Source organism: Legionella sp. PC997 (assembly GCF_014109825.1).
In the GTDB taxonomy this organism is placed as follows: Bacteria; Pseudomonadota; Gammaproteobacteria; order Legionellales; family Legionellaceae; genus Legionella.
On sequence record NZ_CP059576.1, the window covers coordinates 57,672 to 288,357 of the forward strand.

Here is a 230,686-nt window from a genome sequence, read left to right on the forward strand (position 1 = left end):
AGGAGTACCGCATGCAATATAAAAAAATCATATTGGCCCTAGTCTGTTTGTCATCGCCACTCTATGCGGAACATGATCAGCAGTTGCAACGTCAAATAGCCCGTTTACAGAAACAAGCGCAACAATTACAAACTCAATTAGATTCCTTGCAGAAAGAACTAGTTGCTCAGAAAGTGAGTCAGTCAAGCAAGCCAAATAAAAAGCAAGCTAAAAAATCAGAGCCAGTTGTTCATAAAAAACCAGCAAAGAAACATGAAAATGAAAAACATGAAAAAATGGTCAAATACCATTCATCCACGCTCTCAGTGCATACCCCAGAGGAACATCCAGAATCTATTGGATTTTATCCAACTGCCTTAGTGGCTGAAAGTCGAGTTGTTACTTATATCGCTGGGACACCTGTCGTGACCTCTCCGTATTTAGGGGATAGACCTGCATTCGATGGGTCAGATTATATTGTGAATATTTCCAGTATTAACCGTGACATTCGTTTGATGCAACAACGTCGAAAATTATACAGAGCCTATAGAAATATGGGTTATCCGATTCCAGAGAGACCAATTATTGCACTAAGTGGGAAAGCTGAGCCTGTGGGCATGATCAATAGTGATTTTGTTGGTGGAACCAATGTTGATTTGACTTTGGGCTCGAGCGAGGTAGATGTTGCAGCTGCGTTAAATCAAAATGTCGAGGCATATATCGCACTCGCCTATGATGAGAGTCCTCCTGATGTGGGTCCAAGAATTAATAACTCCGCATTTAACCTTAATATGGGTTTTGTGAATGTCGGTAATTTGGATAAGACGCCCTTTTATTTTACTGCTGGTCAGTTGTATGTGCCTTTCGGACGTTATTCTAGCGCCATGATTAGTGCCCCACTGACCCTAAATTTAGCTCGTACTAAAACAAGACCTTTTATTATAGGTTATAAATCACAGGAAGATACCGGGCCATTTGCTGCAGCCTATATATATCGAAGTGATACGACCTTAGGACGCGCTGGTGTAGGCGGTGCCAATGTCGGTTATGTGTTTGCATTTACGGAAGCCACCGGTGAAATAGGTGCAAGTTACATTAGCTCCATCGATGATGCAGCGGGAATGCAAAATACTGGGGGTAATCCCGGCACTTTTGGTGGGTTTGGCTCATTACTTAATGGCAATGAATTAGTCCGTAAGACGGATGCTGTGGATATTTATGGAAACATGGGTTATGACCGATTTAACTTTGCTGCTGAATGGGTGGCTACTATTGAATCATTTAGAACCCAGGATTTAAGTTTCAATGGACATGGTGCAAAACCACAGGCATTACAAACAGAAATTGGTATGACGTTTAAAGCCTTTAACCGACCTGCATCTATCGGTGTGGGTTACCAACATACCAAAGAGGCCCTTGCATTAAATCTACCAGAACACCGTTTCATTGGCGTATTTAATATTTCTATCTGGAAAGATACTGTAGAAAGTATCGAATATCGACATGAAATTGATTATGGATCTAACGATTTCGCTAATGGTGCTTCTGCCCCTGGTTTTGTCAATGCCCCCACACTAGGTACCGGAGGTACAGCGGATACAGTTTCTGCTCAAATTGGGGTTTATTTCTAAAATAATATCATTCAACCTGGGTGAAAGTACCCCCTGTCACCCAGGGTTACAGTGCATCATGCAGAATGCATAATCTCATAGATCGATACGTTACATCTTCTCCCTGCTTATCCTACTGATTTTGCAATGCATGCAGCAATAAAGATGCAAATTGTGCTATCTTTTAACATATAGCGTATTTTATTAGGAAGGGAGCATGTGTGCATCCTACATCATGCCAGGGTCCACAGACACGCCAACACATCGACTAATCTATTTATTGCGATCCAGTGTTCTGCTTATTTTTATTCTAGTTTTTTATACGTCCTGTTCCTATGCAACTAAAGTCGTTGAACTAAACATTAAAGGAGCAATTGGGCCTGCTACGGCAGATTATGTGATTCGTGGTATTGATAATGCACAACATGCAGATTTAATTATAATTACGCTGGATACTCCCGGCGGGCTTGATGAATCAACCCGAAATATCGTTCAAAGCTTTTTATCCTCCAATATTCCTATAGTAACTTATGTCAGTCCGAATGGTGCTCGAGCGGCAAGCGCAGGGACGTATTTACTTTATGCGAGTACCTTGGCCGCCATGGCGCCCGGAACACAATTGGGTGCTGCGAGTCCGGTAAATTTAGCATCAGGGTTCAGTGACACAAGCCCCTCCGATAAACAAACTACCATGGAGAAAAAAATTACCAATGATGCAGTAGCTACCATAAGGTCCCTTGCACAATTGCGAGGTCGCAACCCAGATTTTGCACAAAAAGCGGTTTTAAATGCTGAAACAATGACAGCTACTGAAGCTTTAAAGCAAGGGGTTATTAATTATATTGCAAATAATGAGAGCGAATTGCTGGCGCAGATGAATGGCGTCTCAGTGATACAAAACAATCAAAAAATAACACTTAATACCAGTAATGCTAAAATTGAATTAGTGAAACAGGATTGGCGCACACAATTTTTATCGATAATTACCGATCCCACTGTAGCTTATCTTCTTCTTTTACTAGGGATATATGGTATTTTTTTTGAGTTGGTAAACCCAGGACATTTATTTCCGGGGGTTATTGGAGCGATTTCGATCTGTATTGCGCTTTATGCGCTGCAATTATTACCAGTTAACTACGCTGGGTTTTTTCTTATTATATTGGGAATTGCATTTATTGTAGGGGAAGCATTTGTGCCCGCTTACGGTTCTCTAGGAGTGGGCGGTACCATTGCATTTATTATTGGCTCCATTATGTTAATTGAAACCGATAATCAAATGTACCAAATTGCCTGGTCGGCAATTGTTGCAATGGCTGTTGTAAATATCCTCTTTTTTGTTCTTCTTCTCGGGATGGTATTAAAAGCAAGACGACAAAGTGTAAAACATGGTTTAATCGTTTTAATCGGGGCCAAAGGTCGTACGCTTGGCAATATAAATCATGAAGGACAAGCAATGATTCGTGGTGAAATTTGGAGCGTACATTCTAAATTACCTATAGCCGCGAACAGGCCAATAAAAGTGATTGGAGTTTCAGGGCTTAAAATGGAAATTGAAGAGGATTTGAGCAATCAAGGAGAATAATATGGGACCATTTTTTACGGTAATTATCGTTGCAATTTTACTACTTTTGATATCAGCAGTGAAAGTCTTTAGGGAATATGAGCGCGGCGTTGTATTCATGTTAGGCCGCTTCTGGAAAGTGAAAGGGCCCGGTTTAGTGCTTATTATTCCAGTTATTCAACAAGTTGTACGAGTCGATTTGCGTACTATAGTTATGGACGTACCCAGCCAAGATGTGATCTCTAAGGATAACGTTTCAGTACGCGTGAATGCAGTTTTATATTTTCGGGTGGTGGTCCCAGAAAATGCAATTATTCAAGTAGAAAATTACTATGAAGCCACCAGTCAATTGGCGCAAACTACACTCCGTTCTGTATTAGGCCAACATGAACTCGATGAAATGCTTTCTGAACGCGAACGCTTAAATAGTGATGTACAGAAAATATTGGACTCACAAACAGATAATTGGGGCATTAAGGTGTCTAATGTGGAGATAAAACGAGTCGATTTGGACGAAAGCATGATTCGTGCAATTGCAAGACAGGCTGAAGCTGAGCGCGAACGGCGTGCGAAAGTGATTCATGCTGAAGGTGAGTTACAAGCTTCAGATAAATTGCTGCAAGCATCTCAAGTTTTGGCACAACAACCGCAAGCAATGCAGTTGCGTTATTTGCAGACATTAGCTGCTATAGCCGGCAACAATAACTCCACTATTGTGTTTCCCATGCCTATGGAGTTAGGTGATATTTTATCTAATATGGCCTCAAGGAAAAAATAGATATGTTAGAAGGTAGCCTGGGTGACGGCACGCCGTAATCCGGGTTTTCAACCTTAAAATCACTCTTATTTTATCGTTTAGATTAAAAAACTCGCCGTGGTTTTAATGTAAGAGAAATTTTACTGAGAATACTCACTATCGGCAGCAGAATTATATAAGAGACGAGTTCAATTATTTTGAATAAATGCTTTCGTTTCCCTTCGGCTAAGGCGTAATTTCGACTAAATTTTTCAAATAATGGCCAATCGCAAATTTTAAAACCATTGGGGGATTTATAGCCTATAAAAAAGTAGCCAGTAAAATATCCATAAAATTGAAACAATTTTTGTGGATAAAAGACATAGGTTGCAGCCGCAGAGGCTTCTAAATAGCTTGTGTAATGCCAGCAATTTTTAGGCAAAAAGAGCATATCTCCTCGTTCAAGCGTAATGTGATAACCTTCTGCTTGGTTTAATCTTGGGTATTGTTTCAATAATAAATCCCAGGATTGACCAAATTCCACTAGACTGTCTCCAACAAAAGGAAGCTTATAGATATTTTGGCTTTGTTCTTCAGTAAACAATAACACCTGCTTTTTTCCACTTAAGCATAAGTGAAGATTACAGCAATGCTCTCTATCAAAGTGGATTTCTGTATGCGCTCCCTTACCTCCAAAAAAATAAAGAACTTTTAAATTTTTGTTAAAGTACCTAGGTCGAAATGGAATTTTTTGCCAAAGGGGCACATGACGTTCTATTGCTGCCGAATGTTTTGGAAAAGTTTGACCAAAAATTCTATAAGGCTTATTATTTTTAATGTGGGACATCACGGTTGAAAAATTACCCCGATCGTAAGATTTCCAACTATGATTTTCATAAGTATCATAGGTGATTACCCCTTCCAGAAGATTTTCAAAATATTCAATGGAAAACTTGTCAGTAAATTGTTTAATTTTAATTAAGATAGGTTCTTTTGAGCGATAAATAATACGTTTAATATATTCTTCTTGACCGTATTCGTACTCAATTTCTTGTATTTGTTTTATTTTCATTTCTTAACCTTTTGGACAAGATAATAAAAATAATATTTTCTACCCCAAAATTTTTCCTTTCGGGCGTATTTTGCGACGTAATGGAGCGCAGGATTTTTAAACCTAATTTTCCACCAAGGAAGGAAGATTAATCCGCATACCGCAGCAATCGTTGGAAGTTCGGATATAATTTGACTTATATCATCCCCAGCAATGGACAAAGCCTGTCGGTAAAACCCTTCTTCATTGACGATTAACCGTTGATAAAGTGAGGCTTGTACCTGCTTGGTAATATTCACTTTTTGGATTATTTTTAGTTTATCGTTGTTCTTAATAAATTGTTCTAACTTGTTGGATTGATCTTTATTTTTAAAATAATGATCTGCATAACAAAAAAATCCACCTAGAGATAAGACCCGCTCTACTTCAGAAAAAAAATCCTCGATTCGAGGATAAAGATGAGAGCTTTCAAGATTGATAACGATATCAAAACATTCATTACCTAAGGGGAGATTTTCGGCATCAGATTGAATGTAATTTACTTTATCCTCGTCGTAAAAATGACGATTGGAGTTGACTACTAAACGGTTAACCAAATCGACTCCTAATGCATAATCGGTTTTTAATAGTTCAGAACTTGCTTTAAGGCCAAGGCCATTGCCACTTCCTATCTCAAGCAATCTCTTATAAAAAAATTGAGTTTTGATTAGGGGCCTAATCAGTGAGTAAAGAAGTAATTGAGAATATATATCTTGCACCTCAGAGATTTTCGAAAAATCGAAATTTAATTCTTTATATTCGTCATGGATTTTTTTATCCCAGAAACCTAGGTTCAAAAATACTTTATTATGATGTAATTGACCAAAAGTGTTATAGCTGTCTTGAATCAATTTTTTAATAAATTTGATTTCTGAGCGATCTAGGTAATGATGCCTCATTACGAAACCAATTTGCCTGGCCGCATGGCTATAACTTGGGATTTCTTCATCCATTTGATTCGAGTAATTATGCAACTCATATGATAAGTATAAACGATTTTTGGTAAGAGATAGTCATCAATCATTTTGGCGCAATATCAATACAATCTTTCGTTTATCTGACTTTTATGATAGAACACTTCTTTTGAAGAATTCATGAGGTTTTATTGTGTCGATTAAATCAGATAGATGGATAGAAAAAATGGCCCTTGAACATGGAATGATCTCTCCATTTCAACCCGGACAAGTGCGTGAAAATAACAATGGCCGCATTATTTCCTATGGGGTATCCAGTTATGGATACGACGTTCGTTGTGCGAATGAATTTAAAATTTTTACTAATATAAATTCCGCGATTGTCGATCCTAAAGCTTTTGATGAAAACAGCTTTGTTGATGTGCAATCTGATGTTTGTATTATTCCACCGAACTCCTTTGCATTAGCGAGAACAGTAGAGTATTTTCGCATTCCACGAAATATCCTAACTATTTGTTTGGGTAAATCTACTTATGCACGTTGTGGGATTATTGTGAATGTTACCCCTTTAGAGCCAGAGTGGGAAGGCCATGTAACTCTGGAGTTTTCAAATACAACTACCTTGCCCGCTAAAATTTATGCCCATGAGGGTGTGGCGCAAATGCTATTTCTGGAGGCCTCTGAAGTTTGTGCGGTTTCGTATCGTGATCGCGGTGGAAAATATCAGGGCCAAACCGGTGTTACTTTACCTCGCACGTAATCTTGAATAAACAATTCCAAGAGCGGTGCTCAGACTATTTCAAGCTTTACAACAAACTACCCTCAGTCTTCATCGGGTAGTTTGTATTTATCACGCGATGCATCAACGCGTTCACGTAATTCTTTTCCCGGTTTAAAGTGCGGACTGTATTTTGCTTTAGTCACTACTTTTTCACCTGTTTTGGGATTATGGGCATTACGCGGAGGTCTATAATGAAGAGAAAAACTTCCAAATCCCCGGATTTCTATTCTTTGATTTTTAATGAGTGCTTCACTCATTAATTCCAATATTCTATTAATGCCATCAGCCACTTGCTTTTCAGTAAGATGCGTCATTCGAGCAGCGATGTGTTCAATGAGTTCCGATTTGATCATACCCACCTCGTGTTGTCGCGTGTTTCAAAGTCTGCTACCAATACAGATTAGGTGCTGACAATGGTCCCTTGTTTTATAAGTATAGACTGGGAAAAAAATTATTCAATGTTTTCAAGACAGTTAGTCTAAAGTTGTTTTTCGTGTATGAATATAGGCGAAAACCACACCCCAGCTCATTTCAACTTTGGTATGGGCGGTTACAGTAAAATGAATACAGGACAATGTTTTGCTAGTTGTAATTATTGTTTTCAGCTGCGATAGCTGATCCAGCTTAGCACAGAGTTTTTCCCATGTGGGACCAAAAAAAGCAGTAGAATTAATAAAAACAAGGGTTGCCTCGTTTAGATTCGCTTCTAGAAAATCACCTAGAATAAACTGAATCCTTTTAGCTTGGTCGGTATAGTGCTTCAATGCTGCCAATTGCTTGACTCGTCTGCATGCATCTAAGTAGAGCTCAGGAAATAATTCGATTCCCACGCTTTTGCGGACGGGAAAAACCATGCTGCAGGCCAAAACCGCTTTCCCTATTCCCGAGCCCAAGTCATAGAATACTGTGTACTCATCTGGGTTGGTTAATGATAAGAGCGCGATAAATGATAAAAACTCAATTTCTCCATAAGCATATTCCATTGCATCATGCTTCTGGCGAGCATCCTGAGAAAGGAGAAAGCCGTTAGCATCTGTGTAAATTTGGCGAAATACTTGGGCGTGTTCTAGCAGGTTTAAAGATTTTTGCCATCGGTTTATACTGGCTTGTTTATGTTTGTACCTTAAATGAAGCAGCAAGGTTAAGAATATAATGAGCAAGCAAACAAAATAAAGTATAGAATGCCTCAAGAGTAAATTCCTTTTCAAATAGGAAGCTAATTATAGCTGTTTCTCTGGGACCTTGAAAAATAAGACACTAATCAGTATATCTTATTCGCTTGTTGAGACGCTACCTGTTTTCCGAATTAAGAGTATCGAAGAAGCTAATTGGTTTCGTAAGTTTTTTACGCTAGTTTATTCGCTTTAGAGAAGGTTGGTGTTGATTATTTGATCTTAAAAAGTTTTTTTCTTATCCACTTCATCTGATCACAAAACATAAAGTCTATCTTATTGCATTATAATCGAGTAAAATTTCTGCATGTAGTATAGAATAATAATGTTAAGTATTATTTTTGTTTAATAGTTTTTGTTTCTAAAAACGGGAGTTACTGTAAATTATGTCTTACGATGTTTATAGTTAATATTTCCTTAATTTTGATTCATTAGAATGAAGTTATATTGAGGGGTAGGAGAGGCATTATGGCTGGTTTTTTTAGTAATCGAGCTTATGTACATCAGGAAGCTAAGCCACGCGCAGAATACAATTTTATCAACGTTGGTAATGAACAATTCCATGCTGTTGCTGTAGCAATGATTGATTCGTTACAAAGCGTTTCCCAACGAGGTAACGATGCAACTTTGAAAAAAATCTTGGAGCGCTTTTATCTTCATTTCCCCAAATATATAAATAACCAACCTTATTTAACACTTCCAGAACGTATGAGTATGTTACTCAATACTTCTCGTAAGTCAGAGTTAGTGGACTGCATGGCTTACGTATTACGTCAGCTTGCAGTAGATGAGATCTATACTAATCCATTAATGTATCGTGAAGTATTTAATGGATTAAGTGCTGACACACCCAAAAGCTATTTGCGTAATCCAGAGGTCGAACTCCCATCCAGTGCTTTAAAAGCCTTAGCCCAGGCGCTGGAAATTAGTATAACGCTATCTTTTAAAGAACTTGGAAAGGAACTGAGAAAAAGAGAGGTGTATGAGGGAGAAACAGGTTCTAATAAAATTAATTTAGTAATCCAAGTGCAAGGGGATCAGCATTTCCCTGCCGTAAAACATAAAGCAGATTTTGCCTATGTTGGTCAGTTAGCCATTAATGCTCCCAAACCTATTGAGCATACCAAAGAGCAGGGAGAAACTTTAAGCGATATTATTGGGCTAATTGCGGAAGATAATAAACAGCTGTTGCAGTCTTATGAGCAATGGCGTAAGACTATTTTAAGCATGGTTGTTGCAGGTGAATTAAACCGCAAACAATTAGTGAGACTCTATATTACTTTTTTACCTGCTCAAATGAATAATACAATCTCGTCTGCTCTTGAACATGCAAATAGAAAACCCGTTATTGCTGGTATTCCCCAAGAACGAGAACAACAAATGATTGAGCTTCTAGCAAATGCTTTATCAAGCTGGATTAGCACAAAACAGGTTGAGCCCGATAGTTTATTTGATCAAATAGAAAATCAATCTGCTATTTCATTGAGATAATCTTTATTTAGGCTATCGAAGCAGAATCTGGTTACTACCTACATTCCCTCTTCTGCTTCTAGGTTTGGAATTACAGAAATCCGTGCTCTTTCATCCATTCATCATTGGGAAATTTTGACATGTAATTCCGAATGGAGTCGGGCAAAATAACCAAGCATTTTTGATCCTTGCTTAATGATTTTGCAGCTTGCAGAGCCGCCCACATTGCTGCGCCTGAAGAGCCTCCTACCAGTAAACCCTCTTCTCGGATTAAATCTCTTGCAGTTCGGAATGAATCCAGATCATTCGTTTTAATGTATTTATCAATCAAACTATTATCTAAAACTTCTGGGAAGAAGTCATAACCTATCCCTTCCACGGCATAGGATTTAATTTCAGTGCCGCCACCAAGGATCGAACCTTCAGGATCGACACCAATAATCTTGATCTCTGGGTTATATTCTTTAAGACGTCTGGCAATGCCCGTAATTGTTCCGCCAGTGCCTACCCCGGCAACAATCATATGTAGATCTTTGCCAAAATCATCAATAATTTCTTGAGCAGTACCCTTATAATGGGCATTAGGATTATTAGGATTTGCGTACTGATCGAGGATATGAGAATTAGGAATTTCTGCTTGCAATCGTTTCGCTAAAGAAATATGGCTTTCAGGATCGTCATATGCTGCTTCGGTTGGGGTGCGATAAATCGTTGCCCCCAAGCGCTCAAGTACAGATTGTTTTTCCTGACTCATTTTTTCGGGCATGGTAATGATGACTTTGTAACCTAATACAGCGCCTGCCAACGCAATGCCTATTCCTGTGTTCCCAGAAGTTGGTTCGATGAGCGTGTCACCTGGTTTAATACGACCATCGCGTTCCGCATGAACAATCATTTCATACCCAATACGATCTTTAACAGAGCCGCCTGGATTGAAAAACTCGCATTTTGCATACAGTTTGCAATTTAGATCACGACCTAAACGATTAATTTTTACTACAGGAGTGTGTCCGATGGTGGCGAGTATGTTGCTATAGATCATATTTAGTCCTTTATTGAGAGTGGTTTGATTTGATTATATGGTTTTTATGCAAAAAAAAAAATTTCTTGTTGGATTTAGGTGGTGATTTTAACTTTTTTAATTTATATTTATTTTTCAAACAACAAAAGCAGGGAGCGAAATATGTTTCATTTAAAGTCACTTAAGTGGTGTTTTGGTATCGCTTTATCTTTGGGATTATGTGCATGCATGGATATGCAGCGTTCAGAGCATATGAATACACAAGGCTATGAACAAATGAATACTCAAAACAAGCAACAAGCAGGGAATAAGCCTAAGGCACAAAAGACCTATGCATCAAAAGATCCTACGCAAAAAGCAACCCCAGGTCCTAAACGTAATGCTGCACCACAAATACCTGTAATACAATAATGTTGCTCATCTAAACTTTCCCGCTATTAAGCGGGAAAGCAATTCCCTATTTGAAGTTATAGCCCACGGACTCCTCATCTCTGGCTATACGCTCCTGTTCCAGTTCTCTCTGTAATTCCATTAAATTCAGTCCATCTTTAATCATTTCATCTCGTACAAATTGTCGCGAAGCATAATCTCCAAAGAAACTCATTTTTTTCTTACCCGCTTTTTCAAGACCTTGATGAGATGTTCTTGCGTTTTTATGTTCCTGCGATACCGTTTGCACAGAAGGAATAATTCTTTTTACTTTCATACTTGAACCTTATTTTCCTATATATTTTTAATAATCATCCTTGTATTTTAAGAAGCAAAATTCATTTTTGCTTCGAATACGCTAATGATTTAAAAGGTATGCCTATTATATACATAACAGACATACCCAAAATTAGCAGAGCAACTATGTAATAGATTCACATTGTTTTTTCAAGCGATTATTTAAAAGAATTATTCAGGGGCAATCATTTTTTCTGGTCTGACTAATTCCGCAAAACGTTCTGCCGTTAAAATCCCAAGCTTGACTGCTGCTTCTTGTAAGGAGCAATTGTCATGATGCGCAGTTTTAGCAATTTTAGCTGCTTTATCATAGCCTATGTGTTGATTAAGCGCTGTGACGAGCATTAGGGAGTGATGTAAGTAATAGTCAATCACCTTGCGATTGGCTTCAATTCCTTCTGCACAAAACTCTTGGAATGAATGGCAAGTATCAGCAAGCAAATTAAGCGAATGAAGTACATTAAAGATGATCACCGGTTTAAATACATTCAGTTCAAAATTACCCTGACTGTCGGCTATGCCCACCGTTGTATCATTTCCCAGAACTTGCGCACAAACCATAGTCATTGCTTCACATTGGGTTGGATTGACTTTCCCTGGCATAATGGACGATCCAGGTTCGTTTTCTGGAATAATTAACTCACCAATACCACAACGTGGACCAGACGCTAACCATCGAATGTCATTTGCAATTTTCATTAAAGCGCAAGCTAACGTTTTCATTGCTCCATGGGCATTTACCAAAGGTTCATGCGATGCTAAAGCGGCAAATTTATTTTCTGCGCTAACAAAGGGTAATTGGGTTATTTGCGCAATATGTTGTGCTACTTTGGTTGCAAATTGAGGATGGGTATTTAACCCCGTTCCCACCGCAGTTCCACCGGCAGCCAGTTCATATAATTCGGGCAATACCCCTTCAAGGCGATGGAGGCAGGCATCAAGTTGAGCAACATAACCTGAAAATTCTTGACCTAAAGTGATAGGAACAGCATCTTGTAAATGAGTTCGGCCTATTTTGACTATATCTTTAAAGGCAGCCATTTTGACGGCGAAAGCATCACGTAAGTTTTTAACGGCGGGGATTAATTTTTTATTGAAAGCAATGGCTGCCGCAATATGCATGGCAGTGGGAAATGTATCATTTGAAGATTGAGACATGTTCACATGATCGTTAGGATGAACTGGTGATTTACTTCCCATGGTACCACCTGCCAATTCAATAGCACGATTTGAGATTACCTCATTGGCATTCATATTGGATTGAGTACCGCTTCCTGTTTGCCACACATGCAAAGGAAAATGTTCATCTAACATCCCTTTGCTGACTTCATCAGCAGCTTGAATAATTAAGTCCGCTTTATCTTTGGGTAATTTCCCCAAGTCTAAGTTGGTTAATGCGGCAGCTTTTTTCAAGATCCCAAAGGCATGGGTAACTTCGCGCGGCATAATATCCTTGCCTATATTAAAATGATGTAATGATCGCTCAGTCTGTGCTCCCCAATATTTATTGGCAGGAACAGCAATCTCACCCATGCTGTCCGATTCTATACGTGTTTTGCTCATGGTTTTTTAATTTCCTTAATGCGTTAAATAAAATAAAAAATTCTATCACATAGGGCTAAAATAAGTAATTTTTGTTATAGTATTGGCAAGTAAAGGTACGGGGCTTGGATGCATCAAAGCACTATCTAAGCTACGTAAGAGAACAAAACACATGAGAGCAGTACGTATTTATCAATCTGGAACTTATCATCCAGGTCAGCTTTTAGAATTATCTCCAGAAGCCAGTCAGCATGTTGGGGTTGTTTTGCGCATGCAACCTGGCGAGTCGCTTACTTTATTTTGTGGGGATGATCACGAATTTTCTGCAACTATAGAATCAGTTAAGAAAAAACAAGTTATTGTCCGTATTGGTTCGAGTACCCATATAAGCCGAGAATCGCCCTTAGCTATTCACTTAGCACAAGCCATCTCCAAAGGTGAGCGTATGGAGTTTGTAATGCAAAAAGCGGTGGAATTGGGTGTGGCGAGCATTACTCCTATTATTACGAAGCGTTGTGTCGTCAAACTAGACAAAGAACGCATGGCAAAAAAACTGCACCAGTGGCAGGCGATTGTCATTGCTGCCTGTGAACAATCTGGACGTAATACGGTTCCCCTAGTACATACCCCGATGTCCCTAGAGGATTATATGCATGCGGCGCAAGCAGAATTAAGGTTTATCTTAGATCCAGGTGAAAATAAAAAGTGGCGCGATTATGCGTTTAGCTCATCGGTAGTTGATTTGCTTATTGGTCCTGAAGGTGGGCTAAGTGAGGATGAAGTTCAATTTGCTTGTAAGCATGGGTTTCAGCCTTTATCCTTAGGCCCAAGAATTTTACGTACGGAAACCGCGGCGATTACTGCATTAAGTGTGTTGCAAGCCGTAGGTGGTGATCTATAATAGAACGTGTGGACCAGTTTTTCCTGCAACAAAAATCGTGAAAAATATAAGTGGTGCGGGTTGAATGACAAATCTTTTGACTGTAGTTAAGATGATGGGAATCATTCAGAAAATTTTTCAATCAAACTATGCCCATACCGTTGCAGTAAAGGTTGGCAATTAACGAATTTTAAACAACAGAGGTTGAACATGAGTGATCTTATTAAAACGATAACAGATGCAAGCTTCGAACAGGATGTAATCCAGGCAAATAAGCCTGTATTAGTTGATTTTTGGGCTGAGTGGTGTGGACCATGCCGTGCACTGACCCCTATATTGGAAGAAGTAGCTGCTACTCATGGTGAGCAAGTAACTTTTGCGAAAATTAATATTGATGAACATCCTCAAACTCCTGCAAAGTTTGGTGTGATGAGTATTCCTACCTTGATTTTATTTAAAAATGGTCAAGTTGAAGCGGTTAAAATGGGTTTGCTTTCAAAATCTCAATTAAGTGCTTTTGTTGAAAGCCACGTTTAATTTTTATTTTCTATATAAAAAATGTTGTATCTTTTACTAAAGCTGTGATAGCCTGTCTGCAATATGTGGTATAATTTGAATATATCACATAGGCAGCAGAATCCTTAGCTGCTATTCTTAATAATATTTTTCCCGGATACCCAATTCGATTAATCAACAAATCAAGTGAGAAGTATGAATCTTAGTGAACTTAAGCAATTGCCTATTGCCGATCTTTTTAACATCGCACAAGAGATTGGTGTCGAAAACCCTTCCCGTATGCGCAAACAAGAAATTATTTTTGCGATTCTTAAAGCTCATGCCTTAAAAGGTGAAGACATCCATGGTGATGGTGTTTTAGAAGTCCTGACGGATGGTTTCGGTTTCTTGCGTTCTGCCGATGGTTCTTATTTGGCAGGCCCTGATGACATTTATGTATCACCTAGCCAAATCAGACGTTTCGGTTTGCGTTCTGGCGATACTATTTCCGGTAAAATTCGTCCTCCCAAAGACAGTGAACGTTATTTTGCTTTGTTGAAAGTTGATGAAATCAACTATGATTCCCCGGATAGTGCCAAAAGAAAAATTTTATTTGAAAACCTTACCCCTCTGTTTGCTACAGAGCGCTTGGTGATGGAGCAAGGAAATGGCAGCACCGAAGATTTGACCGCGCGAGTAGTTGATTTATGCGCACCTTTTGGTCGAGGTCAACGTGGCTTGATTGTTTCCCCACCTAAAGCGGGTAAAACATTAATGTTGCAAAATATTGCACGTTCTATAGAAAAGAATTATCCAGAATGTTACCTCATTGTGTTGCTGATTGATGAGCGTCCAGAAGAAGTAACTGAAATGCAACGTTCTGTAAAAGGTGAGGTAGTTGCCAGTACCTTTGATGAGCCCGCTAACCGCCATGTTCAAGTTGCTGAAATGGTGATTGAAAAAGCCAAACGCTTAGTTGAACACAAACGTGACGTGGTTATTTTACTTGACTCAATTACTCGTTTAGCTCGCGCATACAACACGGTGATTCCTTCTTCTGGTAAGGTATTAACTGGTGGGGTCGATGCGAATGCATTGCAAAGACCAAAGCGTCTCTATGGTGCTGCACGAAATATAGAAGAGGGTGGTAGCCTGACTATTATTGCTACGGCTCTGGTGGACACAGGTTCAAAAATGGATGAAGTGATTTACGAAGAATTCAAGGGAACCGGTAACATGGAAATTCACTTGAGTCGTAATATTGCGGAACGTCGAGTGTTCCCTGCAATTAATATTAATCGTTCAGGCACACGTCGTGAAGATCTATTATTAAGCCCAGAAGATCTTCAACGTACCTGGATATTGCGTAAAATTCTGCAGTCGATGGATGAATGTGATGCAATTGAGTTCTTGATCGAGCGCATGAAAAATCACAAAACCAATGCTGAATTTTTTGATGCAATGAAACGTCAAGAGTAATTTAAGTTTTAAACGCCTTCAATGCTACCGGAGTAAGCGATGACTCTTGAGCATTAGGTTAAAGAACTTCGTCATTCCCGCGTATGCGGGAATCCATCCCTGAATTAGTTTTGGTTTTCATTAGAGTTGGTTTCCCGTATACGTGGTATTGCCTTTAGGGTTTTGTCATTTCGGAACGGGAATCAATCTTAAAGTGACCCTGTGTCTCGCTAGAAATAGATTCCTGCCTTCGCGGTAACGATTCTTCTCATCAACTTGTTGGCAGTGCACCAGTATGGGATGACCAATTTACGTAGCATTAAATGCAAAGAGGTTATAGGGGATAATTAATGAAATACTCTGATCTAAGAGATTTTATTGCACAATTGGAATCACGTAATTTATTAAAGCGCATAACCTACCCTGTATCGCCAAATCTTGAAATGACCGCAGTCAGTGATCGTGTTCTACGTTCTGGCGGCCCAGCCCTTCTTTTTACTAATCTTCACAACCATCAAATGCCAGTTTTAACCAATTTATTTGGTACTGTTGAGCGTGTAGCGATGGGAATGGGAGAAGACAGTATTAGTGCATTAAGGGAAGTAGGCAAATTATTGGCTGCTTTAAAAGAGCCTGATCCTCCCAAAGGATTCAAAGATGCGTTTAATAAACTTCCATTGTTAAAACAGGCATTAAACATGGCACCAAAATATGTAAGCGGTGCAGAATGTCAAACCCATGTGTGGGAAAAAGATGAAGTAGATCTTACTTCGTTACCTATTCAAACATGCTGGCCTAAAGACGCAGCGCCCCTAATAACGTGGGGCCTTGTAACTACCAAGGGACCTCATCAAACACGTGAAAACATGGGGATTTATCGACAACAATTATTGAATAAGAATCAATTGATCATGCGTTGGTTATCTCATCGTGGAGGAGCATTGGACTACCAGGCATGGCAACAGGTTTATCCGGGAGAACGTTTTCCGGTTTCCGTAACTTTAGGGGCAGATCCGGCAACGATACTTGCAGCAGTGACTCCAGTACCTGACACTTTGTCTGAGTATGCTTTTGCTGGTTTGTTGCGAGGTCAACGTACTCGGTTAACACGGTGTATTGGGAATGATCTCCATGTTCCCGCGAGTGCGGAAATTGTTTTAGAAGGCTATTTAGAGCCTGGAGTGGAAGCTCCCGAAGGACCCTACGGAGATCACACAGGGTATTATAATGAAGTCCAATCTTTTCCTGTGTTTACTGTCGAACGTATTACTCATCGAGATAATCCCATTTATCATAGTACCTATACGGGTCGGCCCCCGGATGAGCCAGCGATTTTAGGGGTTGCCTTAAATGAAGTATTTATCCCTTTGTTACAAAAACAATTCCCAGAGATCGTAGATTTCTATTTGCCGCCAGAAGGGTGTTCTTATCGTTTGGCTGTAGTCACAATGAAGAAACAGTATCCTGGGCATGCGAAGCGGATTATGATGGCGGTGTGGTCCTTTTTAAGACAATTTATGTATACCAAATTTGTAATTGTCTGTGATGATGATATTGATGCACGCAACTGGCACGATGTGATTTGGGCAATGACTACACGAATGGATCCAGCACGAGATACCGTGATGATGGAAAATACGCCAATTGATTATTTGGATTTTGCTTCACCTGTTTCCGGTTTGGGTTCTAAAATAGGACTGGATGCCACCAATAAATGGCCAGGCGAAACACAAAGAGAATGGGGCGAGCCGATTGTGATGGATGAAGAAATTTTGAAAAAGGTGAATGGATATTGGTCTTCACTGGGGTTAGATGAATGAAGGTAAAAACAATTAAAGCTCTTGTAGAAGATATATCCCCGCTGACGGACAGCATCATGCGGTTGATTTTAGCACCTGAACAGTATATAGCCTACCAAGCGGGTCAATATCTACAGATCCTTTTTGGGGAGGAAGCGTTTAGTTATTCCATTGCTAATGCACCCCTAGGATCCCATAAATATGAACTTCATATTCGTCATAGTTTGGAAAATCCTTATAACCAGCGCCTATTTGCGCATATAAAGCAGCATGGTTCAGTAACTATTCGGTTACCTTTGGGGGAGTGTTCTATTGAACATTTGCATCCACAACGGCCTATATTATTTATCGCCGGTGGTACTGGTTTTGCCCCAGTAAAAGCCATGATCGAGCAGTTATTGTCCACTCCCGATACTCGACCCTTTGAGTTATTTTGGGGTGCCCGCTTGCAAAATGATTTATATATGGATGAGAAAGTAACGAGTTGGCAGGCACATGTTAGTCGTTTTACCTATGTTTCTTCAGTCTCAGAAGACAATGCGGTGCCTCTGGTCTCTCTGGTATTAGCAAATCATCCGCATGATCTTGGCGAATGGCAAATCGTCATTAGCGGTCCGTTTGATATGGTGTATAGTACGCGTGATGCATTAGTAAATAGTGGTGTTTCACCTAGCTATTTATTTTCAGATGCATTTAGTTTTGAAGCAAAATAAGGAAGAGTTTTATGGAGACTTTATATCAAATTCTGGGGCTTATTGGCGCAGGAATGATTGTTTTTATTTTGTACCGTACAATAAAAGGAAGGCCTGAACAATTTAGCAAGGAAAATTTAAATAAAAGTTTTTATACCATGGGGGTTTTGGCGCTTGTTTTAATTGGTTTTATAGCGCTTTTAGTTTTAATTTTAAGAAATACCTAAAACTTACCAGCAAAGTGCAAACTATCGCACGTCATTCCAGGGGGAATTTATGACCAGGAACGTTTAAGTTTTGCAAATGTATAATCAGTACCATCGACTGGAGTTCCCTCACTCCATTCGGGATGACGGATTGTGGTACTAATGAGGAGGATTGGCGTTCTTATACCGTCCTTCCTGTTCTTTTAAATAATATCCAATATGGGGATTATTAATTGGCATTTTGCTTGTATCTGCGATCAGCATACACTCTTCAACGTAGGTAATTTGACTGCTGTCATCAACTAATAAGCGATACCAAGGGTTTCGAGTGGCAAATTCACGTTTAGGTGCTTGTGGATTGTAGCGTCCTGATGCCTGAAATAAAGGATCTACATCCACTACAATTGCTCGATAGCGACTGTGTTTGTGAATCACTAAATCTCCAATATTGAATTGGGCAATTTTATTCATATAAGCCTCTTTGTTGGGCGTCTTGTATTCTATATCGGTAAAACTAAAAGAAGCTTAAGGCCGTAGAAGGAGAGAATCGCTGAATTTAAATTGCAAGTTGAACGCCGTGAGTATAAAGAGTTATTTAACCCGGAACTATTTACATAGGAGAGTCCCGGGATGATTAAAATAATTACCCAAGTAAATATTTCTTAGGTGTTCTGTTAGCCGCCTGCTAAAAATGTCCCCAGATCCTCAAGGGTTTCATCAACTGGAGCTTCTATTTCTTTCTGATCTTCAGTCTTATCAAAGAATAAAGAGGCTCGCCCTGTTCTTGCTTTTGAAAAGATTAATTTCCCTAGTGTAATAACGCTAAGCAATATATTGAGTATGGTTTCTGGCCATTCCGCATGGCCGCTCATAAGGTCATCTTGACTATGCAATCTTGCTTTAATAGTCATTTTAAATTTTCGATAAGCTTCATTTTTTGGAAGTTGGTTAGGGTTTTGACAGACAAAGTGATCGACATCTTTTTTAAGGGCATCAGCCAGCTGATTAATTATGTTCTGTTCCTCCGCAGCTAAGGTTCCTGCATAAGCCTTCATACCTTCTATGCCTTGGTATAGGTGTTCAATTTTTAAAGCATAATCGTTTAACTTGCCTTTTCTTTTCTTCAAGGAGGAGAGCACTTGCGTTGCTGTTAAAGAGCTAGCTTCTCTGGCAACGGGTTCTGAGTCTGCTTCAATAAGCTTTACCACAATTCGGTTAAGGGTAGCTTGCATTTTGATGCCGTTAAAGTTATCAATTTGAGAGGTAATAGTAAGAAGCAGCTCCTCGCTATTACCGGAATCGACGTATTTTTTTAGAAGCCCATTTTTTACATTAACAATTTTGTCGATGAATTGATTGCGGGTCTTTTTATCTTCAGGAAGAAAAAAATCCTTAGGATAATAATGTTGGTTTCGATCTTCGACATATGCAATGAGCTCTTTTTTAAGCTCGAGGGCTAGTGTTCGCCGCTCTTTTTTGGCGTTTTCAGTTTCTAGTCTCTGCGTCTTCCATTTCTTCTCGCCTTCTTCTTTTACTTGTTTGTGTTTTTCTTGTTCTCGCCTTTCTTTTTCATCTTCTTGTTGGTGTTCTCCCCATTTTGTCTCACGCTCTTGTTTTTCTTGTTCTTTTCGTTCTTGCTCTTGTTGTTCGAGGTCTTTAATTTGTCGTTCTAATGCATCTACTTGTACTGCAAGCTCTTTAATGGTCTCTGTTTCTATCTGGGTTATGTTTTTTTCGAGTAGAACAATTTCCTCAGAAATTTCATCCCGTTTCACATAGTTTTTAACTAAGTTTATTCTAATTTGTTCTAACTTTTCTAAACCGGAGGCTAATTCTTTTTCCGTTTGTTCGTCCACTAATAAAGGGAATGCAAATAGTTCAATTTTTTGAGGAACAACTTTTGATAAGTTTTCTCTATCTGTTTTGTCCCATGTCCAAGTATACTTTTTAGGATCTTCCTCAAGTAGTTCGAGTAATAAGGCAAATCCTGTGTTTTTGGGATGTTGAGTACTAGTAATGCCAGATTTATTGGTAAGTTCGGCCAGGAAATTTTTATTATAACCCTGGCGAAGATGCTCATTTACTTGTTCTAACAACCTCATTAACTTCCTGGAATGTTCAAGGCGCTTTTGATTGCTTTGCGTTTCCTCCTTTAGAGTGGTTAGCAATTCTTGAATATAGTCCAAAACTGCTTGTTTCTTTTCTGTATTTAATGGTATTGATGTATTTGAAAAGGTTTTCGCTATAGTTAAAGCGCACGGTACATCTTGTTCTACAAGTAGCTTATTTTTTTGATTCAGTGCATCTACGGCCTTTCTTTGTTCATTTATTTGTTGCTGTAACTGCACGATTTTTTCTTTGTGCTCTTCAAGTTGTTTTCGTTTATTTTGATGCTGTAGGATTAACTCTTCTTTACTGATCATTTCTTTTGCTCACATCTAAATGATTAAAATCGGTGCGCATTATAGAGCGTATTTGTCTATTAAGAAAACTTATTGTGTTTAAAATAATTCATAAAAGAGCTAAATAAAGTAAACCGCTAAAATGATTCCAATTTCATAAAGAAGGCAAAGGGGTACCGCAAGCATGATTTGAGAGAAAACATCGGGGGGAGTAAGGAGCATACCTACTATGAAAGCGCCAACAATGACGTAAGGCCTGATTTTTTTTAAGGTGATCACTTCAATAATGTTTAAGCGCACGAACACAAAACAAAGTAATGGTACCTGAAAACAAAATCCAAAGAGCATTAGCATTCGGGTGATAAAGTCCAGAGCATAAGCCATATCAGGCATATAACGCACTCCTTTAGGTAAAGCATGTGCAAAAAAATGGAACATGAATGGTAAAACCAGATAAAAGCAAAATAAGACTCCAGCAAGGAATAGTAAAAGACTAAAGATTAGGGAGATACGTAGTGTAATTTGTTCTTTTTGATAAAGCCCAGGACTGATAAAACGCCAAAGTTGAAATAGCGCAAAGGGGGCACTAAGTAACATGGCTGCATCAGCAGCGAGTTTAAGTGGAGTAAATACAGGGGATGTTATATGGGTAGCAATTAAACCTTCGTTCGTCGAAAGTACATGTAATAGTGGGTTAACTAGAGTTTGGTATAAATCATTAGCAAGGAAGAAAAAAATAAAAAATAAGCCTCCAAACCAAAAGAGCGTATATAACCCACGACGTCGTAGTTCTAAAAGATGATTTAACATGGTATCGCTATCAAATAATATCGATATTTCTTTTTCACATTGCTCAGATTGGGAAGAGCGTTTTTAAGCTTCGGCAAACTCTTTTATTCCTTTGTTTTTAATTCCAATTTTTTCGGGTCGAATTTCTCTTAAACGATTAAATTGATCGACAAAAACTACCGTAGGAACCAGGCTAGCGCAATCTTCTTCTAATACCTGAGTAAAGGAAGCAATAATGATTAAATCACCGGGAGTTACTAAATGGGCTGCTGCTCCATTGACACAAATTTCGGTAGATCCTGGTCTGCCCGTAATTGCATATGTTTCAAATCGTGTACCTGCGGTGATATTCCAGACATTGACTGCTTCATAAGGTAATATGTTTGCTGCCTTGAGCAGTTCTGGAGAAATCGTGATGCTTCCCTCATAATCCAAATCGGCTTCAGTGACACACGCACGATGGATTTTGGATTTTAACATTTTTCTATAAGCCATTGTGATTCCAGCCTTGTTCATAGTGAGCGAATTTTACACCAAATTTTGAAGTTTATGCTATATAAATTTGTCACTTTGCTTTCAAGCCTCCTATGCCTGGTTGTGGAAAACCGTGAGGCTCCTTCTCTTTCTTGAGGCTACTTTTTATTGAGGATGCACGTTATAATTGGCTTTTACTTTATGGGGATTAATGGTGAGGCATAGCCCACGTAAGCGTTTTGGCCAGAATTTTCTACAAAGTCGACCTATTATTGATGGCATTATACGCGCTATTAATCCGCAAGCAGAAGATAATATACTGGAAATTGGTCCTGGTCTTGGTGCTTTAACTGAGCCGTTGTTGCGCCGATTAAATCATCTAACGGCTGTTGAAATCGATACTGATTTACAAAAGTATCTTTCGGAATTGCCTATTGCACAAGGGAAACTGCATCTCATTGCTGCAGATGCGTTGACTCTTGATTACAGCCAATTTGGTCCTCACCTACGCGTGGTAGGTAATCTACCGTATAATATTTCCACCCCTTTGCTCATTCATTTATTGCAGTTTGCCTCATCTATAGAAGACATGCATTTTATGTTGCAAAAAGAAGTAGTAGAACGGATGGCAGCAGAACCCGGTAATAAGGCTTATGGACGACTCACGGTAATGTTGCAATATCATTGTGCTGTGGAGCATTTGTTTGATGTTCCCCCTGAATCTTTTGATCCGCAGCCTAAAGTAGATTCCGCGGTGGTTCGTCTTGTGCCCCATCGCGCTTCCCCCTTTCAAGAAGTACCCGTGGCACAGCTAGAACGTTTGGTGGCTTGTGCATTTTCCATGCGTCGTAAGACGTTGAATAACAACTTAAAAGGAATCATAACGGCTGAGCAATTATGCACTTTGGGTGTTGATGGAAATAAACGTCCAGAACAGATTTCTATTTCGGAATATGTGCAACTAGCGAAATTTATTTCTAATTAGTGTAAAATTAATCATCATGGATATAATTTTTCCAACTTGGAGTTATTAAATTATTATGGAGATGGCTTTGTTTCATCGTCAGCGTCAGCGTAAAGGTTCTTTATCTTCACAAGGTAAATCTTTAAAAGATTTAACACGTATTGTTAATGCAAATCTTCTTTTATCGGAGGATAGGAGACAGATTTTATTAAAAAAAATACGCATGTTATCTGCTTTGGAAACGGCACGATATGATAGCTTATGTGCCATCCTCATTGATAACATTGTTCACTATTGCCAAAATTTACCCGAGACAGCGAACAGTTATTATTCGCAACAAGGTGGCTTAGTGGATCATGCACTGAACCGTACGGAAGCGGCGTTGAGCCTTTTTCAAGAGTTTATGATACAGGATCAGCCAGAATTATTATCCGAAGAGCAAAAGCTTTGGCAATATGCTCTTTTTTCAGCTGCACTTCTTCAAGGCATAGGCAAGTTATTTGTTGATTACCGCGTTAGTTTCTATGACACAAATGGCCAATTTTTAAAAGAATGGAATCCCTTACTTGAAAGCATGACCACTACGGGAATTTATTATTTTTATGAATTTGAAAAAGAGCCTGAAATTGAATTTCGGCGTCGTCTGAATCTATTATTGGCAAGAACAATTATGCCAGGAAGTGGTTTTGCCTGGATCGCTTCTAATTCTGAAGTTCTGGCAGTATGGCTGGCTTTATTAAATGAGGACGAACGCTCTGCTGGTACCCTGGGGGCTATATTGATTCGAGCGGAAGCCATTGCGATTCAGCGTTATTTACTTGAATTTATGACGCGAGGTATTGCGGCTGCTTATGGAAGCGGGCGCTATCGTGCGGGTACGTTTTCTGGTGGCCAGCCAGAAACTTTATTAGAGAAAGAACAGGCTCTAGGCATGGAGTTTATTCAATGGATGATTAAGTCCTTAGACTCAGGTCGGATTATGATTAATAAAGCTCCATTATTTATGGTTCCTGGAGGTTTGTTGATGTGTGCGGAAATGTTTCAACTATTCGTACGCGAACATCCGGAATATAAAAATTGGCAGGCGGCTCAAAATGGATTTTTATCTTTGAGCCTGCATAATCGAGCCGCTGATGGGGGTGTATTAAGCCGATTTGATATTAAAGGTAAAATGGAGAGTGGCGTTGTATTTTCTAAGTATGCGCTCGCTCTGCCTGAATCCGTAAAAGTGGTTAATCCGATTACAGGAAAAGTAGAATCCATGTCCGCAACCGAATTGATCCATAAAGCACAATTTAGCAGTCAGCTCACCCAGCAACAAAATATTGGATTGGCCAATTCCTTGCAAAAATTGGATGCCACTGGAAAATGGCATGCGATTGAAAACGAAGGGAGTGCATTAAGGCCAGGAGCAAAAAACGGTGCCTGATTATGCAATTGGTGATGTGCAGGGTTGTTATGAGCCATTACAGCGACTTTTAGAATTAATCGATTTTGATGATAAAACCGATCGGTTATGGTTCGTTGGTGACTTGGTGAATCGTGGGCCTGATTCTTTATCGGTTTTACGTTTCGTTAATTCCTTACCGATTACGCCAATAGTGACTTTAGGTAATCATGATTTACATTTGTTAGCTACATTATTTAGTGATAAGCCTTGGAAGGGTCATGATGATACCTTGCACGAAGTATTACATGCTGAGGATGGAGAAGTTCTAGGCCATTGGTTGAGGAAGCAGTCCATTTTGTATTACTCACCAGAGTTTAATGTGGTGATGTGTCATGCTGGAATTTGTCCTGTATGGGATTTGTCACAAGCTATACAACTGGCCCAAGAGCTAGAAGATGTACTTGCGGGGGATGGGTACCGCGATTTTTTATCGCTTTTATATGGTAATAAGCCGGATATGTGGTCTGATGATTTAAAAGGGATAGACAGACTGCGGGTGATAACTAACTATTATACCCGGATGCGTTTTTGTGATGCGCAAGGAAAACTCGAGTTGAGTTATAAAGGAACTATTGCTCAAGCGCCCGTAAATCTTTATCCTTGGTATGAAGTGCCTCATCGTAAAGAAATTGATGTGGATATTGTTTTTGGGCATTGGGCTGCTTTAATGGGGAAATGTCCTCATCCTAAAATTCATGCAATAGATACTGGATGTCTGTGGGGTGGCCAATTAACTGCATTGCGTTTGCAGGATATGCAACGATTTGCAGTGTGGAACAAAAAATGATGTTATTAAAAAAATTGCGTTTCATAAATTTATCCCATAGGTCATGGCATGTTTTTGAGCGCCTAAAAAATATTCCATGCTACGTCCCGCGATTTTTCCGCAGCATTCAGGAATCTCTCCACCTCATTAAGACCCACCAACCCGTCGCCTACGTCGTAGGACATAGGCTAAGTAGAATATTAACCTTCTTCTCTATGGGTTGCCTGTTTGCGACTAGTGTTTGGTCGCTCCCTGTGGAGGATTCACACGTTAAACAAGCAGAAGAACGGCTCCAAAAAGCGATTAAAAATCCTGAGTTTATGTTACATAACTGGATAGAACTGCCCACCTCTCCTGCATCACGAAATAAAAGCCTCCATCACTTGAGTTTAAGAGAAGCAATTTTGTTGGCTTTACGATATAACCCTAATATTCAAAATGCTGAATTGGATCGAATTGTTCAACGCTACCAATTACGTTTGGCCCATAATCAATTTGAATTGCAATACGCTTTGGGTGCTTCTGGAGTTATTCAAAGAAGTAGGTTTAATGGCGTGGGTAGTGATACCACCCGAACGCTCCTCGCTAGCCCTGAGTTTAATTTGAAAACAAAGCTAGGGACCGAAGCTAATTTATCAATTAATAATAACGTCAATGAAAATAACAATTATAATCCGGTGTTGAATTTTTCTTTGACTCAACCTTTGTTACGCGGTTTCGGAAAGGCAGTAAATGAAGCGGCACTTTTAGATGCTAAAGACAACGAATGGCTCAACAAATTGAATTTGCAGCAATCGGTTGCGGATCAAGTTACCCAAGTTATTGTGGCCTATCGTATGCTTATTTTAAGTGGTAATAATTTACAAAATCAGCGCTTGCAGTTAAAAGAAGCCAAAAAATCGTATGAAATTAATGAGAAAAAAATAAAGGCAGGACAATTAGAGCCTACGGGTAACATTCAGCAATCATACCAAATTGAATCCTTAAGTTTGATGGTGGAGCAGGCGGAAAACGATTTTGAAAACTCCTCTCAAGATCTGCTGCAGACTATTGGCTTGGATCCAGAAATGCATATATCCGTTCCTAGTGACGTTGCCTTAGATAAGCTTGCAGTCCCTAATTTACAGCAGTCTATTGAGCAAGCGTTGAATCATAATACGGTTTATTTAGCACAAAAAATGACCTTACGCGCAGATGAACGCGCTTATAAAGTAGCGAAGAATCAACAATTATGGCAGTTGGATTTGTCAGGAAATATACAAAGTGGGGTTGTAAATGATGTGACGGGTATGAATGGGGGATTTAATGGAATTTATAATGGAAATAACATTACCGAGGCAGCCCGGGTTACCTTAACCGTTCCTTTGCATGACATCAGCCGTCGCAGTCAATTAATCAATGCTAAAGTGCGCTTGGAAAAAGACCGGTTAAATTTACTTGCAACCAAACGAGCATTAATAACGAATGTAACCAATACCATTAATAATATAAGAAGTTTGGCAAAACGTTATCAATTAGCTCTCAAGCAAGTAAAGTTAGCGGAGCAATCTTATGAATTGGAGAAGAAAAAACAACAAGCAGGTATATCCAGTGCCCTGGATGTAAACAACACTCAAAATCAGCTAATTCAGGCTCAATCTGGATTAATCAATGCAAAAATTGCATATCTAAATCAGATATCAAGCCTGCAAAGAATCTTGGGAACAACCCTGAATCATTGGCAAATTAAATTAAGGTATGGTGGATGAATAGGTATTTAAACACATCAAAAGTCATCTTTTTATTATTAATCGGGTTGCTGGTGTCTTCATGTGGGCATCATAAAGAGCAAAAAAAAGTTGCATTACATCAGTATAAAGTTGAAGAACAAACTTTGCATAAGACTTTGCATTTTACCGGAACAGTGCAGCCGTTACATGAAAATACTATAGCCAGTCCCATGGAAGCGGTAGTAGAAACAATGAATTTCCATTATGGACAATTAATAAAAAAAGGCGATGTAATTTTAACTCTAAACTCCACCGAGTTGCAGAGGCAGTTTAATGACACTTTAACGGAATACCTAAAAGCCAAAGACAGCTATACCATAGCGAAGGCCAAATTCGTGGGGACCCAGGATTTATGGGATGCGGGTTTATTGTCCAAAAATAATTACATGAGCGAGAAATCCAATGTGGACACAGGGCGAGTTACCTTGATGCAATCTACTCGTAAGCTGACAGAAATGTTGGAAAAGCTTGATGAAAATAACCCCAGAAATTTATCGGCATTAAGTTTGGCGGATTTTGATAAAATTAAAAAAATTTTAGCCTCTAATCATAATGTGATTCGTTTAAAATCCCCGCGAGATGGGGTTCTACTCTACCCACCTAAAGCGGGTGAAGATAAAAGCGTACGTGCTACAGTAGGCTCGACTGTTAAGTCGGGACAGGTCATTGGGTTGATCGGTGATTTATCGGGTATCAGTATTGAAATCGATGTTCCAGAAATTGATATCACCCAAATCCATGCAGGTATGGATGCTTTAGTGAGCGGTGTAGCTTTTGGTAAATACCAATTAAAAGGACAATTGGTTGCAGTAAATGCCCAAGCCTCCAATAATAATGGATTACCCTTTTTTACCGCGGTGGTTGAGGTGAAGAAGTTACCTCCTGAAGCACAGAAATGGATCAAGGTGGGTATGAGTGCCTCCATCGAATTAAGTGTGGATAATGGCAAACAGCTCATCATTCCGATTGCTGCAATAAAGCGTGAAAAAGGACAAAGCGTTGTTAGTTTACAAACAAAGCCAGGCGCTCTTGAAAAACGCGTTATTACCACAGGAGCAGCACAGGCAGACACAGTAGTTGTTGAGAGTGGTTTAAAAGCGGGTGATGTGGTGGTTTATGAGTGAGGACACAGGTATTCTTGAGCGACCCTTAAGTTCCACGAGGACATCCCGTCGTGGTCCTGAGAAAAAAACTCAACAACCGCTTATGAAACTTACGGATATTGTCAAGACTTATCATCTCGAAGGAATCAGCACCACTATATTAAAAGAAGTATCGCTGACGGTTTATGAGGGAGATTTACTTGCTATTGTAGGAGCTTCGGGTTCAGGTAAATCTACTTTGATGAATATTCTAGGACTCCTGGATAAAGCAGACAAAGGGACTTATCTATTGAAAAATCGTAATGTTGCTGCGTTGACTGACGATGAAGCAGCAGAATTACGTAATCAAAACATTGGTTTTGTTTTTCAACAATTCAATTTATTACCAAGATTTACTGCCATGCAAAATGTAGCCTTGCCATTGATTTATCGCGGTGTCGGGACTGTTGAAATTAAGGATAGGGTACTTGCCGCCCTGGAACGAGTAGGAATGCGTCAATATGCACAGCACCGACCCACACAATTATCCGGAGGACAACAACAACGGGTTGCAATTGCTCGTGCATTAGTAACTGAGCCGCAAGTAATTTTGGCAGATGAACCAACAGGTGCACTCGATTCACGTACCGGTAATGAAGTAATGAATTTATTTTTGAGTTTGCACGCACAAGGACGTAGCATCATTATGATTACTCATGATGAACAGATCGCTGCATTGTGTCAGCGCAAAATCACTTTGGTGGATGGAATGGTGATGGCGGAGACTGGTACATGAAATTTTCCGGACATTGTCAACAAGCTTTAGTAAATTTGACTGCCGCCAAGTTGCGTTCTTTTTTGGCCGTTTTAGGTATTTTAGTAGGGACTGCTGCGGTTGTGGCTTTAATAAGTTGTGGGCAATTGGCGACCGAAAAAGCATTAGCTCAATTTAAGTCTTTAGGTACAGACTTATTAGCGATTGCGGTTTATCCAAAAACGAGTGACAAATCTTCGGGAAGTATGGAATCAGTCAGTGCAGCGCAATGGGAACAAATGGCCGAGCGTATTCCTTATATTATTGATATGGCTCCCTATAGCACTGCATATCAACCCCTGAGTTTTCAAGGAAAAATGATGCAAGGAGCGGTCATCGGGGCCAATGAACATTTGCCCAAAATTGTTCATATTAAATTAGCTGCGGGCCATTTTGTTTCTTTTGTTGAATCTTATGAACATTATTGCGTCATTGGTGCGGGTTTGGCACGCCAAATCAAAGAGATTAGCTTTGATGATCCCATTGGGAAGCAATTACGTATAGGACAATCTTTATATACAATCATTGGTGTCGCTAAACCTTGGAAGGAAAATGGGTTTTTCAATGAAGACATCAACCAGGCGGCAATAGTTCCCTTGGGGGGTATTGCCCTCATTAGCAAAGAGGCTAAAGTAAATAATGTGGTCTTGGAATTGAAACCCGATAGTCCTATCGATGAGGTGGTTGAGGAAATAAAACAAACGATTGGTTCAATTGCTCCTAAATTGAGTGTATTTTCACGTAGCGCCAAACAAATTATTGCCAGCATGGAAAATCAGGGGCAAATTTTTACCTTGTTACTGGCGGTGATCGGAGGAATTTCGCTTTTGGTGGGTGGAATTGGGGTAATGAACGTCATGTTAGTTTCTGTGAGTGAACGGCGGAAAGAAATTGGTATTCGTAAAGCGGTCGGAGCTAAAAATAGTGAAATTCAAGCCTTATTTTTAGTCGAATCGGTGATGCTTTCTCTATTAGGAGGGATACTAGGGGTTATTTTAGGATTAATTTGTACCCGTATTTTGGCCTATTTCAGTGATTGGAATTTTTCAATCTATCTTTTGCCTCCTGCGGCAGGCTTTTTGGTATCAGCAGCTACTGGAATTTTCTTTGGTTTTTATCCTGCACGCCGTGCAGCAAAGTTGGAGCCTGTAGTTTCTTTACGTAGTGAGTAAAACAAGTTAACGTTCCTAAGGTTCGAGCATATCTACACGATGGAGCTTCTACCCTTTCCAGCGAAGCGAACCTGAAATTCGCCGCACCTAAAACCCAGAACCCCGCTTTGCTGCCCTAGGCCTATGTTAGATTTCCAGAATTTAGTCTCTATTGCACTGAATTTATAAGTACTTTATGATGAAAAAATTCTTTTTATCTAAACGGACTTATCTATGTTAAAAAAATCTTTAGGGGTGATGGCTCTAACAGTAAGCATGGTTTCTTTTGCTTTTGCTGAGACCCCCAAACCACAACCTACTCCTGCGAATACAACAGTTCCTTCAAGTTATTTACCCGTAGTGATTCATGAGACGTTTCAAAGCGTTTTGCAACGCATGAGTAGTGAAAAGCAAGCCATTAATGACCGACAACAAGAGCTGCTAAAACAGCGTTATGATTTGAGTAATAATCCTTCTCAAACGGCAAAAATGTCCAATGGGAAACCCATCCAAGAAGGGGTTCGCGTGAAACTCCCTGCAGGCGTGACCTGGGAACAATTAGCTAAAATGAGTCCAGATGATGTGAAGAAACAAAACCTTTTTCCACAAGGTTTCTTACCCTTACCTCATCCCAATCATCCAGAAGGGGGAATGTTATTTCCTAAATTTGCGATTAATGAAATTAAAAAACAAGAAGACCGTGATTTAACTCGGTTTGACTTGGATTTTGATATTCCAGATCATTTTTTACCTCCTTTTCCTGCTCCTATTTTTTTAACTACCCGACCTGATCTTGGGGATGTTTCTCAAGGTAAATTAGTCACTATTGAGAATTATTTCGAATTGTTCAATGGTTTATTAAACCCCAAACAGTTAGAAGGGTTACGCCTATTAGTTACCCCATTCCCGCAACAACAATTTAACCAAACCGAAGACCGACGGACTGTTAAACCGAGCCGGGGGGTCTCTTGTTTTGATTGTCATGCGAACGGCCATACGAATAAAGCAACGCATTTGGTCGGTGATATAAGACCGCAAGAATTTCGTCATCGCATCAATACTCCAACCTTACGGGGTTTAAATATTCAAAGATTATTTGGATCTCAACGTGCGCTAAAAACAGTGGAGGACTTCACTGAATTTGAACAAAGAGCAGCTTATTTCGATGGGGATCCTGTTATTGCAACTAAAAAGGGTGTTAACATTCTGGAACGTGGTAGCCAAGTTCATTTCATGGCCGAATTCCAAGAAATTTTGGATTTTCCACCCGCACCTAAATTGACTTGGGAAGGAAAGCTTGATCCTGCCAAAGCAAGTCCAGCAGAGTTACGTGGGCAAGAAGTGTTTTTTGGCAAAGGAAAATGCTCAAGTTGTCATACTCCTCCTTATTATACTGACAATACCATGCATAATTTACAGACCGAGCGATTCTACCAACCACAAATGATTAACGGCATGAAAGCAGTGGGTGATGGACCTATAAAAACATTTCCTTTAAGAGGAATAAAAGATTCTCCACCCTATTTGCATGACGGTCGTTTGTTAACGTTGGCAGATACCGTAGAGTTCTTTAACCTGGTCTTGCAATTACAGTTAACACAACAAGAAAAGGCGGATTTAACAGCATTTATGGAAGCCCTTTAATACTCACTGTATAATCCTTTTACGTTGGTGTCCCGGACATAGGTCCAGTACACCAACGTGATTCGCTTTTTTGTCGTACCGCGAAGGTTTTCTAATCAGTCACCATGCTGGTGCAAGAATTAGATCCCTGTTCGCGGGGATGGCAGTAATTTTTAAGCCAATGGCAGTGGCGCTTTGAGATAGATAAAAGCTCGAGGTTTGCGGTTTAACCAGGCTGTATGTTTTTATGAGAAAGGGTCTATCTTAATATCGAGATGGCAATCAAGTAACAAAATCAGGGGGAAAGGCTATGAAAAAATGGGGACTTGCGATAATCGCATACGTTCTGGTACATCATGTTGCCTTCGCACAACAGAATTGGAATGAGTGGGTCGCTGGAGTTAGAGCAGAAGCTTTGCAACAGGGGATTTCATCAGAAACGTTTGATGAGGCGTTTGCGGGTATCCATGAGCCAAGCCGTCAAATTAAAGGATTTTTACGTTCTCAACCAGAACATCGCCTTACGTTCATCAAATATCGTAACACGCGCGTTGATAGTTACAGAATTGCCATAGGACGTAAAGAATTCAAGAAGAATCAAGAAGTCTTGGAGGCTGTGGCCAAAAAATACGGGGTAAATCCTTGTTTCATTGTTTCATTTTGGGGAATGGAAACCAGTTATGGTACTTACATGGGTAATTTCCCTGTAGTGAAAGCTTTAGCCACTTTAGCATATGACTCCAATCGCAAAGATTTTTTCCGTAAAGAATTATTTATTGCTTTGCATATCTTGGATGAAGGACATGTCAGTTTAGCCGATTTCAAAGGTGAGTGGGCTGGTGCTTCAGGCCAACCCCAATTTTTACCTTCAAGCTGGGTGAAATATGCGGTTGATTATGATGGTGATGGACGAAAGGATATCTGGAGAAGTAAGCCTGATGTCTTTGCTTCAATTGCAAATTACATGAAGCAAAATGGATGGCAATCAGGGGAGCCTTGGGCTATCCAAGTCAAATTACCCCATAAATTCGATATGGCTATGGCAGGAAAAACCATTGTGAAGCCTGTGAGTGAATGGAGTGCGCTGGGTGTACGTACCGAAAATGGCGAGCCATTGCCTTATCAGAACCTGCAAGGCAGTATAGTACAGCCATTGGGCGGCCCCACCTTCTTAACCTTCCCCAACTATAAGATGATTTTACACTATAATAATTCAATATATTATGCGGGAGCTATAGGTTATTTAGCCGATAAAATTTGCCAAGGGCAACAAAGGTAGCATGATGGATGATTATCTTGATAAAACAGCCAGTTTAACCCCGTTAGCTAAAAGGATAATCTGTGAAAAAGCCACAGAATATCCTCACACTGGGGCATATAATTATGTTATGACTAATGGCACTTATTTATGTAAACGTTGTGGTTTAGCCTTATTTCGCGGCTCAAGCCAATTCAGCTCGGGGTGTGGCTGGCCAAGTTTTGATGATAATATTGTTCATGCGGTCAAACAGCTACCCGATCCTGATGGTCAACGCATGGAAATCCTTTGCTCACGCTGCGATGCACATTTAGGGCATGTCTTTACGGGAGAATACTTCACCCAAAACAACTTACGCCATTGTGTCAACTCCGCTTCTATTGATTTCGTTGCGGACAGTCAGGTATTAGATACGGAAGAAGCGATAATGGCTGGCGGATGTTTTTGGGGAGTTGATCATTTTTTAAAACAAATTCCCGGAGTTCTGCGTGTTGAAGTGGGTTATACAGGGGGCGTTACTTTAGAACCAAGTTATGACCAAGTTTGTCAGGGAAATACTGGGCATTATGAAGCAGTACGTGTTATTTATGATAAAGCTAAGACTGATTATCACCACGTTTTAAAGCGATTTTTTGAAATCCATGATCCCACGCAGAAATCAGGTCAAGGTCCTGATATAGGTCAGCAGTATCAAAGTGCAGTATTTTATTATGATCAGGAACAATTAGCAGAAGCAGAAACGTTAATCCAAATGTTACAAAAAAAAGGCTTTACGGTTGCGACTCGACTTTTTCCTGTGCAAACATTTTGGCCGGCAGAAGAGTACCATCAAGATTATTATGCCAAACATCAGAAAGCACCGTATTGTCATCAACCAGTAAATCGGTTTGATTAGACCGTAGGGTGTGGAGGTACAAATATGGAATTTACTTTTCGGATTGCTAAGAAAAAAGATAAAGAAGAAATTTTTGGTTTAATCAAGAAACTCGCTGAATATGAAAAAAAGAAACCTGAAGAAATTAATTTGACCTTGGACAAAATTGAGTCTCATGGTTTTGGTCGAACTAAATTTTTTAATGTATTATTAGCTGAGTACAAGAAAAAACCAGCTGGGTATGCTTTATTTTTTTTCTCTTATTCTGCCCCGGCAGGAGCGCCAGTTCTTTACATTGAAGAGTTGTTTGTAGATGAACTTTATCGTAATCATGGTTTGGGCACGGCCTTGTTATCTAATCTTGCACAGTTGGCAATTGAAAAGGGATGCTGTCGCATGGAAGGGCATGCATTTACCTGGAATAAAAAAGCCATTGAATTTTACGAATTTATAGGGGCTCATCCGCGTACGGATTTGTTGCAATTTCGCTTATCCGACGAACACTTGCAAAAATTAGCCGCACAAAAATAGAGTTTTTATTTATTTCAGTTTTTTCATGACTATACCCATGAAAGGAAATGCAAGTAATTGGATGGAAATGGAAAAAATAACTAAAGCGAGAATGGACGTATCATAGAGAACGCCCATTAAAACACTACCCAAAAACCAAGATACTCCAAAACCTGTATTGAAAATTCCATATGCTGAGCCGCGTTTTTCTTTAGGTATCATACCGGCTATGATGGCGCGCATCAGTGACTCATGAGCACAAACCCCAATACTCCATAAAATTACTCCTAATAAAGCCAGAGTGGAAGTACCAAAAAAGACTAAAGGTGCAAAAAAACAGGATATCAAGGAGACAAGGACGAGAATAATAAAACCATGTCGGTCATAAAGATATCCGAGAAATGGGGCACTTGCTATATTGAATCCTTTGGCTAGGGCATAAGAAATGGGGATCCAAAGTGGAGATAAAATATCTTCTTTTTGAAAGTGATAAGCAATTAATGGGAAATCGGCATAGCCAGCTGCAATGAGTGCTGCTCCTGATAAGTACAGCCAAAAAGCTGTATTCATGCTCATACCGCTAATTTTCAGGGTATCATGATGTACTTCTAAGTCTTGGGGGCGAGGATAGAGCCAACGTGACAAGAATAAAGTGCCTAAAGCAAATAATGCAGGAATTAAAAGCAACGCGAAACAATAGCGATATTCCACTTTAAAATAAAGTGCGAGAGCCACAATCAAAGGACCTATCATCGCCCCGGTTTGATCCATTGCTTCATGTAAACCAAAAGCCCAACCCATTCCTTTTTGGTGTCCTGCATGAGCAAGCATGGCATCTCGCGCAGGTGTACGAATCCCTTTCCCTACTCGCTCTATAATAATGAGGGCAGCGGCAGCCCACCATTGTTCCGCGATGGCTAATGAGGGAACTGCTAATAAATTACAGGTATAACCAAAAATAGTGAGCGCCCAATATTTATGAGTACGATCCACAAGATAGCCGGATACCGAACGTAGTGTATAACCTAATAATTCCCCAAAACCAGATACAAAACCCACAACAGCGGCATTAGCTCCTAATAACGCCAAATAAGGTCCAGTGATACTGCGTGCACCTTCATAGGTCATATCCGCAAAAAGACTCACAATACCGGTGAGGATGATGAATTTAAGCGCGGCATCCTTTGATAGGTTTTTTTGATCGCTCATGAGTTGCGTCTCTCTAAGATCTTAAATTTTGTAACCTAAGTGGAGGCATACAGTGAAACCCAAGTCATTGCGAGGGTAACGACTGGTGCCTTCTCATTAGGCCACAATTTCATAAACTTATTATAAGCATCTTAAAGGGCATTTAAATATAGATGTTCGAAACCAGAAAAAGATAAACTGTGATGTTTCCTTTGCGCGGGGTTACTGGTATCAAGACGTAACCCAGGAAACTGGTTCAATAGAGCTTTAAAAATGCTGTGCATCTCGATACGTGCCAATTTTGCACCCAGACAAAAATGACTGCCATAACCATAACTGAAATGTTGGGGGTGTTTATTATTAGGATTGATGGCATCTGGGTCGTCAAAATAATGGGGATCACGATTAATGGCATGTGTCGATATGAAAATCACCTTGCCTTTTTCAATCAATTTATTTCCTATCATCGTTTCATTTTTAGTGACTCGGAAAATAAACGTTACTGCGGGATCAAGCCGGTTGCATTCTTCAATATATCTATCAAGTAGATGAGCATTATCTCTTACTTGTTGCCAAAGTCCTGGTTGATTCAACAAAATAAATAAATTATTGCACAGCTGATCAGTGGTTGTGACTTGACCAGCAACTAACATCATAATTGCTTGAGAGATAATTTCATCATCGGTCAAGCCAAAATGGGCTTGATGCTCCAACAAGATACTTAAAAAATCGGATCCTGGTTTTTTTCGACGATGGACAATTAAATTTGAAAAATAACTATAGAGTTGTTTGGCACTTTGATTGACCTGAATTCCATCCTGATCTTTATAACTGGTTGAGCCACCAAAAAATTGCGTCATATTATTAGACCAATGATAAAAATCAAGACGTTCACTATCTGGAATTGCGAACAATTCTGCAAGTGTCACCGAAGGGATGTGTTGGGCCAGTTGAGTAACAAAATCAAAAGGTTTATCTGCAGTATACTCTGCCAAACAATTTGTTATAGTCTGCTGAATTAAGGGTTTCAATTGTTCCAGACAGTTGTTACTAAAGCCATGATAACAAATCCGCCGGCGATCAGTGTGTTCTGGAGCATCACTCATCACCATCATTTTACTGACCACTTTAAAAAAATCAGTAATTAATGACAAATTCATCTCGGGCATGCGTGTTATAAAAAAAGGGGTGCGATCACAAGTAAAATCCTCACTTGTGAGGACTTGTTTGGCTAATTTATAGGAAGTAACTACAAAAAATTTACCGGCTTCCCACCAAAACAATTCGCCCATTTCTCGCAAATGATTGCTGAATTGTTCTGGGCTGGTGGTTTGCTTTAACTGCATTAAGGTATAGGGTTTCATAATATTTGGATCCTTCTTAAATGTCTTGGGCTATGTCGATGAAAAGCGTTACGACCATGCAGGAGTGAAAAATTGTCGGCAAGCAGAAAATCACCTTGTTGCCATTGATGTTGATACATATGTTCAGGCATCCGCATACTTTGACTTAAAGAAGATAAAATGGATCGCGATTCATCCTCATTTTTACCTATTATTTTAACCTGTACTGGATTTAAATAGTCTTCACCTACAGGTTCAGCAAATCTTAAGATAACCTGCTGAGTTTCTGGATGTTTATTGATTAAATTACGAGTAATGGTGCCCCCATAATGTGCTAGTTTCTCGGTATGAAATACGAGCGCATACTGTTGCCACTCTTTTTTTTGTGCATCGCTTGCAGTATGCCAAACCATTTCTGTGTTAACAAATAGAGTTTCCCCACCACTCTCTGCATTCGGTGCCTGCAAACAATGAAAGAGCAAAAAACGAGGTTCTTGATGAAAAGCTCCATCCCAATGCAATGGGACATCTCCTTCCGTAAAGAGATAGTTTTTGGGCTTTTGATCTACTTTCATTTCCATTACCGGACCAAAATCCCAAGAAAGTAATTGGGCTTGCTTTTGACAATATTGGAGCAAATCATCCCGTTGCAGAAGATTAAAGCCTCGTAGAAGTACAATCTTATGTTGAGTCGTTTGGTTTAGGAGCATTTCCAATGATAAATCGGTCAGCTTACGACCATGATCCGCTTGAATTAGATGAGGGCAAAATCGCTGTTGTTGGTTCATGAGTAGGCCTCCAATACATAATGATCTTTATTTAATCGTGCACCCAATTGCTCAGCTTCTTGCCTTTTTATGAGTTGCCATCTTTTGCCTTTTTTAAGTAGAACATTATGCCAAGGGGTACTCCAACGATTTGATGTGGGTAGTAAGTGAACTCCTATTTTCTCTGAGCCACAAGGCTGGGGATGAATCGACAATCGCACGGATTGTGGAAAATAATTCGTTAATAATCGTGACCAGGCATTCGAGCGACGGATTACTTCATAAGCAATTTGTTTAGCTTGCTGGCGTGTTTTATTTTTTGTTTGTTCAGGTTTTAAAGCGAATTGATCCTCAGCAATAAAACGGTGAATCCCATTAAATTGATACCGAGCGTGCGGATCGGTTGCTACATGTTGTTTTAATTCATCTAAAGATTGACCAAACTCGACCATTAATAACTCCCGCATAATCTGATAGTTATGGCAGGGATAGACCTCATCAAGCGCAAATGTAGATAAATGAGTTAATTGGTATTCTTTGATAATTTGTTGAATTCCTTTTTGATATACATCTACATGATCATCACTCACCAAAACTAAATCATTAAAGACTCGACCGTCAGAACAAATGATTAACTTAATGCCTACAGGATAAATTTCTTCCAGGGTTTGGCAGAGTCGATTCAAATTACTCAAGCCAATGATTTCACCTCGATCCGGTTTTTCGGAAAGGGTTTTTTGTCTATTGGCTGATTTTGCAGGGAAGGCAGGAAGAATCAACGTTAGGGCGCGTTGTTCCTTGATAGCATGGTGAATTTTATCTTGCGGATGGCCAATGCATTCCGGGCATAAAATTCCATTACACTTTGTCTCGGCAAACTCACTAACGCGTCGTTGATTAAACAATACCTTTAATAGCGCAGTTGTTATGTCTTGCATGGTATTTATTGGCATATAGTTTCCCTCTAAGTTGTTTCCCGTATGTGGAGCAAACAGATTAGATAAAATCTCTATAAGTTGATAATATTAAGTTTTGATAATCTTAATAGAAAAAAATTATGGACATTGATTTTGATGCTTTACGTGTTTTTGTAGTAGTAGTCGAGTGCGGTGGATTCAATGCGGCAGCTCGAATCTTATTTAAAAGCCAGCCTGCAGTTACTACATCAATAAAAAAATTAGAAGATCAGTTAAATTTGGTATTGTTTGATCGCAGTCATTATCGACCGGTTCTCACCATAGAAGGCGAAAAACTCTATCGTCGAGCCCAGTCTTTAATTGGACACTGGAAAAATATTAGTCAATTTGCAGAGTTACTACAATCTGAAGCAGAAAGTGATATCACGATTGCCATCGATGTTTTTTTTCCTCTTTCGACTTTGAAACCTCTGTTAAAACATTGGATTTATACGTTTCCTAATACCCAATTTCATTTTCTCTCGGAATCAATTGGAGGGGCGTGTGAACGATTATTGCGAAATCAGGCAGACCTGATTATTAGCGAAAATTTAATTACTAAAAAGGCTGTCGAGGTCATCCCGCTTCGGTCTGAGTTTCTAGTCGCTGTTGCATCCCCCGAATTTATCCAATATTACGGTACCCAATTAGGCGATTTGGATACGCTTTCTGAATGCATGCAAGTGATCCTCCGTGATTCCTCGCAATCTGATTTTTCCTTCGGTGTCATAGAACATGGACATCGATGGACTGTGAGCGATGTAATGGTGAAGAAAGATATAATTGTTGCAGGTCTGGGGTGGGGAAGATTGCCCTTGCATATGATTAGCCAGGAGCTAGCTGATGGCAGGTTACAGAGCTTGCAAGGGAATCATTTCGATAAACGGTTAGTTACTTTAGGCGCGATTCGTTTACAAAAACCAGCCAGAGGACCGGTAGCCGAACAACTTTGGCAGGATTTAAATAATAAAAATATTGCAAGTTTTGAACAATAAAGTAAGGAGTAGCTCGGCCTAATCATGAAATTACTTAATTTTAAGGTTGAAGCCAATAACAAATTCTATGGAAATAAAGTGGAAGCGTAAAAGTTGAATTATACTTATACAATATAAGTTTTCAAAAAGCCTACATTTTTAGAGGAAATATTTATGGGTCAATCAAAAGATGAGGAAGAGATTCCATTAGGTCCACCGAATCAAACAGTGCAAAGTACCTCGCAAGCGGATAGTTTAATACCAGTTGAAGATGAGGAGAGCAAAAAGAAGAGTATTCGCATTCAAAGCGAACAGGTAGAAGCCTTCCTTGCTGCCTATAAGGAACATTGTGGGGCGAAATGGTTTAAAGATCATCCTCCTAAGAAGGATGAGAATGGCGGATTGTCTTTAACTTTTAAATCAGAGGAGGACATGGCGTCGTTCTTCCAAAAGCAGGCAAAAGAAGGAAAAAGTTTTATTATGGTCGATGCAGAAACCAATAAAGTGATTGCTTATTCTAATGGTGATGGCAAGCTTTATCAAACGACTAAAGAGGGCCCTAAAGCCTATGAAAGTGGTTCTTTGCTCCCAAGTAAAGAGGCGATGAAGGACCTTCCTGACTTAGATGGTTTTAAACTGCCCGCAAAAGATGAACCTGAACAGAGTAAAGGGGCTAAGTTTTAATAAGATAAAATTTAGGACACTTGCTCTTTTTTATATTGCTCGTCTGCTTCTTTTGCCTTACGTTGATTTTCTTGCAATTGCAGGGCATTTAGTTGTTGTTGCCAGAGCACAGCAGCTTGTGCTCTTAGTCTGTTCAATGCTTTTATCAATAATCCTAAATGGGTTGCCAACATAGGGAGTTTTTTGGGGCCAAATACAATGAGGGCAACAATAAAAATAACCAAAAGTTCGCCACTACTCATAGAGGTTTGTTATCCTTTTTTGGGTGCTCATCAGCTTGATTTTCATTCAAGGCCTTACGGAAATTTTTAATGGCCTCGCCAAGATCGGTTCCTATAGTTTTTAATTTGGAAGTACCAAAAAGAGCTAGAATAATGACTAAAATTAACAATAAAGAAAGAGGGCTGATTCCACTTAGTCCCATGTTTAATTCCTCGTATTAGGGTTAATAAGTACAAACAACCCTGCCAGAATTGCTCCTGAAAGGGCAAGCGGGGTGAGTTGTTTGTGATGGATAAGATGCGCATAGTCAAGCAGGCACACTAACAGGAACGAAAGTCCCGCGCCTATCGCAATACTATTCCAATGGACTGCTGGTTTTTCATTTTCAGGCTGAGCAATAGCGCGCTCTTTATTTATTATTAATTCTTCTTTTTTAAGCTCTAGAAAATCAAAGAGCAGTTTTGGCATATGGGGCAATTGTTCCGCAAGAAAAGGTAAATTTCGTTTTAATTGGGTGAAAAAAGCTTTAGGACCTATTTGATCTCTAACCCATTTTTCAAGAAAAGGTTTGGCTGTAGCCCATAAATCCAAGTCTGGATAGAGTTGACGTCCTAAGCCTTCTACAGCAAGTAGCGTTTTTTGTAATAAAATCAGTTGCGGTTGTACTTCCATATGAAAACGTCGAGCAACCTGGAAAAGACGCAATACTACTTGTGCAAAGGAAATATCTTTTAAAGGTTTTTCAAAGATAGGTTCACATACCGTACGAATACCGCTTTCAAATTCATCTACACGGGTATCACGTGCAACCCAACCAGATTCAACGTGTAACTCCGCAACACGCCGGTAATCCCGATTAAAAAAGGCCAAGAGATTTTCTGCTAAATACCGTTTGTCATTGTCATTTAATGTCCCCATAATGCCAAAGTCGATGCATATATATTGGGGGTCTTTGGGATTTTTATAAGAAACAAAAATATTTCCTGGATGCATGTCTGCATGAAAAAAACAATCACGAAATACTTGAGTGAAGAAAATTTCTACACCTCGCTCCGCCAGTTTCTTGATATCAACTCCATGTGCTTGCAAGCTTACGAGATCGGATACAGGGATGCCATGTATTCGTTCGAGCACCATCACATTAGAGCGTGAATAATCCCAATAGACTTCTGGAATATAGAGGATAGGAGAATGCTCAAAATTACGTCTTAATTGAGCTGCATTAGCTGCTTCTCTTAGTAAGTCGAGCTCATCGATCAAGGTATGTTCAAATTCTGTTACAATTTCTTTTGGTTTTAAACGCCTAATCTCTGGCCAATAACGGTCTGCCCATTTTGCAATAGTATGCATAATACTCAAGTCTTGCTCAATAATGCGTCGCATGTTGGGCCTAAGCACCTTGACGATCACTTCCTCACCTGTTTTCAAAGTTGCTGCATGCACTTGCGCCATAGAAGCCGATGCTAAGGGTATGGAATCAAATTCAGCAAAAACCTCATAGGGAGACATGCCATAAGCTTTTTCAATAATGGCCATAGCTTGTTCGCTAGGGAATGGAGGGACTTTATCTTGTAATTTGCTAAGTTCAATCGCTATATCCAAGGGCAAAATATCAGGGCGAGTCGAAAGCGCTTGACCGAATTTAATAAAAATAGGCCCTAATACTTCCAAGGATTTACGAAGTGCTTCTCCATGCGTTAATTGTTCTTTACGAAACAAATTCCAAGGATTTAAATAGACAATAAAGCGTAGGGGTGCGAACAATCTCAATGACACGACTACATTATCTAGTCCATTTTTAGCTAGAACATAGTTAATATGAATAAGACGGATGAGTTTTTTAATGGATTTCATAGCGGCTTATTAGTTGATTTACATGAGCTTGCAAACGCTCGACACTTAAAGATAACTCGTCTACTTCAACAAAAAAATCTTCCAGTTCATATTTCGTTGGCATGACTCGTAATTCTTCTTGCAGATATTCCGTTACATTTTGATGAAAGGAATCATCCACTTTCTTTTTGAATGCCATCCCTTTACGCACAAAAGAACCGATTTGATGAGCCACTACATCACCAGTAAAATGAGCCAGATGGCCTTCCCAATCGATATCCATTTCGTCAAACAATTTTTTTACATGCTGTCCTAATTCCGTATCTCCAGTCATGCGAATTTTATCATTAAACAAAGAACGGGCTTTGGAAGCGGGTAATAAACTCAAGCGGATCAATCCTAAAGGGTTGCTGTGAATAACCGTGTCTGCTTTGCTATCGAAGCAATCAAGTAAGACAATTTCGCCATCCTTAAAATGTATAAAAAAATTAACGTTTAAAGGGCTTATGATTATTTCAAGGGTTTTATTATCAAGCGCTTTCAGCTTGGCTGGCATTTGCTCATCCAGTTTGGCCGCTTTGTTAATGGCTATTTGAAGAGCCTTTAGGGAGTATTTTTTTAACATAATGCACTCAATATTTATAGGCAATGTGCAAGGCAACGATACCACCACTGAGATTATCATAGTGACAGTCTTCGAATCCTGCATCCTCAATCATTTCTTTTAGTTTGATTTGATTGGGATGCATGCGTATGGATTCAGCAAGGTATTGGTAACTGGTTTTATCTTGCGCAATAAGCCCCCCTATTTTAGGTAAAATATTAAACGAATACCAGTCATAAATAGGTTTTAAACCAGGAAATGTGGGGGTGGAGAATTCAAGAATCATCACTTTCCCACCGGGTTTGCACACACGATACATCGAACGAAGCGCTTCTTCCTTATCGGTTACGTTTCTTAAACCAAACGCCATAGTAATACAATGAAAACTGTTATCAGCAAAGGGCAGACATTGCGCATTACCTTGTACGTAATCAATATTCTTATATAAACCTTCATCTAATAAGCGATCACGTCCTACATTAAGCATGGCTGAATTTATATCAGTGAGAACAATTCGACCTTTATCACCAACCTTCTTACATAATAACCGTGTTAAGTCGCCACTGCCTCCGGCTAAATCTAACACAAGTTGTCCGGCACGCACTTGGCTATGGCCTACCGTGTAACGTTTCCACAGGTGATGAATACCTAAAGACATTAAATCATTCATCAAATCATATTTTTTTGCTACGGAATGAAAAACTTCGGCTACTTTCTTTTCTTTCTCATCCCAGGCAACAGTAGAGTAACCAAAATGGGTTTTCTTTTCTTGATCAGTCATACAGAACACGGATTTGTTATTTAATACTCCATATTAACTGATTTTAGTCGAGATACACAGTCCTAATGTCTTCGCTTAGTTAACATTACTTAAGATTTTTATAAAGGATATTATTTTTTCATAAAATACCTACTAAAAGCATTCCGGGATCCAAATTTAAAATACTCCGAGTATTTTCTGTTCAGACATTCACTTTTCAGTCAAAGTTAAATAGTATTGCGCGAAAGTTATTTCTTTTAATCTTTTTCTAATCAAAGGCGAGAGTAAAAATTTATGAAATCAATTCTTGAACTCATTTCCATGATAAATATGGACGGTTCTTCGGCAATTACCGATGTAAAAATTAAAATCAACCAATTAATGGGATTAACTGAAGGTGGGTTTAATATAGGCGAATCAATGAGCCGTTCTGGAGAGGATGGGGCCTTAACGGATTTGCGGACTACAGGTTCTTTAATAACCGCGGATCCTAAAACAATAGAACTAAGAAGACGTTTAACCTTATTACAAAATAAATACAATCTTATTAAATTTGAAGAAAAAATTGATGAAGAGGCCAAGCAATCTACATTTATTATCACTGACGTTGTTTATCCTGAATTTCTTCATACGGTTATGAACTTTCAACTTACAGAAGATATGAATCCTCAGGAAGTCAATTCTGTTGTTATTAGGAATGGATTACATGATTTCCGTTTTAAATATATTATAATCATGGGTGAGCGTCAAACGATATGTCCTATTCAGGATTTGGAAATTCACCCTGCCTCCTCTCCGCATGAACAAAATAGTGAGGTAATTCAATATAGTAGAACTACTTCGGGTGATAATTTTTCTATCATGGATCTTATTGCCGCTCAACAACAAACCGACTTTCATGCAATTAAAGACATGCTGAATCAATTTTGTGATTTGACGCCTAATGATGGGTTTTTACTGTATTTCCAATCCAGTAGTTCTGAATTTCCAATTGATCTTAGAGTTTATCTCGATAAAGAAGATGTCAGAGGAAAAAATGCTCAATTAAAGCTTTCAGGGTTCGCCCAGTTTGAAAATAGTTTAATTTATGAGGTGAAGTCCTCTGAAGATTCTAATCAAATAGCTATTATTATAAAAGCAATTAATAAAACTAATCTGGAGCAATATTTTACCAATAAAAAAAATGTGCATTTGGATGGAGTAGAACTCGAAAAAGCAGTTGCCTTAATTAAAGCTCATTTTCCAAACGATAGATTCATTCAGGATTTAGAAATTGTCAGCGGTGCAGGAAGTTACACGAGACCTTTTCCGCACATTCGCACCCCCAATTTTTACTCTCGATCTCGAGTTAATTCACGAACAATTGAAGTGCTGGAACTCTTAGAAACGACTAATTGCATTGAGTTTGATATGAGGCCGGAAAATAGATTTACGGTGGAGCACCGCAATAATGCTCAATACCTCGCTCCAATGCACTTCCTAAATGATAACTACCAATTTATCGTTGTACCTAAAAATCTAAGTCTTTTACAGGAAAAACTGAATAGTATAGCGCCTACTACATCGTTCCGGTGTAATTGAACTCCTTTTGTTTATTAGGCTCTCCTTAGTTGTCATCTACTTTGGAGAGCAATCCACTTTAATTATGGCTTGTATTATTTAGGTTGCTTTCTGGATTGTTCAAGAAGCACATCCACTGAAGTCAAACGACATTCTCGCCCCGTGAGAATGAAGAGCTAGTCATAAAAATTAATTTTTCCTTAGGTGAAGAGGATTGTTAAAAAATCGCCCTCTTCCATTCACGGGAGAGGGGTAGGACTTGGTTTAAAAATGCAGTGCAAAATGCAATTTTAGAATTGGCTCACGTTTGCAGATAATGATTTTGCAGGCTTGACAATTTCAATATTAATAGAGTTTACAATAGCAGCTAGTTCTCCATTTTTGGCTGTCTGAGGAATATGGTTGATGTCGAAAGTACCTTCGTGTAACGACTTAATAATGCTATCTTAAGTTTTGCTGTTTTCGGACGTGCTTCTCCTCCAAACTAGCGTGCCCAGGAAGTAAAACTTGCCGCGGCTATCTTTTTGTGGGTGTCATCCATATCAAACAAAACGATATTAGTCATAAAATAAACATAGAAAATTGGCAGTGTACTCTTTGGTTTTAATTTGACAACTCAAACATAGAGTACACACGTTTTATATCAGTTATACATCGGATGCAGGATAAAGTTCATTGCCTGAGTGGCCTTAATACCCTTTTCACTGAAAAATACTTCAAAGGGTAGCTAATGTTTGCAGATACTGATGCTCATCAGGAGGAATATTATTTTTTTGTGAGAGCCACAGGTATTCGGCCAACTGCTCCATCATTAAATGTTCTACTACTAATGAGTCATTGTATTTGTTGATCAAATTTTTATAGATTAAATGAATGCCCGCAGGACGATCGGTTGCGATTTGTTCTCGAATTGCAAGATGAAGTCCCATGTGCAGAAATGGATTAGGTTCTCCTGCCTCGGGAAAATAAGATTGTAGCTGGAATTTCTCTTGGTTTTCGAGGAGCTTATGATATTCAGGATGGGCCAATATTACTTGAACAATCTCATTTTCTAAAGGAGACAATAGTTTTTTATGTTGGTATTTTTCCCAACTGGAAAAAAACATTTGTCTTGTGTCTTGAATGGTATCGCCGTAAAACATGTACTGCCCAATTTGTGTAAAAGATTGAGTTTAACTGAAGTGGGTTTTAACAACAATGGGAAAGGCTTTTGTTGTTTATTCCTCGGTTGACATGGATAAATGGTTATGAGATATTCGCATTGCGAGGTTGGACTTGCTATGTGTCATTCCACTGGGTCAATTGGCGACACACTGATTGGCCCTTTCTATCACATCGATGTACCGATTAATTCTGAAATTAAACTTAAACAATCCGTCCCAAGTTTAATGCCTATAAAAGCCATTAATAAACCACTGAGTAATTCGATTCCTTTCCATACGTTAGTTTTTGACAAGACATCAGAAAAATATCGTGCGGTGAAAGTTAATGAGCTAAACCAAATCAAGCTTGAGGTAAGTACCCCCAGTAGAAAAATATGTTCTTGCTTGGGATATCCGCTGCTGCCACCACCAATAATCACCAGAGAATCAATAATGGCATGGGGATTAAGTAAGCTAAATCCCAGGGCCAGGAGGATGATTTGAGTTCTGTTACGGGGTTGATGAGATGTATTTTCTTCAGCATCAGTTGGTTTTGAAAACGCACGAGATAGTGCTTTTGCGGAATAAAATAGTAAAAAAGCAGTACCTAACAACATCATCCAGATTTGCAGAACAGGACGAAGTAGGAGCAATTCATGCAAGCCTGTTATACTGGAGCAAATTAAAATAAAATCACAGATAAAACAAATAACAGCAGAGAGCATTGCGTGATTTTTTTGTGCACCTTGTTTGATTAAAAAAATGTTTTGCGGTCCTAAGGCAATAATCAAAGATAAGCCTAAAAGTAAACCATTAAGATAAACAAACATAATCACGATATAAAAATAATCAAAGATAGCGATTATAACATTGCAACTTAGGCAATGTGGAGTATAAAATGCGTCGATTATTCTGTCTCCGCAAGAGAAGCGTACAAAATAAGAACAAATAGGAGGGAGCGTGGGCTCTTTGTTACTAAGAAAGCTAATCGTCACGGCAACTGTGGCGGTGCTTGGCCTGGCAGGTCAATTATTACATGCAGAAAATGAACCTGCTCAAGAGAAATTATCAATTATTAATGGGTATTATCCTGCTTATCCACCGACAGCTCCAGCCAGTGGTGAACAACAGAATTTAATTCAGCGGGGAGAGTATTTGGCCAAGATGGGGGATTGTATTTCCTGCCATACCAATGTTAATGCACGCACACCTGCATATGCTGGTGGATTACCAATAGATACTCCTTTCGGGACATTTTATAGCCCTAATATTACTCCAGATAAAGAAACGGGTATTGGTAACTGGACTGAAAAAGATTTTATTCGTGCTCTTAAAGAAGGTCGTGATCCTAAAGGTAGAAACTATTTCCCAGTATTTCCCTATATTTATTTTTCTAAAATAACAGATGATGACGCCCGAGCTCTATACGCTTATTTTATGAGTCTGCCTCCGGTAAACTTACCTAACAAATCATTGCCCTTCCCCTTTAATGTTCCAGGTTCGCGCTTTACACTTTGGGGCTGGAATTTATTATTCTTTTTCCCTGAAGGACATGGATTTCAATATGAGAAAGGTAGATCCACTGAGTGGAATCGTGGGAAATATATAGTTGATGGTCTAGGACATTGCAGTATGTGTCATACCCCATTAAATGTATTTGGGGCGCCAAAAAATAAGTATTATTTAACGGGTGGATTTATTGATGGATATTGGGCACCAAACATCACCAAATATGGATTGGAGTCAGGAACCCATCAGGAAGTCGCAGATGTATTCAAATTAAATAAGCTTCTCAATAATGCAGGCCCTGTGGTAGGTCCTATGGCAGAAGTAAATCATAACAGTATGATGTATTTAACTGATGCCGATAGAATGGCTGTAGCGACATACCTTAAGACCGTAGCAAGTGAAGAACCTTTAGGCTTACCTGCTTCCAATGAGCCCCCCTCGCTGGATCGCGGAAAGCAAGTTTATTTCACGGCGTGTGTCATTTGTCATCAAGACGGTGCCATGAGTGCTCCTTTGCTTGGTAGTTCAGCAAGCTGGTACGAGCGTTTAAAGAATAGTGGGTTAACGGGTTTATATCGTCATGCCATAGATGGATATAATTCGATGCCTATAAAAGGTGCCTGCGTGACCTGCTCTGATAACGACATCATTTCTGCTGTTGATTACATATTAAATGAGTCATTAACTCGTACCCAATTGATAAACCTCAAGTCAGGTGGCGCAGCACAATTTCCTCCAAGTGGGGAAACCGTTTATAACGAGCATTGCGCAGCCTGTCATAATGATGGAAAACAAGGTGCGCCTAAAATTGGTGATCAAGAAACATGGAAATCATTGATTGCAAAAAATATGGATGTATTGATTGAAAACACAGTTCATGGGAAAGATCATCCAAAAAACGGAGGCTGTGATCAATGCACCACGAATGAGGTAATCGAGGCAGTTAAATACATGGTCAGTAAATCTAAAACTGAAGGAAATTACTCATTGTGGTAGTGTCGTATTGCTGAACAAGAACCCCTGCGAATGGGGAAGACCAAATTAAAAATATAAAACTAAATTGGAGCCAGTTCATACTGGCTTTCTTGACAAGACGAGGAATGGGGATGTTAAACAGGTTAAAGATCTGTAGATTATTAACGATGCTAGGTGCCTGGGTTGCGAGCCGACCACTATTCGCTGCTGCGGATTTTTGGCAGTTAAATATGCACAAAGGGGTCACGCCTATCAGCAAAGACGTATATTACCTGCATATGGTATGTATGGCTGTTTGTGCCATTATTGGAATCGTTGTCTTTGGTGTAATGATCTATTCAATGATCCATCATAGAAAATCTAAAGGATATAAGGCCGCGAAATTTCATGATAATCCTCGATTAGAAATTGTCTGGTCGATCATCCCGTTCTTGATTCTTGTTGGACTTGCAGTACCTGCTACGCGGGTTTTAATCCGAATGGATGATACAAATCAATCTGAAGTAACCATAAAAATCGTAGGTTATCAGTGGCGCTGGCAGTACGAATATCTTGATCAGGGAATTAGCTTTTTCAGTACTCTTTCTACACCATTTGAACAAATTCAAAATAAACAGAAAAAGAATGAGTGGTATTTACTCGAAGTAGATAAGCCAATGGTGGTACCGGTTAATAAAAAAATCCGCTTTTTAGTGACTTCAAATGATGTTGTTCACTCTTGGTGGGTTCCAGAGTTAGGTATTAAACGCGATGCAATACCAGGATTTATGTATGAAGCATGGGCAACTATTGAAAAGCCCGGAATATACCGAGGTCAATGTGCGGAACTTTGTGGGGTAAATCATGGCTTTATGCCTATAGTAGTTGAGGCCGTCAGTCAGGACGATTTTGATAAATGGGTCGCAGCGCAAACACAAAAAGAAGATCAGTATGCGAATCAAGAAGCGAATCCACCCGCCCAGAAAACGATGAGCCGAGATGAATTACTTGCATTTGGAAGGCAAAAATACGACCAATTTTGCTCTCCCTGTCATCAACCCAATGGTAAAGGTATCCCACCGCTATATCCTGCGCTTAGGGGTAGTTCGGTCGCAACAGGCCATCCTGTTTCCCGGCACCTGGATATAATACTTAATGGTATTGCTGGTTCTGCAATGCAGCCTTATAAAGATCAACTTACCGATGAAGAAATAGCTGCGATTGCGACTTATGAACGTAATGCCTGGGGTAACAATACAAATGATGTCGTTCAAGCCGCAGAAGTTGCTGCACAACGTCAGAAAGCTAATCAACAACCAACCATGGTTAATAAAGTTCAAGCTGGAGGTTTGCAATGAGTAGTTATACATTAGCGCACGATGAAAAACATGATGATCATGGTCCAGAACAGGGTAAAGGCATTTTAGGCTTTATAAAACGCTGGTTGTTTACTACCAACCATAAAGATATCGGCACACTTTATTTGTGGCTCGCAATGATCAGTTTCTTCCTGGCTGGTGGCATGGCGCTAGTGATTCGTGCAGAGCTGTTTCAACCAGGTCATCGCTTTGTTGATCCGAATTTCTTTAACCAAATGACGACATTACATGGGTTAATCATGCTATTTGGGGTGGTAATGCCTGCATTTACCGGAATGGCTAACTGGCAAATTCCTATGATGATCGGCGCTCCAGATATGGCTTTGCCCCGATTAAATAACTGGAGTTTTTGGCTTTTGCCCTTTGCGTTTACATTATTACTTTCAACCACATTTCATGCAGGAGGTGGCCCTAACTTTGGTTGGACGATGTATGCTCCTTTATCTACCAAATATGCCCCTCCTAGTACAGATTTTATGATTTTCGCGATCCATATGATGGGTATTTCCTCCATTATGGGTTCGATTAACATTATCGCCACGATTTTAAATTTACGTGCCCCAGGTATGACATTGATGAAAATGCCAATGTTCGTATGGACTTGGCTAATTACTGCCTTTTTGCTAATCGCGATTATGCCTGTATTGGCTGGAGCAGTCACCATGATGTTGGCAGATCGTCATTTCGGCACCAGCTTCTTTGAAGCTTCAGGTGGTGGAGATCCCATACTGTTTCAACACGTATTCTGGTTCTTCGGACATCCAGAGGTGTATGTTCTTGTATTACCCGCTTTTGGCGTGATTTCCGAAGTTATACCTACGTTTAGTCGTAAGCCATTATTCGGCTATTACTTTATGGTATACGCGACCGTCAGCATTGCAATATTGTCATTTATTGTATGGGCACACCATATGTTTACTTCAGGTATCCCGTTGGGTGCAGAGTTATTTTTTATGTATACGACAATGCTCATTGCTGTTCCAACCGGTATTAAAGTATTTAACTGGGTTAGCACTATGTTTCGAGGTTCTATGACCTTTGAAACGCCCATGTTATTTGCGTTGGCATTTGTATTTTTATTTACCATAGGTGGATTTACAGGGCTTATGTTGGCATTGGTGCCTGCAGATTTTCAGTACCAAGATAGTTATTTTGTAGTAGCTCATTTCCATTATGTTCTGGTCCCAGGTGTAATTTTCGCCCTTTTTTCTGCAACCTATTATTGGTTGCCGAAGTGGACTGGGCATATGTATAACGAGGTACTGGGCAAATGGCATTTTTGGTTATCTGTTATTTCAGTAAATGTAGCATTTTTCCCGATGCATTTTTTAGGTCTGGCGGGAATGCCTAGAAGAATCCCAGATTATGCATTGCAATTTACTAATTTTAATATGATCTCTTCTATAGGTGCTTTTATTTTTGGTTTTACTCAGCTTTTATTTTTATTTAATGTGATTGCCACAGTAAGGAAAAAGGGTACTAAAAAAGATATCGCAGCTGGAAGATCTTGGGAAGGAGCATATGGTTTGGAGTGGACGTTACCTTCACCACCCCCATATCATACGTTTACGACTCCACCTAAACTCGATTTATAGGTTTGTTGTATGAAAAATCAAAAAGGGCATCACAGGCTAATTATCATCTTATCGGGTCTTGTACTGGGGATGTTTGCTTTCGGATTTGCCTTAGTGCCTATTTATAATAGCTTATGTAAGTCACTAGGTATTAATGGAAAAACAAACCCCGAAGCGGTAGCTTACGATGTAAATAAAGCGAAAATCGATAAAAAAAGGGAAATTATTGTAGAGTTTGTTGCGACAAACAACAGTGGGGTACCATGGGCTTTTTATCCCAAAACTCGAAAAATAACGGTACATCCCGGGGAAATAGCCAAACTTGCATTTTATGCTGAAAATAAAACGGATCATCCGATGACCGTACAGGCAATACCTAGTGTTACACCTGGGATTGCTGCAAAGTATCTGAAAAAAACTGAATGCTTTTGCTTTACTCGGCAAACACTAAATGGACACGAGGCAATGAATATGCCTTTATTATTTCATTTGGATGCTGATTTACCTGAAAAGGTGCACACAGTTACTTTGTCTTATACTTTATTTGATGTAACAGATAAAGGTTAACATAACCTGGCAGCTCTGATTATAAGCATCTAAGCAGTAATCATAAGCTAGTCATGCAAGTTGGTAATTTTTAGTAGGTTACATGCTTCAATGGCAAGGAGCGTGTCAAAAACAGATTAATGCCTGTTTCAATTCTACTAGCTTGGTCATAGAACTTGGTTTCTTGCTTTATGCTTCAGAAACAAAGTCCTGGGACTTAGGATAGCGAATTCTAAATAGGCCCTATTCATGACAGGAGATAAAAATATAATGGGAGCACATGGTACTTATTATATCCCTAAGCCAAGCCATTGGCCTTTGGTGGCATCATGTGGGTTAACTACTACGCTTGTGGGCGCTGCATCTTGGCTTCATAATGATTGGTATGGACCCTACATATTTACTATTGGTGTAGGAATCATGATTTTTATGTTATTTGGCTGGTTTGGCCAAGTGATTTATGAAAATTCGAAAGGAGTCTATGACGAACAAGTTGATAGATCATTTCGTTGGGGAATGTGCTGGTTTATTTTTTCTGAAGTTTGTTTCTTCGGTGCATTTTTTGGAGCCCTGTTCTATAGCAGGTGGTGGTCTGTCCCTATATTAGGAGGTGAATTTCACCCCATTACCCACTTTACATTATGGCCTAATTTCAGTGCCAACTGGCCTATCTTATTTAACCCAAACAACCAGGTTTTTGCTGGTGCTCATGAAGGAATGGGAGCGTGGGGATTAGCAGCAGTGAACACGCTTATTTTATTGACCTCTGGGGTCACTATCACCTGGGCTCATTGGGCTTTAAAATTAGGAAAGCAAAGACAGCTCATTATCGGGATGATTTTAACCATTTCGTTAGGTATATTATTCTTAGCTTTACAAGGTTATGAGTATCATGAAGCATACACAGAAATGAATTTAACCCTATCTTCGGGGATTTACGGAACGACATTTTTTATGTTAACCGGATTCCACGGGATACACGTGACTTTGGGTACAATTATGCTAATTGTGATCACTGTTCGTTGTAAATTAGGTCATTTTACTCCAGAACGGCATTTTGCTTTTGAGGGAGTGGCTTGGTATTGGCACTTTGTAGACGTGGTCTGGTTGTTCTTATTTGTTTTTGTTTACTGGCTATAAAAATCGATCCTTATAGTTGTAGCCCGGGTGCATCAGTGTAACCCGGGCTTCTTCATGGTTAAATCAATTCCAGTTCGCTGCTTCCAGCAAGGATGATTCAGTAGTGATTTCATAAACGTGTATTAATCAACAAACCGGGCTGAAATTGGATCTCTTGTATGGTTAGCTTATAGGTAAAAAACGAGTGAGCGAATTGAATTTCTTGGATAATTGCCTGGCCGCGAAAATGTTTGGCAAAAAAGGAAACTTCAATCTCCTTTTCAATATATTCCTCGCATCTTAATTCCAGTTTTTTTTCAGATAAACTTAGCAGTTGGCTTATGTATTCAATTTCGCCAATCTTCATTAGAACATGAACAGGTTGAACGGGCTGAATTAACATTGCGTTCTCCAAGCAATATAACCAGCTTATAATCTAATTGTAGTATAAAATTGTAGCATCTATCAAAAGTTCAGGTAGAGTTTCAAAACGATCACAGCGGCAATTTTCTTTCTAAAAAGAAATCCAATGGCGTTGAGTTTCCCGGATTTGATGTTCGCCCCATCCGGGATAAAGTCGCAATGAATTAAAAATTATTGAGGGGCACCGATTAATTGATCGATAATCTGTTGCAAACTGTGTTCATTTTCATAGTGAATAACTAATGAACCTTTTCCCGCTTTTCCGGGTTTTAGTTTAATTGCAGTCTGTAAATGTTGAGAAAGATTTTTTAATTGCTCGTGGTAAACGTGTGAAAGATCACTATAAAGCTGTTGATCTTTGGTTTTACCTAATTTGATTCGTTCGACCAATTTCTCAGTTTCACGTACAGATAAGTTTTTGGCAATAATAAGCTGAGCCACCTGGTTTTGTTGTTCTTCTTCTAACATGAGTAAGGCGCGTGCATGTCCCATATCAATATCGCCATGCTCTAAAAGCTTTTTGACTCCTGCTGACAAAGCCAATAATCGCAAAAAATTGCTTACAGCAGCTCTGGATTTACATAAAAGATCAGCCACTTGTTGATGCGTCAAGGAAAACTCGTGAGTAAGCCTATGCATGGCACGAGCTTGATCCATCGCATTCAGATCTTCACGCTGTAAATTTTCCACTAAGGCCATAGCCATCGCTGTTTCATCATCAACCTGCTTCAAAATAACTGGAACTTCAGTCAAGCCTGCTAATTGGCTGGCACGCCAACGACGCTCACCGGCAATAATTTCATAACGCCCATCGCTTAGTTCGCGAACCAGAAGAGGTTGGAGTAAGCCTTGTTTTTTAATTGATTGGGCTAGTTCCATGAGTGGAGCTTCTTCCATCTCGCCACGGGGTTGATATTTACCCGGCTGCAGGCAGTCTACTGCGAGCTTGAGACTTTCAGCTGGCGGTTTCTCATTTAAAAGAGTGCTACTTGATTGGCTTAATAACGCGGATAAGTTACGCCCTAAACTACTACGTTTTGCTGTCATAAATTACCCCATTCATCCTGCTACAGTCTGTTTATTAATCAACTCGGAAGCGAGTACCATGTAGGCTGCTGCACCTGGTGATGTTTTATCATAATGTAAAGCTGGCAATCCGTGGCTTGGTGCTTCAGCAAGTCTAACATTACGCGGTATTACGGTTCTGTAGACCTTACTTGGAAAGTGTTCTATTAGTTGTTTTGATACCTCAGAACACAATCGGTTACGAGCATCGTACATGGTTCGTAACAGACCCTCAAGATGTAAACGAGGATTTACTGAGGCTTTGACCTGTTCAATAGTCGACAGCAGAGCAGCTAACCCTTCTAGTGCGTAATATTCGCATTGCATAGGAATAAGCACAGAATCCGCAGCAACAAAAGCATTTATAGTTAGCGTATTCAAAGCGGGTGGGCAATCAATCAGGATAAAATCATAATTGTTTTGAATAGGCTGGAGTGCTTTGAATAAAAATGTTTCACGATGATTGCGCTCCATTAGACTTACTTCAGCCACCGTTAAATCATCATTGCCTGGAAGTAAATCATAACCACTGGTTGTGGCAAGGCATGCTTGTTCTGCAAGACAATCATGGAGTAATACATCATTAGTTGTATGAACCAATTGGCTTTTATCGACGCCGCTACCCATAGTGGCATTGCCTTGAGGATCCAAGTCAATTAGTAAAACCTGTTGTCGATTCGCTGCTAAAGAAGCAGCTAAATTAATCGCTGTAGTAGTTTTGCCTACTCCACCTTTTTGATTGGCAATGGCTATAACTTTTGCCATGATTTATTCCTTGATTAAACTCGAATAAGCAGTAAACATCCAGGATCTGATTAACGTCCACCTGCTTGGCTAAACGATGATTTCGCTCAAGTCAGAACAATTAAACAGCTGTTGTTAACTACTTTTTCTTGGTTGATTTTCAATAATGACGCAACAACGCTCGCCTTCAATACCTGAAACCTTATAATGTTCTATCGAGCAGTGCTGCTTTATCTCATTTAATTCTGTATCAGGATCACGTCCTTTCATTGCCAACCAAATTCCATCATCGGCAATAAGGTGTTGCGTCCACTGAATCATTTGTACCAGACTACTAAAAGCGCGACTTACTACTGTATCAAAACCTTGAGTTGGGTGGTAGTTTTCAACTCTAAATTGTACAATTTCAACATTTTTTAAGTTGAGTTGTCGCTTAACTTCATTCAAGAATCGAGTTTTTTTACCATTTGAGTCTAATAAAACAAAGTTAAAATCAGGCCGAGCTAAAGCAAGAGGGATACCCGGTAAACCGGCTCCTGTTCCTACATCTATAATTTGTTTGCCTCTAAGCCAAGGCAAAATAGCCAGGCTATCTAATATATGCTTACTCACCATAGACTCAAGGTCACGGATTGCAGTGAGATTATAAGCTAAATTCCACTTGTTAAGTAAGAATAAGTAATCCGCCAAAGAAGCACTAAGTGCATCCAGCTCAAATTGTTGCAAACCTTCTTTAAGTTGCGATTGTATTTGCTCTATTTGTTCCTTCATACCTCAATTCGCTGTTTTTTCAAATGCACCAAAAGTAGGGACAAGGCGGCAGGAGTTACACCTGAAATCCGGCCAGCTTGGGCTAAAGTAGCGGGTCTTATCTTGGTTAACTTCTGAATTACTTCATTAGATAATCCTGTGACCTTGCTATAATCCAGAGATTCGGGAAGGACCGTGTTTTCCTGTTTACGCATTTTTTCAATATCTTGTTGTTGCCTATCGATATAGCCTGCATATTTGTTTTGAATTTCTATTTGTTCGCTAACTTCGGGTAGCAGTTCGGGTAAATTTAAATCCTCGAGCATGAGTAAATGCTGATAATTAATCTCTGGACGTTTCAAGAATTCTGAGGCTCTATTATCATGTTGCATCGGATTGAGTAACACATCTTTTAAAATCTCATTATGCCCTACACGAACCCACGTTTGGTGCAGCAACGATTGCGTGGACGCTATTGCTTCACTTTTGCTAGTAAAATGTTGCCAACGTTCATCACCCACTACGCCTAATTCGCGGCCTTTAGCAGTTAAGCGTAAATCTGCATTATCTTCACGTAAAAGCAGCCGATATTCAGCACGCGAAGTGAACATTCTATAAGGTTCTTGAGTGCCGCACGTAATTAGATCATCGATTAATACACCAATATAAGCTTCATCACGCCGTGGGCACCAAAGTTCTTTATCTTGTACTTGCAGCGCTGCATTCATTCCTGCGATGATTCCTTGGGCAGCCGCCTCTTCATAGCCGGTGGTCCCATTGATTTGTCCTGCAAAAAATAAGTTGGGAATGGGTTTGGTTTGCAAAAATGAAGTTAATCCACGAGGATCAAAGTAATCGTATTCTATAGCATAGCCTGGCCGGGTAATATGAGCATTTTCAAAACCTTTGATCGTACGAACAAACTGCACTTGTACTTCAAAAGGAAGACTTGTAGAAATACCATTCGGATAGATTTCTTCAGTGGTTAATCCCTCGGGTTCAACAAAGATTTGGTGAGATAATTTATCAGCAAAACGAACAATTTTATCCTCTATAGAGGGACAATAACGCGGTCCTACGCCTTCAATAACCCCAGCATACATAGGTGATTGGTGCAAATTATTACGAATAATTTCATGTGTTGCTTCAGTTGTGTGGGTAATATGACACGGGACTTGTAGCGGATGATCGCTCACATGACCTAAATAGGAGAAAACAGGGGTCGGTGTATCGCCTGGTTGTACCGTCATTTGACTGTAATCTAAGGAGCGACGATCGATTCGTGGAGGGGTACCTGTCTTTAAACGGCCAACGGGCAAATCAAGATCACGTAAGCTTTTGGCTAGGGCTACTGAAGGTGGATCTCCTGCACGACCTCCCGCATATTGATTCATACCTACATGAATTTTTCCGCCCAAAAATGTACCCACCGTCAGTACTATTGCGCGTGCTCGCAAGACCAGGCCCATTTGAGTTACTACAGCAGTTACGCGCTCTCCTTCAATCAATAAATCGTCCACAGCCTGTTGAAAGAGGGTCAGATTGGGTTGTGTTTGCAATTGCTCTCTGATGGCCTGGCGATAGAGAACACGGTCTGTTTGCGCACGTGTAGCGCGGACTGCGGGACCTTTGGAGGCGTTAAGCGTGCGAAATTGAATGCCAGCTTTATCTGCAGCTTTTGCCATAGCTCCATCCAAGGCATCAATTTCTTTCACCAAATGGCCTTTTCCTATCCCACCTATAGCAGGATTACATGACATTTGACCGAGCAAATCCATGTTATGAGTAAGTAATAACGTTTGCGCTCCCATCCGGGCTGCCGCTAAAGCAGCTTCTGTGCCTGCATGTCCGCCACCTACTACAATAACATCATATAATTTTTCAAGATTCATGACTGATCAATATTTGTATAACAAAAAGAGGAATTATACACTTTTTTGTGCATTGTCCCAATATTAAAGAATTAGATGCGATTGGTCCTGGTGAATGCATCAGTTTATTGACGAATAGTTCATCATTATCAAGCTCATATAATCGCTTAAGTTTACAAATTTATTCATTGGGGAGGTTTCAGGCATAAATTTTAGTTCATTTAAACCCTAAAAATTGTTAATTGATCAAAAAATGACCTATTATCATAATAATTATACTTCTTGTGGTTTATCTTATGTGGCGCGATGTCCCGAGTCTCAAAGATTGGGAAAAATTATGTGAAACTAGCGGATTAACTCCAGCTGAGGTGACTACTAGTCTTCTAGCTATTACCCAATTATTGAAAGAATATCATTCCATTCCAAAAACAAAAATAGAGTTCTTTGATAAAAGAATGGAATTACTTTCTCAGATAAATGAGATGAGCACTCAATTAATGAATCTACCCAAAGCAGTAGAACCATTGCGTACTATTCAAAAACTGGCGGAAAATAAAACAATCTATCTAGAGAAATTAAAAAATCATTATAAAGAGGCTAAACCGCGTCATCTATCCAAAAATGCGATGTTGGAAACCATTAAGGAACGAGAAAAAACACATGGAGAAAACCATTTATTAAGTCTTTTTGGTTCAACTTTGATTGAGCGCTTAGATCCAGCTCATCGAACAATTGAATTTAATTATAGTGATATTGAAAAAGGTTTAAACCGTGCCGAATATCCGATGAATACTGCATTTTATGAATGGGCTAGAGAAACAGATCCACCTCCCTTTTTTTTGTGGCTGGAGGAGCATCCCTTAACAACCGCATTAGAAGGTATAAGTGACAATTGGCGAGAGTCTTATAAAACAAAGATAACTTCAGTAGATTACGAATTACGAGATAAAGTCCAAGTCCAGATAGAGGATGAAAAATTAAAAATTATTCCCAAAGACTCCTTAGCGGAATGGCCTACACTAAACACAATCCGATTAAAAAACATTTCTTATAAAAGAGGAATGGCATTTGGCGGTGCGGCTTTTGTTTGGGATAAATATAATGACAATTTATTCCATGTCCATCCCCATAAGGCTGGAATTTACCATCACTCGTCACTTTTTAATGGTCGTAAGGTGCGTTGTGCCGGAATGTGGTTGGTTAAAGATGGGATGGTGGCGATGATTAGTAACAGCAGTGGCCACTATAAACCGGATTCATTGCATTTTTATCAATTAATTCGTTTTCTTCATGATAAAGGTGTTGTTAATAATCTTACCCAAGTAGCCGATTTCTTGCGGCCTCTGCCTTATACAGAAGGAACACGGGTACCTAGTAATTTTATTCCTTTGGAGGAGTATTTTGCTTGGGCTGAGGAACAACCTTTCGTACAAAAATACTTGAAAGGGGAACATTTAAAACCCCTCTCTCTCTATAAGGAAGTGGATGCAGGAATGAAGATGTCAAAGCAAAATTAATTTTTAGCAAAAATATCGATGACCGATTTTCTAATTTAGAACGGGAAAGACTTCTCGAACTTGTTTTGACGCAACCCCACTTTGTTCATATTTAAATCATAATAAGTTGTTATACTATGGATAGAGAGATAATTTTTATGAGGAAAGCCATGTTTTTCGATGAAAATGAAATTGAGCTCGAAGATTTTTCGATAACGCATTTAAGAAAAAGATTAAAACTCATGAAAGGGAAAAAAGCGCCTCAAAAATCAATTGTCCAATCTATATGGAAAACGCTTCCATTATTTAACAGTTTTATGGACTCTGTAGAGGAAGCTGGGAGTGCCATTACAAGTATGGTCCAAATTAAAGGCCATTTAACCCATGCTTCAGATGCAGCAGGTAATGCTTTCCTAATCATTAGAATAGTGAATGCTGCCTTTGATTTTATCCGGATTCCAGCTATTTATATTGCAGCCTATATAGCGAATCAAGAATCACCGATAACCTTGTCACGTAATGCCCGGTTTTTATATTCGGCAGTACTTTTAGGTCTTGCAATAACTGCAATTGCCTTTCCCCCATCAGCTCCTATTATTGCTTTAATTATTTCAATCGCTGCCTTGGGTTTAAGTGTGGTCACGCTTGCCAAGCTTTATTATAAACGGTACGAGATACAAGATAAGTTAGCACAAATAGAAAAAGATATTGATAATAAAAAAAGTCATATAGCTCACTTAATTGATGACTTAGAGCAATTAGAAGCTGAAGAAAAAAAGGCAAAAATTGCCGGACAAAGAGAGAACCTTAAACTCATAGAAGATAACTACAAAACGAAACGACATGAAATAAAGGAACAATTAGACGTGTTACAAAAATTATATGATGATCAGGAGTTGGGTAAAGGAAAATTAGCAAAGCTGGGTTCTCTAGCTACTTGGGATAAAACAGCCGGGGTGGCCTTCACTTCACTGGCATTAATTGGTGCCATAGTCAGTTTGGTATTCCCTCCTGCAGGATTTCCAATTTTTGCTGTCGCCATGTCTTTGGCGGCGATTTATATTGTTGGACGAATTACTTATCCTTTATTTAAGTTCCTTGCGGGAAAAATGGTTAATAGTCGTAACAAAACGCCAGAAATCACTAAAAAAGACAGTGATGATAAAGAAGTAGAAGACGATTTGCTTGAAACTTCGTCTATGAAGGTGCAGCAGGATATGGATAAAATAAGAAAAGATGCAAAACGATTAGAACAAATTGTCGCTGATTTTCCAATTATTGGGACACCCAAAAAATCTGAAGTAAGGCCTAAATCATCATCTACTTTAGAAATTAGCACCCCTAAAAAGAAAAAGATTGATGAGGAGCTTCAAGAAGATGATGAACATCCATCAATGCAGTAAAAAGCATTGTTCTTTTTAACTCGATTAGATATCACCTAATCGCTGCCTTATGATCAACGCCTGGGGTTCGCAAAAAATTCCAGGTTTTTTTTATTTTCATTTTTCGGACTTTGGCTTTGCCTATTAATAAAATCATAATGGATTCATTGGCGGTAGGGCATCTTCAGGTTCTTTTTTATTCCGATTATGTTTTTTTAGTTGCTCAACACTGCGCCACAACTCCTCGCCTCGCCACAAGGTTTTTTCTTTGTTTTTATATAAAACTTGGGAAAGAATTTGCACTTGTTTTCTGAAGGTTGCGTCGGTCGTGAGACGTGTTAAATCAGTTAAATTTAATATAGGTGCATCGGGCCAGTAAAGATTGGCCCACTTTAATAAGGCATCGCGTGCTTTTTGTGGATTGGCTTGCCTACACGCTTTATGGAGATTATTTAAAGCAGTTTTGTATTGACCACTCCCAGTATTTTTATGGCGTCTTTGCCATCCCCATAAGGCTAAAGTAACGAGCCACGCCAAACCAAAAAGTGCTGCTACTATCCAAGCCCAATTAAATTTTGTTGAGGAAGTGATAGATTCGCTCACTGTCGTGGTGGATTGAGTGACAGGTTGATTTTTAGGGATAAGAGGTTGGGTTATATTTGCTGTGTTCGAAGGAGTAACTTCGAAGGTTTTTGCCGGTAAAGTGGCAATTTCTTCTTTTCCGGTTTCGGTATTAAACCAAGGGAGTTTTAATTCTGGAATCGTTATTTTTCCTGCTTTATTAAATAAATAGGTGACTTTGATTTCTGTGCGACCAATCAATTCACCGTAGGTAACCCGGTTTTTATCGTTCCCCTTCTCCGGATAAACATTCACTCCATCGGTTTCTGGAAAATTGAGCGAAGGTAAAAGTTGAGCAGGAATTCCAACCCCTTCAAGAGTAACGGTACGAATTAAGGTATTGCCTTGAGCTATGGTTTTCTCTGCGTTTTCATATTGTTCCATTAACTTAACTTGTTTGGCTGGCAACCATGTTTTGCCTGAAAACTCTTTAGGGATGGGTTGTACGTCAATGTTAATGGTTTTGTCCTGAGCTTTAACGCGTTCGGGATTAAAATCATAAATTAATGCAGTAAATACGGGAGATTTAATTTTTAAAGTGCCACTCTTTTGTGGAAAAATAGCATAATTTTGCTCCTCAACCAGATAAGTCACATTATTTTTTTGAATCTGAGATCGTTTTCCCTCACCTAAAGGAATAAGCAGAGCATTTTCTACTTGGGGGCCTTGATAATTTGCATCTAATAGATGCTTTGAATTGTATAAAGTAACTTTATAAATAATTTGCTGATTCAAATAGGGTTTTTTATGGTCTACCTCAGTGGTTAAATAAAGATTCTGATTGTTGTGACCAGCAGAATCGTCTCTAGGTGTATTTTGCGATGCAGTCCCCGTGGTGACTTCAATGGTCATAGGTTTTGTATAGTCCTTGCCAATTCTTATTGCCGGAATTGTTAGCTTACCTTCTTTTTGGGGCTTTAAAGTTATAGTCCATTCACTAGAGGATTGGGCCTGACCATTAATAATCGAATAATTCATCCGACGTTCGGTGCCCACAATCATAAAATTCTTTTGAAGTGGGGTCAGGTCCGGGATGCCTCCATTTTGTAAATCATCTTGAGTTAGAATTAATCTGAATGAATCATCAATGCTTATTTGGGAAGGATCAACTTGCACCTGTACTTCAGCATTGACTAATGCACTGAATAAACAAAAGAACCCAATAATTATTATTTTCTTCATTGATACCACCCGCGTTCTCTTCTTAAATGGTCACGTAAAAATTTTTCTCGCATCAATCCGCCAGGATCATCAGGAATCAAACGCAACCATTGTTCTTTAGCTTGTTGTTTTTCTCGTTCTGTTTCAGATTGTGCTTCACTATTTTGTTGCTCTTTGTTTTGCTGCTCTTTGTTTTGCTGCTCTTTGTTTTGCTGCTCTTTGTTTTGCTGCTCTTTGTTTTGTTGATCTTTGTTTTGTTGATCTTTGTTTTGTTGCTCTTTGTTTTGTTGCTCTTTGTTTTGCTGCTCTTTGTTTTGCTGCTCTTTGTTTTGTTGATCTTTGTTTTGCTGATCTTTGTTTTGCTGCTCTTTGTTTTGTTGATCTTTATTTTGTTGCTCTTTGTTTTGCTGCTCTTTGTTTTGTTGATCTTTGTTTTGTTGATCTTTGTTTTGCTGATCTTTGTTTTGTTGATCTTTATTTTGTTGATCTTGGTTTTGTTGATCTTTATTCTGTTGATCTTTATTTTGCTGATCTTTGTTTTGTTGATCTTGATTTTGTTTTTTTTCTTTATCTTTTTTCAAAAGGTCTTCAAGCAACTTTTTATTATAAATGGCATCTTGATTTGCTGCATTGATTGCTAACGCCTTATCATAGGCTTTTATTGCTTCTTCATATTGTCCCATATGGGCCAAAGCGTTGCCTTGATTATAATATCCTTGTTCATTGTTTAAATCTTGATACAGCTCGGCTGCTTTTTGATAATCGCCTGCACGATAGGCTGCAGCCGCGGTCCAATCGCTGCGTGTAAATGTTTCCTTAGCTTGTTTAAATTGATTTTTTTTCATCAACTCTCGACCTTGTTGATCCGGTGTGGACCATAAGTCTTGCCAACTAAAGGCATGGGTAGCATATGACAAAAATGAAATGAATAAAAAAATAAAGAAACGGATCATATAGCTACCCTCTGTATCCAACCACGTCGAAACACAGGCAAGAGTAACAGCATCGCTGGTATTAAAAACCAACGCCCTTCATCACGCCAAAGAGGAACATCTTTTTCTTCACTAAGAGCAAACTCATTAGTATTACTGGATTTCAGCCATTGATCCAAATCGCTTGAATCGGACGCATATTTGACTAGTTGTCCACTACCTGCATCGGCAAATTGCTGAAAAAGTGGGTTTAAATTCTTATCCGCTTTGACGGGCATAATAGATGAATAAATTCCTGATTCAGCTAATTTTCCGGCTAAGGCTATTGAGGCACCGGAAGGTGCATCTGCTGTTAACACCAAAATTTGTCCTTGGTTGTAACCCGCTTGTTTGATGAGCTTACTGGCTTCATTCAAGGCGCTATCAAGGTTTTGTCCAGTTACTGGCAAAATATCTGGAGTTAATGAAGAAAGTAAGGATGAAATAGTATGCCCATCATCAGTCAGCGGAGAGACAACAAAGGGTTCACTGGTAAAGACCACAAGCCCAAATTGACCTACATCTTTGTGGGCAAATAAATCATGCAATTTAAATTTAGCACGACTTAGACGATTAGGTGTTAAGTCATTAGCCATCATATTATCAGACATATCTAAAACCAGGACTCTTGGCTGTATTGGTTTATAGGTTGCTGCCGGCAATCTATACCAAGCAGGACCGGCAATACTAAAAATCATAAACAAAATACTTAAAAACAAACAGAGCATGGAACCCATACGTTGTCCTTTTCCTGTTTTTTGCAGAAGATGACTCAACAAATGTTGATCGCATACTTCCGACCAAGCATGGAGTTTTGGTTTTTGCCGCCATAAAATCCAAATCAATCCCAGCAGAGGTAAAATCATTAACAGCCACCAAGGTCTTAAAAAATGAAACGTTGCAATCATGACTTTAAAGCCTCCCGATCGGTCATTGTAGCTCGTATGCTTAAGCTCAAATCTGCTGTTCTCAGTAGCCAAGAGAAACAAAGTAATAACGCGAGGCCGACAAACCAAGGATAATATTCTTTTTGGGGACGAACTGTGGCTTGTTCCTGATTGATAGTTTCCAACTGATTAATTGTTTTATAAATTGAATTTAATGTTTCCGTATCGGTAGCACGAAAATACCGGCCATCAGTCATGTCGGCCATTTTTTTTAAGGTTTCTTCATCGAGATCTGCGGAGGCATTTTGCATCATAAAGTCACCGATAATGGCTCTTGAATCTGCTTCAGACCCTAAGCCTATTGTATAGATTTTGATGCCCTCTTCTTTAGCCAATTCAGCCGCTTTTAACGGAGCAAGTACACCAGAATTGTTTGCTCCGTCCGTCAATAAAATAAGGATCCTTCCCTTTTTGGGAACATTATTGAACCGTTTTACAGCAAGACCCACGGCGTCACCAATAGATGTTGTTTTACCTGCAAGCCCTGCAGTAGCATCTTCGAGCCGTAAGAGAATGGTATGTCGATCATAAGTAAGAGGTGTTTGTAAATAAGCTCGGGTCCCAAAGAGGATTAAACCAATTTTATCACCCGTACGGTCTTGTACAAATTGTTCAGCAGCACTTTTTACAACACTTAAACGGCTCACTGGACGTCCGCGTAAGAGCATATCGGGAATTTCCATACTTCCAGACAAATCTAAAGCCATCATAATGTTAAAACCCTCACGTGAGATAGGTTTGGGAGGACCAATCCAGCGAGGACCTGCTAAAGCAACCACCAATAATAACCATATTATCGCGGGGGTGAGCAATAAATATTGAGCCGAAACAGAACGTTTTTCTAGATCTGCAATGCGAACCATGTCAGCAAAGAAAGGTACCTTCAATGCCGTAGGCAATTGTACTTTGGCTCTTGGCATTAAAAACCAGAAGATCAAAGGTAAAGGTATGAGGATTAAAACCCAAGGGTTAGCTAATTCGAACATGGCACTCCCCTTTGTTTAATCCAAAGCTGTGCTGCATTGAATAATGGTTTAAGATCCATAATTTCTTGTGTTTTAAAAGGAGCATCAAGGAGTAAATCCTTTACCAAATAGAAATCAACATCTTTGCTCGTTTCATTTAAAAATTTAAGCCATTCTTCTCCATGTAAACTAGCTACTTGTTCTCTTGGATAATAGACCAGGGCGACGCGGCGTAGTAATTCTGAAATATGGGCACTGGCCACGGCTCCATTTTGTTCCTGATCATATTGATGCTGATAGTTATTTAATAAAAGCAAAGCTTGTTTTTTAGCGAGAGCATTAAGATGTTTTTTATATATAACGTAAGCGAGGATCATTGCTAAAAATAAGCTTAACCCAATCAAAATATACCACCCAGGAGCCATAGGCCACCAACCTATTGGAGGAGGGAGATGAATATCTTTTAATTGCGCCAGAGGATCGTTATTAACCACGGGACCTCCTGGGAAATGTTTGCCGTACGAGGGGAGCTAAATCAATATCGGATGTAACCTGTACATACTGAATATGTAAGCGTCGCAATTGAGTTTGCAAGTGCTCTATACGTTGCTGACAATACTGTTCATATGCGGTACTCACCGAGCGCAAGCTCGTATCAAGGATGAGCTCTTGTCGCCCATTGGTTATGGCATATTGCTGGGGTTTGGGTGGAGAAAGCTCAACTTGGTCACAAATATGATAGGCCAGGATGTCATTATGGTAACGTAATCGATTTAGATGTTTTTCGCACTCACGGTCCATAGAATAGAAATCACTGATCAAAACCAGGATACTACCCGGTCTCACCACCCGATGTAAGCGAACCAATGCATCGCTAAGCTGTCTGGGTTGGGCTTCACGTTGTTCTTCTGTCTGATCGGTATATTGACTTAGGGATGCTAATAAGGGCAGTACGCCCATATCCCTACTGCGAGGAGTAAACTCACTGTGATCTGTAGCTGAGAAAAATACGCCTCCTACTCTATCGCCTTCTTTGATGACGGTCCAAGCAAGAAGTGCTGCCAGTCGGGCAGCAATAACGGATTTAAATGCGATGCGCGTACCAAAAATCATAGAAGGATTAAAATCCGCGAGAATCACCACCGGTCTTTCTCGTTCTTCCTGATAAATTTTAATGTGAGGTTTACCCGTGCGTGCAGTAACGCGCCATTCCATATGACGTATTTCATCGCCTGCCTGATAGTTTCTTACTTCGGCGAAATCCATGCCGCGGCCACGTAATTTGGATAAATGATTTCCTGATTGTATCGCTTTACCTTCAGGTCGATAATGCATGGATTGGACATATCGTCTTAAGCCAATTAATTCATTTAATTCTGCAATAACGCCATTAGCCATAAAAACCTCGTCTATCTCATATGTCGCTTTAGATGGGGACTGAATTCATCCGATTCAAGGCTATTATTTGTTAAGCCAAAGGCCCAAACTACTTTTTAAGGAACAGCGACTAAACGTAATAAGGAGTCAATAAAATCGTCGCTATTAATTCCTTCTGCTTCAGCTTCAAAGCTTAATAGGATGCGATGCCTTAATACATCATGGGCAATCACGTGAATATCATCTGGAGTAACATAATCTCTCCCACAAAGCCAGGCATGAGCTTTCGAACAACGATCTAAAGCAATCGTAGCTCGGGGACTTGCACCAAAACGTAACCAACGACCCAGTTCTTCGCTGTATACGCCAGGATTACGAGTTGCAACTACTAATTGGACTAGATAATTTTCTAATGCTTCGCTGGTATGAACATTCAGTACCTGTTTACGCGCTTCAAATAATGTTTTTTGTGATAGCTTTTCAGTGGTAACGGGTTTAGTGGCCATAACAGCCCCTAAAGCTTCTTTGCGAGAGAGAGCTAAAATATCATGCTCTATTTTGGCATCAGGATAACTAATTTTTACATACATTAAAAACCGGTCCAGTTGTGCTTCCGGTAAAGGATAAGTTCCTTCCTGCTCAATTGGATTTTGTGTTGCCATGACTAGAAATAACTCCGGCAAAGGATAAGTTTTACCTCCTATAGTAACTTGGCGTTCTGCCATTGCTTCAAGGAGTGCGGATTGAACCTTAGCTGGGGCACGGTTGATTTCATCGGCCAAAAGCAAATGATGGAATATAGGGCCAGGTTGAAACACAAAAGAACCATTTTGTGGATGGTATACGTCGGTACCAGTTAAATCTCCGGGCAATAAATCGGGTGTAAACTGGATACGATGAAAATTTCCTTCCACACCATCAGAAAGTGCTTTAACTGCGCGGGTTTTTGCTAATCCTGGAGCTCCTTCAACTAATAAATGGCCATCTGCAAGTAAGGCAATGAGCAAACGTGAAATTAATCCATTCTGGCCTAAAATTTGCGAATTTAAGTGATTACTTAACTGTAGTATTTGACGTTGTACAGCATTTCCACTCTTACTGTCTTCTACTTGCTCCATAGTTTCTACCTTAATCTAAATAACATCGAATAGAGTTAAATAAAAAAACTTATCCTAGCGTGAATTGTATTCGCTGCCAAGTGCTGCAGCGCATTTTGTTCAATCGTTAATCATACTTGGGGTGAAGTAAGCTAAAATTTGTAGCTTGGGAAAGGCGATGTCATTATTCAGGTCTGTTGCACTTCCCCTTGAGACTCTATTATTGTTGATAATCCGGATGGAGTTCCAAAGGCATCAGTGTTTGCAGCTTTTGATATAGAGAAAGGATCTCTTCACAAAAAACCTGAAATTGTTGTTGGTTCTCCCATAGATCATAATCCGCTCCTTTAAGGAAAACCTGTTCTTTTTCGAGAGTTTTCAATACAACGCGTTCTTGATGTGAAAATCCTAAATGGCTATTTAATTCGACCAATTCCATTAGTTTTTTATGTTCTTTAATTGGGCGATGTTCGTGCAAACAATATGCCTTTAATGTCAGCACAAAAGCTTGATACATCAAAGAAGTAACAGGAGTTAATACTGTAAGTGGATCAGTTTGTCTAAAGGTCCAATCGGTGATTCGCTGCAAGAGATAATCGGCAGCGTAGGCATGTTGGGTTGCGATATTGAGCATTTCCAATGGGGATAAATAACGTTTGTCCATAAAGGAATTTTCCTATTCGATTTGAGTTGCTTTAGCTTATACAGCGGCATTCAACTGCTTTTTCTGGTTTTAAAGTATGTTAAAATTGGCCCTCATTATATCTATGAATTAAATTGATGCACGCTTTTATTAACAGTTCCTGGAAAATAGGCTCTCTGACATTATCCAATCGATTAATCCAAGGCCCTTTAGCGGGTTATAGCTGTGCACCATTTCGAACATTGTTTAATCATTATCAGGCCCCAGCGTATTGTGTGGCTGAGATGAGTTCTGCAACGGATATTCTTTTTAAACATAAAGCTATTTCACGTTATATTTATCGGGCTCCACAAGAAGAGATTCTTGCATATCAAATTGCAGGCACTGAACCTTCTATATTGGCGCAGGCAGGACAATACCTCCAACTAAATGGTGCGAATATTATCGACATCAATTGTGGTTGTCCAAAACCTAAAATTCGTAAAAAAGGTGCGGGAAGTGCTTTACTCGAAGATCCGGAACACTTAGTGCGTATTATCAAAAAAGTTCGTGCCGCGATTACTGTTCCCTTAACTATAAAAATCCGCATTCAAGGGGATGTAAAAGATGTTCTGCTGGCAAAAAAAATTGAAGAAGCGGGAGCGGATGCTCTAATCGTACACGGTAGGCGTTGGGTGGATGATTATGATGTAGCATCTGATTTACACCAAATCGCAATAATAAAACAAAGCATCGCTATTCCGGTCATTGCTAATGGAGATATTAATAATATCCATAGTTTGCATAGGGCAATAGAATTAAGTAATTGCGATGCTTATATGATCTCGCGTGCTGGCAGTGGTAAACCCTGGCTTTATCAAGAGTTATTAAAACAGCAAATTATTCCTATCAGTTTAGGGGAAAAGATCAGTTTGTTTATGACGCACTTACAGGGATTGGCAGCACTGGAAGATGAGTATAAGGCTGTTCTACAAAGTAAGTCCCTAGTGCGTTATTATTTTGGCAAATTATTTGATGAATCCGCCATAAATCGTTTTTATAAATTGGATTCTTTGGATAGGATTTATAGCTTTTTGCAATCTTGGGTATAATTCGATTCTCAGAACGTTATTAAGTAGGTTAAATTAAATCACTGTAATCTTGATTATAAAGCTTAAGATGCTCCAACCGCTGAGCCGCTTTTTGCGCTCCTTCCTGATTTCCATTAGCAAAACGAAGCTTGGCAAGATAATTTAAATAAAGCTCAATATATTCTGGAGAAATGGGATATTGAAGGCCAGTTTCCAAAACCTCTTGAGCAAGGTCTAATTCATGTTTCTCTATTAAAAATCGAGCAAAAGTAAGTCGCGCTAAACAAAAATGAGGATCATTTTTTATAGCCTTACTAAAATAGGCTTTTGCTTTTTGAACATCATCACGCTCTAAACTTTGTAACAATCCCATTTGAAAATAAGGACGTGCAAAGTAGGGGTTCATTGCAATTGCTTGTTTAATCGCAAATTCAGTTTTTTTTATCCAAGAATGACGTTCTTGAACTGAGGTTGCTTGTTGGATTAGTTGTAAACTTGCGTCAATTTTAAGGCTTTGAATTTCAACAAAAGGAAATAAGTTTAGCGCATGATTACTAGACGCAATCGCTTCGTTAAAATGTTTGGCTTGAATTGCTGCTTCAGTATTCTTGATATAATGTTCGAGAATTAAAAAACGAAAAAAATAAGAGCTGATCACTAATAGAAATACAATGACTCCACTACGCAGGATCCAAATATTTTTAAGTGAGAATGAATAAACTTTAACTCCACCTTCCTTCCTAAGAAAATAATGCAAATACCCTAAGCAGCATCCCATGAGGAGGTTCATAGGAAATACATAAAAATTAAAATCAATAAAGCTATGACATACTAAAGCCCCTAATGCACTAAAGCAGGCTATGCCTTGGATATGGGTAACAGAGTTTTTACTCGGGTGGTTTAAATAGTGTTTTAAATAGATAAGCACCGTCATGATAATTCCCAGCAGAATAACAATTCCTGGAATTCCAGTTTCAACAAGTAATTGTAAAAAATCATTGTGAGCATATTCGAGATTAGAACCATCACCGGGCAAGCTGAAGGCAGGATAATACTGTTTAAAATTAAAAATTCCTAAACCATACCATGGAGTTTTTTGCCATAATTGCCAAGCACCGTTCCAGATAATAAGCCGGGATTTCTCATGAGCGAGTAAGTCAAGACGATGTTGTATTGCGGATTGAGCAAAGAGGCATAAGGTGGCCAATGCCAAAACTAAAATCCCTGATAATTGATACATACTTCTAAGTTTTAGATCCTGACGGCATAAAACGATTTCTAGGGTTGCAAAGCAAATAAAACATAAGATAACACCACGGCTTAAAGCAGCCAATAAGGCTAGGGTGATGATATAAATACTGGTTAGGATAATGATTTTTTTTATGGTGTCTGATGATTTAAATTGCCTTATTTCTAGAGTAAAAAAATTACCTATTAATAAGAGATCAATCATCATTAAAAAAGCGGCAGCGGTATTCTTGCTCGCAAAAATACCAACAGGCATTGCATTTTTTGCGAATAATTGAATTAGAGCGTAACCTGCACAAATAAGACCTAATATCCAAAGCAGCTTGAGTAAATTCTTCCATAACCAATCCGCTAGAGAATCTCTATTAAATAAAATAAAACCAAATATCCACATGGAGCACTGAAAGATACCAAAAAGGGCAGTGCGTGGAACCAGGCCTACTAATGGAGGTAGAGTTGTCCAAACCAGCCAAATTCCCAGTAAAAAAGTTAATTGGGTATATTGAATTGACTTTAGAGACCAACAATAGCTAAGTGTAGAAGTAACAATAACACCATAACTGATTATTAAAATGGAATAGTCACTGGTGCCTTTAAACAGAAACGCTGCAGTGATCAACAAAAAAAACAGGACGCCTACCGACTTGTGAACATTGTTTTCTTGACTCAACAAAGCCAGTGGCACCCTGTATTTCATCGAACATCACACATCATAAATAGTTAACATCCTGAAACCCATTTTCCTTTGATAAAAGGACCATCTAAGGAGAAATCATGCTGGGTTACGGTGGTTGCAGGGTTACTGTTTCCGCCAGGAGGTAGAAGAAACATATGTAAATAATGCTGCCACATCCAACCGCCCATTAAGCTAAGCTGTCCATTTCCTACTGCAAATTGATAGCTGGCACCTAATTTAGCTTCCAGCTCGGGAACAAGCCGAGTTTGTTTAGCCTGAGCGCTAAAGGGAAAGGCAATACCGCTTAAGTTTGCTCCAGATAAGCTGGCTTTACCTTGTCCAGTTAACAGGGTCATAGCACTTTGAGCAAATAATGCGAAACCATATTTCATATCCCGAGACATATCTACTCCTACCCGAGGACCGGCACCTTGGAATTTAGTGTAGGCGACGGATCTTTGTATTAGATGTGGCGTAGGGTCAGAGGGTAGTTTTTCAAACTGATTGTCTGAACGTGTGATCCGGGCATTGACGTATTGTCCACCAGCATAAAAACGGATGGTTTTCTTTTTGCCGAAATGACTGGTTTGTGCAAATTCTAAATTAACGGCATCAAACTTAGTATCGAATTTTAAATCGGTGAAGGTAGTAACTGGATTAAATTCATCTCCAGAAAAAAATGAAAAATAATCAGAGTTATCCGGATTGAAATGCAGCCAATTAACATTGAGATCATTTCCTGTATTAAAATGGTAGCTTCCTTCCAGTAAAAAACCCCAGTCCCAAGAAGAATCAACGGTATGCGAGGCGTTGCTGATTGGATTTAAAATTGGATTAAGTAGTGCGGAATTGGTGTTGGGTTGTAAATATAAAGCGCTAATACCCACATCCCAAGCATTGCATGGACAAGGAACCGTTACATTATCAGGACTGCATACAGGACCCATTGTCCCTGCTTGAGCTATTCCAACACCCAGAGTACAAAGTATAAAAGTGGCTATGTTCTTCATGAATTATTTATCATCCTTGTTGTTTTTACCCAATTATTCAATAAGTGAATTGATTAATCAATTAGGTATTAATAAATTATCCAAGCAAGCTTCTCCCCCCATCCACCTTGAGTATTTGTCCGGTGATGTAGGGATTTTCGGCTAAGGCTAAAATTGCTTGGGCAATATATTCAGGATTCCCTTGTTTTTTTAACGGAATTTTCGCAATAATTTTTTCTTGTGTTTCTTGAGTTAAGGTATTGGAATGCTCAGGCCAAATAATAGCCCCTGGCGCAACGGCATTGACCCTAATTTCAGGCGCAAATTCACGTGCCAAGCTTTTTGTCTGCATTTCCAAAGCGGCTTTACTCTGGCAATATACAGAATATCCTTTTAATGGTTTTTCTGCGTGAGTGTCGCTTACATTGATAATGGCTCCAGATTCTTTTGCCAATAAAGGACGGGCTGCGAGACTAAGTAAAAAAGGAGCCTTAACATGAATGTTAAAAAGAGCGTGCCAATCTATTTCAGAAAAGGCTGTAAATTCAGTGCGGAGGAATACTGAAGCATTGTTAACTAATAAATCCAAACGTCCAGCCCAATCTTGAACAGTACTCATTATTTCTTCTGCTGCGCCGGGTTCATTTAATTCCCTTTGTAAAACATACGCACTATAGGGACGTTGTTCATTTAAACCCGCTGCTAAGGCATGAGCCTCTGTTAATGATTCATGGCAATGGATTAGAACTTTATACCCTGCTGAATGAAGTTTTTTGACTATCGCTGCACCGGTTCGGCGCGCTCCACCAGTGATTAAAGCAACTTTCACTTCTTGTTTGTTTGTCGGATTCAATGTATGTTCCTATTCTCGATTATCCTCGGTAAAACGAAGCTTCCTCACTTTATGCCTAGGTCTCCACGGAACCGCGGGACGGAGGATCAAAATTGCCTCGGTTTTGCCAGTTAAATTTTTTAAAGTAATTATGAGTATAATAAACACCATACACGCGCTACTGGCCGAACGCCAGGCTATTCCCTTCGTAGAGTTCATGCAACTTGCATTGTACGCTCCTGGAGAGGGATATTATAGTTCCGGATTACAAAAATTAGGGAAGCAGGGGGACTTTATTACAGCTCCCGAATTGACTCCCTTATTTGGTAAAACGCTAGCGAATCAGTGCCAGCAGGTATTAATGCAACTTGAATCGCCGATGTTATTCGAATTTGGTGCCGGTTCTGGCGCTCTTTGTGTTGCTATATTAGAACATCTGGCAGAACAAAATGCTTTGCCAGAAGCTTATTATATTTTGGAGGTCAGTGCTAATTTACAACAGCGTCAGCGGGAACTGATTGCCCAAAAAATTCCTCATCTTGCTCATTTAGTTACTTGGCTTGATCATTGGCCAGAAGTTCCTTTTAATGGTGTGATTTTGGCAAACGAAGTTCTAGATGCGATGCCAGTTCATCGCTTTATGAAAACGGAACACGGCATTATGGAAAGTTATGTTGCTTTGAATGAACAGCACCAATTAATAGAGCTATTTAAACCCTGCCAGAATCAACGTTTGCTGGATTACATTCATAATCGATTATCCCTGCCAAAAACTCCTTATCTTTCGGAGGTAAATCTTTTTATCGATGATTGGATCTTAAATAATTATCAAATGTTAAAACAAGGCGTGGTATTTTTGATTGATTATGGATTTCCTCGTCATGAGTATTATCATCCCGATCGTAATCAAGGCACTTTAATGTGTCATTATCAACACCAAAGTCATCCGGATCCGTTGGTGAATCCAGGAGAGCAGGATATTACCGCACATGTAGATTTTACACATGTTGCAGAAGCGGGACAACAAGCGGGTTTTCATATCGCAGGTTTTACCAATCAAGCCTCTTTTTTGCTGGCCAACGGTTTGCTAAGCTTAATTAATACTTTGGATGATGAAATAGACCTAGTAAAAGCAAAACAAGCGATAAAGCAACTAACTCTCCCCAGTGAAATGGGAGAGTTATTTAAAGTAATTGCTTTAAGTAAAGATGTGGAAATTTCCTTAAACGGATTTCTATTAAATGATAAACGAGTGAGTTTATGAACATAAAAAGATATCTGACAACCGTGGAATTACAAAAAGAGTCCATGAAATTTTCTGCTGGTCATACGACCATTTTTTCTGCAACTGAAAGAGAGCCGTTACATGGCCATATGTATGGGGTTTATTTGGCACTCACGACTTGGGTTGAAGAAAATGGGATGACTTTTGACTATCGCTATTACAAAGAGCGCATCCATAAATTGTGTCGTCATTTGAATCAAACTTTTCTAATGCCGCAATTCTCTCCTTTTCTGGAATATGCTGAGGATGATGAATATTATTACTTTACCTTTAATCATAAGAAAATTCCCTTTCTGAAAGAGGATGTGACTTTATTACCAGTCACAAATATTACGGTAGAAGAGTTATCTCGTTGGTTTGTAGAAGAACTGATTAAAGATAAAGCAGAGTTAGATCGACATCGAATTGAGAATGTTGTGGTCAAGGTTTTTTCAGCTCCAGGACAATCAGCCAATCATCAATGGCAAAGAGCGCATGAATAAAAACGAGCAAGATAATATTATCGACATCGCTCGTTCATCCATGCCTGCTGAGGTACCCTTGGATTTGAGGGGGCGTCTTGATCTTGGGATTTCTACGACACAACCCTCTGTACCAAAAATGACTACTATTTATCAAGTCTGTATTCCCCATACGCATCGAGATTTTTTTGATTATGTTGTTGATGGACTTACTCCCTGCATTGGCGCGCGAGTTTGGATTCCTTTTCGCAAACAGATGCGTTTAGGTTTAGTAGTGGGGATTCATGAATCCTTGGACGATATTTCCTCATTAAAAAGCATCAGTACCGTTATTGATAACCAACCATTAATTGATAAAGCTACCTTAGCGTTATGTTCTTGGATTGCCAATTATTATCAGTCGCCCTTGTCTGAAGTAGTCCCACTGGCATTACCTAAAAAATATCGCTTAGGACAACCCAGCCAATTACCTATGGGGGATTTTTATCAATTGGCATTACCATTGGAAGAAGCCAAAATGCTTATTCCGGCGCGTGCTCGCAAACAATTGGAGCTGGTTGATTTCTTGAGTACCCAAAAAGAACCTGTTGCCAAAAATTGTTTGACTGCAAAAGGATTTAGTTCCACTCAACTTTGTAGCTTACTTGCTGCGAAGATCATTTCTTTATCCCAACAAATTGTACTGCCAGAAAAAGCAGATACTTTCTCATCTCCGCCCTTAATACTTAATTCGGAGCAATCTGCTGCGGTAGATGCTATTACTGAAGCACTGTCTCAATACCAGTGTTTTTTATTACAAGGGGTCACAGGAAGCGGCAAAACAGAAGTTTATTTACAGGTCATTGCCCAAGTACTTGCGGAACAAAAACAAGTCTTAATTTTGGTACCCGAGATCGGATTAACGCCACAATTAGTGACGCGTTTTACCTCACGTTTTAAGCAAGCTGTTGCAGTGATTCATTCCAACCTGAACGAATCAGAACGACAAGTGGCTTGGCAATTAGCAAAAGAAGACAAAGTGAAGATAGTGATAGGAACCCGAGCCGCAATTTTTACACCGATGCCTAATCTAGGGTTAATTGTAATTGATGAAGAGCATGATGCATCTTTAAAGCAAATGGAAGGAGTGCGCTACTCTGCTCGAGATACGGCATTAATGCGCGCCCATTTAACAAATATACCTATTATTTTAGGATCAGCGACTCCTAGCTTAGAAAGTATGTACAATGTAATACAAAAAAAATACACTTTACTCCGCTTGACCCACAAAGCATGTTCCACAACTCCGTTACATTATCAATTGATTGATCTGCGTTCACAAACACTTCAACATGGTTTGGCAACTCCAACCTTGCACGTCATTAAGGAACATTTACTCAAAAAAAATCAGGTATTGGTATTTATTAATCGACGAGGTTTTTCCCCAGTACTGTTATGTCACCAATGTGGCTGGATGGTGGATTGTCGTGCTTGTGACACTCATCTCACACTGCATAAACAGTTAGGAAAGATGATTTGTCATCATTGTGGATTAAACCAAAAAACTCCGGATCGTTGCCGTAATTGCCAAAGTACGGAATTAATTCCGGTGGGCACCGGTACGCAACGGATTCATGAGTTTTTAAGTGCATATTTTCCAAATACAGAGGTTGTGCGAATTGATCGGGATGCAGTGCGAAAAAAAAATTCCTTGGATGAGCATTTAGACAAAATTCATAATGGCAAGGCACAGTTGATTGTTGGCACCCAAATGTTAGCAAAAGGTCACCATTTTCCACGTCTTTCTTTAGTAGTGGTAGCCGATGCAGATGCAGGACTTTATAATCAAGATTTTCGGGCGCTGGAACATTTAGGGCAATTGTTAATACAAGTTTCGGGGCGGGCAGGTCGAGAAGAGCAAGCGGGTCAAGTGTTGATTCAAACCCACTTACCCAATCATCCACTCCTTAATGTGTTGATTCAACAAGGGTATGATTCATTTGCAGATGCCTTATTAGTTACCCGCGAACAAGCGCAACTGCCTCCTTATCACTATTTGGCTGTAATTAGGGCGCAAGGAAAAGTATCAGCAAGCGTTTTAAAATTTTTGCATGCGGCGAAAGAGCAAATCTTGGTATCTTCAATTACCGTTATGGGACCGGCACCTGCTCCTATGCCTCGCAAAGCAAACCAATACCGCATGCAATTACTACTGAAGTCTTCCTCCAGAAAAATCCTGAAAAATGCCTTAACGCAATTGCGTGAATGGTTATCAGGTAATAAATTAGGTAATGGTGTGCGTTGGAATGTGGATGTGGACCCTATAGATTTATCATAATGGAGATAGAATGACCGACCTGAACCTTGAAGTACATAAAAAAGTTTTTTCCATAGCTTGGGGAGATATGGATGCATTAGGCCATGTAAATAACGCCCGCTATTTTGATTATTTTCAAGAAGCACGTATTGAATGGTTAAGACAGCTCAATATCAGTATGTCTGAACAAACTGGCCCGGTAGTGATCCACGTAGCATGTACCTTTTTAAAGCCGGTAATTTATCCTGCGACAGTAACGTTGTGCTCCAAAATCCACAGTCTCGGAAATTCTAGTATGGTTATGGAGCATGAGCTGTATCAGGATGAAGTCAAGATGGCGCAAGGAAGCTGCAAGATTGTTTGGGTGGATTATACGAAAAATAAATCCGTAGCGTTACCCGATGAAATCCGTCGACTATTTGAAACTAAGTAAGCTAGGAAAAACCTCCCTGCCATTTAGCAATGAATTTGATATCTCTGCGAAGAGGTTAAAAATCATTATCATTCACCGACGGCAGGAACCTATTTTTGTAGTAGTTACTACTGCTATGCCATTTCTAAATGGATTAAACTGCAATCGGTGCTTTGATCGCAGGATGAGATTGATAATTTACGAATTCGAAATCATCATAAACATAGTCAAATAATGATTGCGGCGTGCGTTTGATATTTAAGGTAGGTAGGGGCAAAGGATCGCGGGTTAATTGAGTGCGTGCTTGTTCTAAATGATTTAGGTACAAATGGCAATCGCCGCCAGTCCAGATAAAATCACCTACATTGAGATTGCACTGCTGAGCAACCATATGAGTAAGCAATGAATAAGAGGCAATATTAAACGGTACTCCCAAAAATACATCAGCAGAGCGTTGATACAACTGGCAGGAAAGAGTTTTATTCGCTACATAAAATTGGAATAGGGCATGACAAGGCATTAAAGCCATTTGATCCAGCTCTCCAACATTCCACGCACTAACCAACAAGCGACGTGAATCAGGATTGGTTTTTATTTGTTGGATGACATCACTGAGTTGATCAATAGTTCGCCCATCGGGTGTTGGCCAATTTCGCCATTGTTTTCCATAAATAGGTCCCAATTCACCATTGCTATCTGCCCATTCGTCCCAAATAGTAACTCCGTTTTCGTTTAAGTAAGAGATGTTCGTATCCCCTTTTAAAAACCAGAGTAACTCATGCACAATACTGCGCATATGTAATTTTTTAGTAGTGACTAAAGGAAATCCTTGGCGTAAATCAAATCTCATTTGATAACCAAAGACCGATAGAGTCCCTGTGCCGGTGCGATCTGTCTTTTGATTGCCGTGCTGTAGAATGTGTTCTAACAAGTTTAAATAAGTTTTCATCGTTTAATCCACCATAACCAAAATCCCAGTAATAACATGGGAATAGATAAAATTTGTCCCATAGTCACCCATCCGAAGACAAGATAGCCGAGCTGCGGATCAGGTTGTCGGAAAAACTCAGCAATGATACGACAAATGGCGTATCCTATTAAAAAAATAGCAGAAACTCGCCCTACAGGACGAGGTTTACGCGCATAAATCCAAACAAGAAGGAACAAACCAATTCCCTCCAAACCAAATTCATACAATTCTGAAGGATGGCGAGGTTGATTATCAACATGGGTATATACTATCCCCCAAGGCATGTCAGTGACTCGACCCCATAATTCACCGTTAATAAAGTTACCAATTCGTCCAGCGCCTAAACCAATAGGAACTAACGGAGCAATAAAATCACCAATCTCCAGGAAGGATTTGCCACTTTTGCGAGAAAAGAGCCAGAGTGCAACCGCCACCCCTATTAAGCCCCCATGAAAGGACATTCCTCCTTGCCAGATTTTAAATAAGGCCAATGGATTATGCACCAGTTCCGTGAAATTATAAAAAAGCATATAGCCAATGCGTCCGCCAATAATGACACCAAGGGCTGCGTAAAAAATCACATCACTGATTTGTTCAGACGTCCAATCCAGTTTGTAATGCTTCGCTCGCCAGTGAGCCAATAACCAGCCGCTCACAAAGCCAATTAAATACATTAATCCGTACCAATGCACTTGTAACGGGCCTATTGAAAATGCTACAGGATTTATATAAGGAAAAGTGAACATATCTATTTAAATTCCTTGGTTATAACACGCACGTTACCTTGCAACCAGATTACACGATTCAAGCAAATTCGTATTCATAAAGATTTTCCGGCCCTAATCAGGCCTCCCAATCCTTCGTCTTCTAGGGCTTTTTGTAAATGAAAACGTATTTGGGCCGGATGTTCAAATTCCAGTACTTCGGCTAGAATCTTACGAGCATTGGCAATGGCGAAATTACGAATAACCCATTTTACTCGCGGTAAGCTCGACGAGTTCATACTTAACGTATCAAAGCCCATGGCGATTAACAAAATAACTGACAAAGGATCACTGGCCATTTCTCCACAAATACTGACCTCAACTCCCGCTGCATGACCTCCTTCAACAACCTTCAGTAAAACACGCAGCATGGCGGCGGGATGCATCGAATCATAAAGACCTGCAACTCGCGCATTATTTCTATCTACAGCGAGGAAATACTGCGTCAAGTCATTACTACCCACGGAAATAAAATCAACTCTCTTGGCGATTTCGCGAGCCAAATAGGCGGCTGCAGGGACTTCGATCATGACACCTAACTTGGGTTTTTCAATAACACACCCTTCTTCCAATAATTCAGTATATGCTTGATCAATAAGATAAGAAGCTTCTTCAACTTCGCTTAGATTAGTAACCATAGGTAACATAATTCGCAAGTTATTCAATTCTTCACTTGCTCGCATCATCGCCCGAATTTGCATCAAGAACACATCAGGATGATCTAGGGTAACGCGAATACCTCGCCATCCTAAATAGGGATTATCTTCTTCTACAGGAAAGTAGGGAAGTACTTTATCACCACCAATATCCAAAGTACGCATGGTCACTGGACGGGGAGCAAAAGCCTTTAGAGTTTGTCGATAAATAATAGTTTGTTCATCTTCTGAAGGGAAATGATCCCGGCTCATAAATGGAACTTCTGAACGGTACAGACCAACTCCTTCGGCACCGACACTCATGGATAAGCCTGCATCCATTGCCAAGCCTGTATTCACTTGCAACGATACTTTATAATTATCAACCGTTTCTGCAGGTTTATCTCGCAAGCTCACCAAGCTTTGCGTTAATGCTTGCTCTTCTTGTTCCAGTAATTTGAATTCTGCAAGTACTGATTTCGAGGGTGATATATAAACTTGCCCATAATATCCATCCACAACAATGGCTTTGCGAGAAATCAAATCCAATTTTAAACCACGAACACCCATAACCGTGGGAACGCCCAACGCACGTGCTAAAATAGCGACATGAGAGTTGTTGGAACCCTTGGCAGATATTACCCCCGCCAGATATCCTTCTGGAACTTCTGCTAAGGCAGCGGCGGTTACTTCCTCACCTACGAGAACCGTTCTTTTGGGATAAACAATTTCTTCTTGTTGCGACCATTGTAATGCGGCTAAAACACGTCGTCCTAAATCACGAAAATCACTCGCCCGTTCACGAAGATATGAATCCTCCATGCTTTCAAATTGGGCAATGTGTTTTTTAATCACCGTTGCCAAGGCAGCCTGAGCGCCAATTTTTTCTTTACGAATTACCTGTTCTACTTCAATGCCCAAACTGTCTTTATCAAGGATACGTAAGTACACATCAAACAATGCATGCTCATCTTCTGCAACAACGGATTTCATACGTCTGCTTAAACGATGCATGTCGTCTCTAGTGGATTCCAGTGCCTCATAAAACGCATTAATTTCTTCATCCAAAGTCTCGACAGGATTTTGGGGAACTGCATCGATATCTGCTTGCGGATAGACAACCACAGCGGTGCCTATCCCAATCCCTGGTACAGAACCAATTCCGGCAAGAGCTGCAGTGCTTAAGTCAACTTTTTTGGTAACGCCTAGAGGTTTAGGCTGGGTTAACTCAGCCAATTCGCCTGTGGCTTCGGCATGAGCGATAATCCCGCCCAGTTGAGCAGCTAAGGTAATTAAAAAAGATTCCTCCGTATCATCGAAGTAACGTTGTTCTGTTTGTTGAACAATGAGTACGCCATAGAGCTTTCTATGTTGAATAATAGGCACACCTAAAAATGCCTTGAGATGTTCTTCACCCAATAAGGGATTATGATAAAAATCAGGATGAGCCGGGGCATCTTCTATATTGATAGGTTCTTCCCGTCGTCCGACCAGACCTACAAGTCCACTATCAAATGCAATACGAATTCGGAATGGAGCTTGCTTGTTTAAACCTTCGGTTGCAATAAGAACATATTCGGCGTGTTTGGTATCGATGAGGTAAACGGAAGCGGCCTCTGCATTAATGGCTTTATTAATTTGTTGCACCAGAATGCCAAGAGCTTCGGAGAGCTGTTTGGCTGCAGTGACTTCTTGAACTATCCGTTTAAGTACTTTGAGCATCTATGCCTATGATTACCTCTTTTATAAATGGTTACCGAAATGGCCGCATTTGGCACATCTTGAACGAAAATCGCTTCGAAATACTTACATAACGATTTAGGCTCCTTTTTCGAAGCGATTTTCGTTCAACCTGTACTCAAATTCAACCGTTCAGTAAGATTTTTATATCCCACGTGACCTACGATCTTTTCTTTCGTTTAATACCGTAAGTTGTACGACGACTCTTTTTCAATAAAGGTTCTAACTCTTTCAAGGCCTGCATGTAAACTTGGCGTTTAAAAAAGATAACTTGTCCTTCTGGCTCATGAAAATCTACCCAACGCCAGCTGTCAAATTCTGGTGAATCACTGAGATCCAGTTTGACCTTTTGCTCACTGGCTACGAGCTTTAACAAATACCATTTCTGTTTTTGTCCTATCACTAAAGGCTCACTGCCATGACGTAGATATTGTTTGGGAAGTCTATACTTAAGCCAACGTTTGGTAGACCCAATGACCTCAACATCTTCCTTATCCAAACCTACTTCCTCATGCAATTCCCGAAACATTGCTTCTAATGAAGTTTCGCCGGCCGCCAAGCCACCTTGCGGAAATTGCCAAGCATCATGACCAGTCCTTCTACCCCAAAAAACCCTATTCTGTGCGTTGACAAGGATAATACCTACATTCAACCGATAACCGGCACGATCAATCACCATGATGTCACTGTTTAGATTAAACCGCTAATAGCTCGATTTTTCCATAAACTGCAAGAGCTTGGCAATTAAATATGTAATTATTATTGAAAAAAGGTAAGTACTCAATAAAAACTGTGATATCAATTTCTAAATAATAGGTTTTTTCCAATCGGTTTAACAATGCCCAGCTAAAGGGAAATCAAGTAGCTACAATAAAAGTACTACATCATTTACGATTATTTAGTTATATAATTGGAACAAGTCTTCCAATTTACAAACCTATGAAAAAAAGAATCCTCATCATTAATACGGGCGGCACGATTAGCAGTATTAAAACAAAAAATGGTTATGAGCCTGCCCCGGGTTATGTGGAAGCTGCATTGCAACAAATTCCCTTATTGATGCATCCAGACATGCCTGAGTATTCGATAAAGGAATACCATCCTTTACTTGATTCATCCAATATGACCGTTCATGATTGGAATCGAATCGCTCGAGACATTGCCGATGATTACCCGAATTTTGATGGTTTTGTAGTATTTCATGGTACGGATACCATGGCCTATACTGCCTCGGCGTTATCTTTTATGTTAGAAAATTTAGGAAAACCCGTACTTATTACTGGATCTCAAATTCCTTTATCCGAAGTACGGAATGATGCTATAGATAATGTGGTAACTTCATTGTGGCTTTGTGCCAATCAACCCATCCATGAAGTATGCATTTACTTTAATCAGCATTTAGTACGTGGAAATCGAACACAGAAAATAAGTTCGCAAGGATTTAAGGCCTTCGATTCACCAAATTACCCCCATTTAGCAGCTATAGGAATAGATATTAAGGTACATAAAAACCTTTTGCTCAAACGGCCGCAGCAGCCATTTAATTTACAAACGATTGAGCCGCAATTTATTGCGAACTTCAGATTATTCCCAGGATTTGCCACCGACGTTTTGGCTTATATTTTAAATCAGTCCATATGCGGTTTGATTTTGGAGACCTATGGTGCGGGTAATGCTCAAAATAACGATCCTCGTTTTTTAAAATTGCTCAAAGAAGCTTGTGCCCGGGGTGTAATCATCATTAACTGTACCCAATGCCAACAAGGGGGAGTAGAAATGAGTCACTATGCTACAGGACACTCTTTAAAAGAAGCAGGTCTCATTAGCGGCCATGATATGACTCCTGAGGCAGCACATTGCAAGTTACTTTATTTGCTTAGCAAACGATTGGAAATTGGAGAAATAAAAAGGTTAATGGAAAGAGATCTTTGTGGTGAATTGACTTCATAATCAATTGTTTTTATGTCTCCTCTAAGTTAAAAAAAGCTGTCTAAGTAAAATTTCTACCATCACGAGTAACTTAAGGTTTAAGAAAGTAAAACCCAGGTTTGTTCCCGGGTTTTACTCCTAACATTTAAACTAAACGAATTCTTTTGGCTTAACAACTGCTTCAGGTGATGCTTCAAATGTATCTGTTGTCAGCTCATTAATTTTTCTAATGGCCAAATTGAGTTGTTCCCCTAAGCGACCTTCGCTGGGAGAAAACCAATCTGAGGGTAATGTTAAATGTACTCCATAAAATGAGAAGAAAGGCAATGTATAATTGGCCTTATCTTTTTTTACCGTTTTTTTATTGTCTTCGGCTAAGTCTCGTAAAACTTGAAGGGTTCGTTTTTTTTGTTCTTCGAGGTTATGAGAGGGTTTTATTATTTCAAATAGAGACTGAAGTCTTACACCCAGCTTTTCTTCTTTTTCTGCCCGAAGCTTTAGATCAATACCTGATAAGGGACAAAAAATTTCTTCACCAAAATAATACACCGCATGCTGATAGACTATATGTGCTGGATTATTCTTAAAATCTTGATCAATTAACAAAAAATCATAGGCACCTGATTCTTTGAATACTTTTAGTTTTTCATAAAATGCGCTGGTATGAAAAACTAAGTTATTAAGACAGGAAATAGTATCACCTGTATCTTTAGGTTCTCCATGGGATTCTCTTTTTAGTTGGACACGTGAACGGTACTCTGTAATCAATTGAGTAATGGCTTTAACACTTACTTCGTCGGACCCGGTGCTTTCGTATTTGACTATTTCATCAGATAATTCATCTATGAGATCTTTTTGTTCTTTAGAAAGTATTTTATTATGGCCATAAGTTTTAGACTTGCTATCTAAGCTTGCACTGAGAGGGCTCAATTGTTCCTTGATTAATTTTTTCAAAACCATTAGAAAAATAGTCATTGCTCTACTCCTTGAACTGTAATTTAGTTATCATTTACATATTTTTATATTAAGCAGATTTATCTCATTGCAAACCTATATTTTTTTAACCTAGGAACTCATAACTACATGAACTTACAAATTATTATCTTAGCTGCAGGCCAGGGTAAACGAATGTATTCCAGTACTCCTAAAGTACTTCACCAAATTGCTGGGAAGCCTATGTTGACTCGGGTAGTGGAAACAGCACAGCAACTAAATCCTGATGTAATCCATGTTATATATGGTCATGGTGGTGAACAACTTAAGAACTCACTCCCTGACTTACCTGTGCATTGGGTATATCAGGCAGAACAATTAGGTACGGGTCATGCAGTTATGCAGGCATTACCTTTTATCCCACCACAAACACAAGTTCTTGTTTTATCTGCTGATGTACCACTTATTGAAGCAAGCACGCTGCGAGCATTAATTGAGTGCAACAATTCAGCAAATTCTTATAAATCCGTTTTGACACTTTTGGTTGCTCATCTCGAAGATCCTAGCGGTCTTGGACGTATTATTAGAGACAACCAAGGTGAAGTTTCCATCATTGTAGAAGAAAAAGATGCAAATGAGCAAGAAAAGAATATAAAAGAAATTTATTCAGGTATTTGTTGTGCAATATCTGATGATTTAGCCAAGTGGTTGCCTAGACTGAGTAATGATAATGCTCAAGCTGAATACTATCTAACAGACATCATTGCTTTAGCTGTTGCCAGTCAAACATTAATTAAAACAATGAGTGTAAAAGATAACGCAGAAATTCAAGGGGTAAATAACCGTCTGCAACTCCAACAATTAGAGCGAATATGGCAAGTAAAACACGCTGAAAAATTGCTCCAACAAGGAGTAACACTCGCTGATGCACATCGCTTTGATCTACGCGGTGAATTAACCTGTGGCAAAGATGTATATATTGACATCAATTGTGTGTTCCAAGGTAAGGTAGTTATTGGAGATGGTTGTTCTATCGGACCTAATTGCATCCTTACCGATGTGAGCTTAGGTGCTGGCTGTAAAATTTATGCCAACAGCGTTTTAGAAGGCTGTGAAATAGCAAATGATTGTGCAATTGGTCCTTTTGCTCGTTTAAGATCGGGTACGGAATTATCTGCAAACTGCAAAATAGGTAACTTTGTTGAAACCAAAAAAGCGGTATTTGCTGAGGGATCCAAAGCAAGCCATTTAAGTTACTTGGGAGATGTAAGTCTGGGGAAAAAAGTTAATGTAGGTGCCGGTACAATTACTTGCAATTACGATGGAGTTAATAAACACAAAACCATTATTGAAGATGGAGTGTTTATTGGTTCAGATACCCAGTTGGTTGCTCCAGTGACAATAGGAGCTAATGCAACGATAGGCGCAGGGAGTACCATCCGAAAGCATGTACCTCCAGGTGAGTTGACGCTAACTGAATCAAAGCAGAAAACAGTTTATGGTTGGAAAAGACCTGTAAAAAAGGAATGATCCGCAATTTGCCTGGAACGCTCTTATAACCTAGGTTATATAGCTTAACCACAGGCTAATGTTAAGACGTCCGTAATCACAATATTTAATCCCTTAGTCATACTGCAAAGTTAACGCTTTATTCTTCTCCATATGAGTACAAAACCATAAAATAAAAGGGAGGAGAATGAGCGTCATTAATAATTTGTATTGCCAAACATTCACGACTAAATCAATAACTTGATCATAGGGATAAATACCACCGAACAATAAGCTGTAGTCAATTAAGCATAATAAAGAATTGGAACAAAAATTAGCAATTAAGATGCGTAACGGACGATGTAAATTCCACTTGCAGTATTTTAAATAGTGTAACAGCAGGGCATTACTAATAAAGGCAACAAACAACGCTACCGAAGCCGTAGGTAGTCTTTTGAGCATGATATAATTGTAAAAAGGATTTAAATCAAAGAATGTCGGGGATGGTAAAGCCACGAGTCCTATAAGTAAAACATCAAATGTAAATTGAGCCGCAATAAGGATTAGGCATAATTTTAAATTAACTCGATAGCCCCAAAGCTCACCTAGGATGGTACTAATCATTAATGTAATGGGGAAAAACAAAGAGCTGGCTGATAGAACCATATATTTATTGATAATAGTTACGATTCTATATTCACAAGCCAGACAAATAAGCATGATGACGATCGCAACACAAATAAAGTAATGATATAAGGGTAATCCTTCTCTGCCAGGTTCTGGAGTGAAAAAAGAATTCTGGTATTTAAGCAAAAAGGTTAAATAAAACACTCCAATAAGAAGCAATATGAGTGAAGCAATCATCATGGAATCAATAAAAATTTGTTTGAAACTGTGGAGATGTACTCCTGAAAATAAGAGAAAAAAATCAAGTCCAAAAAAACTAATACCACCTAATACGGCAAGGAGCATACATTGTTTTGGTGAAGGCTGTATTTTACTGGACTTAGGATAAAACAATAGATGGGGTAGGTAGAAGCTAAGTGCAAAGGAAATGGTGGTTGCAAAGAATTTCTTAGGGATGTCTGCAAAAATAATTTGATAAACGGGATTATCATGCATGTATTCGGCGGCAGGTAAATGTATAAGTACATACACGCCAATACAAAAAACATATAAAGTCATTAACGAAATATTCAGCAGATGCCTTTGTTCTTTTATCGTACAAGTTCTTAATGCCAATAAATATAAACCTGCTATTAATGGGGTGATTAAGCAGTTCACGGAGAACATTAATCCATCTATGAGAACAATTTTAAACGATACATTGATGAGTAGAATAAGAGAGGTAATAACGCTTACTGTCAGGAACAAGAAACAGCGTGAACGCTGTGAAGGCAATGATTGATTCATATGTTTAGGATTTCCATAACTTTGCCTTGGTTTTTACTGACAATTGTGCTTTTTAATAAACTAATTCGCGCGTAAATATAACACCATTGTATTTAATATGGCAAGTAGTTGCCCACTTCAGCGGGAGTACTGCGGTAGCGCCTGAAAAAAATTAGGGGTCTTAAGCCAGATGGTGAGAACGATCGGGCACTAGGCGAATTGCGATTTCAAACACGGTGATCGAAAGAATTCAAATACTATAAGCATTCTTTCGATCCACAACTCATTGATTATAAACAGTTGTTGAAGAAAGTTCCTCTTGAGATGGTGAAGAACAATCTACTTCTTGCGGAGGTCTATTGTTCATGGCTCTTGCTCGCTGCTTCGTAGAAAATAAACTATTAGCAGTTACTCCAGTTAAAGTTTTTGAGGGAATTAACTGTTTGGCGTCTATCACTGTTGGTGTTCTTGGTGTTTTTAATTCATTAGCTGAAGGTACAATTTGGGTCTTAGGCTCCTGAGGAAGCTCAATAATTTTGTTTGATTCATGTAAGCCTGCGCTGCGAGTCCCTTTAGCCAAAATTACCTCATAAGATACACTGTTTCGTTCAAGCCATAATCTTAGGGCAGTAACAAAATCCCAAAAATCCTCTTTCTTACTCAAAGATAACAGAAATTCAGACAATTTTATAGGTAAGCCGAATCGGTAGTTTAATACGACTGGAAGTGTATATTTAACCGTAGACGCAATTGCTGTAGGCGCCGTTGTTAAGGTTTTAACTGGTTTTGTGGCTTCAATAATTTCTATAATATAGAGTAAATCAGAGCGGATGTCGGGCCAAAATTCCTTAATCACTGGATCATTGACGGCATTTTTAGGGCTGTGAAAGATTCTAGGTAGAACAAGGTTTCTTGTTTTCTCCATAGCATAAAGTAAATCTATGCTAATATCGTTCCAAAATTCTTTGCGAATATTAGACCAAAATTCCTTACTCACTGGAGCATTGAGTTCATTTTTGGAGCTATTAAACATACTAGGTAGAAGATGCTTTGTGGTTTTCTTAAAAAAACCAGGTGGCGTTGGTTTAACTTGCTCTAAATCACTTTCCAAAACCTTAGTTAGAAATTTGAAAACAGTTGATAAAGGAATGAAGGGTTTAGCGCCTGGAGGTGGTTTAAAATCAATAGGTATTCGTTGCATTAATCCTGCAAATACGACGTCAACAGTGAATCGCTTGATACGATCATAAATCACTAAAGGATCAACGGGGATGGTATCTTTCGTTGAGCGAACTAATGGCAAAGTCATATGCGATGCCACATTAATATGGGCTAAGAGTAATAAATGGCGCAATGTACGGAGATAAAGGTAGGGGATTGGGCCTACCGTAGAATCAAGTGCATAATCCATTAAGGCTGAAGTTGCTGTATAAGAAGCCCCTAAAGACAAGATGGATTCAGACTTCATCGCCTTATGGCGCTCACAACGTTCTGGGGTTGCCATCCGAGTGATGTATTCACCATAAAAAAAGATAGCCAAGATCCATGCCACTTGCTCCCCATAGGGAACGAATTTACTAATTCCTAAAAGTACAAGATCATTAAAAGCCAATACAATGGGTTCGCGTAGGGAACCTTTAAATTTGCGTTTGAAATTACAATCCTCTTCTTTTTCGCCACAGAGGGTCGGTGGGGGAGGGATAAGTTTTCCTTTGTGTTCGTTAAAAGCAGATGAACCTAATGCATCAAGAGCTAAGGTATGCACAACTACTTTGGATGCTTGTCGATAAGTAAATCCCCATACTGCGTAATTTACTAAAGTTAAGCTAGGAACAACCATATAAGATGCTAAGATCCCGGTTGGATCTTCGGGACGCAAATAATTTTGAATATTATTATTGGCATAATGTGCGCCCACAACAGGAAGGACATCATACAAAAGTATATTCCCTCCTCCTTTGACAATTTTCATCACCGGGGGAGTGACTACTGCAGGAATTGCCTCACGTAAGGCTAAGACTTGTTCCGCTACATAAAATGCAGTATTTGCAGCGTAACCTACTGTTTGCTTTATGGCGTTATTCCAAACCCATGTTGCCCCATCACCAAGTGACTTGGTTCCATCAACTACTGAAGTCCACCAGTTCATAGTATTGCTCTCCCTGCAACAACGAAATTTTATTGTAAGAGTAAAAATTTGGAAATGCCAGTCTTTTTCGCATGAAGTGCAGGAACATTACATCTTGCTAATGATTCAAATAAATCTTTATTTTAATGAGGAGAATGGTAACCTTTATTATTTATTTTTTTCAGTTCAACTAACCCGTTATCATAACTAATCAATTGATTTTTAGCGTTAAATTACTTAAGTTATGTCCTAATCCATTAACCCGAGGGCAGGAAATTCTAACCATCTGGGGTGTAATGACAAATCTCTCTATTAAGACCAATTCTTATCAGGATATTCACAAAGATCTTGAATGATACAGTTTTTACAATGAGGACGTAGTGCGGTACATACATAACGTCCATGGAGAATAAGCCAATGGTGAGCGTCCTTCAAAAACTTGGGTTCGATGTTTTTTAGGAGCGCTTTTTCAACTGCTAAAGGAGTTTTACCTTTGGCAAGTCCTGTGCGGTTCGCTACCCGAAATATGTGGGTGTCTACAGCCACAGTGGGCTCCCCAAAAGCAGTATTGAGAATCACATTGGCGGTTTTACGACCTACACCAGGCAATGATTGCAATTCCTCACGTTGATTAGGAACGTTACCCTTATATTTTTTGACCAGCAGGTCACAGGTGTTCATAATATTTTGGGCTTTGCTATTATAAAGACCTATAGATTTTATATACTCTTTAAGTCTATCCAGTCCTAAATCAAGGATACCTTGAGGGGTATTAGCCACCGGAAATAATTTAGCAGTGGCTTTATTTACTCCCACATCCGTTGCTTGTGCTGAAAGAATGACCGCAATTAATAATTCAAAAGAAGAGCGGTAAGTCAACTCAGTAGTTGGATGTGGGTTTTGTTCTTGAAAACGGGCAAAAATTTCGTGGCGCTGTTGTTTATTCATGGCTTCTTTTTGCTTTTACGCGGGCCAATGCCTGTTGGATATAGTCCTGCTTGGCTTGCATGTCTTGGGTTTTATCCGCTTTTAATGCAAGTTGACGCTTTTCTCGATACGCTTGCTGTTTTTCATGTTCTTCACGTAACAAACGGGTTTGTTTGGCATTAAAACGTTTACGTGCTAAATCTTTATCATAGTTTACCAGGGGTAAATTAACCATCTCGATACAATCTACGGGACAGGGAGCAACACATAATCCACAACCCGTACATTCATGGTCAATTACCGCGTGCATTAATTTGCCGCTGCCAATAATTGCATCGACCGGACAGGCTTTGATGCATTTGGTACAACCGATACATTCTGCTTCACGAATGACAGCAACAGAGGGTGCGCGGGTATTTGCTAACGCTTCTTGCAAGTAAGGAGCAGGATCAACATTGAGTAATGCTCCGAGCGCTTTAACTGTGTCAACACCTCCTGGAGGACATTTATTAATCGCAGCACTCCCTTGAGCTAGCGCTTCGGCATAGGGCAAGCAACCAGGATAATTGCACTCGCCACATTGAGTTTGTGGCAAAAGTGCGTCAATTTCTTTAACTGAGGCCATTGTTCACCTGTTTGGATTGCTCCAGCATGGCTTGTATTTTTTCTTTTTCAACACGAACCATTAAAGGTTGAAACGTATTGATGCTCTGATTTAATAAAGGATTATCAATTGATTCCCAGGTAAGGGGGGGACAATTTAAAAATTCTTCCGCGGCATTTGCCATCAGAGGGACTATTGGCTTTAGGTAGGTAATTAAGATTCGGAATAAATTAATTCCCATGGTACAAATAGCTTGTACTTCAGGTAAACGTTCTTCTTGCTTTGCTAATACCCAAGGTTTATGAGTATCGATGTATTGATTGACTTTATCGGCACAATCCATAATGTGACGTACAGCACGAGCATAATCGCGAGATATAAATGATTCAATGACTTCAGCACGCATTTCTAGCAGTTCGGCATACAATTGTGGATCGCTTAAGCTATTACTGAGTTGGTTCGCAAATCGCTTATTGATAAATCCGGCGCAACGGCTGGCAATATTGACAACCTTGCCCACAAGGTCTGCATTGATTCTGTTGGTGAAATCCTCAAAATTTAAATCGAGATCATCAACACGGCCATTCAGTTTAGCTGCAAAATAATACCGTAGGTATTCCGGATGTAAATGTTGCAGATACGTACGTGCTTCCAGAAAAGTTCCCCGTGATTTTGACATTTTTTGGCCATCAACGGTTAAAAAGCCGTGAGTATAAACTGCAGTAGGCATCCGATGACCACTGGCAGCAAGCATAGCCGGCCAAAACAGAGCATGAAAGTAAACGATGTCTTTGCCCACGAAATGGTACAACTCAGTGGTCGTTTCTTTATCCCAAAATTCAGCAAAAGAGACATCATGTTCCTCACAGTATTTCTTAAAACTGGCCATGTACCCTATAGGAGCATCAAGCCAGACGTAGAAATATTTATCGGTGGTCCCTGGGATTGGAAACCCGAAATAAGGTGCATCACGTGAAATATCCCATTGTTTTAATCCAGCCGCAAACCATTCATCTAATTTGTTGGCTACTTCAGCTTGCAGGTGCCCGCTTCGAGTCCATTCCTTTAATAGATCTTCATAACGAGGTAAGTCAAAAAAGTAATGTTCTGAATCTTTTTCTACAGGTTTAGCACCGGAAATAGCAGATACTGCATCAAGTAGATCTGTGGGTGAGTAGGTTGCACCACAAACTTCGCAGTTATCGCCATATTGGTCCTTAGCACTACATTTCGGACAGGTCCCTTTGACATAACGATCGGGTAAAAACATTTGCTTTACGGGATCATAAGCTTGACGTATGGTTCGTTTAATAATTGAACCATTTGCCTTTAAGGACTCGTATATAGTCTCCGCTAAAATTTTATTTTCTGGGGAGTGAGTCGTGTGATAACAATCATAAGCAATCGCAAAGGCTTTGAAGTCACGCTCATGGCTTAGTTTGATCTCAGCCGTTAACGCTTCAGGAGTAATCCCCATTTGCTCTGCTTTTAACATAATTGGAGTGCCATGAGCATCATCACCACAGATACTGATGCATTCGATTCCAGACATCTTATGAGTGCGTACCCAAATATCCGTTTGAATGTGTTCCACTAAATGCCCAAGATGTAAATGTCCATTTGCATACGGTAAGGCGCTGGTAACCAGCATTTTACGTTGTTTCGCCATCAAGTAGATACCTGCTTATCTGAAAATGACTGATTATAACGCATATGAATTATAAATGCTGTAGGTAACTGAGTTTCAAATAGATGACTTTAACTAAAAGAGAGAGTTCTAAACTTCAGTCAGTTTTATATATCCTAACTTGATAAATTTATTAAAATGAAAATAAAAAAAAACGCGGCATAGCCGCGTTTTTAAAAATTTACTTAATTATAGGCTGTTAGTTTGCTCAACTTTTTCGTCTTTGGTTACTACAGGAGCAGTACCTTTTACTTTTGAAGTAGCTGGGAAATCAAAATTTAGTACATCTACATGTTCATGACCACTACTTTCTTTTTTGTCAGTAGAAGTTGACAAAGCACTTAGTGGATTAGTTTTGGTTTCAGTAGCTTTGATTTCAGTAGCTTTGATTCCTTTTCTATCACTAACGACTTCAAGAGTATCGTCTTCTTTATCTGAGTACTCGTCTTCATCAATTTCACGGTATTCATCTTCGTTAGCACTTTTAGGAGCTTTGCTTTTAATGTTTTTGCAGCAATCAGCAACCCAAGAAAAGAAATTACCCGCAGCAGCGCCTACATAAGTAGCAGCAGAAACTGCAGCACCCGCTAATAGAGAAGCCAAACCGATTTGCGCAAGGGCGTTAGCACCAGCGATACCTGCAATAGAAAAACCGTAGATTGAGAATGAAGCAACTGCAGTTAAAGCAGCAGGCCATAAGAATAAAGTCAATGCAACAGCACCAGCAGTAGCTAAAGTAAGCCAAGCAGCAGTAGTAATTGCTTTTTTGTGTTCAGACAAGAAGTCAGAAATTGAACGGCCAACAAATTTAATCCCATCTGTTGCTAGACCTAGTAAACCACGATGTTCGTCACCGTATTTATCTGTATATCCCAATACTAATTTAACCACGCCAGTAAAAGCATCAGCTGGTAAATAAGCAACGGTCTTCATAAACTGTTTAAATGTCATTATCTTACTCCAAGGTTATAAATCAGGGCGAATAATAGCAACGATTTTGCTATATGTGAATCAAAAATGCTCAATTTGTTGTAACAAAAGTGTAAAATAAATTGATTTTTTTGGGTTAATAGTGTAATTAATGAGCATATTGGGGGTTAATAAAACCTTAAGGGTAATTTTTATTCGGTAGGGTATTTATCTCAAACGAAATTCATACCCTAATTGGAACTTATATATAGGATTAGAATAATATTTTTATATAGGATCAGAATAATATCCAGTAGGATCAGTAATTCCAGCCCCAAGAAAACCGCGTTGTCTGAAGGTACAACTATCGCATTGTCCACAGGCTTGGCCCGCATCATTGGCTTTGTAGCAGGAAACAGTTAAGCTGTAGTCTACTCCTAGACTTACTCCAAGCTGAATGGTTTGTACCTTGCTTAAATGTTGTAATGGGGCATGAATCGTAAAACGATCACCCATTACTCCAGCTTTGGTTGCTAAATTGGCTAAATTTTGAAATGCCGCGATAAATTCTGGACGGCAATCTGGATAGTGTGAATAGTCAACAGAACTTGCACCAATAAATATGTCTCTAGCATCTATTGATTCTGCAAAACCTAAGGCCATAGCTAGAAAAATGGTATTGCGTGCAGGAACATAGGTTACTGGAATATCAGTGCCGCCCTGGAAAGCAGGTACATCCAAAGAACCATCAGTCAATGCTGAATTTCTGAATAATTCCGTATCTAAGGTAACGATCTGATGTTTTGCTACCTCGTAGTGTTGTGCAATACGCTTTGCTGCAAGCAATTCAGCAGAATGTCTTTGCCCGTAAGAAAAACTAATCGCATAACAAGAAAAGCCTTTGGAAGCAGCCAAAGCTAGACAAGTCGTTGAATCTAACCCACCCGATAATAGAACTACTGCTTTTTTTTTCATAATAGTAAGTCCCCGTAAATTACTTATTTTATATATCCTTTCAACAAGTCTAAGCACCACACGCATCTATGTTATGCGGATAACTACAGCAGGGTAGAAGAGCCTAGTTCCTGGATTGATTGAAAAGTTACCTTTTTTTAGGTAAAAAATACTGTTAGAATGCGGCGATTATGCCATAACATGGAACTTTATGACGACTATTCTTTATCCCGTTATCCTTGCAGGAGGTTCTGGAACTCGTTTATGGCCTTTATCTCGAAAAAATTATCCAAAACAATTTCTGGCTTTAAATGGTGAGTTATCCCTCCTGCAACAAACTGTAAAACGAGCGCAGAGCTTGGTAATGACGCCTTCTCTTATAGTAAGCAATGATGCTCATTATTTTCTTTGTCAGGATCAATTAAATCATTTTAATCAGTCAATGACTTATTTGCTGGAACCTTGTGCTCGTAATACCGCCCCAGCCATTGCATGTGCAGCTCATTATTTATCTCAGCAAGCAGGTCCCGATGCGGTGATGTTAGTACTTCCTTCAGATCATTGGATTGCTGATGATAAAGAATGGCAAGAAGCGATGTTAATAGGAGCACAATATGCGGCCGAACATCACGCTCTAGTTACTTTTGGGATTCAGCCCGATAGTCCTAAAACTGGATATGGTTACATAGAAGCAGGCGAGCCGCTTACTGAAAAGGTGCAACAGGTTTTAAGTTTCAGGGAAAAACCGGAACTTGATCGCGCCAAAGAATTTATTGCCGATGGAAACTATTTTTGGAATAGCGGCATGTTTGTTTGTCGTGCGGATGTATATCTTCAAGAGTTAGCAGAATATCAACCTGATATTTATTATTTTAGTCAGCAGGCTGTATTAAAAGCCAAGAATCATCATGATTTTTTACGTCTTGATTTAGAATCGTTCTCTCGTTGCGAAGCGGAATCCATTGATTATGCGATTATGGAAAAAACGAATAAAGCAGTAGTAATCCCTGTGTCTATGCAATGGAGTGATTTAGGATGTTGGTCTGCAGTAGCCGATGCTAATACAGCCGATCAAGATGGGAACACCGTCACTGGAAAAGTTATTGCTCAACAAAGTACGAATTGCTTGATTCATAGTACCGACCTTTTAGTTACCGCAATTGGTGTCCAAGATCAAATTATTGTGGCTACCCAAGATGCTGTTTTAGTGGCTGATAAGCAATATTCGCAACAGGTTAAAGATCTAGTAAATTCTTTAAGTAAAGATCACCATCAATTAACTCAAGATCACCAACGAGTTTCGCGTCCCTGGGGATATTATGAAATTTTAGCTGAAGGTGCATCATTTAAAGTAAAACGATTGATGGTCAAGCCTGGAGCTCGGTTGTCTTTACAAATGCATCAGCATCGTGCAGAACATTGGGTTGTTGTGTCCGGCAAAGCAGAAGTAATAAACGACTCGCAAATGATTTATTTATCTGTGAATCAATCGACTTATATTGCCCAAAATACACTTCATCGTTTAAGTAATCCTGGTAATGAACCACTCTATGTTATTGAGGTCCAAAGTGGGGATTATTTGGGAGAAGATGATATTAAACGTTTTGATGACATTTACGCGCGCGAAATTACCTCATAAATTCTAATAATTCATCTAGTGATTGCCTGGGTAAAGCGAAGCGAACCCGGGTTCCCAATACCACCTTATCTCTGTACACGGCACTCAATATTGGCCCAAAAATTAATTTTTTACAAAAATCATCTTTTTTAGTAAAAATTTGGTATCAATATTGTAAATCAATGTATGCTCATCTTGTTTTTAAAATCAATATTATGTTATAAAAAAGAACATATAAATTTTTTCGCTGTGCTCTGAATGAATGGCCAGAATTCATGAGTATAGAGGTGATACTATGGCAACGAGTAGCGCAATTCTGCAGTCATTTCTTAGAGATGCATTGAAGGACAAAAAGAAACTTGCTGATTTGAGCTACGGGGACTTGCTTGACTACAACAGAGCTGAATGTGGCCTCATTCAGATTGATTCTTTACCCGGAAAATTTTCCGAGATCGAAGAGTTGTCAGAGAGTACTCATGCAATCATTTTGCATGGTAATAGACTCTATTACGGGGATAAAAAAAGTAACAGTATTTACCCGCTGGCTCGCTTAAAGAAACCTGTTAAGCCGATAATCCCTTCAACACTAGGGTTTTTAAAAAGAAATTCTCCTGAATATATAGAATATATTAAATCATCTGAATACTTACAGTATCTCCAAAAGTTGGAGGAATATAATAATAAATTAATTACATATAACGAAGAAAGTGTTCAATACAATAAGCTAAAGAAGGCGTGCACTCCAAGCTATAAACGGGCTAGAGGAGAGGAGCTGGAATGTATTAAAAAATTCACAGGCCGTGCCTTTACAGAATACCGCAGCAATGCTTTTCTTTCTTCATTAAATTTCTATTTAGAGTTATTGAACAAAACAGACAGCGTGATGTTCAAATACATGAATGATCTTCAAAAAGAAGAGCGTGTATATGAGTTGCAAATGACTCTTTTGCTCTTGTTAGCACAACAAAAACATGAAATAGAATATAAAAAATTCGAAAATATAAGAGAATACAATACCCAAATTAAAAAGTGCTCCGATTTTCTCAGATTATTAGATCCTGTATATCAGGCTAGGATAAAGGAGTTTGAAATACAGCAAGCAGGCTCTGATGCGAAACCTGTTAAATATATGGGTATTTCGGTAGGCCAATTATTAGCGGAAGATATTGTTGATTTGTCGATTGGTACCACGAAGTCGATTAAAAAGCACATGGGCAAATTGAATGAGAAGAGATTGTATTGGGTATGGGGTTCAACTTTTTTAAAAACCGTAATTGGATTAGTACCCGAAGGTCGTTACTACGCCGAACAAGCGGCTGAAGCCATCAAAACTCCTGATTTTTATACCGGTAATCTAAGTTGGACTTTATACTATGCTCGTTTTTTTCTGGAATTGGGTATATTACTCAAACACACAATAAAAGGCCCATGGATGGATGAGGTGGAAGCGAATACTCCTTGGCAGGATCGTTTTCTAACCCAATGGTCACAAAGGAAGTTTGATTTATTGAATGATTCGGTATGGGGTACTGCGAATCTGCTTTGCTTCTTCTGGCTTACAGGAAAAGGTTCACTTGGGATGGCAGGAGATGCCGTCACTCTTGCGCTGCTAGTTTTCGACATAATTATGACGGTATGGGCTTTTGAAGAAGAACGAATTAAACATAATAAAGCCATGATGCAATACAATGACGATATAGAGCGCTTAGAACAACAACTTCAAACATTTCGCGACATGGAGAAGGAAAGACAACTTACTAATGAACAACAAAAAGATAGTCGTCAAATAGAAATCCAACTGCGTACCTTAAAAAATGAAAAATCAAAGTGTGAAAGAGATTGGCAACTCCAAAAAATATCTTTAATCAATAATATTGCCTATGCAGTAGGTTTAATGCTCGCTTTTTTGATCTTAACTATGCCCTTCATGCCTATAGCAGCTCCGGTTTTAGCTTCTATGGCCATTGCTGGCGCAGTATTGTGCTTTGTATTTACCGTCATCAATAATGCTACCAAGGGTGGTATCGAACTGTATAAAACCCATTTGACCATTCAAGAGCAAATGAAACAGGCCTCCGATTTAACGGAACAATTGAAAAAACAGTATGATCACCTTGATAAGAAGGAAAAACAATTTATTTTCCTGGAAATAAAGCAATGCCTGGCAGAGACTGAATATCAGAAAAGGGTCAGAGTTTATCAATCGGCAAGTCTAGTGCGCAGCATTATAATTGAAGCGTTCATTCCTGCGGTTGTATTTGCAAGTTTAATGTTCGTACCTTTGGGTATAGGTGTACCCGTGCTTCTTATTGCAGTGGCGCTTGGCATTGCTTCCCATTATGCAGTAGAAACACTATTTAAACCTAAGGAGAAAGAGGCGTTAGAGTTTAATTCTACTGAATATGAGGAATTTTGTGAGGATATATTCAAAGTTGATTTTAAATTAGACAAGAGTCCTGCTTTCTTTAAAAAGGGTTCTGAAAACAATTCAATAGAACTATGTAATATGGCGTGTTTCTCCAATGATTAGCTGCAGACTAATTCTGCTTTGTCTAAAACTTATTTTTAATGATATTTGGTCTTTGAAATAAACACTATAAATAAAATTTTTTCATTTATATTCAATAGGGTTATATAAAATAAAAGACTGGTTTTCGTTATCTTCTAATGTATAATGTTTTGAAAGAAGCTTGACCGGAGTGTCTTAATGAAAAAGCTCACTACCCTGTTGTTGCTTGTTTTTTCTTTCAACGTTGTTGCTTCTGTAGAGTTCGGTGATTCTTGCGATACGCATGCAGGGATGTCAGATTCTTATGTTTTAGCGCTTAGCTCACAGCCTGGTTTTTGTCAAACCTATGGATATGAAGCAGGTAAGCCCGAATGCATGCATCTATCTAAAGACTCTTATCAAGCAAAGCATCTTACCCTACATGGTTTATGGCCCAATCAGAATGCCTGCGGCCAAAGTTATGGATATTGTGGTGTAGAGCAAAAATCTAGACATTGTGCTTATCCTCCGCTAAATCTCTCACCTCAAGTTTCTGAACATTTAAAAAAAATGATGCCCAGTTACAATTATGGGAGCTGTTTGGAGCGCCATGAATGGAATAAGCATGGAAGTTGCCAAATTTTATCTGCGGATGATTATTTTTCGCTTGCGATGCGTTTGACGGAGTCGGTGGATAATTCGATTTTGGGACAATACCTAACGCAACATCAAGGACAAAAGGTATCGTTGGCGGTGCTGCGAGAAATGGTAACCCAAACATTTGGTACAAATAATTCTGGAAAAGTTTATTTAGGTTGTAGGAATGGTATATTGGTTGATATTTATATTCAGTTGCCGGCATTAATTCCATTTGATGAACCGTTAGAATCATTAATCGATAGCGCTCCTGATTCACAAGTTAATGATACTTGTCCTGCTAAGGTAATGCTTTCAGATTTTAATAAAGGTTCCTGGTTTTAAAATAACCTGGGTAAAGCCCAGGTTTCGTATGAACTAAATCCCCGGGCCTCATCGCTTTATCCAGCCTTACTTATGAAGAATTTATGCATTATATCCTGACCTTGCACATTGTTAGAACTTCCTCTAATGTAGAGGAATTATTGATATGGGAATGAAGTCTATGCTAAAGCGGTCTTACTTATTGATTCCGATTGTATTTTTATTAACTGCTTGTGTGCATCATGCGCCAAAAAATGAGCCTCTCTCACCACCCCCTCAAGTACTTAAAACAAAACAAGTTAGACGAGTATCTGCTTTCAATCAAGTTAACGTCCAAGGACCAATTCATGTTAGGCTGCATACTGGTTATAAAGAGCCTCAGGTAATTTTATCGGGTGATCCTCGCGATTTGGCGGCAGTAAAAGTAGAGGTTTCACAAAACACCTTATATTTAGCGATAGCGGGGAAAGGAGATTTACATGGGTCAATCTATGCTGAGATACGAGGCCGATTTCTTAACCGCTTGATGGCTAATGGCACACCCATACTCACTGGAGATCAGATACGTACGAGTTTATTGGATGTGTACTTGGTGAATACCGGAACTGTAAGATTAGGTGGAGCTATCGGATTAAGAGTTTTGGATATACAAGGTAAAGGCCTTACTCAAATTGGCGGAATATCTAGTCCGGGTTTGCGACTCCATTTAGAAGGAAGCCCGAAGGTACAACTTTCCGGGGTAGTTAACCTGGCTAATTTAGTCATGCAAGGAAATGCATGGTTGAGTTTATTTTGGGTTAAAACGGATACTTTGACGGTTCGTGCGAAGCAGAAATCTACAATCCAACTAGCTGGCGCCGTAAATAGGCTCGACGTTGAACTTTGGGGAAATGCACGATTTAAAGGTCGTTACTTACGAGCACAACGCAGTTTTGTCAAAACCCACGATCGTTCGGTTGCAGAAATTTCAGTGGCAAAACATCAGAGCAATTTAGCTACTGATGCCAGTGATATTTATTATTTTAATCTACCTACCACCCGCGCAGACTTTATGGCGTTCGATGGCTCGGTATTGGATATGCGCGAGTGGAATCAATTCGAATTGAAAGATTTCAATCGCTACAATAAGCAATTTCCTTAAAATTCATGGTGAAATTCCCCTTCACCCCAACCCTTTCCCGTAATGGGAAAGGGGGGGATTTATCGCTATCTCAACCGTATTGGAAAGTGAGAGCAGCCCTTATCTCTGGCAGGGAGCGCATAACGAAGGTAGAGATCGACTCTAACTCTCTCCCATCAACAAAAGAGACGATTTTTCATTAAGATTGGGTGAGGTGCGTTGATTAATACACTGCACAATTTGATCCAAATCATTATCTAATGGCAAGACATGAGCTGAATTTGCTAACCAGTGGATTGTTGTGTTGGGGACATGAGAAAACATTTGTTCTACCTCTTTTGAGGCAACAACAATATCATGAACACCAAAAAAGAGATCAATTGGGCAATTGGGGGTAATCCATTGATATTCGCGAATCATTGTAAACAGTTCAATAAGTACAGGAATGGGTATCCTTCGATAGGATATTTCGGCATGTTTGTTGGTTTCCATATTACCCGCTACGCCCCTTAGTTCACAGAATCCAAGTTTTTTTAGTACAAGAAGAAGCTGTAGATTACGATAAATATTCATTTGTAATTTTAAAGCAGGAGCTAAAAGAAACATATGATTGAATGTAAAAGTTGCACTCAACTCGCATGCCAATATTCCCCCAAGGGATAACCCCAGGACATCCACATGTTGATATTCTTTAAATAACTGTTCACACTCTTTCGTTGCACATTCAATCCAATCTGAAACCTTGGTGTGGGCAAAGGCAGCGATACTTTCGGCATGACCCGGTAATGCTGGACAAACTACGGCATCGTAATGATTTAATTGAGGAATTAAGTAGCGATAAACTGCGGGTGTAGAGGTAAACCCATGTAAAAGTAGCAGTGCGCGATCGGTTTTTGTGCCTCGTCGTCTAATGGGCTTAAGGAGATTATAATCTTCTTTGTTTAAATCAAACAGTTGTTTACCGCGACGCATATAGCGAAAATCATTAAGATTCATAGTAAAATATCATTCCATAAAGGTTGCAATAATTTTGCAAAATTATTGTAAATTATGATTAAATCCAATTCATCAAAGAACAACTCTTGATAAGATAAGTGTATCTGAAATTATTCGATCTGCGCTATCTATTTAAAGGTAATGTTTCTTATGATGTGCTATCTTTAACATAGAGGTGGATTATTACCGAGGTTAAGATTTATGAGTACTGAAAAAACTGAAAAAGAAAAGCCCAAATCACAAGAAACTCAGACGACTAGCTCTCCGCCTCCACAACCTAATGTAATCACACCTGACATTAATGACGGGCCTAAACCAAAATCGGATAAGGACGAAGATAAGAAGCCTTCGCAAGACGAGGGTAAGCCCTTCCCAGAAGCTAAAAAGAAGTCTACTGAGAGTAAGGAAAAAAATCCTTATCTTGAATTGAACGAGCAACTCAGTGAGATGGTTTCTGAGATTAATGGAGATATAAACGGTGCCCTGAAAAAGGCAGGGGAAATGGCCTTAGATAAATTTTCAAAGACCGAGTTAGGCCAAGCTTTAGGTGGATTAAAAGACGCCTTTAACGCTAAGGCCGGAGATATAAAAGATCAATTATTGGATCAAGCGGATCAAAAATTGGATGATCTCAAAAACACCCAAGCAGGGCAAGCAGCTCTTCAGTTTAAAGAAATGGTAAGTTCTATTCAAGACGCGGTTAATTCGGGACTTGTGAATGCGATAAAAGGTGTCACAGCCCAGTTAACTGGGGGGGATGGGAAAGAACTGGATGAAATGGCAGAACCAGAACCAGAAGAGGATGAGGATGTGCAAATGGATTTAGGTAGCCCGGAAAATAGTACTTCTTCGAATTTAATGGCGGAATTTAATGAAGCATTTGAAGGTATGGATTTTGATTCACTTGTTGAGCAATCACCTAGTCCTTCTCCTAGCGAGAAGGAAGAAAAAACATTTGAACAGAATGGACCATCAGGCCCCTGACTTGCATCTATAAAATACCCGGGTTTTGCTTAACCCGGGTTGTATTCCAATTAATTTTAGCCCAATAGCTTATGTGGTAAGCTTTCGATACGCCCGGCTTGAGTTACGACTACATAATTTAATTTACGTTGCAGTTCGCTAATTGTGTCTGCGCCAGCATAGGTCAGACCGGATCTTAAACCCCCAACTATATCAGCAATAATCGCATCTGGATTTTCTTTATAGGGTACTTCAGTTGCGACTCCCTCAGCCGTTTTCCATTCATGCATTTGTCCTAAGAAGTTCTCTTGCGCTTCTTTAGATGCCATGCCACGGTAACGTTTTACTTTGGTGCCATCTTGCTTTTGAATCACCTCACCAGGAGTTGGTGATGTACCTGCTAACATACCACCAATCATCACAAAGTCAGCACCAAAGGCTAGGGCTTTGACGATGTCACCAGTGGTTCTAATTCCGCCATCCGCTACAATAGAGCGATCTGAGCGCGAACAATCTTGAATGCAGGTTAACATGGGTACACCAAAGCCAGTTTTAATACGAGTACTGCATACTGAACCACCGCCAATACCCGCCTTAATGATATCTGCCCCACATGAAGCAAGATAATCAGCTCCTGCATAGGTCGCAACATTTCCAGCCATAATACAGCGATCCGCAAGTAAATGACGTAAACTTTTTAGAGTTTTTCCTACGTATTTGGCATGGGCATGGGCAACATCCACACAAAAATAGTTAGCTCCCGCATCACGTAATGCTTCTGCTCTTTCCAATTCAGCTGCCGTACAACCAATCGAAACAAATACATTACTTTGACATTTTTTAAATTCTTGAATGTTTTCTTCGATCGACATAAAACGGTGTAATGCGCCCATTGCACCTTTAGAACCCATGAAATTAGCCATAGAACTTTCAGTAATTGTATCCATATTAGAACTAATTACAGGGAGTTCTAAAGATAATTTGCCCAACCGATCGGTATTGGTTGTTTCCACGACTCTTCTTGATTCGTGGTGGTTGTATGAAGGAACAAGCAGAACGTCATCAAAAGTGATGGCATGGTCAGTCATGGTAAATCCTTAAAGTGCGTACTATAAATGTTCTGCTGCATAAAATGCAAGCCTTGAGCGTTCCCCGCGAGTTAAACTCATATGCGCACTGTGCTCCCAGTGTTTAAACCGGTCTACCGCAAAAGTTAAACCCGAGGTTGTTTCGCTCAAATAAGGAGTATCTATTTGCTTAATATCCCCAAGACAAATAATTTTCGATCCTGGACCGGCACGTGTAACCAGAGTTTTTATTTGTTTCGGAGTCAGGTTCTGTGCTTCATCGATGATAATATAGCGATTTAAAAAAGTACGACCCCGCATGAAGTTCAAAGAGCGAATTTTAATTTTGTTTTGTAATAGATCTTGAGTTGCGCCCCGTCCAAAACTACCGCCTACTTGGGAGCTGTGTAAAACTTCTAAGTTATCCATTAAAGCGCCCATCCACGGCGTCATTTTTTCTTCTTCAGTTCCCGGTAAGAAGCCAATATCTTCTCCAACAGGAATGGTCACACGCGTCATAAGAATTTCGTTATAACGGTTTTGATCTAAAACTTGAGTTAAACCTGCAGCAATAGTAAGAAGGGTTTTCCCAGTACCTGCAGGACCTTGTAAGCTTACAAAATCAATATCTGGATCCATGAGTAAATTTAAAGAAAAGTTTTGCTCACGATTTTTAGCATGGATTCCCCATACGGAATGTTTCGTGTAATCACGAACTAACTGAATCACTGCATGGTCACTTTCAAGTTTTTTCACGATGGCTTGGAATTGATCATCCTCGGTGCTAATGCAATCGTTGGGATTCCATTGATTAATTAACGGGCCTGCTACTTTATAAAAAGTCTTGCCGCTTTCTTGCCATGAACCCATGTCTTTTGCATGAGTATCCCAGAAACTATTATCAAGAATATGTAGACCTCGGTGTAAGAGATTGACATCATCAAGTACCTGGTCACTATAATAATCTTCTGCAAGAATGCCAAGAATTCCTGCTTTGATACGCAAGTTAATATCCTTCGATACAATAATCACCTGCCTTTTTCCCGCATACTTTTTTTGTAACCCTAATGCGGTGGCAAGAATTGTGTTATCCACTTTATGCCCTGGAAGCGTGGAAGGAACAACTTGGTCGAATTCATCCGTTTGAAAAAATAACTTTCCACTGCACTTCTTTTTATCGGAGTTGAGATAGTTTGGTATAGCTAAACCAGATACGATTTGTTCATGCGAGGCATTGCTCATGAGCTCTACCAACATACGGTTGGTTTGACGGACGTTTCGTGCGACCTCCGATGTACCCGTTTTATGGCTGTCTAACTCCTCCAAAACTACCATGGGTAAATAAATATCATGCTCTTCAAAATGATAGATGGCTGTAGGGTCATGCATTAAAATATTGGTATCAAGTACAAACAGCTTCGGGCGGGTATTGCTATTATCCATAAATTCACCTTGTGATTAAAACGCGTAGCCTGGTTGCGGTCTTCACCAACCTACAATTATTTGAATGCTTCTTTCATTCTGCTTAGGGGAGGAGATTCAGTCAAGGATAAAATTACTGTAACGATTCATCACGGTTACTAAAAATCCACATTAGGATCATTTTGAGCGATCGTTAGGCAACTCTGGTTTCTCCTAAAGCATTAATATGATCCGTCGGTATAAATTTTATTTTAATGAGTTAAGTACTTCCGCGACATGTCCCTTCACACTTACTTTGCGCCATTCTTTGATTAATTTCCCTTGCGGATCAATGATAAATGTGCTTCGCTCAATACCTCGAACTTGTTTACCGTACATGGATTTCATTTTTATCACATCAAACAATTGGCATAATTGTTCATCATGATCGCTAATCAATTCGAAAGGAAAATTTTGTTTTGCTTTAAAATTCTCATGAGATTTCAAGCTGTCCCGGGAAACTCCAAATATTTGGGCCTTTAATTTTTGAAACTGAGGATATGCATCCCGGAAATCTTGACCTTCTGTTGTGCATCCTGGAGTTGCATCTTTAGGGTAAAAATAAAGGACTACGTGTTGTCCTCGATAATCACTTAGATGAGCATTGAGCCCACTTGTTGCTGCGAATGCAAAATCGGGTACCGATTCGTCTACATTCATTAATCTCTCCCTGTTTTTTTCATTATCCGGGAGCGGTCTCTTTCCCATTCCCGATCCTTAATGGTGTCGCGCTTATCATGCTCTTTTTTACCTTTGGCCAAAGCTATTTTTATCTTTATATTATTTTTTTTCCAATACAAAGAAAGGGGCACTATAGTATATCCTTGACGTTCGACACTTCCGATGAGGTGATTAAGTTCTTTTTTATTTAATAATAACTTACGTGTACGTATTGGGTCCGGGATAGAGTGAGTAGAGGCGGTTATGAGTGGCTGAATCTGGGCGCCCAGCAAAAAGGCTTCACTGTTTTTGATAATAATGTGGGCATCTGACAAATTTATTTTCCCTGCGCGCAAACTTTTGACTTCCCAGCCTTCAAGCACTAGGCCGGCCTCATATTGATCCTCAATAAAATAGTTAAAGCCTGCTTTGCGATTCAAAACAATGGTTGAATCGGATTGTTTTTTGTTGGTCATATTTATTCTTTATTGCGATCGTGTTTGTAATCCAATGGTAATTGAGGATAAACCCGATTTAATTGATCATCAACCGCGACTCGGTTATCAAATACAAAGCATTGTCCTTCCCAGAGCGATTCTTCCTTAGGCATTTGTTCAATATAGTTGAGAATACCATCATGCAAATGATACACATTTTCAAAACCTAAATCCTTTAAATAAGCGGTGGATTTTTCACAGCGTATGCCACCGGTGCAAAACATGGCAATTTTTTTATCTTTTTTATCGAGCAACTGCTCACGCACGTAGTGCGGGAAATCTCTAAAGTTTTCTGTGGTGGGATTAATGGCGTTTTTGAACGTGCCTAATTCAAACTCATAATCATTACGCGTATCGATTAAGACGACGTTAGGATCTTGAATTAATTCATTCCATTCCTGGGGGCTAAGATAAGTTCCCGCCTTTTTCAACGGATCAACGTTGTTTATACCCATGGTGACAATTTCTTTGCGAAGTTTAACCTTCGATTTTTCGAATGGATTTTCTTCATCGAATGTTTCTTTAAACTTTAAGTCGGCTAAGCGCTCATCTTGACGTATGAATTGATAAAAAAGATCCATTTGTTCACGCGTACCAGCAAAACTTCCATTGATTCCTTCAGAGGCTAATATAATAGTTCCTTTGATTTGGATTTCATGCATTTGAGCAAGCAAAGGTTGTCGCAACATTTCAAAATCTTCTAAGGAAACAAATTTATAAAATGAAGCAATGACGATTTTTTTCATTGTACTACCTGAAATATAAACAAAAATATTTGGCAAAAATTACCATTTACACAGAATTTAATCAATAGGCTTCAATTAAATGCACCCGATGTTACGTTTAAATATTAAGCAAAATTAATGAAATGCGTTGACAAAAACTAACCAGCGATCATACTGTTATATACCAAAGCTATCTGTGTTTTAATCCGTTGGCTTTTATAAGGAGATAATATGGCCTATTACATTCGGAAGTTGCGGTGGTTCCTTGTCCTTTGTTTATTCATACCCCTCATAAGTTATTCTGCTACCCCAGTAAAGTCGATGGTTGTTTTTGGTGACAGCTTGTCGGATACAGGAAATACCACGCATCTACTTAAAAGTTTGCGTCAGGAAGAAGACCCTGCTTTTTTAGTAGCTCCGTTTAAAGTTTTTGTGCTTAACAAAATGGTTGAGTTCGCCGACGAATATTATGTACCACAAATGGTTTTGGATTCCGGTATCGCTATTGTTACAGATTTTTTTGATAATCAATTAGCACCTTATATCGCTAATTTGGTCAGCAAAATTAAAATGGTGCCTGTATTACCTGGAAAACCCTATTGGAATGCACGTTTCTCTAATGGCCAGGTATGGAATGAATATTTAGCAAAAATGATATCCATTTCTCCAGAGGATGAAGAAGTGTATTTAAATCGTGCTTTTGGGGGGAGTTGGACTGCTACTTACGATTATCAATTAACAGTGTGGAATTTGATTCGTCATCCATTAGGAACAATAAAAAATCTAATAGTAGGTAAGTTGGTCCCACCTAGTCTTGGTCTGACTGTTCAAGCTTATTTGTTAGAACACCCTGCCTTAAGTGATGAAACGGTATTTTTTATTTTCTCAGGCAGTAATGATTACATCAACGTCTTATTCTTTGAAGACAATTACAACACAGAAGTAATGAGTACCTATGTTGATAATGTCCTATCAGGCGCTGGTTCTGCTGTGATGAAATTGATGCAAGCTGGTGCGCGTCGATTTGTTATTATGGGGCTGCCTCATATAGGTGATACTCCCCGTATGGTACAAACCACAGATCGAGAAGTTTTAAATAACGCTATTGATATGCACAATGAGCGACTTCGAAATCGCATGGAAGAATGGGCAAAAATTTATCCTGATGCAAACTTCCTCTATATCGACATGGGAGATTATTTGTCACGCGCTTTAAAAAATCCAGAAACTTATGGATTCACCAACACTACTGACGCGTGTATTGATGTGAAGCTTCCTATGTATGATGCATTCCGTAGTTCACCTTTTGCTAATAACTTCGTACTACGTTATGCGCAAGTACTACAATATAGAGATGCAAGCTTCGCTGCAGGAGATAAAAACTACCAAGTATGTGATACTCCTGAAAGCTATTTATTCTGGGATGAAATTCATCCAAGTACACGTGCTCATGGGTTGTTGGCCTTTGAGGTATGCAAGGCCATGAAAGACCATGGATATGATTTAACGTGTCAGAATCCTATAGAGTAAGGGAGTCGTTAAGTATTTATTCTAGTGTGGCCTGGGTGAAGGCGCAGCCATTAACCCGGGTTTTCTTTTTGTAGAATTCCCGGATGCAACTGTGTCTTCCCTGAGGCAAGAATTTTTATCTTTAATCTAAAGAGGATAAATTTTGCAGCATCATCCTCTGGAGAGGTTTTTACTACACCGAACATGTTAGTGATTTATAAATGTTTATGGCATAATTGCCCTTTTTTTATTGATAAGTCGTTCATGTGCGGTTGTTGAAACGAGGAGCAGGTTATGTGTGGGATTATTGGAGCTGTATCTGAAAGGGACATCAGTAAAATTTTACTGGAAGGGTTACGGCGTTTAGAGTATCGAGGCTATGATTCTGCTGGTATCGCAGTAATTGATAATAATGAGCATTTAAATCGCGTACGCATCCAAGGTAAAGTGCAAAATTTAGCGGATGCCATGCAAGAAACAGCAGTCACTGGTAATACAGGTATTGCTCATACGCGATGGGCCACCCACGGAAAGCCTTCAGAACAAAATGCACATCCCCATTTATCCCATGGTGAAATTGCCTTAGTCCATAATGGAATTATTGAAAATCATGAACACTTACGTCGTGAATTAGCAGCGAGAGGGTATCAGTTTACTTCTGAAACAGATACAGAGGTGGCGGCCCATTTAATTCATTACTATTATCTACAAAGTGAAAATTTGCTCCAAGCAGTACAAACCGCCGCCGCAGAAATGCAAGGTGCATTCGCCTTGGGTGTTATACATCAACAAAAGCCTAGGGAACTTGTTGCTATTCGTAAAGGTAGTCCTTTAGTGGTCGGCATAGGAATTGGTGAAAATTTTATTGCCTCGGATGGGTTAGCATTAAAATCCTTTGCACAATCGGTAACTTATTTGGAAGAAGGCGACAGTGCATTGATTACCTCAAAAAGCATTGCAATCTATGACGCCTCTAAATCATTAGTCGAGCGCCCGCGCCATCCTTTAACCAGTGATGCTGAGACTGTAAGTAAAGGTCCTTATCGACATTTTATGCTCAAGGAGATCTTTGAACAATCTAAGGTGCTAACAGATACTTTGGAAGGTCGTGTAAATAGTCTGGAAGTACTCAGATCCAGTTTTGGAGAGCGGGCCTCCCATATATTTCCTATGGTGAAGCAGATTCATATTGTTGCTTGCGGTACCAGTTACCATGCCGGAATGGTTGCCAAATACTGGTTAGAGTCATTGGCTGGGCTTCCCACCCAAGTGGAAATTGCCAGTGAGTATCGATATCGTGACGTGGTAGTTCCTAAAGACACTTTATTTATTACTGTTTCCCAGTCAGGCGAAACAGCAGATACTCTGGCGGCGTTACAAAAAGCAAAAGACATGGGGTATTTGGCTAGTTTGGCAATTTGTAATGTTGCAACAAGTACCTTGGTCCGAGAAGCTGATTGTGTGTTCCTAACACGTGCCGGAGTTGAGATTGGTGTGGCATCGACTAAGGCCTTTACAACGCAGTTGGCTGCTTTTCTAATGTTAGCAGCAGCGCTTTGTCATGATAATCGAGCGAATGAAGTATTGAAGCAATTGCAAGAGCTGCCTGCATGTTGTGAACGTGCAATAAAGATGAATGAAGAAATTGAAGACCTCGCCTCACTGTTTGTCCATAAAGCGCATGCTTTATTTTTAGGACGGGGGGTGCAATACCCAGTAGCTTTGGAGGGTGCATTGAAATTAAAAGAAATTTCTTATATTCATGCTGAGGCATACCCCTCCGGAGAGTTAAAACATGGTCCTTTGGCTTTAGTTGATGAAAACATGCCAGTTGTTGCTGTAGCTCCTAATGATGAGTTATTGGATAAATTAAAATCCAATCTACATGAGGTAAGTGCTCGGGGTGGTCAGTTGTTTGTTTTTGTTGATGACTCCCAGAGTTGGCGAGCAAATGGGGCTCGCTTGATTAAGGTTCCTAGCTGTGGTTTATGGGTGGCTCCAATTATTTATACGATTCCTTTGCAATTATTGGCTTATCATGTTGCTGTTGTTAAAGGGACTGATGTGGATCAGCCACGTAACCTTGCCAAATCTGTGACTGTTGAGTAATAATGTGGCGAATTTTTAACTCGTCACCCTTGATCTCCTTCTCTAGACATAGAGAGAGCTTAAGAAAGTTGATAGTAGGTAAATGGAGCACGTAACCCAAGAATCGATTGCCGAACTTTGGGTGCGTTCGCGAAGCGTAATCCAGGTTACTAACTCCTTAATGTCTAAGGTGAAGTAATCTATTGTTATATTTTTTATGTTTTACGGGGATGTAAATGACTCAAGAGATGTTGAGATTAGCTGCGATTATTGCGCAAGAACTCAAAGTTAAACCAGCGCAGGCAGAAGCAGCCATTCGTCTGCTCAATGAAGGGGCTACCGTTCCTTTCATTGCTCGTTATCGTAAGGAAGCTACCGAAGGACTAGATGATGTGCAATTACGCTATATAGATGAGCGCGTACTTTATCTGCGTGAATTAGATGAACGTCGTGCCGTAGTTTTACAGTCTATCCGCGAACAAGAGAAACTAACTCCGGAACTGGAACAAAGTATTTTGGCAGCAGATACTAAAACTCGTCTTGAAGATTTATATTTGCCATTCAGACCCAAGCGTCGTACAAAAGCACAGATAGCCATTGAAGCAGGTTTAGAGCCGCTTGCCCAGGCACTTTGGAAAAATCCTACTTTGGACCCCGAAACAGAAGCTACTCAATTTATCAATCCTGAGGCAGGAGTTGAGGATGCAAAAGCAGCATTAGAGGGTGCTCGTCATATATTAATGGAACATTTTGCTGAAGATGCTGATTTGATTAATGAATTACGTGAATATTTGTGGCAACACTGTATTGTCAAATCGGTAGGTAGCTCTAAGAAAAAAGAAACAATCAATAAGTTTTCGGATTATTTTGACTATTCCGAAGCGATTAAAAAAATTCCGTCACATCGTGCATTAGCATTATTCCGTGGACGTCGAGAAAGTGTTTTGCAAGTCGCTCTTACTTTACCTGAACACGATTTAGCATATGGTGAAAATAAATTAGCAACGCATTTCAACATTGTTGATCAACAGAGAAAAGCAGACCAGTGGTTACTTGAAACAGTGCGTCTGACTTGGAAGGTAAAATTATTTACCAAGTTAGAGTTGGAATTGCTGACTCGCTTACGAGAAATTGCAGATGAAGAAGCAATAAAAGTATTTTCCAGAAATTTACGTGACTTATTACTGGCCGCACCGGCAGGTCCACAAATTACAATTGGACTTGATCCTGGAATCCGAACTGGCGTTAAAGTGGTTGTGGTCGATTCAACGGGTAAGTTACTGGATTACACCGTTATTTTCCCATTCGCACCACAAAATGAATGGCATCCGGCAATTACTGATTTAGCTAAGTTGGCAGCAAAATACCAGGTTAATCTTATAAGTATTGGTAATGGCACAGGTTCTCGTGAAACAGAACGCTTAGTCTCTGATTTAATAAAAATGTATCCTGATTTAAAACTAACTAAAGTTATTGTCAGTGAGGCCGGCGCGTCTGTTTACTCAGCTTCAGAAATTGCTTCTGAAGAATTCCCTGATTTGGATGTTACATTAAGAGGAGCTGTTTCAATTGCGCGACGTCTCCAAGATCCGCTGGCAGAATTGGTGAAAATCGAAGCCAAATCGATTGGAGTAGGACAGTATCAACATGATGTGAACCAAACTCGTCTAGCTCGCAGTCTTGATGGTGTTGTAGAAGATTGCGTGAATGCCGTAGGCGTTGATGTAAATACTGCCTCGGCTGCTCTGTTATCTCATATTTCAGGTCTTAATGAAGCTCTTGCTAAAAACATTGTACTTTATCGTGATGAACACGGAGCATTTAAAAATCGAGCTGAATTAAAAAATGTACATCGTATGGGTGAAAAAGCATTTCAACAAGCGGCTGGCTTCTTACGCATTATGAATGGAGATAACCCGCTGGATGCTTCTTGTGTCCATCCAGAAGCTTATCCTTTAGTAGAAAAAATAATTGAAAATAAGAACATTGATATTAAGAAGCTGATCGGCAATAAAGAAATATTACACAGCGTTAATGCGGAACAATTTGTTGATGAACAATATGGCTTGCCTACTATAAGAGATGTGTTGCGTGAACTGGAAAAGCCAGGTCGTGATCCACGTCCAGAGTTTAAAACCGCGCAATTCAAGGAAGGTGTTGAAGACATCGAACATTTGCATGAAGGGATGATTCTGGAAGGTGTGGTGAGTAATGTGACTAATTTTGGGGCCTTTGTGGATATTGGAGTACACCAAGATGGGTTGGTGCATATTTCTGCGATGACCAATAAATTTATTTCTGATCCACGTACTATAGTGAAAGCCGGTGATATCGTGACGGTCAAGGTTATTGAGGTGGATAAAGAACGGAAAAGAATTGGTCTGAGTATGAAATTGGAAGACGAGCCTGCAAGTCCGTCGGTTAAAAAAATTGCCAAGGCGTCGGAAGTGAAAAGACCCCCCCAAGTTAAAAGAACGGAGCACAAGAAAAAACCAGAGGCTAAAAAAATTGAGCCTGCTAAAAAAACGGTATTTAATACAGCAATGGCGGATGCCTTAGCAAAATTAAAACGTAATTAAACACTTGATGCGTTGGTCGGGGTGAATGCGAAATGGAACTGATTTTCCGTTTAAAAAATGCGTAATCCTGGGGTCTGTCGACCAACGCTATATAGAAGCCGCATCTTGCATAACATAGGTGAATCATGACCAACATCCCCAAGGGAGAGCTTGCTATCCAGACTTTGGCAATGCCAGCAGATACTAATGCTAATGGCGATATCTTTGGTGGTTGGATTGTGTCCCAAATGGATTTAGCTGCCGGAATATTGGCAAAAAGATTAGCATTGGGACGTGTTGCGACTGTTTCCATTCATTCCATGAATTTTTTAAAACCAGTTCATGTCGGTGATCTTGTGAGTTGTTACGTCAGTCTAATAAAACAAGGTAATACTTCTATGACTTTGCGGGTTGAAGTATGGGCGCATCCTGCCACCCAAAATGAAACCTATCAAGTCACCGAAGGAGTTTTTGTTTTTGTTGCCATAGATGAAAAAGGTAAAGCAAGACAGGTACCTAAAAAATATGACCAGTAATTCCCCAGAGCTGTATCATTTACTTACTGAAATGGCAACCCTAATTGCACAAAACGCGGAGCCAGATCCTCAATTATATATTTTATTCTTCCAACAACCCGAACTCGCTTTTAAATTGGTGGATATTATTAATAATTTGGAAGAAAAATTGGATGAAGGACTTTCAGTTTATTCAGCCTGCGTATTTGCTTTGGATATTTGTGTCGCCCAATTACAAGGCGCAGCGGAGTCCAATAATAAGATCACTGCAAAAATCTTAATCCAGTTAATGGATCACTTAGCCGAAATGATCAATTCTCGCAAACATACATTGAGTTTTTGGTTGCCGGTCTTAAATTCTTTTTATGAATCACACGTCGAGTTGACCGAGGATTTAAAAAATGCCTACTACGAGCTTGCTAGTGATGAGGAAGAAGTGATCCAAGAAGGTGAACCTATATCCCATCTAGAGGCAATTCGAGATTTAATTCACGAATTAGCAGATCTTAATGTTTTTGAAATCGCTGAAAATTTTTTCGCTCAAAGTTATGCAATGCCGGCTGATTTTTTTATCGATCTCATGGTGGATTTATATAATATTGAAGAAGGTGGGGATATTGCCTTACTTATTTTATTACATCCTAAAGCTGAGGTTCGCGAAGTTGCTTTGAACACGCTGAGTCAAATTATAGGCATGGTTACTTTTTCATCGATATCCCTTTCGCGTTTACAGACAATCAAATATTGGTATCCAGAGCGGTATCATGCCCTCTTCGACTCTTGGATTAAAATTCAACGCAAGCAAGGGGTGGTTTTCGCACCAGAACCTGAAGTAGCTAATGTGAATATCCGAGCAACTGAAATCGATGGTTCCGGTTCACAGGGCGTTTTTCTACATGTTCGTAAAAAAAGGAAAAATAGACTGTGTGGTTTGTTATTAAAGTATGAATTAGGTCTTAAAGATGCGTGGATAACACCTTCGCTGTCCTCGAAAGATGTAAAAGATTATTACAATCAGGCATTTGATGAAAATGTAACTTTGCGTGAGGTGGATTTAGTTTATTTCACAATGATGGTTGAGCATTTCTTAGCGATAACCATCGACAAAGGTGAAATTCCAAACGTGCAATTTTTAGAAATTCAAGAAGAACTGGGGATACGCTTACGTCCTAGAAAGTTGGATTTAGAGTATCTTTTCGAGCAATTAAGCATACAAATTACTCCTTTTACTCAAGAGGTGATTTCCGGTTCCTTACGACGTTCAAAATCCTGGCTAAAAACTAAATCGTTTACTGAATCTTGGTATTTAGAAAGTCATTTGGTTGATAAAATCGTTAATCATAACAGCACTTTTGTTGATGGGATTAGAGTGTGCCGGATGGAAGAAGCTATGGAAGCTGTCTTTGCTGAGGAGATGGAACTGCATCGCGATAAATGGCAATTTCACTTTTTATGGATAGCCTTATGGATGAAGTCCAAAGAAAAGCGAAATGAAAAAATATGGCGCGATAGTTTTTTGATTGCCTATACCATCCATGAAGGTAAGCCTCTGAAAGAAATCCCGGTGATGCAAGAAATTTGCCGTCAGACAGTGATTAATAGTGCAGAAACAATGCAAGAACGACGAACCCATTTGAGTCAGGAATGAGATAAATCTATGTTTACCGGAATTATTGAAAGCAAAGGTATCGTAATTAGCAATACTGAGCATGATGGCGCAAACCGATTATGTATTTCGTCTGGTTTGAAGCAATTACAAACAGGTGAAAGCATCGCTGTAAATGGCGTTTGTTTAACATTATTGCCTATGGGAGACGCCGACTTAAGTTTTGATGTTTCTCCCGAAACATTGCAGCGAACTACCTTAGGACGGCTTAAAATAGGTGATGAAGTCAACTTGGAACGGGCAATGCTCGCCTCAACTCGTTTTGGGGGACATTACGTAAGCGGACATGTAGATGCGCTTGCTCAAATTCATTCCATTAAGCACCTTAATGAATTTGTTGAAGTAGAGTTAAGTGGGTTTGATGCAAATGCAATGTTGTTTTTAGTACCTAAAGGTAGTATTACTGTTGAAGGGGTAAGTTTAACAATTAACTCGGTGTCAAACCAAAGCGTTAAATTGATGCTTGTCCCGCACACGTTACTGAATACAACCCTTAGCTTTTTAGAAAAAGGCCAAGAGGTTAATATTGAATTTGACTACCTGGCACGTATTGTTGCTCATCAATTGCAGGTTGCAGGAGCGTTAAGCGATCAGATCCCGTTATGAATTAAGGAGTAGTTCATGACTAAACATTTAACATCCCGATGGCATCATCTTTTTTTCGCCACAATTGTTATCGGGGTTGTTTCAGGTTTGGGTGGGATGTTTCTAGCCTTATTATTACATTTTATCCAACACTTAGCCTATCAGCACACGGTCTTTCCTATTATTGAAAATGAGCGTTTTCTCGATGTGGTTACTGGTTCAACAGCGTCGAGAAGGGTGATTGCTCTGCTACTGTGTGGTCTCATTGCTGGATGGGGTTGGTGGGCTGTTTTTCGTTATGGTCGACCTTTAGTGAGTATTGCAAATGCAATTAAATCACCTAGACCCTATATGCCTATAAAGACGACTATCGTACATGTGTTACTGCAGATAATTACGGTTGCTTTGGGCTCACCTATGGGACGAGAAGTGGCTCCGCGAGAACTAGGGGCCACGTTTGCCTGTTGGTTGACCAATAAAATGAAGCTACATCCTAAAGAAAGTCAAGTACTGGTGGCCTGCGCTGCAGGCGCAGGACTGGCTGCTGTCTATAATGTTCCTTTTGGTGGCGCGCTCTTTACTTTAGAGGTACTCATCGGTACTTTTCATTGGTTCGCAGTGATACCTGCCATTACTACCTCTGCGATTGCAGTGGTTATAGCCTGGATAGGTTTGGGTAATCAGGCGATGTATCAAATACCAGTTTTAATACTGGATTCTTCAATAGTTGTTTGGGCTATTGTTGCGGGTCCTCTTTTTGGTTTTGCTGCTTATTGGTTTAAACAGATAACAAACAGAGCCCAAAGTCGAGCGCCACGAAATTGGAAAATCATTATATTCTGCCTATTTAATTTTTTTATTATCGGACTCTTGGCGATTTATTTTCCGGAAATATTAGGGAATGGTCGATCTGCTGCGCAATTAGGGTTTGATGGAGATATGTTAGGACTTAGTCTTGCGACAGTCATATTAATACTTAGATTATTAATTGTTTGTACTAGCATACAAGCGGGTGCTTCCGGTGGAATATTAACACCTTCTCTTGCAAATGGCGCGTTAATGGCCGTCATTTTGGGTATTCTTTGGAGCCACTTGTGGCCAGGTATTTCAATATCTGCATTTGCGGTTATCGGCAGCGCAGCATTTCTTGCTGCGGCTCAAAAAATGCCGATAACTGCAATTGTCCTAGTCATCGAATTTACAGGAATCAATTTTAGTTTTTTTATTCCTATGCTTTTATCAGTTGCAGGGGCAATTAGCATGTTTAATTATTGTGCTACCAGGCGTTTGGTTGTTGCCACAAACTGACGAGAGCAAAGAAGTAGTACTGTAAATTCTAAAATAGATTAACTAACTGTCTTTATCACAATTTGGACCTCGAGTTAAGTATGTTAGAGGTCGCATCATATAAATTAATCACCTTGGGAAAAACTTCATTCATACTGAAGGCGCTAATTTTATCAAACATATTGGCACGAAATGTATTATATTCTTCATTTGAAAACATTTTGTACGATTCAAAAAATATCTGATCATAATTCATGCTATCATTGGGATCCGGAATATCAAAAAGTTTGCTGAACTCGCTGGCTAATTCATATGATTTTAAGTTGGTAAGCAGTGGAATGGCCCCACAAGAAGCCCCTTCTAGAATTGAGCTTGATAATTGATCTGTTTCTGGTACTGAAATTGAAAAATCTGCTGCAGATAAATAATGTGACATTTCTTGTTGCGATAAGAAGCCTTTTATCAAATGGATATAGTTATTGTTTGCACAATTTTGTTCCACTTTCTCAAGATAACTCGGTTCAGAATCTCCTTCAAGAAGTATGAGAAAACCACGATTCATCTTCTCCCTAAAACGAGAAAAAGCATCAATTAATTCAAGAGTATGATATTGGCTACGAATGCGCCGATTAACAATCCATATTGGTGAACTTACTAATCTCAATTCTTTCCTAATCTTATCGCGCTTTTCTTGTGAAAAACAAAATGAATCCGCAACCCCTAGACTGAATTCATGAATTTTTGACCGCTCGATACCGAAATAATTAACCAGATAATCAGTCATGCTTGGGGAGGCAGAAGAAATGCTTACAGCCTTTTTTAATATCTTGCCGAGAAGTATAGAATAAACTTTACTTCTACTCGATGCGCTAAAAATTTCGGTTCCATAGGTAGTAAGAATATAAGGTTTACCAGATAAAAAGGCGATCAAACCATAACCCGATGTATTGTGTGCATGAAAGAATGTATCTTGGTTTTTAGAAAGACTTAATCTAAGCAATAATCCAGATATTAAATATTTAATTGGCATAGGAATGCGATGAAACAATGATGGTAAGATTTTTTTGACTGGTGAGTTTACAATCATTGTTTGATTCAAATGATGCACAGTGTGGATACAGGCTTGGTATTCACCCGAATTTAACAGCTCCTCCCAATGTCGAACATGAGGACTATGAGGGTTAGCCAAAAAGTTAATACATCTTCGCTTCATAGGAAATACCATAAAAATAACGTCTATTCTTGTACCAATACAAAATCTGCAAGATTAAGTAACCTAGTAAAACACCGATAACAGAACCGAGAACTGAGTTTTGATATTGCCAGTTAACAATTACTACAATGATGGCCCACAGGACACTACCAGCGAGCAAAAATAGGAACTGACTGCGAGCTACCAAGAACTGGTTTTGAATTGCTCCCACCGCAGCTACTACTCCTGCCACCTGCCAAAGAATCACTATTAAAATTGATTCATAGGAACTTTTTATGCCATAAAGATTAAATAAAAAAGGTAAGAATAATCCAATAGCTATCGTCCAAAATAAACCAATAGCAAGGTAAAAGGCACTCATTCGAGTTATCATTTGCTGTTGGGTATTATTGACCGCCTGACTTAATCGAGGAACGAAAACGCCTCCAAGTATTCCAGGAATAAATATCATGACATTAAATAGTTGATATCCTAAAAAAAATGCTGTTTTGTCAACCTCATTAGAATTAAACTCAACGTGTTGGCCTATTATAAAAAAAATTACAAGGAAGGGTAAACCGAATGCCCCGCTATGGAGTGATTTGTAAATTATACTGAATACATTACTATTAAGAATGATTTGTTTATTAAACTGAAAATGACTATTCTTCATCACTTTTAACCAAGAGCAAAAGCCTGTAAGTAGCCAACCACTAGAGAGCAAGATCAAAAAGAGATTGTAATCCTTTAAAAGAATAGGAATACTTACTAAAGCTACTACGACAAGGTTAACAAAAATCCATAAATAACCCGCGCTTTCATGAGAACCTTCACGGTTTAACACTGCTGCTGCCAATGATAATAAAAAATAGCCAATGCAATAGATTAAGACACTTATAAAGAATACCAAGGAATATTGATCAGGATTAAATAAAATACCCATATAACCTAATACACCAACAATTAGGAATGAGAAAATAAGAGTCATGGCGCCACTGTATTGCAATACGATGGTATTTTCTTTTGCATCCAGGGGTAGCGATAAGATACGAGGCAAAACCCCCATTAATGAAAAATTACTAAGTGTATTGGCTGCAGTCAGGAATAATACAAATAATCCATAACTATCTGCTCCCAGCCTATTTGCCAGAATGGCCCCTAAGGCTATTTGGGTGAATCGGGCAAATCCCACTCCAACTACATAAATCGATTCACGTATCAACTTACACTCCATTCTGCGACCATTTTTTTATGCTGATGTAACTCTTCTCTAGAGAATCGTTGCTTTATCACTTTGGCAGGAATTCCTGCCACGATGGAATAATCTGGTATTGATTTGGTCACAATGCTCCCAGCTGCAATAACTACTCCTTCACCAACTGTAACCCCTTTAAGAATCGTTGCATTGGCTCCAATCCAAACATCATCTTTAATAATGACTTTGCCTGATCGTGGAGATTGTTTATCCTTATTCATAAAATACATAGGTTTCCCAATTTGATTCATTTCATGATCACCACAGTAAATGGAAACATTTGGCCCTAGCATCACATAGGAGCCAATTTCGATGGGATACTCCTTGGATGAGGACATTGTCGCTCCATGACCAATAAAAACAAAACTACCGATTTCGATACTGTCATAAGATAGCGTGGATGTTAGTGGGTCAAAAATAACTTGGGCACCACAACGGCGAAATCTTGTTTTGAATAAATGCATGACGAATCTCGAGAAGGCTAGTTGGCCTTTTTGGATGCATAATGTAATAAATTTGATAATTTCTTTCATTTATTGTTTCCTGACCATAATCCTCTTGTATCAACAACGATGGTATCTTTTTTAATTAAATTCTCTGCAACTGCAAATGACTTATGGTCGACTAATAGTAATACGATATCAGCTTCGAGTAATGCACTCTCTATACTCTGCAATTCTACTTTTCCATTTAACCCATTAGGAAGAGTATCAATATAAGGTTCAACAACAACTATATATCCAGCATGAAATTCTGCAATATTTTTCACAATTGAAAGTGCAGGGCTTTCTCTCAAATCATCAATATCCGCTTTGAATGTGAGGCCAAAACAAGCAATAACCACGTCTTTAACTGTCTTATTTGGATGTGCTTGTAAATAATTAGAGATGGCAAGTTTTATCTTTTCCAAAACCCATGATGGTTTACTATCGTTAACTTCTCTTGCGGCTCTGATAAGAGTAGCTTCTTTCGGAGCACTACTCACTATGAACCAGGGATCAACTGCTATGCAATGTCCTCCAACTCCAGGTCCTGGTTGCAGAATATTGACTCGAGGATGACGATTTGCCAAGGAAATAAGTTCCCATACATCAATATTTAATTTATCACAAATAATGGATAATTCATTGGCAAAGGCAATGTTAACATCACGGAAACTGTTTTCAGTTAACTTACATAACTCTGCGGTGCGTACATCGGTAATTATACACTCGCCTTCGACAAAAGTTTGATAAAACTTTTGTGCTTTAGCCGAACAAGCCTCAGTCATGCCGCCAATGACTCGATCATTTTGCACAAGTTCACGTAGGATATGTCCTGGTAATACGCGTTCAGGACAATGAGCAATTTTAATGTCTGCTTCCTCACCATATTGTTGGGGAAAGGTTAAATCGGTTCGTATACAAGCTAACCACTCGGCCATTTGTTCTGTAGTACCTACAGGAGATGTGGACTCTAAAATAATTAAATCTCCTTGCTTTAATACGGGAGCAATCAATGTTGCTGCTGACTTTATATAGCTCAAGTCGGGTTGATTTCCTTCCATAAAAGGCGTGGGAACAGCAATTAAAAATGCAGAAGCAGGTTGGGCCACTGTTGTAGCTTGTAGATAACCCTCAGTAATGCATGCATGAACCAAAATATCTAAGTCCGGCTCAACAATATGACTCATCCCTCTGTTAATAGTTTCAACTGTAGATGCATTAATATCTACGCCTATTACGTGAATTTTTCTTGATGCAATAACTGCAGCAGTGGGTAGTCCGATATAACCCAAGCCAATAACTGAAACTGTTTCAAAGTCCTGGTGAACAGTATGATTTATCATAATTTATTCCTAGTTTTTAAGCCCAACGTTCTAACCATCTTACAAAATTTTTTGATAATAAGTCCCTATCGAATTGGGATTTGGCAAGCATCAGTGCCGATTGACCCATTTGGGAAAGTTGTTGTCGATTTTTTGCTAGATTAATAAGCGCATCACAAAATGCTTCAGCGTTGTCTGGTTCCACTACCACCCCACAACCTGTATTGGAAATTTTCTCCGCTAACCAGCCGGGGTAATTGATCAATACCGGTAATCCAGCAGCAATATAATCAAAAAATTTGTTCGGGGATGTGCCATCATAAAAAGCGGGCACATTTGCTAAAATTTGCATACCTATATCTGCACACGCCAGTAGCTGTGATAGTTGTTCTTTATCCACCGGGTCAAGAAAAATGATATTGTCTAATTCTAATTCATTTGCCTGTTGAATTAATCTATCTTTCAATTTTCCTTGACCAATGAGTACAAATCGAACATCGTCGCATTGTCTTTCTTTTAATATTTTAGCGGAATTAATAATGGATTGAAGGCCATTTGCTATGCCATGAGTCCCGGCAAAAATAGCCATTAAATGATGCTCCTCAACACCTTTAGGTCGTACTGATTTATGTGAGCCTGCAAATAAATCGATATCGCTACCATTTGGAATTATGGTGACTCGTTTTTCGTCTTTTCGAAATCTTAAAATACCATTTTGAATACCTGGGGATAATGCAATTAATGCATCAGCACTTTTATATGCCATCCACTCCATTAAACCCATTAATTTTAAAATGATGGGATTAGTAATGACACCCATTTCACGAGGCAACTCCGGCCATAAATCTCTGACTTCAAAAATAAATGGTTTTCTACGAAACCATTTACCTACCAAACCGGGTAACGCTATGGTAAGTGGGGTTGATGTTGCAAAAATTAGATCATACTTTGCGCTTAAGGCATACTTCATACTTAAACAAGCGAACCGTAAGAAAATTGCAGTTCGTTTTAAAAAAGAATCTTGATTTGCATAAGCTAAATTAAATTCCACAACATGGATCCCATCAACGTTGCCTTCACGAACATTATTTTTAAAAGAATGGACTAATCCAGTATTTGCTCCTTTATAGCTACCACAAACTACGGTCACCGTATGTCCATACTCAATCAGCTTTTTGGCCATTTTGTAGGATCGAATCCCTGTTGATCCAGCTGGCGTAGAAAAATGTTGATGAAAATATAGAACATGCATATCAATTCACCTCTAAATCAATGGTAAAACTTTGAATTTCTAAAGTTTGCAATATCTTTAGTATTCTTATTCACTAACAATCCATTTGTCCCTAGGTTAAATAACCAAACTTAGAACATCTTAAATATATTATTATTTTTTTAAATATTAGAATACGCGGGCCTCTCTGTAAAAAGGAATGAAGGATAGTTTTAATCATTGAAAGAAAGATACAAATTACTAATTTCTGTGTACGGAGATGATTCAATTCTAAAATCCTTTTACAATATCAAATCTTTTGCATCAAGAAGGGGGATTTCCCATCTAGTATGACAAAAAAGGTTCGTTATACATTTAACGTGATTAAGCTTACATATATTGAACATAACTTTCAATACCAGTTATATTCCATTTCAACAACCCCTGGTTGATCTACTTCAATCTCCAAAACGGGAAGTTTAGCTTTTTGTTGATAGTAACGAGATTCCCAACCTTCAACTAATTCAAAACGCTTTATGGGGATGGAGGTATTTATTTTGATAAAATGAGTTTGGTTTGATAATGAGTGATCTTGGAGCTTCCAATCTCCAGGTACTAATCGCCAGCGTATTACTGCGGATTTTTTAAATCCGTTAATGGTATCATTTACTTTTAAATAATTATTATAGAGTTCCACGGCACGTTGATGGGTTACCCCAAAACTGTCGCAATAACTGACTTTAAAGGTACTGCACAGCTCTGTTTCTGTTATTTGAGTGAATGAGCTTGTTTTTAACCAATTACCAAATAAAAAACGACTTAGTCGAGGCATCTGATCACGTTGATCAAATTGAATGGTATTATGACTTGCTGTTCCAGGAAAATAATTAAGCCATTTATCACTAGTATTGTAGCTATAAGTCCCCGCATCACGAAGTAAATTGACACAGTTGACCCATAAATCTATATGCAAGGCATCCGCGTGACTTGGACGAAAACGAAATCGGGGATAACGCATTAAAAGAAATACAGAACGGCGTTTAAGTATCGCAAAGCCTCCATCATTAAATAGTTTACTTTTTAAGGGTTCTGCTTTGTTATCGGGAATTGCAATTTGCAACCATTGAAGGGGATAATTCCAATTTCCATCCTTCGTATAGGCTTGTTGATGATTAAACAAGATCATGGCCAATTGTACAGAGGGCCTGTAATCTCGATAGTCACTATCTGTTAATTGTAATAACCTTGCCCCATCATTTGCGCCAATATTTGGTGCATCTCCGGTTTGGTCATCTACCATATGAAACAACCAATATGTAGCTGCCGAGCATTTCCTCCTCCATTCGTCAGAAAAGGCCGATAAGGAGAGTTTTCGTCGCCACACCTCAACCATGCAAAGGGTGTCTATAAGTACTCGATGGTAATTAACAGAATATTGACTGAAGCTTCCATCTTCTTCTATTAAATATGATATCCGATTTTCTAACCATTTCCGGCCTAATCGGCTCCATTTCTTACCCTTGCTAATACCCAGCATCTCAAGCCAACTACCTCCTATAAAAAGAGCTGCAGCCTCGGAGGTGCCATGATTATTGTCCTGTGCTATTGCATAGTTCAAGGTTGATGCAATCCGCTGAAGGTGCAGATGGATTAGGGCTATTAATGATTTGGAAGCCTGTTGGATTTGATCAACAATCAAGGTGGCAATTGCCAAATGCATCACTCGAATTGCAGCTTCTTGACCACATTTCCAGTTAACACCGAAAAAGGGTGGGTTATTTAGACACCAATTATTTAACCACTCATTTAATTTCTTTAATGAGTTTCTGTCGCCTAATTTTGCTTGTTGTGAGAATGACAATACCCAATCAAAACGCGAAGCCTCCCAGATTACTTTAATATCACCACAGTGTGTTGCAAAATCTGAGATTTTCCACCATGGTTTTGTTTCATCCATACGGGCACCAGTAAAAGGGTTTAAATGCCAATCTGGTGCATTATCTGAAATCGGAACCAATTGATTACCAAAATAGGCAGCCTCTTGTAGCCAATTTTTATTAGGAACAAGCGGGCTCTCGGAAGCACGAACTTCGAAGAAAAATGTACCACTAGGTACTTTAATTTGTGGGTTGTGACGACTAAATTTATTTAGAAGTCGGTAATGCACCACCCGTAACAAATTGGTAGCTCCTAACGCATAAAGTGTTTTCGCTTTGGTTTCTATCGTTCTCATTTTTTAGATAGCAAATCGGCGATGTTGATAGTTATTCGTGACACTTCAAAAATTTCCTCTATGGGTAAAGGTGTTGGAAGACCTTTTTCTACGGCCGTTAGAAATGCTTGGGCGCATTGTGTTTGTCCTTTATCTTGTCTCCAAAGGTTTTGTCTTTTAAAGTTTGGCCACCCATAGCCTGTCAATTTGCGAAAATTATCTAATTGCAAAATTTTTCCTGCCGTGAAAACTTCTATCCTCTCTTTGGGAAAACTGGGAGATCCATTAGCTAAATAATGAATTGTACCAAAAGATCCATCAGCAAAGCCCAATATAATTGCTGCCTTGTCTTCTGTGATTTTCACAGAGGGGTTCTCTCCCATGCATCGAGCTTGTACGGAAGTAATTTCACAATCCGCTAAAAATCGCATTAAATCAACTAAATGACAGGCTTCACCGAGAATACGACCCCCACCAATTTTTTTATCTTGTGTCCAATGTTCAGCAGGAATAGTGCCGGCATTCATAGTCATGATAAAAGTTTTTGGTTCCTTTATGGGATGCAACAATGTTTTGATTTTTTGTATCTGGGGTGCGAAACGTCGATTAAATCCCACCATTAAATGTGGTTTTTTACCCGATAAATGTGCTGTATGATAGCTTGCTTCAATTTCAGCAAGTTCAGATAAATTAAGTGCTAATGGTTTTTCAACAAAAACATGCTTGCCAGCGGCTAAGCCCTTGGTTACCAATTCTGCATGGGTATCATGGCGAGTGGCAATAACCACCGTATTGATTTCCTCATTATGAAATACATTTTCTATCTCACTAGAGGCATAAGAAAAGCCGGCTTTTTCACCGTGAATTGCACTATTTACTCCTCCTGCTGTAACCAAGGTATGTAGTTGGGCCTCTGCCGATTTAAAAGCCGGAATTAACACTCGAGACGCATAATTCCCTGCGCCAATAAAACCTACTATGGGTTTACTGGAGTGGAAAACAGGATTTGCTTTTAATTGAACTTGTTTTTCAATTTGCTGATTATTATCTGATGGATAGTGCATTAGGATACCTAATGCTGATTTATTCTCTGTTAAAACTTGATACGCTTGTAAGGCCTCTTCAAAGGTAAATCGGTGGGTAATTAAAGGCTTAACATTTAATTGACTGCTAGCCATCATATCAAGGACTGCTTGAAAATTACGTTGCTCTGTCCAACGTACAAAACCAATTGGATAATCAACCCCCTTTTCTTCATATAACGGATCATATCGACCAGGTCCATAAGAACATGAAACTTGAAAACTTAATTCTTTTTCATAAAAATCTGCTCTATTTAGCTCCAGACCAACCACACCAACTAAAACAATACGTCCTCGCTTCCTACTCATGTGTGCAGCTTGTTGGAGTGGATCATTTGATTTGGTAGAAGCGGTAATAATCACTCCGTCAACACCATACCCCCGGCTGAAAGTCATTCCTGCATTAACTACGTTCTCACCTTTATTCGGATTACAAATTTCGGCACCAAATTGTTGGGCAAGAAGCAATTTTTCTTCGTCAAAATCGACTGCTAATACACGGCAACCATGAGCTTTAAGTAATTGAATCGTTAGCATGCCAATAAGCCCAGCACCGATAACTACAAATGCTTCGCCCAATGTCGGTTGTGCTAAACGTATGCCTTGGAGACCGATACTTGCCAAAACTGTAAAAGCAGCCGTTTCATCATCAACATTATCAGGAATTTTTGCACATAAATTTGAAGGTACTTTGACTAAATCTGCATGAGAGCCATTAGAAGCTACACGGTCACCAACATTAAATCCTTTGCAGTTTTTACCTACTTCTATAATGACACCTACATTACAATAACCGGGTAATATAGGCTGTGATAGTTTAGAGCGCACAGCATCTAAAGTTGTAAGAATACCCTCTGATTTTGCTTTATCCAAAACCATTTTTACTTTTTCAGGTTGTTGACGTGCTTTTCCAAAATAGGATGCTTTACCAAAATCAAGAAGCATGCGTTCTGTTCCGGCAGAAATTAATGTGGTTGATGTGGAAATTAATATACTATTATCATCCATCATGGGAGCTGGTGCCTCTATAATGGATGACTTACCATGACTCATATCCTGGATTAACTGTTTCATGTTTATACCCCAATTAAATTATGCTGTGAGCGACTTTTCTTTACAAAGCAATATAAGCCATAAGCAAAAAAGACTGGCATCACCGAATAAAAAAATGATTTGGAAAAAGAAGCCAGATCACTTCGTAAAAAGAAGAAAAACCAAGGCACCATAATCGCATAGACTATTACTTGCACGACATTTGATTTTTCTATCGCTTGATTTTCAAGATACTTAATTAACATTCCAACAAAGAAAAACTCTAAAAATACGCCTACAGCGCCAAAATTTAAATAGCCTTCTGCAACGGGGAAGAACCCCATATTACCACCTATTGCGATATATTCAGGGGAGAAGAACTCGTGAGTATATTTTACACTAAGGCTTTCGCTAAATTTTCCTAGGGATGAGGGAAGTAAATTGACAAGCGCATCAAGATAACTGCTACCCCATAAAAAACTGTTAGAAAACCATGGGTTGACATCGAGCATTGATCTGAATGGCGCCCCCAATTCGCTGGCTGAAAGGTCTAACCATGCTAGATTAAAATTCTCTAAAACATACGATAAAGCTGATGATGCTCCATGATCAGATAAAACTTGTCTGAAACTGGCAAATATTCCAAATAAAAAAGCACAAAAGAGGGATGTTAATATTACAAGCATTGGTACTTTACCTTTTACTTTTAGAAAATAAATAAATAGAAAGGAAATAACCATGAAAAAACTGGGTCTTCGAATACCTAGAAAACTAACATAAGCTACGAAACATAATAAAAAGGATAACAAAAAAAAGCCTACTATTAGCCTTTTTCTTGAAGGCTGATAAAGCCAGCTATGAACCATAAACAGATAACCAATAATTGAATAATATAAACCTAACTCCAGGGGCCCTGCTTCACGTTTTAAAAGAGCTCTACCAGCATAACCAGCATTAAAATAGGCAGAAAATCCTACTGTACCCGCAATTGCAGCAATCAGAATTATTATGCCCAGAAGGAGTATTGAGAAGCCAAAAAATGCTTCCCGGTTACCATTATGTATTAGTTTAAAGCGTGGTTTTCCAATAGCATAATAGCCAAAAATTTGGCCTAAAAGACCCACTACACACATGGTGGTGACGAAGGTGACACCGTTCTCATTGTAATCATTATAAAAATAATGATGTATAGGAACCGCCATTGAATAAAAGAAGAAAGCAAGAATACAAACAACTGAGGCAGAGAAGAAACCACAACCCGACAGATGACTTGTTAGGAAGGTAGCTATGATAAAACACCAAAACGAAGATAGTATGAGCTCTGAATTTAGTTCGAAACTATATGAGATAAAAACAGAGGAGATGCCTACTAACAGAAAGATCCATAAAATAAATTCTAAATATTTCGCAGAATAGTCAACATTGTATTTCATTATAATCACCAGGTACCTGATTTAAGAGCAACCTAATAAAGATTCTGTTCATTACAATGAACAGAATCTCGTATTGGCTAGGATGCTAGTTTCATGTTATTGCTTCTGGTAATTGCATCCTGGAAAAGTACAATTATGCATGACAATAAGAATCCCATCATTAATCCGAGAGCAATGATTAATCCTTTTTTAGGCTTAACCGGTTTTGAATCCACAAGAGGTTGCCCATCCATAGCATATAGATTTACTCCACTTACATCGAAATTCAAAGAATTTAGATGTTTAAGATCCGCTTGGAGCTTTTCGATGTTATTGGTGTAGGGTGTGTCATCTTTTCGTTCACGTAATGCAGTGATCGTCGCGTTATTCTTTAGAATGTCGATTTTTTCTTGGAGAATAGAAAGTTTTTTCTCATATTTTAAGGTGTGTGTATTTTCTTTTAGATGAGCGATTTCCTTTTTAAGGTAGGTAGTTCCTTTTAAATAAAGATCATTACGATTGGAACCCACATCAACAACCACATTTGGATTTTTAATTTCCTGAAATTGATTAGGATAGGTAATACCAAGAAGCTGAGCAGTTTGTAGGGCTTGATTTAACTCTTGTAAGCGAATTTGCCTATCGCGTTGGTCACGTTTGGTAAGTGCATTAATATTGTAGTTCAATTGTGCAATAGATAAATTCTGTTTCTCGATGAGTCTTTTTATCTCATTATTTCGACTTGCTGTCACATTGCCAATACGTGTATGTATATCCTCAGTTAATTTGATTAACTTACTTTGAATGATTTCTTTTTGGTTGGAAATGATATTTTCCAACACTTTTTGGTTAGTGTAGGCCAGATACGCTTTATTATCCCTTGCCTGTAAATCCAGCTTGCGAGAAAGGGTGACCAACTCAGCCTCCTGGCTGTTATCTTTAAAATTATCTTTTAAATCTCCTTTGAAATGATTAATGACAAAGACTTTATAATTTTCCGCAGCTTTGTTTAACAAATGAACACGTTTTTCTTTAGATATCTGGGTCTCTTGGTCTTTAGGGATTACTAAATTATTTTCTTTTAAAAAAGAAATTATATTGCTTTTTTTGGATAAACGTTTGACAAATTTTTTAAATAATAAACGTCCTGGAATATCCAAATCTGTATTTATTATTAGTTTCTGAAATTGATACGGATAAGGCTCAACTATATTAGATTTAACTTCATAGGTTTTGGGAAGCAAAAAAGCAGCCAAAATAGCACATAAAGTACATAGAGCAGTAACACCAGCTATAAAGACTCTTTTTTTGATTAAAGCGGATAATAAACTAAAGAAATCAATATAAGACCTGTCATCCGTTTGTTGATGCATTAGCAAATATTGTTGATTAAAGGGCTGAAGTTTATTAGTGTTTTCATCCAGCATAATTTATTTCCTTACTATTTAAATATGGGTTTGTGGAATTATCGTAAATTTGAGTAATAATATCGACGATTCGGGTAGAAGCATTTCCATCCCCATATGGGTTTTGCGCCTGGCTCATCTGTTTATACAGCGCTTCATCTAAAAGAAGTTGTTCTACACCATTAATAATTTCATTTACATCCGAGCCTACTAGTTTAACTGTCCCAGCAGTAAGCGCTTCCGGTCGTTCAGTAGTTTTTCTCATGACCAGTACCGGTTTCCCGAGAGACGGTGCTTCTTCCTGGATCCCGCCTGAGTCTGTTAGGATTAAATAGGCATTACGCATCAAATAAACAAAGGGTAAATAATCTACAGGGGGTATTAAATAAATGTTTTCAATTCCTGTTAATAATGAATTTACTGGTGTTTGTACATGGGGGTTTAAGTGAACTGGATAAACAATATCAACATCCGGAAATCGTTTCGCTATTGCTACCAAGGCCTGACAAATACGTTTAAAACCTGAGCCAAAATTTTCTCGCCTATGGCCAGTGACAAGTATGATTCTTCTCGTAGGGTCCAAAAATGGATATTCTTCTTTAAGTAGTAAACTGAGAACGGGCTCTGCGTCTAATTGATTTGTAATTTGATAAAGAGCATCAATTACTGTATTTCCCGTAACAAAAATATTTTCGTCAGGAACTCCCTCATCTAAAAGGTTCTTACGGGAGAGTTTTGTTGGGGCAAAATGCAAATGAGTTAGGCAACTTGCTAATTTTCTATTGGCCTCTTCTGGCCATGGTGAATAAATATTCTTGGTTCGCAATCCTGCTTCGACATGGGCTACCGGAATACGTTGATAATAGGCTGCTAATGAGGCAGCCAACGCTGAAGTAGTGTCGCCATGAACAATGACTAGCTGCGGTTGATATTCTTTGAACACATCACTAAGACCAGTTAGTATTCTGGATGTTAGATTACTCAAATCCTGATTCGCAGTCATAACATGCAAATCAAAATCTGGCTTTAGACGAAATAGGGCTAACAAAGGATCCAAAAGCTGACGATGTTGTCCCGTGATGCATATTTTATTTTGAATAACTTTTGATGCTTCTAATTTTTGAACTAAAGGGGCCATTTTTATGGCTTCAGGGCGAGTTCCAAAAACACAAAGAGTATTTACAGTCATGAAAAATCCATTTAAATATTATCCAAAGCACTACTGGCAGAGCACGCATTTTGAGCGCATGTAATTGGGTAGCTGCCTGCTCATTAGATTCGTTAAGGTAACATACTCCATTGAATTTGAATAGTAATTTTTTATCGAAAACATATACTGGAGCACGCTGAAAAACTTGCTGCTATTGAAGTATATTGTTCTTGAACGGGCTCGATATTAAACAAAAAAAAGGCATCTTCCCAGAGCTATTTTATGGTTTCTAATTACTAAATACTAATAGACAATATCACTTAAGTCTGATGACTAAGGTATGTTTGATTCTTAAAGTTCTTTACATAAATGAGGCTAATCATTAATAATTGCTTTTTTCTAATGTTCAGTAAAGAAATAAAGGTATGTTTTAGTATGGTTCCACTAAAAATTTGCTATGTGCTCTCGACCACGGAAGGAGGAACATGGGCTTTTGAACAATTACGGGAGCTTCGGAATACTTATCAGTATGAAGTATCTGTAATATTAAGCGGGAATTCAGGTACCTTAGTCGATCGTTTTAAATCGGAAAATATTCCTGTCTATACCGCAGATTTTGATTTTATGCGTCCTACCGATATTTTCTTTTTACCTGGAAAGATCTTAAGTTTAGTTAGATTATTGAGACAAAAGCGGTTTGATGTAATTCAAACTCATCTTTTTCCTTCCATGATTATTGGTCGTATTGCGAGTTGGATAGCAGATGTACCTATTCGACTTTCAATGATTGCGGGTCCATTCCACCTTGAAGCAGATACCCCTCGATGGATTGATAAAACAACCTCCTGGATGGATGTGGCAATAATTCCTTCATGTAATTATTCAAAACAACTTTATCTAAAAATGAATGTTCCGGAAGATCGACTTCATGTCATTTATTACAGTCCTGATGAACGACGTTTTGATGCAGAAAATACCCTCCCTGCAGGCTTGAGAGAAGAATTTGGCTGGCCAGCAGATACGCCTTTGATCGGAATGATTGCTTATTTTTATCCAAAATTAGGAAAAAATCGATGGACTCCACCTTTTTTACATGGGAAAGCAATTAAAGGCCATGAGGATGTGATTCGCGCAGCTCCAATGATTCTTAAGGAGTTTCCAAATGCAAAATTGCTTTTGATTGGAAGTGGCTGGGGTGAAGCAGGACAGGAAGTCATGCAATCCATGCAAACATTGGTTACAGAACTGGGATTGCAAAATAGCGTGATTTTTACAGGACATCGTCAGGATATTCCTCGTATATATCGGGATTTAGATGTGTCCATACAAGCTTCATTAAATGAGAACCTGGGTGGAACCATAGAAGCTTTATTGATGGAGTGTCCTACAGTGGTCACTCGGGTAGGTGGGTTGGTTGATACCGTGATTGATGGAAAAACAGGTGTCCAGGTCCATGTAGCCGATCCTGTTGATCTGGCAAAAGGGGTTTTAAGCTTATTGCGTGATCCTAAAACAGCAAAGAAATTTGGAGAAGCAGGGCGAGCTTATATGCTTGAGAAGTTTACACTTAACTCTACAGTGAGTGATTTAAATAATCTTTATCAATATTATAGAGAGAGAAGGCCAACGGGTTATCAGTTCTTTAAAACCATTTATCGTTTCCTTTTGCTAAGCATTTTAGGTTCTTTTGTTTCCTTACGTTTTTTTATTCTAGATATCTGGCTTCTTCCTCGCTGGGATCTTGGATGGCGCCCTTGGAAACAAGTAATTGTTCGGGCAAAGATGTTGCTCTATCGAGTTTATGCAATGGTGGGTCGAGCCAGCAAGAAGTTTAAAGATAAAACCTCTAGTGAGTAAATATAGATTGTAACTTTGGTGAGCGCCGAAGCTTCTGTTTTCAGGCGCCCAACCCAGGCTACACGTCTTGTTACAAAAAAATGTCAAGCGTATTAAGCCGGTTGCACTTTCCCTTCATAAACATCCATCACTGAATTGACGTCGCCAAACATTTTTACACTTCCATGTTCTAGCCACAGTACGCAATTGCAAAATTGTTTGATGATTTCATTTGAATGAGATGCAAGCACCATTATATTGGATTGATTAACATATTCATTCATGCGATTTTTGGCTTTTTCAATAAAACTTGCATCGCCCACTCCAATTACTTCATCTACTAGAAGAATATCGGGTACTAAAGCAGTTGATAAACCAAATGCTAAGCGGATCATCATGCCGCTGGAGTAGGTTTTAACTGGCATTGAAAGAAAATCACCAAGTTCTGTAAATTCTTCCACGTTTTTGATAATGCTTTTTATCTGATCGTTTGATAACCCAAGAATTAATCCCCGCATACGGATGTTTTCATACCCCGTAAGAGTAGGTTGCATGCCTACGCTGATATTGATTAACGAAACGATATTTCCCTTAATGTGTATCGTTCCTTGAAGTGGTTCATAAACACCGGAGAGAACTCGAAGTAACGTGGATTTTCCTGCCCCATTATGGCCTATTAATCCTAGACGGTCTCCTTTTTTTAAATGCAGCGAAATATTATTTAAAGCCTGTACTTGGAGTTTGCCACTTGTCCCATTACTTAAAAGACCACCGGTTGCAATATTGGCGATTCCTCTTTTCAAAGAACGTGCATCAATATCATAAACAGGATAGGTAAGTGAAAGATTTTTACAGACAATGAAAGACACAACGTACTCCGTAATTAAATCCAAAAAGGAATATTTCTTCTGAATCGAGCAAACAGAACAAATGAGATGGAGGATAAAATAATAGTTATTAAAAGACAGGTATTCCATGTCACCCAATTCGGAGCTTGCCCTAGCAAAGGCATTCTAATTAAATCAATAAAATAATTTAATGGATTGAATACGATAATGGCAGAGTTTGGAAGTAAGTTTGCATTCCAAGAAATAGGAGTAATAAAAAACATTACTTGAATCAAGCTATTAATAATAGGAGGAATATCCCGATATTTTGTACCCAATATAGATAAGATTAAACCTGCAGAAATTAAATTTACAATAATTAGAAATAAACCTGGAATCACATACAGGATCGCCCAATTGACGGGTATTTGAAAATAAAGTGCAACAACACAATAGACTAAGGCATTATGAAAAAATATGATGACATGACGCCAAGTTAACCTTAATACATATAAAATGTAGGGTAACTTGATTTCATTAATCAGCAGAGATGCCTCAACAAAGGTATTACAACTTTCCGCGAGTCCAGCTGAAATTAAAACCCATACCAGATATCCGGTTGTAAAAAAAGGAACATACTCTGCTATTGATTGATGAAACAGCTGACTGTATACCACAGAAAAAGCGACAATAATAACCAACATACTGGCGGTGATCCAAAATGGACCTAATACTGACCCCCGATAACGGATTTTTATGTCATTCCAGCCTAAATAGGTCCATAACTTCCACTTTTTTAAGGCATCGAATAAGTCAATAACAGCAAGCTTAAATTGGCTGTTTCTTATTTCATGAGTAGGAATGTTAATATCAATGGTTTCAGTTAATTCTTTCATACACCTTACACCTGGGTTGCTTGTTCCATCACTTCTATAAGAACTTGGCAGGTTTTATCAATTTCTGATTTTAATAGACTTGGATGAACTAAAAACATCAAACTGGTTTCACCTAACTTGGATGCTACAGGGAGCCTATTATGCGGACGCCACCCTGTATTATCAAATGCTTTTTCTAAATAGACTTCGGAACAGGAGCCTTGATAACAGGGGACCCCGCGTTCATTAATCTCTTTTAAAATGCGGTTACGATCCCAGCCTACAGCTAATTGGCTTTCTTCTATAAACACATAACATTTGTAAGCTGCATGTACAATTTCATCAGGAATCCGGGGAACTCTTAGACCTTTTAAAGTGGAAGCTACTTCTTGGATTTGTTTTAAATTTCCCAGGCGTTGTTGATGCCAGGTGGGCATTTTTTTAAGTTGTAAGCGCCCGATCACCGCTTGAATTTCAATCATGCGTCCATTTATACCAAAGCTTCGATGAACCCAACGAAAGCCAGGCTCAATAGGTTCCTTGTATATGGCATCCCAAGATTTTCCGTGATCTTTATAAGACCACATGGAAGACCATAGTTGTTCATCATTGGTTGTGACCATGCCCCCCTCGCCTCCAGTAGTCATAATTTTATCTTGGCAAAATGACCAGGCTCCGATGTGGCCTATTGAACCAACCGCACGACCTTTATATCGAGCTCCATGGGCTTGGGCACAATCTTCAATGACATATAAATTTAATTCTTCTGCTAACTCAAGAATCGGGTCCATATCACAAGGCCAACCCGCAAGATGAACGCAGATTATTGCTTTAGTCTTTGGAGTTACTACCGCACGAATGGTCTCAACGGTAATATTTTGACTGTTTTCATCGACATCGGCAAATACCGGAGTGCCTCCGCAAGTCACTATAGAGGAAGCCGAGGCGAGAAAGGTTCGAGAAGTCACAATGACTTCGTCACCTTCACCTATTCCTATTGCTTTTAAGGCTACATCAAGTGCGATAGTTCCATTTGCCAGTGCAACAGCATATTTAGTACCTGCCCAGGCTGCAAATTCTTTTTCAAATTCTCTGCATTCGTTGCCAGTCCAATAATTTACCTTATTTGATAGAAGCACTTGATGTATTCGTTCTGCCTCTTCTTCAGAGTAACTAGGCCAGGGTGAAAATGCTGTATTTAACATATCTTATCCTATGAATTTTTTTTATTAATTTTTGCGGGTACGCCAAATGCGGTACAGTAGTCTGGTAGATCTTGAACAACCACCGAGCCTGCTCCAACCATCACTTCTGAGCCAATTTTAATACCTTGGCGGACACAAGAGCCGATACCAATCCAACTTAAATTACCCACACTCACATTTCCAGCTAAACTGACGCCTGGCGAAATATGCACTGCCTGCCCCAAGGTACAGTCATGTTCAATAATTGCACCTGTGTTAATAATCGTGCCCGCCCCAATGGTGCAATCAGGGTTTAATACGGCTCTGGCAAAAACTACGGATCCTTCGGCTATCTTGGCAGAAGGACTTATTATTGCTGAAGGATGAATGATGGTGACTAATGGGATTCCTTCATTTAAAAAATGGTTGATTTTTTCCATGCGAATGGAATTATTCCCAATTGCAACAATGAGTCCATCAAATTCAGAAGCTTGTGATAGAAAGGATTGGGTATTTCCATTAACTGCCCATGCCCCTACGCGATCGGTGCTCGGCCATCGGTCATCAAAAAAAGCAATATTCTGCCAACCTGCACAGAGTGCTGCATCAGCAACAACTTTAGCATGTCCACCAGCACCAAGAACAGCAAGAGATTTCATGGGTTATTACCTGTAAATTTTTCGTTGGTGACACTCCCTTGACCTGTAATTCCTTCTCGCATCAATACTTTTTTAATGGTTAACATTAAAATTTTAATATCCAAATAAAAAGACTGATGATCAACATACCATAAGTCTAACGTAAACTTCCCTTCCCAATTCAGGGCATTTCTGCCATTAACTTGAGCTAAGCCAGTAATCCCAGGTTTGACATCATGGCGCCTTTTTTGCTCGCTATTATAAAGGGAGAGGTATTCGATTAATAGAGGTCTAGGACCTACAAAGCTCATTTCGCCTTTAAAAACATTCCATAATTGGGGTAATTCATCCAAACTGCACGCTCTTAAAACATGGCCAAGGCGAGTGACGCGATCTTTGTCGGGTAATAATTCACCGTGTTTATTAAATGCATCCTTCATTGTTCTGAATTTGATCAGGCGGAAGGTTTTTCCATGTAATCCTGGACGATTCTGATAAAAAAAGATTGGTGAGCCTAAATGATAACGGATTAATAATGCAACAATAACCAATATCGGCATGAACATTATTAATAATGCACCTGATAAGATAATATCAAAAATACGCTTAAGCACAATAATCTCTCCAGTAGTCCCATACTTAGAAGGTCAATAGATCATAAATTTTTGAACTGGTTCTTACAAGGCTTAAGGAGTAAAAGATTTTTTGTTGAAATTCAGTCGGAGATCTTATAGTTGGCCTGAAGGTATTTGTTTGACAAAAGAAAAGGTGCCCGCTAAAGTAGCGCTTTTTTAAAGTCTAATTAGTCAATAATGCAAGCACTCAATATAAGTAAAATAAAAAAAGTAATGTTTTTGATCACTCAAGCCATGATATTGAACCTTGTTGTCATTAAAGGGGCCTATGCTTATTTTGATTATGGAACCGGAAGTCTATTGATTCAGTCACTTATTGCATTTTTTGGTATGGTTGCAATGTTTTTTCATCGAATTAAAGAATTGGTTTTATCGTTTTTTCGCAAATTATTCTCAAAAAAACAACCCGCCCCTAAAAAGGAAATTGAAAACCCTTAATTTTTGGATGTAAATCAATGGAAATGCCACAAACAGCCACACAGCTTCCTTCTTCATTTCGAGATCCCAGTGGTTTTGTGTTATTTAATAACGAATTAAAAAAAATCCAGCGAATTATTTTTCCTGCCTATTTTCGACAATACTCGCACTTAATGGAAAGTGGTTTATATGCTGAACTTTGTGAAAGTAATAAGCTCATCGGCCATCAACTCGTAGAAAACTCAGAACAGCGGATTATTATTAATCCTCAAGAAATACCGTTTATTACGTATTCTTATGAGTGGCCATTTCATTTATTAAAAGCTGCTGCTTTGTTAACTTTGGATATTGCAAAACGTGCTTTAGCGTATGACATGTGCTTAAAGGACGCTTCCATTTTTAACATTCAATTATTGAATGGAAAGCCTATTTTCATTGATACGTTGTCTTTTGAGTTTTATAAAGAAAATCAACCTTGGGGAGCATATGGTCAATTCTGTCGTCATTTCTTAGGCCCCTTACTCTTAATGAAATATAAATCGCTTAATTTTTCTAAGGCATTAAGCAGTTACATCGATGGATTTCCTTTGGATTTGGTGAGTGGCATGCTTCCTATAAGTACTCATTTCTCACCATTTATTAAATTAAATGTTCATTTGCATGCTAAAAATCTTAAGCGCTTTAATAATACCTCCGCAGCATCGGAACCAGTTAGATCCTTGAGCAAATCCAGGCTAATGGGTTTGTTAAACTACATGGAGCGCTTTATTAAGTCTCTAACTTATTTAGAAAAAAAGACTGAATGGAGCAATTATTATCAAATCACTAATTATTCTGAAGATGCATTTAAAGAAAAAAATGAAATTATATCTCAATGGATATCACTTATTGAGGCGAAAACAATCTGGGATGTAGGAGGAAATAATGGTCATTTTTCAAGGTTGATTGCTGAAGGAAAGGATTTAGTTATTAGTACCGATATTGATCCTATCGCTGTAGATCAAAATTATTTAATCAATAGGGCAACGGATGTCGCTTCTATAATTCCTTTAGTGATTGATATTACTAATCCCACTCCGAGTATTGGCTTTGATAATCAAGAGCGAGATTCTTTTTCCAGTCGCATCATCAATAAAAAGATTAATTGCATTATGGCATTGGCATTGATTCATCATTTATGCATATCGAATAATTGTACGTTCTCAATGGTGTTAAATTATTTCAAGAAAATGTCTAATTATTTAATTATTGAATTTATTGCTCCTGAGGATTCCTGGGTGAAGCAGTTATTGGCTCGGAAAAGAGGCTTTGAACATTTATTTGCATTTTATAATCAACACGCTTTTGAAGAAGAATGTGCGAAACATTTTGATATTTTAAATAAAGTGCAGATCAAAAATTCGTACAGAACGCTGTATCTACTCAAAGCAATGAACTCCTAAGATCATGAGTAATTTTTTGAAAAAAACCTCGAACTTATATGCATTAATGTTCCTTGTGCTTCTGTACCCTTTGTTGTTCTATGCATCAAATAATTTTAATAGTTTTTCTCTATTTGAGATATTTATCTCATTTTTAATTTTATTATGTATAAATGGGTGTGGACTATTATTCTCAATGTTTTTTTTAACAAAGGTCTTGAGAATTAATGAGTCCCTGAGCCTGAAAATAACCTATGGTATCTTACTGGTATTGTTCTTAATAATGATGAGACATTCTGTCTTTAATAATCCAGAATTACCTTATTTGGTTTATTTGCAAAACAATTCGGTTTATTCAAAATGGTTGCTTTTTACTTTTTTTGGCACAGCATTTTTCTGCCTGGGCTTTTTTCTATTCGAAAAGCAAAGCAAAATGTTTGTTTTGATTTTCTTGCTGCTTAATCTTTTTAATTTGGGGAAAACCATTACTCCGAAATTAAATTTCGATGCTCCTCAAACACCAAATAAACATCAGCCACAAATTGTCTTAAAAAATAAAAAAAACGTATATTTTATCCTCGCAGACAGCTTAACTAATATTAATGGCTTAAATCGGTTGGGCATACAAAATGATCATCATCAATTTCTGAATGAATTAGAACAAAAGGGGTTTGTTAATTACCCGGATTTTTATACTTCCTTACAAGCAACGCAATATGCGTTATTTACTTATTTTAACTTAAGTTATAAATACCAGGATTTAAATGCGTATCAAGTGGATCCTATTTTACGATTAAGACACATATTAAATGAGGGAAAACTGTACGATATTTTTAGAGATAATGGTTATAAGATAAATATCATGCATGAACTGGATGTATTTTTATTAGATAATTGTTCAGCAGATCTTTGCTATTTTAACGTGACCAATAAGTTAAGACCTTCTCTTAACAGCATAAAAGAAAAAGTCTTATCTATTCTTAGTTTCTTATCTCCCGTAAACCTGAGTGTTTTATTCAAAGAAGAAAAAAAGGTTTTATTTTTTGATCCAAACGAACTTGCCCATAATGATAGGAATGCGTTTATTACTGAAACCCTCCAAAAATTAAAGAAATTGAATTTAGACCATCCTAATTTTACTTATATCCATGCATTTACTTTCCCTGCTCATTCAGATACCAATTCCAAGACAATTAATCACTGTAATGAAGCAGAGGAAATACAAAAATACAGCCAACGAATAAATTCTACGTCGCAATTTGTAGTGTCAATGGTGGATACGATTCGAGCAAGGGATAAAAATTCGATCATTATTATTGCCGGAGATCATGGTCCGTATATTTTTAAACACTGTACTCGGGAAGGGATCCGAAATCCTGAAGAGGTTATCGAACGACAAGGGGCTTTTTTATCAATTCTTTGGGGTGACGAATACGATGGAAAATACAACAGCCGCATAAAATCGTCGCATAATCTGTTTCGTTATGTTTTATCTTATCTCGCTGAAAATGAAGCATTACTCAATAACATGGATAAGGACCATGCGTTTACTTTATATAGTAATCAACAAATTGGTCAGACTATTACCGATGGTAGGATTAATAAAAAAATAGTTCTAGTGGCAAACCAGGATAAAGCTGCATAACCAAAAAGGAATTATTCCCCTCTAAAGTATATCCGTTTTGAATGGCGGATTTAGCTGTACCTTAGAACAATTTAATACGTTCCATCGAGCCTCTTTTAACTGTAAAATCGAATCATTACTTTAAAAGGAAATTGGTTCACTCATGGAAAACAGTAAAAAGATCTTAGTCACTGGGGGTAGCGGGTTTATTGGTTCGGCGCTCATCAGACACCTCATCCATCATACTGAACACTTCATCACGAATATTGATGCCTTGACCTATGCTGCGAATCCCGCCTCTCTTTATTCAGTAAAGAATCACCCTCGTTACCGATTTGAACAGGAAAATATATGTGATGAAGTCGCAATAAGTCGAGTTTTCACTCAATTTAAACCAGACATCATCCTGCATTTAGCTGCTGAATCGCATGTGGATCGGTCTATAAAAACTCCAATTCAGTTTATCCAAACCAATATAGTGGGTACTTATAATTTACTGGAACAAGCCAGGCAATATTGGGACACTTTGACCGCAGATAAAAAAAATAGTTTTCGTTTTCATCATGTTTCTACGGATGAAGTTTATGGGGATTTGCCTCATCCCGAGGATCAAAACGATCCCAATATAGAGTTACCTTTATTTCACGAGAATTCAAAATACGCACCCAGTTCCCCTTACTCTGCTAGTAAAGCGAGTTCTGATCATCTGGTTCGTGCCTGGCATAAAACTTATGGTTTACCTGTTCTGGTTACGAATTGTTCGAATAACTATGGTCCGTTTCAGCATCCAGAAAAACTAATCCCCCAAACTATTCAAAATGCGCTTATGGGGAAACCTATCCCTGTCTATGGAAAAGGAACTCAAATACGAGATTGGTTGTATGTTGAGGATCATGTTAAAGCGTTATTAGAAGTGGCCCTGCATGGGATAGTAGGAGAGACTTACAATATTGGTGGTTATAATGAATTGCAAAATATTCAGGTTGTACATGCTATTTGCGATACGTTAGAAGAATTGAAAGCATCTAATAATTCTCGATTAAAAGATCTGATAATCTTTACAGGAGATAGGCCTGGTCACGACAAGCGCTATGCAATTGACGCAACCAAGATAAGCAGACAATTGAACTGGAAACCCCAAGAATCATTCGAAACAGGGATAAGAAAAACCGTACAATGGTATCTGGAACACTTAAAACTTAATTGCTTATAGCATTGCTAAGATGTTCAACAATCATTTCCTGTTGTGCGGATGTTAGGCCAACCCACAAGGGTAATCTAAGTATTCTTTCTGAAAGTGACTCAGTCAGAGCTAAACTACCATGGCTTGTACCGAAACGCAGACCTGCTTCTGAGGAATGCAATGGCACATAATGAGAGGTCGCAAAGATACCTTTTTCTTTGAGTTTGCTGAGAATAACATGGCGATTTACTTCTGGAGCGAGCAGCACATAGTAGATATGAGCATTGTGATTACAGTGAGGGGGTACTATGGGACGACGAAGAACCCCTTTAGTTTCTAAAGATTCAAGAAGTTGGTGATAATAGTTCCAGATCAATAAACGTTGTTGGGTAATGTTTTCGGCATCTTCAAGTTGAGCCCAAAGAAATGCAGCAATCATGTCACTTGGTAGAAAAGATGAGCCCACATCTTGCCAAGTGTATTTATCCACTTCTCCACGGAGAAATCTACTGCGATTAGTTCCTTTTTCTCGGATTATTTCTGCTCGCATCACCATATCAGGGTTATTTACTAAAAGTGCACCGCCTTCTCCAGAGATGATATTTTTAGTCTCATGAAAGCTATAGGCACCCAGATCACCAATACCTCCTAAAGTATTACCTTTGTAACTTGCCATGACTCCTTGAGCAGCATCCTCAACTACCCTCAAATCATGCCGCTTCGCTATATCCATAATCGCATCCATTTCACAGGCAACCCCAGCATAATGTACAGGGACTATAGCTTTAGTTTTTGATGTAATGGCAGCTTCAATGAGTTGCTCATTAAGGTTCAGGGTATCCTCACGTATATCAACAAAAACGGGTTTACCCCCTTGAAGCACAAATGCATTGGCAGTAGATACAAAAGTATAAGAGGGCATAATGATTTCATCCCCCGGATTTATATCCAGTAATATAGCAGCCATCTCTAAGGCTGCGGTACAGGAGTGGGTTAATAGCGCTTTCTGGCTCTTTGTTTGCTCTTGAAGCCAGGCATGGCAACGTTTGGTAAATCGGCCGTCGCCAGAAAGTTGATTATTAAGATGAGAGTCTGCAATATAATGCAGCTCTTTACCTGTTTTATATGGTCTATTGAATAGTATTTGATTCATTTTTATAATTATTTCTGTCAGCGGGAGTTCTTAGAAACTTGATTAATAAGCATTTTGGCATACAAATTTTTAAAATCCCAGAAGAATACTTATTAGAGTGGTCAATCATTTTGGTGGCTGAATCCTTGGTATTTATGGTAAAATAGGCCGTTTTTCTCTATTTAGAAATTCAGGACGGTTATGAATTATCGCACCAACGGATTGGCATCTCCCATCCTAAATAATAAAGATCTTTATTTTGGCTTGATAATTACATTCATTATCAGCATCTTAATATTTTATTGTGCCTTTTTATTCGCAGTTTGGCAGGGAACGAATGTTCATTGGGTAAGCGACCTGCATGTACATGCACAAGCGGTTTTAGATGCAGCTTCCACCCATCATTTTCCAGTGTACTCCCTTTGGTACAGGTTGGTTTATATTATTAGTGGTTTTTCAAAACAATATAATCATATTGCTTATGCATCAATTGTGTTGCTTGCTCTATTAACAGTAGCTAAATATATAATTTCTTATCATATTTTAAGAAATAATTGTCCTGTGAAGGGGAAAGGAATTGCGTTAGTGAGTTTCAGCTTAATCTTTATTATGCCGGTACTTAGTTATTATAGTTGCAGCGGAGTGTCAGTTTGTATCAATAACTACCATGTCGTAATAGGGAATATTGTCCCTAATCAATGGCATAATTCTACTTTGATTCTAGCAATGCCTTTTAATTTATTGTTATTCTATTATTCTGTTAAAGAGATTCGAGCGGAACGGTGGTCTTCATTTCTAATAATGGGAATTCTTAGCCTAATCAGTATATTGTGTAAACCAAATTTTTCTTTGGCATACTTACCGATTTTATGTGTGGCGATTTTGATTTTAAACTTTAACTCCCACCATTATTTTCAAGCGTTTATTAAATGTGCTTTAGTTGCTATTCCCTCCCTCCTTGTTTTACTGTATCAATGGTATTTTACTTTTATAGATAGCAGCGTTCCTTTACACAATTCTAAAACTATTATTGCACCTTTTTTGGTTTGGTCACATTTTTCCCCGCATATAATTATTTCATTACTTTTATCAATTGCATTTCCATTATCTATATTCATCTTGTATTTCGAGAAAATTAATCTTTATCTAATCCTCGCCTGGCTAACTTTTTTGCTTGCGGTGGCTTCGTTTTCTTTTTTGGCTGAATACCCTAATTGGGTTAATGGCAACTACGGTTGGGGACTGATTTCATCGTGTTATATTTTATTCTTATTTTCGGCTGTTTGCCTTTTGAATCAGCCATTCGATTGGAAAACAAAAGTGGCATACACTGTACTGGTTATCCATTTTTTATCGGGATGTTTTTTGTTGGGAAGTTTTTTTATTCGACAAACATCACTTTTATTATGAAGACCCATTCTTTATAATTCTGGTTCATCCAACAGGATTTTAATGGCGTAATGTAAAATTTATCAACACTTATGGAATAATAATGAAGGTATTAGGGCAACACCGCTTTTTTCCAGGACTTAATGGTTTACGGGCTATTGCTGCCCTATGTGTTTTCATACAACATACCGGGGTATTTTTGAGATTATTTGGTTATCAAAATGCCGATAAATATAATCATTATTTTTTATCTGGCCATGAGGCTGTATTGCTTTTTTTCGTATTAAGTGGTTTTCTAATTACGTATAGACTGCTCGAAGAACAAAATCAGACGACAAAAATTAATTTAAAAAAATTCTATTTGGGGCGTATTTTACGCATAGTACCCTTACAGATATTGATTGTGAGCCTCAGTTTTCTCATGTTTTTAGGGTTTTATGGTTTAATACCCTCATATCATGAACCCATTCATCCTCTATCAACATTTCTTCTTCTTTTATTCATTCCCAATATTGCTGGATTAGTAGACAATGTTGTTAATGGAGCCTCTCATATATGGTCATTGGGAGTCGAAAATGAATTTTATTTGATTTGGCCATTATTACTTATTCGATTTAAAAAGTCAGTCCTTGTGATGATGGTTTCATTCATTATAATAAAATTGGTTTTTGAATTGTTCATTCTACCCGCGTTTATTAGTCATATTTATTCAAATCACTTCACAAGCTTATTGGCTAAATTTTTACTTCGCCTATTCCCAATTGAAAATATGGCAGTAGGTGCATTTGGCGCATGGTTATTATTTACTCAAAAAACCAGAATATTAAATATTATTTTTAATCCTATAACACAATTATTAACTTATATATCTATTGCTTGGTTAATCTCGTGTAACACTCATGGGATATCCCACTACATTGAAGCTTCCTTGGTACCTTTCATATTTTTATCGTTAATTCTAAATGTTTCATGTAATCCTCGAAGTTTTTTTAAATGTGAAAATAAGGTATTTAATTACTTAGGAACAATTTCTTACGGAATTTATATGTTTCATCCAATTGTTGTATTTTTGACTATATGGTTTATTCGTAATTATGTACCTCATGATAATGCTCTGTATGTCGCTTTTATTTATATATCATGCATGGGTTTAACCATTGGAGTTGCAGGTCTATCATTTAAGTATTTGGAAGAGCCGATTATGCGTCTTAAACGCAAAAAAGCCCTAGCTGAAGAAGCCGTATCAGTTTCTTTTTCAGCATCTACTTCTTAGTTAAATTAGTCTTTTTAAAAGTAGACATAGGAAAGGATGAAATTCAATAAAAGACATTTGAACAAATCTGGTAATTAACTACCTCTGGAATAATTTTCCTTTTCCTTTTATTTTGAATTTAAGATACAACCTCAAAATCCGGAGGTGTTCCTTTTTTATGATTTTCAGCTGGAAAAACAAAGTATCGAAACATTAGAAACAGGGCACAAGCAACTACAAAAATAGCGATTGCTTGGATTGCTTGATGCGGAAACTTAAGTTTATCTACAAGAACCAATAACATGATAAAGTTAATCCCATAGCCTATAAAATGGGCGATCCCATATCGTAGTAGGGCGAGATGTGTTCCTTGATAAGAGAATGAATATTTGAAATGGCTAAAGTAACCTATCAAGGCGCCTATTGGATAAAAAAGAGTAATCGCTATTTTGGGCTCAAGCCAAAAAAAAGTGACGAGCAAATAAATAAGGTAACCAATAAAATTATTAATCACCCCCACAACACTGTAACGAATGAATTGAAATAGGCCCGGAAATTTTTGGATTAATTCATTCATTATTAGTCTGCACATTGTAAAAGGAGTTGTTGCCGATCTACTTTTCCATTTGGATTTTTAGGTAATTCTTTTCTTACAATGATGCGACTTGGGATCATATAGGTTGGCAGTACTTCACCTAAATTTCCTAAAAGGGTTTGTTCATCGACATCGTCAGAACTGGCCACAAAACCAATAAGTTTTCCATAGGCTACATTGGTTCGATGATAAACAACTGCTGCTTGATTTATTTGCGTAAATTTTACCAAAGCATGTTCTATTTCTTCTAATTCAATACGATACCCCAGGTGTTTTACCTGGTTGTCTTTTCGTCCAACAAAATGTAATTCTTCATCTATTTCTTGAACTAGATCTCCAGTCCGATACATACGTTTCATAAAACGTTTTGGTTCCGTAAGAGTTATAAACGATTTTGCACTGCGTTCTAATTCGTTAAAATAACCTGCCGCAACATTCGGCCCTAGAAGACAGAGCTCACCCTCGGGAGCTTCTTGGTCATGTTCATCAAGAATAAGATAATCAAAATTAGGGTTGAGTTTCCCTAAGGGCGGAAGCCCACTTAGCTGTTGGAAATCATCATCATTTAACTCATAAGCGCTACAAATACATGTGCATTCAGTAGGTCCATAAACATTAGTCAATATTGCTTGTTTGGAAAACAACTCATAAAGTTTTTTTAGTTCCGCCTTGGGATAACCTTCACCACCAAAAATAATATGGCGTAACTTTGAGAGTACTTTGATTTCCATTGCTTTCAGGGTGACTAAATAGATTAATAAGGAGGGTACTGAAAACCAAATAGTACATTGCATCTTGCCTACATGAGCGACAAGTTCATAGGGTTTAGTCAACAACTCGCGCGGTACAGGACTCAATGAGGCTCCAGAAAATAATCCTACATAAAAATCAAAGACCGAATTATCAAAGTACAAAGGACTCAAATGAGCAAAATTGTCCTGTTTTTTTATTTTAAAATACTGATTACCCCAAGAGATAAAATGCAGTACATTTTGATGGGTTACCGCAACGCCCTTGGGCGTTCCTGTAGAGCCTGAAGTGAACATGACATAGGCAATCGTAGAGCCATCTATTTGTTGCATTAACTGCGTTTGCCGTTTCCGATCACCTGCTGTGATCGACGGAAAGGTATCCGGTGTAAGTTCAATCGCTTGGATTTTACTTGCATTGGCTAAATCGTGCATTTGTTTGCTGTACGTTGGATCATCATAAAATAAAAATACCGCTTGGCTCACATGCATAATGGGTAAATTGCGGGCCAAGGGGGCGGCGACATCCATATTGACATAGGCGATACCTAACCGAATGGACGCAATCATGAGGGCATAGGTCAAAAATTGTTTACTACTTCCAATTGCAACCACATCACCAGGCTTCATTCCTTTGGCAAGTAAAAAAGCACCTAATCGTTGGGACCAATCCATCAATTCTTCATAGGTAAGGGATTGTTCAGGATAACGAAGAGCAGGTTGGATTGCATTTTCTAATGCAACCTCATCGAATAGTAAACCTAAGTTATGGAAATATTTATTCATATGTTCTCTTCAAAAGTTTTGTAGAATATTATTGAGCATTGTTCAATTTTTACTACCTTATTTATTGATAGTGAAAAAAAGATAAGGATCATTCATTGCCTTAAAACCTACTGACTTACAGAGCATCATAGAACCGGAATTATTAGTGAAACAATCCCACCATGGAGTTAATCCTATTTCAAGGCAGTGATGAATAAAACAAAGAACAGCCTTATTCGCTAGTCCCAAATTTCTATAATTAGGTAGGGTCAGCACATCAATCTCTGTACAGTGATTGGCTTCGGCTGCGGCATAACAGATGGAGGCTAATTTTCCGTCATATAAAACCACAATCGCATTAGACTTCTGGATAAAATCAGACTCATTTCGCCAAAATCTTGAAACTAAATGAAAGTGGCTCTCGATTAGATCAATATTTGTTTGATTTACTCCTGAGAAATTTATTTTTCCTGATTGTTTCAAGAGGGTTGGCGTATCCATTTGATATTCAGAGCCAAGCACGAAGCGTTGCCTATAGGATCTCAGCGGCTCATATTGAGGTTTTAGTATAAATTCGGGAGCATAAGCAGCATACAGACGAACTTTATCGGAATGAAAATTTTTATCGAGGAGTAAATAGTCTTCTAGTTCGAGCTCAAAGCGAGAGTCCATATTGCCAAATATTTGTGCAAATCCAAAGGCATGTTCCACATAAATTTGGGAGGGGGTATTTTGATCATTAACATAGACTACACCATCCTGCTCATCGAGTAGTACCGCTGCGATTAATGGGAAAAAAAATGGGCAACTTAAATAGAGTCGATATATTTGTTCATACCCTTTTTTCTCTAATCGTATCATTTTAAATGGTCAATCCGCCGTTAACATCCAGTACCACACCATTCATAAAATCATTGGTGATCAGAGAAGCTACTGCAAGAGCTACATTATTTGCCTCGCCAAGTCTCCGAAGGGGTGTATTGGTTTGAATGTGTTTGATTATGGATTCATTAAGTGCATGTCGGGTGGAATCAGTGTTTATAAAGCCTGGTGCTACTGCATTACACCGAATACCCAACCTCCCAAGTTCTTTAGATAAAGTGACTGTCATCGCATCAACTCCCGCTTTTGCTGCAGAGTAAGCAATTTGTCCTTCATTACCGCGGGCACTAATTGAACTAATGTTTACGATGGCCCCTTTAATTCTTTTCATTACCATGTGCTCGACAACGGCTGCGGTCATTATGAATACAGAATCCATGTTCTTAGTAATACATTGGCGAAAGCTTTCATAATCATGCATGATATCGGGAGCATTCATGATGCTCACTAGAGGTTTGCTAAAGATGACCCCCGCATTATTCACTAAAATGTCAATGCGACCGTGGCAAGTGATGATCTCCTGGATAACATTTTTTACTTCATTGGGCTGGGTCACATCAAGAACATAACCTTCCAAACCTTGGGGTAAGTCATCCAGAGCTCGAGCATCCAAATCTACGATTAGAACCTTGGCACCCTGCTCATATAAATAAGTAGCAATTGCCAAGCCTAGTCCTTTCGCGCCCCCAGTAACCAGGGCAATTGCACCTCTAAGCTCCAAGATCAACTCCTTTATTTGCGAGAACGTCAATGATTTGTCCAACTGAATCCATTCGAATAATATCAGGTATTTCTAACGCAACATTGAACTCTCGTTCGAGCGATATTACTAAGTCCATCTGTTTAAGGGAGTCCCAACTTCCCAAATTCGCTTTAGTCAATTCAACTTTTATTTCATCCGTTCGTAAACCAAACACATTCGCTAAAACCGAAACTAAACGCTGATTCATGTTTTTAAACTCCAAAAAATTTCACATATTCTTGTGATGAGTAGCGGAGTTCCTCACCAGAACGTGCTAAATGAACACTTGAGGGTTTTGTATTTTTGGTTATTAAAGCCCCAGCACCAATAATGCAGTACTCATCAACTACTACTTCATTAACAATTGTTGCGTTCACTCCGATGAATGTGTTGCGCTTCACTTGGGCTTGTCCAGAAATCACCGCGCCGGACGCAACCCAGCAATGCTCATCTATGCTGGAATGATGCGCCAAAGTTACATTAGCCCAGATCATAGTATTCGCACCTACTGTGACGTGGGGTTCAACAACTGCTGAAGGTAAAACAACACAACCCTCACCAAGAGGTTGTCGGGTATAAACTTTAGCATCAGGATGAATATATGACTCAATTAGATAACCCATTGCTTTAAGGCGATGAAACATTGACTCACGACTCCGATTAATGTCGTGATATCCCATAGCCATAATTATCGAATGATCATGGGGGTTATAATCAGAAACCAGATTCGATAAAGGAATAGAGGGAGCACCAGGAGCCCCATTTGTGTCAATGAAGTCATCATCGACTGTAAGCCCTACTACTTTATAACGTGGGTCTTGTGCTAGATAATCAAGCAGAATATTGGCTGTAATTGCATTGCCCGCTAAAATAATTTTTTTCATTGAAGATCCTCCAGTACCGCCAGGCCAAACCCGGTTCTTCCATAATCATTGCCATTATAAAGCATATAGAGTTGATCTTGATGTTCAAAAATATAGGGGTAACAAATCATTTCGCTATCCCAGCCTTCAGAGGATACATCAATACCTGCCAAGTTATCATTACGATCCCAGTTTAATCCGTCAGAAGATGAAGCAAAGCCGATCCGATAAGTCGCAATCTCTTTTGTGGCGCGATGAGCAAACCACATGTAGTAAATTCCCTCGTTATAATAGACGCTCGGACGACCAAAAGCATACTCATATTCATCTGCAAATGGAATACACATTCCAGGGTCGCAAACCCAATCGATACCATTGTGTGATTGCGCGTGATGGATACCATAATGATGGTGCCAACCATGCTCCAGTTTCTCCCATTTTATGCCTGAGTTATACCAGGTATGCCAAATATCATCTTTGATATGGAATGCAGTTGCTGCTGCAAAAAGTGGGTTATTTTTATCTCGGCCTAGAACAGGTCCTAGGAATTCTTTCTCTAAAGTGAGATTTTCACCATTTAGAATTGCTCTGCCTGTATCACAGATCCATAACTCTTCCGGTAGATTTTGCCATCCTACATAATATAAATAATGTTGATTCTTATTGGTTACAAAACAAACACTGATTACCCCGTCGCAGTCAAAGTAACCAGGAGCTCCAGGAGTGAGTGCCAATTTAGGAGTCCCGATAAGTGACATATGTCCCTCAAACACAGTGGCATAAGATAGGAAAATATGTGAACGGCTTTTTGAATCACGGCATGTAAATGCAACGATAAAAATGTCATCTTGGTAATGGATTGCACAAGGATGTGAGCCATAACTAAAACCAGGAATATTCGGTTCGAACACTAATCCTCGTTTTTTCCAATTAAAAGGTATTGCATGTTTGAGGCGATCCTTCATTTTATCTCCAAAATCAATTACAACTCACAACCCATTTTTAGCAATCGCTCTAAGTATTCAACTCTGCTCATACCAAGTTTTTCTGCCACTGCATACACCTTATCTCTCAAAGCGGGATCCACTCCTTCAAGCTGTCCAAGATAACGTGAACGGATGCTTCCGCCTCGTTTACCCCTATGAGGGATATCAATATTAATGGGGAGTGCTGTATCTGCCACCGTAAATTCTATGACATAAAAACAATGACTAAGTTCCCAGGATAACTTTGCCGCTCTAGCATTGGCGGGAATGAGAGACAACGGAGCTTCATAAGCGTACAGTGGGTTATTTTTAATAAGCATCTTCCCAAGCTCAGTTTCCTTAAGCCAGGGAGCTATTCCTTCATCACAGATGAGCACTTGTCCACCCGGTTTAACAACGCGATCCATTTCCGATATCCCTTTCTGAATATCAGAGAATAAATTAAGTCCCCCAAAATGATAAGCAGCATCAAAAAAATTATCTTCAAAGGGGAGATTTGTCGCATCACTTGCTGAGAAAAATACCTCTACACCAAATTCTTTAAGACTAGAACTGTATTTTTCTATGCCTGCTATGAGCATTTGTTTGGATATATCTTGCGCATAAATAGTCCCTTTTCCACGTAAATTTTGGGCAAGAAAGGGGAGATCATTACCCGAACCAGCTCCTGTCACCAGAATGGTCTGGCCTGGGGATAAATTTAAACGGGAAACTAAATTTTTTCTTAAAGTGGATTCATCGGTTCCAAAAGTTTGAAAAACCCATTGGAACGAATTGTCATGAATGGTCACTGCATCTTCTTGGGCGTAATCATTAGCATTATCTGCTTCACACGCAAAAATAGGAGCATTTGTGTTTTGAATAAAGGGGAAGAAATGTCCATTAGGACAATGCAACCCATCATTTTGACTGGACAAAATCGCACGTTCACATTTCAATTCAGGACAGCAATAACGGAAATCATTTTTCATTTATTACCTCTTTTGACATACTACCCAAAATACGCGTTCAGTAATCCCATAATAATCATTATCAGCAGAGCCGAAAGAAAAATTTTTAAAGAGAGGCGAGAAATAGTCCTCAATGTCTTCTTTACTGGAAAAAGCTTGTAATCGATATCCATTACGATTGTTGTAGGGGTCTTTAGCAATAGTTAAAGTTCCATCTTTTAGTTCTTGTGCATTCTCAAAGATATAGGATGATTTATTAGCAACAGAGGCAATTAAATACCCATCTTTCTTTAATACCCTTGAGTATTCATTAAGATTATCGAGCAAGGTTTCATTTTCATCACAGTAATAACAACAGTGGCATGCTAAAATATAATCAAATTCAGCGTCAGCAAAAGGGATAATGGAGTTTCTGCCCACTCGCAAATCGGGGTTATATCCCATTTTTGTCAGTCTTTGCTGTGTTTGATCTACAATCCCTTGGGTTATTTCAATGCCACTCACATCCAATCCAAGATCACAAAGGAGAGTGGTGTTTCTTCCATCACCAAAACCAACGTCTAGAATTTTATTACCTGGTACTGGTTTTAAAAAGTTCAATCCTGGGTAATTCGCAAGCATTGTTCGTACAACAAACTCAGTTGGATAGACTTTCAAACTGCTTCTGCTCGCATAATGCCGTTCATATTTGGTATTAATATCCTCAATTACTTTTTCCATAAATATTCCTAATAATTACATAAGGGCGTTGTTTGGTCTCAGAAAATATCTTTGCCAAATAAATTCCTATTATTCCTATAAACGAAATGATCATACCACCCAATAACCAAATTGAAACCATTATGGACGTCCAACCATTCAGTGGAGTTGCCAGCAAAAATCGTTGAATAATTAGGAGTGTTGCATAACCAATAGCACCTAAAAAAACAAAAATTCCGCACAGGAAAATCATATGCAGCGGGGTGGCACTAAAAGAGGTAACTGCATTGATCATATGATTAATTTTTTTAAAAAAATTGTAAGTAGTGGTACTCTTTGTATGTTTTTTTACCGTGTAAGCACATTGCTTGAATCCAGTGATCACCCATAAACAGGAAATAACGGACTCGATTTCTTTATGACGTAACAAAGAGTCCACATATCGTCTGGTCATTAAGCGAGCGGTGGTTATATTTTTAGGATGATCAATATTTATTAACCAATTTAGGAATACATAATAAATTTCCCCACTCCACCGTTCAAACCAATTGCCTTTACGAGACTCCTGCACTCCATATACTACATCAGATTGCTCCTTTTCCATGTGTTCAGAAAAAGCGATTAGCCACTCAGGTTCTTCTTCTAAATCACTGTCAATCAAAAATATATAGTCACCTCGGGAGTATTCGAGTCCGGCTCTCATTGCTTTGTGATGGCCAAAATTACGTGAAAGGTCGACTACCACAACATGCTTGTCATGTTCAGTGAGGTACACTGTGTGTTCAAGACTTTTATCAGGTGAACCGTCGTTTACAAAAATGATTTCATAATCATCATTCGCGAATTTCTGCGCGATTAGCGTTATTCTTTGATAAAATTCTTGAATAAAAGCCTCAGATTTATAAAGGGTAGTTACAATTGAAAGTTTCATGTATTTAAATACTTCATGTAAGTTGATGAATTGTTCCCACAATTAAATAACAGGTCAAGAATCGAAACTTGGTGGATAAATTCTCCCCACAATTGAGGATATTCCTCATAACCAGTGTAGTCAAACCAAGTAAGTTTAATGTCGTGGGCAGTAAACACATCTTCTTCGATGTAATCCATAGCGGCGGGTCCTGAAATATACTCCGCAGCTTCAGCTTGGAGACATAAATTAGCTAATCGCTCTGTTTTTCCCTCTACTAAAATATAATCCCATGAATTTTTAATCGCCGTCTTTATCCCTAGATAATGACATATGGCTTTTATAAATTGGTGGTTTAATACGGAAAGATGCGTATAGGAGTTGTTTAGGTAAAGTGGCTCAAGCCAAGCAGCAATTTCGTCAAAATAAGGAGCGCGTCGATAATTTTGTGTTAATGTTTTCCAATGATTTTGCACCCAATCCTCACCATCAATTTCAGTTTCCCGGATACTCTGAAAATATTTGCCTTTAACTTTCACGGGAACAGTTAACCACTGGAGCCCTTGGGATGTTTTAATTTGATTACGATTACGCCAATCACGTCGAGTAAATTGCATATCATCAAAAAGAATGAGCTCATCGACCGCAGCGATCATGTCAAAATAACCTTTCCAAGGGATATAATTAGATTGCAGAATGGCAATTTTTTTTGACAATCGTGCTTTCGTTTTTAAGTCTAGGTCATCCATAATATCAAGCTCAAAATAATGAAGTAAAAAAATCCGCATGAGCAAAACCAAAAATTAATTGCAAAAATCAACCATATAGTTTTATTTTTGAATCATCTCATCCATTCTAAGGGTTTCTTAACAAAGAGAAGAGATATTCTCCATAACTATTTTTTGATAAAGCAAAAGCAGCTTTGGAGATTTCTTGATCATTTAACCAACCGTTCCTCCAGGCAATTTCTTCAAGACATGCAACTTTAAATCCTTGTCTTTTTTCAATTGTTTCTACAAATGAGGCCGCCTCCAGAAGACTATCATGGGTACCGGTATCAAGCCAGGCAAAACCACGTCCCAGCAGTTCAACATTTAGCATACCGCGTTCAAGGTAAGCTTGATTAATGCTGGTGATTTCTAATTCACCCCGAAGTGAAGGTCGTACATCATGAGCAACTTGGACCACATTATTATCATAAAAATACAATCCCGTTACAGCAAAATGTGATTTAGGAAATTCTGGTTTTTCTTCTATGGATAGTACTTTAAGGTCTTTATCAAACTCTACAACTCCAAAGCGGGTCGGATCATTAACCTGATATCCAAATACTGTTGCACCCATCGTTTGTGAGGCTACTTCTTTGAGTTTTGTAGTAAATCCTTGGCCCCAAAAAATATTGTCGCCTAAAATGAGGCAAACTCCATTATCGCCAATAAAATCCTCACCTATTATAAAAGCCTGAGCAATACCCTCGGGTTTGGGCTGAACCTCGTATTGCAATCGGATGCCAAAATCCGTTCCATCGCCCAAGAGATTCATATAATTTTGTAGGTCCTGGGGAGTAGAAATAATGAGAATTTCCCTGATCCCCGCAAGCATGAGGACAGATAAAGGATAATAAATCAAAGGCTTATCATAAACAGGCAACAAATGCTTGGATACACTTTTAGTTAAAGGGTATAAACGTGTTCCACTCCCGCCAGCTAAAACGATTCCTTTCATTTTCTTTCTACATCCTGTAATTGAAATTCAGTTGATTAGGCATTCGATATAGGGTTAGCGATACCTGAGAAATATCTTGGATAAATATCCAGATTCCAAATAATAACAAAAATGAATAATTTTGTTAAATACGGAATCAGTGCATTTTGTTGTTGTAATTTAACACGAGCCTATTTTATAGGCAATTGTCAACCAGCCCTACGCAGTTGTATTAAGTTTATGAACCCAAGGAAAAATAGTTTTTTCTTTGATATGAATCCATTATATGATACACAGGCAAGTGGGTAAGAGGAGACATTGTTAGGAGAACAAATGCAAAAAAATGTAAATATAGATTATTATTTGATCATCATTTTGGGACTATTTTTTTGCGCATTAATCATTTTTATCAGTTATTTTGTAGGTCCTCTTAGTGATGAGAGTCTCCCAATTGCAACCTCACTTCGTTTTATTAAAGGCCAGCGTCCTTTCATTGATGATTACTCTGCATTTATACCATTTGGATTATTATTATATCCTTTAATAAAGTTAAGTTTATGGTTACATAATGGAAATAATGAACTTATTTTATTTTTAAGACATAGTTACATAGTGTTTGTATTTCTCTTGAGTGCTTACACCTTTTTCCTAATAAGAAAAAGATTATCGCTTATGTTGTCATTTTTTATTTTTTTTGGGGTCAATATTTTTCATCCTTTTGGTATCAATAATTTTCACTACGATACTTTGGCGACGTTACTATGGTCTAATATTCTTTTTCAATTTTTTAGTTTTCAATTTATAGAGCCAATAAGAAAAATCCATTTCATCATTTTTTCATTATTTAATCTCATCTTATGTTTAGCTTATCCAACGTTTCTTTTTTTCCTCATTCCCTTTTATCTTATTTTCTCCTTGTTTAGTCAGCACTCAAAGAAAATCTTCCTTTTTCATTTGTTGATTGCTAGTTTTGCTGGTATATGCATAGCTTTTATTCTTTTTTATTACTTTAAGGTTTCAACCCAAGATCTTCATAATTTTTTAGATTTTCTACATCGTCTAAGCTTATCGTCTAATCAATCTTTATTTGACAAATGTATCGAGTTAGCTCATAGAATAATTTCTAAATATTCGTCTGTCCTCTTCGTTGCTTTAGGAAGTTTATTTATTGCGTATATTGGTAGAAGGCATTGGTATATATTATTAACGGGTTTCATCACCATCCTAGTTCTTCCTTTATTTAAGATAAATATTCAACATGCTATTCATACGGATATATTTTGGGTTTTAAATTACACTGGATTTTTGAGTTTCCCTATTTTTCTTATCTTTCTAAGAACAGATGTAGATTCTAGGGCATTATTTTATTTTATTGGCCTTCCTTCTTTAGCAGCTGGGATTTTAACGAGTGTAACCGCACACATGCTGGATATGAATTGGATTATAGGTTTTTTTCCGGCATCGTTATTAACCTATATATTTACTTTTTTTATTTTTCAGAAATATCTAAGGTCCGAAAGCTTTTTACACTACTTCGCAACCAGAGCTGTTTTAATTTTTGGGCTAATAGAGCTTGCTTTCTTTCAATGGAATTTTATTTATGGGGCCAATTATACCGGTATCGCGCTCTATAAAAATTCGATAAAAGTTGATGTTGATGGCCCTTTTAGTGGTCTGCATGTAACTCCCACGTGTTATACAATTGTTACTGAATTACAAAAGGATCTGCAAATATTGGACGTTCCCTATATCAAAGGATTCGCTTATTTTGGATTATTTTCTGCGGGTTATTTATTTCTCACCCAGCTTAAGCCAGGAGAATACGTTTTATACTCGGCACCTGGGCAAAATCATTTTGGGGAAAAAATCAGGACTCCTAATTATGTATTTGATTTTTCCAAACTATGGCGATTTCCTCATGAGATTCGGGACGATTATTTAAAAGGGGTTCAATACCGGCAGATTGCAAGCAGGCAATTTTATGATATTTATGCTTCAGAACCTGTAAAAATTTTAGAACTTAATGATAAATCATTTTCCCGAGGTATAAAATTTTCGATTTAATAAATTGATATAAATTCGATCAACCCACTTTGCTGGACAAGTCATTTAAATTTTGACTTCCGGTACAAAACATAGCCACTTTTAATTCGTATTCAATTGATTGCATGCACAGACTGACGTGTTCGGTGGATTCCAATGCGGCTTCCAGTAGGGGCCTTGCATAACCAACAGTGGTGGCTCCAAGTGCAAACAATTTGGCGGCATTTAAGCCGTTCATTACGCCGCCTGATCCCCAAATTTCGAATGAAGGTTTCAATGCTGCAGCGTGTTTAATCGAGGTTACGGTATCAATCCCCCAATTACGAAACGTAATTGCTGCCTGTTGGCGAATGGGGTCATGGATTGCTCTATGTCCTTCAATTCGTCCCCAGTGAGTCCCTCCCAAACCTCCCACATCAATTGCGGCAATTCCAATATCGTTTAAACGAGTCATAGTGGCCTTAGAAAATCCACAACCTGTTTCTTTCACGATAACGGGTAAAGGTAGTTTTTTAACTAAATCAGCTAAAGCCTGCCAACCTCCTTTATAGGTTGTTGTCCCTTCAGGTTGCATGCACTCTTGTAAGGGGTTGCAATGAATAATTAATCCATTTGCTTGTAAAGCATCTGTTAAACGTTGAATATCACTAAGGGGGGTGGTGATTAATTGAGCGATCCCTAGATTGCTGTACAAGTGGACTTCAGGAAAGTCACGGCGTAAATCGTGCCATTCAAAAGCTGCTTTGGGATCCGTGAGCTCTCGTCTTTGTGAGCCTACTCCCATAGCCCAGCCATTCAACGAACAGGCTTCAACAAGGTTATGATTTATGTGCTTTGCGTGGCGATGCCCTGCAGTCATGGAGCTAATGAGAAATGGTTTTTCTACTACTTGGCCAAATCGAAAACTTTTAATACTGATTTCATCGAAATTTAGGTCAGGAAGAGCATCATGGATTAGATTAATGCTTTCAAAAGTACTGAGTTCCGCGGTTTGATTTTCAGGCATTAAGGCTAATTTGATGTGATCTTGTTTGCGTTGCTCAAACTCTTCATAATTATTTGTCATGGATTTATGCCTGTTTTGTTATCTGTAGTAAATACACCAAAAAGATGGGAGTCTCCGCAATGTACCTCTTTATACCTGTCTTTTCCACTTATTTACTTTGTGAAGATTCTATTATGTGAAATAATTATACTATTTTTATGTCTGAGAACCTAATGGGATTCAACTACGAGGAACTATTTATGAGCACACCGCGAATAATCATTGGAATTACTGGTGCCTCAGGCATGATTTATGGAATACGTCTTTTAGAACTACTACGTTCTACGGACATTGAAACTCATTTGATAGTTAGTAAATCAGCCCAACTGACCCGTAAATATGAAACCAACTTGTCACTTACCGACTTAAAAGCATTGGCCGATGTTTATCATTCCTGGAATGATATTGGTGCAAGTATTGCAAGTGGTTCTTTTCAGACCATGGGGATGATCATTGCTCCTTGTTCGATGAAAACTTTGGCAGAAATTGCGCATGGAACGGGTGATAACCTTATTGGTCGCGCAGCGGATGTGACTTTAAAGGAGCGTAGGAGATTAGTCCTCATGCCTCGTGAATCCCCATTGCATTTGGGGCATTTACAAAATATGGTTACGCTGACCCAACAGGGGGCGATTATGTGTCCTGCAACGCCAGCGTTTTATACCAAACCAGAGACTATAGATGACATCATTAATTACAGCGTAGGTCGAATGCTAGATTTGTTTCATATTGATGTGGGAATAGTAACCCGTTGGCAGGGATAGCTCTCTGCCAAAAATTTCGGGTTTATCGGTTTGCAATGTTTAATCTTGCGTATTTAATTCAACCCAGTTGGCATAAGCTTCCATAAATTTGTGTAAGAATTTTTGGGTGTCTTCTTTGGTAATATTTCCTTGCGCATCAAACAAATCTCCCGCCATGCCAATATAGGTTTCTGGTTGTTGAAGAGTTGGAATATCTAAAAAGACAAATGATTGTCTTAAATGATTGTTGGCGCCAAATCCTCCAATCGCCCCTGGAGAAACACTGATCACTGCGCCAGGAAGTTTACTCCAAATACTTTTACCATAAGGTCGAGAACCCACATCTACTGCATTTTTAAGCACCCCAGGAACAGAGCGGTTGTATTCTGGTGTAACAAACAACACTCCCTGATAGGTTTTCATTTGCTCTCGGAATTTGACCCAAGCCGCGGGCGGTCTATTTTCGTCATCCAGATCCTGGTTGTATAGGGGCAAATCACCAATTTCCACAATTTGCAGGGTTAGAGATTTAGGTGCTAGAGCAATAAGTACTTTTGCCATTTTTTTATTGTAGGATTCTTTGCGCAAGCTTCCTACAATAACTGCGATTTTTTTACTCATATTTACGACTCCTTGTATTTTTTCGGCCTCTACATGATAGGCTATACCTGATTAAATATCTAAAACAATACCTACTTACTTTTACACGAAAAATTCTTTGGTCTTCTCAAGGAACTTAATCCTGCATAACTGGAGCGGGTGGGGCGAATGGGATAAAGAGGGCTGAATCGATAAATCACAAAGTATAACTTGATTACCACGCTGAAGTGCAAAAGCCAAGGCATTGGTGGATAGTAATGATTGATTATTTGGGTAGGGTTGTTTTAAGAAATATTAATTTTTAAACAAAAAAACTCCCCATCCTCTAAAATACTCTCATATTAAAGTGAATAGGAAGTTTCAGGAAATGAATTAGACTACTTCAACTTCTTCAGCTTGAGGACCTTTTTGTCCGTTGCTTGGCTTGAACATTACTGTTGCACCTTCAGCAAGAGTTTTAAACCCGGTGCCTAGAATTGCACTGAAATGCACAAAATAATCTTTACCGCCACTTTCTAAAAAACCGAAACCTTTGGACTCATTAAACCACTTTACTGTACCACGAATTTTATCTGACATGTTAATTTCCTAAATTGTTACCAGGACATTGTAGCATTATTTTATTAATTGTGCTGTTTTTTTATTAAATATTTTTAATTTTTTTTACATTTAATGCAAAAACAGCAAATAATGCCACCACATCATAGAGCATTTTGACTAAAAATTCTAATACTTTGCAATCTTTTAGCCTTGTGTTGTGAGCCAGTGGATTTACCGAATATGTAATAAATTAGTGTTCAGGGATTTCAATGAGCTCGAGTCCATCTTCCTTTTTTAGAAAAGTAAAAATAATTCCTGAGCAAAAAGTAAGAGCTCCTAGCATGAGGAACGTATCATGAAATATCTCGACCGAAAGGACACGTTCTCCAGAATACTTCGCAGTAAATATGCTAAGTAATATTGCGGACACGGCAACCCCAAAGCTTTGAGCTAATTGTTGGATAGTACTCATAATACTGGTTGCGGCACTCATATCCTTTTCAGTAATGTTGGCATAAGCCAAAGAATTCATGCCTGTATACTGTAATGCAATAAGAAATCCATACATAAAAGTTAAAAAAGCAATGCCGTATATGGAAGTATGTTGGTTGATGGAAAAAAAGGACCAAAGAGAAATACTCACGAGGATAGTATTTAAAATTAATAAATTTTTATAACCAAACCACCGCAGTATAGCGAAGGATAAAGGTTTTACTAAAAAAATGCCAACCGCTATTGGAGCGAGCAACAGACCCGATAAACGAGATGAATATCCAAGTCCAATTTGTAACAGTAAAGGCAATAAAAATGGGATGCCCCCAAAACCTAAACGCGCCAATATGTTGCCTACGACTGAAATACAAAATGTACGAGTACGTAAAAGCTCCACTTTAACGATAGGATGCTTTCTTTTATATGAATGCTTGGTATATCCACCCAATAAGAGCAATGCGATTATGAGGGCAGACAGAGGTTCTGTGACTGATGCATTAGACTCGCTTATCATCGATAAACCAAAGGTTAAGGCCGCTAATCCACTCCCGAAAAGAATAAAGCCCAATTTATCCAGCGGAGGAACTGAACGAGGAGGCATGGACGGTAATAATTTGCTTGATAAAATTACAGCAAGTACTCCGAATGGGATATTAACCCAAAAAATCCAGCGCCAAGAAAAGCGATAAGTAATAATTCCACCGAGTAAGGGACCAAGCATCATGCCTAAAGATGCAACCATCACTACAATACTCATTTTGGCAATTAATTCATGCCGCTCGCAAGTCCGTAAAATAATAAGCCGGCCGATTGGTATGGTCAGCGAACCGCCCAAGCCTTGAAGAATACGTGCACAGATCAATTGTCCTAAGTTAATAGTAAATCCGCACCAAATTGAACTTAAAGTGAAAACAACAATGGCTGCGATAAAAACAGTTTTCATCCCAAATTTATCGGCAATCCAACCACTGATAGGGATAAAGATTGCTAGACTCAAAAGGTAACTAATGAGCGCAAATTTCAAATCAATTGGATTAACATTTAAACTTTGTGCCATCACTGGGATTGCGGTATTAATAATGGTGGTATCTACCGCTTCCATAAACATAGCAAATGAAATAATAAACAAAATGATATTTTTTTTCATGAATTCAGTATAGCAATAGGGATGAGTCAATGGTAGCCAAGTGTTAACGAAAGTGAAACTTTATGGGCCTTTTGTCTGGATCCCGCGGACAATCCGCGGGGGCGGAACAGAGCTTGCGAGTTTTAAGTGATGAGTAAGAGATTCAGAGAAAAAAAACCAGACTCCATTTGTTCAAATTAGACCTGACCCAACAAATTTTTTAACCCAGCTAAATGAGATTTTGCCAAGTTTTTTGATTGTTCCTCCGAACGTTCCACATTTTTACCAAACCATTCCAAATGTTCTGCAGGCAATTCATCCAGGAATCGACTGGGCAAACAATCTTGTAATTCGCCCCCACGGCGTCTTTGCTTGGCTAAGGTAAAGCATAGCCCTTTTTGGGCCCGGGTAATGCCAACGTAAGCTAAGCGTCTTTCTTCCTCTATTTGGTCTTCATCAATACTCACCCGATGAGGCAATAATTCTTCTTCCATGCCGACCAGATAAACATAAGGAAACTCCAAACCCTTGGATGCGTGTAAGGTCATCAGTTGCAAAGAGTCGTTATCTTGCTCATCTGCTTGCTCAAGAATATCGATCAAAATTAATTTATTAATTACTTCTGCTAAGGTTTGTTCCGGATTTTTTGCTAATAAGCGCCCGACCCATTCTAATAATTCCCAAACATTGTCCATTTTCTTTTGTGCTTTTGCAGGAGTATCACATTGTTCATAGATATGGGCTTCATAACCGCTGTCTTCTACCATCTGTTTTAAATGCTCTATAATCGAGCCCATGGTTAATCGTTTTTTTGTTTCTTCTATCCATGATTTAAAAGCCTGTAAGGCGGCCCGAGGTTTTTCGGCAATATGTTCGCTCAATGCAAAATGATCTGCGGAGGCATAAAGACTCATTCCCCGGCTTTGTGCATAATGCCCTAATGAATCAAGACTGGTTTCGCCAATGCCCCTTTTTGGGGTGTTAATTACTCTTAAAAAAGCCGCATCGTCCGCTTCGTTACACAGTAGCTTTAGGTAGGCAAACACGTCTTTAACTTCTGCTTTGGCAAACCAGGACTGCCCGCCACTAATCGTATAAGGGATACTATAATGGCGGAGTACTTTTTCAAATACCCTTGACTGATGATTGCCCCGATATAAAATTGCATAATCGCCATATTCTGTTCTGGAGCGTAGTTTGTGGCTGATTAAATCAGCAACTACTTGTTCTGCTTCATCATTTTCATCTTTGCAACGAATTACTCGTAAAAGTTCTCCGTGACCTAATTCACTCCATAATTTTTTTTCAAATAGATGCTGATTGTTCGCGATAAGGTGGTTGGCTGTGTTTAAAATAATATTAGTTGAGCGGTAATTTTGTTCTAACTTTATGATTTTTAATTGTGGATAATCATGCTGCAGTTGCTTCAAATTTTCAGGTTTAGCACCTCGCCATGCATAAATTGATTGGTCATCATCACCTACGACCGTAAAACGGGCTTGAATTCCAGTTAATTTTTTTACCAAGAGGTATTGACTCGTATTGGAGTCTTGGTATTCATCTACCAGCAAATGGCGGATTTTGTTTTGCCAATAATCTAATACAGAAGAATGTTCATTTAAAAGACTGACTGGAAGACGAATTAAGTCATCAAAATCAACGGCATTGTATGCCTTAAGTGCTTGCTGATAACGAGGGTACAAGAGCGCAGCTTCTTCGTAGAAAGGTGTATCCGGACTGTGTTTTATAACTTGATCTGGCGTGAGAAGGTCATTTTTCCAGCGAGAAATTTGTTGTTGGATTTGAAAAATAAATTCTCGTTCGGTTGCTTTATTTGCGGGTAAAAAACTGCGTAAGATCTGTAAACAATCTTCGCTGTCAAAAATAGAAAATCCCTTTTTCAGATCGCATAAAGCGTAATCACGCTTAAGAATGCTCAACCCTAGAGTATGGAAGGTAGCTATTTTTAAACCGCGACGATTCGCTGCAGGGAGAACGGCGGCCACGCGAGCACGCATTTCATTGGCTGTTTTGTTTGTAAAGGTTACGGCACAAACTGTATTGGCGGCATAACCGCATGTGTTAATTAAATAGCCTATTTTTTGCGTGATTACTCGTGTTTTACCGCTTCCAGCTCCAGCAAGAACTAATAAAGGTCCGTCTATATAACGTACCGCTGCCATTTGTTGGCTATTCAACATCTTAAAGGGACTCGCTCAAAAAGGAGCGATTATTGCCCGCTTAGGCATTGTGAATCAACTATTAATTAATAGATCGTTCGACGTCAAATTCTTCTTCAGTATCAATTTCAATGAATTCAGGTTTAGGTTCTGGTTCATTTGCTTCTTCGATACCAAAAACGACTTTGTCAATGGTTTTAAATAAGGGGGCAAGAATATTTTTATCTCTCATTATTAATCCTTTAATTTTTCAGAGGAGGTTTTAAAAGAATAGTTCAAAATCATTTTTTCTCCAGGAAAAATTACAAAAAAATTATGATATACTTTGCACCGTCACGAGATTTTATTTAGGGTCAATTGCACTCTCTATTTTGGAGTAGACCTCTATTTTTTTGTGCTCCCACACTCTCATTCGTGGATGTTTGCTATGCTTCGATGTTTAAAATAAAGAGGATGATTCAATCTAGAACATTGTATGCTGGACCTAGTTTTCCGTAATTTTATTTGAGTTTATTATGAAAGAATCCGACACGCTTCAACGCTTTATTTTTGAACATGCCAATATTCGTGGTGAAATTGTTCATATTGAAAATACGTATCAAAATATTATGAGCCAGCGCGATTATCCGCCCATGGTTAAAAATTTGTTAGGAGAGGCGATTGTCTCTTGTCTTCTTTTAGCTTCCAGTATTAAATTTCAGGGTAGCTTAAACCTACAATTCCAAGGAGATAAGCGTCTCCCTTTACTATTAGTTCAGTGTGACCATGAGTTTAATGTGAGAGCTTTTGCTCAATTTATGGAACATTTGGAAACCAAAGAATATGCCTCAGCTTTTCTAGAAGGGCAGATGGTAATTACGATTAATCAATACAATAAAACAAGTTCCTATCAAAGTATGGTTCCCATTCAATCAACTTCTATGAGTGAGAATTTAATGAATTATTTTGCTCAGTCCGAGCAAGTATCCACGCGGGTTTGGTTGGCCGTGAATGAGAATGCTGCAGCTGGAATGTTGCTGCAACTAATGCCAGGCCAAGATACCGTACAAAGAGAGCAATTCTGGGAATATGCGGTGCAATTAGGCCAAACGGTGAGTGAACATGAATTACTTACATTAGATAATGAAACATTACTTTATCGTCTTTATCATGAAACAGAGCTGAGAATATTTGATAGCCGTAAAACTCAATTTAAGTGTCGCTGCAGCCTGGAGAAAATGAAGCAGGTATTGGCTGTTTTAGGTGAAGACGATGCAAAAGCATTATTACAAGAAGAAGGTGAAGTAGCGATTCGCTGTGATTTTTGCAATAAAAAATATACGTTTGATCCAATTGATGTTGCAATGTTATTCCACAAGGGATAATGATTGCTGTCTTGGATTAAAACAAGTCAGTACCCAGTGGCGTTTTGCTGCCCCAGGCTATGAATTGAATTTTATTGTAGAGTAAATTTTATTGAAGATAACATTCCTTCATCTGATTGAATGAGCTCTACACACTCCCCACGCATGGCTTGCAGTACATGTTGCAATCTAAGAAATTGTTCGCTGAGTTGTATGTATAGATCGGTTGAGTGTTTTCCTTCTAACTCACCAATAGTCAAATAGGCGGCTTGTCCCATTTCAGAAAAATACTCGAGACTGACATGTCGTCTTTTTGCAATACCAGGAAATAGACCGCAACAGAGTAAACTTTTATCCCCCACATCGCGAAGTAATTCCATTTGCATGGTTTTCGGTCTGTTTATGGACTCAAGAAAATCGAGTGCAACCACCGATTCGATGAGTTTAGGTCCTTGAGAAAAACGCATTAATAAAAATACCAAATAACTTTCGGTATTTTCAGTGAGCATAAGCTGGGTTGCAGCTTGCGCCTCATTAACCAGAGCATACCATTGGCTAATGTCAGTGGGATGTAAAATTAATTGTTTCATAATTACTCCCTATTTTTTACCCCTCTCTTTTATTTTAGCAGTTAAAAAAAAATTGGTAGGTTTTAAAGCAACTTATTGAGCTGCAAGAAGGATTCTTGATTTAAGCCATGCGGTCTCAGGCTACAAATTAATAGAGAGGAACTTTGAGTTTGCTATACTAAAATAACAAGAAGCTGATAGGTTTTAGCTGCTTATTGATGTATAATGTCAAAACTATGAACAAATATTCTGCTTTTTCCTTCAAAGGTTATTTATGATTGATCAGATTCGCAACATCGCCATTATCGCCCACGTTGACCATGGTAAAACTACGTTAGTAGATAAATTACTCCAACAAACCGGTACATTAAATGAGAGAGCTCCTAAAGTTGAGCGCGTTATGGACTCCAATGCTTTAGAAAAAGAACGTGGCATTACCATTCTTGCCAAAAATACCTGTGTGTATTGGAAAGATCATCAAATTAATATTGTTGATACCCCAGGACATGCTGATTTTGGTGGGGAAGTCGAGCGTATTTTATCGATGGTTGATAGTGTGTTGTTGCTGGTAGATGCAGTGGACGGGCCTATGCCACAAACACGTTTTGTGACTCAAAAAGCTTTTGCCCGCGGATTAAATCCTATTGTAGTGATTAATAAAATTGACCGTCCGGGAGCTAGGCCGCATTGGGTTATGGATCAAGTGTTTGATCTTTTTGATAATTTGGGTGCGACCGATGCACAATTGGATTTTCCGGTAGTTTATACTTCTGCCTTAAATGGTTACGCTAAGTTGAATTTGGAAGATGAAGCCACAGACATGAGTGCTTTATTACAAACGATTATCGATGAAGTTGAAGCACCTAAAGTGGATGCGAATGGTCCTTTCCAAATGCAAATTAGCTCTCTCGATTATTCATCTTATGTGGGTACGATTGGCATAGGTCGTATTACTCGAGGCCAAATTAAAGCTAAATCCCCAGTTAAAATTATCGATAAAGATGGCAATATTCGTGCGGGTCGATTGTTGCAACTACTCGGTTTTAAAGGCCTTGAGCGCATCGAAGTTGAAGAAGCGGGGGCGGGCAATATTATTGCCATTACTGGTATCGAAGGCATTAAAATTTCTGATACGATTTGTGATCCCAATCTGGTTGAGGCATTACCGGTACTTTCGGTGGATGAGCCAACAATTAGTATGACCTTCCAAGTTAACGATTCGCCGTTTGCAGGTCAGGAAGGAAAGTTTGTGACCTCGCGAAAAATTCGGGAACGCCTAGAAACAGAATTATTACACAACGTTGCTTTACGCGTTGAGGATTGTGACGACCCTGATAAATTCCGGGTTTCTGGTCGCGGTGAACTACATTTATCCATTCTGATCGAGACAATGCGTCGTGAAGGCTATGAATTAGCGATTAGCAAACCAGAAGTCATTATTCGCGAAGTAGATGGCGAGCAACAAGAGCCTTATGAGCATTTAACTGTCGATGTAGAAGAAAATCACCAGGGTTCTATCATGGAAAAGTTAGGTGAGCGTCGTGGTGAACTGCAAAATATGGTTCCAGATGGTAAAGGCAGAGTACGTCTTGACTATATGATTCCTACCCGAGGCCTGATTGGTTTTCATAATGAGTTCTTGTCTTCCACCTCAGGTACAGGTTTAATGTATCATGTGTATGATCATTATGGTCCGGCAATTAAAGGGCGAATAGGGAAGCGCGCAAATGGTGTACTGATTGCCAATTGTCAAGGAATGGCGCGAGCTTTTGCTTTGTTCAACTTGCAAGATCGTGGTAGGTTATTTGTTGAGCCACAAACAGTTTGCTACGAAGGAATGATTGTTGGAATCCATGCCCGTGATAATGATTTAGTGGTGAATGTGACTAAAGAAAAACAATTAACTAACATTCGTGCTTCAGGTTCTGACGAAAATATTATATTAACTCCTGCAGTCAAATTAACTTTGGAGCAGGCATTGGAATTTATTGATGATGATGAATTAGTGGAAGTAACTCCTGATTCCATCCGTATAAGAAAAAAATCATTGAAAGAACATGAACGAAAAAAAGCATCAAGAACAGCAAATATTGAAGAATAAAATTAAATTTAAACGGATCGTTTTGTATGCACGTCAGCACCGAGCCAATCAAGGGGTAAACGAAAGTTTAGGCCGTCTGATCGAGTTCCTGGAAAACCAAGACGTGCAAATTTACCAAGACATTGATACCGCTTCTAGCTTTGATGCGAAAATTCCCATATTGGCCAGGGAAGATATGGGTAAAAAAAATGATTTGATCATTGTTGTTGGCGGTGATGGTAGTTTGCTTTCAGCAGCCCGCATGGCGATTAAAGTGGATACCCCGGTCATCGGTATTAACCGCGGCCGCCTGGGGTTTCTTACCGATATTTTGCCCCATGAACTGGAAAAACAGCTGGGTGCAGTTCTTAGCGGCGATTATGAAGAAGAAAAGCGTTTTCTTTTACATACTCGAATTTATGATGAACATCATACTTATTTTGAGGGTGATGCACTCAATGATGTCGTATTAGGCCGGGGTCAGGAAACGCATCTCATTGAATTCTCAGTACATGTAAATCAACAATTGGTGAGCCATTATCGATCTGACGGTATGATTCTCTCCACACCCACCGGTTCTACTGCCTACGCTTTATCTGCGGGCGGTCCAATTATGCATCCACAATTGAATGCCATCGTTCTTGTGCCTATGTTTTCTCATAGTTTGAGCTCACGTCCATTGGTTATCGATGGGGAGTCTAAAATTGAACTGCATATCAGCCAATTCAATGAAGCTGATTTGCGAGTGAGTTGTGATGGTCACGAATCAAGGATGGTCAAACCCGGACAAAAAGTGGCTATTCAAAAAAATAGCCATCAATTACGTCTACTGCACCCTCTTGATTATCATTATTATGATACATTACGATCAAAACTGGGTTGGGAATCTAAACATCAGGGATAGGATTGAACATGCTCACCACTTTGTGCATTGAACAGTTTGCGATTGTACAACACTTGGAGTTGGATTTTACTCAAGGAATGACTGCCTTCACTGGTGAAACAGGAGCCGGTAAGTCCATTATGATCGATGCTCTGATGCTGGCTTTAGGTGATAGAGCTGATGCTTCGGTTATTAGACCCGGCCAGGAAAAATGTGACATCACCGCTGGATTTTTTGTGGGCCAGGGCTCGGAACCTGCCCTATGGCTTGCAGAACACGATATTCCTTGTGATGATGGTGAACTCTATTTGCGACGGGTAATTTATGCCGAGGGTCGCTCCAAATCCTATATCAATGGCCAACCATTCCCATTACAAAAAGTAAAAGAACTCAGTGAAAAGCTGGTCCATATTCACGGACAACATCAACATCAAACCTTGATGCATCATGCAACGCACCGCCAGCAGTTGGATCAATATGGCAAAAATCAGGTATTACTTGAGGAAGTTGCCCAACTTTACAAACAATGTCATAAAATCAATCAAGAAATTGCAGCGTTGGAACTCCAGCAACAGCAAGCAGATAAAATTGCATTATTACAATTTCAAATTAATGAGTTATCTGCATTGAATTTGTACGAAAACGAAATTGAAACCTTATATCAAGAACACCAAATGTTGCATCATGCAAAAGATTATTTGCAAAAAAGTCAGCAAATTAATGGATTATTAAATTCTGAGGACGAACCCAACATTTGTACCAGTTTAAATCAGATTTTGCACTCCTTGAGTCAATTGCCACAAGAACAAGCTCAAATCAAAAATACTGTGGAGTTGATTAACGGCGCACTGATTCAGTGCGAGGAAGCGATAGATGAGATGCAAAAATTCGCGGAGCGTGTCCACTTGGATCCACAACGATTACATGAAATCGAATCCCGCATGAGTGCCATACATCAGCTTGCGCGTAAATATCATATTGATAGCAGCCAACTCCATGAACACGCTCAAAACTTACAAAAGGAATTAGATCTTTTGCAAGACAGCGAAAGCAGATTAGCAAAATTAAAAATACATCATAGCCAGTTAATAGCCAATTATGAGAAAGCTGCCTTTAAATTAAGAGAGATGCGGAAAACACAGGCAAAAATACTGGCGCAAGAAATCACAGCAAGCATCCAGCAGCTTGGTATGCCTAAGGGATGGGTGGAAATCGAACTATCTCCTTTGGAAAAAATGCATCCCCATGGCATGGATAAAGTGGAATATAAGGTATGTACTAACCCGGGGATGGAGCTTGATTCATTAAGTAAAGTAGCATCTGGTGGTGAGCTTTCCCGAATTAGTTTATCCATCCAAATGATTACCGCTCAACAAGGTACAACCCCAACCTTATTGTTCGATGAGGTGGATGTCGGTATTGGAGGGGCTACTGCGGCTTTAGTAGGGCAAATGCTTCGTAAATTGGGCGAGCGTTTGCAAGTATTTTGTGTGACACATCAACCTCAGGTGGCTGCTGCAGCCCATAACCATTTTATGGTTGAAAAGTTAAGCGATAATAAAGAGACGTTCACCCAAATTTCCTTACTGCAGTCAACGGAAAAAATTGATGAAATTGCCCGCATGTTGGGAGGGTTGAAAATAACAGAACAAACTCGCTCCCATGCCAAAGAATTATTGCTACAAAGCAACTAGGGGCTGTTGATTTTTCTAACTAGGGTTCTCACTTCCTAAGGTATCGGCACTTTCGTAGCGTTATACCTCTCATTACGATTTTAATGCTTCACTAAGTGAAATAAAATGGTAGCCATGTTCTTCAAACATGCGCAGTAAATCATCTAAGAAGTAACCATTTAGCAAATTAGCATGGATGAGTAGGACTTGTTTTCCAGGGGTATTTTGTTCCGCAGTCAATGTACGTTGCCAAACGTATTCTAGATACCGTTTTTTCAAATCAGTTAAGGATGCCTGTGGATTTTGTTTCATTAGTTTTATTAATTGAGAATTAAATTCGAAATCCTTACTGTCAATGGTGACGGGAGCAATAATGTAATTATTTTTACTTAAGTAGTGGCGAACAATACTTTTTTTCCAAAATTTCCCTTCTGAGAGATAGGGGTAACGAAAATATTTTGGCTGGGACATAAAGGGTGCCAGCACTTTATCTGCTTGAATAAGATCGTCGATGTATTCTTCATAAGAAACCCGTTTTAATTTTAAATGAGAATAACTATGGTTTCCTAATTCCCAACCATTTTGTTTAAATACCTCAAATTGCTTTATCGTTTCGTTGTTAACTCTACTCCCAATCATAAAACCAATTGCCGGAACTTGATGACTCACAAGGCTGTTAACCATTTTTTCAAAAGCTTCATAAGGCGTTTTAATAAGAGGTAAATCGTCAATGGTAATTGCAACACTCCGTTGTTCCGCAAAGCAGATACCAGTTAATAGGAAAAATAAAGCAATAGCATGGTACAGAATTTTTTTCAAAATAGTACTCCAAACATGGTATTGGTAAATAAAATTGAACTAATTCGATATAGGTGACTATGTTTGCATAGAAATGTGAGAGTTCCAATAGCTAAATATTAAGGGGATGATCACCCTATCTTAGGAGGATGGGGTGATCAATGGGTGGTGTTTATGACTAGACTACTTATTAGATTGCATTAACACGTTCTGGTAGTGCTTCAATGAATTCTTGAGTCGTAGTTTTTTCATCTTTTCGCAGAGCAAATAGCCGAGGTTGATTATAAATAGAATTATTTCTTGCTTCCTTAAGAACATCCTTTATTGAAGAATGACCAGAAAGAGTTTCACGAACTTTGCTTTTTAATTGTTTTAGTTGTTCTTTTTTATCTTCTGCCAGCGACGCATTAACCAATACAGTGTCCAAGTGTTTTCGCTCATATTTTTCAATGAGAGATAGCGTATGCTCAATGTTCCATTCCTTCGACGGATATTTCGCATCCTTCGCCAATGAAACATTAATTTCATCTGGAATTCCTAGTTGCTTATTCCATGCTTTAGAAAAACTGAGTGGTTTCGGTTGAGATTTTTGGACTGTATCACTTGAAATGGGATTCAATTGGCTAGCTAAGTAATCCCAACTGGCAGCAAGAAAATATAAGGGGGAGGCAATAAATTTAAGAACCTGTGTGGGGATGTCGGTACCATGTTCATTATCCGCTTCAGAACCCAGGCGTTCTTCCAGTAAAGTTTTGTGTTTGTGATCACTCGATCCCAAGAAATAGTGAGCATCTTCAAAACCCTCGCTAATAATTGCTACGAGTGCAGAAACTATTTGAGGTACTCCAGGCATGCGATCTGAAGTGAGCGCCACGCTGACTAAATGACCAAAAAAAAGAAGAATACGTAATGGGGTAATCGTCAATTTTAATAAAATACGAAATGGGTTGAGCATTTGCAGCCAATTTTCTGTGTCCCAAACATGGGTAAATCCAGCAGAAATTGCCTTGTAAGTGCGTTGAAATATATTCTCAGAGTTTTCCTCATCAGAGTTTTCCTCCGTCGCCTCATACACTATTTCCAGAGATTCGGCAGAATTTTGTATGTTAAAGAATATTGCGGATAAGCCAGTGATAATGGGATTAATAACCCCCATAACAAAACTGGGAATGTTTTTCATCCATTCAAATAAAGGGCGCGCACTGGTTGCTACAGTCCACCAAGTACCCGCGGTACAAACCGTAAGTGCAATAGCTAAGCTAACTAAAAAAATAGCTATGGCAGCCATAAACAAGTTACGAGGATTTAAGCTTTTGTTTAAATCATTGCTTAGTTTGGTGTACCATTTTTTTATGGTGTCATTGTTGATAAGATCAGTAATCGTGTTATACGTCAACATACCATAAGCAGCCCCAGCGATTAGTGCCATAGGGACCACTAAGATTGGCCACAAAGCAAAAGGAATCGCAGCCATCAAAGGGATCACGCTGAAGGCTTCAACAATGAGGTAGGTGCTACCAAGCCCCATAAACGTAGCGGCAAGAAGGCTAAACCCTTTAACAAAATTAAAAGTGGACTGACGTTTATCTAAACGGTCTTGCCATTCACTTTGTCCATTTTTTTCAAGCCAGTCTCTTAGTTGTGCTGTATAAAATGATAAGTTCTGCGTTTTCTTTTTCTTCACTGAAAATAATTGCAAAGCGAACCATTTTTCCATGTCGGACAAAGTTTTTTCGATTTGCTTTTTGCGTTTTCTGCTCTCTTTATCGAGTGGTTTATGGTTAAACTCACTCAGCAATTTGAGTTGGGCCTCATAATCTTTAAAAAACTGAGGACACTCTTTAGACGTTGTATCGGGAAAATGTTCTAGCAAATATTCTTTAGCTAAATGATTCTCAAGATAATCCTTTTTAAATAACTTTTTGAACGATCCTTTTAGGTTTTGTAGATAGACCTCACCTTCATAGGCCACTGAAAGACCAAAAGCAGCAAAGGCTAGAGATAAAGCGGGGTATAAAGCATACATCCCTCCAAAACTTAAAAAACCAAGAATTAAACTAGCACCTACAGTAAGGGATGCCAGAGCAAGGTAACGAGGAATTTTTTTGAATCTTTTTTTTGTTACTGCCATTTATTTGCTCAATTAATGGATTAGGGCTGAAACTGTATCCCAAATGAAAATGATTATCAATAGCGATAAGTTTAAAAAAAAGACATGTGGTTATTTTTTTATTGAAGAAAACTTAAATTAAACAGTGGATTCAACTGCCGAATTTAGGTAAAGTGAGTTTTCGCAGTGTAAACACATTTAAAATTTAATTTTAACTTAGGAGTAGAAATGCGTTTGAATCAATGGATGACCTATATCGCAGTGGGCTCAGTGCTTGCGAGTACTAACGTTTTGGCCAATGCCCCTGTTCATGAACAGTTGCAAGTACCTCAATGTCTTGCAGCCAAAATTACTGCTCCTTATGAGGTTTTAGCAGAAAATAAAGAATTTAAGATTATTGATCTCGCTGCGGCTGATGTAGATACCCTGACTCATTTAGCAGATGAAGCAAATTGTGGTCGTTTTGTGAATGTAAGCCATCATATAATTGGTTCTTTACTGCCCGCAAAAAAACAATCTGCGCAACGTATTCTGCAGAAAAAAAACATTAAAACAGTACAACCACAAACCACAGTTTATGAGATTAAACATCAGAATGAAGTCAATGCAGCATTACAAGAGGTAACTCCAGCAAATATTTGGAATACTTTGACAAAACTTACCTCGTTTCATAACCGTTCCGCTACCAAAGATACAGGCGTAGATGCAGCACGTTGGCTAAAAAAGACTTTTGAGGATATGGCTCAAGCAAATGGCCGCACTGATACTGCAACTTTTTTCGTGAAAACAGGAAGTTACTATAAGCAACCTTCATTAGTAACGGTTATAGGTAAAGATATTAATGAGCCAGGTGTGGTGATTGGCGCCCATATGGATACACTGGATGGTCGTATGCCAGGGGCTGGAGATGATGGTAGTGGTTCTTCATCGATTATGGAAATGGCTCGGGTTTTGCTATCTTCTAAAACAGTTTTAAAGCGCCCAATCTATATTATTTGGTATGCAGCTGAAGAACGAGGTTTAGTCGGTTCTCAATATGTAGTTGAACATTTCATGGATAATTCGATTCCCGTAAAAGCAGCAATCCAGTTCGATATGACTGGATATCGAGTGGATTCCAAAGATCCAACTATGTGGGTATTTACTGATTATACCAATAAGAGTTTAAGTAATTTCGTAGCAGAATTAATCAACAATTATGTTCAAGTTCCAGTTGCTTATTCAGAGTGTGGCTATGGTTGCAGCGACCATGCTTCATGGGATGAAGTAGGTATTCCAGCCGCATTCCCATGTGAGTCTAATTTTGAAGATCATAATCCGTACATTCATAGTTCCGAAGATACTATGAATAGATTAAGTCTTGAACATATGACTAATTTCTCTAAATTAGCATTGGCTTTTGCTATTGAAATGGCGTCAGAATAATCTACATGCTGTCTTCCACCTGCCTGTGTCCACGCGCACAATCCCACGAGCAAGTCGTGGGATGCAGGGGCAATTGGGAACTAAGCAGGTTTGTGCTTAGAGATGTGTATAAGTTAAGTTGAATTCATAGAGGTGATTGTTTTTCTTTAATAATGTGAGATGTGATGATGAGTCGAGCAGTACATAAAGTAGGGCTATTTCTGGGTATATTTTTAAGCAGTATAAGCTTCGCTGTGAATGCTGGGAAGCTTCTTCCTCCCTGGTACTTATTAAACAATCAGTTAAGTGCCACCTTAAATGCGGATCCTTGTGTACACGTGGGTGATTTAACCGGCGATGGGCTTGAAATGGAAATTAAAGTTACTGTTTGTAATGAGGATAAAGCCCGTGCATTAGCCTCATTCATTAATCATGTGCATACCTATGGAGATGAATTAGCAGTAACGGTAAAAGTTTATTCTGATTCGGCTCCTGTGGAAGCGAACGTGCCCAGTACCCCAGATGAAGCGGTGGAGCTTATCAATCAAGCTCTTAAAGGCAACAAATATTTTTTAAGTGCAGGACTTGGCACAAGACAATATGATGGAACCGCCTATGCACTTTTTAAACCCATGATTGTGCAATATTATGCTGATGATACGAGTGACTGGTATTTTAATAAGAATGAAGTAGCAGCTAAAGCTTTTGGGACTGTTTTTAATCTAGACCCTTATTTAGAGGGCGCCATTAAAATGTACGCTAGCACCGAAGTGATAGAATAAGATAAAACAAAGTAAGCAAACATAAACTTCTTTTATATCCCAGGTCAAGGAGACCCTTTAACCTGGGTTTCACAAACGAAGTATCCTCTTAGAGGTGCGTAAAAATTATACAATTCCTTAAATTTATCATAATTGTGATAGACTATGAAAAAGACATTTAGTCATTTTTTTGCCCACAAAAGCAATGCCTCAATATATTTGGAAAGATGTTATGCCAAAATGTACCATTGGATTATTACTCAGTGCAGCACATATTGCTTACCGCATTGTGGGGAAGGACAATAATTTGCGAGAAGAGCCTCGTGAGGGGTACGTCTCTACAGCCCAATTAATGGCTGATATCTCGAATTCGGGATACCTCATTACGGAAAAAACCAATGCCGATGTAGCACTTTCCAATGGTTTAACTGCAGTTCGGCTTGAACCACTAGATAACGAATCGCCTATCATCATTTCTTTTAGAGGATCAGATTCTCTGAGAGATGTGTTTTCAGACCTATATGTAATATTGACTGGCACAGTAGGAAGAAAACTACAAGAAGATGCTTTTTCTTTTTTTAAAGAAACTAAAAAAGCTTTTCCAAATAGAGAAATTATATTAGTGGGTCATTCTCTTGGAGGGCACTTAGCTCAACATGTAGGTGCGATAGCTTATGCCGAAGATCCAGACTTGATAAAATCAAGAAGTATCCATGTAAGAACTTTTAATACCGCACCTGTTGATTCACGTCATGGTAGATGGTTGAAGGATAAACACCCTTCTATTTTTACTCAATTTTGTAATTATAGACTGGATAGAGATGTAGTCAGTCAAACACCCGTTAAACAATATTATGGAAACACCTTTTCGTTTTGTACCGAAAAAGGTAGGTTTGCAGCTCATCCTCTAAGGGCAATGAGAGAAGTTATTCCTAACTCCGTACAAAACTTGGAAATAGGTGGAACTAATAAAGTTCAAAGAGACTTAAATACCTTAAAAGAAGCAGTTCTAGGTATAAAAGAAGCTTATGCTGCCCATATAAAGGGGCAATGGTTTTCTAAGTTTCGAATGGGTAGTAAAAATAAGAAAATTATCGATGAGACCTTAGACTTGGTTACCAAGGAATTAAATGAAGATCCGCCCGATTTGGGAACGGCAAAAGTTCTACTAAAACTTGCTAGGCTGGGAACACATGGAGCTACTTCGCATGAGTGCCTGAAATTTTTACTAGAGGATGTCGAGTATGTTCAAAAAGAATATAAGGAACTTCTTGCATCCTCGAGTGTGTCGAGCGAGAACGCCTATGAATTTCATCGTTAAACGGATGGATTATTCAACGGTGGACAATGATACTCTTCGGTGCTCTCATTTTCGGAATTGACTGCTTGCAATACAATGGGGAATTTCCACAAAGAATAGAGATGTTTCAGTACGTCTGCGGTGGTATTCCCTAAAGGTACTCTGTTTTGTTGCGTATACCTTAGAGTCATGGAGCGATCTCCTTGTACGTCAACAGAGAAAATTTGAATATCGGGTTCTAAATAACCTAAATTATACTGTCTCGATAATGCCTCTCTTATTCTTTGATATCCTGGCTCATTATGAATTGCATTAACATAAAGATCAGGACTGCGATCATCGTCAACAACATGAAATAATTTTAAATCACGAATTAATTTGGGTGATAGATATTGGGCAATAAAACTTTCATCCTTGAAATGGCGCATCGCATTATCCAGACTACTTAACCAATCGGTATTAGCCAAATAAGGAAACCATGCTTTATCTTCTCCAGTAGGATTTTCACAAATCCGTTTGATGTCTTGCATCATATGATAACCCAAAGTATAAGGATTAATTCCACTATAATAGGGGCTATTATAAGGTGGTTGCATGATAACGTTGGTGTGACTTTGTAAGATTTCCAACATAAATTCATCTGTAACCAGCCCTTCATCGTACAGTGCGTGTAAAATGGTATAGTGCCAAAAGCAAGCCCATCCTTCATTCATCACCTTGGTTTGCCCTTGAGGATAAAAATACTGAGCCATCTTGCGTACAATACGTACAATTTCTCTTTGCCACGGCTCTAATAAGGGTGCATTTTTTTCAATAAAATACAAAATATTTTCTTGCGGTTCTTCTGGGAATCGTTTTTTCTTAGCTTCTTCGGTGACTTGCCGGCCTTGAGGTATGGTTCGCCATAATTCATTAACTTGTGATTGCATGTAAATTTCGCGATTTTGTTGGCGAATTTTTTCTTCTTGGATGGACAAAGGTGCCGGGTGTTTGTAACGATCCACACCATAGTTCATCAAGGAATGACAGGCATCCAAAATTGATTCTACTTCATTGATGCCATAACGTTGTTCACATTCACTAATGTATTTTCTTGCAAACACCAAATAATCAATAATGGCATCAGCAGAAGTCCACATTTTAAATAAGTAATTGTTTTTAAAAAACGAGTTATGTCCATAACAAGCATGAGCAATTACCAAGGCTTGCATGGCCATGGTATTTTCTTCCATAAGATAGGAAATACAAGGATTTGAGTTAATAACTAATTCATAAGCCAAACCCATTTGTCCCCTTTTGTAACTTTTTTCAACACTGACAAAATGTTTACCAAAAGACCAATGATGATAACCTATAGGCATTCCTACAGAAGCATAAGCATCCATCATTTGTTCTGCAGTAATAACTTCTATTTGATTGGGATAAGTGTCTAACTTAAAGTCTTTGGCAATGCGTGCAATTTCACGATCGTAGTCCTGTATTAATTCAAAGGTCCATTCTGCACCTGTAGATAATGGCTTCTTCTTTTTCATGCAGTCTTCCTTTTAAATAGCTCATGAAATACCGGGTAGATGTCTGCTACCGTATCAATATTCTCCATCGCAAAATTAGGATAGCGCTCTTTTACTAGTTGATAAACTTCCCATAAACTTTGATGATGGCGTGGCATGATTTCAATATAGGCAAAATATTGCAATAAAGGCATGATCTTATCTTGCAATAACTCCTGACAATAAGGGGAATCGGCGTTCCAATTATCTCCATCTGATGCTTGGGCGACGTAAATATTCCATGCTTCGGGAGGATATCGGGTATCGATAATGGTACTAAGAAGTTCTAAAGCGCTGGAAACTACAGTACCCCCCGTTTCTCGCGAATAAAAGAACTCTTCTTCATTTACCTCTTTGGCAGAGGTATGATGGCGGATAAATACGAGCTCAATTTTTTCATAATTTTTGGTAAGAAACATATAAAGAAGGATAAAAAAGCGTTTGGCAATATCTTTCTTCGCTTCATCCATTGAACCGGATACATCCATTACACAAAACATGACGGCTTGAGTTGAGGGTGAAGGTATACGAACGCGAAAGTTATAGCGTAAATCGATAGTATCAATAAAGGGGAACGTTTGTATTTTTTTCTTAAGATATTCAACTCTCTTTTGCAGATTTATTAAAGCCTCGGCATCTGGAACAGGTTGGGCCTGTAGTTGCTCGAGTTCTTCTTCAGCAGCGATTAATTGTTTTTTATAAGGAGAGGCTAAAGCAACGCGACGTCCCGTTGCTTGTTTCATCGAGCGAAGAACATTAATATTGTTGGGAATGCCACTGGTTGTTACTCCCGCCCTTACTGTTTTGAAGGTGCTAATACGCGCCAATTCTTTTTTAACTAAATCGGGCAATTCCAGATCTTCAAAGTACAGATCCAAAAATTCTTCCCGTGATAATTCAAAAACAAAATTATCCTCACCTTCACCACTGTCACTGGCTTCAGAACCATCCCCGCCACTCCCAGAACCACCAGTGGGCCTCCTTATTCGATCACCAGTAATAAAATTATCATTACCAGGTAATACCCGTTCTATGTGTCCACCTTGACCTCGATGAAACATAGGCTCAGAAATATCTTTGGCTGGAATGGTAATTTGTTCGCCTTGGTCAATTTCGGTAATACTTCGCTTGCCAACTGCATCAGAGACAGCACGTTTGATCTGATTTTTATAGCGGCGAAGAAAGCGTTGGCGATTAACCGTACTTTTTTTACCCGCATTTTGTCGTCTATCAATCAATTGCGACATAATTTAGCCCCACATAAAATATTCTGCACCTATTTGTACTTTGGCGAAGGCAAGAGCCTGGGCTCAAAGAAGCTTTATTATAGGTCCCGGGTTACAACTCGCGCTCAACCCAAACTACAAAATAGCTAGTCTTTAGCTTTCTCTCATAGGTGCGAGAGAACCCATTATTATTGTGACTTACGTACTCGCAAATACCATTCGCAAAGCAAGCGTACTTGTTTGCGTGTATAACCTTTATCGATCATTCGAGAAATAAACTCCTCATGTTTTTTCTTATCATCTTCAGATGCTTTGGCATTGAAAGAAATAACAGGTAACAAATCTTCCGTATTGGTGAACATCTTTTTCTCAATCACCGATCTTAATTTTTCATAACTGTTCCACACAGGGTTTTTGCCACGATTATTAGCACGGGCGCGTAAAACAAAATTCACCACTTCATTACGAAAATCTTTTGGATTGGATATCCCTGCGGGTTTTTCAATTTTTTCCAGTTCTTGGTTTAATAAAGCGCGATCGAAAATTTCACCGGTATCTGGGTCGCGATAATCTTGGTCTTGGATCCAGAAATCTGCATAGGTTATGTAGCGGTCAAAGATATTTTGGCCATATTCAGAATATGATTCCAAGTAAGCAGTTTGAATTTCCTTGCCAATAAACTCAACATACTTAGGTGCCAAATATTCTTTAATAAAGGCCAAGTAAGATTCCTGTACTTCCTGCGGAAATTGTTCTTGTTCAATTTGACGCTCCAAGACATACATTAAATGTACTGGATTCGCGGCTACTTCACTATGATCGAAATTGAACACTTTAGATAAGATTTTGAAAGCAAAGCGAGTGGACACACCACTCATTCCTTCATCAACACCGGCGAAGTCACGGTATTCCTGATATGATTTAGCTTTCGGGTCGGTGTCCTTTAAACTCTCGCCGTTATAAACGCGCATTTTTGAGTAAATACTTGAATTTTGAGGCTCTTTTAAACGTGTTAACACTGAAAATTGCGCCAACATGTCCAAAGTCCCAGGGGCACATTGTGCATGAGTCAGCGAACTATTATCAATAAGCTTTTGATAAATTTTAATTTCTTCAGAAACACGCAGGCAATAAGGTACTTTGACTATATTAATACGGTCTATAAATGCTTCATTATTTTTGTTATTTCTAAATGATTGCCATTCGGACTCATTGGAGTGCGCTAAGATAATTCCTTCAAATGGAATAGAAGATAATCCTTCAGTTGCGTTGTAATTGCCTTCCTGAGTGGCCGTTAACAAGGGATGTAGCACTTTGATGGGTGCTTTGAACATTTCAACAAATTCCAAAAGACCACGGTTTGCACGGCATAAGCCACCAGAATAACTGTATGCATCAGGATCATCCTGAGAAAACTCCTCGAGTTTACGAATATCCACTTTACCCACTAAGGACGAGATATCCTGGTTGTTTTCATCGCCTGGCTCTGTTTTGGCAACGGCAATCTGTTTTAAACGGGATGGTTTAACCTTAACCACTCTAAATTTACTGATGTCTCCATTATATTCATGTAATCGTTTAACTGCCCAGGGTGACATCAGATATCGTAAGTATCGGGGGGGAATTCCAAACCGTTCTTGGAGTAACTCAGCATCTTCTATTGGATTAAATAAAGAAAGAGGGGATTCAAATACTGGTGAACCTTTAATGGCATAAAAGGGGGTTTTTTCCATTAAATCTTTTAATTTTTCAGCGATAGAAGATTTACCTCCACCTACAGGTCCTAAGAGATAAAGAACTTGTTTGGTTTCTTCCAGTCCTTGAGCTGCATGTTTAAGGAAACCAACAATTTGTTCAATGGGTTCTTCCATGCCGTAAAAATCTTGAAATACAGTATAATGAGGGATGATTTTATTGGAAAAAATCCTTGATAAAACAGGATCATGACGTGTGTCAATCATTTCTGGCTCACCTATAGCCATTAATAAGCGTTCCGCTGGATTGGCATAGGCAGACGGGTCATTTTTACACAACTCTAGGTATTCTTCCAAACTCATCTCTTCTTCTTTGTTATCTACAAAGCGTTTGGTATAACCAGTTAAAAAGTCTTGAGTGTTCATATGCCATCCCCTTTTACCCTTCTATAAGGATATATTGTGTTTCTTTACATTTATTGCATTTTACTGGTAAATGCAATAATGGATTTTCAGCTAACTTCGTTCTATTTATAAAGATTGACCTAAGAAGTTACCCCTTTATAATCATTATAGGCTAAACTAGGAAAATTGTTATATAACTCAATAAACTTAATCGCATTTGCATAGGATGTAATGATCATGCCTAACACTACCGTTTATTTAAAAAACTACCAGCCCCCTTTTTTTACAGTAGAAACTGTAAATTTAAATTTTGACTTGTATGATGATCATGCTTTGGTACAAAGTGAACTGAAATTAATCCGTCAACATCAAGGTCCTTTGCATTTATATGGAGATGAGTTGGAATTGGTAAGCGTGCATCTGAATGGCCAAAAACTCGAGCCATCTGCTTACACCTTACATGAGGATGAGCTAATTATAGAAAATTGTCCCGATGAACTGGTATTAGATATTGTCACGCGGATTTATCCTCAAAATAACACCCAATTATCCGGCCTTTATCGCTCAAATCATTTATTTTGTACCCAGTGCGAGGCAGAAGGCTTTCGACGCATTACCTATTTTCCAGATCGCCCCGATGTTTTAGCTACTTATACAACGCGCATTTCGGCAGATAAAAAACAATACCCCATCTTGTTATCCAATGGAAATTTAATCGAATCAGGTAGCACTCCGGAGGGGCGTCATTGGGTAGTTTGGAATGATCCCTTTAAAAAACCCTCGTATTTATTTGCTTTAGTTGCAGGAGATTTGGCTTGTGTGCAGGATCAATTTACTACGAGTTCTGGTCGCACTATTGATTTACGTATTTATGTTGAACCTGGAAATGAAGATAAATGTGCCCATGCGATGGACTCTTTAAAAAAATCCATGCGCTGGGATGAAGAAGTTTATGGACGTGAATACGATCTGGATATTTTTATGATCGTAGCAGTTAGCGACTTCAATATGGGAGCCATGGAGAACAAGGGATTAAATATTTTTAACTCCAAGTACATTCTTGCTCGTCCTGAAACCGCAACCGATCAAGATTTTGCAGATGTTGAAGGCGTGGTTGCCCATGAATATTTTCATAATTGGACTGGTAATCGAGTTACCTGTCGTGATTGGTTTCAGTTAAGTTTGAAAGAAGGACTCACTGTGTTTCGGGATCAGGAATTTTCTCGGGATATGAACTCACGTGACGTAAATCGGATTATGGATGTTAGGGTATTGCGAAGTGCGCAATTTCCCGAGGATGCCGGAGCCATGGCACATCCGGTACGACCCGAGTCTTATCAGGAAATAAATAATTTTTATACAGCTACGGTATATAACAAAGGTGCTGAAGTTATCCGTATGCAGCATACACTACTTGGTAAGGCAGGTTTCCGTAAGGGTATGGATTTATATTTTAAACGTCATGATGGTCAAGCGGTTACTATTGATGATTTTGTTGCTGCTATGGAAGACAGTAATCAGATTGATTTAACTCAATTTAAACGATGGTATAGCCAGGCAGGAACTCCAGAAGTAACCGTTACTAGTGAGTATGCACAAGGTCAGTTGATCTTAAAAATGAAACAAAGTTGTCCTTCAACTCCTGAATGCCATGAGAAGAAACCGTTTCATATTCCTATTAAAATTGCCTTATTTGACTCTAATGGACACCAAATATCATTGGATCGAGAACTATTAGAGTTAAAGGAAAGGGAACAGAGTTTCACTTTTACAAACTTAAATGAAAAACCGGTCATATCCTTATTACGTGAGTTTTCTGCCCCGATTAAGATGAATTATGATTTAAGTCAGGACGAGTTGTTGTTTTTATTGCGGCACGAAGTAGATGGTTATGCTAAATGGGATGCAGCACAAAATCTTATTCTGAATTGCATCAAGGAATGTTTGAATAAACCATCAAGTAAATGGCAAATTCCATCTAATTTGATTTCAGCTTTGCAGCATGTATTGCTTGATGAGTCACTTGATGCGGATCTTCGCGCAGAATTATTAACACCTCCAGGATTTGAGGATATTGCTACACGATTAGAGAATGTGGATGTGAGTGCTGTAGAAAGTGTACGTGATTTTTTTCACCAGCAATTAGGTTGGTATTTGTATGAAGCTGCTCATTCACTTTATCGGCAGTTATGGAATATTGAAGATCACCGTATGAATGGTCCTGCATACGGGCGGAGAAAATTACGCAATGTTTGTCTATGGCTTATGATGAAAGCAAAGGAAGTTTCAACTCTAGACCTGTGTCAACAACAATTTATGGCTGCACGGACTATGACCGATCAAATGGCTAGTTTTTCATTATTAGTTAATTGTACGAATCAAGGTGTACGCGAACAAACAATTGATGATTTTTATAAACAATGGTCCAAAAATGATTTGGTTTTAGATAAGTGGTTTGCAATCCAAGCGACTTGTGAGTTACCGGAAACTTTAACTCATGTAAAAGTTTTATTAAAACACCCTGCATTCTGTATCAAGAATCCAAATAAAGTCCGCGCTTTGCTCGGCGCATTTTGTATGGGAAATCCGCGCAATTTTCATGCATTAGATGGAAGCGGTTATTCCTTTTTAGCGGAAATGCTGGTGACACTAGATAAGATTAATCCGCAAATCGCAGCCCGCTTGGCTAATCCGTTCACGCGTTGGAAGCGCTATGATAGCCCCAGACAAACTTTGATGCGAAATCAATTAGAACAGTTGGCTAAGTTAGAATTATCACGTGATTTGGCAGAAGTTGTTTCTAAAAGTTTAATGGTGAATTAGAGAAGAAATTTGGTAACCTGGGTTAGGCGACGCCATAACCCAGTTATGGTTTAACCTCATTTTAGAGTACGACTTTAGAGGTTTCAGCGGGAAGAGAATTCAAATCATTGCATAAATTGGAAGGTTTTAACGTGTAATACAGCCCTAATCCTACTTCAGATAAAAAAATACACAGGACAAGTGCGCCAAACAATATACAAAAAATTTGTTTGTTCTTTTTCTTTTTTTCATGGATTTTATTGAGAATGGTTTCATTACTGTGAAACAAACGGTCGCTGATTATTTTAATGACTGAGGCGACAATTGCATCATGACACTCATGATTTTCCAAAGCATGTAATTTGCTGATTGACAGGTGTAACACCACAGTGGACTCCATTGCTATGACAGTTAGAGCACAGGTGCGGTTTTGAATCACCCTCATTTCATCAATTGTTTCTCCTGCGCTCAGGGTTCCAATCAATTCAGGGGCAGAATTTTCCTTTTCTTTTTTATAAAGCCCAACAGTCCCCGAAATAATAATGAAAAAATTATCATTTAATTCGCCTTCTTTAAGCAAAATATTGCCTTTTCCAAAGGTAGTTCTTGATGAAATCTCCATAAATGTTTGATAATTTTCCTCGGATAAAGAACTTAAGAGAGGACTGTTTCTTAAAATATTTTTTTCATTTACGGAAAAGTCGCTCATTGAATTTTCCTTAACTCAATTGAGTTTTATTATGCTCTTTCGTCACGCAATCTGATTGAGATATTTGAGACAAACGAGCTCGGTTACTTTAATTATTTGTAGAGAGATGCATTTTTTTCAAGAAAAATTAAATTTTGAACAATTTTATTGGAATTATGACTAGCTCCTTGATAATTTGACAGGTGCACGTTTATCGATAGCTTTTTACGGATAATAGGTAAAAATTAAACAGAGTAGGAGCGGAAATGTCTCATCGTTTTGCAGTTATGGGGAATCCAATTGCGCATAGTTTATCCCCGATAATTCATCAGTATTTTGCTCAACAGGTGAATGTGCAATTGACTTATGAAAAAATTAAGGTGGATGAATCATCTTTCGAGCAACAAGTATCTGATTTTTTTACTCTCGGTGGCAAGGGTCTTAATATTACTTTACCCTTCAAACAAAGAGCTTTTGCGATGGCATTACACTGTAGTTCACGTTGTGCCCAAGCTGGAGCTGCAAATACGTTATGGATGGAAGCAAATCAATTACATGCAGACAATACGGATGGTGTGGGAATTATTCGTGATTTGCATCGCTATATCTCAGTGGAAAGCAAAAGGGTATTGATATTAGGAGCTGGAGGAGCCGCTCGTGGAATAGTTTATCCTCTCCTGGAGCATCATCCTGCAGAGCTGATCATAGCCAATCGTACTTTAACTAAAGCGGAAGATTTCCAACGTGCTTTCCCGCAAATCAAATGTTTGAGTCTTAATGCGCTGGAAGGACAATTTGATTTGGTGATTAATGCTACTTCTGCCAGTTTGGCGGGGGAGTTTGTGGCCTTACCTGCACAATGTATGTCAGCAAAACCATTTTGTTATGATCTGTCTTATAAACACAATGAGATTACGGCTTTTGTTCAATATGCTAAGGACTTAGGTTGCGAAGCAGTCGATGGTTTAGGCATGTTGGTGGAACAAGCTGCTGAGTCATTCTTTATTTGGCATGGTGTGATGCCTCAAACAGAAGAAGTACTTTCCCTATTACGTACCCATGTCACCGGGGGAAAATCAAAATGAAGCCCAGGTTACACGGAGGCTTCACATTGTAAGTGGCGCAATTACTCAAAAAAAGCCGTAACTTCCTTGGCATTATTGATGGTGTCTTGAAAACCAAGCTCAAGCAATTCCCGTGTGTAGTCTCGTTCAAAAAGCACAAAACTTAAAAGATCGCCAGAATGTTTTTTCTCACCTAGAATATTGAGGAGATAGCGGAGCAAAGTGGGAAGCGCTTTAAAATGGATTTGCGCTAAAGGTGCTAAATCTTTACTTGGACGTAAATGCAAGGTAGTGATGGGGCGCCATGGAGAGCGGCGCTTTTTCCACATTGAGAGCAACATCGCTATTTCATTCATTCGGTTGACCATTTCAATATCCCGGTCGAGATTGTCCAAAAAGAGCGCATTTAGCATGTTACCAAAAATATGCGAAAAAGGAATGTCATCATGATTACGTAACGTTTCCTGTTCAACAAATGTAGGCAGAGCCCGGGTTCCTAAAATTAGAATTTTATCGACTTCAAAACGAATAGATCCTCGAAGTGGTGCAGCCAGACCCACGCTGCCGTCACCATAATGAAAACCGTCAAGTAACACGGTTGGAAAAAATAGAGGTAAGGCACTGGATGCTAAAATATGTTCTGCCTGGACGCTAACACGCTTGCTGCCGTGGCGCGGGTAATTCCAATCCATAAATTCAGGATTATTATGTTCGTAAAACGAAATAGTCTGGCGAGTTTCATAACAATTGCTGATAATTTCTAGAGTATCGAGATAGCCACCACTTATATTTTGCGCAATTTTATTGAAATCAAGGCCATCCGTTATCATTTCTCTCAGAGGCGTGGTATCAAGTAAATGTGCCGCTTGCCGTTGCTTGATCATCATAGTGCTCATGTTACGCATAACGGATTTACTTAATGCAAAATTACTCGCTTTATAAACTTGCTGGCAATGAATTTCACTCCAAATCGTCTCGAGTTTATCAAGTGCTGTGGGAAAGTCATCGGCATTTTCCGCAAGCACTGCTGCGTTCATACTCCCCACGCTTACGCCGCTGACCATTTCAAAGGGTAATGTTTTAACTTGTAATATGTGGCCAATTGCTTTTAAGACACCAGCTTGATAAGCGCCTCGAGCACCACCACCTGCCAAATAAAGGGCTTTTTTAGACATAATGATTTTTTTTATCGCATTTATTTAGTCTCTATGAGGAAATATAGTTGAGTTTATACTGGATTAGCAAGCTCTAGCGTATATTGGAAAAAAAATTACCAAAATTTTGGCGAATAGTATATTATGTGTTTCTGAACAAAGTGGGTAATTGGTGAGCAAGGTGAGAGAATTTGAGATTTCTGATACTCTACTCGAGGCAGCTGAAGTCCTTGAAGAAATACAACGCCCCATCGACAGTGAAATTGAGCTCTTATTCTTTAAGAAAAATCCTGAAAAAGTCTTAAAGAAGGTATTACTCGCATCACAAATCATCAAAACTACCGGGAGTACAGGCAAGGCAATAATGCAGATAAGTTCTTCTATAAGAACGTTTAATAATATTGCGCCTACTGAATCGCTGAAGCAAGGATTAGGTATCGGAGCAATTATATTTGCTGCATTGGATTTTCTTCTTATCCCGTTTATATATCTTACCTGTTACTTATTAGGCGAAAAAATTCCTGCGGATCGGAGCAATAATTCCAAATGGCTTTTTTCTTCAATATTGTTAGCACTGACGATCACTTCCATAACAGTTCCTGCTGTAGCAATAGCGATTGCTCTAACCACAACATCAATCTCATTTCTTTTAAGCGTATTTTTATTAGGCAGGGCAATATATGAACGTTACCGTTTGGGTAATGATCGTAGAGCAATTAGAAAATTGATTGACAATACTACAGAGGAAATAAAATCCATTCAGACCGATGCAATTACGCTGAGAAATGCATTAAGAGAAGAGATTGATGAACAGGAGCTTATCTTTTTATGTGAGCAAATTTCAATGCTACACGAACGTTTTAAGGCAGAAAAAGATGAGCTAATAAAACTTAAGTTAAAAGAATTGGACTTGAATAACAAAATAAAGAACGCAGGATTTATGCAAGTCATGGACAAGGGAGTTGGTTTAAGTTTGTCTGCCTTAGGTTTAATTGGTTTAATTGTATCTTTATATTTTCCATTAGTAGGATTAGGGATATTAACCGCAGTATCCGTCATTTCACTTGCATACCTTGCAGGACGATTGATCGTGCCTTTAATCCAATTGGGAAAATGGATTGTTAACAAAATTTGTTCTTTAGTTGGCGGAAGTACTGATGATCTAACACAGGCGGATAAGCCTAATAAAGAATATTCAACCGATTTAATGTTAGGGCGTTTTTCGGCTAATAAAAAAGATATAAATGTGTCGTCGCAAAAAATAACTAAAGACACTTCGGATATATCATTATCCCGTACAATCCCATTATTTCAGCCTCTGAAAAGCTCAGTAGATAGAGTTGAAAAAGGAAAACCAATTCATTCTTTATTAACTCCACCTATTGAAAGTACATTTCACTGATAAGATAAGCACCTTGATAAATAGTTTTTTTCTGTTATTCCTCGATTTCGTAGCTTCTGCTTTTTTAGTCTAAACCTCATTGCAAAAAACTTAAAACTCCTTTAACTTAAAAATTTACCCCCAAAAGGAAAAAAACTCATGGTGAATATACTTCGCGAGCAACCCCGTGCATTTCACATGATTTTTATGTTGGAATTATGGGAGCGGTTTGGGTTTTATACTGTTCAAGGGATTTTAACTTTATTTTTTATTCGCTATTTGGGTTACAACGATACCGTTTCCTATTACACCTTTGGTGCCTATTCGGCTTTAGTATACGGGATGGTGGTTATTGGTGGGTATTTGGGGGATAGAGTATTAGGTACCAAACGTACCATTGTTTTGGGCCTTATTGTTTTGGCTGCAGGTTATTTTTCTTTGGCGCTTACTGATAAGGAACATGTATTTCTTGCCCTGGGGTTAATTTGTGTTGGAAATGGTTTGTTTAAAGCAAATCCATCAAATTTGCTTGCTAAATGCTATGAGGCAAATGATCCGCGTTTGCATGGTGGCTTTACCTTGTATTATATGGCAATCAATTTGGGAAGCATGATTGCATTATTTGCAGGACCAGCAATTTCTAGCCGCTATGGTTATTCTTATGCGTATATGATGAGCGCGATCGGTTTATTAATTGGCTTGGCAAATTATTGGCTTCAACATCAATTTGTGGCTCATATAAATACTGATGCGGACAAACGGAACATTTCGTTTTTCCAGTGGTTACTGATATTGGTTGGAATAGTCTGTCTCACTGAAGGATCTGCTTATTTATTGCAGCATGTAATGCTAACAAAAAATTTGTTTTGGTTGATTACCATTACGGTAATCGCTTATTACTTATTCATGATTCGCAAGGAAAGCAAAATTATCAAGATGCGTATGTTGGTTGCTTTGGCTTTGATGTTGGAAGCCATCATTTTCTTTACTCTGTACCAACAAATGCCTACCTCGTTGAATTTGTTTGCGGTCCATAATGTAGTCCCTGTTTTTTTGGGAATTACGATTGATGCACAAAGTTTCCAAGCGTTAAACCCGATTTGGATCGTATTAATGAGCCCGGTTTTGGCCTATTTTTATGACGTTCTTCATAGAAGAGGCATAGAGTTTTCTATCCCTTATAAATTCTCTTTAGGAATGACGATGTGTGGAATTAGTTTTTTAATGCTCTTTTTTGCACGTTATTTTTACACAGACCAAGGTATGGTTTCTTCCTGGTGGTTAATCATGAGTTATTTATTTCAAAGTGTGGGCGAATTATTAGTATCTGCACTAGGAGTGGCTATGGTTGCAGAATTGGTACCTCCCCAGATTGCTGGATTTGTGATGGGAATGTGGTTTTTAACCTCCGCAATTGCCGGATTTATTGGTGCTTCAGTCGCATCTTACACAGCACTTCCTGAGCAAATTAAACCTGGAGTAGGTTCATTAATGATTTATACTCATGTGTTTGCTTGTATTGGTATTGTCACCTTAATTATTGCTTTACTAATGTGGTTATTGTCACCACGTTTAAGTCGTTATATTTCAGGGAAGAAAACAGACTTACAGCAAGAGGCAAAAGAAGCAGAATACTCGGTATCTAAATGTTTTATGATTTCTAGATTTGAACAGCATTCGGATCCTCTTAATTAAATATGCTAATAAGGGTATGTTTATCATATTGAAGATGAGTCAACCTAAATTCGTGTGGAATTTAGATTGACTCAATGAGTTTATCTCCAATGACCGCGGCCACGATGCCAACCACCCCAGCCTGCTTTGTGCCATCCGCCACCATACAAACGGGCTCCATGCCAGCCACCACCACTCCATCCCCTATAAAAGCCACGTCCACCCCAATAGCCCAAGCCTAAACTACCTAACCCTAAGCCTAAGCCAGAATAATAGTAACGGCCTGGGTAATAATAACGACTAGGATAATAGCCTGAATAATAGGAGTAGCCCGGGGAATAGCTTGAATAGTAGCCATTATTTGGATTAGCAGTAACATAGCAACCGCTTAAAAAAAGTGTAGGTACAAACACTAATACTGCGATAATAATTTTTTTCATGATCGCTTCCTTACGAAATGTTCGCAAATTAATTATACGTCATGTAGATAATTTGATCAAAAAAATAATTTATGTAGTCATGGATGTTAGTCAGTTGTTTTGTTATTAAGGCATTTTTTAAGATAGCTTGGATAAACTATGTTCATTTCGAGGATTTCTATTGTACTATGCAGTGAATGATGGAGTTAATTGAAAGCAGTTAAGAAAAATGAGTATCCCAATCAATCTGCATTCTCAAAAATTAATAAAGAACTATTTATCAGAGGCTCAAGTCCATTCACGTGAGCTTAGTTCTATTACTACATCGGTTGATCTCCAGACCTTAATATTTTGGTTGAATAAAGAACCAAAATACTCTAGGAAATCAAAAGAACAACAGCAAAAAATCGAGTTTATTCTTGTACTATTACGAACGTCTTTATTGCAGGATTTATTCCTTTCTATGAAAGGTGTTGACGCCAATTTACTCCAAGAAGAGAAACCTAATACTCCAATAGACAAGATAAAATTTATCTTGCTCACTATGGCGGGTATTTTGGTTGCAGCATGTCAGGGATTCGATAGCATTGTGACCATGCTAAATATTTTCAATCTATCTTCCTCAATGATTCTTGCTGCTGGATTTGTATTCTCCTTTCTTTCAGTGATTGTTTTTTGTGGATTTGACTTAGTAAAAGTCTCGAAGGCTTTGGGAGTTAAACTGAGTGATACTTATAAGTTATTAGATGCATATTTGTTGCAATTAAAAATAATTAAATCCATTAGAAAAAAAGTAAATGAATATTCTCTTTCAGATTTGTCACAAGAAGATTTAAAACAATTGGAATGCATTATTTCCATGCTGCAAAAACGCTTTACGTTGCTCACTGAAGCAAGTAAGCAATTTGAGTTGGCCCTCACAAGTGAGAATATGAATAGGGTTAAGTCGCTTATTTCCGGTGTGTCTGGAATCCTGTTCTTTGGCGGAGGGTTCTTCGCTGGTCAATCAGTAGCTCTTTTCATGTCTGGTCTTCTTATAAACCCATTAACATCAGCTTTTTGGCCTGTGATCCTGTTTAGTGCTCTCGTCGGTTTCGCTGCATTTAGCATTTACTGGTATGTTGAGCGTCCTGGACTAGACAAATTAGTAAGCAGCTGGTTTGGTCTAAACGAAGAGAATATCCAGAAATTATGTGATAAGCATCTAATTGATAAAGAAATTCATAAATTAGAAAATCTACAACTAAAAGTAATAGGTGCTTCTCGATTAGTGAAAAAATTAACTCAAGCTGAACAGCGCATTGAGTTGGATAAAACACTGTTAATTGATGAATGTGTTCATGAGCGAATTTCAATCGATATACGAGCAAGTGGTAATTATTATTCTTTTCTTAAGCCTCAGCGACCTTGCGATGTACTCATGAACATTACGTGCAAGCCGGAAGAAGTAGACCCGTCTTGTTGTTTTATGTAAGGTAATCGGTATAGATAATATTTATCTCTCGATCTTAAAGTTAAATATTGAGAATATCTTTCACAAAAGGAATGGTTATTTTTCGCTGTGCAGCAAGAGATGCATCGTCTAAGCGGTTAAGCAAATTATGTAGGTCATGCATATTTCGGGAACATCTATTTAAAAGGAATTGACCCACACTTTCTGGTAAATCGAACCCTCTTTTAAGCGCATGAAGTTTCAAAGTATGAATTTTATCTTCGTCACTTAATTCGATTAGTTGAATTACCAAGCCCCAACTTAATCTTGAACGTAAATCAGCAAGTTGAATCGGAATTGTAGCGGGAGATTGATTTCCAGAAATAATTAGAATGCTTTGTTCCATGTCTTTGATTTTATTGTATAAATGAAATAACGCTTCTTCCCATTCAGGATCTTTGGCTATAACATCTATGTCATCAATACAGATTAACTCTTGATCTTCAACTCCCTCTATAGCTTGCGGTCCCCATTCTTTAAGAAAAGTCAAAGGAAGATAGATTGCAGATTGAGCATCAATTGCTTGACAACATCCTTGTAATAAATGGGTTTTACCGCTACCTGAATCACCCCAAAGATAAAGTAACCGATCTTCTTTATGAGTGAGCATGTGATGTAATTGCTGGTGCAACAGTTCATTACTTCCCCAATTGAAATCAACAAGGGTAGCCTCATCGTTTAATTTTATTGCTAACGCCAACTGCTTATTCATTATGATGGTTCTTTTTTGGGATACGCTTTTTTGCCCCAGGTCCATATATAATCAATATAAGTAACCGCTGTTGTAAACGTCGTCAAAATGATTAGAACAGTGATCAAATAAGAAGGAAATTCAAAATAGGCTAATTCAAATAAACAGGAAGTAACCAGAATGAGTTGTAATGCAGTATTAATTTTACTGAGCAAAGTGGGTTGAAAATCCAACTTGCGGCGAACAAATTGATACCAAGCAACTACCCCCAAAGAAATTGTTAAATCCCTGAGGAACACTAAAACGACAAGCCACCAAGGCAATAAACCAATTAATGCTAAAGAGATGAAGCTGGAAGCAATTAATAATTTATCCGCAAGTGGATCCACAAAAGATCCAAAAAAGCTTTGCCAGTTAAAACTACGAGCTAAAAAGCCATCCAAGCCATCACTTAATCCCGCAAATATGAATAAATAAAAAGCGATTACATATTCATGACGATATAAAAAAAATAGAAAAGGTGCGATTATTATGAGACGCAATAAAGTTAGAGCATTTGGTATGTATTTTAATATCATAGGCCATACGATAATGTAATTACCCTTATTTGCTCAGCCCCTTAAATATAGGGATGGCTTAAGAAAGAGTATATGTTTTTGCTGAACTGTTAAGTCTAGTGTATACAATACTCGTAGTTCTGTCACTTATGTTTCTCTTCATTTTTACGATACATAATTAATGTATTACCAATCATTTGTACGAGTTCGGCTTGTAGTTGTTGGCATAACTCATCTGCCATCATAATTCTGTCCTCCCTTTCTGCCCCATTAATTTTCACTTTTATGAGTTCATGCGAAAGCAATGCAATATCTGTTTCGGCAATAACGGCTTCAGTTAATCCTTTCGCACCAAGAAGCACGACAGGTTTTAAATGATGTGCTTGGGCTTTAAGTGATTTTTTGAGTGCAGTATCCACTTGTAATGTTCCTTAAATACACTCCAATAACGTAGCTATTTGGAGACTGAATGATAAAATGGTAAATTATTGCACGTTTTGCTGGGAAAAGGTAGTGAAATTCAGTATCATAGCTCAAATTGATACTCTATATAAATTTATGAAGCGTACTAAAAGCAGTAAGCGGTGGTTACAAGAGCACTTTGATGATGTTTATGTAAAGAAAGCACAAGCAGAGGGTTATCGTAGTCGCGCTATATACAAGTTAAAAGAAGTAGACGACAAAGAGTCTTTGCTCAAACCAGGGATGACGGTAGTTGATCTAGGAGCAGCTCCTGGTGGATGGACACAGTATGTCACTGAACGGTTGCAAGGTCGCGGGCGTATAGTTGCCCTTGACATTTTGCCTATGGATGCATTGCCAGATGTGGATTTCATTCTTGGGGATTTTAGGGAAGATGAAGTACTGCAGAAGTTAAAAGATTTAATCCCTGAACACAGTGTTGACTTGTTATTATCAGATATGGCCCCAAATATGAGTGGTACAACTGCAATTGATATTCCACGTGCAATGTATTTGGTAGAATTGGCTTTTGATTTTGCAGAAAAAATGCTAAAACCAGGTGGTTCCATGCTAATTAAAATCTTTCATGGCGCTGGTTTTGATGATTTAGTAAAACAAGCAAGAGCTTCTTTTGAGAAAGTCGTGATTCGAAAGCCTTCCGCTTCTCGTTCTCGCTCAAAAGAAACCTATTTGCTGGCAAAGGGATACAATTTATAGTAACTTTATGATTTAAGAATCCGATCATAATATAAAAGCTGTACGTCACTAACGAGGTTAATACTTTGAACGACATGGTTAAGAATTTATTTTTATGGCTGATTATAGCGATCGTGCTTGTTTCAGTTTTCAGTAATTTCGGCCCTCGAAACACGGTTGCTGAGAAGCTTTCTTACAGCCAATTTTTGAAAGAAGTCGATCAAGGTATGGTTAATTCAGTCACCATTGAGGATGATAAAATCATCAAAGGAATGACTAAAAATAATAAGCGTTTTGTAACGTACATGCCTATGCAAGATAATGCTTTATTAGGCGAGTTGCTAAAAAGTAAAGTCGACGTAAGCGGCCAAGAGAAACAACAAGAAAGTTTCCTTCTCCATTTATTTATCAATTGGTTCCCAATGCTGCTTTTAATCGGGGTTTGGATATTTTTTATGCGCCAAATGCAAGGAGGAGGTGGTCGAGGTGCCATGTCGTTTGGCCGATCACGTGCACGCTTGCTTGGTGAAGATCAAGTAAAAGTGACTTTTGCTGATGTTGCAGGAGTAGATGAAGCTAAAGAAGAGGTTAAAGAATTAGTGGATTTTCTTCGTGATCCTACCAAATTCCAAAATCTTGGGGGACGCATACCTCGCGGTGTATTATTAGTGGGCTCTCCCGGAACAGGTAAAACCCTTTTGGCTCGAGCTGTTGCTGGTGAAGCGAAAGTTCCATTTTTCACCATTTCGGGTTCGGATTTTGTTGAAATGTTTGTCGGGGTGGGTGCATCTCGTGTCCGCGATATGTTTGAACAAGCGAAAAAACATGCTCCTTGTATTATTTTTATCGATGAAATTGATGCAGTAGGTCGTCATAGAGGCGCGGGTCTTGGAGGCGGTCATGACGAGCGCGAACAAACACTGAACCAATTGCTTGTGGAAATGGATGGTTTTGAAGGGAGTGAAGGAGTAATTGTTGTTGCAGCAACGAACCGCCCAGATGTTCTAGATCCTGCATTATTGCGCCCAGGTCGTTTTGATCGCCAGGTGGTAGTTCCATTACCTGACATTCGAGGTCGTGAACAAATTTTAAGAGTACATTTGCAAAAAGTTCCCGTAGATAGCAATGTGGACATTATGGCAATTGCTCGAGGAACTCCGGGGTTTTCGGGAGCAGATCTCGCGAATCTGGTGAACGAAGCTGCTTTATTTGCTGCACGTGCAAATAAACGCAAGGTCAACATGGTGGAATTAGACAAAGCAAAAGACAAAATTATGATGGGAGCGGAACGACGTTCCATGGTTATGGATGATAACGAGAAAAAACTAACTGCTTATCATGAGGCGGGTCACGCAATTGTTGGTTTATCTGTACCCGAACATGATCCGGTATACAAAGTTTCTATTATCCCACGGGGTCGTGCTCTTGGGGTGACTATGTTTTTACCAGAGCAAGATCGCTATAGTCATAGTAAACGCCGTTTAGAAAGCCAATTATGTAGTTTGTTTGGTGGCCGTATCGCCGAGGAACTCATTTTTGGTCCTGAAAGCGTGACTACTGGTGCCTCGAATGACATCATGCGTTCTACTGAAATAGCCCGTAAAATGGTTACAAGCTGGGGACTTTCATCTTTGGGCCCTCTTACTTTTGGTGAAGAAGAAGAGGAAGTATTCCTAGGGCGATCGATGAATAAACATAAAGAAATGTCAGACAGGACAGCGCAGCAAATTGATGATGAAGTCCGTACGATTATTGACCGAAACTATAAACGAGCTAAAGAAATTCTTGTCACCAATATGGATAAACTGCATTTAATGGCAAAAAATTTAATTAAATACGAAACGATTGATTTCAATCAAATCCAAGAAATTATGTCGGGTAAAGAACCTACACCACCGGAAGATTGGAATTCGTCAAAACCACTGGACTCTGAAGTGAATAATAACTCATCAGAAAAACCAACCGAGCATGAGGTTAGCGTAAACCCTGCTGAAGAGCACTGAAATATTAGTGAGAAAAGCAGGTGAATCCAACGCAATTTTCAGGTTGGCTTGAACTACAAAGCCAACCTTCTTTAGGTAAATCAATCCAAAAACCTTTAATTATGGGAATATTAAATGTCACTCCAGATTCATTTTCTGATGGTGGCGAATTTTTATCCCTAGATAAGGCTTGCGAACACGCAGATTACTTAGTAAGTAAAGGTGCTGATTTAATCGATATTGGAGGGCAATCAACCCGACCCGGAGCGCACCATGTACCGCTCGATGTCGAATTAAATCGAGTCATACCTGTCATTAAACAAATTCGTACAAATTCAGATGTATGTATTTCGATTGATACAAATAAACCAGAGGTTATGGAAGCTGCTATCAATGCAGGTGCTAACCTTATTAATGATATTTATGCTCTACGCACAAAAGGGACTCTGGAGATGGCGGCACAGCTGGCAGTTCCGGTATGCTTAATGCATATGCAAGGTGAACCACACAATATGCAACGTAATCCATATTATGCAGACGGTGTGCTTAATGAAGTAACCCGTTTTTTTATGGAACGTATTAATGCATGTGATAAGGCAGGCATAAAAAGAAGTAATTTAATTTTGGATCCGGGCTTTGGATTTGGAAAACAAGTACAAGATAATTTGCTCTTGGTAAAAAATCTTGATAGCTTTGCATCATTGGGGAGGCCTTTGCTTTTAGGGGTCTCACGTAAAAGTACTATAGGGACGGTACTGGCTAAAGAGGTGGGTGAGCGTTTGATAGGAAGTATAGCGGCAGCGGTTTATGCAGCACTGAAAGGCGTGGGGATCATTAGAACGCACGATGTAGATGAAACAAACCAGGCGCTGCAGATGACTACCATGATTAGTCAGGCCGATGGAGATCAGCTCACGCGAGCTAAAATTTCTTAATAGAGGTGGTTAAGGATGAGTCAACGTAAATATTTTGGTACTGATGGCATCAGAGGGCATGTGGGTCTGTCAAATATTAATCCAGAATTCGTTTTGAAGTTGGGTTGGGCTGTTGGCCGAGTATTGGCTAATGGGCATCGCAAAAAAGTAGTGATTGGAAAAGACACACGAGTTTCAGGCTATATGCTGGAATCAGCTTTGGAGGCGGGGTTATCCGCAGCTGGTGTTGATGTCGCTTTGTTAGGTCCAATGCCTACTCCAGCCATTGCTTATTTGACTCAAACACTGAGAGCCAATGCCGGTATCGTGATTAGTGCATCGCACAATTTATTTGAAGATAATGGAATTAAGTTTTTTTCTTCAGAAGGGGGTAAATTACCCGACAGCGTTGAATTAGCAATTGAAGCGGAACTGGAAAAGAAAATGCAAACCGTCCCGTCGCAAAATTTGGGGAAGGCGGCACGAATTGATGATGCAAGTGGGCGTTATATAGAATTTTGTAAATCAACAATTCCTTCATTAACACGATTAACCGGTTTAAAAATAGTTGTTGATTGCGCTAACGGTGCAACCTACCACATTGCTCCCAATGTATTTGTTGAGTTGGGCGCTCAAGTTATCGCTATCGGTAATCGCCCTGATGGCTTTAATATTAACGAGGATTGTGGCTCTACAGCTCCTGAATTATTAAGGCAAAAAGTTATTAGTACGGGTGCAGACATTGGTATTGGTCTAGATGGTGATGGAGATCGTGTGATCTTAATCGATTCAGATGGTCGTTTACTTGATGGAGATCAAATTCTTTATATTATTGCGAAGGATAGGCATCAACGCGGCGTATTGAATGGCGGGGTAGTGGGTACGCAGATGAGCAATTATGGATTGGAAATCGCAATAAAAAGTCTGGGTATCCCTTTTGTTCGAACACGCGTAGGAGATCGATACGTTTTAGAGGCTTTACGAGAAAAAGATTGGAAGATTGGTGGTGAAACCTCAGGACATATTGTTTGCCTGGATAAAACTACAACAGGCGATGGGATTGTTGCCGCATTGCAAGTCTTGTCCATTATGGTAAAGCAAGGGAAAACCTTACAGCAATTAATTGAAGGAATAAATTTATTACCACAAAGCTTGATGAATTTAAAAACTAATTATGCCACCTTACTTGCTGAACATACCCAAGTAATTGAAATTGTGCGAGCTTTAGAAACGAGTTTAAAAGGAGAGGGAAGAGTATTACTCAGACCGTCCGGCACTGAACCTTTATTACGTGTTATGGTGGAAGGTATGGATGAGAGTATTGTAAAACAGCATGCACAAAAGTTATGCGAGGAGATTAGTCAAATTGAGAGGGGTTTGGGCGCTTAGTAATAAATTTAACCTCCTGGTTTTTGAGCTAAAGAACCTTTTAATAAAAAATACACGATAAGACTACACATCGGCATTGAGTTTGGGTATAGTCCGCAATTGGAACGAGGGGGTGTACTAATGAGACACAAGATAGTTGCGGGCAACTGGAAAATGAATGGTCAGCTGCAGCAAGTGATTCAATTAAGTAATGAACTTAAACAATCACTGAATTCTATTAATGATGTCCAAGTTATAATCATACCTCCAGTAATTTATATTCCACAAGTTAGGGATATACTTGCTGAATGTAATATTAAAGTAGGTGCCCAGAATGTATATCCAAAGGACTTTGGAGCGTATACCGGAGAAATATCAGCGCCTATGTTAAAAGATTTTAACTGTCGCTATGTATTGGTGGGACACTCTGAGCGAAGACATTGTTTTCATGAAGATGAAAATTTTGTAGCGCAAAAATTCCACCATGTAAAAGAACATGATATGATACCGGTTCTTTGCGTCGGTGAAACGCTAGTTGAACGTGAAAAAGGGCAAACAGAGCAAGTCATTGCTAAACAATTACTTGCAGTAAGTGAGCAAGACAAAAATTGTTTTCGTGATTGTGTTGTAGCTTACGAACCGGTTTGGGCAATAGGCACAGGAAAAACTGCTTCACCCGAACAAGCACAGGAAGTACATCAGTTTATTAGAAAGCTGGTTGCAGAGATAAATTATAGCGATGCTGGACGTTTACCCCTTTTATATGGGGGAAGTGTGAATGAAAACAATGCCAGAGCATTATTTGCCATGCCAGATGTAGATGGTGGCTTGGTAGGAGGCGCATCGTTGAACGCGAAACAGTTTGTGGAAATTGTGAAATGTATCAATTGATATTAATGATTCATGTAATCGTTGCTGTAGTCTTAATAGGCTTAGTTCTCATCCAACATGGTAAAGGCGCCGATATTGGTGCAGCTTTTGGATCAGGCGCTTCGAATACTTTATTTGGTAGCCAAGGGACAGGCGGATTTTTATTTAAATTAACTGGTGGTTTGGCAATAACCTTTTTTATCACCAGCTTATTGTTATCTTATTTGGTGTCTGTCCAATATCAAAAAGCAGATCAGCAAATAATTCCTCAGACTAGTGTACCTGCGAGTTCAATTCCTGTACCGGTTGATAACAATAAGAAGAAATAAATAAGAATCTTCTCTTTGTACTTAAGTACTCAGAGGGATTAGAGAAGTAAATAATTATTAAAGAATATGCCGAAGTGGTGGAATTGGTAGACACGCCGTCTTGAGGGGGCGGTGGCGAAAGCCGTGCCGGTTCGAGTCCGGCCTTCGGCACCATTTTAATCCGTGCAAGGTGAAAAAATGCTATCTCAATATTTACCTGTTCTTATTTTTATAATTATCGGATTGGCATTGGGCGTAGCAATGATAGGGGCTGGTTCCCTTTTGTCAAAGCACAACCCTGATAGCTCTAAGAATTCTCCCTATGAGTGTGGATTTGGTGCATTCGAGAGTTCTCATATTCCATTTGATGTTCGCTTTTATCTTGTAGCCATATTATTTATTATTTTTGATTTGGAAACTGCGTTTTTCTTTCCATGGGCTTTAGCTTTACGCAAAATTGGCTGGTTTGGTTTTGCAGGAATGATGTTGTTTTTAGGATTATTAGTTATTGGTTTTATTTATGAATGGAAACGAGGCGCACTAGAGTGGGAATAATTTAAGGTGTGCAATAAGTCACTTCTGATTGTTACTTCCTAAGAAGAAGCAAACAGAGGTGATACTTTTTTTATTAATATTTAACTGCTTAGAGGCTAGCTATGGCGGTTGCAGAATTGCAAAAAAGTGGCTTTGTAACGACTTCAGTCGAGAAACTTCTCGGATGGGCACGTAGTGGTTCTATGTGGCCTATGACTTTTGGATTGGCATGTTGTGCTGTTGAAATGATGCACGTGGGTGCTGCACGTTATGATTTGGATCGGTTCGGAATTATTTTTCGTCCAAGTCCACGTCAATCAGACGTGATGATTGTTGCAGGGACCCTGTGTAATAAAATGGCTCCTGCTTTGCGTAAAGTTTATGATCAAATGCCTGAACCTCGTTGGGTTATCTCCATGGGCTCTTGTGCGAACGGCGGTGGGTATTATCATTACTCTTACTCCGTAGTTCGTGGATGTGATCGCATTGTCCCAGTAGATGTATATGTACCAGGTTGTCCTCCAACTGCTGAAGCACTGCTGTATGGCATTATTCAATTGCAGAACAAAATCAGGCATAAAAAAATCTTAGAAGCTTAAGATCATCAAAGGTGCAAACAGATGACAACAAAAAATGATTATTTGGTTGAACAACTCAAAAGCGAATTGGCGAGCCAATTTAATGAAATTAGTCTTGCTTATAATGAAGTAACTATTGAGTGTGACTCAGCAAATTTAAAAGCAATTATGTTGGAACTACGTGATCTGGAAGCCTTTTGTTTTGATCAGCTGATCGACCTTTGCGCTGTGGATTATTTGCTTTACGGTGAGTATGATTGGGAAACAGATTCAGCAACTGAAAGTGGATTTTCTCGCGGTGTAGAACGTCAAGAAGCCAAAGTTTATGCTCTAAGCAAACCCCGTTTTGCTGTAGTTTATCATTTACTCTCAACAAAATTGAATCATCGATTACGTGTGAAGGTATTTCTTGATGAGGCTCATCTAATTGTTCCTTCTGTGCATCATTTGTGGAAAGGCGCGAATTGGTTTGAGCGCGAGGCTTATGATTTATATGGTATTTTATTTGAAGGCCATCCGGACTTAAGACGTATTTTGACAGATTATGGATTTATCGGGCATCCATTCCGTAAAGATTTTCCTCTCAGTGGTCATGTTGAAATGCGTTATGACGCAAAATTAGAAAAGGTCATATACGCTCCAGTGGATATTGAACCCAGAATTTTAGTGCCCAAGGTTATTCGGAATGATAACCGGTATATTGATGATAAAAGGGGCGAAGAATGATTGAATTAAAGAATTATACTTTAAACTTTGGTCCACAACATCCTGCAGCTCATGGAGTATTACGTTTAGTTCTTGAGCTTGAAGGTGAAACCATTGTTCGCGCAGATCCACACATAGGATTACTGCATAGAGCCACAGAAAAATTAGCAGAAACAAAACCTTACATTCAAAGCATTGGTTATATGGATAGACTAGACTACGTGTCTATGATGTGTAACGAACATGCTTATGTACGTGCCATTGAGAAACTTTTAGATATCGATGCACCAATTCGAGCTCAATATATCCGTACGATGTTTGATGAAGTAACGCGTATTCTAAATCATTTGCTGTGGTTAGGTGCTATCGCACTGGATATCGGTGCGATGACCGTATTTTTATATTGTTTCAGAGAACGTGAAGATTTATTTGATTGTTATGAGGCAGTATCTGGGGCTCGAATGCACGCTACCTATTATCGACCTGGGGGTGTTGCACGAGACTTGCCCGACTCTATGCCTAAGTATAAAGCGTCAAGATGGCATAACGAACGAGAAGTGGATAAGCTCAATGAGGAGCGCAGCGGCAGTCTACTTGACTTCCTCTGGTCCTTTACCGAGCGGTTCCCCCGTTGTGTTGATGAATATGAAACCTTATTAACTGACAATAGAATTTGGAAACAACGAACAGTAGATATTGGTGTTGTTTCCCCTGAAGAAGCGTTGCAATGGGGTTTTACAGGTCCAATGCTTCGCGGCTCTGGTGTCGCGTGGGACTTGCGAAAAAAACAGAGCTATGCAGCCTATGATCGCGTGGATTTCGATATCCCAGTTGGTAAAACTGGAGATTGTTATGATCGTTATTTAGTCCGTGTTGAAGAACTAAGGCAATCAAATCGAATTATTAGACAATGTATCGAGTGGCTCAGAGCAAATCCTGGACCAGTGCGTATTGATGATCACAAAATCACACCACCACGCCGCGTAGAAATGAAAGAAGATATGGAGGCATTAATCCATCATTTCAAATTGTTTACTGAAGGTTTTTGTTTACCCCGTGGGGAAGTATATAGTGCCGTTGAGGCTCCTAAAGGTGAGTTTGGTATTTATATGGTATCTGATGGGGCGAATAAACCCTACAGATTAAAGATTCGTGCTCCTGGATTTGCTCACTTGTCGAGCTATGATGCAATGACTAGAGGACATATGATCGCTGATGGTGTGGCGATTTTAGCGAGTCAGGATATAGTATTTGGTGAAATTGATCGTTAATTTTTGATCTGTCAGTTTACGATTATTAAATATGACATTCCAAAAATAGCAATTTAAATTAATAAAGGTTTAGAAATGTCTGATAATTCAGCAAAAAAATTAAATCAATTGGTGTCAGCTCAAAGAATAAAGGACATCGATCATTGGATAGCTAAATATCCAAAAGATCAGAAGCAATCCGCTGTGATGAGTGCGCTACGAATCGTGCAAGAAGAGCATGGTCACCTGACTACAGAATTAATGGATGCTGTAGCTGATTATCTTGAGATGCCTCCTATTTCCGTATATGAGGTTGCGAGTTTCTATACTATGTACGAACACACACAAGTTGGAAGACACTCGATAAATGTATGTACCAATATCTCTTGTATGCTGCGTGATTCGGCTGCGGTTGTCGAACACTTGGAAAAAAAGTTGGGTATAAAATTAGGTGGGACCACAGATGATGGGCGCTTTACTTTAAGATCCGTTGAATGTTTAGGTGCTTGTGTTAATGCGCCGATGATGCAGGTGGACAAAGATTATCATGAGAATCTGACTCCTGAATCTATAGATAAAGTGTTGGAACAATACCAATAAAAGATAGAGGTGGTTGCCGTGGTTGAATTAAATCAAGTTTGTTATCGAACATTTCATCTACCAGAGCCTTGGACACTATCTGCTTATGAGAGTGTGGGTGGATATAGTGCATGGAGAAAAATATTAAAAGAGCAAACTTCTCCACAATTAATAATTGATGAGTTAAAAACCTCTGCCTTGCGTGGTCGAGGAGGAGCAGGATTCCCGACTGGATTGAAATGGAGTTTTATGAATCGTAATACTCCAGTACAAAAATATGTAGTTTGTAATTCAGACGAAGGTGAGCCAGGTACGTGTAAGGATCGCGAAATACTTACATTGAATCCACACCAGCTTATAGAGGGTATGGCTATTGCTGGATATACCATGGGTGCTACTGTTGGATATAATTATATCCGCGGTGAGTTTTGGTTGCCCTATGAGCGTACGGAAGCCGCACTAAAAGAAGCTTATGAAGCTGGTTTATTAGGTAAGAATATTTTAGGAACAGGTATTGACTTCGATTTATATAATCATTTAGGGGCTGGTGCTTACATTTGCGGTGAAGAGACCGCATTGCTCAATTCCCTTGAAGGAAAAAAAGGGCAGCCCAGATTCAAGCCTCCCTTTCCTGCTAACTATGGCTTATACGGGAAGCCTACAACGATAAATAATACTGAGACTTTTGCCTCTGTTCCGGTCATTATGGAAAAAGGTGGCGAGTGGTTTTTAAAAATAGGCAAACCCAATAATGGCGGAGCCAAATGTTTTAGTGTGAGTGGACACGTTAATAAACCTGGAAATTTCGAAATCCCTTTGGGGACCCCCTTTAAAACGTTACTTGAATTAGCAGGTGGGGTTTCAAAAGGTCGTAAAATTAAAGCAGTAATTCCCGGAGGTACTTCCATGCCTGTTTTACCTGGTGAGGTGATGATGGGTCTAGATATGGATTATGACAGTATCCAAAAAGCAGGATCAGGATTAGGTTCGGGTGCTGTAATTATTATGGATGAAACAACCTGTATGGTTGATGCACTCTATCGCATTTCCGAGTTTTACATGGATGAGTCTTGTGGACAATGTACTCCATGCCGTGAGGGCACTGGTTGGCTAGTCCGTTTACTACATCGCATTAAGGATGGGCATGGTGAACCTGGAGATGTAGAGAAATTAGTCAATGTTGCGAACAATATCGAAGGACGCACCATTTGTGCATTAGGTGAGGCAGCAGCTTGGCCAGTACAAAGTTTTGTGAAGCATTTCCGCGATGAATTTGAATATTTCGTGAAGCATAAACGCTCAATCGTCGCAGCATAATTAAAAAGGTTTGACCCATGACAACTACTATTGAAATCGACGGTAAAACATTTGAAGCAGAAAACGGCAAAATGATAATCGAAGTTGCCGATGAAGCGGGTATTCATATCCCACGGTTTTGTTATCATAAAAAATTGTCCGTGGCTGCCAATTGTCGCATGTGTTTAGTTGAAGTGGAAAATGGCCGTAAGCCAGTTCCTGCTTGTGCGACTCCAATTACCAATGGTATGAAGGTATTTACCAAATCGAAGGAAGCGTTACATTCACAAAAAGTAGTTATGGAGTTCCTTCTTATTAACCATCCGCTTGATTGCCCAATCTGTGATCAGGGCGGGGAATGTGAATTACAAGACATATCCATGGGCTATGGGGCAGATGAGTCCCAGTATACAGAAAACAAACGTTCAGTGGACGATGATAATTTGGGTACACTGATTTCAACTGAAATGACCCGTTGTATTCATTGTACTCGTTGTGTCCGTTTCGGTGAAGAAATTGCTGGGTTGAGAGAGTTAGGTGCGACTGGCCGAGGCGAGCACATGCAAATTGGTACTTATGTGCAACACAGCATGAAGTCAGAAGTTTCTGGTAATATTATTGATTTATGTCCCGTTGGGGCATTAACGTCAAAACCATTTCGTTTTACTGCTAGAGCATGGGAACTAACTCAACATGATGGTGTAGCGCCTCATGATTGCCTCGGTTCAAATATCTATCTTCATACTCGTCGAAATGAGTTAATGCGAGTTGTTCCTAAAGAAAATGAAACAATTAATGAAACTTGGTTGGCAGACAGAGATCGATTTAGCTATTTAGGATTAAAAAGTTCATCAAGAGCAAGCCAGCCACAGATTAAGCGTAATGGGCAGTGGGAAGTTGTGGATTGGGAGACGGCTTTAAAATATACCGCAGAAGGGCTGGCGCGCGTCATAAAACAAAATGGCGCTGAGCAAGTAGCGGCTTTTGCCTCAAGTTCTTCTACATTAGAAGAACTGTATTTATTACAAAAATTAATGCGTGAAATCGGTGTTCATAATCTGGATCACAGGTTGCAACAGGTAGACTTTAGAGATCAACAACACCAAGCAACTTCACCTCAAAGTTCCTTGCCCTATTCCGAAGTAGAACATCAAAATACCATAGTCCTAATTGGATGTAACATTGATCGTGAAGTACCTTTAGCTGGAGTGCGAGTTCGTAAGGCATTCCGTAATGGAGCAAAGATTTACGCAATAAATCCCGTAGATTTTGAATATCGTTTTGATCTCCAAGAGCGCTTTATTGTTTCACCTTTAGAAATGCCAATGCAACTCGCCAAGCTTGCTTTAGCATTGACTGGTGACATCAAAACTTTACCCGCAGAAGTGCAAAAATTATTAATAGGTCTTGAGTTGGATAAAGCAACTCAAAACGTGGCCAAAGCATTAAAAGAAGAAAAAGCATGCTTAATTACCGGTGCTCTTTGTGAAAATCACCCTGAAGCGGCGTTATTGCGTACCTTGATGTTTCATATTGAAAAATTAAGTGGAGCTAAAGTATTGCGCCTGACTCAGGGGGCAAATGCTGCTGGCGCTTGGATCGCAGGGATGGTTCCTCATCGTACCACTGCAGGAAAAGCCGATTCAGCCTCCGGGATGGATGTGCAAGCTGCATTAAATGCCAAATTGAAAGCCTATTTTTTAATGGGCGTAGAACCTGGTTTTGATTTTGCAAATCCTTACGGCGCAAGACAATCAATGCTCGGTGCAGAGTTTGTTGTATTAATGTCTGCTTACAATCATGAGTCAATGCTGGATTATGCGGATGTTATTTTACCAATTGCTCCCTATGCTGAAACTTCAGGAACATACATTAATGTTGATAATACTTGGCAAACAGTAAAAGGTGCATTATCACCTCATGGTGAGGCTCGACCTGCCTGGAAAGTGTTGCGGGTTCTTGCAAATTTACTGCATTGCGAAGGTTTTGAATATTTATCAACTGAAGAGGTTTTGTCAGAAATTAAAAATAGTGTTGCAATCACAATGGAACAAGAATATAAGCCCTTTTATCCTGAGAGTTTGCCTCTAATTAATCAATCGTTGATTCGTGTGGGCGAATGGCCGCTTTATCGTAGCGATGCAATTGTTAGGAATGCTAAAGAGTTGCAATTTTGCGCTGCTGCTGAAGTAGCGTGTATACGCATCAATCCGACAACAGCGGATCGATTGAAATTAGAAGATGTTGCTACTGTATCTCAGGGAGATATTGAGATAACATTGCCGCTTAAACGTGATGAACGCATTGCGGCAGATGTTGTATGGGTAGCAAACGCGATGCCTGAAACGGTGGATTTAGGCCATTCATTTGCTGCAATAACTATTAAGCGCTAGGCAGGTAAAAAAATGCTGCAAGATATTAGCATATTAATTTGGGTCATCATTAAAATATTAGTAATCGTAGTTCCCTTACTATTATGTGTTGCATATTTAATCTATGCAGAGCGTAAAGTTATTGGGTATATACAAGCACGCATAGGACCCAACCGCGTGGGTATACGGGGGTTGCTCCAACCGATAGCGGATTTGATTAAACTAATTACTAAAGAAATTATTATTCCAACCCGCTCTAATAAATATCTTTTTGTGGCCGCCCCGTTATTCGCTCTAGTTCCTGCTTTGGCAGGTTGGGCAGTCATTCCGTTTCAGGAAGGCATGGTTTTAGCAAATATTAATGCAGGTGTTCTTTATATTTTCGCAATGAGTTCTCTTGGAGTTTATGGAGTGCTTATCGCAGGATGGGCGTCTAACTCCAAATACGCAATGTTTGGTGCATTAAGAAGTACTGCGCAAACCGTATCCTATGAAATTGCAATGGGCTTTGCTTTAGTTGGAGTACTGCTGGCTGCTGGAAGTATGAATCTTACCGACATTGTAAACTCACAAAGAGGAGGAATTTTACATTGGTGGTTTATTCCTCTCTTGCCTCTATTTTTTGTTTTTTGGATAGCAGGAATTGCTGAAACCAACCGAGCACCATTCGACTTAGCCGAAGGTGAGTCGGAAATTGTTGCTGGATTCCACGTAGAGTATTCAGGGATAGGCTTCGCATTATTTTTCTTATCAGAATATGCGAGTATGATTCTTATTTCTATGCTGCTTAGTATTCTGTTTCTAGGTGGCTGGATGTCACCATTTGAAGGTATTCCATTTTTAGAAAATATATTTTTTATTGTACCCGGCTTTGTTTGGTTAATCGTGAAAGTCTGCTTTTTCCTATATGTATATTTATGGATAAGAGCAACTTTTCCTCGTTATCGTTATGACCAGCTTATGCGTTTAGGTTGGAAGGTACTTATTCCGGTCACCATTGTTTGGATTATTGTAACTGCGCTAATGGTTGTTACACATGTGAAACCTTGGTTTTAATGATTAATAGAGAAGCCGATGAAAAAAGCATATCAATTTATTAAATACTACGTACGCAGTTTTCTTTTTATAGAATTATTGCAGGGTTTAAAGTTAACTGGTAAATATTTTTTTAAGAAAAAAATAACGGTCCAGTTTCCTGAGGAACAAACTCCAATTTCACCTCGTTTTAGAGGCGCACTGGCTTTACGACGTTATCCAAATGGCGAAGAACGTTGTATTGCTTGCAAATTATGTGAAGCAGTTTGTCCTGCACTTGCTATAACTATTGAGTCAGAACCACGCGAAGATGGATCTCGTCGCACCACACGATATGATATTGATGTATTTAAATGCATTAACTGCGGATTATGCGAAGAGTCTTGCCCTGTGGATTCCATCGTAGTAACACCAGTGCATCATTATCATATTAGTGAGCGTGGCCAAAATATTATGACGAAAGAAAAGCTCCTAGCCCTTGGCGATTTGTTGGAGCCCAGACTTGCAGCAGATAGAGCTGCTGATGAAAAATACCGATAACGGGGTGCAGTATGCATGAATTATTAGTTCAAACTATTTTCTATATCTTTGCGGCCATAGCCGTAGGCGCTGCCTTTATGGTAATTATTCAAGATAATCCTGTACGCAGCGTTTTATTTCTTGTACTTACCTTCATTGCGAGTGCAGGATTATGGATCCTTGCAGAAGCAGAGTTTCTTGCCCTAATTTTGGTGCTTGTATATGTGGGTGCGGTAATGACATTGTTTCTGTTCGTCGTAATGATGCTTAATATTGATGTGGAAGTGATTAAAAACCATTACAGACGCTATTTACCCTTTGGTTTAATTCTGGTTGCTCTTTTAACTGGACTATTAATGGTATCTATTCCAGCAGGTACTTTTAAGACGAATGTTGAGACGCAAAGCAATCCTATGATTAGTACCCAGTTAATGAATGCAACACAAAACAAACTTGAAGCTCCCCGGTCAAATACGGAAGCCTTGGGCATGGTTCTATATACAGATTATTTACTGGCTTTTGAAATTGCAGCTGTGCTGTTATTAATCGCCATTATTTCAGCAATTACCCTAGTCCATAGAGGTCCCAGAAAATCGAAACGGCAGGATGTGAAACAGCAGATCCTGACACGTAGAAGCGATCGGGTGGAATTAATTAATATGAAAACAGAAAAATAATGTTGGGGATTTCTAGATGATACCAGTAAATAATTACTTAATTCTGGGGGCCATTATATTCGGTTTTGGTCTTATTGGCATAATGATGAATCGTCGGAATATCATTTTATTGCTGGTATGTATCGAATTGATGTTACTTGCAGTGAATACTAATTTTGTCGCATTTTCCCATTATTATAACGAAATTAGCGGTCAAGTTTATGTCTTCTTTATTTTAACGGTTGCTGCCGCAGAAGCAGCAATAGGATTAGCCATAGTGATGTTGCTTTATAGAAATAGAGGTAACATTAACGTAGATAAGATGAATCATTTAAAAGGTTAACATTGTGAGTATCCAACAACTTTGTCTAATAATCGTTTTAACTCCCTTGGCTGGCTCTATAATTGCTGGTTTTTTCCGTAATCAAATTGGACGAGTCGGCGCACATTCAGCCACTATCCTAGGCGTTACAATATCCTTTATTGCATCCCTCTATGTGGCTTGGCAAATCTTTTCTGGCGCCATGCCGACTGAGAGCACTGTGCTTTATCACTGGGCGACTGGTGGCTTAATTCTTCCATTTGAATTTAACATTGGTTTTCTGATTGATCCTTTAAGTACTGTGATGCTAGTGACTGTTAATTTTGTCTCTTTGTTGGTGCATATTTACAGTATTGGATATATGGCCGATGACGATGGATACCAGCGTTTTTTCAGCTACATTTCATTGTTTACTTTTATGATGCTGATGTTAGTCAGTGCCAATAATTTCTTACAATTATTCTTTGGTTGGGAAGGTGTAGGTCTAGTTTCTTATTTGCTTATTGGTTTCTGGTATCAAAAAGAATCAGCTATTGAGGGTAGTCTTAAAGCATTTCTCGTCAACCGCGTGGGTGACTTTGGTTTTCTATTAGGGATTGCCCTGGTATTTGCCTACACGGGTAGCATTGATTACGAAACTGTTTTCAAGAGCGTTAACTATCTTACAAGTCAGAATATCGAACTGTTTCAAGGTCATCCTTGGTCTTTAGTCACGGTAATATGTTTAGCTTTATACGTAGGTGCTATGGGTAAATCTGCACAAGTACCGTTACATGTGTGGCTACCTGAATCAATGGAAGGTCCGACTCCTATCTCTGCATTGATTCACGCTGCGACAATGGTCACGGCTGGTGTATTTATGATTGCGCGTATTTCACCTCTGATCGAATTTTCTACAACCGCATTAAGCGTAGTTCTTGTGATAGGAGCAACAGGTGCACTCTTTACAGGAATTTTAGCACTCACAATGAATGACATTAAACGAGTAGTCGCCTATTCAACGCTGTCTCAATTAGGATATATGATGGTAGGAATGGGGGCATCAGCATACAGTGCAGGAATGTTTCACCTTCTTACTCATGCATGTTTTAAAGCCCTCTTATTCTTAGGTGCTGGTTCGGTAATTATCGGTATGCACCATGAACAAGATATGCGAAAAATGGGTGGTTTATGGAACAAAATGCCCATTACTTACATAACATATGTAATTGGTTCTCTAGCTCTTTGCGCGATACCCCCTCTGGCAGGGTTTTATTCCAAAGATACAATTATCGAAGCGGTACAATTGTCACAGATTCCTGGAAGTGGTTATTCCTATTTCTGTGTGGTTCTTGGTGCTGGCGTTACTGCCCTGTATACCTTTAGATCTTTGTTTATGACATTCCACGGCAAACCTCGTATGGATGAGCATACTTTAAGCCATGTTCATGAGTCGCCATGGGTGGTTTGGCTGCCGCTGGTTTTACTTGCTATTCCATCAATTATTCTAGGCTACATATTGTACATGCCTATGCTTTTTGATAATCCAACAATTTTAAGTTCTTCTTTATTTGTTCTCCCTCAACATAATGTGTTGGCAGAGCTTGCCCATGAAGTGACTTCACCTTTTGCAAGTATGGTGCATTCAGTATACTCGCTTACTTTTTGGATTACTTTGGCGGGGATTGCGATAGCTTGGCTCTGTTATATAGCGGCACCAACGATCCCAGGTTATTTGGCACGTCGTTTTTCACTCATTTATAAAATACTCCTCAATAAATATGGATTTGATGCGTTTAACAATCTAGTTTTTGTGAAAGGATCTAAGGGTATAGGAACTGTATTTTACAGTGTTGGTGATCAAAAATTGATCGATGGGATGGTTGTAAATGGCAGCAGTCGACTAGTTAGATGGTTATCAACTAAAGGTCGCGCTATACAAAGTGGTTATCTGTATCATTATGCTACGATAATGATTTTTGGATTGCTTGGATTTTTATGCTGGTTGATACTCGGCTGAATATAGGGTGAAGGTATGCATTATTTGCTCAATTTACTAATTTGGTTGCCAGTAATAGGCGGGGTTTTTGTTCTTCTCTCTGGAGACGATCGTAGCCCGAATATTTCACGTTATTTGGCATTATTTACCGTAATACTTTGTTTGCTACTGTGTATCCCGCTGGTTGCAGGCTTTGATCCTAAAGTGCTCGGAATGCAATATTTGGAGGAATTTTCATGGATGCCTTCACTAGGTATTAGCTATAGCTTAGGCATCGATGGAATGTCGTTACTCCTAATTGTGCTTAGCATTTTTACTAATTTAGTGGTGATCTTGGCAACTTGGGAAAGCATTACCAACAGAGTTTCTCAATATTTAGCTGCATTTTTGATTATGCAGGGGCTATTAGTTGGTGTTTTCTCTGCCTTAGATGCCATCTTATTTTATATTTTCTGGGAGGCGACCCTAATTCCTATGTACCTCATTATTGGTATTTGGGGATCAGATAATCGTGTTTATGCTGCGATTAAATTTTTCTTATATACCTTTTTAGGTTCAGTTCTCATGTTAGCTAGCTTTTTATACATGGGGTTCATCGCTGGCACATTTAGTATAGAAGCTTTTTATGCTATTAAATTAAGCATGACGGCTCAAACATTGATTTTCATTGCATTTTTCCTTGGTTTTGCAATAAAGATCCCGATGTTTCCAGTCCACACCTGGTTGCCTGATGCACATACCGAGGCTCCAGCTGGTGGCTCTGTTGTATTAGCTGCAATTTTATTAAAGCTTGGAGCGTACGGGTTTATCCGGTTCTCCTTGCCCATAGTTCCAGATGCTTGTAGCCGTTATGCTGGGGTTATGATTGCCTTATCTTTAATTGCAATCGTTTATATTGCTTTAGTCGCAATTATTCAAAAGGATATGAAACGACTAATTGCCTATTCTTCAATTTCACACATGGGATTTGTAACTTTAGGTAGTTTTGCTATTTTTGCGATTGCAAAACAATCAGGACTAAGTGCAGCTGGCTTAATTTTAGAAGGTGCCATTGTCGTTATGATTTCGCATGCTTTTGTCTCAAGCGCACTTTTTGCCGGTGTGGGTTTTATCTACGATCGGATGCATACACGACGTTTAGCTGATTTTGGCGGGATAGTGAATACCATGCCAATTTTTGCATCATTTTTCATGCTGTTCTGTATGGCGAATGCCGGTTTGCCAGGAACCTCCGGTTTTGTTGGTGAATTTATGGTAATTCTTGGGTCGCTAAAAGCTGGTTTTTGGGTGACATTTTGGGCGGCTACCACACTAATAACCGCAGCAGGTTATAATCTTTGGATGTATAAACGAGTAATTTTTGGACCTATAGCAAATGAAAAAGTTGCGGAACTAAAAGATCTTTCGGGCTATGAGTTAAGTGCTTATATTTTACTTGCTTTGATGGTAATCGCTATGGGTGTTTATCCTAAGCCATTCCTAGAGTACATTCATCAAACAGTAAGCCATACTCTAGCGTTAGCAAGTCAATCAAAATTGTAATCAAGGTTAACCAATATGACAGCATTACTTGAAAATATCCATGTAGCCATTCCGGAAATGATTGTGCTCGCCACCGCATGTATTGCATTGCTTGCGGATCTATTTTTACGGCATCGATATAAATCTATTTCCTTTTTTATCTCTTGTATCGGTTTAGTTTTAGCTGCTGTTGTTAGTTTTCTTTATATTGGTATGTATAAGGTGATTACCCTCAATGGCTTGTTCATTAGTGATGATATAGCGAATTTAATGAAATTCTTTATGTACATTACGGTTTTGCTGAGCTTTATCTATTCCAAAGAGTACATAGATGAGCGCCAAATGCCTTCAGGGGATTACTATATCTTAGGATTATTTTCTACTTTAGGGATGATGCTGCTTGTTTCAGCACATTCTCTCCTCACAATTTTCCTTGGTTTAGAATTATTGTCATTACCTTTATATGCGATGACTGCTATTCGCAGAACAGATAGTGATGCTTCTGAAGCAGCAATGAAATATTTTGTAATGGGGTCAATTGCTTCTGCCATGCTTTTATATGGTATTTCTTTAATTTATGGAGCAACCGGAAAACTTGATTTACTCGAAGTGGCAAATGTCATCGCTGCGAACTGGCAACAGCAAAGTACCTTACTGGCATTTGCTATAGTTTTCATTCTATGTGGCGTTGCTTTTAAATTAGCTGCTGTGCCATTCCATATGTGGGCTCCCGATGTATATCAGGGGGCACCAACTTCAGTTACCCTATTCATTAGCGCTGCACCTAAAGTTGCTGCTTTAGGTATGGCATTTAGATTACTTACAATTGGCCTAGTCGATGTGAGTTCGCAGTGGCAACATATTCTATTGGTAATGACTTTACTTTCCACAGGTCTTGGGAATTTGTTCGCAGTAGTGCAGACCAGTATAAAACGTTTATTAGCTTATTCGGCTATCTCTCATATTGGATATGCTTTATTTGGAATCTTAGCGGCAACTGCTTCAGGATATTCTGCGGCACTCTATTATATTTTGGTTTATTCAATAACCTCAGCTGCCGGCTTTGGTTTAATTGTGTTAATGTCTAACCGCGGGATGGAAATAGATAGCATTGAGGATCTAAAAGGGCTTAACAAAAGAAATCCCTGGTTGGCATTTATGATGCTAATCGTTATGTTCTCTCTTGCCGGTGTGCCTCCAACTGTGGGCTTCTTTACTAAACTGCTTGTGCTTAAAGCGTTAGTGGACGCTCAAATGATGTGGGTGGCTGTACTGGGATTATTCTTTACGGTGATTGGTGCTTATTATTATTTAAGAATTGTTAAAATAATGTATTTTGATGCACCGGCACATGTTGACCCAGTAGTTATGAATAAGGGGAATACTTTAGTCCTTTCCCTTAATTGCCTATCGTTACTGTATTTAGGTATATTTCCAGGCGCCTTAATTGTAGCTTGTATGAATGCGTTTGGTTCCTAAGATACCTTCATCTTTGTTCTGGATTAGAAAATAAACTGTTTTCCAGTCCAGAATACATATTTATTTAGATTCTTCAAAGAAAGTACTTGCTAAGCGTACTGACTCTCAGTATACTTGCCATCAGTTGACGCGGGGTGGAGCAGCCTGGTAGCTCGTCGGGCTCATAACCCGAAGGTCGTAGGTTCAAATCCTGCCCCCGCTACCACTTATTAAGAACCCCATTTATGGGGTTTTTTATTATGTATAATTTGTAACTGCACTAAAAGTTTGTAGTAGCCAGTGAAGCAAAGATCGCGCTCGGAATTAATTGTTTTATAGAAATCACGTTCAGAGTTAAGCTCTTGCCCGAACTTAGGTTACTATACCGTATTTGTATTAGGCATCCGTGCCCTTTTTAGTTTGTTAATACTATGATACAAGATGAATTGGAAGATTTATTAGCTCCTACAATTAATGACATGGGCTATGAGCTTTGGGGATGTGAATATCTTTCACAAGGTAAGCATTCTTTATTGCGCATATACATTGATAAGATTGATGGAATAGGGATTGAAGACTGCGAAGCAGTGAGTCATCAAGTCAGCGCATTGCTTGATGTTGAAGATCCTATTTCTGGAAATTATAGCTTGGAAGTATCATCACCAGGTATACCACGGCCATTATTTAAAAATTGGCAATATCAGCGTTATATAGGCCATGAAGTACAAGTAAAAACTTTTAAGCCAATTGAGGGTAAGCGTAAATTATTAGGGACTATTGTCTCAGTATCTGAGAACACTTTAGTACTTAAAATAAATAATGAAGATCAAGAATTACTTTTTTCAAATATTGTGAAAGCAAGTTTGACAGTATAGAGAGGCGAACAATGAGCAAAGAATTGTTACTGGTTGCAGAGGCGTTATCAAATGAAAGAGGTGTAAGTAAGGAAGTTATTATACTTGCCATTCAGGCTGCATTGGAATCCGCAACTCGCAAGATCTTTGGTTTAGATATAGGGGTACGAATCAAATTAGATCCCCGCACAGGTGACTATGAAACCTATAGATATTGGGATGTAGTCAATGAAGATGAACTAGAACATCCAGATTGCCAATTAACTGTTGAACAAGCAAAAGAACGCAACCCCGCTGCAAAAATTAACGATCGTATAGAAGAATCCATTCCTTCAATTGAATTTGGAAGAATTGAGGCGCAAGCTGCTCGCCAAGTGATTATGCAAAAAGTTAGAGAGGCAGAGCGCGAGCTCGTAATTGATCAATTCCGAAGCAAGTTAGGTCAATTGATTTATGGAACGGTTAAAAAAGTAACCCGAGATAATATTATTATTGACTTAGGTGGGAAAGCAGAAGCATTCTTGCCGCGTACAGAAATGCTTCCGCATGAAATGTTTCGTCCGAATGATAGGGTTCGTGCTTATTTATATGAAATTACTCCTCAAGCGCGTGGTCCTCAACTATTTGTCAGTCGTACTCGTAATGAAATGCTTATTGAACTCTTCCGTATTGAAGTACCTGAAATTGGTGAGAACGTGATTGAAGTGAAAGCTGCAGCACGAGATCCAGGCAATCGAGCTAAGATTGCAGTTAAAACCAATGATGGACGCATTGACCCTGTTGGGGCTTGTGTTGGTATGCGCGGCGCTCGAGTTCAGGCTGTTTCTAGCGAGCTTGGCGGGGAACGTGTAGATATTATTTTATGGGATGATAATCCTCCTCAATTAGTTATTAATGCCATGGCTCCTGCAGAAATCTCTTCTATTGTTGTAGATGAAGACACCCATACAATGGATTTAGCAGTTGAAAAAGATCAATTGTCCCAAGCTATCGGGCGCAATGGTCAAAACGTTCGCTTGGCAAGTCAATTAACGGGCTGGACGTTGAATGTTATGACTACAGATGAATTCGAAAATAAGAATTTGGAAGAATCAAGTAAAATTGTTAAATTATTTACTTCTGCACTAGAAATTGATGAAGAAATTGCTACATTACTCGTAGCACATGGTTTTTCTTCTCTAGAAGAAATTGCTTATGTCCCTAAAGAAGAATTACTGGCCATCGAAGAGTTTGACGAAGAAATTGTTGAGGAACTGAGAAATAGGGCAAACGATAAATTACTTACAATGGCTCTTTCTTCAGGTAAAGAGCTATCTGGTTCACCTGATGAATCATTACTCTCAATGGAAGGTATGTCCGAAGAGTTAGCTAACAAATTAGCATCAAAAGGAATTACTTCTATGGAAGATTTAGCTGAGCAATCTGTTGATGAGTTGTTAGAAATTGAAGGAATGACTGAAGAAAAGGCCGGAGCTTTAATAATGAAGGCCAGAGAACCATGGTTTTTATAAGACTATGGATTTATTATAAATTAATGTAGTGCAAATATGCAGTTATTTTCAGATAAAGTATATAACTGCTGAAAGGGGATTAAAATATGGCGGATGTGACGGTTAAACAATTAGCTCAAGTCGTTGGTATTCCGGTTGAACGCTTATTGAACCAGTTACAGGAAGCAGGGTTGTCTTTTAGTGATGACCAACAGACTGTGAATGAAGAGCAAAAGCGAATCCTACTCAATCATTTGAAGAGAACTTCTCTACGTGATGTGAATGTTTCGCCTGAGCGAATTACTTTAAGACGAAAAAGCTTATCGCAAGTCACCGTTGGCCATGATGCTCATAGCGGCAAAACTGTAAGTGTTGAGGTACGTAAGAAAAAAGTTTTTGTAAAACGTACCCCCATAGCAGAGTTGCCTGAAGCTGAAGAACCAACTCTATCTGAAGAAAATCAGACGATATCTGAAGAGCATACTGCTGAAGTGGCTTCTGAGATGCCACCGGTATCTGAAACACCTATAGAATCAGTAGAGCAAATCACCGAACCTGCTGAAACTACAGTGGAAGAAAACCAAGTACATGAGGTAGAAGAAAATTCTCAGCATAATGAAGAAATTCCTACAGACTTAGCAACAGAAGTGGTTGTAAGTCCAAGTCCGAAAGAAGCTATGGAAGATATCTCCATAAAAGAAGAGCAAAAATTGGAAAAACCATCTAAAAAGAAACATGTTGAGCAACCAATTGAGCCTGAGGCCGGAGATTTCAGGAAAGTTAAGAAAAAACCTAAATATCAAACATCTTATGATCGCGATGAAGAAGATCAAGAGGGTCATAGACGAGGCGGTCGTAGTAAATTTAAAAAGCGTAAGGGTGTAGAGAAATCAGATAAACTTAAAGAGGCTGAAGAGTCTTTAACTCATGGTTTTGCTTTGCCCACCACCCCCGTAGTAAAAGAGGTTTTAATCCCTGAAACAATTACGGTTGCAGAATTAGCAAAAAGAATGTCTGTTAAAGCCGCTGAAGTAATTAAAATAATGATGTCCCTGGGGGCGATGGCAACCATTAACCAGGTTATTGACCAAGAAACAGCGGTTATTGTTGTTGAAGAAATGGGCCATAAGGCACGTATTATTAAAGAAGATGCAATTGAAGTGGGATTAGGCGAGTCGATTAACATAGGTAGTCGAACTGAATCAAGAGCACCTGTCGTTACAATTATGGGACACGTAGATCATGGTAAGACCTCGTTACTTGACTATATTCGCCGAACCAAAGTTGCAATTGGCGAGGCAGGTGGTATTACACAACATATTGGTGCATACCATGTAAGTACTCCTAAAGGTGATGTTACATTCTTAGATACTCCAGGTCATGCTGCTTTTACCGCAATGAGAGCTCGTGGTGCAAAGGTCACTGATATTGTTGTGTTAATCGTTGCTGCAGATGATGGAGTTAAGCCACAAACGATAGAAGCAATTCAACATGCCAAAGCAGCGAAAGTGCCAATTATTGTTGCAATTAATAAGATGGATAAACCCGATGCAGATCCTGATCGGGTCATGAATGAATTAACGACATATGAAGTAATCCCAGAAGCTTGGGGTGGAGATACTATGTTTATCAATATCTCGGCCAAATCCGGTATGGGTATTGATGAGCTACTTGATGCCATCTTATTGCAATCTGAAGTTCTAGAATTAACCGCTGTAACAGACGGTGCTGCTAAAGGTGTTGTAATTGAGTCACGTTTAGACAAAGGTAGAGGTCCTGTAGCAACTGTGTTAGTACAAAGCGGAACACTACATAAAGGCGATATCCTACTTGCGGGATTTCAATACGGCCGTGTACGAGCTTTGGTTGGTGATAATGGGGATCTAGTTGATTCTGCGGGCCCATCAATTCCGGTCGAGGTATTGGGCTTATCTGCTATTCCTCATGCCGGGGATGAAGCTGTAGTTGTTCCTGATGAGAAAAAAGCAAGAGAGGTTGCTTTATTCCGTCAAGGTAAATTCCGAGATGTAAAACTTGCCAGACGCCAGAAATCAACCCTCGAAGGCATTATGGAAAATATGGCGGCAGGAGAATCTAAGGTACTTAATGTGGTACTTAAAGCGGATGTTCAAGGTTCACTTGAAGCAATTTCAGATGCGTTAGTGAAATTATCTACTGAGGAAGTTAAAGTTGAAGTTATTTCAAGCGGTGTAGGTGGTATTACTGAATCTGATGTTCATTTAGCCATAGCATCCAATGCCATTTTGGTTGGCTTTAACGTGAGAGCCGATAGTAGTGCTAAGAAATTGGCCGAGCATGAATCTGTGCAACTGCACTATTATAGTGTCATTTACGACATTGTAGACCAGATTAAAGGCGCTTTAACCGGTATGCTTGCTCCGCAATTTAGAGAGGAAATTATTGGTACTGCTGAAGTTCGCGATGTATTTAAGTCACCCAAAATTGGTGCGATTGCAGGTTGTATGGTTATTGAAGGAGTTATAAAGCGAAATAACCCTATTCGTGTCCTGCGTGCCAATGTGGTTATTTATGAGGGTACTTTGGAATCATTGCGAAGATTCAAAGATGATGTGGTTGAGGTTCGCCAAGGCTTTGAATGTGGTATTGGGGTCAAAAATTACAATGATGTTAAGCCAGGTGACCTAATTGAAGTATATGAAACAGTTGAAATTAAGCGTGATTTATAAAGATGGCTCAAAATTTTAAACGTACAGATAGAATCGCTGAAATGATTCAGCGAAAATTAGCACAGATAATACCCATGGAAGTAAAAGATCCCCGCTTAACCGGGTTCGTCACTATATCCGCTGTAAAAGTTGCTGCTGATTTGAGTCATGCCAAAGTATATTTTACTGTGCTGAATGATAATAAAGAAACTGCAGCGGCTATTTTAAATGCCGCTGCAAGTTATTTGCGTAGCGCTTTGGCACGAAGTATTACTTTGCGTACAGTCCCCCAGCTTCATTTCATATATGATGAATCAATAGAATATGGTGAACGTTTAAGTCGTCTCATCGATAAAGTGAATCCACCTGATTCCGATGATAATGAAAGTAATTAATCCTTCAGCATTAGATGGAATTTTATTGCTAAACAAATCTGAAGGAATGACCTCGAACACGGCGTTGCAAAAAGCAAAAAGATTGTTAGGGGCAAAGAAAGCTGGGCATACTGGAAGTTTAGATCCGCTTGCTACAGGTATGTTGCCTCTTTGCTTTGGCGAAGCCACTAAGGTATGTCAATTTTTGCTTGATGCAGATAAGTGCTATCAGACTACCGGCTTATTAGGCATTAAAACGAATACTGCTGACGCAACTGGAGAAATAATCGCTCGTGTTGAGGCATTTGCAGTTTCAGAGTTAAATTTACTTGCTGTATTAAAAGAACATACAGGTCATATAAAGCAGATTCCTTCCATGTTTTCCGCTTTAAAGCATAATGGAACCCCTCTTTATCGTTTGGCGAGAGAAGGGATTCACATTGAGAGAGAGGCTCGCGAGATCCTGATTAGTAATTTGGAACTTAATGCATTTGACGGTAGTCAATTTTCATTAACTGTAACGTGCAGCAAGGGAACCTATATTCGTAATTTGGTTGAAGACATTGGTGATGCATTAGGTGTAGGGGCTCATGTTACGCGCCTACATCGGGTTTATACCTCCGGTTTAGAGAGTATGCCTATGTATTCTCTAGATGAATTAGAGGCAATGTCTAGCTCCGAACGAACAGCTTGCTTGATTCCCATGGATAGAGCTGTTAGTCATTTTGAGAAAGTGATCCTGTCGGATGATAAAATTGTTATGATTCGTCAAGGTAGAGTAGTAACAAATAAAATAGGTGGAGAAAAAGCAGATTGTGTTCGTCTTTATGATGAGAAAGCACAATTTATTGGGTTAGGAGAACGAAATATCCAAGGTGATATTAAAGCGAAACGCTTACTTTCTTTTTGATCATTGGTAGTAAAACAAGTGATTAAAGCTAAATATGAAATTTTTTGCACAAAAATAATTATCAGTACTTGTTTCGTTGGACGTGCCTTGGTAGAATGTTCGCCTTTAAATGAATACTTAGTAGTTCCGGGAGTGTATAATGTCGCTAAGCAGCGCAGATAAAGCAGCAATTGTTAAAGAATACAAGCGTTCCGATCAAGATACTGGTTCGCCTGAAGTTCAGGTTTCTATTATTACTGGCCGTATTAAATATTTAACTGAGCACTTTAAAGAACACAAAAAAGATTTTCATTCTCGACGTGGACTGCAACAACTTGTTAATAAACGTCGTAAGCTGTTGAAATATTTAAAGCATAACGATGAAGCTCGTTATCAAACTTTGATCCAAAGTCTGGAACTGAGAGATTCTTATTGATTTCTGAGCAAATACATTTCGTTACGAATGTACTTTACAAAAAAATACTTTAAATAAAGGCGCAATTTTCTGCGCCTTTTTTTCGTTATAATTACTAAGAGGAAGAATACGTGGCTAAGTTTACAAAAGAAATAGCATTCGGTGACCACACGCTTATATTGGAAACAGGTGAAATTGCGCGACAAGCGGATGGAGCAGTATTAGCCAATATGAATGGCACTCAAGTATTAGCTACAGTAGTTGGCAAAAAGGAATGTGGCGAAGGAGCTGGATTTTTTCCATTGACGGTAAATTATCAAGAAAAATTTTACGCAGTAGGTAAAATACCGGGTGGGTTTAATAAACGAGAAGGCAGACCTTCAGATAATGAAACATTAACTTCTCGACTGATTGATCGTCCTATTCGTCCTTTATTTCCTGATGGTTTTTGCAACGAAGTACAAGTTATTGTTACGGTTCTTTCTTTAAATCCAGAAGTTTCAGCGGATATTGTTGCAATGATTGCATCCTCTGCAGCATTAGCTCTTTCAGGTGTTCCTTTTAATGGTCCCATTGGCGCTGCCCGTGTAGGCTATAAAGACGGTATTTACTTATTGAACCCAAGCCGCAAAGAACTCGAGCAATCCAAACTTGATTTAGTGGTAGCCGGAACTAAAGATGCAATTTTGATGGTGGAGTCAGAAGCCAAAGAGTTAAGTGAAGACATTATGCGCGGCGCCATTATGTTTGGTCATGAAATGATGAAAAGTGTGATCAAAGGAATCGAAGAGCTCGCAGCACAGGGTGGGAAAACTCGTTGGGAATGGACCGCTCCTGAAGTAGATACTTCCTTGCAAGAACGTATTTCTGATATGGTGAAACATGACGTTGAAGCAGCCTATCTGATTAAGGATAAGCAAGAAAGATATCAACGTTTGGATGAGTTAAAAGAACAAGCAATTTCTGCTCTGCAAGCAGAGAATGATGAGTTAAAAGCGGATGTGATTGGCAATATGTTTGTTGAAATAGAGCGCGCTACCGTACGTAATCGAATTCTTGATGGTGAGCCACGAATTGATGGCCGTGACCACAAAACAGTTCGTCCCATTGCAATTCGCACAAAACTTTTAGAAAGAACACACGGTTCTGTACTGTTCACCCGCGGTGAAACCCAGGCTATTGTGGTTGCTACTTTGGGTAATGAGCGTGATGCGCAAATCCTCGATAACATCACCGGTGAATCAAAAGATCGATTTATGCTGCATTATAACTTCCCTCCCTATTCAGTTGGGGAAACAGGTATGGTTGGTAGCCCCAAACGTAGAGAAATTGGACATGGCCGCTTAGCAAAACGTGCTATTATCGCTGTATTGCCTGAGGCAAACGAATTTCCCTATACTTTAAGAGTTGTTTCGGAAATCACTGAATCAAATGGTTCAAGCTCGATGGCCACCGTATGTGGTACTAGCCTTGCACTGATGGATGCGGGTGTTCCCCTGAAAGCACCTGTGGCTGGAGTTGCGATGGGCCTGATTAAAGAGGGCGATCGTTATGCAGTGTTAACCGATATATTAGGTGATGAAGACCATTTAGGCGATATGGATTTCAAGGTAGCAGGTACTGAAAATGGAATCACCGCCTTACAAATGGATATTAAAATCCATGGGATTACCAGTGAAATCATGGAGCAAGCTTTAGACCAAGCATTGGCGGGTCGCTTACATATCCTCGGTGTAATGAATAATGCATTATCAGAGCATCGAGAAGAATTATCTCAACATGCTCCACGAATTACGACTATGAAAGTTGCTGAAGACAAAATCCGCACTATTATCGGTAAAGGTGGCGCAACGATTAAAGGGTTAATTGAAAGCACAGGTGTTTCTATTGATATAGATGATACAGGAGTTGTTCAATTATTTTCTCCAGATATGAATGCTTTGGAAGAGGCACAAAAACAAATTAAGGCATTAATTGCAGAAATCGAGGTAGGCCAAACCTATCAAGGTAAAGTAAGTAAAATCGTTGATTTTGGAGCCTTTATAAATCTTTTACCTGGTAAAGATGGATTACTCCACATTTCTCAAATCTGTAATGACCGATCCCAAAAAGTCGAATCAGTACTGCAAGAAGGCCAAGATATCGAAGTTTTTGTTGCGGGTATTGATAAGCAAGGTCGTGTGAAGCTTGAATGGAAAGATAGACCTCAAGCAGCGGCTGCTCCAGCTGAAGAAACTACTGATCCTGAAGAAGAACATAAAGAAGTAGCGCAGGGTGGTGATAAAGACGGCGAAGAAGAGTAAAGAATTATCGTTCTTCCACCTTTGCAGGGGAAGAACGATTTGCGTGTAATCCGGGGAGAATGGATCCATTTGAAGAATTTCCCGGGTTACGCTTTGCTTCACCCAGGCTACACTTCTAAAAAATAAAAGAACTACTTGTTTTGAGTTAAGGTTAAAAATTCAGCTCGGCTTGTTGGGTTATTCCGCATATCACCAAGCATTACTGAAGTAGTCATTATCGAGTTTTGTTTTTCAACGCCACGCATCATCATGCATAAATGTTTGGCTTCAATGACCACTGCAATACCACGTGCCCCAGTAATTGATTCTAAGCAGTTTGCTATTTCTGAAGTTAATCGCTCCTGAATTTGTAAGCGTCGTGAGAAGTAATCAACAATACGGGCAATTTTCGATAATCCTATTACTTTTCCATTAGGAATGTATCCAACGTGGCACTTGCCAAGAAATGGAAGTAAATGGTGTTCGCACATGGAGTACATTTCAATATCCTTGACTATAACCATTTCACTCATATCAGAATCAAAAAGCGCGCCATTAATAATATCTTCAAGGCTTTCATTGTAGCCTTTAGTTAAATAACGCATGGCATTGGCAGCACGTGCAGGGGTATCAAGTAACCCTTGCCGACTTACATCTTCGCCTAATTGGATTAGCAATTCTTTATATAGGTTTTCCATTATTTTTTCCTACCCAGGGGGCCATGTCATACGACGTCCGCCCAGTAAATGTAAATGAATATGAAATACTGTCTGGCCACCATCGGGATTAATGTTTAAAACTAATCGATATCCTGCGTCACTTATTCCTTCAGTTTGAGCAATTTTTTTTGCCCCTAAAATCATTTTTCCCAACAGGGCCTGGTTTTCATCGCTGGCATCATTCAGCGTAGCAATATGCTGCTTCGGAATAATCAGCAGATGTTTAGGAGCTTGCGGGTTGAGATCGTGAAATGCCATTATCTCATCGTCTTCAAAAACTACTGATGCAGGGATCGCACCTTGTGCAATTTTGCAAAACAAGCAATTCATAAGCAATCTCATTTTGATTAAAAAGGGGTATTATACATTGCATTGCTTATAATGCGACAGCTTCTCTTTGCCTTTTAATGTGTTTTTTCGCATAATAGCCGCTTTATGTTGCAATTTTGTATTAGGGTTGGGATTAATAAAGCGATTGCGACGCGTTGCAGTTCTTGGAAAAAGCTTTGTCCTTAAGGAAAGGCGTTTGTTGAGTTATGAAGGCTGATATGTCTAGTGTTTTAACTGTATTTAAGAGGGGAGAAGAATAAATGAGTTTAATGAGAATTAGTAGTGGTCGTGATCTACCCAAGGAAATTAATGTAATCATTGAAATCCCAATGCATAGTGAACCTGTAAAGTATGAAGTAAATAAAGAATCAGGAGTATTATTCGTTGACCGCTTTTTAACCACCCCTATGTTTTATCCTGTAAATTATGGTTATGTTCCTCATACTTTATCCGAGGACGGGGACCCTGTTGATGTCCTCGTAGTAACTCCTGTTCCTCTAGTTGGTGGTTCGGTTATTCCCTGCCGACCAGTAGGTATGTTAAAAATGACTGATGAGTCAGGGATAGATGCTAAAATCTTGGCTGTTCCGATAAATAAATTAACTAAAATTTATGAATCAATTGAGACCCATGAAGATTTGCCACAACATTTATTAAACTCTTTAGAACACTTTTTCAGTCATTATAAAGATTTAGAAGAAGGTAAATGGGTTAAACTGGATGGCTGGGTTGGACCAGAGGCTGCATTCGAAGAGATTAGAGCCAGCGTAGCTCGTTATAATAAAGAGCAAAAATAGATAAGTTAATTTTTGTCTGATGAAATTCCGGGTTTGGTAGGTAGGCGCGGAGCCTACCCCCTGAGCCCATCGTACAATTCTAATTATAGCTTTGAGTTCAAATTGACCTTATCTCGCTTTCTTTTGAACCATATGATACTTTATTTTGTGTAATAAAAGCTTGAGGAAATTCGGTGACGTTCCATCTTTCTACATTGTTCATCATTTTGCTTTTTCTAATTTTGTTAGCTGCTTTTTTTTCGGGTACCGAAATCGGAATGATGTCGATTAATCGTTACAAGCTAAAGCATCTAGTCAAGAAAGAAAATAAACAAGCTTCGCGAGTAAATCAAATACTCTCTCGACCTGATCGCCTTTTGAGCGTTGTCTTAATCGGTAATACACTTGCTAATATTCTTGCATCCACAATCGCAACGTTGATTGGCCAGCACATTTATGGCGATGCGGGTATTGTTATCGCTACCGTCATTTTGACGCTGGTGATTTTGGTATTTGCTGAAATGATACCTAAAACATATGCAGCTATTTATCCCCAACAAGTAGCATTTGCTACTTCATTGCCTTTACAAATTCTCCAATTAATCTTTGCACCCTTGGTATATATTAGCAGCTCTATGTCGAACGGAGTTTTACGTTTATTTCGCATTTCAATAGACAAAATACAAAAGGAATCCTTAACGAATGAAGAGTTACGCTCAGTAGTCCATGAAGCAGGAGGGCTATTACCTGTTGAGCATAAAAGTATGGTAATAAGTCTTCTGGATTTGGAACAAGCTACTGTGGAAGACATTATGATTCCTAAATCGGATATTGTGGGTATCGATATCGAAGAACCTTGGTCAGAAATTTTGTATCAATTAGAAACAGCAAAACATACACGCTTGCCATTATACCGTAATTCAATTGATGATTTGGTTGGAATGATTCACGTACGTGATGTGCTAAATCTGGCTATAGAAAATGAACTGGATCTTGATAGCCTACTGAAAGCGGCCGATAAGCCATATTATATTCCTGAGGCTACCTCGCTTAATATTCAAATTTTAAATTTTAGAAAAATGAAGAGACGTAGTTCTTTTGTTGTGGATGAATATGGCGACATTCAGGGTTTAGTCACAATGGAAGATATACTTGAAGAAATAGTAGGCGAATTTACTACTGATGTGGCTGCTCTAAGCCGAGATATCACCCCACAAAGTGATGGCTCGGTTATTGTTGATGGAAGTTTAACATTGCGACATCTAAACCGTTTAATGGGTTGGCAATTGCCGATGATAGGTCCAAAAACATTAAGTGGCCTAATAGTTGAACATCTTGGCTATATTCCTCCAGCTGAATCCTGCTTAATGATAGAAAACTATCAGATGGAAATATTAAAAGTCGGCGATAATACAATTAAAAGTATCAAGATGTTCAAAGTAAGTAAAAAGCGCAAATAAGAAATCTATTTTGTATCGCTTTCTTTTAACGTGGTTACTTGTGCCGTAAACATATAACCTCCATTGCGAATGGTTTTGATTAGTGCCGGTTTCTTTGCATCCACTTCAATTTTCTGGCGCAGTCTACTTATTTGCACATCAATTCTTCGATCAAAGGGATTCAGATCACTATTTTTAGTGATTTGTAACAAAAACTCTCTATCCAAGATGCGTTGAGGTTGCAGTACAAAAGTAAGGAGCAAATCATATTCGCCGGCACTTAATAATAATTCTTCATGGGACTGCTCACGAAATACTTGCCTGGACGCTGGGTAAAGGCGCCAGTTGGAGAATACTAGAACTTCTTTTTCCTGCTCAGAGAGTTGTTTTGCCCGTAAAACACGGCGATTTATTGCACTGACTCGAGCATGGAGCTCTCTAGGTAATAAGGGTTTTACAATAAAGTCATCTGCTCCTGCTTCGAGTACTTTGATACAGGCATCTTCATCTGGGGTATCGTTTAAAATCAATAAAGGCACCGGATAATTTGTATAAAATTGATGAATTGCCTGGAGGTCATTTTTCAAAATCGACCAGTGGATTAGAATAGCAATAGGTTTTCCTACCACATTTTGTATGGGAGTAACTAATTGCTTTTGCTGAACAATATTGATATTAAATTGTGCAAAGTATTTCTTGAGATCCTCACTCACAGGATCGTTATCGATGAATAAAAGATAACTGGGTTGTGGCATTAAATAATTCCCATTTTTTTGAGCAGCATTCGTCGTAATTTTGGCAAGATTAGTTTCGACTTGCAATTATTTTCGTTATTATTCTATAAGTTATTGCTACGATTTTGCTGTGTTTCGCTGGAACGAATGCTATTTTAAATCGTTTAAATAAACCTATAGGTAGAATGTTACCTATCCGGGATACTGTTATATCAGGACAACGCTTTAGGAGTAGGGATGATTCAGAATAAAACTCAGTTTTCAAGTTGGTTTGTAACAGACAATGATCGAGCAAAGACCTTAGTCAAACATGAACTGAAAATGCTGAACAATGAGCTTCAGAGAAATATAGAAACTACTTCCAATCCAGAGACGCATCCTGAAGTGAGGTTTTTATGTCACTCTATAGCAAATAAATATTTAGATTATTTGCAATTATTGGATCAAAATGTAGCTCATATCCCTCAAAAATTAGGTCATGAATTATCTTGGTCCCAACGTTTTAATCAGATTGCTCTGTTAGAGCAAAAATTGGCCTCACCACTGGATATTGAAGAACAAATAGAACATTTACAGCAAATCATCTCTTTATATCAATGTGTGCCATCTACGGAATTGACTAATCAGGTTTCTCTTTATTCAATGCAATTACAACGAATATTTTCTGAGCGAGAATTAAGTTTATGGTTGGAAGGATTTGTTGATTTTTTGAATAAAAGTGACATTGAACAGTGTGGATGGGGAGCGGTATTTTATGACTGGAATGTTGAACAACAACACCTCGCATTGGATTTTTTTGCTAATCCTAAATGTGCTGATTTAGTAAATGAAATTTTTTTCTATAAGGTACATCCGGATAAATTATTTGCGGAGGTAATGCACCCTGAAAAATTAGTTTCGATTCAAATGCGGCTAGGAATACTGCATTATTATATCGATTCAATGCAACAAAAACTGTATGAGATTGCTTTACAGAAAGGTTTTGGACTTGGTGTCGACTATTTTTTGCGTGATGAAGAGTTACCTCAAGGTGTTCGAATTGAGACAAGTGATGTGATCATACAAATGATCCAATCAGCTGTTAAGAGATTAAAGCTTAGTTCAAATCCAATCAACGCCAAACGAGATAATGTTAATTACGTATCTGATCTAAAGCGCGCTTATAAATTCTGCTTTAACCCAAATCGTTTAGTTGATGCAGTAATGATTTTACAACAAAATTTATTGTCAGGTGCAGTGGGGCAAAAGAATAATATACTTCTTTTTCAAGAAAAAATGATGGCATTGTATAATCAACTTACGACCACGGAATGCTTAGATTTATATGGCTACTTTGCCAATAACGATACACAGCAATTACTTTATACTTTCTTTAATATCACTCGGGGTGGCACTTTTGATTGGTTACCTTTACTTAATAATGACGAAAAAATAGCAATCCAGACGGTTTTTGATGCCTTGCTCTGTGTTATGGATGCGTTGCGTATCGAATTAGGGAATAGGCATTTTCTCACTGAATCATATATGTATGATTTAACGAATTCAAACCTAAAACTAGATTATCGCAATCGAGATGCAGTATTTAGAGTAATTACACTTTATAAACGCATGAACACAATCCCTGACAATGCCATTGAGCAATTATTCCAGTCTATCGAAGATTGTGAAGTAAATTAGCGTTTTTTTTTCTTTTCCAAGAGGAATGAACGTAAATATTGAATGATGAATGCACCGAGTTTTCGTTCTCTACCAGATTGCGTTAATGGAATGCCGATTTTTCGCGAAATTTTAGCTTTAAGAGCAGAGATTCCAATAAGTCTTTTCCATGAAAAACCACCTCGATTCATTATTCTGGATCCTTATGATAAATAGGATGAGTATACTATTGTTTTATTCAGTTTAGGAGTTTTCAAAAGGGGTATATTATGCTTTTATTCATGATCAGGAGAAGGACTATTTATATGCCAATTATAGATATAACTATCAATGGTATTTATGTGCTTAAGTTGACTTT

At 38.8% G+C, this 230,686-nt stretch carries 209 protein-coding genes, 2 tRNA genes and 2 pseudogenes (1 of these 213 running past the window's edge); 106 read left to right on the plus strand and 107 right to left on the minus strand.

Annotated elements, in window-relative coordinates; translation table 11 throughout:
* Nucleotides 1-11: 11 nt before the first annotated feature.
* From HBNCFIEN_RS00230 to HBNCFIEN_RS00240, 3 genes are all read left to right on the plus strand, one after another.
* The gene (locus tag HBNCFIEN_RS00230; protein ID WP_182392168.1) at nucleotides 12-1,610 is read left to right on the plus strand and encodes an LbtU family siderophore porin; all 1,599 of its coding nucleotides are present in this window, start codon (nucleotides 12-14) and stop codon (nucleotides 1,608-1,610) included.
* 196 nt (nucleotides 1,611-1,806) lie between these two features.
* Complete coding sequence (locus HBNCFIEN_RS00235; protein WP_255464281.1) at nucleotides 1,807-3,171, plus strand: nodulation protein NfeD; 1,365 nt, start codon at nucleotides 1,807-1,809, stop codon at nucleotides 3,169-3,171.
* Between the two features lies 1 nt (nucleotide 3,172).
* Nucleotides 3,173-3,928 (plus strand): slipin family protein, encoded by a 756-nt coding sequence (locus tag HBNCFIEN_RS00240; protein WP_182392169.1) that lies wholly within the window; start codon nucleotides 3,173-3,175, stop codon nucleotides 3,926-3,928.
* Nucleotides 3,929-4,010: 82 nt separating this feature from the next.
* Here HBNCFIEN_RS00240 and HBNCFIEN_RS00245 read toward each other — a convergent pair whose 3' ends face one another.
* Both HBNCFIEN_RS00245 and HBNCFIEN_RS00250 read right to left on the minus strand, forming a co-directional pair.
* The gene (locus tag HBNCFIEN_RS00245; RefSeq protein WP_182392170.1) at nucleotides 4,011-4,958 is read right to left on the minus strand and encodes a cupin-like domain-containing protein; all 948 of its coding nucleotides are present in this window, start codon (nucleotides 4,956-4,958) and stop codon (nucleotides 4,011-4,013) included.
* Nucleotides 4,955-5,929: a class I SAM-dependent methyltransferase gene (locus HBNCFIEN_RS00250; protein ID WP_182392171.1), complete on the minus strand. Its 975-nt coding sequence runs from the start codon at nucleotides 5,927-5,929 to the stop codon at nucleotides 4,955-4,957. The genes HBNCFIEN_RS00245 and HBNCFIEN_RS00250 overlap by 4 nt, the downstream gene beginning before the upstream one ends.
* Before the next feature lie 154 nt (nucleotides 5,930-6,083).
* On the opposite strand from HBNCFIEN_RS00250, the gene dcd reads away from it, so the two are divergent.
* On the plus strand, nucleotides 6,084-6,650 hold the full coding sequence (dcd, locus tag HBNCFIEN_RS00255; protein ID WP_182392172.1) for a dCTP deaminase: 567 nt from the start codon (nucleotides 6,084-6,086) through the stop codon (nucleotides 6,648-6,650).
* 62 nt (nucleotides 6,651-6,712) lie between these two features.
* Here the strand turns inward: dcd and HBNCFIEN_RS00260 are convergent, their stop codons facing one another.
* Nucleotides 6,713-7,024 carry an integration host factor subunit beta gene (locus HBNCFIEN_RS00260; protein ID WP_182392173.1) on the minus strand — a complete coding sequence of 104 codons (312 nt, stop codon included), beginning with the start codon at nucleotides 7,022-7,024 and terminating at the stop codon, nucleotides 6,713-6,715.
* A gap of 120 nt (nucleotides 7,025-7,144) precedes the next feature.
* Nucleotides 7,145-7,861, minus strand: coding sequence for a hypothetical protein (locus HBNCFIEN_RS00265; RefSeq protein WP_182392174.1), 717 nt, complete (start codon nucleotides 7,859-7,861; stop codon nucleotides 7,145-7,147).
* Between the two features lie 450 nt (nucleotides 7,862-8,311).
* Here HBNCFIEN_RS00265 and HBNCFIEN_RS00270 point away from each other — a divergent pair, with 450 nt between their 5' ends.
* Entirely contained in the window at nucleotides 8,312-9,334 is a 1,023-nt protein-coding gene (locus tag HBNCFIEN_RS00270) for a hypothetical protein (RefSeq protein ID WP_255464282.1), read from the plus strand.
* A gap of 70 nt (nucleotides 9,335-9,404) precedes the next feature.
* Here HBNCFIEN_RS00270 and HBNCFIEN_RS00275 read toward each other — a convergent pair whose 3' ends face one another.
* Nucleotides 9,405-10,355, minus strand: coding sequence for a pyridoxal-phosphate dependent enzyme (locus HBNCFIEN_RS00275; RefSeq protein ID WP_182392175.1), 951 nt, complete (start codon nucleotides 10,353-10,355; stop codon nucleotides 9,405-9,407).
* Nucleotides 10,356-10,496: 141 nt separating this feature from the next.
* Between HBNCFIEN_RS00275 and HBNCFIEN_RS00280 the strand changes: the two genes are divergently transcribed.
* A complete protein-coding gene (locus HBNCFIEN_RS00280; RefSeq protein ID WP_182392176.1) occupies nucleotides 10,497-10,745 on the plus strand; it encodes a hypothetical protein in 249 nt (82 codons plus the stop codon).
* 46 nt (nucleotides 10,746-10,791) lie between these two features.
* On the opposite strand, the gene HBNCFIEN_RS00285 is transcribed toward HBNCFIEN_RS00280, so the two are convergent.
* Complete coding sequence (locus HBNCFIEN_RS00285; RefSeq protein ID WP_182392177.1) at nucleotides 10,792-11,040, minus strand: hypothetical protein; 249 nt, start codon at nucleotides 11,038-11,040, stop codon at nucleotides 10,792-10,794.
* A 191-nt stretch (nucleotides 11,041-11,231) separates the two neighbouring features.
* Nucleotides 11,232-12,623 (minus strand): class II fumarate hydratase, encoded by a 1,392-nt coding sequence (fumC, locus tag HBNCFIEN_RS00290; RefSeq protein ID WP_182392178.1) that lies wholly within the window; start codon nucleotides 12,621-12,623, stop codon nucleotides 11,232-11,234.
* A 151-nt stretch (nucleotides 12,624-12,774) separates the two neighbouring features.
* On the opposite strand from fumC, the gene HBNCFIEN_RS00295 reads away from it, so the two are divergent.
* From HBNCFIEN_RS00295 to HBNCFIEN_RS00320, 6 genes are all read left to right on the plus strand, one after another.
* On the plus strand, nucleotides 12,775-13,503 hold the full coding sequence (locus HBNCFIEN_RS00295) for a 16S rRNA (uracil(1498)-N(3))-methyltransferase (protein ID WP_182392179.1): 729 nt from the start codon (nucleotides 12,775-12,777) through the stop codon (nucleotides 13,501-13,503).
* A 189-nt stretch (nucleotides 13,504-13,692) separates the two neighbouring features.
* Nucleotides 13,693-14,019 carry a thioredoxin gene (trxA, locus tag HBNCFIEN_RS00300; RefSeq protein ID WP_182392180.1) on the plus strand — a complete coding sequence of 109 codons (327 nt, stop codon included), beginning with the start codon at nucleotides 13,693-13,695 and terminating at the stop codon, nucleotides 14,017-14,019.
* Nucleotides 14,020-14,193: 174 nt separating this feature from the next.
* Nucleotides 14,194-15,456, plus strand: a complete 1,263-nt coding sequence (rho, locus tag HBNCFIEN_RS00305) for a transcription termination factor Rho (RefSeq protein ID WP_182392181.1) — start codon at nucleotides 14,194-14,196, stop codon at nucleotides 15,454-15,456.
* Nucleotides 15,457-15,785: 329 nt separating this feature from the next.
* Nucleotides 15,786-17,255 carry a 4-hydroxy-3-polyprenylbenzoate decarboxylase gene (gene ubiD, locus HBNCFIEN_RS00310; RefSeq protein WP_182392182.1) on the plus strand — a complete coding sequence of 490 codons (1,470 nt, stop codon included), beginning with the start codon at nucleotides 15,786-15,788 and terminating at the stop codon, nucleotides 17,253-17,255.
* Nucleotides 17,252-17,947 (plus strand): NAD(P)H-flavin reductase, encoded by a 696-nt coding sequence (locus HBNCFIEN_RS00315; protein WP_182392183.1) that lies wholly within the window; start codon nucleotides 17,252-17,254, stop codon nucleotides 17,945-17,947. The genes ubiD and HBNCFIEN_RS00315 overlap by 4 nt, the downstream gene beginning before the upstream one ends.
* An 11-nt stretch (nucleotides 17,948-17,958) precedes the next feature.
* Nucleotides 17,959-18,153: a hypothetical protein gene (locus tag HBNCFIEN_RS00320; RefSeq protein ID WP_182392184.1), complete on the plus strand. Its 195-nt coding sequence runs from the start codon at nucleotides 17,959-17,961 to the stop codon at nucleotides 18,151-18,153.
* Nucleotides 18,154-18,291: 138 nt separating this feature from the next.
* On the opposite strand, the gene hspQ is transcribed toward HBNCFIEN_RS00320, so the two are convergent.
* The 4 genes from hspQ to panD all read right to left on the minus strand — a co-directional run bounded on the left by hspQ (nucleotide 18,292) and on the right by panD (nucleotide 21,818).
* Nucleotides 18,292-18,603 carry a heat shock protein HspQ gene (hspQ, locus tag HBNCFIEN_RS00325; protein ID WP_182392185.1) on the minus strand — a complete coding sequence of 104 codons (312 nt, stop codon included), beginning with the start codon at nucleotides 18,601-18,603 and terminating at the stop codon, nucleotides 18,292-18,294.
* A gap of 203 nt (nucleotides 18,604-18,806) precedes the next feature.
* Complete coding sequence (locus tag HBNCFIEN_RS00330) at nucleotides 18,807-20,555, minus strand: hypothetical protein (protein WP_182392186.1); 1,749 nt, start codon at nucleotides 20,553-20,555, stop codon at nucleotides 18,807-18,809.
* A 99-nt stretch (nucleotides 20,556-20,654) separates the two neighbouring features.
* Nucleotides 20,655-21,344 (minus strand): twin-arginine translocase subunit TatC, encoded by a 690-nt coding sequence (tatC, locus tag HBNCFIEN_RS00335; protein ID WP_182392187.1) that lies wholly within the window; start codon nucleotides 21,342-21,344, stop codon nucleotides 20,655-20,657.
* A gap of 63 nt (nucleotides 21,345-21,407) precedes the next feature.
* The gene (panD, locus tag HBNCFIEN_RS00340; protein WP_182392188.1) at nucleotides 21,408-21,818 is read right to left on the minus strand and encodes an aspartate 1-decarboxylase; all 411 of its coding nucleotides are present in this window, start codon (nucleotides 21,816-21,818) and stop codon (nucleotides 21,408-21,410) included.
* Nucleotides 21,819-22,011: 193 nt separating this feature from the next.
* Here panD and rsmA point away from each other — a divergent pair, with 193 nt between their 5' ends.
* The 11 genes from rsmA (at nucleotide 22,012) to HBNCFIEN_RS00395 (ending at nucleotide 34,079) form a co-directional block, all read left to right on the plus strand.
* A complete protein-coding gene (gene rsmA, locus HBNCFIEN_RS00345) occupies nucleotides 22,012-22,782 on the plus strand; it encodes a 16S rRNA (adenine(1518)-N(6)/adenine(1519)-N(6))-dimethyltransferase RsmA (RefSeq protein ID WP_182393566.1) in 771 nt (256 codons plus the stop codon).
* A 55-nt stretch (nucleotides 22,783-22,837) separates the two neighbouring features.
* Nucleotides 22,838-24,190 carry a TraI domain-containing protein gene (locus HBNCFIEN_RS00350; RefSeq protein ID WP_182392189.1) on the plus strand — a complete coding sequence of 451 codons (1,353 nt, stop codon included), beginning with the start codon at nucleotides 22,838-22,840 and terminating at the stop codon, nucleotides 24,188-24,190.
* Complete coding sequence (locus HBNCFIEN_RS00355) at nucleotides 24,183-24,998, plus strand: symmetrical bis(5'-nucleosyl)-tetraphosphatase (RefSeq protein ID WP_182392190.1); 816 nt, start codon at nucleotides 24,183-24,185, stop codon at nucleotides 24,996-24,998. Before HBNCFIEN_RS00350 ends, HBNCFIEN_RS00355 begins: the two co-directional genes overlap by 8 nt.
* A gap of 194 nt (nucleotides 24,999-25,192) precedes the next feature.
* On the plus strand, nucleotides 25,193-26,725 hold the full coding sequence (locus HBNCFIEN_RS00360) for a TolC family protein (protein WP_182393567.1): 1,533 nt from the start codon (nucleotides 25,193-25,195) through the stop codon (nucleotides 26,723-26,725).
* Entirely contained in the window at nucleotides 26,722-27,870 is a 1,149-nt protein-coding gene (locus HBNCFIEN_RS00365) for an efflux RND transporter periplasmic adaptor subunit (RefSeq protein WP_182392191.1), read from the plus strand. The genes HBNCFIEN_RS00360 and HBNCFIEN_RS00365 overlap by 4 nt, the downstream gene beginning before the upstream one ends.
* A gap of 82 nt (nucleotides 27,871-27,952) precedes the next feature.
* Nucleotides 27,953-28,624, plus strand: coding sequence for an ABC transporter ATP-binding protein (locus tag HBNCFIEN_RS00370; RefSeq protein ID WP_182393568.1), 672 nt, complete (start codon nucleotides 27,953-27,955; stop codon nucleotides 28,622-28,624).
* Nucleotides 28,621-29,814: an ABC transporter permease gene (locus tag HBNCFIEN_RS00375; protein WP_182392192.1), complete on the plus strand. Its 1,194-nt coding sequence runs from the start codon at nucleotides 28,621-28,623 to the stop codon at nucleotides 29,812-29,814. The genes HBNCFIEN_RS00370 and HBNCFIEN_RS00375 overlap by 4 nt, the downstream gene beginning before the upstream one ends.
* Before the next feature lie 213 nt (nucleotides 29,815-30,027).
* Nucleotides 30,028-31,437, plus strand: coding sequence for a cytochrome B6 (locus HBNCFIEN_RS00380; protein ID WP_182392193.1), 1,410 nt, complete (start codon nucleotides 30,028-30,030; stop codon nucleotides 31,435-31,437).
* Nucleotides 31,438-31,726: 289 nt separating this feature from the next.
* Nucleotides 31,727-32,695: a lytic transglycosylase domain-containing protein gene (locus HBNCFIEN_RS00385; protein ID WP_182392194.1), complete on the plus strand. Its 969-nt coding sequence runs from the start codon at nucleotides 31,727-31,729 to the stop codon at nucleotides 32,693-32,695.
* Between the two features lie 4 nt (nucleotides 32,696-32,699).
* On the plus strand, nucleotides 32,700-33,569 hold the full coding sequence (locus tag HBNCFIEN_RS00390; protein ID WP_182393569.1) for a bifunctional methionine sulfoxide reductase B/A protein: 870 nt from the start codon (nucleotides 32,700-32,702) through the stop codon (nucleotides 33,567-33,569).
* A 24-nt stretch (nucleotides 33,570-33,593) separates the two neighbouring features.
* Nucleotides 33,594-34,079 (plus strand): GNAT family N-acetyltransferase, encoded by a 486-nt coding sequence (locus tag HBNCFIEN_RS00395; RefSeq protein WP_182392195.1) that lies wholly within the window; start codon nucleotides 33,594-33,596, stop codon nucleotides 34,077-34,079.
* A gap of 9 nt (nucleotides 34,080-34,088) precedes the next feature.
* Here HBNCFIEN_RS00395 and HBNCFIEN_RS00400 read toward each other — a convergent pair whose 3' ends face one another.
* The 4 genes from HBNCFIEN_RS00400 to HBNCFIEN_RS00415 all read right to left on the minus strand — a co-directional run bounded on the left by HBNCFIEN_RS00400 (nucleotide 34,089) and on the right by HBNCFIEN_RS00415 (nucleotide 38,309).
* Entirely contained in the window at nucleotides 34,089-35,267 is a 1,179-nt protein-coding gene (locus HBNCFIEN_RS00400) for an MFS transporter (protein ID WP_182392196.1), read from the minus strand.
* A 131-nt stretch (nucleotides 35,268-35,398) separates the two neighbouring features.
* A complete protein-coding gene (locus HBNCFIEN_RS00405; protein WP_182392197.1) occupies nucleotides 35,399-36,610 on the minus strand; it encodes a cytochrome P450 in 1,212 nt (403 codons plus the stop codon).
* A complete protein-coding gene (locus HBNCFIEN_RS00410; protein ID WP_182392198.1) occupies nucleotides 36,607-37,377 on the minus strand; it encodes a TauD/TfdA family dioxygenase in 771 nt (256 codons plus the stop codon). Before HBNCFIEN_RS00410 ends, HBNCFIEN_RS00405 begins: the two co-directional genes overlap by 4 nt.
* Nucleotides 37,374-38,309: an isocyanide synthase family protein gene (locus HBNCFIEN_RS00415; RefSeq protein WP_182392199.1), complete on the minus strand. Its 936-nt coding sequence runs from the start codon at nucleotides 38,307-38,309 to the stop codon at nucleotides 37,374-37,376. The genes HBNCFIEN_RS00410 and HBNCFIEN_RS00415 overlap by 4 nt, the downstream gene beginning before the upstream one ends.
* A 104-nt stretch (nucleotides 38,310-38,413) precedes the next feature.
* Between HBNCFIEN_RS00415 and HBNCFIEN_RS00420 the strand changes: the two genes are divergently transcribed.
* Together HBNCFIEN_RS00420 and HBNCFIEN_RS00425 are read left to right on the plus strand one after the other, a co-directional pair.
* A complete protein-coding gene (locus tag HBNCFIEN_RS00420) occupies nucleotides 38,414-39,307 on the plus strand; it encodes a LysR family transcriptional regulator (RefSeq protein WP_182392200.1) in 894 nt (297 codons plus the stop codon).
* 153 nt (nucleotides 39,308-39,460) lie between these two features.
* Nucleotides 39,461-39,970, plus strand: a complete 510-nt coding sequence (locus HBNCFIEN_RS00425) for a hypothetical protein (protein WP_182392201.1) — start codon at nucleotides 39,461-39,463, stop codon at nucleotides 39,968-39,970.
* An 11-nt stretch (nucleotides 39,971-39,981) separates the two neighbouring features.
* On the opposite strand, the gene HBNCFIEN_RS00430 is transcribed toward HBNCFIEN_RS00425, so the two are convergent.
* The 5 genes from HBNCFIEN_RS00430 to ubiE are packed head-to-tail and all read right to left on the minus strand — an operon-like array spanning nucleotide 39,982 to nucleotide 43,410.
* Nucleotides 39,982-40,212 (minus strand): twin-arginine translocase TatA/TatE family subunit, encoded by a 231-nt coding sequence (locus HBNCFIEN_RS00430; protein WP_182392202.1) that lies wholly within the window; start codon nucleotides 40,210-40,212, stop codon nucleotides 39,982-39,984.
* Nucleotides 40,209-40,394 carry a twin-arginine translocase TatA/TatE family subunit gene (tatA, locus tag HBNCFIEN_RS00435; protein ID WP_182392203.1) on the minus strand — a complete coding sequence of 62 codons (186 nt, stop codon included), beginning with the start codon at nucleotides 40,392-40,394 and terminating at the stop codon, nucleotides 40,209-40,211. The genes HBNCFIEN_RS00430 and tatA overlap by 4 nt, the downstream gene beginning before the upstream one ends.
* Nucleotides 40,395-40,396: 2 nt before the next feature.
* On the minus strand, nucleotides 40,397-42,046 hold the full coding sequence (ubiB, locus tag HBNCFIEN_RS00440; protein WP_182392204.1) for a ubiquinone biosynthesis regulatory protein kinase UbiB: 1,650 nt from the start codon (nucleotides 42,044-42,046) through the stop codon (nucleotides 40,397-40,399).
* Entirely contained in the window at nucleotides 42,033-42,650 is a 618-nt protein-coding gene (locus tag HBNCFIEN_RS00445) for an SCP2 domain-containing protein (protein WP_182392205.1), read from the minus strand. Before HBNCFIEN_RS00445 ends, ubiB begins: the two co-directional genes overlap by 14 nt.
* A gap of 7 nt (nucleotides 42,651-42,657) precedes the next feature.
* On the minus strand, nucleotides 42,658-43,410 hold the full coding sequence (gene ubiE / locus HBNCFIEN_RS00450; protein ID WP_182392206.1) for a bifunctional demethylmenaquinone methyltransferase/2-methoxy-6-polyprenyl-1,4-benzoquinol methylase UbiE: 753 nt from the start codon (nucleotides 43,408-43,410) through the stop codon (nucleotides 42,658-42,660).
* Nucleotides 43,411-43,683: 273 nt separating this feature from the next.
* On the opposite strand from ubiE, the gene HBNCFIEN_RS00455 reads away from it, so the two are divergent.
* The gene (locus HBNCFIEN_RS00455; RefSeq protein WP_182392207.1) at nucleotides 43,684-44,970 is read left to right on the plus strand and encodes a hypothetical protein; all 1,287 of its coding nucleotides are present in this window, start codon (nucleotides 43,684-43,686) and stop codon (nucleotides 44,968-44,970) included.
* A gap of 695 nt (nucleotides 44,971-45,665) precedes the next feature.
* Here the strand turns inward: HBNCFIEN_RS00455 and HBNCFIEN_RS00460 are convergent.
* Both HBNCFIEN_RS00460 and HBNCFIEN_RS00465 read right to left on the minus strand, forming a co-directional pair.
* Nucleotides 45,666-46,091, minus strand: coding sequence for a DUF1841 family protein (locus HBNCFIEN_RS00460; RefSeq protein WP_182392208.1), 426 nt, complete (start codon nucleotides 46,089-46,091; stop codon nucleotides 45,666-45,668).
* 188 nt (nucleotides 46,092-46,279) lie between these two features.
* Nucleotides 46,280-46,921 carry a LysE/ArgO family amino acid transporter gene (locus tag HBNCFIEN_RS00465; RefSeq protein WP_182392209.1) on the minus strand — a complete coding sequence of 214 codons (642 nt, stop codon included), beginning with the start codon at nucleotides 46,919-46,921 and terminating at the stop codon, nucleotides 46,280-46,282.
* A 130-nt stretch (nucleotides 46,922-47,051) separates the two neighbouring features.
* Between HBNCFIEN_RS00465 and HBNCFIEN_RS00470 the strand changes: the two genes are divergently transcribed.
* From HBNCFIEN_RS00470 to HBNCFIEN_RS00490, 5 genes are all read left to right on the plus strand, one after another.
* Nucleotides 47,052-48,596, plus strand: a complete 1,545-nt coding sequence (locus HBNCFIEN_RS00470) for a c-type cytochrome (protein ID WP_182392210.1) — start codon at nucleotides 47,052-47,054, stop codon at nucleotides 48,594-48,596.
* A gap of 110 nt (nucleotides 48,597-48,706) precedes the next feature.
* Nucleotides 48,707-49,912, plus strand: a complete 1,206-nt coding sequence (gene coxB, locus HBNCFIEN_RS00475) for a cytochrome c oxidase subunit II (protein ID WP_182392211.1) — start codon at nucleotides 48,707-48,709, stop codon at nucleotides 49,910-49,912.
* Nucleotides 49,909-51,528 (plus strand): cytochrome c oxidase subunit I, encoded by a 1,620-nt coding sequence (ctaD, locus tag HBNCFIEN_RS00480; RefSeq protein ID WP_182392212.1) that lies wholly within the window; start codon nucleotides 49,909-49,911, stop codon nucleotides 51,526-51,528. Before coxB ends, ctaD begins: the two co-directional genes overlap by 4 nt.
* A 9-nt stretch (nucleotides 51,529-51,537) precedes the next feature.
* The gene (locus HBNCFIEN_RS00485) at nucleotides 51,538-52,074 is read left to right on the plus strand and encodes a cytochrome c oxidase assembly protein (RefSeq protein ID WP_182392213.1); all 537 of its coding nucleotides are present in this window, start codon (nucleotides 51,538-51,540) and stop codon (nucleotides 52,072-52,074) included.
* A 249-nt stretch (nucleotides 52,075-52,323) separates the two neighbouring features.
* Nucleotides 52,324-53,193: a cytochrome c oxidase subunit 3 gene (locus HBNCFIEN_RS00490; protein WP_182393570.1), complete on the plus strand. Its 870-nt coding sequence runs from the start codon at nucleotides 52,324-52,326 to the stop codon at nucleotides 53,191-53,193.
* Between the two features lie 109 nt (nucleotides 53,194-53,302).
* Here HBNCFIEN_RS00490 and HBNCFIEN_RS00495 read toward each other — a convergent pair whose 3' ends face one another.
* The 5 genes from HBNCFIEN_RS00495 to mnmG all read right to left on the minus strand — a co-directional run bounded on the left by HBNCFIEN_RS00495 (nucleotide 53,303) and on the right by mnmG (nucleotide 58,046).
* Entirely contained in the window at nucleotides 53,303-53,575 is a 273-nt protein-coding gene (locus HBNCFIEN_RS00495) for a hypothetical protein (protein WP_182392214.1), read from the minus strand.
* Nucleotides 53,576-53,766: 191 nt separating this feature from the next.
* A complete protein-coding gene (locus HBNCFIEN_RS00500) occupies nucleotides 53,767-54,642 on the minus strand; it encodes a ParB/RepB/Spo0J family partition protein (RefSeq protein ID WP_182392215.1) in 876 nt (291 codons plus the stop codon).
* Between the two features lie 12 nt (nucleotides 54,643-54,654).
* Nucleotides 54,655-55,425 carry a ParA family protein gene (locus HBNCFIEN_RS00505; protein ID WP_182392216.1) on the minus strand — a complete coding sequence of 257 codons (771 nt, stop codon included), beginning with the start codon at nucleotides 55,423-55,425 and terminating at the stop codon, nucleotides 54,655-54,657.
* A gap of 114 nt (nucleotides 55,426-55,539) precedes the next feature.
* Nucleotides 55,540-56,175 (minus strand): 16S rRNA (guanine(527)-N(7))-methyltransferase RsmG, encoded by a 636-nt coding sequence (rsmG, locus tag HBNCFIEN_RS00510; RefSeq protein ID WP_182392217.1) that lies wholly within the window; start codon nucleotides 56,173-56,175, stop codon nucleotides 55,540-55,542.
* Entirely contained in the window at nucleotides 56,172-58,046 is a 1,875-nt protein-coding gene (mnmG, locus tag HBNCFIEN_RS00515) for a tRNA uridine-5-carboxymethylaminomethyl(34) synthesis enzyme MnmG (protein ID WP_182392218.1), read from the minus strand. Before mnmG ends, rsmG begins: the two co-directional genes overlap by 4 nt.
* 275 nt (nucleotides 58,047-58,321) lie before the next feature.
* Between mnmG and HBNCFIEN_RS00520 the strand changes: the two genes are divergently transcribed.
* Both HBNCFIEN_RS00520 and HBNCFIEN_RS00525 read left to right on the plus strand, forming a co-directional pair.
* Nucleotides 58,322-59,542, plus strand: a complete 1,221-nt coding sequence (locus HBNCFIEN_RS00520; protein WP_182392219.1) for a hypothetical protein — start codon at nucleotides 58,322-58,324, stop codon at nucleotides 59,540-59,542.
* A gap of 149 nt (nucleotides 59,543-59,691) precedes the next feature.
* The gene (locus HBNCFIEN_RS00525) at nucleotides 59,692-60,924 is read left to right on the plus strand and encodes a hypothetical protein (protein WP_182392220.1); all 1,233 of its coding nucleotides are present in this window, start codon (nucleotides 59,692-59,694) and stop codon (nucleotides 60,922-60,924) included.
* Between the two features lie 132 nt (nucleotides 60,925-61,056).
* Here HBNCFIEN_RS00525 and HBNCFIEN_RS00530 read toward each other — a convergent pair whose 3' ends face one another.
* From HBNCFIEN_RS00530 to HBNCFIEN_RS00565, 8 genes are all read right to left on the minus strand, one after another.
* A complete protein-coding gene (locus tag HBNCFIEN_RS00530) occupies nucleotides 61,057-62,706 on the minus strand; it encodes a protein BatD (protein WP_182392221.1) in 1,650 nt (549 codons plus the stop codon).
* Nucleotides 62,703-63,638 carry a tetratricopeptide repeat protein gene (locus HBNCFIEN_RS00535; protein WP_182392222.1) on the minus strand — a complete coding sequence of 312 codons (936 nt, stop codon included), beginning with the start codon at nucleotides 63,636-63,638 and terminating at the stop codon, nucleotides 62,703-62,705. The genes HBNCFIEN_RS00530 and HBNCFIEN_RS00535 overlap by 4 nt, the downstream gene beginning before the upstream one ends.
* A complete protein-coding gene (locus HBNCFIEN_RS00540) occupies nucleotides 63,635-64,564 on the minus strand; it encodes a VWA domain-containing protein (protein ID WP_182392223.1) in 930 nt (309 codons plus the stop codon). Before HBNCFIEN_RS00540 ends, HBNCFIEN_RS00535 begins: the two co-directional genes overlap by 4 nt.
* Nucleotides 64,561-65,589 carry a VWA domain-containing protein gene (locus tag HBNCFIEN_RS00545; protein WP_182392224.1) on the minus strand — a complete coding sequence of 343 codons (1,029 nt, stop codon included), beginning with the start codon at nucleotides 65,587-65,589 and terminating at the stop codon, nucleotides 64,561-64,563. The genes HBNCFIEN_RS00540 and HBNCFIEN_RS00545 overlap by 4 nt, the downstream gene beginning before the upstream one ends.
* Complete coding sequence (locus HBNCFIEN_RS00550) at nucleotides 65,577-66,062, minus strand: DUF4381 domain-containing protein (protein ID WP_182392225.1); 486 nt, start codon at nucleotides 66,060-66,062, stop codon at nucleotides 65,577-65,579. Before HBNCFIEN_RS00550 ends, HBNCFIEN_RS00545 begins: the two co-directional genes overlap by 13 nt.
* The gene (locus HBNCFIEN_RS00555) at nucleotides 66,055-66,966 is read right to left on the minus strand and encodes a DUF58 domain-containing protein (protein WP_182392226.1); all 912 of its coding nucleotides are present in this window, start codon (nucleotides 66,964-66,966) and stop codon (nucleotides 66,055-66,057) included. Before HBNCFIEN_RS00555 ends, HBNCFIEN_RS00550 begins: the two co-directional genes overlap by 8 nt.
* Before the next feature lie 95 nt (nucleotides 66,967-67,061).
* Nucleotides 67,062-68,063, minus strand: coding sequence for a MoxR family ATPase (locus tag HBNCFIEN_RS00560; RefSeq protein ID WP_182392227.1), 1,002 nt, complete (start codon nucleotides 68,061-68,063; stop codon nucleotides 67,062-67,064).
* A gap of 199 nt (nucleotides 68,064-68,262) precedes the next feature.
* Complete coding sequence (locus HBNCFIEN_RS00565) at nucleotides 68,263-68,706, minus strand: hypothetical protein (RefSeq protein WP_182392228.1); 444 nt, start codon at nucleotides 68,704-68,706, stop codon at nucleotides 68,263-68,265.
* A gap of 116 nt (nucleotides 68,707-68,822) precedes the next feature.
* Between HBNCFIEN_RS00565 and HBNCFIEN_RS00570 the strand changes: the two genes are divergently transcribed.
* Nucleotides 68,823-69,776, plus strand: a complete 954-nt coding sequence (locus HBNCFIEN_RS00570; protein ID WP_182392229.1) for a tRNA-dihydrouridine synthase — start codon at nucleotides 68,823-68,825, stop codon at nucleotides 69,774-69,776.
* Between the two features lie 28 nt (nucleotides 69,777-69,804).
* On the opposite strand, the gene HBNCFIEN_RS00575 is transcribed toward HBNCFIEN_RS00570, so the two are convergent.
* The 3 genes from HBNCFIEN_RS00575 to HBNCFIEN_RS00585 all read right to left on the minus strand — a co-directional run bounded on the left by HBNCFIEN_RS00575 (nucleotide 69,805) and on the right by HBNCFIEN_RS00585 (nucleotide 73,521).
* Complete coding sequence (locus tag HBNCFIEN_RS00575; RefSeq protein ID WP_255464284.1) at nucleotides 69,805-71,700, minus strand: O-antigen ligase family protein; 1,896 nt, start codon at nucleotides 71,698-71,700, stop codon at nucleotides 69,805-69,807.
* Between the two features lie 23 nt (nucleotides 71,701-71,723).
* Entirely contained in the window at nucleotides 71,724-72,689 is a 966-nt protein-coding gene (locus HBNCFIEN_RS00580) for an Lpg1974 family pore-forming outer membrane protein (RefSeq protein WP_182392230.1), read from the minus strand.
* A 76-nt stretch (nucleotides 72,690-72,765) separates the two neighbouring features.
* Nucleotides 72,766-73,521, minus strand: a complete 756-nt coding sequence (locus HBNCFIEN_RS00585; protein WP_182392231.1) for a pteridine reductase — start codon at nucleotides 73,519-73,521, stop codon at nucleotides 72,766-72,768.
* 130 nt (nucleotides 73,522-73,651) lie between these two features.
* On the opposite strand from HBNCFIEN_RS00585, the gene HBNCFIEN_RS00590 reads away from it, so the two are divergent.
* The 4 genes from HBNCFIEN_RS00590 to HBNCFIEN_RS00605 all read left to right on the plus strand — a co-directional run bounded on the left by HBNCFIEN_RS00590 (nucleotide 73,652) and on the right by HBNCFIEN_RS00605 (nucleotide 77,975).
* Complete coding sequence (locus HBNCFIEN_RS00590; RefSeq protein WP_182392232.1) at nucleotides 73,652-74,764, plus strand: class I SAM-dependent methyltransferase; 1,113 nt, start codon at nucleotides 73,652-73,654, stop codon at nucleotides 74,762-74,764.
* A complete protein-coding gene (locus HBNCFIEN_RS00595; protein ID WP_182392233.1) occupies nucleotides 74,761-75,267 on the plus strand; it encodes a 6-carboxytetrahydropterin synthase in 507 nt (168 codons plus the stop codon). The genes HBNCFIEN_RS00590 and HBNCFIEN_RS00595 overlap by 4 nt, the downstream gene beginning before the upstream one ends.
* Before the next feature lie 118 nt (nucleotides 75,268-75,385).
* A complete protein-coding gene (locus HBNCFIEN_RS00600) occupies nucleotides 75,386-77,563 on the plus strand; it encodes a primosomal protein N' (RefSeq protein WP_182393572.1) in 2,178 nt (725 codons plus the stop codon).
* 10 nt (nucleotides 77,564-77,573) lie between these two features.
* Nucleotides 77,574-77,975, plus strand: a complete 402-nt coding sequence (locus HBNCFIEN_RS00605) for a thioesterase family protein (RefSeq protein ID WP_182392234.1) — start codon at nucleotides 77,574-77,576, stop codon at nucleotides 77,973-77,975.
* Nucleotides 77,976-78,108: 133 nt separating this feature from the next.
* Here the strand turns inward: HBNCFIEN_RS00605 and thyA are convergent, their stop codons facing one another.
* The 4 genes from thyA to HBNCFIEN_RS00625 all read right to left on the minus strand — a co-directional run bounded on the left by thyA (nucleotide 78,109) and on the right by HBNCFIEN_RS00625 (nucleotide 82,739).
* The gene (thyA, locus tag HBNCFIEN_RS00610) at nucleotides 78,109-78,903 is read right to left on the minus strand and encodes a thymidylate synthase (RefSeq protein ID WP_182392235.1); all 795 of its coding nucleotides are present in this window, start codon (nucleotides 78,901-78,903) and stop codon (nucleotides 78,109-78,111) included.
* Entirely contained in the window at nucleotides 78,900-79,670 is a 771-nt protein-coding gene (lgt, locus tag HBNCFIEN_RS00615) for a prolipoprotein diacylglyceryl transferase (RefSeq protein WP_182392236.1), read from the minus strand. Before lgt ends, thyA begins: the two co-directional genes overlap by 4 nt.
* Nucleotides 79,671-79,744: 74 nt before the next feature.
* Complete coding sequence (gene ptsP, locus HBNCFIEN_RS00620) at nucleotides 79,745-82,045, minus strand: phosphoenolpyruvate--protein phosphotransferase (RefSeq protein ID WP_182392237.1); 2,301 nt, start codon at nucleotides 82,043-82,045, stop codon at nucleotides 79,745-79,747.
* Between the two features lie 178 nt (nucleotides 82,046-82,223).
* Nucleotides 82,224-82,739, minus strand: coding sequence for an RNA pyrophosphohydrolase (locus HBNCFIEN_RS00625; RefSeq protein WP_370530129.1), 516 nt, complete (start codon nucleotides 82,737-82,739; stop codon nucleotides 82,224-82,226).
* A 263-nt stretch (nucleotides 82,740-83,002) separates the two neighbouring features.
* Here HBNCFIEN_RS00625 and ansA point away from each other — a divergent pair, with 263 nt between their 5' ends.
* A complete protein-coding gene (ansA, locus tag HBNCFIEN_RS00630; RefSeq protein ID WP_182392239.1) occupies nucleotides 83,003-84,013 on the plus strand; it encodes an asparaginase in 1,011 nt (336 codons plus the stop codon).
* 129 nt (nucleotides 84,014-84,142) lie between these two features.
* Here ansA and HBNCFIEN_RS00635 read toward each other — a convergent pair whose 3' ends face one another.
* Nucleotides 84,143-84,967: a hypothetical protein gene (locus HBNCFIEN_RS00635; RefSeq protein ID WP_182392240.1), complete on the minus strand. Its 825-nt coding sequence runs from the start codon at nucleotides 84,965-84,967 to the stop codon at nucleotides 84,143-84,145.
* Between the two features lie 108 nt (nucleotides 84,968-85,075).
* On the opposite strand from HBNCFIEN_RS00635, the gene glmU reads away from it, so the two are divergent.
* The gene (gene glmU / locus HBNCFIEN_RS00640) at nucleotides 85,076-86,455 is read left to right on the plus strand and encodes a bifunctional UDP-N-acetylglucosamine diphosphorylase/glucosamine-1-phosphate N-acetyltransferase GlmU (RefSeq protein ID WP_182392241.1); all 1,380 of its coding nucleotides are present in this window, start codon (nucleotides 85,076-85,078) and stop codon (nucleotides 86,453-86,455) included.
* Between the two features lie 93 nt (nucleotides 86,456-86,548).
* Here the strand turns inward: glmU and HBNCFIEN_RS00645 are convergent, their stop codons facing one another.
* The 7 genes from HBNCFIEN_RS00645 to queC form a co-directional block, all read right to left on the minus strand.
* Nucleotides 86,549-87,826, minus strand: coding sequence for a VUT family protein (locus HBNCFIEN_RS00645; RefSeq protein WP_182392242.1), 1,278 nt, complete (start codon nucleotides 87,824-87,826; stop codon nucleotides 86,549-86,551).
* A gap of 262 nt (nucleotides 87,827-88,088) precedes the next feature.
* A complete protein-coding gene (locus tag HBNCFIEN_RS17620) occupies nucleotides 88,089-89,954 on the minus strand; it encodes a hypothetical protein (protein ID WP_255464285.1) in 1,866 nt (621 codons plus the stop codon).
* A 291-nt stretch (nucleotides 89,955-90,245) separates the two neighbouring features.
* Nucleotides 90,246-90,881 (minus strand): endonuclease III, encoded by a 636-nt coding sequence (nth, locus tag HBNCFIEN_RS00660; protein WP_182392243.1) that lies wholly within the window; start codon nucleotides 90,879-90,881, stop codon nucleotides 90,246-90,248.
* A complete protein-coding gene (locus HBNCFIEN_RS00665; RefSeq protein WP_182392244.1) occupies nucleotides 90,874-91,485 on the minus strand; it encodes an RnfABCDGE type electron transport complex subunit B in 612 nt (203 codons plus the stop codon). The genes nth and HBNCFIEN_RS00665 overlap by 8 nt, the downstream gene beginning before the upstream one ends.
* Nucleotides 91,472-93,133, minus strand: a complete 1,662-nt coding sequence (gene metG / locus HBNCFIEN_RS00670; protein ID WP_182392245.1) for a methionine--tRNA ligase — start codon at nucleotides 93,131-93,133, stop codon at nucleotides 91,472-91,474. Before metG ends, HBNCFIEN_RS00665 begins: the two co-directional genes overlap by 14 nt.
* Nucleotides 93,134-93,340: 207 nt before the next feature.
* Nucleotides 93,341-94,102, minus strand: coding sequence for a hypothetical protein (locus HBNCFIEN_RS00675; RefSeq protein ID WP_182392246.1), 762 nt, complete (start codon nucleotides 94,100-94,102; stop codon nucleotides 93,341-93,343).
* 246 nt (nucleotides 94,103-94,348) lie between these two features.
* On the minus strand, nucleotides 94,349-95,035 hold the full coding sequence (gene queC, locus HBNCFIEN_RS00680) for a 7-cyano-7-deazaguanine synthase QueC (protein ID WP_182392247.1): 687 nt from the start codon (nucleotides 95,033-95,035) through the stop codon (nucleotides 94,349-94,351).
* Nucleotides 95,036-95,225: 190 nt separating this feature from the next.
* Between queC and HBNCFIEN_RS00685 the strand changes: the two genes are divergently transcribed.
* The 4 genes from HBNCFIEN_RS00685 (at nucleotide 95,226) to HBNCFIEN_RS00700 (ending at nucleotide 101,221) form a co-directional block, all read left to right on the plus strand.
* Complete coding sequence (locus HBNCFIEN_RS00685) at nucleotides 95,226-96,653, plus strand: mannose-1-phosphate guanylyltransferase/mannose-6-phosphate isomerase (protein WP_182392248.1); 1,428 nt, start codon at nucleotides 95,226-95,228, stop codon at nucleotides 96,651-96,653.
* Between the two features lie 274 nt (nucleotides 96,654-96,927).
* Nucleotides 96,928-99,162: a hypothetical protein gene (locus HBNCFIEN_RS00690; protein ID WP_182392249.1), complete on the plus strand. Its 2,235-nt coding sequence runs from the start codon at nucleotides 96,928-96,930 to the stop codon at nucleotides 99,160-99,162.
* Between the two features lie 177 nt (nucleotides 99,163-99,339).
* Complete coding sequence (locus HBNCFIEN_RS00695) at nucleotides 99,340-100,101, plus strand: ribonuclease T (RefSeq protein ID WP_182392250.1); 762 nt, start codon at nucleotides 99,340-99,342, stop codon at nucleotides 100,099-100,101.
* 160 nt (nucleotides 100,102-100,261) lie between these two features.
* The gene (locus tag HBNCFIEN_RS00700; RefSeq protein ID WP_182392251.1) at nucleotides 100,262-101,221 is read left to right on the plus strand and encodes a GIN domain-containing protein; all 960 of its coding nucleotides are present in this window, start codon (nucleotides 100,262-100,264) and stop codon (nucleotides 101,219-101,221) included.
* A 141-nt stretch (nucleotides 101,222-101,362) separates the two neighbouring features.
* Here HBNCFIEN_RS00700 and HBNCFIEN_RS00705 read toward each other — a convergent pair whose 3' ends face one another.
* Entirely contained in the window at nucleotides 101,363-102,196 is an 834-nt protein-coding gene (locus tag HBNCFIEN_RS00705) for a carboxylesterase (RefSeq protein WP_182392252.1), read from the minus strand.
* Nucleotides 102,197-102,397: 201 nt separating this feature from the next.
* Between HBNCFIEN_RS00705 and HBNCFIEN_RS00710 the strand changes: the two genes are divergently transcribed.
* Entirely contained in the window at nucleotides 102,398-103,180 is a 783-nt protein-coding gene (locus tag HBNCFIEN_RS00710; RefSeq protein ID WP_182392253.1) for a hypothetical protein, read from the plus strand.
* Nucleotides 103,181-103,236: 56 nt separating this feature from the next.
* Here the strand turns inward: HBNCFIEN_RS00710 and HBNCFIEN_RS00715 are convergent, their stop codons facing one another.
* From HBNCFIEN_RS00715 to HBNCFIEN_RS00735, 5 genes are all read right to left on the minus strand, one after another.
* Nucleotides 103,237-104,247: a guanosine monophosphate reductase gene (locus tag HBNCFIEN_RS00715; RefSeq protein WP_182392254.1), complete on the minus strand. Its 1,011-nt coding sequence runs from the start codon at nucleotides 104,245-104,247 to the stop codon at nucleotides 103,237-103,239.
* A 21-nt stretch (nucleotides 104,248-104,268) separates the two neighbouring features.
* Nucleotides 104,269-105,669: a PhoH family protein gene (locus HBNCFIEN_RS00720; RefSeq protein WP_182392255.1), complete on the minus strand. Its 1,401-nt coding sequence runs from the start codon at nucleotides 105,667-105,669 to the stop codon at nucleotides 104,269-104,271.
* 225 nt (nucleotides 105,670-105,894) lie between these two features.
* The gene (locus tag HBNCFIEN_RS00725) at nucleotides 105,895-106,347 is read right to left on the minus strand and encodes a peroxiredoxin (protein WP_182392256.1); all 453 of its coding nucleotides are present in this window, start codon (nucleotides 106,345-106,347) and stop codon (nucleotides 105,895-105,897) included.
* A complete protein-coding gene (gene smpB, locus HBNCFIEN_RS00730; protein ID WP_182392257.1) occupies nucleotides 106,347-106,823 on the minus strand; it encodes an SsrA-binding protein SmpB in 477 nt (158 codons plus the stop codon). The genes HBNCFIEN_RS00725 and smpB overlap by 1 nt, the downstream gene beginning before the upstream one ends.
* A 2-nt stretch (nucleotides 106,824-106,825) precedes the next feature.
* Nucleotides 106,826-107,590: a rhodanese-related sulfurtransferase gene (locus tag HBNCFIEN_RS00735; protein WP_182392258.1), complete on the minus strand. Its 765-nt coding sequence runs from the start codon at nucleotides 107,588-107,590 to the stop codon at nucleotides 106,826-106,828.
* Nucleotides 107,591-107,800: 210 nt separating this feature from the next.
* Between HBNCFIEN_RS00735 and plaC the strand changes: the two genes are divergently transcribed.
* From plaC to HBNCFIEN_RS00770, 7 genes are all read left to right on the plus strand, one after another.
* Nucleotides 107,801-109,099, plus strand: a complete 1,299-nt coding sequence (plaC, locus tag HBNCFIEN_RS00740; protein ID WP_182392259.1) for a lysophospholipase/glycerophospholipid:cholesterol acyltransferase PlaC — start codon at nucleotides 107,801-107,803, stop codon at nucleotides 109,097-109,099.
* A gap of 273 nt (nucleotides 109,100-109,372) precedes the next feature.
* Nucleotides 109,373-111,187 (plus strand): glutamine--fructose-6-phosphate transaminase (isomerizing), encoded by a 1,815-nt coding sequence (glmS, locus tag HBNCFIEN_RS00745; RefSeq protein ID WP_182392260.1) that lies wholly within the window; start codon nucleotides 109,373-109,375, stop codon nucleotides 111,185-111,187.
* Nucleotides 111,188-111,402: 215 nt separating this feature from the next.
* Nucleotides 111,403-113,745, plus strand: coding sequence for a Tex family protein (locus HBNCFIEN_RS00750; RefSeq protein ID WP_182392261.1), 2,343 nt, complete (start codon nucleotides 111,403-111,405; stop codon nucleotides 113,743-113,745).
* 125 nt (nucleotides 113,746-113,870) lie between these two features.
* Nucleotides 113,871-114,260: an acyl-CoA thioester hydrolase YciA gene (yciA, locus tag HBNCFIEN_RS00755; protein ID WP_182392262.1), complete on the plus strand. Its 390-nt coding sequence runs from the start codon at nucleotides 113,871-113,873 to the stop codon at nucleotides 114,258-114,260.
* The gene (locus HBNCFIEN_RS00760; RefSeq protein ID WP_182392263.1) at nucleotides 114,250-115,887 is read left to right on the plus strand and encodes a hypothetical protein; all 1,638 of its coding nucleotides are present in this window, start codon (nucleotides 114,250-114,252) and stop codon (nucleotides 115,885-115,887) included. The genes yciA and HBNCFIEN_RS00760 overlap by 11 nt, the downstream gene beginning before the upstream one ends.
* 9 nt (nucleotides 115,888-115,896) lie before the next feature.
* Nucleotides 115,897-116,511 (plus strand): riboflavin synthase, encoded by a 615-nt coding sequence (locus HBNCFIEN_RS00765; protein ID WP_182392264.1) that lies wholly within the window; start codon nucleotides 115,897-115,899, stop codon nucleotides 116,509-116,511.
* Between the two features lie 15 nt (nucleotides 116,512-116,526).
* The gene (locus HBNCFIEN_RS00770; RefSeq protein WP_182392265.1) at nucleotides 116,527-117,798 is read left to right on the plus strand and encodes a chloride channel protein; all 1,272 of its coding nucleotides are present in this window, start codon (nucleotides 116,527-116,529) and stop codon (nucleotides 117,796-117,798) included.
* A 55-nt stretch (nucleotides 117,799-117,853) separates the two neighbouring features.
* On the opposite strand, the gene HBNCFIEN_RS00775 is transcribed toward HBNCFIEN_RS00770, so the two are convergent.
* From HBNCFIEN_RS00775 to wecB, 10 genes are all read right to left on the minus strand, one after another.
* Entirely contained in the window at nucleotides 117,854-118,990 is a 1,137-nt protein-coding gene (locus tag HBNCFIEN_RS00775) for a glycosyltransferase (RefSeq protein WP_182392266.1), read from the minus strand.
* Nucleotides 118,971-120,191: a lipopolysaccharide biosynthesis protein gene (locus HBNCFIEN_RS00780; protein ID WP_182392267.1), complete on the minus strand. Its 1,221-nt coding sequence runs from the start codon at nucleotides 120,189-120,191 to the stop codon at nucleotides 118,971-118,973. The genes HBNCFIEN_RS00775 and HBNCFIEN_RS00780 overlap by 20 nt, the downstream gene beginning before the upstream one ends.
* Nucleotides 120,188-120,757: a DapH/DapD/GlmU-related protein gene (locus tag HBNCFIEN_RS00785; protein WP_182392268.1), complete on the minus strand. Its 570-nt coding sequence runs from the start codon at nucleotides 120,755-120,757 to the stop codon at nucleotides 120,188-120,190. Before HBNCFIEN_RS00785 ends, HBNCFIEN_RS00780 begins: the two co-directional genes overlap by 4 nt.
* The gene (gene wecC, locus HBNCFIEN_RS00790) at nucleotides 120,754-122,052 is read right to left on the minus strand and encodes a UDP-N-acetyl-D-mannosamine dehydrogenase (protein ID WP_182392269.1); all 1,299 of its coding nucleotides are present in this window, start codon (nucleotides 122,050-122,052) and stop codon (nucleotides 120,754-120,756) included. Before wecC ends, HBNCFIEN_RS00785 begins: the two co-directional genes overlap by 4 nt.
* Before the next feature lie 16 nt (nucleotides 122,053-122,068).
* A complete protein-coding gene (locus HBNCFIEN_RS00795; RefSeq protein ID WP_182392270.1) occupies nucleotides 122,069-123,283 on the minus strand; it encodes a glycosyltransferase family 4 protein in 1,215 nt (404 codons plus the stop codon).
* Between the two features lie 370 nt (nucleotides 123,284-123,653).
* Nucleotides 123,654-125,474: a heparinase II/III-family protein gene (locus HBNCFIEN_RS00800; RefSeq protein WP_182392271.1), complete on the minus strand. Its 1,821-nt coding sequence runs from the start codon at nucleotides 125,472-125,474 to the stop codon at nucleotides 123,654-123,656.
* Nucleotides 125,471-127,609, minus strand: coding sequence for a bi-domain-containing oxidoreductase (locus HBNCFIEN_RS00805; protein ID WP_182392272.1), 2,139 nt, complete (start codon nucleotides 127,607-127,609; stop codon nucleotides 125,471-125,473). The genes HBNCFIEN_RS00800 and HBNCFIEN_RS00805 overlap by 4 nt, the downstream gene beginning before the upstream one ends.
* Before the next feature lie 2 nt (nucleotides 127,610-127,611).
* Nucleotides 127,612-129,000: an O-antigen polymerase gene (locus HBNCFIEN_RS00810; RefSeq protein WP_182392273.1), complete on the minus strand. Its 1,389-nt coding sequence runs from the start codon at nucleotides 128,998-129,000 to the stop codon at nucleotides 127,612-127,614.
* A gap of 77 nt (nucleotides 129,001-129,077) precedes the next feature.
* Complete coding sequence (locus tag HBNCFIEN_RS00815) at nucleotides 129,078-130,406, minus strand: GNVR domain-containing protein (protein ID WP_182392274.1); 1,329 nt, start codon at nucleotides 130,404-130,406, stop codon at nucleotides 129,078-129,080.
* Nucleotides 130,396-131,574: a non-hydrolyzing UDP-N-acetylglucosamine 2-epimerase gene (gene wecB, locus HBNCFIEN_RS00820; protein ID WP_182392275.1), complete on the minus strand. Its 1,179-nt coding sequence runs from the start codon at nucleotides 131,572-131,574 to the stop codon at nucleotides 130,396-130,398. The genes HBNCFIEN_RS00815 and wecB overlap by 11 nt, the downstream gene beginning before the upstream one ends.
* A 396-nt stretch (nucleotides 131,575-131,970) precedes the next feature.
* Here wecB and HBNCFIEN_RS00825 point away from each other — a divergent pair, with 396 nt between their 5' ends.
* Nucleotides 131,971-133,392: a glycosyltransferase family 4 protein gene (locus HBNCFIEN_RS00825; protein WP_182392276.1), complete on the plus strand. Its 1,422-nt coding sequence runs from the start codon at nucleotides 131,971-131,973 to the stop codon at nucleotides 133,390-133,392.
* Nucleotides 133,393-133,484: 92 nt separating this feature from the next.
* Here HBNCFIEN_RS00825 and HBNCFIEN_RS00830 read toward each other — a convergent pair whose 3' ends face one another.
* The 5 genes from HBNCFIEN_RS00830 to HBNCFIEN_RS00850 are packed head-to-tail and all read right to left on the minus strand — an operon-like array spanning nucleotide 133,485 to nucleotide 137,509.
* Nucleotides 133,485-134,240 (minus strand): ABC transporter ATP-binding protein, encoded by a 756-nt coding sequence (locus tag HBNCFIEN_RS00830; protein ID WP_182392277.1) that lies wholly within the window; start codon nucleotides 134,238-134,240, stop codon nucleotides 133,485-133,487.
* Between the two features lie 14 nt (nucleotides 134,241-134,254).
* Complete coding sequence (locus HBNCFIEN_RS00835) at nucleotides 134,255-135,094, minus strand: ABC transporter permease (RefSeq protein WP_182392278.1); 840 nt, start codon at nucleotides 135,092-135,094, stop codon at nucleotides 134,255-134,257.
* A gap of 5 nt (nucleotides 135,095-135,099) precedes the next feature.
* Complete coding sequence (locus HBNCFIEN_RS00840) at nucleotides 135,100-136,278, minus strand: DegT/DnrJ/EryC1/StrS aminotransferase family protein (protein ID WP_182392279.1); 1,179 nt, start codon at nucleotides 136,276-136,278, stop codon at nucleotides 135,100-135,102.
* Between the two features lie 8 nt (nucleotides 136,279-136,286).
* Nucleotides 136,287-136,916 carry an acetyltransferase gene (locus HBNCFIEN_RS00845; protein WP_182392280.1) on the minus strand — a complete coding sequence of 210 codons (630 nt, stop codon included), beginning with the start codon at nucleotides 136,914-136,916 and terminating at the stop codon, nucleotides 136,287-136,289.
* On the minus strand, nucleotides 136,913-137,509 hold the full coding sequence (locus HBNCFIEN_RS00850) for a sugar transferase (RefSeq protein WP_304599265.1): 597 nt from the start codon (nucleotides 137,507-137,509) through the stop codon (nucleotides 136,913-136,915). The genes HBNCFIEN_RS00845 and HBNCFIEN_RS00850 overlap by 4 nt, the downstream gene beginning before the upstream one ends.
* A 198-nt stretch (nucleotides 137,510-137,707) precedes the next feature.
* On the opposite strand from HBNCFIEN_RS00850, the gene HBNCFIEN_RS00855 reads away from it, so the two are divergent.
* The 4 genes from HBNCFIEN_RS00855 (at nucleotide 137,708) to rfbB (ending at nucleotide 142,205) form a co-directional block, all read left to right on the plus strand.
* The gene (locus HBNCFIEN_RS00855) at nucleotides 137,708-137,968 is read left to right on the plus strand and encodes a hypothetical protein (RefSeq protein WP_182392281.1); all 261 of its coding nucleotides are present in this window, start codon (nucleotides 137,708-137,710) and stop codon (nucleotides 137,966-137,968) included.
* Nucleotides 137,969-137,985: 17 nt separating this feature from the next.
* Complete coding sequence (locus tag HBNCFIEN_RS00860) at nucleotides 137,986-139,389, plus strand: class I SAM-dependent methyltransferase (protein ID WP_182392282.1); 1,404 nt, start codon at nucleotides 137,986-137,988, stop codon at nucleotides 139,387-139,389.
* 262 nt (nucleotides 139,390-139,651) lie between these two features.
* Nucleotides 139,652-141,013, plus strand: coding sequence for a sulfatase-like hydrolase/transferase (locus HBNCFIEN_RS00865; RefSeq protein ID WP_182392283.1), 1,362 nt, complete (start codon nucleotides 139,652-139,654; stop codon nucleotides 141,011-141,013).
* Between the two features lie 142 nt (nucleotides 141,014-141,155).
* Entirely contained in the window at nucleotides 141,156-142,205 is a 1,050-nt protein-coding gene (gene rfbB / locus HBNCFIEN_RS00870) for a dTDP-glucose 4,6-dehydratase (protein WP_182392284.1), read from the plus strand.
* Here the strand turns inward: rfbB and rffA are convergent.
* Nucleotides 142,192-143,328: a dTDP-4-amino-4,6-dideoxygalactose transaminase gene (gene rffA, locus HBNCFIEN_RS00875; RefSeq protein ID WP_182392285.1), complete on the minus strand. Its 1,137-nt coding sequence runs from the start codon at nucleotides 143,326-143,328 to the stop codon at nucleotides 142,192-142,194. The two genes, rfbB and rffA, sit on opposite strands and share 14 nt — an antisense overlap.
* A gap of 180 nt (nucleotides 143,329-143,508) precedes the next feature.
* Between rffA and HBNCFIEN_RS00880 the strand changes: the two genes are divergently transcribed.
* Together HBNCFIEN_RS00880 and HBNCFIEN_RS00885 are read left to right on the plus strand one after the other, a co-directional pair.
* Nucleotides 143,509-144,717, plus strand: a complete 1,209-nt coding sequence (locus HBNCFIEN_RS00880) for a hypothetical protein (protein WP_182392286.1) — start codon at nucleotides 143,509-143,511, stop codon at nucleotides 144,715-144,717.
* 82 nt (nucleotides 144,718-144,799) lie between these two features.
* Entirely contained in the window at nucleotides 144,800-145,969 is a 1,170-nt protein-coding gene (locus HBNCFIEN_RS00885; protein WP_182392287.1) for an acyltransferase, read from the plus strand.
* Nucleotides 145,970-146,087: 118 nt separating this feature from the next.
* On the opposite strand, the gene HBNCFIEN_RS00890 is transcribed toward HBNCFIEN_RS00885, so the two are convergent.
* The 12 genes from HBNCFIEN_RS00890 to rfbA all read right to left on the minus strand — a co-directional run bounded on the left by HBNCFIEN_RS00890 (nucleotide 146,088) and on the right by rfbA (nucleotide 155,814).
* Complete coding sequence (locus HBNCFIEN_RS00890) at nucleotides 146,088-146,525, minus strand: GtrA family protein (RefSeq protein WP_182392288.1); 438 nt, start codon at nucleotides 146,523-146,525, stop codon at nucleotides 146,088-146,090.
* A 2-nt stretch (nucleotides 146,526-146,527) separates the two neighbouring features.
* Nucleotides 146,528-148,078, minus strand: coding sequence for an amino acid adenylation domain-containing protein (locus tag HBNCFIEN_RS00895; protein WP_182392289.1), 1,551 nt, complete (start codon nucleotides 148,076-148,078; stop codon nucleotides 146,528-146,530).
* Nucleotides 148,079-148,135: 57 nt separating this feature from the next.
* Nucleotides 148,136-148,918: a GNAT family N-acetyltransferase gene (locus HBNCFIEN_RS00900; RefSeq protein ID WP_182392290.1), complete on the minus strand. Its 783-nt coding sequence runs from the start codon at nucleotides 148,916-148,918 to the stop codon at nucleotides 148,136-148,138.
* Between the two features lies 1 nt (nucleotide 148,919).
* Nucleotides 148,920-149,660 carry an SDR family NAD(P)-dependent oxidoreductase gene (locus tag HBNCFIEN_RS00905; RefSeq protein WP_182392291.1) on the minus strand — a complete coding sequence of 247 codons (741 nt, stop codon included), beginning with the start codon at nucleotides 149,658-149,660 and terminating at the stop codon, nucleotides 148,920-148,922.
* Nucleotides 149,650-149,889 carry an acyl carrier protein gene (locus HBNCFIEN_RS00910; RefSeq protein ID WP_182392292.1) on the minus strand — a complete coding sequence of 80 codons (240 nt, stop codon included), beginning with the start codon at nucleotides 149,887-149,889 and terminating at the stop codon, nucleotides 149,650-149,652. The genes HBNCFIEN_RS00905 and HBNCFIEN_RS00910 overlap by 11 nt, the downstream gene beginning before the upstream one ends.
* A 4-nt stretch (nucleotides 149,890-149,893) precedes the next feature.
* On the minus strand, nucleotides 149,894-150,565 hold the full coding sequence (locus HBNCFIEN_RS00915; protein WP_182392293.1) for an acetyltransferase: 672 nt from the start codon (nucleotides 150,563-150,565) through the stop codon (nucleotides 149,894-149,896).
* Complete coding sequence (locus HBNCFIEN_RS00920) at nucleotides 150,562-151,509, minus strand: hypothetical protein (RefSeq protein WP_182392294.1); 948 nt, start codon at nucleotides 151,507-151,509, stop codon at nucleotides 150,562-150,564. Before HBNCFIEN_RS00920 ends, HBNCFIEN_RS00915 begins: the two co-directional genes overlap by 4 nt.
* 17 nt (nucleotides 151,510-151,526) lie before the next feature.
* Nucleotides 151,527-152,501, minus strand: coding sequence for a class I SAM-dependent methyltransferase (locus HBNCFIEN_RS00925; protein WP_182392295.1), 975 nt, complete (start codon nucleotides 152,499-152,501; stop codon nucleotides 151,527-151,529).
* Nucleotides 152,502-152,504: 3 nt separating this feature from the next.
* Complete coding sequence (locus HBNCFIEN_RS00930) at nucleotides 152,505-153,200, minus strand: class I SAM-dependent methyltransferase (RefSeq protein ID WP_182392296.1); 696 nt, start codon at nucleotides 153,198-153,200, stop codon at nucleotides 152,505-152,507.
* Nucleotides 153,184-154,110, minus strand: coding sequence for a glycosyltransferase family 2 protein (locus HBNCFIEN_RS00935; RefSeq protein WP_182392297.1), 927 nt, complete (start codon nucleotides 154,108-154,110; stop codon nucleotides 153,184-153,186). The genes HBNCFIEN_RS00930 and HBNCFIEN_RS00935 overlap by 17 nt, the downstream gene beginning before the upstream one ends.
* Entirely contained in the window at nucleotides 154,107-154,877 is a 771-nt protein-coding gene (locus HBNCFIEN_RS00940; RefSeq protein WP_220471001.1) for a WbqC family protein, read from the minus strand. The genes HBNCFIEN_RS00935 and HBNCFIEN_RS00940 overlap by 4 nt, the downstream gene beginning before the upstream one ends.
* A gap of 67 nt (nucleotides 154,878-154,944) precedes the next feature.
* Nucleotides 154,945-155,814: a glucose-1-phosphate thymidylyltransferase RfbA gene (gene rfbA, locus HBNCFIEN_RS00945; protein WP_182392298.1), complete on the minus strand. Its 870-nt coding sequence runs from the start codon at nucleotides 155,812-155,814 to the stop codon at nucleotides 154,945-154,947.
* Between the two features lie 312 nt (nucleotides 155,815-156,126).
* Here rfbA and HBNCFIEN_RS00950 point away from each other — a divergent pair, with 312 nt between their 5' ends.
* On the plus strand, nucleotides 156,127-157,857 hold the full coding sequence (locus tag HBNCFIEN_RS00950) for a hypothetical protein (RefSeq protein ID WP_182392299.1): 1,731 nt from the start codon (nucleotides 156,127-156,129) through the stop codon (nucleotides 157,855-157,857).
* 19 nt (nucleotides 157,858-157,876) lie between these two features.
* Here HBNCFIEN_RS00950 and fni read toward each other — a convergent pair whose 3' ends face one another.
* Nucleotides 157,877-158,902, minus strand: coding sequence for a type 2 isopentenyl-diphosphate Delta-isomerase (gene fni, locus HBNCFIEN_RS00955; RefSeq protein WP_182392300.1), 1,026 nt, complete (start codon nucleotides 158,900-158,902; stop codon nucleotides 157,877-157,879).
* A gap of 179 nt (nucleotides 158,903-159,081) precedes the next feature.
* Between fni and HBNCFIEN_RS00960 the strand changes: the two genes are divergently transcribed.
* Nucleotides 159,082-159,645 (plus strand): UbiX family flavin prenyltransferase, encoded by a 564-nt coding sequence (locus HBNCFIEN_RS00960; protein WP_182392301.1) that lies wholly within the window; start codon nucleotides 159,082-159,084, stop codon nucleotides 159,643-159,645.
* Nucleotides 159,646-159,684: 39 nt separating this feature from the next.
* On the opposite strand, the gene HBNCFIEN_RS00965 is transcribed toward HBNCFIEN_RS00960, so the two are convergent.
* From HBNCFIEN_RS00965 to HBNCFIEN_RS00985, 5 genes are all read right to left on the minus strand, one after another.
* Entirely contained in the window at nucleotides 159,685-160,245 is a 561-nt protein-coding gene (locus tag HBNCFIEN_RS00965) for an NADPH-dependent FMN reductase (protein WP_182392302.1), read from the minus strand.
* Between the two features lie 351 nt (nucleotides 160,246-160,596).
* Nucleotides 160,597-160,803, minus strand: coding sequence for a cold-shock protein (locus tag HBNCFIEN_RS00970; protein WP_010652353.1), 207 nt, complete (start codon nucleotides 160,801-160,803; stop codon nucleotides 160,597-160,599).
* Between the two features lie 211 nt (nucleotides 160,804-161,014).
* Entirely contained in the window at nucleotides 161,015-162,403 is a 1,389-nt protein-coding gene (locus HBNCFIEN_RS00975) for a DHA2 family efflux MFS transporter permease subunit (RefSeq protein ID WP_182392303.1), read from the minus strand.
* 176 nt (nucleotides 162,404-162,579) lie between these two features.
* Nucleotides 162,580-164,583 (minus strand): UvrD-helicase domain-containing protein, encoded by a 2,004-nt coding sequence (locus HBNCFIEN_RS00980; RefSeq protein ID WP_182392304.1) that lies wholly within the window; start codon nucleotides 164,581-164,583, stop codon nucleotides 162,580-162,582.
* Between the two features lie 61 nt (nucleotides 164,584-164,644).
* On the minus strand, nucleotides 164,645-164,794 hold the full coding sequence (locus HBNCFIEN_RS00985; RefSeq protein ID WP_182392305.1) for a hypothetical protein: 150 nt from the start codon (nucleotides 164,792-164,794) through the stop codon (nucleotides 164,645-164,647).
* 283 nt (nucleotides 164,795-165,077) lie between these two features.
* On the opposite strand from HBNCFIEN_RS00985, the gene hslO reads away from it, so the two are divergent.
* Nucleotides 165,078-165,926, plus strand: a complete 849-nt coding sequence (gene hslO / locus HBNCFIEN_RS00990; protein ID WP_182392306.1) for an Hsp33 family molecular chaperone HslO — start codon at nucleotides 165,078-165,080, stop codon at nucleotides 165,924-165,926.
* 71 nt (nucleotides 165,927-165,997) lie between these two features.
* On the opposite strand, the gene HBNCFIEN_RS00995 is transcribed toward hslO, so the two are convergent.
* A complete protein-coding gene (locus tag HBNCFIEN_RS00995; protein ID WP_182392307.1) occupies nucleotides 165,998-166,495 on the minus strand; it encodes a hypothetical protein in 498 nt (165 codons plus the stop codon).
* 253 nt (nucleotides 166,496-166,748) lie between these two features.
* On the opposite strand from HBNCFIEN_RS00995, the gene typA reads away from it, so the two are divergent.
* From typA to recN, 3 genes are read left to right on the plus strand one after another with little or no spacing between them, the layout of a single operon-like run.
* Nucleotides 166,749-168,575 carry a translational GTPase TypA gene (gene typA / locus HBNCFIEN_RS01000; RefSeq protein ID WP_182392308.1) on the plus strand — a complete coding sequence of 609 codons (1,827 nt, stop codon included), beginning with the start codon at nucleotides 166,749-166,751 and terminating at the stop codon, nucleotides 168,573-168,575.
* Nucleotides 168,532-169,458 carry an NAD(+) kinase gene (locus HBNCFIEN_RS01005; protein WP_182392309.1) on the plus strand — a complete coding sequence of 309 codons (927 nt, stop codon included), beginning with the start codon at nucleotides 168,532-168,534 and terminating at the stop codon, nucleotides 169,456-169,458. The genes typA and HBNCFIEN_RS01005 overlap by 44 nt, the downstream gene beginning before the upstream one ends.
* Nucleotides 169,459-169,466: 8 nt before the next feature.
* Nucleotides 169,467-171,131 carry a DNA repair protein RecN gene (gene recN, locus HBNCFIEN_RS01010; RefSeq protein ID WP_182392310.1) on the plus strand — a complete coding sequence of 555 codons (1,665 nt, stop codon included), beginning with the start codon at nucleotides 169,467-169,469 and terminating at the stop codon, nucleotides 171,129-171,131.
* Between the two features lie 72 nt (nucleotides 171,132-171,203).
* On the opposite strand, the gene HBNCFIEN_RS01015 is transcribed toward recN, so the two are convergent.
* Complete coding sequence (locus HBNCFIEN_RS01015; RefSeq protein ID WP_182392311.1) at nucleotides 171,204-171,929, minus strand: polysaccharide deacetylase family protein; 726 nt, start codon at nucleotides 171,927-171,929, stop codon at nucleotides 171,204-171,206.
* 169 nt (nucleotides 171,930-172,098) lie between these two features.
* Nucleotides 172,099-174,039, minus strand: coding sequence for a hypothetical protein (locus tag HBNCFIEN_RS01020; RefSeq protein ID WP_182392312.1), 1,941 nt, complete (start codon nucleotides 174,037-174,039; stop codon nucleotides 172,099-172,101).
* Nucleotides 174,040-174,246: 207 nt separating this feature from the next.
* Between HBNCFIEN_RS01020 and lapA the strand changes: the two genes are divergently transcribed.
* From lapA to HBNCFIEN_RS01035, 3 genes are all read left to right on the plus strand, one after another.
* Nucleotides 174,247-175,443, plus strand: coding sequence for an aminopeptidase LapA (lapA, locus tag HBNCFIEN_RS01025; RefSeq protein ID WP_182392313.1), 1,197 nt, complete (start codon nucleotides 174,247-174,249; stop codon nucleotides 175,441-175,443).
* A gap of 164 nt (nucleotides 175,444-175,607) precedes the next feature.
* Entirely contained in the window at nucleotides 175,608-176,204 is a 597-nt protein-coding gene (locus HBNCFIEN_RS01030) for a group-specific protein (RefSeq protein WP_182392314.1), read from the plus strand.
* Between the two features lie 211 nt (nucleotides 176,205-176,415).
* A complete protein-coding gene (locus tag HBNCFIEN_RS01035; RefSeq protein WP_182392315.1) occupies nucleotides 176,416-177,504 on the plus strand; it encodes a thrombospondin type 3 repeat-containing protein in 1,089 nt (362 codons plus the stop codon).
* On the opposite strand, the gene HBNCFIEN_RS01040 is transcribed toward HBNCFIEN_RS01035, so the two are convergent.
* The 3 genes from HBNCFIEN_RS01040 to HBNCFIEN_RS01050 form a co-directional block, all read right to left on the minus strand.
* Complete coding sequence (locus HBNCFIEN_RS01040; RefSeq protein ID WP_182392316.1) at nucleotides 177,501-179,015, minus strand: SpoVR family protein; 1,515 nt, start codon at nucleotides 179,013-179,015, stop codon at nucleotides 177,501-177,503. The two genes, HBNCFIEN_RS01035 and HBNCFIEN_RS01040, sit on opposite strands and share 4 nt — an antisense overlap.
* Nucleotides 179,012-180,280, minus strand: coding sequence for a YeaH/YhbH family protein (locus HBNCFIEN_RS01045; RefSeq protein ID WP_182392317.1), 1,269 nt, complete (start codon nucleotides 180,278-180,280; stop codon nucleotides 179,012-179,014). The genes HBNCFIEN_RS01040 and HBNCFIEN_RS01045 overlap by 4 nt, the downstream gene beginning before the upstream one ends.
* Nucleotides 180,281-180,447: 167 nt before the next feature.
* A complete protein-coding gene (locus HBNCFIEN_RS01050; protein ID WP_182392318.1) occupies nucleotides 180,448-182,379 on the minus strand; it encodes a PrkA family serine protein kinase in 1,932 nt (643 codons plus the stop codon).
* Between the two features lie 216 nt (nucleotides 182,380-182,595).
* Here HBNCFIEN_RS01050 and pepN point away from each other — a divergent pair, with 216 nt between their 5' ends.
* Nucleotides 182,596-185,181: an aminopeptidase N gene (gene pepN, locus HBNCFIEN_RS01055; protein WP_182392319.1), complete on the plus strand. Its 2,586-nt coding sequence runs from the start codon at nucleotides 182,596-182,598 to the stop codon at nucleotides 185,179-185,181.
* 61 nt (nucleotides 185,182-185,242) lie between these two features.
* On the opposite strand, the gene HBNCFIEN_RS01060 is transcribed toward pepN, so the two are convergent.
* A complete protein-coding gene (locus tag HBNCFIEN_RS01060) occupies nucleotides 185,243-185,869 on the minus strand; it encodes a Crp/Fnr family transcriptional regulator (RefSeq protein ID WP_182392320.1) in 627 nt (208 codons plus the stop codon).
* A 245-nt stretch (nucleotides 185,870-186,114) separates the two neighbouring features.
* Here HBNCFIEN_RS01060 and aroE point away from each other — a divergent pair, with 245 nt between their 5' ends.
* The gene (aroE, locus tag HBNCFIEN_RS01065) at nucleotides 186,115-186,933 is read left to right on the plus strand and encodes a shikimate dehydrogenase (protein WP_182392321.1); all 819 of its coding nucleotides are present in this window, start codon (nucleotides 186,115-186,117) and stop codon (nucleotides 186,931-186,933) included.
* Nucleotides 186,934-186,974: 41 nt separating this feature from the next.
* Here aroE and HBNCFIEN_RS01070 read toward each other — a convergent pair whose 3' ends face one another.
* Nucleotides 186,975-188,087 carry a patatin-like phospholipase family protein gene (locus tag HBNCFIEN_RS01070; protein WP_182392322.1) on the minus strand — a complete coding sequence of 371 codons (1,113 nt, stop codon included), beginning with the start codon at nucleotides 188,085-188,087 and terminating at the stop codon, nucleotides 186,975-186,977.
* A gap of 160 nt (nucleotides 188,088-188,247) precedes the next feature.
* Between HBNCFIEN_RS01070 and HBNCFIEN_RS01075 the strand changes: the two genes are divergently transcribed.
* Both HBNCFIEN_RS01075 and HBNCFIEN_RS01080 read left to right on the plus strand, forming a co-directional pair.
* On the plus strand, nucleotides 188,248-189,468 hold the full coding sequence (locus tag HBNCFIEN_RS01075) for a hypothetical protein (RefSeq protein ID WP_182392323.1): 1,221 nt from the start codon (nucleotides 188,248-188,250) through the stop codon (nucleotides 189,466-189,468).
* 138 nt (nucleotides 189,469-189,606) lie between these two features.
* Nucleotides 189,607-191,142 carry an oligopeptide:H+ symporter gene (locus tag HBNCFIEN_RS01080; RefSeq protein WP_182392324.1) on the plus strand — a complete coding sequence of 512 codons (1,536 nt, stop codon included), beginning with the start codon at nucleotides 189,607-189,609 and terminating at the stop codon, nucleotides 191,140-191,142.
* Between the two features lie 80 nt (nucleotides 191,143-191,222).
* Here HBNCFIEN_RS01080 and HBNCFIEN_RS01085 read toward each other — a convergent pair whose 3' ends face one another.
* On the minus strand, nucleotides 191,223-191,561 hold the full coding sequence (locus HBNCFIEN_RS01085; RefSeq protein WP_182392325.1) for a hypothetical protein: 339 nt from the start codon (nucleotides 191,559-191,561) through the stop codon (nucleotides 191,223-191,225).
* A 208-nt stretch (nucleotides 191,562-191,769) separates the two neighbouring features.
* Here HBNCFIEN_RS01085 and HBNCFIEN_RS01090 point away from each other — a divergent pair, with 208 nt between their 5' ends.
* Nucleotides 191,770-193,014, plus strand: coding sequence for a hypothetical protein (locus HBNCFIEN_RS01090; protein WP_182392326.1), 1,245 nt, complete (start codon nucleotides 191,770-191,772; stop codon nucleotides 193,012-193,014).
* Between the two features lie 40 nt (nucleotides 193,015-193,054).
* Here HBNCFIEN_RS01090 and hda read toward each other — a convergent pair whose 3' ends face one another.
* The 3 genes from hda to yhbY all read right to left on the minus strand — a co-directional run bounded on the left by hda (nucleotide 193,055) and on the right by yhbY (nucleotide 194,699).
* Nucleotides 193,055-193,744, minus strand: a complete 690-nt coding sequence (gene hda, locus HBNCFIEN_RS01095; RefSeq protein ID WP_182392327.1) for a DnaA regulatory inactivator Hda — start codon at nucleotides 193,742-193,744, stop codon at nucleotides 193,055-193,057.
* On the minus strand, nucleotides 193,744-194,301 hold the full coding sequence (locus tag HBNCFIEN_RS01100; RefSeq protein WP_182392328.1) for a CDP-alcohol phosphatidyltransferase family protein: 558 nt from the start codon (nucleotides 194,299-194,301) through the stop codon (nucleotides 193,744-193,746). The genes hda and HBNCFIEN_RS01100 overlap by 1 nt, the downstream gene beginning before the upstream one ends.
* 122 nt (nucleotides 194,302-194,423) lie before the next feature.
* Nucleotides 194,424-194,699, minus strand: a complete 276-nt coding sequence (yhbY, locus tag HBNCFIEN_RS01105; RefSeq protein WP_182392329.1) for a ribosome assembly RNA-binding protein YhbY — start codon at nucleotides 194,697-194,699, stop codon at nucleotides 194,424-194,426.
* A gap of 139 nt (nucleotides 194,700-194,838) precedes the next feature.
* Between yhbY and rlmE the strand changes: the two genes are divergently transcribed.
* From rlmE to pnp, 30 genes and pseudogenes are all read left to right on the plus strand, one after another.
* Nucleotides 194,839-195,459: a 23S rRNA (uridine(2552)-2'-O)-methyltransferase RlmE gene (gene rlmE / locus HBNCFIEN_RS01110; RefSeq protein WP_182393575.1), complete on the plus strand. Its 621-nt coding sequence runs from the start codon at nucleotides 194,839-194,841 to the stop codon at nucleotides 195,457-195,459.
* A 74-nt stretch (nucleotides 195,460-195,533) separates the two neighbouring features.
* A complete protein-coding gene (gene ftsH, locus HBNCFIEN_RS01115) occupies nucleotides 195,534-197,441 on the plus strand; it encodes an ATP-dependent zinc metalloprotease FtsH (RefSeq protein WP_182393576.1) in 1,908 nt (635 codons plus the stop codon).
* Between the two features lie 20 nt (nucleotides 197,442-197,461).
* Nucleotides 197,462-198,355 (plus strand): dihydropteroate synthase, encoded by an 894-nt coding sequence (gene folP, locus HBNCFIEN_RS01120; RefSeq protein WP_182392330.1) that lies wholly within the window; start codon nucleotides 197,462-197,464, stop codon nucleotides 198,353-198,355.
* A gap of 15 nt (nucleotides 198,356-198,370) precedes the next feature.
* Complete coding sequence (gene glmM / locus HBNCFIEN_RS01125) at nucleotides 198,371-199,723, plus strand: phosphoglucosamine mutase (protein ID WP_182392331.1); 1,353 nt, start codon at nucleotides 198,371-198,373, stop codon at nucleotides 199,721-199,723.
* Nucleotides 199,724-199,843: 120 nt separating this feature from the next.
* Complete coding sequence (gene tpiA, locus HBNCFIEN_RS01130; protein ID WP_182392332.1) at nucleotides 199,844-200,593, plus strand: triose-phosphate isomerase; 750 nt, start codon at nucleotides 199,844-199,846, stop codon at nucleotides 200,591-200,593.
* On the plus strand, nucleotides 200,581-200,901 hold the full coding sequence (gene secG / locus HBNCFIEN_RS01135) for a preprotein translocase subunit SecG (RefSeq protein WP_182392333.1): 321 nt from the start codon (nucleotides 200,581-200,583) through the stop codon (nucleotides 200,899-200,901). Before tpiA ends, secG begins: the two co-directional genes overlap by 13 nt.
* 68 nt (nucleotides 200,902-200,969) lie before the next feature.
* Nucleotides 200,970-201,054: transfer RNA gene (locus tag HBNCFIEN_RS01140), tRNA-Leu, on the plus strand.
* 24 nt (nucleotides 201,055-201,078) lie between these two features.
* A complete protein-coding gene (locus HBNCFIEN_RS01145; protein WP_182392334.1) occupies nucleotides 201,079-201,435 on the plus strand; it encodes an NADH-quinone oxidoreductase subunit A in 357 nt (118 codons plus the stop codon).
* 101 nt (nucleotides 201,436-201,536) lie between these two features.
* On the plus strand, nucleotides 201,537-202,013 hold the full coding sequence (locus tag HBNCFIEN_RS01150) for an NADH-quinone oxidoreductase subunit B family protein (protein WP_019232910.1): 477 nt from the start codon (nucleotides 201,537-201,539) through the stop codon (nucleotides 202,011-202,013).
* A 21-nt stretch (nucleotides 202,014-202,034) separates the two neighbouring features.
* A complete protein-coding gene (locus HBNCFIEN_RS01155; protein WP_182392335.1) occupies nucleotides 202,035-202,718 on the plus strand; it encodes an NADH-quinone oxidoreductase subunit C in 684 nt (227 codons plus the stop codon).
* Entirely contained in the window at nucleotides 202,715-203,968 is a 1,254-nt protein-coding gene (locus HBNCFIEN_RS01160) for an NADH-quinone oxidoreductase subunit D (protein WP_182392336.1), read from the plus strand. The genes HBNCFIEN_RS01155 and HBNCFIEN_RS01160 overlap by 4 nt, the downstream gene beginning before the upstream one ends.
* A 75-nt stretch (nucleotides 203,969-204,043) precedes the next feature.
* The gene (gene nuoE, locus HBNCFIEN_RS01165; protein WP_182392337.1) at nucleotides 204,044-204,547 is read left to right on the plus strand and encodes an NADH-quinone oxidoreductase subunit NuoE; all 504 of its coding nucleotides are present in this window, start codon (nucleotides 204,044-204,046) and stop codon (nucleotides 204,545-204,547) included.
* An 18-nt stretch (nucleotides 204,548-204,565) separates the two neighbouring features.
* Nucleotides 204,566-205,843, plus strand: coding sequence for an NADH-quinone oxidoreductase subunit NuoF (gene nuoF, locus HBNCFIEN_RS01170; RefSeq protein WP_182392338.1), 1,278 nt, complete (start codon nucleotides 204,566-204,568; stop codon nucleotides 205,841-205,843).
* Nucleotides 205,844-205,860: 17 nt separating this feature from the next.
* Nucleotides 205,861-208,215 carry an NADH-quinone oxidoreductase subunit NuoG gene (gene nuoG / locus HBNCFIEN_RS01175; protein WP_182392339.1) on the plus strand — a complete coding sequence of 785 codons (2,355 nt, stop codon included), beginning with the start codon at nucleotides 205,861-205,863 and terminating at the stop codon, nucleotides 208,213-208,215.
* A 12-nt stretch (nucleotides 208,216-208,227) separates the two neighbouring features.
* Nucleotides 208,228-209,250 (plus strand): NADH-quinone oxidoreductase subunit NuoH, encoded by a 1,023-nt coding sequence (nuoH, locus tag HBNCFIEN_RS01180; protein ID WP_182392340.1) that lies wholly within the window; start codon nucleotides 208,228-208,230, stop codon nucleotides 209,248-209,250.
* Between the two features lie 18 nt (nucleotides 209,251-209,268).
* Nucleotides 209,269-209,769 (plus strand): NADH-quinone oxidoreductase subunit NuoI, encoded by a 501-nt coding sequence (gene nuoI, locus HBNCFIEN_RS01185; RefSeq protein ID WP_182392341.1) that lies wholly within the window; start codon nucleotides 209,269-209,271, stop codon nucleotides 209,767-209,769.
* An 11-nt stretch (nucleotides 209,770-209,780) separates the two neighbouring features.
* The gene (locus HBNCFIEN_RS01190; RefSeq protein WP_182392342.1) at nucleotides 209,781-210,425 is read left to right on the plus strand and encodes an NADH-quinone oxidoreductase subunit J; all 645 of its coding nucleotides are present in this window, start codon (nucleotides 209,781-209,783) and stop codon (nucleotides 210,423-210,425) included.
* 16 nt (nucleotides 210,426-210,441) lie between these two features.
* Complete coding sequence (gene nuoK, locus HBNCFIEN_RS01195) at nucleotides 210,442-210,747, plus strand: NADH-quinone oxidoreductase subunit NuoK (RefSeq protein ID WP_182392343.1); 306 nt, start codon at nucleotides 210,442-210,444, stop codon at nucleotides 210,745-210,747.
* 4 nt (nucleotides 210,748-210,751) lie between these two features.
* Nucleotides 210,752-212,725 (plus strand): NADH-quinone oxidoreductase subunit L, encoded by a 1,974-nt coding sequence (gene nuoL / locus HBNCFIEN_RS01200; protein WP_182392344.1) that lies wholly within the window; start codon nucleotides 210,752-210,754, stop codon nucleotides 212,723-212,725.
* A 15-nt stretch (nucleotides 212,726-212,740) separates the two neighbouring features.
* Nucleotides 212,741-214,246 (plus strand): NuoM family protein, encoded by a 1,506-nt coding sequence (locus HBNCFIEN_RS01205; protein ID WP_182392345.1) that lies wholly within the window; start codon nucleotides 212,741-212,743, stop codon nucleotides 214,244-214,246.
* 15 nt (nucleotides 214,247-214,261) lie between these two features.
* Nucleotides 214,262-215,704, plus strand: coding sequence for an NADH-quinone oxidoreductase subunit NuoN (gene nuoN / locus HBNCFIEN_RS01210; protein ID WP_182392346.1), 1,443 nt, complete (start codon nucleotides 214,262-214,264; stop codon nucleotides 215,702-215,704).
* A gap of 128 nt (nucleotides 215,705-215,832) precedes the next feature.
* Nucleotides 215,833-215,909: transfer RNA gene (locus HBNCFIEN_RS01215), tRNA-Met, on the plus strand.
* A 205-nt stretch (nucleotides 215,910-216,114) separates the two neighbouring features.
* The gene (gene rimP, locus HBNCFIEN_RS01220; RefSeq protein WP_182392347.1) at nucleotides 216,115-216,558 is read left to right on the plus strand and encodes a ribosome maturation factor RimP; all 444 of its coding nucleotides are present in this window, start codon (nucleotides 216,115-216,117) and stop codon (nucleotides 216,556-216,558) included.
* A gap of 11 nt (nucleotides 216,559-216,569) precedes the next feature.
* Complete coding sequence (gene nusA, locus HBNCFIEN_RS01225; RefSeq protein ID WP_182392348.1) at nucleotides 216,570-218,048, plus strand: transcription termination factor NusA; 1,479 nt, start codon at nucleotides 216,570-216,572, stop codon at nucleotides 218,046-218,048.
* Between the two features lie 86 nt (nucleotides 218,049-218,134).
* A pseudogene (locus tag HBNCFIEN_RS17815) lies at nucleotides 218,135-218,467 on the plus strand (translation initiation factor IF-2 associated domain-containing protein); the annotation flags it as partial.
* Nucleotides 218,468-218,716: 249 nt separating this feature from the next.
* A pseudogene (gene infB / locus HBNCFIEN_RS01230) lies at nucleotides 218,717-220,735 on the plus strand (translation initiation factor IF-2); the annotation flags it as partial.
* Nucleotides 220,736-220,737: 2 nt separating this feature from the next.
* The gene (gene rbfA / locus HBNCFIEN_RS01235; RefSeq protein WP_182392350.1) at nucleotides 220,738-221,109 is read left to right on the plus strand and encodes a 30S ribosome-binding factor RbfA; all 372 of its coding nucleotides are present in this window, start codon (nucleotides 220,738-220,740) and stop codon (nucleotides 221,107-221,109) included.
* Entirely contained in the window at nucleotides 221,096-221,998 is a 903-nt protein-coding gene (gene truB, locus HBNCFIEN_RS01240; RefSeq protein ID WP_182392351.1) for a tRNA pseudouridine(55) synthase TruB, read from the plus strand. The genes rbfA and truB overlap by 14 nt, the downstream gene beginning before the upstream one ends.
* Nucleotides 221,999-222,137: 139 nt before the next feature.
* Nucleotides 222,138-222,413 carry a 30S ribosomal protein S15 gene (gene rpsO / locus HBNCFIEN_RS01245; RefSeq protein WP_182392352.1) on the plus strand — a complete coding sequence of 92 codons (276 nt, stop codon included), beginning with the start codon at nucleotides 222,138-222,140 and terminating at the stop codon, nucleotides 222,411-222,413.
* Nucleotides 222,414-222,523: 110 nt separating this feature from the next.
* On the plus strand, nucleotides 222,524-224,695 hold the full coding sequence (pnp, locus tag HBNCFIEN_RS01250; RefSeq protein WP_182392353.1) for a polyribonucleotide nucleotidyltransferase: 2,172 nt from the start codon (nucleotides 222,524-222,526) through the stop codon (nucleotides 224,693-224,695).
* A gap of 131 nt (nucleotides 224,696-224,826) precedes the next feature.
* On the opposite strand, the gene folE is transcribed toward pnp, so the two are convergent.
* Nucleotides 224,827-225,372, minus strand: a complete 546-nt coding sequence (gene folE / locus HBNCFIEN_RS01255; RefSeq protein ID WP_182392354.1) for a GTP cyclohydrolase I FolE — start codon at nucleotides 225,370-225,372, stop codon at nucleotides 224,827-224,829.
* Between the two features lie 9 nt (nucleotides 225,373-225,381).
* Entirely contained in the window at nucleotides 225,382-225,723 is a 342-nt protein-coding gene (locus tag HBNCFIEN_RS01260) for a histidine triad nucleotide-binding protein (RefSeq protein ID WP_182392355.1), read from the minus strand.
* A gap of 260 nt (nucleotides 225,724-225,983) precedes the next feature.
* Here HBNCFIEN_RS01260 and ppa point away from each other — a divergent pair, with 260 nt between their 5' ends.
* Together ppa and HBNCFIEN_RS01270 are read left to right on the plus strand one after the other, a co-directional pair.
* Nucleotides 225,984-226,520, plus strand: a complete 537-nt coding sequence (gene ppa, locus HBNCFIEN_RS01265) for an inorganic diphosphatase (protein ID WP_182392356.1) — start codon at nucleotides 225,984-225,986, stop codon at nucleotides 226,518-226,520.
* Nucleotides 226,521-226,693: 173 nt separating this feature from the next.
* Nucleotides 226,694-227,959, plus strand: a complete 1,266-nt coding sequence (locus tag HBNCFIEN_RS01270; RefSeq protein WP_182392357.1) for an HlyC/CorC family transporter — start codon at nucleotides 226,694-226,696, stop codon at nucleotides 227,957-227,959.
* A 5-nt stretch (nucleotides 227,960-227,964) separates the two neighbouring features.
* Here the strand turns inward: HBNCFIEN_RS01270 and HBNCFIEN_RS01275 are convergent, their stop codons facing one another.
* Nucleotides 227,965-228,693, minus strand: a complete 729-nt coding sequence (locus tag HBNCFIEN_RS01275; RefSeq protein ID WP_182393577.1) for a winged helix-turn-helix domain-containing protein — start codon at nucleotides 228,691-228,693, stop codon at nucleotides 227,965-227,967.
* 216 nt (nucleotides 228,694-228,909) lie between these two features.
* Here HBNCFIEN_RS01275 and HBNCFIEN_RS01280 point away from each other — a divergent pair, with 216 nt between their 5' ends.
* On the plus strand, nucleotides 228,910-230,349 hold the full coding sequence (locus tag HBNCFIEN_RS01280; protein WP_255464288.1) for a hypothetical protein: 1,440 nt from the start codon (nucleotides 228,910-228,912) through the stop codon (nucleotides 230,347-230,349).
* Here HBNCFIEN_RS01280 and HBNCFIEN_RS01285 read toward each other — a convergent pair.
* Together HBNCFIEN_RS01285 and HBNCFIEN_RS01290 are read right to left on the minus strand one after the other, a co-directional pair.
* The gene (locus HBNCFIEN_RS01285) at nucleotides 230,346-230,519 is read right to left on the minus strand and encodes a hypothetical protein (protein ID WP_182392358.1); all 174 of its coding nucleotides are present in this window, start codon (nucleotides 230,517-230,519) and stop codon (nucleotides 230,346-230,348) included. The two genes, HBNCFIEN_RS01280 and HBNCFIEN_RS01285, sit on opposite strands and share 4 nt — an antisense overlap.
* An 84-nt stretch (nucleotides 230,520-230,603) precedes the next feature.
* A protein-coding gene (locus HBNCFIEN_RS01290; RefSeq protein WP_182392359.1) for a DUF547 domain-containing protein crosses the window boundary here: on the minus strand, nucleotides 230,604-230,686 show its final stretch. It continues 760 nt past the right edge of the window; 83 of the gene's 843 nt are visible here — the last part of the coding sequence; its start codon lies off the right edge, out of view — the gene reads right to left on this strand; the stop codon is at nucleotides 230,604-230,606.

Coding starts and splice junctions, on each gene's coding strand:
- panD (WP_182392188.1), bottom strand. CDS start 21,818: ATGGCTTATAGAAAAATGTTAAAATCCAAAATCCATCGTGCGTGTGTC.
- rbfA (WP_182392350.1), top strand. CDS start 220,738: ATGGCTCAAAATTTTAAACGTACAGATAGAATCGCTGAAATGATTCAG.
- HBNCFIEN_RS01285 (WP_182392358.1), bottom strand. CDS start 230,519: ATGAATCGAGGTGGTTTTTCATGGAAAAGACTTATTGGAATCTCTGCT.
- HBNCFIEN_RS00285 (WP_182392177.1), bottom strand. CDS start 11,040: ATGAAAGTAAAAAGAATTATTCCTTCTGTGCAAACGGTATCGCAGGAA.
- HBNCFIEN_RS00385 (WP_182392194.1), top strand. CDS start 31,727: ATGAAAAAATGGGGACTTGCGATAATCGCATACGTTCTGGTACATCAT.
- HBNCFIEN_RS00665 (WP_182392244.1), bottom strand. CDS start 91,485: ATGGCCTCAGTTAAAGAAATTGACGCACTTTTGCCACAAACTCAATGT.
- ubiB (WP_182392204.1), bottom strand. CDS start 42,046: ATGAAATCCATTAAAAAACTCATCCGTCTTATTCATATTAACTATGTT.
- HBNCFIEN_RS00360 (WP_182393567.1), top strand. CDS start 25,193: ATGGGTTGCCTGTTTGCGACTAGTGTTTGGTCGCTCCCTGTGGAGGAT.
- ubiE (WP_182392206.1), bottom strand. CDS start 43,410: ATGACTGATCAAGAAAAGAAAACCCATTTTGGTTACTCTACTGTTGCC.
- HBNCFIEN_RS01040 (WP_182392316.1), bottom strand. CDS start 179,015: ATGAAAAAGAAGAAGCCATTATCTACAGGTGCAGAATGGACCTTTGAA.
- HBNCFIEN_RS00775 (WP_182392266.1), bottom strand. CDS start 118,990: ATGAAGCGAAGATGTATTAACTTTTTGGCTAACCCTCATAGTCCTCAT.
- hslO (WP_182392306.1), top strand. CDS start 165,078: ATGAAAGAATCCGACACGCTTCAACGCTTTATTTTTGAACATGCCAAT.
- recN (WP_182392310.1), top strand. CDS start 169,467: ATGCTCACCACTTTGTGCATTGAACAGTTTGCGATTGTACAACACTTG.
- HBNCFIEN_RS00965 (WP_182392302.1), bottom strand. CDS start 160,245: ATGAGTAAAAAAATCGCAGTTATTGTAGGAAGCTTGCGCAAAGAATCC.
- HBNCFIEN_RS00930 (WP_182392296.1), bottom strand. CDS start 153,200: ATGGAAAAAGTAATTGAGGATATTAATACCAAATATGAACGGCATTAT.
- HBNCFIEN_RS01155 (WP_182392335.1), top strand. CDS start 202,035: ATGACAACAAAAAATGATTATTTGGTTGAACAACTCAAAAGCGAATTG.
- HBNCFIEN_RS00555 (WP_182392226.1), bottom strand. CDS start 66,966: ATGGCTAATGGCGTTATTGCAGAATTAAATGAATTAATTGGCTTAAGA.
- tpiA (WP_182392332.1), top strand. CDS start 199,844: ATGAGACACAAGATAGTTGCGGGCAACTGGAAAATGAATGGTCAGCTG.
- HBNCFIEN_RS00785 (WP_182392268.1), bottom strand. CDS start 120,757: ATGAAAGAAATTATCAAATTTATTACATTATGCATCCAAAAAGGCCAA.
- HBNCFIEN_RS01090 (WP_182392326.1), top strand. CDS start 191,770: ATGAGTATCCCAATCAATCTGCATTCTCAAAAATTAATAAAGAACTAT.
- HBNCFIEN_RS00995 (WP_182392307.1), bottom strand. CDS start 166,495: ATGAAACAATTAATTTTACATCCCACTGACATTAGCCAATGGTATGCT.
- HBNCFIEN_RS00675 (WP_182392246.1), bottom strand. CDS start 94,102: ATGACATTTAAACAGTTTATGAAGACCGTTGCTTATTTACCAGCTGAT.
- HBNCFIEN_RS01205 (WP_182392345.1), top strand. CDS start 212,741: ATGCATTATTTGCTCAATTTACTAATTTGGTTGCCAGTAATAGGCGGG.
- rsmG (WP_182392217.1), bottom strand. CDS start 56,175: ATGAAGGAACAAATAGAGCAAATACAATCGCAACTTAAAGAAGGTTTG.
- HBNCFIEN_RS01060 (WP_182392320.1), bottom strand. CDS start 185,869: ATGAGCGACTTTTCCGTAAATGAAAAAAATATTTTAAGAAACAGTCCT.
- HBNCFIEN_RS01100 (WP_182392328.1), bottom strand. CDS start 194,301: ATGATATTAAAATACATACCAAATGCTCTAACTTTATTGCGTCTCATA.
- HBNCFIEN_RS00260 (WP_182392173.1), bottom strand. CDS start 7,024: ATGATCAAATCGGAACTCATTGAACACATCGCTGCTCGAATGACGCAT.
- HBNCFIEN_RS01280 (WP_255464288.1), top strand. CDS start 228,910: ATGATTCAGAATAAAACTCAGTTTTCAAGTTGGTTTGTAACAGACAAT.
- nusA (WP_182392348.1), top strand. CDS start 216,570: ATGAGCAAAGAATTGTTACTGGTTGCAGAGGCGTTATCAAATGAAAGA.
- HBNCFIEN_RS00980 (WP_182392304.1), bottom strand. CDS start 164,583: ATGTTGAATAGCCAACAAATGGCAGCGGTACGTTATATAGACGGACCT.
- fumC (WP_182392178.1), bottom strand. CDS start 12,623: ATGAGCAAAACACGTATAGAATCGGACAGCATGGGTGAGATTGCTGTT.
- HBNCFIEN_RS00605 (WP_182392234.1), top strand. CDS start 77,574: ATGACCGACCTGAACCTTGAAGTACATAAAAAAGTTTTTTCCATAGCT.
- HBNCFIEN_RS01070 (WP_182392322.1), bottom strand. CDS start 188,087: ATGTCTAAAAAAGCCCTTTATTTGGCAGGTGGTGGTGCTCGAGGCGCT.
- ansA (WP_182392239.1), top strand. CDS start 83,003: ATGAAAAAAAGAATCCTCATCATTAATACGGGCGGCACGATTAGCAGT.
- HBNCFIEN_RS00270 (WP_255464282.1), top strand. CDS start 8,312: ATGGCTGGTTTTTTTAGTAATCGAGCTTATGTACATCAGGAAGCTAAG.
- HBNCFIEN_RS00695 (WP_182392250.1), top strand. CDS start 99,340: ATGAAAAAGCTCACTACCCTGTTGTTGCTTGTTTTTTCTTTCAACGTT.
- HBNCFIEN_RS00390 (WP_182393569.1), top strand. CDS start 32,700: ATGGATGATTATCTTGATAAAACAGCCAGTTTAACCCCGTTAGCTAAA.
- HBNCFIEN_RS00410 (WP_182392198.1), bottom strand. CDS start 37,377: ATGAACCAACAACAGCGATTTTGCCCTCATCTAATTCAAGCGGATCAT.
- HBNCFIEN_RS00810 (WP_182392273.1), bottom strand. CDS start 129,000: ATGAAATACAATGTTGACTATTCTGCGAAATATTTAGAATTTATTTTA.
- HBNCFIEN_RS01260 (WP_182392355.1), bottom strand. CDS start 225,723: ATGAATTGCTTGTTTTGCAAAATTGCACAAGGTGCGATCCCTGCATCA.
- HBNCFIEN_RS00560 (WP_182392227.1), bottom strand. CDS start 68,063: ATGGAGCAAGTAGAAGACAGTAAGAGTGGAAATGCTGTACAACGTCAA.
- HBNCFIEN_RS00865 (WP_182392283.1), top strand. CDS start 139,652: ATGATGAGACATTCTGTCTTTAATAATCCAGAATTACCTTATTTGGTT.
- HBNCFIEN_RS00840 (WP_182392279.1), bottom strand. CDS start 136,278: ATGTTAAATACAGCATTTTCACCCTGGCCTAGTTACTCTGAAGAAGAG.
- HBNCFIEN_RS00455 (WP_182392207.1), top strand. CDS start 43,684: ATGAAATCAATTCTTGAACTCATTTCCATGATAAATATGGACGGTTCT.
- HBNCFIEN_RS00735 (WP_182392258.1), bottom strand. CDS start 107,590: ATGAAAAAAATCGTCATTGCTTCATTTTATAAATTTGTTTCCTTAGAA.
- HBNCFIEN_RS00250 (WP_182392171.1), bottom strand. CDS start 5,929: ATGGATGAAGAAATCCCAAGTTATAGCCATGCGGCCAGGCAAATTGGT.
- HBNCFIEN_RS00405 (WP_182392197.1), bottom strand. CDS start 36,610: ATGAAACCCTATACCTTAATGCAGTTAAAGCAAACCACCAGCCCAGAA.
- HBNCFIEN_RS00235 (WP_255464281.1), top strand. CDS start 1,807: ATGTGTGCATCCTACATCATGCCAGGGTCCACAGACACGCCAACACAT.
- truB (WP_182392351.1), top strand. CDS start 221,096: ATGAAAGTAATTAATCCTTCAGCATTAGATGGAATTTTATTGCTAAAC.
- HBNCFIEN_RS00365 (WP_182392191.1), top strand. CDS start 26,722: ATGAATAGGTATTTAAACACATCAAAAGTCATCTTTTTATTATTAATC.
- HBNCFIEN_RS00280 (WP_182392176.1), top strand. CDS start 10,497: ATGTTTCATTTAAAGTCACTTAAGTGGTGTTTTGGTATCGCTTTATCT.
- hda (WP_182392327.1), bottom strand. CDS start 193,744: ATGAATAAGCAGTTGGCGTTAGCAATAAAATTAAACGATGAGGCTACC.
- HBNCFIEN_RS00375 (WP_182392192.1), top strand. CDS start 28,621: ATGAAATTTTCCGGACATTGTCAACAAGCTTTAGTAAATTTGACTGCC.
- mnmG (WP_182392218.1), bottom strand. CDS start 58,046: ATGAATCTTGAAAAATTATATGATGTTATTGTAGTAGGTGGCGGACAT.
- HBNCFIEN_RS00645 (WP_182392242.1), bottom strand. CDS start 87,826: ATGAATCAATCATTGCCTTCACAGCGTTCACGCTGTTTCTTGTTCCTG.
- HBNCFIEN_RS00540 (WP_182392223.1), bottom strand. CDS start 64,564: ATGATTGCAACGTTTCATTTTTTAAGACCTTGGTGGCTGTTAATGATT.
- HBNCFIEN_RS01050 (WP_182392318.1), bottom strand. CDS start 182,379: ATGAACACTCAAGACTTTTTAACTGGTTATACCAAACGCTTTGTAGAT.
- secG (WP_182392333.1), top strand. CDS start 200,581: ATGTATCAATTGATATTAATGATTCATGTAATCGTTGCTGTAGTCTTA.
- ptsP (WP_182392237.1), bottom strand. CDS start 82,045: ATGCTCAAAGTACTTAAACGGATAGTTCAAGAAGTCACTGCAGCCAAA.
- HBNCFIEN_RS00725 (WP_182392256.1), bottom strand. CDS start 106,347: ATGAATGTAGACGAATCGGTACCCGATTTTGCATTCGCAGCAACAAGT.
- HBNCFIEN_RS00845 (WP_182392280.1), bottom strand. CDS start 136,916: ATGAAATCTCTTGCTGTTCTTGGTGCTGGTGGACATGCTAAAGTTGTT.
- HBNCFIEN_RS00350 (WP_182392189.1), top strand. CDS start 22,838: ATGGAGATGGCTTTGTTTCATCGTCAGCGTCAGCGTAAAGGTTCTTTA.
- thyA (WP_182392235.1), bottom strand. CDS start 78,903: ATGAAAACTTATTTAAACTTGTTAGAACACATTCTACAGCACGGCAAT.
- hspQ (WP_182392185.1), bottom strand. CDS start 18,603: ATGAATAAAATTGCCCAATTCAATATTGGAGATTTAGTGATTCACAAA.
- HBNCFIEN_RS00915 (WP_182392293.1), bottom strand. CDS start 150,565: ATGAAAAAAATTATTTTAGCGGGCAATGCAATTACAGCCAATATTCTG.
- HBNCFIEN_RS00800 (WP_182392271.1), bottom strand. CDS start 125,474: ATGAGAACGATAGAAACCAAAGCGAAAACACTTTATGCGTTAGGAGCT.
- nuoI (WP_182392341.1), top strand. CDS start 209,269: ATGAAAAAAGCATATCAATTTATTAAATACTACGTACGCAGTTTTCTT.
- rffA (WP_182392285.1), bottom strand. CDS start 143,328: ATGAATCAAATACTATTCAATAGACCATATAAAACAGGTAAAGAGCTG.
- HBNCFIEN_RS00330 (WP_182392186.1), bottom strand. CDS start 20,555: ATGATCAGTAAAGAAGAGTTAATCCTACAGCATCAAAATAAACGAAAA.
- rlmE (WP_182393575.1), top strand. CDS start 194,839: ATGAAGCGTACTAAAAGCAGTAAGCGGTGGTTACAAGAGCACTTTGAT.
- rpsO (WP_182392352.1), top strand. CDS start 222,138: ATGTCGCTAAGCAGCGCAGATAAAGCAGCAATTGTTAAAGAATACAAG.
- rfbB (WP_182392284.1), top strand. CDS start 141,156: ATGGAAAACAGTAAAAAGATCTTAGTCACTGGGGGTAGCGGGTTTATT.
- HBNCFIEN_RS01160 (WP_182392336.1), top strand. CDS start 202,715: ATGATTGAATTAAAGAATTATACTTTAAACTTTGGTCCACAACATCCT.
- glmU (WP_182392241.1), top strand. CDS start 85,076: ATGAACTTACAAATTATTATCTTAGCTGCAGGCCAGGGTAAACGAATG.
- HBNCFIEN_RS01030 (WP_182392314.1), top strand. CDS start 175,608: ATGATGAGTCGAGCAGTACATAAAGTAGGGCTATTTCTGGGTATATTT.
- HBNCFIEN_RS00920 (WP_182392294.1), bottom strand. CDS start 151,509: ATGAAGGATCGCCTCAAACATGCAATACCTTTTAATTGGAAAAAACGA.
- folE (WP_182392354.1), bottom strand. CDS start 225,372: ATGGAAAACCTATATAAAGAATTGCTAATCCAATTAGGCGAAGATGTA.
- HBNCFIEN_RS00700 (WP_182392251.1), top strand. CDS start 100,262: ATGCTAAAGCGGTCTTACTTATTGATTCCGATTGTATTTTTATTAACT.
- HBNCFIEN_RS00465 (WP_182392209.1), bottom strand. CDS start 46,921: ATGTTTGTTTATCTTAATGGTTTACTTTTAGGCTTATCTTTGATTATT.
- HBNCFIEN_RS00245 (WP_182392170.1), bottom strand. CDS start 4,958: ATGAAAATAAAACAAATACAAGAAATTGAGTACGAATACGGTCAAGAA.
- nuoK (WP_182392343.1), top strand. CDS start 210,442: ATGATACCAGTAAATAATTACTTAATTCTGGGGGCCATTATATTCGGT.
- HBNCFIEN_RS00590 (WP_182392232.1), top strand. CDS start 73,652: ATGAGTATAATAAACACCATACACGCGCTACTGGCCGAACGCCAGGCT.
- ppa (WP_182392356.1), top strand. CDS start 225,984: ATGAGTTTAATGAGAATTAGTAGTGGTCGTGATCTACCCAAGGAAATT.
- HBNCFIEN_RS00445 (WP_182392205.1), bottom strand. CDS start 42,650: ATGTTAAAAAAATACTCCCTAAAGGCTCTTCAAATAGCCATTAACAAA.
- metG (WP_182392245.1), bottom strand. CDS start 93,133: ATGGCGAAACAACGTAAAATGCTGGTTACCAGCGCCTTACCGTATGCA.
- HBNCFIEN_RS01080 (WP_182392324.1), top strand. CDS start 189,607: ATGGTGAATATACTTCGCGAGCAACCCCGTGCATTTCACATGATTTTT.
- ubiD (WP_182392182.1), top strand. CDS start 15,786: ATGAAATACTCTGATCTAAGAGATTTTATTGCACAATTGGAATCACGT.
- ctaD (WP_182392212.1), top strand. CDS start 49,909: ATGAGTAGTTATACATTAGCGCACGATGAAAAACATGATGATCATGGT.
- HBNCFIEN_RS00825 (WP_182392276.1), top strand. CDS start 131,971: ATGGTTCCACTAAAAATTTGCTATGTGCTCTCGACCACGGAAGGAGGA.
- HBNCFIEN_RS00705 (WP_182392252.1), bottom strand. CDS start 102,196: ATGAATCTTAATGATTTTCGCTATATGCGTCGCGGTAAACAACTGTTT.
- HBNCFIEN_RS00295 (WP_182392179.1), top strand. CDS start 12,775: ATGAGAGCAGTACGTATTTATCAATCTGGAACTTATCATCCAGGTCAG.
- HBNCFIEN_RS00720 (WP_182392255.1), bottom strand. CDS start 105,669: ATGGATAATAGCAATACCCGCCCGAAGCTGTTTGTACTTGATACCAAT.
- HBNCFIEN_RS00545 (WP_182392224.1), bottom strand. CDS start 65,589: ATGTTCGAATTAGCTAACCCTTGGGTTTTAATCCTCATACCTTTACCT.
- HBNCFIEN_RS00760 (WP_182392263.1), top strand. CDS start 114,250: ATGACCAGTAATTCCCCAGAGCTGTATCATTTACTTACTGAAATGGCA.
- pepN (WP_182392319.1), top strand. CDS start 182,596: ATGCCTAACACTACCGTTTATTTAAAAAACTACCAGCCCCCTTTTTTT.
- HBNCFIEN_RS00635 (WP_182392240.1), bottom strand. CDS start 84,967: ATGACTATTTTTCTAATGGTTTTGAAAAAATTAATCAAGGAACAATTG.
- typA (WP_182392308.1), top strand. CDS start 166,749: ATGATTGATCAGATTCGCAACATCGCCATTATCGCCCACGTTGACCAT.
- nuoE (WP_182392337.1), top strand. CDS start 204,044: ATGTCTGATAATTCAGCAAAAAAATTAAATCAATTGGTGTCAGCTCAA.
- HBNCFIEN_RS17620 (WP_255464285.1), bottom strand. CDS start 89,954: ATGAACTGGTGGACTTCAGTAGTTGATGGAACCAAGTCACTTGGTGAT.
- HBNCFIEN_RS00320 (WP_182392184.1), top strand. CDS start 17,959: ATGGAGACTTTATATCAAATTCTGGGGCTTATTGGCGCAGGAATGATT.
- HBNCFIEN_RS00690 (WP_182392249.1), top strand. CDS start 96,928: ATGGCAACGAGTAGCGCAATTCTGCAGTCATTTCTTAGAGATGCATTG.
- coxB (WP_182392211.1), top strand. CDS start 48,707: ATGTTAAACAGGTTAAAGATCTGTAGATTATTAACGATGCTAGGTGCC.
- HBNCFIEN_RS00505 (WP_182392216.1), bottom strand. CDS start 55,425: ATGGCAAAAGTTATAGCCATTGCCAATCAAAAAGGTGGAGTAGGCAAA.
- tatA (WP_182392203.1), bottom strand. CDS start 40,394: ATGGGACTAAGTGGAATCAGCCCTCTTTCTTTATTGTTAATTTTAGTC.
- wecC (WP_182392269.1), bottom strand. CDS start 122,052: ATGATAAATCATACTGTTCACCAGGACTTTGAAACAGTTTCAGTTATT.
- HBNCFIEN_RS00960 (WP_182392301.1), top strand. CDS start 159,082: ATGAGCACACCGCGAATAATCATTGGAATTACTGGTGCCTCAGGCATG.
- HBNCFIEN_RS00855 (WP_182392281.1), top strand. CDS start 137,708: ATGCAAGCACTCAATATAAGTAAAATAAAAAAAGTAATGTTTTTGATC.
- HBNCFIEN_RS00485 (WP_182392213.1), top strand. CDS start 51,538: ATGAAAAATCAAAAAGGGCATCACAGGCTAATTATCATCTTATCGGGT.
- tatC (WP_182392187.1), bottom strand. CDS start 21,344: ATGTTAAATCATCTTTTAGAACTACGACGTCGTGGGTTATATACGCTC.
- HBNCFIEN_RS00425 (WP_182392201.1), top strand. CDS start 39,461: ATGGGTCAATCAAAAGATGAGGAAGAGATTCCATTAGGTCCACCGAAT.
- HBNCFIEN_RS00815 (WP_182392274.1), bottom strand. CDS start 130,406: ATGCTGGATGAAAACACTAATAAACTTCAGCCCTTTAATCAACAATAT.
- HBNCFIEN_RS00500 (WP_182392215.1), bottom strand. CDS start 54,642: ATGACAGCAAAACGTAGTAGTTTAGGGCGTAACTTATCCGCGTTATTA.
- trxA (WP_182392180.1), top strand. CDS start 13,693: ATGAGTGATCTTATTAAAACGATAACAGATGCAAGCTTCGAACAGGAT.
- HBNCFIEN_RS00860 (WP_182392282.1), top strand. CDS start 137,986: ATGGAAATGCCACAAACAGCCACACAGCTTCCTTCTTCATTTCGAGAT.
- HBNCFIEN_RS01045 (WP_182392317.1), bottom strand. CDS start 180,280: ATGTCGCAATTGATTGATAGACGACAAAATGCGGGTAAAAAAAGTACG.
- HBNCFIEN_RS00535 (WP_182392222.1), bottom strand. CDS start 63,638: ATGATCCGTTTCTTTATTTTTTTATTCATTTCATTTTTGTCATATGCT.
- nuoG (WP_182392339.1), top strand. CDS start 205,861: ATGACAACTACTATTGAAATCGACGGTAAAACATTTGAAGCAGAAAAC.
- HBNCFIEN_RS00595 (WP_182392233.1), top strand. CDS start 74,761: ATGAACATAAAAAGATATCTGACAACCGTGGAATTACAAAAAGAGTCC.
- queC (WP_182392247.1), bottom strand. CDS start 95,035: ATGAAAAAAAAAGCAGTAGTTCTATTATCGGGTGGGTTAGATTCAACG.
- HBNCFIEN_RS00970 (WP_010652353.1), bottom strand. CDS start 160,803: ATGTCAGATAAAATTCGTGGTACAGTAAAGTGGTTTAATGAGTCCAAA.
- HBNCFIEN_RS01275 (WP_182393577.1), bottom strand. CDS start 228,693: ATGCCACAACCCAGTTATCTTTTATTCATCGATAACGATCCTGTGAGT.
- HBNCFIEN_RS00795 (WP_182392270.1), bottom strand. CDS start 123,283: ATGCATGTTCTATATTTTCATCAACATTTTTCTACGCCAGCTGGATCA.
- HBNCFIEN_RS00240 (WP_182392169.1), top strand. CDS start 3,173: ATGGGACCATTTTTTACGGTAATTATCGTTGCAATTTTACTACTTTTG.
- rimP (WP_182392347.1), top strand. CDS start 216,115: ATGATACAAGATGAATTGGAAGATTTATTAGCTCCTACAATTAATGAC.
- HBNCFIEN_RS01150 (WP_019232910.1), top strand. CDS start 201,537: ATGGCGGTTGCAGAATTGCAAAAAAGTGGCTTTGTAACGACTTCAGTC.
- HBNCFIEN_RS00890 (WP_182392288.1), bottom strand. CDS start 146,525: ATGAATGAATTAATCCAAAAATTTCCGGGCCTATTTCAATTCATTCGT.
- HBNCFIEN_RS00770 (WP_182392265.1), top strand. CDS start 116,527: ATGACTAAACATTTAACATCCCGATGGCATCATCTTTTTTTCGCCACA.
- nuoH (WP_182392340.1), top strand. CDS start 208,228: ATGCTGCAAGATATTAGCATATTAATTTGGGTCATCATTAAAATATTA.
- HBNCFIEN_RS00415 (WP_182392199.1), bottom strand. CDS start 38,309: ATGCCAATAAATACCATGCAAGACATAACAACTGCGCTATTAAAGGTA.
- smpB (WP_182392257.1), bottom strand. CDS start 106,823: ATGACCAACAAAAAACAATCCGATTCAACCATTGTTTTGAATCGCAAA.
- HBNCFIEN_RS01020 (WP_182392312.1), bottom strand. CDS start 174,039: ATGGCAGTAACAAAAAAAAGATTCAAAAAAATTCCTCGTTACCTTGCT.
- HBNCFIEN_RS00420 (WP_182392200.1), top strand. CDS start 38,414: ATGGACATTGATTTTGATGCTTTACGTGTTTTTGTAGTAGTAGTCGAG.
- HBNCFIEN_RS01145 (WP_182392334.1), top strand. CDS start 201,079: ATGCTATCTCAATATTTACCTGTTCTTATTTTTATAATTATCGGATTG.
- HBNCFIEN_RS00900 (WP_182392290.1), bottom strand. CDS start 148,918: ATGATACGATTAGAGAAAAAAGGGTATGAACAAATATATCGACTCTAT.
- HBNCFIEN_RS00490 (WP_182393570.1), top strand. CDS start 52,324: ATGGGAGCACATGGTACTTATTATATCCCTAAGCCAAGCCATTGGCCT.
- HBNCFIEN_RS00525 (WP_182392220.1), top strand. CDS start 59,692: ATGTTTTTCGATGAAAATGAAATTGAGCTCGAAGATTTTTCGATAACG.
- lapA (WP_182392313.1), top strand. CDS start 174,247: ATGCGTTTGAATCAATGGATGACCTATATCGCAGTGGGCTCAGTGCTT.
- glmS (WP_182392260.1), top strand. CDS start 109,373: ATGTGTGGGATTATTGGAGCTGTATCTGAAAGGGACATCAGTAAAATT.
- HBNCFIEN_RS00400 (WP_182392196.1), bottom strand. CDS start 35,267: ATGAGCGATCAAAAAAACCTATCAAAGGATGCCGCGCTTAAATTCATC.
- HBNCFIEN_RS00460 (WP_182392208.1), bottom strand. CDS start 46,091: ATGTTTTACGGCGATACCATTCAAGACACAAGACAAATGTTTTTTTCC.
- HBNCFIEN_RS00530 (WP_182392221.1), bottom strand. CDS start 62,706: ATGAAGAAAATAATAATTATTGGGTTCTTTTGTTTATTCAGTGCATTA.
- rfbA (WP_182392298.1), bottom strand. CDS start 155,814: ATGAAAGGAATCGTTTTAGCTGGCGGGAGTGGAACACGTTTATACCCT.
- HBNCFIEN_RS00600 (WP_182393572.1), top strand. CDS start 75,386: ATGACTACTATTTATCAAGTCTGTATTCCCCATACGCATCGAGATTTT.
- HBNCFIEN_RS00805 (WP_182392272.1), bottom strand. CDS start 127,609: ATGAAACAGTTAATCCAGGATATGAGTCATGGTAAGTCATCCATTATA.
- HBNCFIEN_RS00895 (WP_182392289.1), bottom strand. CDS start 148,078: ATGAATAAATATTTCCATAACTTAGGTTTACTATTCGATGAGGTTGCA.
- HBNCFIEN_RS00230 (WP_182392168.1), top strand. CDS start 12: ATGCAATATAAAAAAATCATATTGGCCCTAGTCTGTTTGTCATCGCCA.
- HBNCFIEN_RS00975 (WP_182392303.1), bottom strand. CDS start 162,403: ATGAAAAAAAATATCATTTTGTTTATTATTTCATTTGCTATGTTTATG.
- HBNCFIEN_RS00395 (WP_182392195.1), top strand. CDS start 33,594: ATGGAATTTACTTTTCGGATTGCTAAGAAAAAAGATAAAGAAGAAATT.
- HBNCFIEN_RS01005 (WP_182392309.1), top strand. CDS start 168,532: ATGAACGAAAAAAAGCATCAAGAACAGCAAATATTGAAGAATAAAATT.
- rho (WP_182392181.1), top strand. CDS start 14,194: ATGAATCTTAGTGAACTTAAGCAATTGCCTATTGCCGATCTTTTTAAC.
- wecB (WP_182392275.1), bottom strand. CDS start 131,574: ATGACTGTAAATACTCTTTGTGTTTTTGGAACTCGCCCTGAAGCCATA.
- lgt (WP_182392236.1), bottom strand. CDS start 79,670: ATGTTCACTTTTCCTTATATAAATCCTGTAGCATTTTCAATAGGCCCG.
- HBNCFIEN_RS00765 (WP_182392264.1), top strand. CDS start 115,897: ATGTTTACCGGAATTATTGAAAGCAAAGGTATCGTAATTAGCAATACT.
- yciA (WP_182392262.1), top strand. CDS start 113,871: ATGACCAACATCCCCAAGGGAGAGCTTGCTATCCAGACTTTGGCAATG.
- HBNCFIEN_RS00495 (WP_182392214.1), bottom strand. CDS start 53,575: ATGTTAATTCAGCCCGTTCAACCTGTTCATGTTCTAATGAAGATTGGC.
- glmM (WP_182392331.1), top strand. CDS start 198,371: ATGAGTCAACGTAAATATTTTGGTACTGATGGCATCAGAGGGCATGTG.
- plaC (WP_182392259.1), top strand. CDS start 107,801: ATGGCCTATTACATTCGGAAGTTGCGGTGGTTCCTTGTCCTTTGTTTA.
- HBNCFIEN_RS01190 (WP_182392342.1), top strand. CDS start 209,781: ATGCATGAATTATTAGTTCAAACTATTTTCTATATCTTTGCGGCCATA.
- HBNCFIEN_RS00925 (WP_182392295.1), bottom strand. CDS start 152,501: ATGAAAAATGATTTCCGTTATTGCTGTCCTGAATTGAAATGTGAACGT.
- nuoN (WP_182392346.1), top strand. CDS start 214,262: ATGACAGCATTACTTGAAAATATCCATGTAGCCATTCCGGAAATGATT.
- HBNCFIEN_RS00380 (WP_182392193.1), top strand. CDS start 30,028: ATGTTAAAAAAATCTTTAGGGGTGATGGCTCTAACAGTAAGCATGGTT.
- HBNCFIEN_RS00580 (WP_182392230.1), bottom strand. CDS start 72,689: ATGAAGAACATAGCCACTTTTATACTTTGTACTCTGGGTGTTGGAATA.
- ftsH (WP_182393576.1), top strand. CDS start 195,534: ATGGTTAAGAATTTATTTTTATGGCTGATTATAGCGATCGTGCTTGTT.
- aroE (WP_182392321.1), top strand. CDS start 186,115: ATGTCTCATCGTTTTGCAGTTATGGGGAATCCAATTGCGCATAGTTTA.
- HBNCFIEN_RS00940 (WP_220471001.1), bottom strand. CDS start 154,877: ATGCGGATTTTTTTACTTCATTATTTTGAGCTTGATATTATGGATGAC.
- HBNCFIEN_RS00575 (WP_255464284.1), bottom strand. CDS start 71,700: ATGAAATACAGGGTGCCACTGGCTTTGTTGAGTCAAGAAAACAATGTT.
- HBNCFIEN_RS00935 (WP_182392297.1), bottom strand. CDS start 154,110: ATGAAACTTTCAATTGTAACTACCCTTTATAAATCTGAGGCTTTTATT.
- HBNCFIEN_RS00950 (WP_182392299.1), top strand. CDS start 156,127: ATGCAAAAAAATGTAAATATAGATTATTATTTGATCATCATTTTGGGA.
- HBNCFIEN_RS00570 (WP_182392229.1), top strand. CDS start 68,823: ATGCACGCTTTTATTAACAGTTCCTGGAAAATAGGCTCTCTGACATTA.
- HBNCFIEN_RS00520 (WP_182392219.1), top strand. CDS start 58,322: ATGTGGCGCGATGTCCCGAGTCTCAAAGATTGGGAAAAATTATGTGAA.
- HBNCFIEN_RS00315 (WP_182392183.1), top strand. CDS start 17,252: ATGAAGGTAAAAACAATTAAAGCTCTTGTAGAAGATATATCCCCGCTG.
- HBNCFIEN_RS00370 (WP_182393568.1), top strand. CDS start 27,953: ATGAAACTTACGGATATTGTCAAGACTTATCATCTCGAAGGAATCAGC.
- HBNCFIEN_RS00910 (WP_182392292.1), bottom strand. CDS start 149,889: ATGAATCAGCGTTTAGTTTCGGTTTTAGCGAATGTGTTTGGTTTACGA.
- HBNCFIEN_RS00565 (WP_182392228.1), bottom strand. CDS start 68,706: ATGGACAAACGTTATTTATCCCCATTGGAAATGCTCAATATCGCAACC.
- HBNCFIEN_RS00685 (WP_182392248.1), top strand. CDS start 95,226: ATGACGACTATTCTTTATCCCGTTATCCTTGCAGGAGGTTCTGGAACT.
- HBNCFIEN_RS01085 (WP_182392325.1), bottom strand. CDS start 191,561: ATGAAAAAAATTATTATCGCAGTATTAGTGTTTGTACCTACACTTTTT.
- HBNCFIEN_RS00715 (WP_182392254.1), bottom strand. CDS start 104,247: ATGACTGACCATGCCATCACTTTTGATGACGTTCTGCTTGTTCCTTCA.
- fni (WP_182392300.1), bottom strand. CDS start 158,902: ATGACAAATAATTATGAAGAGTTTGAGCAACGCAAACAAGATCACATC.
- HBNCFIEN_RS00750 (WP_182392261.1), top strand. CDS start 111,403: ATGACTCAAGAGATGTTGAGATTAGCTGCGATTATTGCGCAAGAACTC.
- HBNCFIEN_RS00880 (WP_182392286.1), top strand. CDS start 143,509: ATGAATTATCGCACCAACGGATTGGCATCTCCCATCCTAAATAATAAA.
- HBNCFIEN_RS01035 (WP_182392315.1), top strand. CDS start 176,416: ATGCCAAAATGTACCATTGGATTATTACTCAGTGCAGCACATATTGCT.
- HBNCFIEN_RS00885 (WP_182392287.1), top strand. CDS start 144,800: ATGAAGGTATTAGGGCAACACCGCTTTTTTCCAGGACTTAATGGTTTA.
- nth (WP_182392243.1), bottom strand. CDS start 90,881: ATGAATAAACAACAGCGCCACGAAATTTTTGCCCGTTTTCAAGAACAA.
- HBNCFIEN_RS00710 (WP_182392253.1), top strand. CDS start 102,398: ATGAGTACTGAAAAAACTGAAAAAGAAAAGCCCAAATCACAAGAAACT.
- HBNCFIEN_RS00835 (WP_182392278.1), bottom strand. CDS start 135,094: ATGAAAGAATTAACTGAAACCATTGATATTAACATTCCTACTCATGAA.
- HBNCFIEN_RS00275 (WP_182392175.1), bottom strand. CDS start 10,355: ATGATCTATAGCAACATACTCGCCACCATCGGACACACTCCTGTAGTA.
- HBNCFIEN_RS00430 (WP_182392202.1), bottom strand. CDS start 40,212: ATGAGTAGTGGCGAACTTTTGGTTATTTTTATTGTTGCCCTCATTGTA.
- HBNCFIEN_RS00985 (WP_182392305.1), bottom strand. CDS start 164,794: ATGAGAGATAAAAATATTCTTGCCCCCTTATTTAAAACCATTGACAAA.